166 protein-coding genes and 10 pseudogenes (2 of these 176 only partly in view) are annotated in these 230,686 nt (G+C 69.3%); 85 read left to right on the forward strand and 91 right to left on the reverse strand.

The annotated features are described in order from the left end of the window. Positions 1-812: the 3' portion of a pectate lyase family protein gene (locus tag OG912_RS36435; protein ID WP_327713071.1), read on the forward strand. The gene continues 745 nt to the left of window position 1, outside the view; 812 of the gene's 1,557 nt are visible here — the last part of the coding sequence; its start codon lies beyond the left edge, outside the window; its stop codon occupies positions 810-812. A 118-nt stretch (positions 813-930) separates the two neighbouring features. On the opposite strand, the gene helR is transcribed toward OG912_RS36435, so the two are convergent. Continuing rightward, positions 931-3,072, reverse strand: a complete 2,142-nt coding sequence (helR, locus tag OG912_RS36440) for an RNA polymerase recycling motor ATPase HelR (protein WP_327713072.1) — start codon at positions 3,070-3,072, stop codon at positions 931-933. Positions 3,073-3,463: 391 nt separating this feature from the next. On the opposite strand from helR, the gene OG912_RS36445 reads away from it, so the two are divergent. Beyond that, entirely contained in the window at positions 3,464-4,015 is a 552-nt protein-coding gene (locus tag OG912_RS36445; RefSeq protein WP_327713073.1) for a DinB family protein, read from the forward strand. Positions 4,016-4,387: 372 nt separating this feature from the next. On the opposite strand, the gene OG912_RS36450 is transcribed toward OG912_RS36445, so the two are convergent. The 4 genes from OG912_RS36450 to OG912_RS36465 form a co-directional block, all read right to left on the reverse strand. After that, positions 4,388-4,873, reverse strand: a complete 486-nt coding sequence (locus OG912_RS36450; RefSeq protein WP_327713074.1) for a helix-turn-helix transcriptional regulator — start codon at positions 4,871-4,873, stop codon at positions 4,388-4,390. A gap of 129 nt (positions 4,874-5,002) precedes the next feature. Next, complete coding sequence (locus OG912_RS36455; RefSeq protein WP_327713075.1) at positions 5,003-5,413, reverse strand: VOC family protein; 411 nt, start codon at positions 5,411-5,413, stop codon at positions 5,003-5,005. A 102-nt stretch (positions 5,414-5,515) separates the two neighbouring features. Next, positions 5,516-6,052 carry a GNAT family N-acetyltransferase gene (locus OG912_RS36460; protein ID WP_327713076.1) on the reverse strand — a complete coding sequence of 179 codons (537 nt, stop codon included), beginning with the start codon at positions 6,050-6,052 and terminating at the stop codon, positions 5,516-5,518. Between the two features lie 70 nt (positions 6,053-6,122). Continuing rightward, positions 6,123-6,926, reverse strand: a complete 804-nt coding sequence (locus tag OG912_RS36465; protein ID WP_327713077.1) for a class I SAM-dependent methyltransferase — start codon at positions 6,924-6,926, stop codon at positions 6,123-6,125. Between the two features lie 217 nt (positions 6,927-7,143). On the opposite strand from OG912_RS36465, the gene OG912_RS36470 reads away from it, so the two are divergent. After that, positions 7,144-8,223 carry a protein kinase family protein gene (locus OG912_RS36470; RefSeq protein WP_326734167.1) on the forward strand — a complete coding sequence of 360 codons (1,080 nt, stop codon included), beginning with the start codon at positions 7,144-7,146 and terminating at the stop codon, positions 8,221-8,223. Positions 8,224-8,402: 179 nt separating this feature from the next. Here the strand turns inward: OG912_RS36470 and ligD are convergent, their stop codons facing one another. Beyond that, entirely contained in the window at positions 8,403-9,371 is a 969-nt protein-coding gene (ligD, locus tag OG912_RS36475) for a non-homologous end-joining DNA ligase (RefSeq protein WP_327713078.1), read from the reverse strand. Positions 9,372-9,523: 152 nt separating this feature from the next. Between ligD and OG912_RS36480 the strand changes: the two genes are divergently transcribed. After that, on the forward strand, positions 9,524-11,548 hold the full coding sequence (locus OG912_RS36480) for a prolyl oligopeptidase family serine peptidase (protein ID WP_327713079.1): 2,025 nt from the start codon (positions 9,524-9,526) through the stop codon (positions 11,546-11,548). A 31-nt stretch (positions 11,549-11,579) separates the two neighbouring features. On the opposite strand, the gene OG912_RS36485 is transcribed toward OG912_RS36480, so the two are convergent. Further along, a complete protein-coding gene (locus OG912_RS36485; protein WP_327713080.1) occupies positions 11,580-12,038 on the reverse strand; it encodes a nuclear transport factor 2 family protein in 459 nt (152 codons plus the stop codon). 146 nt (positions 12,039-12,184) lie between these two features. Continuing rightward, complete coding sequence (locus OG912_RS36490) at positions 12,185-12,862, reverse strand: ArsR/SmtB family transcription factor (RefSeq protein WP_326734163.1); 678 nt, start codon at positions 12,860-12,862, stop codon at positions 12,185-12,187. Between the two features lie 65 nt (positions 12,863-12,927). Here OG912_RS36490 and OG912_RS36495 point away from each other — a divergent pair, with 65 nt between their 5' ends. The 4 genes from OG912_RS36495 to OG912_RS36510 all read left to right on the forward strand — a co-directional run bounded on the left by OG912_RS36495 (position 12,928) and on the right by OG912_RS36510 (position 17,836). Beyond that, positions 12,928-14,526 carry an isocitrate lyase/phosphoenolpyruvate mutase family protein gene (locus OG912_RS36495; protein WP_327713081.1) on the forward strand — a complete coding sequence of 533 codons (1,599 nt, stop codon included), beginning with the start codon at positions 12,928-12,930 and terminating at the stop codon, positions 14,524-14,526. A gap of 99 nt (positions 14,527-14,625) precedes the next feature. After that, a complete protein-coding gene (locus tag OG912_RS36500) occupies positions 14,626-15,879 on the forward strand; it encodes an amidohydrolase (RefSeq protein WP_327713082.1) in 1,254 nt (417 codons plus the stop codon). Between the two features lie 127 nt (positions 15,880-16,006). Continuing rightward, entirely contained in the window at positions 16,007-17,260 is a 1,254-nt protein-coding gene (locus OG912_RS36505) for a serine hydrolase domain-containing protein (RefSeq protein ID WP_443061119.1), read from the forward strand. A 126-nt stretch (positions 17,261-17,386) separates the two neighbouring features. Continuing rightward, the gene (locus tag OG912_RS36510) at positions 17,387-17,836 is read left to right on the forward strand and encodes a spore-associated protein (protein WP_327713084.1); all 450 of its coding nucleotides are present in this window, start codon (positions 17,387-17,389) and stop codon (positions 17,834-17,836) included. Here OG912_RS36510 and OG912_RS36515 read toward each other — a convergent pair. The 3 genes from OG912_RS36515 to OG912_RS36525 all read right to left on the reverse strand — a co-directional run bounded on the left by OG912_RS36515 (position 17,820) and on the right by OG912_RS36525 (position 19,666). Continuing rightward, positions 17,820-17,987 (reverse strand): hypothetical protein, encoded by a 168-nt coding sequence (locus OG912_RS36515; protein WP_327713085.1) that lies wholly within the window; start codon positions 17,985-17,987, stop codon positions 17,820-17,822. The genes OG912_RS36510 and OG912_RS36515 overlap by 17 nt on opposite strands. Before the next feature lie 31 nt (positions 17,988-18,018). Next, on the reverse strand, positions 18,019-18,909 hold the full coding sequence (locus OG912_RS36520) for an LLM class F420-dependent oxidoreductase (RefSeq protein ID WP_327713086.1): 891 nt from the start codon (positions 18,907-18,909) through the stop codon (positions 18,019-18,021). Positions 18,910-19,006: 97 nt separating this feature from the next. Continuing rightward, positions 19,007-19,666: a class I SAM-dependent DNA methyltransferase gene (locus OG912_RS36525; RefSeq protein ID WP_327713087.1), complete on the reverse strand. Its 660-nt coding sequence runs from the start codon at positions 19,664-19,666 to the stop codon at positions 19,007-19,009. A gap of 271 nt (positions 19,667-19,937) precedes the next feature. Between OG912_RS36525 and OG912_RS36530 the strand changes: the two genes are divergently transcribed. From OG912_RS36530 to OG912_RS36540, 3 genes are all read left to right on the forward strand, one after another. Continuing rightward, positions 19,938-20,108 carry a hydrophobic protein gene (locus OG912_RS36530; RefSeq protein ID WP_326734156.1) on the forward strand — a complete coding sequence of 57 codons (171 nt, stop codon included), beginning with the start codon at positions 19,938-19,940 and terminating at the stop codon, positions 20,106-20,108. 671 nt (positions 20,109-20,779) lie between these two features. Then, a complete protein-coding gene (locus OG912_RS36535; protein WP_327713088.1) occupies positions 20,780-22,303 on the forward strand; it encodes a catalase in 1,524 nt (507 codons plus the stop codon). Positions 22,304-22,444: 141 nt separating this feature from the next. Further along, a complete protein-coding gene (locus OG912_RS36540; RefSeq protein WP_327713089.1) occupies positions 22,445-22,879 on the forward strand; it encodes a glutaredoxin domain-containing protein in 435 nt (144 codons plus the stop codon). A 116-nt stretch (positions 22,880-22,995) separates the two neighbouring features. Here OG912_RS36540 and OG912_RS36545 read toward each other — a convergent pair whose 3' ends face one another. The 5 genes from OG912_RS36545 to OG912_RS36565 form a co-directional block, all read right to left on the reverse strand. Continuing rightward, positions 22,996-24,000 carry a MerR family transcriptional regulator gene (locus OG912_RS36545; RefSeq protein ID WP_327713090.1) on the reverse strand — a complete coding sequence of 335 codons (1,005 nt, stop codon included), beginning with the start codon at positions 23,998-24,000 and terminating at the stop codon, positions 22,996-22,998. Positions 24,001-24,003: 3 nt separating this feature from the next. After that, positions 24,004-24,675 (reverse strand): HEAT repeat domain-containing protein, encoded by a 672-nt coding sequence (locus tag OG912_RS36550; protein ID WP_327713091.1) that lies wholly within the window; start codon positions 24,673-24,675, stop codon positions 24,004-24,006. A 116-nt stretch (positions 24,676-24,791) separates the two neighbouring features. After that, on the reverse strand, positions 24,792-25,697 hold the full coding sequence (locus OG912_RS36555; RefSeq protein WP_327713092.1) for an NAD-dependent protein deacetylase: 906 nt from the start codon (positions 25,695-25,697) through the stop codon (positions 24,792-24,794). Positions 25,698-25,875: 178 nt separating this feature from the next. Next, positions 25,876-29,775 (reverse strand): glycoside hydrolase family 2 TIM barrel-domain containing protein, encoded by a 3,900-nt coding sequence (locus OG912_RS36560; RefSeq protein WP_327713093.1) that lies wholly within the window; start codon positions 29,773-29,775, stop codon positions 25,876-25,878. 297 nt (positions 29,776-30,072) lie between these two features. Then, a complete protein-coding gene (locus tag OG912_RS36565) occupies positions 30,073-30,675 on the reverse strand; it encodes a sugar O-acetyltransferase (RefSeq protein ID WP_327713094.1) in 603 nt (200 codons plus the stop codon). Between the two features lie 440 nt (positions 30,676-31,115). Between OG912_RS36565 and OG912_RS36575 the strand changes: the two genes are divergently transcribed. Next, the gene (locus OG912_RS36575) at positions 31,116-31,727 is read left to right on the forward strand and encodes a TetR/AcrR family transcriptional regulator (protein ID WP_327713095.1); all 612 of its coding nucleotides are present in this window, start codon (positions 31,116-31,118) and stop codon (positions 31,725-31,727) included. 45 nt (positions 31,728-31,772) lie between these two features. Continuing rightward, complete coding sequence (locus OG912_RS36580; protein ID WP_327713096.1) at positions 31,773-32,444, forward strand: enoyl-CoA hydratase-related protein; 672 nt, start codon at positions 31,773-31,775, stop codon at positions 32,442-32,444. A gap of 102 nt (positions 32,445-32,546) precedes the next feature. Here OG912_RS36580 and OG912_RS36585 read toward each other — a convergent pair whose 3' ends face one another. Together OG912_RS36585 and OG912_RS36590 are read right to left on the reverse strand one after the other, a co-directional pair. Beyond that, positions 32,547-33,074, reverse strand: a complete 528-nt coding sequence (locus OG912_RS36585; RefSeq protein WP_327713097.1) for a tetratricopeptide repeat protein — start codon at positions 33,072-33,074, stop codon at positions 32,547-32,549. Positions 33,075-33,290: 216 nt separating this feature from the next. Continuing rightward, positions 33,291-33,776, reverse strand: coding sequence for a potassium channel family protein (locus OG912_RS36590; RefSeq protein ID WP_327713098.1), 486 nt, complete (start codon positions 33,774-33,776; stop codon positions 33,291-33,293). Positions 33,777-34,097: 321 nt separating this feature from the next. On the opposite strand from OG912_RS36590, the gene OG912_RS36595 reads away from it, so the two are divergent. Then, positions 34,098-35,468 (forward strand): DEAD/DEAH box helicase, encoded by a 1,371-nt coding sequence (locus OG912_RS36595; protein ID WP_327713099.1) that lies wholly within the window; start codon positions 34,098-34,100, stop codon positions 35,466-35,468. 55 nt (positions 35,469-35,523) lie between these two features. On the opposite strand, the gene OG912_RS36600 is transcribed toward OG912_RS36595, so the two are convergent. Beyond that, positions 35,524-36,693: an ROK family transcriptional regulator gene (locus tag OG912_RS36600; RefSeq protein ID WP_327713100.1), complete on the reverse strand. Its 1,170-nt coding sequence runs from the start codon at positions 36,691-36,693 to the stop codon at positions 35,524-35,526. A gap of 107 nt (positions 36,694-36,800) precedes the next feature. On the opposite strand from OG912_RS36600, the gene OG912_RS36605 reads away from it, so the two are divergent. From OG912_RS36605 to OG912_RS36635, 7 genes are all read left to right on the forward strand, one after another. Beyond that, positions 36,801-37,853: a hydroxyacid dehydrogenase gene (locus tag OG912_RS36605; RefSeq protein ID WP_327713101.1), complete on the forward strand. Its 1,053-nt coding sequence runs from the start codon at positions 36,801-36,803 to the stop codon at positions 37,851-37,853. Beyond that, a complete protein-coding gene (locus OG912_RS36610; protein WP_327713102.1) occupies positions 37,850-39,310 on the forward strand; it encodes a sulfatase family protein in 1,461 nt (486 codons plus the stop codon). The genes OG912_RS36605 and OG912_RS36610 overlap by 4 nt, the downstream gene beginning before the upstream one ends. Continuing rightward, positions 39,307-40,557 (forward strand): extracellular solute-binding protein, encoded by a 1,251-nt coding sequence (locus tag OG912_RS36615; RefSeq protein ID WP_326734140.1) that lies wholly within the window; start codon positions 39,307-39,309, stop codon positions 40,555-40,557. The genes OG912_RS36610 and OG912_RS36615 overlap by 4 nt, the downstream gene beginning before the upstream one ends. A gap of 74 nt (positions 40,558-40,631) precedes the next feature. Next, complete coding sequence (locus OG912_RS36620; protein ID WP_327713103.1) at positions 40,632-41,600, forward strand: carbohydrate ABC transporter permease; 969 nt, start codon at positions 40,632-40,634, stop codon at positions 41,598-41,600. Further along, positions 41,597-42,448 (forward strand): carbohydrate ABC transporter permease, encoded by an 852-nt coding sequence (locus tag OG912_RS36625; RefSeq protein ID WP_327713104.1) that lies wholly within the window; start codon positions 41,597-41,599, stop codon positions 42,446-42,448. The genes OG912_RS36620 and OG912_RS36625 overlap by 4 nt, the downstream gene beginning before the upstream one ends. Then, a complete protein-coding gene (locus OG912_RS36630; protein WP_327713105.1) occupies positions 42,445-43,344 on the forward strand; it encodes a hypothetical protein in 900 nt (299 codons plus the stop codon). Before OG912_RS36625 ends, OG912_RS36630 begins: the two co-directional genes overlap by 4 nt. Before the next feature lie 48 nt (positions 43,345-43,392). Then, positions 43,393-44,379 carry a formylglycine-generating enzyme family protein gene (locus OG912_RS36635; RefSeq protein ID WP_443061062.1) on the forward strand — a complete coding sequence of 329 codons (987 nt, stop codon included), beginning with the start codon at positions 43,393-43,395 and terminating at the stop codon, positions 44,377-44,379. Between the two features lie 120 nt (positions 44,380-44,499). On the opposite strand, the gene OG912_RS36640 is transcribed toward OG912_RS36635, so the two are convergent. The 7 genes from OG912_RS36640 to OG912_RS36670 all read right to left on the reverse strand — a co-directional run bounded on the left by OG912_RS36640 (position 44,500) and on the right by OG912_RS36670 (position 53,309). Continuing rightward, on the reverse strand, positions 44,500-45,537 hold the full coding sequence (locus OG912_RS36640; protein WP_327713106.1) for an ABC transporter permease: 1,038 nt from the start codon (positions 45,535-45,537) through the stop codon (positions 44,500-44,502). After that, positions 45,534-47,120 carry a sugar ABC transporter ATP-binding protein gene (locus OG912_RS36645; RefSeq protein ID WP_327713107.1) on the reverse strand — a complete coding sequence of 529 codons (1,587 nt, stop codon included), beginning with the start codon at positions 47,118-47,120 and terminating at the stop codon, positions 45,534-45,536. The genes OG912_RS36640 and OG912_RS36645 overlap by 4 nt, the downstream gene beginning before the upstream one ends. A 97-nt stretch (positions 47,121-47,217) precedes the next feature. Next, positions 47,218-48,258 (reverse strand): substrate-binding domain-containing protein, encoded by a 1,041-nt coding sequence (locus OG912_RS36650; RefSeq protein ID WP_327713108.1) that lies wholly within the window; start codon positions 48,256-48,258, stop codon positions 47,218-47,220. Between the two features lie 331 nt (positions 48,259-48,589). After that, complete coding sequence (locus tag OG912_RS36655) at positions 48,590-49,921, reverse strand: ABC transporter substrate-binding protein (protein ID WP_327713109.1); 1,332 nt, start codon at positions 49,919-49,921, stop codon at positions 48,590-48,592. 77 nt (positions 49,922-49,998) lie between these two features. Further along, positions 49,999-50,994, reverse strand: a complete 996-nt coding sequence (locus OG912_RS36660) for a carbohydrate ABC transporter permease (RefSeq protein WP_326734131.1) — start codon at positions 50,992-50,994, stop codon at positions 49,999-50,001. A 3-nt stretch (positions 50,995-50,997) separates the two neighbouring features. Then, complete coding sequence (locus tag OG912_RS36665; RefSeq protein WP_326734130.1) at positions 50,998-51,924, reverse strand: carbohydrate ABC transporter permease; 927 nt, start codon at positions 51,922-51,924, stop codon at positions 50,998-51,000. Positions 51,925-52,325: 401 nt separating this feature from the next. Next, on the reverse strand, positions 52,326-53,309 hold the full coding sequence (locus OG912_RS36670) for a LacI family DNA-binding transcriptional regulator (RefSeq protein WP_326734129.1): 984 nt from the start codon (positions 53,307-53,309) through the stop codon (positions 52,326-52,328). A gap of 388 nt (positions 53,310-53,697) precedes the next feature. On the opposite strand from OG912_RS36670, the gene OG912_RS36675 reads away from it, so the two are divergent. Together OG912_RS36675 and OG912_RS36680 are read left to right on the forward strand one after the other, a co-directional pair. Continuing rightward, positions 53,698-55,143: an RICIN domain-containing protein gene (locus OG912_RS36675; protein WP_327713110.1), complete on the forward strand. Its 1,446-nt coding sequence runs from the start codon at positions 53,698-53,700 to the stop codon at positions 55,141-55,143. A 345-nt stretch (positions 55,144-55,488) separates the two neighbouring features. Next, positions 55,489-57,831, forward strand: a complete 2,343-nt coding sequence (locus tag OG912_RS36680) for an RICIN domain-containing protein (protein WP_327713111.1) — start codon at positions 55,489-55,491, stop codon at positions 57,829-57,831. Positions 57,832-57,896: 65 nt separating this feature from the next. Here OG912_RS36680 and OG912_RS36685 read toward each other — a convergent pair whose 3' ends face one another. Then, on the reverse strand, positions 57,897-59,645 hold the full coding sequence (locus OG912_RS36685) for a glycoside hydrolase family 35 protein (RefSeq protein ID WP_327713112.1): 1,749 nt from the start codon (positions 59,643-59,645) through the stop codon (positions 57,897-57,899). Positions 59,646-60,073: 428 nt separating this feature from the next. On the opposite strand from OG912_RS36685, the gene OG912_RS36690 reads away from it, so the two are divergent. The 3 genes from OG912_RS36690 to OG912_RS36700 all read left to right on the forward strand — a co-directional run bounded on the left by OG912_RS36690 (position 60,074) and on the right by OG912_RS36700 (position 66,101). Further along, on the forward strand, positions 60,074-62,863 hold the full coding sequence (locus OG912_RS36690; RefSeq protein ID WP_327713113.1) for a glycosyl hydrolase family 28-related protein: 2,790 nt from the start codon (positions 60,074-60,076) through the stop codon (positions 62,861-62,863). A 259-nt stretch (positions 62,864-63,122) separates the two neighbouring features. Then, complete coding sequence (locus OG912_RS36695; protein ID WP_327713114.1) at positions 63,123-65,876, forward strand: beta-galactosidase; 2,754 nt, start codon at positions 63,123-63,125, stop codon at positions 65,874-65,876. A gap of 39 nt (positions 65,877-65,915) precedes the next feature. Continuing rightward, entirely contained in the window at positions 65,916-66,101 is a 186-nt protein-coding gene (locus tag OG912_RS36700) for a hypothetical protein (protein ID WP_327713115.1), read from the forward strand. Between the two features lie 411 nt (positions 66,102-66,512). Here the strand turns inward: OG912_RS36700 and OG912_RS36705 are convergent, their stop codons facing one another. From OG912_RS36705 to OG912_RS36725, 5 genes are all read right to left on the reverse strand, one after another. Further along, on the reverse strand, positions 66,513-67,250 hold the full coding sequence (locus OG912_RS36705; RefSeq protein WP_327713116.1) for a FadR/GntR family transcriptional regulator: 738 nt from the start codon (positions 67,248-67,250) through the stop codon (positions 66,513-66,515). Positions 67,251-67,312: 62 nt separating this feature from the next. Further along, a complete protein-coding gene (locus OG912_RS36710; RefSeq protein WP_327713117.1) occupies positions 67,313-67,933 on the reverse strand; it encodes a bifunctional 4-hydroxy-2-oxoglutarate aldolase/2-dehydro-3-deoxy-phosphogluconate aldolase in 621 nt (206 codons plus the stop codon). A 62-nt stretch (positions 67,934-67,995) separates the two neighbouring features. Next, entirely contained in the window at positions 67,996-68,949 is a 954-nt protein-coding gene (locus tag OG912_RS36715) for a sugar kinase (RefSeq protein WP_327713118.1), read from the reverse strand. Further along, complete coding sequence (locus OG912_RS36720) at positions 68,946-69,890, reverse strand: dihydrodipicolinate synthase family protein (RefSeq protein WP_327713119.1); 945 nt, start codon at positions 69,888-69,890, stop codon at positions 68,946-68,948. The genes OG912_RS36715 and OG912_RS36720 overlap by 4 nt, the downstream gene beginning before the upstream one ends. 9 nt (positions 69,891-69,899) lie before the next feature. Beyond that, positions 69,900-71,660 (reverse strand): IlvD/Edd family dehydratase, encoded by a 1,761-nt coding sequence (locus OG912_RS36725; protein WP_327713120.1) that lies wholly within the window; start codon positions 71,658-71,660, stop codon positions 69,900-69,902. 320 nt (positions 71,661-71,980) lie between these two features. Between OG912_RS36725 and OG912_RS36730 the strand changes: the two genes are divergently transcribed. The 4 genes from OG912_RS36730 to OG912_RS36745 all read left to right on the forward strand — a co-directional run bounded on the left by OG912_RS36730 (position 71,981) and on the right by OG912_RS36745 (position 79,613). After that, a complete protein-coding gene (locus OG912_RS36730; RefSeq protein ID WP_327713122.1) occupies positions 71,981-73,021 on the forward strand; it encodes a substrate-binding domain-containing protein in 1,041 nt (346 codons plus the stop codon). 116 nt (positions 73,022-73,137) lie between these two features. Further along, complete coding sequence (locus OG912_RS36735) at positions 73,138-74,733, forward strand: sugar ABC transporter ATP-binding protein (RefSeq protein WP_327713124.1); 1,596 nt, start codon at positions 73,138-73,140, stop codon at positions 74,731-74,733. Then, positions 74,730-75,764 (forward strand): ABC transporter permease, encoded by a 1,035-nt coding sequence (locus OG912_RS36740; protein ID WP_327713125.1) that lies wholly within the window; start codon positions 74,730-74,732, stop codon positions 75,762-75,764. Before OG912_RS36735 ends, OG912_RS36740 begins: the two co-directional genes overlap by 4 nt. Before the next feature lie 126 nt (positions 75,765-75,890). Continuing rightward, positions 75,891-79,613 carry a glycoside hydrolase family 2 TIM barrel-domain containing protein gene (locus OG912_RS36745; protein WP_327713126.1) on the forward strand — a complete coding sequence of 1,241 codons (3,723 nt, stop codon included), beginning with the start codon at positions 75,891-75,893 and terminating at the stop codon, positions 79,611-79,613. Positions 79,614-79,687: 74 nt separating this feature from the next. Here OG912_RS36745 and OG912_RS36750 read toward each other — a convergent pair whose 3' ends face one another. Beyond that, on the reverse strand, positions 79,688-80,383 hold the full coding sequence (locus OG912_RS36750) for a FadR/GntR family transcriptional regulator (RefSeq protein WP_327713127.1): 696 nt from the start codon (positions 80,381-80,383) through the stop codon (positions 79,688-79,690). Positions 80,384-80,601: 218 nt separating this feature from the next. Between OG912_RS36750 and OG912_RS36755 the strand changes: the two genes are divergently transcribed. After that, positions 80,602-81,357 carry an SDR family NAD(P)-dependent oxidoreductase gene (locus OG912_RS36755; RefSeq protein ID WP_327713128.1) on the forward strand — a complete coding sequence of 252 codons (756 nt, stop codon included), beginning with the start codon at positions 80,602-80,604 and terminating at the stop codon, positions 81,355-81,357. A 31-nt stretch (positions 81,358-81,388) separates the two neighbouring features. Here the strand turns inward: OG912_RS36755 and OG912_RS36760 are convergent, their stop codons facing one another. Then, the gene (locus tag OG912_RS36760; protein WP_327713129.1) at positions 81,389-82,117 is read right to left on the reverse strand and encodes a GntR family transcriptional regulator; all 729 of its coding nucleotides are present in this window, start codon (positions 82,115-82,117) and stop codon (positions 81,389-81,391) included. 165 nt (positions 82,118-82,282) lie between these two features. Here OG912_RS36760 and OG912_RS36765 point away from each other — a divergent pair, with 165 nt between their 5' ends. The 5 genes from OG912_RS36765 to phnE all read left to right on the forward strand — a co-directional run bounded on the left by OG912_RS36765 (position 82,283) and on the right by phnE (position 88,436). Next, positions 82,283-83,383, forward strand: coding sequence for a zinc-binding dehydrogenase (locus tag OG912_RS36765; protein WP_327713130.1), 1,101 nt, complete (start codon positions 82,283-82,285; stop codon positions 83,381-83,383). A 234-nt stretch (positions 83,384-83,617) separates the two neighbouring features. Beyond that, on the forward strand, positions 83,618-85,789 hold the full coding sequence (locus OG912_RS36770; RefSeq protein WP_327713131.1) for an alkaline phosphatase D family protein: 2,172 nt from the start codon (positions 83,618-83,620) through the stop codon (positions 85,787-85,789). A 210-nt stretch (positions 85,790-85,999) separates the two neighbouring features. Continuing rightward, a complete protein-coding gene (locus OG912_RS36775) occupies positions 86,000-86,908 on the forward strand; it encodes a phosphate/phosphite/phosphonate ABC transporter substrate-binding protein (RefSeq protein WP_327713132.1) in 909 nt (302 codons plus the stop codon). Further along, on the forward strand, positions 86,908-87,621 hold the full coding sequence (locus OG912_RS36780) for a phosphonate ABC transporter ATP-binding protein (protein ID WP_327713133.1): 714 nt from the start codon (positions 86,908-86,910) through the stop codon (positions 87,619-87,621). The genes OG912_RS36775 and OG912_RS36780 overlap by 1 nt, the downstream gene beginning before the upstream one ends. Further along, on the forward strand, positions 87,618-88,436 hold the full coding sequence (gene phnE, locus OG912_RS36785; RefSeq protein WP_326734114.1) for a phosphonate ABC transporter, permease protein PhnE: 819 nt from the start codon (positions 87,618-87,620) through the stop codon (positions 88,434-88,436). The genes OG912_RS36780 and phnE overlap by 4 nt, the downstream gene beginning before the upstream one ends. Positions 88,437-88,505: 69 nt before the next feature. Here the strand turns inward: phnE and OG912_RS36790 are convergent, their stop codons facing one another. The 7 genes from OG912_RS36790 to OG912_RS36820 form a co-directional block, all read right to left on the reverse strand. Beyond that, positions 88,506-89,225, reverse strand: a complete 720-nt coding sequence (locus OG912_RS36790; protein ID WP_327713134.1) for a GntR family transcriptional regulator — start codon at positions 89,223-89,225, stop codon at positions 88,506-88,508. Positions 89,226-89,388: 163 nt separating this feature from the next. After that, a complete protein-coding gene (locus OG912_RS36795; protein ID WP_327713135.1) occupies positions 89,389-89,712 on the reverse strand; it encodes an L-rhamnose mutarotase in 324 nt (107 codons plus the stop codon). Then, on the reverse strand, positions 89,709-91,241 hold the full coding sequence (locus OG912_RS36800) for a sugar ABC transporter ATP-binding protein (RefSeq protein WP_327713136.1): 1,533 nt from the start codon (positions 91,239-91,241) through the stop codon (positions 89,709-89,711). The genes OG912_RS36795 and OG912_RS36800 overlap by 4 nt, the downstream gene beginning before the upstream one ends. Next, positions 91,238-92,314: an ABC transporter permease gene (locus OG912_RS36805; protein WP_327713137.1), complete on the reverse strand. Its 1,077-nt coding sequence runs from the start codon at positions 92,312-92,314 to the stop codon at positions 91,238-91,240. The genes OG912_RS36800 and OG912_RS36805 overlap by 4 nt, the downstream gene beginning before the upstream one ends. Then, a complete protein-coding gene (locus OG912_RS36810; RefSeq protein WP_443061063.1) occupies positions 92,311-93,393 on the reverse strand; it encodes an ABC transporter permease in 1,083 nt (360 codons plus the stop codon). The genes OG912_RS36805 and OG912_RS36810 overlap by 4 nt, the downstream gene beginning before the upstream one ends. Further along, entirely contained in the window at positions 93,390-94,478 is a 1,089-nt protein-coding gene (locus OG912_RS36815) for a mandelate racemase/muconate lactonizing enzyme family protein (protein WP_327713138.1), read from the reverse strand. Before OG912_RS36815 ends, OG912_RS36810 begins: the two co-directional genes overlap by 4 nt. A 39-nt stretch (positions 94,479-94,517) precedes the next feature. Beyond that, positions 94,518-95,606 carry a substrate-binding domain-containing protein gene (locus tag OG912_RS36820; RefSeq protein ID WP_327713139.1) on the reverse strand — a complete coding sequence of 363 codons (1,089 nt, stop codon included), beginning with the start codon at positions 95,604-95,606 and terminating at the stop codon, positions 94,518-94,520. A 398-nt stretch (positions 95,607-96,004) separates the two neighbouring features. On the opposite strand from OG912_RS36820, the gene OG912_RS36825 reads away from it, so the two are divergent. After that, positions 96,005-98,860, forward strand: a complete 2,856-nt coding sequence (locus OG912_RS36825; protein ID WP_327713140.1) for a glycosyl hydrolase family 95 catalytic domain-containing protein — start codon at positions 96,005-96,007, stop codon at positions 98,858-98,860. Between the two features lie 67 nt (positions 98,861-98,927). On the opposite strand, the gene OG912_RS36830 is transcribed toward OG912_RS36825, so the two are convergent. Further along, positions 98,928-102,662, reverse strand: coding sequence for a S8 family serine peptidase (locus tag OG912_RS36830; RefSeq protein WP_327713141.1), 3,735 nt, complete (start codon positions 102,660-102,662; stop codon positions 98,928-98,930). Between the two features lie 339 nt (positions 102,663-103,001). Between OG912_RS36830 and OG912_RS36835 the strand changes: the two genes are divergently transcribed. The 5 genes from OG912_RS36835 to OG912_RS36855 all read left to right on the forward strand — a co-directional run bounded on the left by OG912_RS36835 (position 103,002) and on the right by OG912_RS36855 (position 129,275). After that, a complete protein-coding gene (locus OG912_RS36835; RefSeq protein ID WP_327713142.1) occupies positions 103,002-104,207 on the forward strand; it encodes an esterase-like activity of phytase family protein in 1,206 nt (401 codons plus the stop codon). Between the two features lie 822 nt (positions 104,208-105,029). Beyond that, entirely contained in the window at positions 105,030-105,335 is a 306-nt protein-coding gene (locus OG912_RS36840) for an MbtH family protein (protein WP_443061064.1), read from the forward strand. 431 nt (positions 105,336-105,766) lie between these two features. Continuing rightward, on the forward strand, positions 105,767-120,325 hold the full coding sequence (locus OG912_RS36845) for a non-ribosomal peptide synthetase (protein ID WP_327713143.1): 14,559 nt from the start codon (positions 105,767-105,769) through the stop codon (positions 120,323-120,325). After that, complete coding sequence (locus tag OG912_RS36850; RefSeq protein WP_327713144.1) at positions 120,322-127,935, forward strand: non-ribosomal peptide synthetase; 7,614 nt, start codon at positions 120,322-120,324, stop codon at positions 127,933-127,935. Before OG912_RS36845 ends, OG912_RS36850 begins: the two co-directional genes overlap by 4 nt. Positions 127,936-128,021: 86 nt before the next feature. Continuing rightward, the gene (locus OG912_RS36855; RefSeq protein ID WP_327713145.1) at positions 128,022-129,275 is read left to right on the forward strand and encodes a HEAT repeat domain-containing protein; all 1,254 of its coding nucleotides are present in this window, start codon (positions 128,022-128,024) and stop codon (positions 129,273-129,275) included. 185 nt (positions 129,276-129,460) lie between these two features. Here the strand turns inward: OG912_RS36855 and OG912_RS36860 are convergent, their stop codons facing one another. Both OG912_RS36860 and OG912_RS36865 read right to left on the reverse strand, forming a co-directional pair. Continuing rightward, complete coding sequence (locus tag OG912_RS36860) at positions 129,461-129,709, reverse strand: SCO4226 family nickel-binding protein (RefSeq protein ID WP_326734103.1); 249 nt, start codon at positions 129,707-129,709, stop codon at positions 129,461-129,463. A gap of 412 nt (positions 129,710-130,121) precedes the next feature. After that, the gene (locus OG912_RS36865) at positions 130,122-130,859 is read right to left on the reverse strand and encodes a dienelactone hydrolase family protein (protein WP_327713146.1); all 738 of its coding nucleotides are present in this window, start codon (positions 130,857-130,859) and stop codon (positions 130,122-130,124) included. A gap of 367 nt (positions 130,860-131,226) precedes the next feature. Here OG912_RS36865 and OG912_RS36870 point away from each other — a divergent pair, with 367 nt between their 5' ends. After that, positions 131,227-132,117, forward strand: coding sequence for an aminoglycoside phosphotransferase family protein (locus OG912_RS36870; RefSeq protein WP_327713147.1), 891 nt, complete (start codon positions 131,227-131,229; stop codon positions 132,115-132,117). Positions 132,118-132,316: 199 nt separating this feature from the next. After that, positions 132,317-132,904, forward strand: a complete 588-nt coding sequence (locus OG912_RS36875) for an SMI1/KNR4 family protein (protein WP_327713639.1) — start codon at positions 132,317-132,319, stop codon at positions 132,902-132,904. 195 nt (positions 132,905-133,099) lie between these two features. Here the strand turns inward: OG912_RS36875 and OG912_RS36880 are convergent, their stop codons facing one another. Both OG912_RS36880 and OG912_RS36885 read right to left on the reverse strand, forming a co-directional pair. Then, entirely contained in the window at positions 133,100-133,633 is a 534-nt protein-coding gene (locus OG912_RS36880) for a GNAT family N-acetyltransferase (RefSeq protein WP_327713148.1), read from the reverse strand. A 249-nt stretch (positions 133,634-133,882) separates the two neighbouring features. Continuing rightward, positions 133,883-134,029, reverse strand: coding sequence for a hypothetical protein (locus OG912_RS36885; protein ID WP_327713149.1), 147 nt, complete (start codon positions 134,027-134,029; stop codon positions 133,883-133,885). A 41-nt stretch (positions 134,030-134,070) separates the two neighbouring features. On the opposite strand from OG912_RS36885, the gene OG912_RS36890 reads away from it, so the two are divergent. The 7 genes from OG912_RS36890 (at position 134,071) to OG912_RS36920 (ending at position 143,234) form a co-directional block, all read left to right on the forward strand. Then, positions 134,071-134,211 carry a hypothetical protein gene (locus OG912_RS36890; RefSeq protein WP_327713150.1) on the forward strand — a complete coding sequence of 47 codons (141 nt, stop codon included), beginning with the start codon at positions 134,071-134,073 and terminating at the stop codon, positions 134,209-134,211. Positions 134,212-134,573: 362 nt separating this feature from the next. Then, positions 134,574-135,857, forward strand: coding sequence for an ABC transporter substrate-binding protein (locus OG912_RS36895; protein WP_326734096.1), 1,284 nt, complete (start codon positions 134,574-134,576; stop codon positions 135,855-135,857). Positions 135,858-135,889: 32 nt separating this feature from the next. Further along, complete coding sequence (locus tag OG912_RS36900; RefSeq protein ID WP_327713151.1) at positions 135,890-136,828, forward strand: carbohydrate ABC transporter permease; 939 nt, start codon at positions 135,890-135,892, stop codon at positions 136,826-136,828. Between the two features lie 13 nt (positions 136,829-136,841). Beyond that, a complete protein-coding gene (locus OG912_RS36905; protein ID WP_326734094.1) occupies positions 136,842-137,669 on the forward strand; it encodes a carbohydrate ABC transporter permease in 828 nt (275 codons plus the stop codon). Between the two features lie 89 nt (positions 137,670-137,758). Continuing rightward, positions 137,759-138,760, forward strand: coding sequence for a LacI family DNA-binding transcriptional regulator (locus OG912_RS36910; protein WP_327713640.1), 1,002 nt, complete (start codon positions 137,759-137,761; stop codon positions 138,758-138,760). A 139-nt stretch (positions 138,761-138,899) separates the two neighbouring features. Further along, complete coding sequence (locus OG912_RS36915; protein WP_327713152.1) at positions 138,900-140,834, forward strand: glycoside hydrolase 5 family protein; 1,935 nt, start codon at positions 138,900-138,902, stop codon at positions 140,832-140,834. A 63-nt stretch (positions 140,835-140,897) separates the two neighbouring features. Further along, positions 140,898-143,234 (forward strand): glycoside hydrolase family 3 N-terminal domain-containing protein, encoded by a 2,337-nt coding sequence (locus OG912_RS36920; RefSeq protein ID WP_327713153.1) that lies wholly within the window; start codon positions 140,898-140,900, stop codon positions 143,232-143,234. A gap of 148 nt (positions 143,235-143,382) precedes the next feature. Here OG912_RS36920 and OG912_RS36925 read toward each other — a convergent pair whose 3' ends face one another. The 6 genes and pseudogenes from OG912_RS36925 to OG912_RS36955 all read right to left on the reverse strand — a co-directional run bounded on the left by OG912_RS36925 (position 143,383) and on the right by OG912_RS36955 (position 151,350). Continuing rightward, on the reverse strand, positions 143,383-144,258 hold the full coding sequence (locus OG912_RS36925) for a geranyl diphosphate 2-C-methyltransferase (RefSeq protein ID WP_443061120.1): 876 nt from the start codon (positions 144,256-144,258) through the stop codon (positions 143,383-143,385). A gap of 16 nt (positions 144,259-144,274) precedes the next feature. Further along, entirely contained in the window at positions 144,275-145,585 is a 1,311-nt protein-coding gene (locus OG912_RS36930; protein ID WP_327713155.1) for a family 2 encapsulin nanocompartment cargo protein terpene cyclase, read from the reverse strand. Between the two features lie 107 nt (positions 145,586-145,692). Continuing rightward, positions 145,693-147,105, reverse strand: coding sequence for a family 2B encapsulin nanocompartment shell protein (locus tag OG912_RS36935; RefSeq protein WP_327713156.1), 1,413 nt, complete (start codon positions 147,103-147,105; stop codon positions 145,693-145,695). A gap of 654 nt (positions 147,106-147,759) precedes the next feature. Beyond that, the gene (locus OG912_RS36940) at positions 147,760-149,223 is read right to left on the reverse strand and encodes a flavin-containing monooxygenase (RefSeq protein WP_327713157.1); all 1,464 of its coding nucleotides are present in this window, start codon (positions 149,221-149,223) and stop codon (positions 147,760-147,762) included. 577 nt (positions 149,224-149,800) lie between these two features. Next, positions 149,801-149,857: pseudogene (locus tag OG912_RS36950) on the reverse strand (LGFP repeat-containing protein); the annotation flags it as partial. A gap of 155 nt (positions 149,858-150,012) precedes the next feature. After that, complete coding sequence (locus tag OG912_RS36955; RefSeq protein ID WP_327713158.1) at positions 150,013-151,350, reverse strand: aminotransferase-like domain-containing protein; 1,338 nt, start codon at positions 151,348-151,350, stop codon at positions 150,013-150,015. An 89-nt stretch (positions 151,351-151,439) separates the two neighbouring features. On the opposite strand from OG912_RS36955, the gene OG912_RS36960 reads away from it, so the two are divergent. Then, positions 151,440-152,063 (forward strand): DJ-1/PfpI family protein, encoded by a 624-nt coding sequence (locus OG912_RS36960; protein ID WP_326734085.1) that lies wholly within the window; start codon positions 151,440-151,442, stop codon positions 152,061-152,063. 367 nt (positions 152,064-152,430) lie between these two features. Next, positions 152,431-152,793 carry a hypothetical protein gene (locus tag OG912_RS36965; protein ID WP_327713159.1) on the forward strand — a complete coding sequence of 121 codons (363 nt, stop codon included), beginning with the start codon at positions 152,431-152,433 and terminating at the stop codon, positions 152,791-152,793. Between the two features lie 12 nt (positions 152,794-152,805). On the opposite strand, the gene OG912_RS36970 is transcribed toward OG912_RS36965, so the two are convergent. The 3 genes from OG912_RS36970 to OG912_RS36980 form a co-directional block, all read right to left on the reverse strand. Next, positions 152,806-154,515 carry a protein kinase domain-containing protein gene (locus OG912_RS36970; RefSeq protein WP_327713161.1) on the reverse strand — a complete coding sequence of 570 codons (1,710 nt, stop codon included), beginning with the start codon at positions 154,513-154,515 and terminating at the stop codon, positions 152,806-152,808. Positions 154,516-154,567: 52 nt separating this feature from the next. Further along, positions 154,568-154,708: a hypothetical protein gene (locus OG912_RS36975; RefSeq protein WP_327713162.1), complete on the reverse strand. Its 141-nt coding sequence runs from the start codon at positions 154,706-154,708 to the stop codon at positions 154,568-154,570. 158 nt (positions 154,709-154,866) lie between these two features. Next, entirely contained in the window at positions 154,867-156,339 is a 1,473-nt protein-coding gene (locus OG912_RS36980) for an MFS transporter (RefSeq protein ID WP_327713163.1), read from the reverse strand. Between the two features lie 146 nt (positions 156,340-156,485). Here OG912_RS36980 and OG912_RS36985 point away from each other — a divergent pair, with 146 nt between their 5' ends. From OG912_RS36985 to OG912_RS36995, 3 genes are all read left to right on the forward strand, one after another. After that, entirely contained in the window at positions 156,486-157,052 is a 567-nt protein-coding gene (locus OG912_RS36985; RefSeq protein WP_327713164.1) for a TetR/AcrR family transcriptional regulator, read from the forward strand. A gap of 284 nt (positions 157,053-157,336) precedes the next feature. Further along, positions 157,337-158,026, forward strand: coding sequence for a DUF6000 family protein (locus OG912_RS36990; RefSeq protein WP_327713165.1), 690 nt, complete (start codon positions 157,337-157,339; stop codon positions 158,024-158,026). Continuing rightward, a complete protein-coding gene (locus OG912_RS36995; protein ID WP_327713166.1) occupies positions 158,013-158,312 on the forward strand; it encodes a winged helix-turn-helix transcriptional regulator in 300 nt (99 codons plus the stop codon). Before OG912_RS36990 ends, OG912_RS36995 begins: the two co-directional genes overlap by 14 nt. A gap of 396 nt (positions 158,313-158,708) precedes the next feature. Here the strand turns inward: OG912_RS36995 and OG912_RS37000 are convergent, their stop codons facing one another. Further along, on the reverse strand, positions 158,709-161,921 hold the full coding sequence (locus OG912_RS37000) for an alpha-L-rhamnosidase (RefSeq protein ID WP_327713168.1): 3,213 nt from the start codon (positions 161,919-161,921) through the stop codon (positions 158,709-158,711). Positions 161,922-162,508: 587 nt separating this feature from the next. Further along, positions 162,509-162,865: a MerR family transcriptional regulator gene (locus OG912_RS37005; RefSeq protein ID WP_097289521.1), complete on the reverse strand. Its 357-nt coding sequence runs from the start codon at positions 162,863-162,865 to the stop codon at positions 162,509-162,511. A 305-nt stretch (positions 162,866-163,170) separates the two neighbouring features. On the opposite strand from OG912_RS37005, the gene OG912_RS37010 reads away from it, so the two are divergent. The 4 genes and pseudogenes from OG912_RS37010 to OG912_RS37025 form a co-directional block, all read left to right on the forward strand. Then, positions 163,171-164,076: an NADP-dependent oxidoreductase gene (locus tag OG912_RS37010; RefSeq protein WP_327713170.1), complete on the forward strand. Its 906-nt coding sequence runs from the start codon at positions 163,171-163,173 to the stop codon at positions 164,074-164,076. A gap of 1,681 nt (positions 164,077-165,757) precedes the next feature. Next, a complete protein-coding gene (locus OG912_RS37015) occupies positions 165,758-167,329 on the forward strand; it encodes an ABC transporter substrate-binding protein (RefSeq protein ID WP_327713171.1) in 1,572 nt (523 codons plus the stop codon). A gap of 1,033 nt (positions 167,330-168,362) precedes the next feature. Further along, entirely contained in the window at positions 168,363-169,133 is a 771-nt protein-coding gene (locus tag OG912_RS37020) for a hypothetical protein (RefSeq protein ID WP_327713172.1), read from the forward strand. A 262-nt stretch (positions 169,134-169,395) separates the two neighbouring features. Next, positions 169,396-170,007, forward strand: a pseudogene (locus OG912_RS37025) (transposase family protein); the annotation flags it as partial. 198 nt (positions 170,008-170,205) lie between these two features. Here OG912_RS37025 and OG912_RS37030 read toward each other — a convergent pair. Then, the gene (locus OG912_RS37030; RefSeq protein ID WP_327713173.1) at positions 170,206-170,769 is read right to left on the reverse strand and encodes a DinB family protein; all 564 of its coding nucleotides are present in this window, start codon (positions 170,767-170,769) and stop codon (positions 170,206-170,208) included. Positions 170,770-171,171: 402 nt separating this feature from the next. Here OG912_RS37030 and OG912_RS37035 point away from each other — a divergent pair, with 402 nt between their 5' ends. From OG912_RS37035 to OG912_RS37050, 4 genes are all read left to right on the forward strand, one after another. Further along, entirely contained in the window at positions 171,172-171,489 is a 318-nt protein-coding gene (locus OG912_RS37035; RefSeq protein WP_327713174.1) for a transposase, read from the forward strand. 30 nt (positions 171,490-171,519) lie between these two features. After that, positions 171,520-171,981: a hypothetical protein gene (locus OG912_RS37040; protein ID WP_327713175.1), complete on the forward strand. Its 462-nt coding sequence runs from the start codon at positions 171,520-171,522 to the stop codon at positions 171,979-171,981. A gap of 415 nt (positions 171,982-172,396) precedes the next feature. Then, complete coding sequence (locus tag OG912_RS37045) at positions 172,397-172,555, forward strand: hypothetical protein (RefSeq protein ID WP_327713177.1); 159 nt, start codon at positions 172,397-172,399, stop codon at positions 172,553-172,555. A 486-nt stretch (positions 172,556-173,041) separates the two neighbouring features. After that, on the forward strand, positions 173,042-173,635 hold the full coding sequence (locus OG912_RS37050; RefSeq protein WP_327713178.1) for a hypothetical protein: 594 nt from the start codon (positions 173,042-173,044) through the stop codon (positions 173,633-173,635). Positions 173,636-173,705: 70 nt separating this feature from the next. Here the strand turns inward: OG912_RS37050 and OG912_RS37055 are convergent. The 3 genes and pseudogenes from OG912_RS37055 to OG912_RS37065 all read right to left on the reverse strand — a co-directional run bounded on the left by OG912_RS37055 (position 173,706) and on the right by OG912_RS37065 (position 175,712). Next, positions 173,706-174,573 (reverse strand): annotated as a pseudogene (locus OG912_RS37055) (IS5 family transposase). Positions 174,574-175,026: 453 nt separating this feature from the next. Next, a complete protein-coding gene (locus OG912_RS37060; protein WP_327713180.1) occupies positions 175,027-175,197 on the reverse strand; it encodes a hypothetical protein in 171 nt (56 codons plus the stop codon). Positions 175,198-175,436: 239 nt separating this feature from the next. After that, complete coding sequence (locus OG912_RS37065) at positions 175,437-175,712, reverse strand: hypothetical protein (RefSeq protein ID WP_327713181.1); 276 nt, start codon at positions 175,710-175,712, stop codon at positions 175,437-175,439. A gap of 99 nt (positions 175,713-175,811) precedes the next feature. Here OG912_RS37065 and OG912_RS37070 point away from each other — a divergent pair, with 99 nt between their 5' ends. Further along, positions 175,812-181,151 carry a sacsin N-terminal ATP-binding-like domain-containing protein gene (locus OG912_RS37070; RefSeq protein ID WP_327713182.1) on the forward strand — a complete coding sequence of 1,780 codons (5,340 nt, stop codon included), beginning with the start codon at positions 175,812-175,814 and terminating at the stop codon, positions 181,149-181,151. Here the strand turns inward: OG912_RS37070 and OG912_RS37075 are convergent. The 4 genes from OG912_RS37075 to OG912_RS37090 form a co-directional block, all read right to left on the reverse strand. Beyond that, a complete protein-coding gene (locus OG912_RS37075) occupies positions 181,138-181,293 on the reverse strand; it encodes a transposase (RefSeq protein ID WP_327713183.1) in 156 nt (51 codons plus the stop codon). The two genes, OG912_RS37070 and OG912_RS37075, sit on opposite strands and share 14 nt — an antisense overlap. 53 nt (positions 181,294-181,346) lie before the next feature. After that, positions 181,347-181,469, reverse strand: coding sequence for a hypothetical protein (locus OG912_RS37080; RefSeq protein ID WP_327713663.1), 123 nt, complete (start codon positions 181,467-181,469; stop codon positions 181,347-181,349). A gap of 157 nt (positions 181,470-181,626) precedes the next feature. Beyond that, positions 181,627-182,169 carry a hypothetical protein gene (locus tag OG912_RS37085; RefSeq protein ID WP_327713184.1) on the reverse strand — a complete coding sequence of 181 codons (543 nt, stop codon included), beginning with the start codon at positions 182,167-182,169 and terminating at the stop codon, positions 181,627-181,629. Between the two features lie 837 nt (positions 182,170-183,006). Continuing rightward, entirely contained in the window at positions 183,007-184,155 is a 1,149-nt protein-coding gene (locus OG912_RS37090; RefSeq protein WP_327713185.1) for a glycosyltransferase 87 family protein, read from the reverse strand. A 459-nt stretch (positions 184,156-184,614) separates the two neighbouring features. Here OG912_RS37090 and OG912_RS37095 point away from each other — a divergent pair, with 459 nt between their 5' ends. Continuing rightward, the gene (locus tag OG912_RS37095) at positions 184,615-186,960 is read left to right on the forward strand and encodes an ATP-binding protein (protein ID WP_327713186.1); all 2,346 of its coding nucleotides are present in this window, start codon (positions 184,615-184,617) and stop codon (positions 186,958-186,960) included. A gap of 258 nt (positions 186,961-187,218) precedes the next feature. Here the strand turns inward: OG912_RS37095 and OG912_RS37100 are convergent, their stop codons facing one another. Further along, positions 187,219-187,608: a MerR family transcriptional regulator gene (locus OG912_RS37100; RefSeq protein WP_327713187.1), complete on the reverse strand. Its 390-nt coding sequence runs from the start codon at positions 187,606-187,608 to the stop codon at positions 187,219-187,221. A gap of 79 nt (positions 187,609-187,687) precedes the next feature. On the opposite strand from OG912_RS37100, the gene OG912_RS37105 reads away from it, so the two are divergent. Beyond that, on the forward strand, positions 187,688-188,878 hold the full coding sequence (locus OG912_RS37105; RefSeq protein ID WP_327713188.1) for an MFS transporter: 1,191 nt from the start codon (positions 187,688-187,690) through the stop codon (positions 188,876-188,878). 324 nt (positions 188,879-189,202) lie between these two features. Here the strand turns inward: OG912_RS37105 and OG912_RS37110 are convergent, their stop codons facing one another. Both OG912_RS37110 and OG912_RS37115 read right to left on the reverse strand, forming a co-directional pair. After that, positions 189,203-189,601 carry a redoxin domain-containing protein gene (locus OG912_RS37110; RefSeq protein WP_327713189.1) on the reverse strand — a complete coding sequence of 133 codons (399 nt, stop codon included), beginning with the start codon at positions 189,599-189,601 and terminating at the stop codon, positions 189,203-189,205. 399 nt (positions 189,602-190,000) lie between these two features. Then, positions 190,001-191,161 carry a tyrosinase family protein gene (locus OG912_RS37115; RefSeq protein ID WP_327713190.1) on the reverse strand — a complete coding sequence of 387 codons (1,161 nt, stop codon included), beginning with the start codon at positions 191,159-191,161 and terminating at the stop codon, positions 190,001-190,003. Positions 191,162-192,109: 948 nt separating this feature from the next. Here OG912_RS37115 and OG912_RS37120 point away from each other — a divergent pair. Beyond that, entirely contained in the window at positions 192,110-192,535 is a 426-nt protein-coding gene (locus tag OG912_RS37120) for a hypothetical protein (protein ID WP_327713191.1), read from the forward strand. Between the two features lies 1 nt (position 192,536). On the opposite strand, the gene OG912_RS37125 is transcribed toward OG912_RS37120, so the two are convergent. Next, entirely contained in the window at positions 192,537-193,340 is an 804-nt protein-coding gene (locus OG912_RS37125) for a hypothetical protein (protein WP_327713192.1), read from the reverse strand. On the opposite strand from OG912_RS37125, the pseudogene OG912_RS37130 reads away from it, so the two are divergent. Next, positions 193,337-193,513, forward strand: a pseudogene (locus tag OG912_RS37130) (IS110 family transposase); the annotation flags it as partial. The gene OG912_RS37125 and the pseudogene OG912_RS37130 overlap by 4 nt on opposite strands. Positions 193,514-193,579: 66 nt before the next feature. After that, positions 193,580-193,879, forward strand: coding sequence for a hypothetical protein (locus tag OG912_RS37135; RefSeq protein WP_327713193.1), 300 nt, complete (start codon positions 193,580-193,582; stop codon positions 193,877-193,879). 498 nt (positions 193,880-194,377) lie between these two features. Here the strand turns inward: OG912_RS37135 and OG912_RS37140 are convergent, their stop codons facing one another. Next, complete coding sequence (locus OG912_RS37140; RefSeq protein ID WP_327713194.1) at positions 194,378-194,716, reverse strand: thioredoxin family protein; 339 nt, start codon at positions 194,714-194,716, stop codon at positions 194,378-194,380. 57 nt (positions 194,717-194,773) lie between these two features. Between OG912_RS37140 and OG912_RS37145 the strand changes: the two are divergent. Then, positions 194,774-194,875 (forward strand): annotated as a pseudogene (locus OG912_RS37145) (IS5/IS1182 family transposase); the annotation flags it as partial. A gap of 105 nt (positions 194,876-194,980) precedes the next feature. Here OG912_RS37145 and OG912_RS37150 read toward each other — a convergent pair. Further along, positions 194,981-196,219, reverse strand: coding sequence for a lanthionine synthetase LanC family protein (locus OG912_RS37150; protein WP_327713195.1), 1,239 nt, complete (start codon positions 196,217-196,219; stop codon positions 194,981-194,983). Between the two features lie 291 nt (positions 196,220-196,510). On the opposite strand from OG912_RS37150, the gene OG912_RS37155 reads away from it, so the two are divergent. Continuing rightward, on the forward strand, positions 196,511-197,353 hold the full coding sequence (locus OG912_RS37155) for an IS5 family transposase (RefSeq protein ID WP_327713196.1): 843 nt from the start codon (positions 196,511-196,513) through the stop codon (positions 197,351-197,353). Here OG912_RS37155 and OG912_RS37160 read toward each other — a convergent pair. The 9 genes and pseudogenes from OG912_RS37160 to OG912_RS37195 form a co-directional block, all read right to left on the reverse strand. After that, positions 197,348-197,746, reverse strand: coding sequence for a hypothetical protein (locus tag OG912_RS37160; protein WP_327713197.1), 399 nt, complete (start codon positions 197,744-197,746; stop codon positions 197,348-197,350). The two genes, OG912_RS37155 and OG912_RS37160, sit on opposite strands and share 6 nt — an antisense overlap. 105 nt (positions 197,747-197,851) lie before the next feature. Beyond that, positions 197,852-199,293 (reverse strand): annotated as a pseudogene (locus OG912_RS37165) (NF041680 family putative transposase). Between the two features lie 137 nt (positions 199,294-199,430). Continuing rightward, entirely contained in the window at positions 199,431-199,922 is a 492-nt protein-coding gene (locus OG912_RS37170) for a hypothetical protein (protein ID WP_123466667.1), read from the reverse strand. Positions 199,923-200,346: 424 nt separating this feature from the next. Continuing rightward, a complete protein-coding gene (locus OG912_RS40175; protein WP_443061121.1) occupies positions 200,347-200,613 on the reverse strand; it encodes an integrase core domain-containing protein in 267 nt (88 codons plus the stop codon). Positions 200,614-200,667: 54 nt separating this feature from the next. Beyond that, a complete protein-coding gene (locus tag OG912_RS40180; RefSeq protein WP_443061065.1) occupies positions 200,668-201,009 on the reverse strand; it encodes a transposase in 342 nt (113 codons plus the stop codon). A gap of 142 nt (positions 201,010-201,151) precedes the next feature. Next, on the reverse strand, positions 201,152-204,238 hold the full coding sequence (locus OG912_RS37180; RefSeq protein ID WP_327713198.1) for an alpha-mannosidase: 3,087 nt from the start codon (positions 204,236-204,238) through the stop codon (positions 201,152-201,154). A gap of 72 nt (positions 204,239-204,310) precedes the next feature. After that, the gene (locus tag OG912_RS37185) at positions 204,311-205,327 is read right to left on the reverse strand and encodes a LacI family DNA-binding transcriptional regulator (RefSeq protein ID WP_326733307.1); all 1,017 of its coding nucleotides are present in this window, start codon (positions 205,325-205,327) and stop codon (positions 204,311-204,313) included. Between the two features lie 55 nt (positions 205,328-205,382). After that, complete coding sequence (locus OG912_RS37190; RefSeq protein ID WP_327713199.1) at positions 205,383-206,309, reverse strand: ROK family protein; 927 nt, start codon at positions 206,307-206,309, stop codon at positions 205,383-205,385. Then, positions 206,306-208,015, reverse strand: coding sequence for a class I mannose-6-phosphate isomerase (locus OG912_RS37195; protein ID WP_327713200.1), 1,710 nt, complete (start codon positions 208,013-208,015; stop codon positions 206,306-206,308). The genes OG912_RS37190 and OG912_RS37195 overlap by 4 nt, the downstream gene beginning before the upstream one ends. A 270-nt stretch (positions 208,016-208,285) precedes the next feature. Between OG912_RS37195 and OG912_RS37200 the strand changes: the two genes are divergently transcribed. The 6 genes from OG912_RS37200 (at position 208,286) to OG912_RS37225 (ending at position 217,005) form a co-directional block, all read left to right on the forward strand. Further along, positions 208,286-209,602 (forward strand): ABC transporter substrate-binding protein, encoded by a 1,317-nt coding sequence (locus OG912_RS37200; protein WP_327713201.1) that lies wholly within the window; start codon positions 208,286-208,288, stop codon positions 209,600-209,602. Further along, positions 209,599-210,540 (forward strand): carbohydrate ABC transporter permease, encoded by a 942-nt coding sequence (locus OG912_RS37205; RefSeq protein ID WP_327713202.1) that lies wholly within the window; start codon positions 209,599-209,601, stop codon positions 210,538-210,540. Before OG912_RS37200 ends, OG912_RS37205 begins: the two co-directional genes overlap by 4 nt. Before the next feature lie 2 nt (positions 210,541-210,542). Beyond that, entirely contained in the window at positions 210,543-211,373 is an 831-nt protein-coding gene (locus OG912_RS37210; protein ID WP_219567660.1) for a carbohydrate ABC transporter permease, read from the forward strand. 77 nt (positions 211,374-211,450) lie between these two features. Further along, positions 211,451-212,626: a glycoside hydrolase family 76 protein gene (locus OG912_RS37215; protein WP_327713203.1), complete on the forward strand. Its 1,176-nt coding sequence runs from the start codon at positions 211,451-211,453 to the stop codon at positions 212,624-212,626. An 89-nt stretch (positions 212,627-212,715) separates the two neighbouring features. After that, positions 212,716-215,805 (forward strand): alpha-mannosidase, encoded by a 3,090-nt coding sequence (locus OG912_RS37220; protein ID WP_327713204.1) that lies wholly within the window; start codon positions 212,716-212,718, stop codon positions 215,803-215,805. A gap of 864 nt (positions 215,806-216,669) precedes the next feature. Next, positions 216,670-217,005 carry a MerR family transcriptional regulator gene (locus OG912_RS37225; RefSeq protein ID WP_327713205.1) on the forward strand — a complete coding sequence of 112 codons (336 nt, stop codon included), beginning with the start codon at positions 216,670-216,672 and terminating at the stop codon, positions 217,003-217,005. 274 nt (positions 217,006-217,279) lie between these two features. Here the strand turns inward: OG912_RS37225 and OG912_RS37230 are convergent, their stop codons facing one another. The 3 genes and pseudogenes from OG912_RS37230 to OG912_RS37240 all read right to left on the reverse strand — a co-directional run. After that, entirely contained in the window at positions 217,280-218,590 is a 1,311-nt protein-coding gene (locus OG912_RS37230; RefSeq protein ID WP_327713206.1) for a PP2C family protein-serine/threonine phosphatase, read from the reverse strand. A 455-nt stretch (positions 218,591-219,045) separates the two neighbouring features. Next, positions 219,046-219,918, reverse strand: a complete 873-nt coding sequence (locus OG912_RS37235; RefSeq protein ID WP_327713207.1) for an oxygenase MpaB family protein — start codon at positions 219,916-219,918, stop codon at positions 219,046-219,048. 243 nt (positions 219,919-220,161) lie between these two features. Continuing rightward, positions 220,162-221,418 (reverse strand): annotated as a pseudogene (locus OG912_RS37240) (PHP domain-containing protein); the annotation flags it as partial. Between the two features lie 330 nt (positions 221,419-221,748). Here OG912_RS37240 and OG912_RS37245 point away from each other — a divergent pair. Both OG912_RS37245 and OG912_RS37250 read left to right on the forward strand, forming a co-directional pair. Beyond that, positions 221,749-222,375, forward strand: coding sequence for a DUF6000 family protein (locus OG912_RS37245; protein ID WP_327713208.1), 627 nt, complete (start codon positions 221,749-221,751; stop codon positions 222,373-222,375). Between the two features lie 2 nt (positions 222,376-222,377). Further along, the gene (locus OG912_RS37250) at positions 222,378-222,779 is read left to right on the forward strand and encodes a DUF5958 family protein (RefSeq protein ID WP_327713209.1); all 402 of its coding nucleotides are present in this window, start codon (positions 222,378-222,380) and stop codon (positions 222,777-222,779) included. Between the two features lie 68 nt (positions 222,780-222,847). Here the strand turns inward: OG912_RS37250 and OG912_RS37255 are convergent, their stop codons facing one another. The 3 genes from OG912_RS37255 to OG912_RS37265 all read right to left on the reverse strand — a co-directional run bounded on the left by OG912_RS37255 (position 222,848) and on the right by OG912_RS37265 (position 224,672). After that, a complete protein-coding gene (locus OG912_RS37255) occupies positions 222,848-223,309 on the reverse strand; it encodes a hypothetical protein (RefSeq protein ID WP_327713210.1) in 462 nt (153 codons plus the stop codon). Continuing rightward, on the reverse strand, positions 223,296-223,532 hold the full coding sequence (locus tag OG912_RS37260) for a hypothetical protein (protein ID WP_327713211.1): 237 nt from the start codon (positions 223,530-223,532) through the stop codon (positions 223,296-223,298). Before OG912_RS37260 ends, OG912_RS37255 begins: the two co-directional genes overlap by 14 nt. A 165-nt stretch (positions 223,533-223,697) precedes the next feature. After that, a complete protein-coding gene (locus OG912_RS37265) occupies positions 223,698-224,672 on the reverse strand; it encodes a quinone oxidoreductase family protein (protein WP_327713212.1) in 975 nt (324 codons plus the stop codon). Between the two features lie 125 nt (positions 224,673-224,797). Here OG912_RS37265 and OG912_RS37270 point away from each other — a divergent pair, with 125 nt between their 5' ends. Beyond that, complete coding sequence (locus OG912_RS37270; protein WP_327713213.1) at positions 224,798-225,445, forward strand: TetR/AcrR family transcriptional regulator; 648 nt, start codon at positions 224,798-224,800, stop codon at positions 225,443-225,445. 206 nt (positions 225,446-225,651) lie between these two features. Here OG912_RS37270 and OG912_RS37275 read toward each other — a convergent pair whose 3' ends face one another. From OG912_RS37275 to OG912_RS37290, 4 genes and pseudogenes are all read right to left on the reverse strand, one after another. Then, positions 225,652-225,912 carry a hypothetical protein gene (locus OG912_RS37275; RefSeq protein WP_327713641.1) on the reverse strand — a complete coding sequence of 87 codons (261 nt, stop codon included), beginning with the start codon at positions 225,910-225,912 and terminating at the stop codon, positions 225,652-225,654. 381 nt (positions 225,913-226,293) lie between these two features. Beyond that, positions 226,294-226,629: pseudogene (locus OG912_RS40185) on the reverse strand (helix-turn-helix domain-containing protein); the annotation flags it as partial. A gap of 19 nt (positions 226,630-226,648) precedes the next feature. Continuing rightward, positions 226,649-227,011: pseudogene (locus OG912_RS40190) on the reverse strand (transposase); the annotation flags it as partial. Between the two features lie 233 nt (positions 227,012-227,244). After that, complete coding sequence (locus tag OG912_RS37290) at positions 227,245-227,553, reverse strand: transposase (RefSeq protein ID WP_327713215.1); 309 nt, start codon at positions 227,551-227,553, stop codon at positions 227,245-227,247. A gap of 164 nt (positions 227,554-227,717) precedes the next feature. On the opposite strand from OG912_RS37290, the gene OG912_RS37295 reads away from it, so the two are divergent. Then, the gene (locus OG912_RS37295) at positions 227,718-228,338 is read left to right on the forward strand and encodes a hypothetical protein (protein WP_327713642.1); all 621 of its coding nucleotides are present in this window, start codon (positions 227,718-227,720) and stop codon (positions 228,336-228,338) included. Continuing rightward, a complete protein-coding gene (locus OG912_RS37300) occupies positions 228,335-228,808 on the forward strand; it encodes a hypothetical protein (protein ID WP_327713216.1) in 474 nt (157 codons plus the stop codon). Before OG912_RS37295 ends, OG912_RS37300 begins: the two co-directional genes overlap by 4 nt. A 328-nt stretch (positions 228,809-229,136) precedes the next feature. Here OG912_RS37300 and OG912_RS37305 read toward each other — a convergent pair whose 3' ends face one another. Continuing rightward, the gene (locus OG912_RS37305) at positions 229,137-229,655 is read right to left on the reverse strand and encodes a hypothetical protein (protein ID WP_123471870.1); all 519 of its coding nucleotides are present in this window, start codon (positions 229,653-229,655) and stop codon (positions 229,137-229,139) included. Positions 229,656-229,986: 331 nt separating this feature from the next. Here OG912_RS37305 and OG912_RS37310 point away from each other — a divergent pair. Both OG912_RS37310 and OG912_RS37315 read left to right on the forward strand, forming a co-directional pair. Then, positions 229,987-230,436, forward strand: a pseudogene (locus OG912_RS37310) (GGDEF domain-containing protein); the annotation flags it as partial. After that, positions 230,433-230,686, forward strand: the 5' portion of a protein-coding gene (locus tag OG912_RS37315; RefSeq protein WP_327713217.1) for a hypothetical protein. It continues 190 nt past the right edge of the window; the window shows 254 of its 444 coding nt (coding positions 1-254); the start codon lies at positions 230,433-230,435; its stop codon lies off the right edge, out of view. The pseudogene OG912_RS37310 and the gene OG912_RS37315, both read left to right, overlap by 4 nt.

Genomic DNA, 230,686 nt, shown 5'->3' on the forward strand with positions numbered 1-230,686 from the left:
GTGGCATCGCCCACATCTACAACAACTACTACGTGAAGCTCAACGAGTCCGGGATCAACTCCCGGGCCGGGGCCCGCGCCAAGGTGGACAACAACTACTTCAAGGACTCCAAGGACGTCCTGGGCACCTTCTACACCGACGCGGCCGGGTACTGGCAGGTCAGCGGCAACACCTTCGACAACGTGACGTGGTCCGCCCCCGGAGCCGAGAACAACCCGGCCGGGCCCGACCCGAAGTCCAACACCACCGTCAGCATCCCCTATGCCTACAGCCTCGACGCGGCATCCTGCGTGCCCGGCATCGTGGCCCAGACGGCCGGCGCCAACAAGGGGCTGAAGGTGTCGGACGGCAACTGCTCGACGCAGACGCCGACCCCGGACCCGACCGACCCGACCCCGGACCCGACCGACCCCACTCCGGACCCGACCGACCCGACCGACCCGGCCGGGACGAACCTCAGCATCGGCGCAGGCTCGGACGGGACCAGCAAGGCCGACGGCACGAGCTACGGCAATGTGCGGGACGGTGACCTGAGCACCTACTGGTCGCCCGCCGGAGCCACCGGCTCGATCTCGGTCAAGTGGGCCTCGGCCACTGCCGTTTCCTCGGTCAACATCCGGGAGGCCTCGGGCTCTGCCGGCAGCATCGGATCCTGGAAGGTGGTCAACGGCGACACCGGGGCCGTACTGACCTCCGGCACTGGCGCGGGCGCCATCACGATCCCGAAGACCTCGTTGCGCAAGCTCACCTTCGAGATCACCGGCTCGACCGGCACCCCGAAGATCGCCGAGTTCGAGACCTACGCCGGATAGCGGCAGTTCTCGCACCGCCTGTCCGGATCCGGCAGCGACGGATCCGGACGGATGGCGGGAAGCGGCGCACGTGGATGCGACGCCGGTATGACCGCTGTGGCGGTCATACCGGCCGGCGTCAGGACGTGAGGATGACGAGTTGCCGGGTCGCCCGGGTCATCGCGACGTAGCGGTCGACCGCTCCTTGGATGCCCTCGCCGAATGCTTCCGGGTCGATGAGGACGACCAGGTCGAATTCGAGCCCCTTGGACAGCTCCGGGGTCAGCGAGCGGACCCGGGGCGTCGCCCGGAACGCGGGATCGCCGATGACGCAGGCGATCCCCTCGGCATGTGCGGCAAGCCACGTGCCGAGGACCGTGTCGAGCTCGGCAGCCGATCCGTGGACGACGGGAATACCGCTGCTGCGGATGGACGCAGGCACGTTGGCGTCGGGGAGCGCTGCCCTGATGACCGGCTCGGCCTGCGTCATCACTTCTTCCGGCGTCCGGTAGTTGATGCTCAGGGATGCCTGGTGGATCCGGTCGAGACCGACCCGCTCCAGCCGCTCCTGCCATGACTCCGTGAAGCCGTGCCGGGCCTGGGCGCGGTCCCCGACAATGGTGAAGCTCCGCGACGGGCAGCGGAGCAGCAGCATCTGCCATTCCGCATCGGTCAGTTCCTGGGCCTCGTCCACGACGATGTGCGCGAACGGCCCGGTGAGCAGGTCCGGCTCCCCGCCGGGCAGCGAGGATCCGTCGACCAGGGTGTCCTTCAGGTCCTGCCCGTGCAGCATCGTCACCGCGCCTTCGCCATCGGCATCGGCCTCCAGCAGGGCGTCGATGACGTGGGACATGTGCTCGCGCTCGGCGGCGACGGAGGCGTTGTGCCGGCGCCTGCGCAGCGACGTCTCCGGGTCACCGAGCCGCTGACGTGCCGCGTCCAGGAGCGGCAGGTCGGACACGGTCCAGGCCTGGGCGTCCGCGCGCTGCAGTCGTGACACGTCGTCGCGGCTTAGCCAGGGGGCACAGGTGCGCAGGTAGGCGGGTACCGACCACAGGTCTGCGACGAGGTCGGCCGCTTCGACCAGCGGCCACGCGCGGTCGAAGACCGCGAGCAACTCCCGGTTCTGCAGGAGGGACTTGTGGAGCAGCTCATCCGGAACATCGCCGTCGTGCCTGTCCACCAGGATCGTGACCAGCTCCTCCAGGACCTGGTCACGCGCCTCGTTGTGCGGGGTGCCGGGCGCGGCTTCGAACGCCACAGCCCAGTCGTCGGCGCTCAGCCGTATGTCGGACCACTGGGTCGTGACCGTCATCCCCTTGGCGGGGGGCTCTTCGTAGAACCTGACGGCGGGCTCGATCGCCTTCACCAGATCCGCGGAGGACTTCAGACGGGCCACGTCCGGGTCCGCCTCGGCCACAGCTGTGGCTCCCTCGGCGACGAGGTTGCGCAGGGTGCAGGTCTGCACGCCCTCCTCCCCGAGGCTCGGCAGCACGTCGGCCACATAGCCCAGGTAGGGCTCGTGCGGACCGACGAACAACACGCCGCCACGGTGGTGGCCGAGGCGGGGATCGGAGTAGAGCAGGTACGCGGAACGATGCAGAGCGACGACGGTTTTTCCGGTCCCCGGACCGCCGTCGACGACGAGTGCGCCACGGGATCCCGCCCGGATGATGGCGTCCTGGTCTGCCTGGATGGTGCCGAGTACATCGCGCATTCGTGCCGACCGGTTGCCGCCCAGGGTGGCGATGAAGGCGGACTGGTCGTCGAGCGCCGCGTGCCCGACCACTCCGCCCGGGGTGAACACCTCGTCCCAGTAGTCACTGATGCGGCCACGGGTCCAGCGATACCTGCGGCGGCTGTCCAGCCCCATCGGGTTGGCATGGGTGGCTCCGAAGAACGGCTCGGCCGCGGGGGAGCGCCAGTCGAGCAGCAGCCAGCGGCCCGTGCTGTCCGTGAGCCCGAGCCGTCCGACGTAGACGGGCTCGGGGTCGTCCGTGCCGACCATGTGCCCGAGACACAGGTCGAGGCCGAACCTGCGCAGCGTACGCAGCCGGCCGGTCAGCCGGTGGATCTCGATGTCCCGGTCCATCGCCTGACGGCCCATGCCGCCGGGCGACCTGCGCGCGGCGTCGAGGCGCGCGGACAGTTCGGCGATCGACTGCTCAAGGCACTCGGCGATGGCCGCGAAGTGCTTCTCGTCGCCGGCGGTCAGCTTCGGGTCGGCCTTGGGGGAGAGGCGGTCGGGAAGGTCGAACGCGCTGGTGGTCAGTGGGTTCATGTCAGCAGTTCCGATCCGAGGTCGAGCCCGGGAATTCCGTCGGTGCGCACTTCCGCGCGTCGGTGTGCGGTGCCCTCCACCGCAAGGCGGGCCCCACCGGGCCGCCGTCGCCGGGCAGCCCGCGAACCGGCAAAAACATATGCACTCCGTGGATCTCCCATTCCGCGACTTCTGGCATCGACGAGTGATTGTGCGGTATGGCGGGGGCCTTGCGGCAAGCCCCCCACTGCGCTATAAATTGAGAGTGGCGAGAGGTGGGTACTCCCTGTCGCTCTCTTTCGGCGGTAGTGACTGCGCCCCGGCCGAACAGGCGGGTGGGTGAGAAGAACCGCCTCACTCAAGGCTTCGACGTCCGGCTGTCGGGCCCCCGGCCCGGGTGGACGATGAGGGCATGACCACATCAAGTAGACGAGCCGAGGTATTCGTCGGCACCGAGCCCGACCGTCGGTTCAACGGGTCCACGACCGGCGACGAACGGTCCATGCTGGTCGATTTCCTCGGGGATCAGCGCGCGACGCTGGAGATGAAGTGTGCCGGTCTGGAGGGGGAGTTGTCCCTGCGGTCCGTGGAGCCGTCCACGCTGTCGCTGCTCGGCCTGGTCCGGCACCTGGCGGAGGTGGAGCGACGCTGGTTCCGCCGGGTACTGGCCGGGCAGGATGTCCCGCCCCTCTTCTGTTCAGAGGACAACGCCGACGGTGACTTCGATGCGGTGACTTCCGGTCCTGAGCCGGTCGCGGCATCCTGGGCGGCCTGGCGGGCCGAGGTGGCGTTCGCTGATCGCTTGGTCGGCCAGGCACCGCACCTCGACATCAACGGCCATGACTCCTGGCGCGGAACGGTGTCGCTGCGCAGCGTGCTGGTCCACATGATCGAGGAGTACGCCCGCCACAACGGACACGCCGACCTGCTGCGCGAACGGATCGACGGACCCAGGGGGTTGTGAGGCCCCGGGCCGAGCAGTTCGGCTCCCTTGAGCGGCAGCCCACGCAGAGCCTGGACCTCGGGAAGAGGTTCAGGCCGCCACTGCAGGTCGAAGCCGGGCCAACACACAGCATGGGTGGGGTCGATCATGTTCCACGTGAGGGAGAGATCGCCGAGCCTGTGGTGGTTGATCTCGACCTGCTCGCCGTCGAAGTCGAACAGAACCGGGCAGTCGCTGAACCACTCGTCATCCCTGAGGTCCCAGACCATCCAGACTCTCGTGAGCGTCCGGCCGGCCAGGCCACGCAGCCGATTTCCATGTCTTTGCACGATGTCACTACGGCCGTCCAGCCATGCCGGCCGGTAGCCCGCGATACCGAAATCGAACATGACGTCATCCTGGCAGAGGCGCCGCAGCGGCCGGGTCCGGCCCGACCGCAGGAATCCCCTGCCCCGCGACCGGTCGCGTCGCCTGATGCGGCACCTGCGGTGTCATTCCCGCGGTGGTGCCCGTCACACGGCGCCGGTAGACATGGGGCGGTACGCCGACGAGTTCGGTGAAGTGCGTACGGAAGACGCCCGGTGAGGGGCAGCCGACCGTGCGGCCGGTCTCGGCGACGCCGAGATCACCGTGAAGCAGCAGCGCAGCCGCGCGCTCGATGCGACGGGCCATCAGATAGGCGTACGGCGACTTGCCGTAGGCCAGCCGGAACTGGCGGCTGAGATGCCCGGCCGGCACGTTCGCGCTGCGGGCCAGTATTTCGACGTTCAGCGGCTGTGCGTACTCCCGGTCGATCCGGTCGCGGACGCGCCGCAGCCGTGCGAGGTCGCTCAGGCGCTGCGCCGCGATGCGTGCGCGCGCCCACGCGGGTTGACACATGCGAGCTCCGTTTCGTCGACGTCCGTGCCTGCCCGGAATGCGGGCACCGGGCGGGCGGGGGCCGGCCACCGGTCTCCTTGCCGGCGGTCGCGGCACCGGCCAAGGAGGCCGGACCGGTGACCGGACGGTTCAGCGAAGCTCCTGGATGCGGACCAGGTTGCCTGCGGGATCGCGGAAGGCGCAGTCGCGGATGCCGTAGGGCTGCTCGGTCGGCTCCTGGACGACCTCGGTGGTGCCCGCCTGCACCTTCTCGAACGTGGAGTCGAGGTCCGGGGTGGCCAGCAGGATCCATCCGTAGGTGCCCTTGGCCATCATTTCGGTGATGGTGCGGCGCTCGTCCTCGGTGATGCCGGGGTCGACGGCAGGCGGCGCCAGCAGGATGGACGTGCTGGGCTGGCCGACGGGCCCGACCGTGATCCAGCGCATCTTGCCCTGTCCGACGTCGCTGCGGACCTCGAAGCCGAGAACGTCGCGGTAGAAGGCCACGGACGCGTCCGGGTCGTCGTGCGGCAGGAAGGTCGTGTGAATGCTGATGTCCATGACGATCATGCTAGAGCCGCCCCTGGGACCCGCGCTTCTTGATTCCTGACCGATCCCGCCCCGTTCCTCGGTCTTCTTCCCGGACGCGGCGGCCTCCCGCTCTCAAACCCGCCCCTGCTGTCCACCGTCCCGTACAGCCTTTTCGAGGAGCGTGAACGACTTGGGCGGACCACCCGGCTGGGGTTTGCCCTCCTTGTGCCCGACAACCCGATACCCGGCGTCGAGGTAGTACGCCTTCAGACGGGCGTTACCGGCCAGGCAGTCCAGACGTACCAACGGGCGGCCCACCTCGGCCACGCGGCGTTCCGCCATGCGCAGCAGCTGCAGGCCCGTCCCGGTCGGGACACTGCTGTGATCCACCATGAGCCGGTGCACGTAGCCGGCCGTCGGCGACTGCGGCCCCCAGGCATCCTCGTCCTCCCACCACACCTCCCAGGCGCCGACCACGCGACCGGCAGCCTCCGCGAGCCACACCTCTCCGGTCTCCGAGATCCGGCGGAAGTGGTCCTCGCTCAGCTCGCCGGGCTGCCACTGGCCCGTGATGCCCCGGGCAAGCATCCAGCGCGCGGCGTCGTCGCGCAGCCGTACGACAGCGGCAAGGTCGACATCAACGGCAGGACGGAAGAGCAGCGTGTTCATCTCGCGATCTTCGCACGGGCGTTCCCCGCACCCGTCGACCCTTCGGGCGCACCGGCGAGCGAACGGTGCGTCAGGGGCGACGCCCCCACGCGGAGATCATGGGAGCGGTGGCCAGGTCGAGACGTCCGGTGGCGACGTTGGCCAGATGGAGGTCGATCTCCTCGTCGGTGGCGAGCCCCTCCGACACCAGAAGGGGCCGGATCTGCCGAACGGTCGCTGCCTCGAGGACGGAACACGCCGGCGAGGTGATCGGGAAGTACGCGTCGGCCTGTACCTCCTCCAGACCGGCCTCACGCAGCAGCCTGGGCAGGGTCCGTCCATACGTGAGGTCCGCGCCGCGAGCAGCCATCAACGCGCGGAAGCCGGAGCGCAGCCGGTTGGCGAGCCGCTGTTCGGGGCCGGACTCGTCCGGGCACAGCAGCGGCTGCAGCCCCGGGTCGGCATCCTCCAGGAGCAGCCGGCCGCCCGGCCGCAGCGCCCGGACCATCCGGCGCAGCGCCTCGGCCCGATCGGTGACGTGCACCAGGACCAGACGGGCGTGGACGAGGTCGAAACCGCCGGGAGGCGGCGGGTCGGCGGCCACATCGTGGCGTACCACCTCGATCACGCCGTCGGTGACGCCCTGGGTCCACGACACATCGATGTCCGTGGCGACCACCGCCCCGGCCGGCCCGACCCGCTCCGCCAGCCCCAGGGGTACGGAGAGGGAGCCGGCACCGACCTCCCAGCACCGCATGCCGGTGGTGATCCCGAGCCGGTCGACATGCCGGAACGTCACCGGATCGAACAGCTCGCTGAGAGCGCCGAAGCGGATTCCTGCCTCGGACTGCTGGTTGTCCAGAAGGTATCCGTGTTCCGTGTCGTGTTCGGCCATGGTGCGATCCTGCCAGAAGCCGCAGATGGGAGCGGGGTACGGGCCCAAGCCGGGAGGCCGTCCGGAAGGCGCCCTCGGGTCCTGCGGTGTGCGGGCGTCAGACTGCGGCGGCGCTCACCACCTCTCCGTATCCGTGGGCTACGACGACTTCGTGAGCCGCGCGACGACCTCTGGCACGATCGGTGGCGATCGGACCTCATGCCGGGCAGGAGTCGCCATGGAGAATTACGAGGCACCGGGTTTCGCGCGTGCAGCGGCCCACACGGCGGTGGGGGAGGAACTGTCCCTGCTGAGCGATCGCGCACTGGGGGAGATGGTCGCCGCCGCGCCGGAACTCGGTTCGGGAATCGGCGGCAGGCGGGCCGAGACCGAGGTGGCAGGTGTGCGCGTCTTCGTGAAGCGGGTCCCCCTGACCGATGTGGAGTTGTCGTCGGAGCACGTCCGCTCGACAGCCAACCTGTTCGAGCTCCCCCTCTACTACCAGTACGGCGTGGGTTCGGCGGGATTCGGCGCCTGGCGTGAGCTGGCGGCTCACCTGACCACTACTGACTGGGTCCTGAGCGGCGAGCACACGGGATTCCCGCTGATGTACCACTGGCGGGTCCTGCCGGATCGTGCACCGGACGGCTTCGTCGACGAGTTCGGAGGCATTGAGGGGGCCGTGGCCCATTGGGAGGGGTCCTCTGCCGTACGCCGTCGGCTGGAAGCCATCGGGAGGTCCTCGTCCAGCCTGGTGCTGTTCCTGGAACACATTCCCCGGACGCTCGGAGCCTGGCTCCGGGCGGCCCGCGACGGGACCGTGACGGAGCCGGACCTCGACGCTTCCTATGTGTGGGTGGAGGACGCGCTCCTGCGCGGGACGGAGTTCATGAGCTCACGCGGGCTGGTGCACTTCGATACGCACTTCGCCAATGTGCTCACCGATGGCCGGCAGGTCTACTTCGCGGATTTCGGCCTCGCTCTCAGCCGCGGCTTCGACCTCTCGCGGCAGGAGACCGCCTTTCTCACCGACCACCTCCTGTACGACCGCGCCTACGCCCCCTGCCACCTGCTGCGCCACCACCTGCCCGAAGCAGTGGGTGGTGGGGCGGAGCTCGGGCCCTTCCTCCGGGACTGGATCGCCGGACGCCGCCCGACCGGTGTACCCCCGGGGATCGGCACGATCATCGAACGCCATGCCCCGCAGGCCGTGGTGCTCGACGAGTTTCACCGTCAACTGGTGAAGGAGAGCAAGCGCACCTTGTTCCCTGCAGCCGAGATCCGGCGCACCCTGGCCAGGACCTCGGCGCCGGAGTGAGGGCCTGGTCGGAGAGCAGGACCCGGCCTGGCTGGTGGGGCGCCGGAAGCAGGCCTGACCGGCGTCGAACGAATCGTCCGGGGTGCCCGTCGTGAGTGATCAGCAGACCTTCCGCAGGTTCCGGGCGGGTGTCAGGGCGGCCCCGGTTCATGTGCCGAGCGGGACCGCCGGCCGATCCGTCAGTCCAGCCGGGTCAGATCCGGCCGCAGCCGTTGCCAGACCGGATGGCGCAGACGGCCGGCCCTGGTCCATTCCGTCGCGGTGACCTCGGCGACCAGCCGCGGCTCCACCCAGTGCGCACCGGTCACGTCGACCGGGTCCGCGAACGGGGATGCCGATCGTGCGATGACCGCGAAGTACGCCTTGAGTTCGCTCTGTTCACGCTCGGACATTCCCGATCCCACTGATCCCGCGTACCGCAGCCCGGCAGGACCGGCCACGCCGACGAGCACCGCCCCCGGCACACCCGCATCGGCGCCCCGTCGCTGGGTCCAGCCCCCGATGACCACGTCCAGGGTCTCCACCCGCTTGGTCTTGCGCCAGTGAGCCGATCGGGTGCCCGGCGTGTAGGGCGAGGAGAGCCTCTTGGCCACCAGACCCTCCAGGCCCTCACGGACCACCGCCTCCCACACCTGTGCCCCGCGGCCGTGCACATACGAGGGTGCCGACCAGTGTGCTCCGGCAAGGCCCAGCACGGCCAAGACCTCGCGGCGCTCGCCGTACGGGGTGTCGAGCAGCTCATGACCGTCGATGTACATGACGTCGAAGATCATCAAATGGGCCGGACAGTCCAGCGCGAGGCGGCCCGCGCGGCGTGCGTTGACCACGCCCATGCGGCTCTGGAGCAGGCCGAAGTCGGACCGCCCCGAAGCGTCGAGGGCCACGAGTTCACCGTCCAGGACCACACCGCGACCGCGTAGCTCGTCGCCCAGGGCCTGCAGTTCCGGATAGGTCACGGTGATGTCGTTGCCCGCCCGCGAGGTCAGCCGCACCGAGCCGTCGCCCGTGGTGCTCAGGATGCAGCGGACACCGTCCCACTTGGTCTCGAACGCCCAGTCCGTGTCGGGCACGGGCAGCGGACCCGGCACGGCCAGCATCGGTGCGATCGGCGGCGGCGACCAGAGAGGGCCGGAAGGATTCGGGACCATGGCCCGATGATCGGACGCCCGGCAGATCTGCGCAGAACTGGGCTGTCGGCTTCGGTACCGACGACAGCACCAGGATCCCGAACCGGGCGGTCTCCGGGCTCCATGAGGCGGATCCGGTCCCGCCGAGTCCTGAGAGCCTGCACAATTCTGTGGTGATCACTGATGACCCGTACCTGTGGCTGGAAGACATCGAAGGCGAGGCCGCGCTCGCCTGGGTGGCCGAGCGGAACGCCGAGACGGAGGCCGCGCTGGCGGGCGGCGCCGGGTTCGCCACGCTGAAGGACCGCCTGCTGGAGGTACTGGACGCGCCGGACCGGATCCCCTACACCTCGCGCCACGGAGAGTTCCTCTACAACTTCTGGCGGGACGCGGAACACGCACGGGGTGTGTGGCGGCGTACGACACTGGACCAGTACCGCACGGACGCTCCCCGGTGGGAGGTCCTCCTCGACGTCGATGAGCTCGCCGCCGCGGAGGACACGAAGTGGACATGGGCCGGTGCGCGGGTCCGCCATCCCGACTGCGGCCGGGCCCTGGTCTTCCTCTCGCGCGACGGCGGGGACGCCGTGGTGGTCCGCGAGTTCGACCTCGGCACCCGGACCTTCCCCGAGGACGGTTTCCAGGTGCCCGAGGCGAAGACCCGGATCGGCTGGATCGACGCCGACACCCTCTTCGTCGGCACGGACTTCGGGCCCGGCTCGCTCACCGAATCCGGCTACCCGCGGACGGTCCGCCGATGGAGCCGCGGCACACCGCTCGAAGCGGCCGAGCCGGTCTTCGAGGGCGAGGCGCGGGACGTGGCGGCCGGGGGCTGGCACGACCCCACACCCGGTTTCGAACGGGACTTCGTCTTCCGGTCGATGGACTTCCACCACAGCGAGAGGTATCTCCTCGCCCCTGACGCCTCGCTCGTCAGGATCGACGTCCCGGACGACGCCAGTGCGTACGCCCATCGCGAGCATCTGATCGTCACTCTGAAGTCCGACTGGCTCGGACAGCGTGCGGGCTCACTGCTGGCCTTCGGCTTCGACGCCTTCCTGGCGGGCGACCGGGCCCCGGAGGTGCTGTTCACCCCGGACCCGCGGACGGCTCTGGCCGGGCACTCGTGGACCCGCCACCACCTGATCCTGGCGACGATGCACGATGTCAGCACCCGCATCGAGGTGCTCACCCCCACCCCCGGCGCCGGGTGGGCGCGCGAGCCGCTCGCGGACGTCCCCGCGTTGTCCGCCGTCACCGTGGTGGACACGGACCCGGACGTCTCCGACGAGTTCTTCCTGGACGTGTCGGGCTTCCTGCAGCCGTCCACGCTCTACCGCGGGACGATCGGGAGCCGCGCGGAGATCCTCAAGCAGGCTCCGGCCCGCTTCGACGCGGCCGGCCTGACCGTGGAGCAGTTCTTCGCGATCTCCGAGGACGGCACGCGAGTGCCGTACTTCGTGATCGGCCCGGACCGCACCCGCACGGGCCCCGGCCCCGCCCTGATCCACGGATACGGCGGCTTCGAGATCTCGCTCACCCCCTACTACGGCGCGGTGACGGGCCGGGCGTGGCTGGAGCGCGGCGGAGCCTACGTGATCGCGAACATCCGGGGCGGCGGTGAGTACGGGCCGGGCTGGCACCGGGCGGCGCTCGGTGCGGACCGGGTACGGGCTTTCGAGGACTTCGCGGCTGTCGCCGCCGACCTCGTCACGCGGGGTATCACCACCCCGGCGATGCTGGGCGCCACGGGGGGCAGCAACGGCGGACTGCTCATGGGTGCGATGGTCACCGGCTACCCGGAACTGTTCGGCGCGATCGTCGCGCAGGTCCCGCTGCTGGACATGCTCCGCTTCCATGAGCTCCTCGCGGGTGCCTCCTGGATCGCCGAGTACGGCGACCCCGACAACCAGGACGACCGCGAGCACCTGCGCGGGCTGTCTCCCTACCACCGGCTGGCCGCGGGCCGGGCCTACCCGCCGCTGCTCCTGACGACCTCCACCCGTGACGACCGCGTCCACCCGGGCCACGCCCGTAAAGCGGCCGCACGGCTGCGCGAACTCGGCCACCGGGTCCTGCTCCACGAGAACACCGGCGGTGGTCACGCGGGCGCCGGCGACAACGAACAGTCCGCCCACAACAACGCTCTGCTGCACACGTTCCTGTGGCAGCACCTCTCCCCGCCGGCCCTCGGCTGACCCGGGCGGACCACCCGGGCGCGCCCCGCCCTCACGGGGTGCAGGCTTCGGCGATCGCCAGGCTGTTCTCGTAGAGGTGGTGCCGGGTGACGCGGCCGCCCTCGACGGTGAGGTGGAGTGCGAACGGACCTTCGAAGGACTTGCCCGTCGACCGTACGGTTCCCGACAGGTGCCCCATCAGGACGGCGTCGGTGCCGTCGACGAGAAAGGTATCGACGGAGGCGCGCGCATCCTCGGTCACCGTGTGCGCCGCCAGCTCGCCCGCCTGGGCTGCGCATTCGGCGGCGGTGGACCGCGGCCGGATCCACGGGACCACGGGGTTCTCGGCCAGCAGCCAGTCGACGTCATCGGCGAAGAGCGCGACCATCCGCTCGGTGTCGCCTGCCAGCCGGGCGGCAAGGAACTCCTGTACGACAGCCCGGGTGGCGTCAGCCGTGGGAATCTCGATCGGTGCCGAACTCGGTGTGCGGGTAGGGGGAGTGACGTTCATGGTGGGCTCCTGGCGGCTGGGGCCGGCTGCCGGCGGGGGTTCCCGTCGCTGTGCTCGATCCTGCCGGGAGAGGCGAGCGCCGTCGATTACCTGGGAGGTAATCCACGGCCGGACCCCCGCCTCGCCGCTTCTTCCCCCGTGCCGCCTCACGTGACCTCCGCTCCCAGCAGTTCCCGGAACGCCTCGGCCCCCACCTCAGTCACCTTCACCGCCCGCCCTGAGCCGATCCGTCGCACCCACTGCCTCTCCAACGCCGTGGCGCACAGGGCCGCTCCCGCCGCTCCGGCCAGATGTGACCGGCGCTCGGTCCAGTCCAGGCAACTCCGCACCAGGGGCCGGCGAGCGCCCTCGGGATGCCGGTAGCCCAGGGCGTCGGCCAGCCAGTCCAGGCCTGCCGGGGTGACGGCCGGCCCGGCATCGTCGGAGACAAGCCCCCGGGAGACCATGGCGTCGGCGAGGGTCACACCCAGTTCACCGGCCAGGTGGTCGTAGCAGGTCCGGGCTCGCGCCTCGGCGCCCGCCTGCACCGATTGGCGCAGGTTCCGCGGTCGGGGGCTGCTCGGGGCGTACGAGGCGACCGCCTCGATCAGGGCAGCCGCCTCCGGGCCGGCCAGTCGCACATAGCGGTGCCGACCCTGCCGCTCCTCGGCCAGGATCCCGCCCTCGACGAGACGGGAGAGCTGCTCGCTCGCGGTGGAAGCGCTGACCCCGGCGCCCCGGGCGAGTTCGCCCGCGGTCCAGGCGCGGCCGTCGAGCAGGGCCTGACAGAAGGTGGCCCGGGTGTGGTCGGCGAGCAGGGCGGCCGTTTCGGAGAGCGAGGACATGCAGCCATGATGCCCCCACAACGGTTCGGACCTCGCCGAACGGTTCCAGCCCTAGCGTCGGAACCATGACGCACACGACGCATGAGTTCGATCGTTTCGAGGACGTACGGTCTGCGCTGGCCGACCCGGCTCTCGTCCCCGACAGGCCCGCCGCGGACGACGGTCCGGCCGGGGCGAGTGTCGCCTGGCTGCGCGCCACAGTGGCCCGGTTCAGCCACGGAGAGCCACACCGCCGGCGGCGGGCTCTGGCCGAGGCCGAGCTGGCCCGTCTGACGCCTGAAGCACTGCGACGGGCGGCCGCCGTGGCGCCCGCGGGAGAGACCCGGGTCAGGGTCGTGCGTACCCTGGCCGAAGCCCTGGGAATGCCGCGGCCCACGGCCGTGGCCGAGGCGGTGATCGTGGTGGCCGGCGTCTACTTCGGTGGTGACGACGCAGCCGCTGACGAAGCAGTGGCCAGGCTGGTGCAGTGGCTGGCGCCACCCCCGTCGAACGAGGCCGCGCTGGAGTCCGCAGCCAACCTCATCGGTCTCCTGCTCCAGGCGTGCGAGGCCACGGCAGCGCTCGTCGATGCCGCTTCCGACAGCGGTGACCTTCCGCTCTCCAGGGTCCTGCGGGACCTGCCGCCGGTACGTGGCATGCGTCGCGTCGCCGTTGGAGCGACCACGGTCAAAGGCCGGGAGATCGCCGGAGGTGACGTGGTGCTCCTCGATCTGGCGACCGCCAACCGCGCACACCCGGTGCCCCTTGCTTTCGGCGCCCCGCCCCGCATCTGCCCCGGCCGGGCCCACGCCCTCGCGCTGACGGACGGGCTGCTTCAGCGCCCCCTCACCCCGTTCGCCCGCCTGCACCACCGGACCGCCCCACTGCTGCTGCCCAACGCCTGGGACTACGCCTCAGCCGCAGCACTGGCAGCCGAGGGCTTTGCCGCCGTGGGCACCACGAGCCTGGGCGTAGCCGCTGCCGCCGGCCTGCCGGACGGGGCGGCCGCGACGTTCGAGGCGACCTTGGCGCTGACTTGCCGCCTGGGAGAGGGCCGTTTCCTGTTCACCGTCGACGCCGAAGGCGGGTTCAGCGACGACGCGCAGGAAGTGGCCGAGATGGCCAGGATCCTGTACGACGCGGGCGCGGCCGGCATCAACCTCGAGGACGGCCGCGCCGATGGCACACTCGCGCCGATGGAAGTGCACGCGGCAAAGATCGCCGCGGTCAAGAGCGCGGTGCCTGCGCTGTTCGTCAACGCACGCACCGACACCCACTGGGCGGCCCGCCAGGAGGACGAGACCGCGACGCGCCTCGCCCTGTACGAACAGTCCGGCGCCGATGGGGTGTTCGTGCCGGGGCTGTCGGATCCGGACGGCATTGCCGAGCTGACCTCGGCACTCGTCGTACCGCTGAACATCCTGTACACACCGACCGGCCCCACGCTCCCCGAACTGGCCGCGCTCGGCGTGCGCAGGGTCAGCCTCGGTTCGCTGCTCTACCGCAGGGCGCTCGCGACGGCTGTGGCCACGGCGACCGCCATCCGGGACGGACGGCCGACGGATGCGAATGCCCCGTCCTATGCCGAGGTTCAGGCACTGGCAGGCGGGCGGCGGGGCCCGTCCGACGTCGCCGGCCCGGGCAACCGGCAGCCAGGGCCGGTCGCTCCGGCATCTGCTCCGTAGTCTGCGCAGGTGGGGGCCGCCCAGGAGGGGCAGGTGTCACCATGCGGTCTGCCGGTCCGGAGGATACGGTGCCCGGACCGGCACGGAGGAGGACGGGACATGGCCAGCAGGGTGACCGAGGGTCTGCCGCTCATACGCGAGGACCTTGCCGACTTCTACCGGGACCTGCACCGCCACCCGGAGTTGTCGCTTCAGGAGACCCGAACTGCGGCTCTGCTGGCGCAGCGTCTGCGGGCCGGAGGATTCGACGAGGTCACCGAGCAGGTGGGCATCACCGGCGTGGTGGGCGTCCTGCGTAACGGGGACGGTCCGGTGGTGATGCTGCGCGCGGACTTCGACGCGCTGCCGGTCGAGGAGAAGACCGGGCTACCCTACGCCAGCACGGTCCGAGCCGTGGACGGGGACGGCCATGAAGTGCCCGTGATGCACGCCTGCGGGCACGACATGCACGCCGTCTGCCTGACGGGCGCCGCCGCTCTGCTCGCCCGAGCGCGCGAACAGTGGAGCGGCACCCTGCTGGTGGTCTTCCAGCCGGCCGAGGAACTGGCCGTCGGCGCCCGCGGAATGGTTGACGACGGGCTGTTCGAACGCTTTCCCACGCCGGACATCGTCCTGGGTCAGCACGTCGGACCCCTGCCGGCCGGATTCATCGGTTACGGCGAGGGGCCGGTGATGGCCGCCGCCGACTCGCTGAACATCACGCTTCACGGCCGGGGCGGCCACGGATCCCGGCCGGAGGCGGCGATCGATCCGGTGCTGATGGCGGCCAACGTCGTCACCCGGCTTCAGGGCATCGTCGCCCGCGAGGTCCCACCGGCAGAGACCGCCGTGGTGACGGTGGGGCGCCTGAAGGCCGGCACCAAGGACAACATCATCCCGGAGACCGCCGAACTGGGCGTCAACATCCGCGCTTTCACCCCGGCCGTACGCGACCTGATCCGTAGCGCGGTGGAGCGCATCGTGGCGGGGGAGTCGCGGACGAGCGGTGCGCAGAAACCGCCGGACTTCACCTGGTTCGCGTCCGCACCCGCTCTCGTCAGCGATCCGGAGGCCACGAAAGCGACCGTGGCGGCGTTCTCCGAACACTTCGGCGCACAGCGGATTCTGCCGATGCCACAGGTGAACGCGAGCGAGGACGTGGGTGTGTTCGGCGAGGCGCTCGGCGTGCCGACGGTGTTCTGGTTCTGGGGCGGGCTGGAGACGGAGCCGACGGTCGCCGCGTTCGCCGAGGGACGTATGGACGAATTGCCGGGCAACCATTCCGCGCTCTTCGCACCGGTCATCGAGCCGACTCTGAGTACCGGCGTGGAAGCGCTGGTCGTGGCCGCGATGACCTGGCTCGGCAAGGCATGACAACGACCACCCGGGAGATCGGCACCCACTCACCCGGACCCGGACCCGCAGCGGGCAGTGAGCCGGCAAGGTCGTCAAGCATGACGTGAACTCCATCAGCATCGGAGGACTCGTCGCTCTCGGCCGGATGGAGCAGAGCCGCGCGCGGGCTGCGCATCGGCGGGCGAAGCTGGACGTTCCACCGCGCTCACGCCTCAGGAGTCCTTCCGTGCTGCTTCCCGGCTTCCCGCAGGTCCGCCTGCCGCTCGTCGCCCTGCTGGCCGCTGCCTGCGTGGCCGGGCCGGTGCATGCCCCGGCCCACGCCGAGGACGCCCCCGCCGACCACAACCGCGCACTGCGAAGGCAGTTGCAGGAACTGACCACCGCGCCCGGCGGGCCGCCCGGTGCGATTGCCGTCCTCAAGCGCGGGTCCCGCACCGAGGTCGTCCGGGCCGGCGTGGCCGAGACACGCACCGGCCGCGCGATCGAGGCCACCGACCACATGCGTATCGCCAGTACGGCCAAGGCGTACAGCGGCGCGGTCTCCCTCCAGCTCGTCGACCGCGGGAAGCTGCGCCTGAACGACACCATCGGCCAGGTGCTTCCCCGGCTGCCGCGCGCCTGGCACCGGGTCACGCTGCGCCAGCTCCTGAACCACACCAGCGGACTGCCGGACTACACCGCAGACCCCGAATTCCTGGACCTGGTGACCGCGAACCCGCGCCGCCACTTCGACTCCCGCCGGCTGGTGGACTTCGTCGCCGCCGAGCCGCTGGTGTTCCGCCCCGGGGCCCGGTATGCCTACTCCAACTCCGACAACATCGCCGTGGCCCTGATGGCGGAGGCAGTGACAGGCCGCCGCTACGAGGATCTGCTCGCCCGGCTCGTGTACCGCCCGCTGGACCTGCGCAGCACCAGTCTGCCGCAGGGCTACCGGATGCCCGAGCCGTACATGCACGGCTACGACGTCACCCCGCCGGACTCGCCCGAGGACCTCAGCGAGGTACTGAGCGCGTCCGGCGTCTGGGCGTCGGGCGGGATCGTCTCGACGCCGAAGGACATGACGGCCTTCATCCGCGGCTACGCCGGCGGGAGGCTGATCTCCGACCGGACACGCCGACAGCAGCTGAACTGGGTGGACGGCGCATCCGAACCCGCAGGCCCGGGGGAGAACAAGGCCGGTCTGGCGATCTTCCGGTACACCACCCGCTGCGGTGTGGTGTACGGCCACACGGGGAACTTCCCGGGCTACACGCAGCTCATCGCAGCCACCCCGGACGGCAAGCGGTCACTGACCTTCTCCCTGACCACCCAGGTCAACAAGACGAACAAACCCGAACTGCTGGAGCGCGTCCGGGCCGTGGAGGAGAACTTCGTCTGCGCGCTGTTGCGCAAGGCGTAACCCGGATGCGGGCGGGACCCGCTTCCCTCGCCGTCGACCTCCGGGCGTATCGGGTACAACCATCCTCCCCGTCCGTGAGTCACATCAAGTGGGAGTATTCCGCTCTCAAAGACATAAGGGGGATAAATGGGAGGCATGCGTAATATCGCGGTCGCCGGGGCGTTGAGCACACTGGTGGTGGGCGCCACGGTCGTGTGCGGAACGGCCGCTTCCGCGGCACCCAACGTCACTCCGCAGGGCGTCTGCGGCAAGGCGTACAAGACCGTCAACTCGGTGCCCGTCGGCTCGCTGGGCACCGTGTATCTGACGTACAACGCCACCAACGGGAAGAACTGCGTTGCGACCATCCGTGCCAACCCGGGCACGGCCAAGGAGATGGCCACGTACATCTACGTGCCCGACACCGACGAGTGGGCCGGGGACTCCGGGAACTACACGTCGTACGCGGGTCCGGCCTACGTCTACGGCAAGGGCCACTGCGTGAGTTGGGGTGGCAGCATCGCCAACGTGTACGTGTCGGTGGACAACTCCAACTGCGCGGCGCGCGTCGAGCGCCGGGTCACCGAGATCCGCTGATCCGGGCCTCCCGAGGCGGTCCGCCGGCCTTGTGGGAGGTGGGATGACGCCGGTCTTCCAGGAGGCCGGCGGGCCGCAGCAGCCGGTCACGGCCGCCACCACGCACCTTCAGGTCGAAGAGGAGCGGGGTGGCGGCCGCGACGATGTCCATGGCCCGGCGGCCCCCTTTCGGCGACCGTCCGCTACAACTCGTCGCCGAAGGCTTCGGCCAGAAGGCGCCATTCGGCTCGTGGCAGGCCCGCGCTGCCCTCGTCGGAGGTGAGCACCTGAAGTGCGACGTGGTCGGCGCCGGCATCGAGGTACTGCCGGGTCCGGGCCTTCACCTGCTCGGCGTCGCCCAGGGCGAAGAGGGATTCGAGGAGACGAATGCTTCCGCCGCCCTCGAAGTCGCTCTCGGTGAATCCCAGGCGCAGCAGGTTGTCGGTGTAGTTGGGCAGGCCGAGGTACCTCGCCAGCATGTTCCGCGCGGTGGTGCGGGCCCGGTCGAGGTCGGTGTCGAGTACCACGGACAGTTCCGGGGCGAGCAGTGCATCGGGCCCGAGTGCCTCGCGGGCCTCCGCCGTGTGTTCGGTGGTGACCAGATAGGGGTGGGCTCCCAGGGCCCGACCGGCCGCGAGCTTCAGCATCTTCGGACCGAGCGCCGCCAGTACCCGATGTCCCGAGTCCACGGGTGGGGCAGCGGAATCCAGTGCGTCGAGGTAGGCGACCATCGCGCTGTACGGTTTCGCGTACTGCGGCACCATCGGGCCGTGGCTGACCCCCAGGCCGAGGACGAACCGGCCGCGGGCGCTCGCGTCGAGCGTCGCGATCCGGGCTGCCACCTCCGCCGCGGTGTGGTTCCAGATGCTCAGGATGCCCGTGGCTACCGTGACCGAACGGGTGGCGGCGACGACAGCGGCCGCGTCGTCGGCAGAGGGGCTGCCCCCGAGCCAGAGCGTGCCGTATCCCAGGTCTTCGAGCTCGGCGACCGCCTCCACGATCGCCGCCTTCCCCGCGTCGTCCGCCCGTGACTGGTGCAGCGCACCGCTCCAGATGCCGACCTGTCCGTACGTCTCACGTGTCTCAGAAGTCATACGGTGATCAACAGCGACGTGCGCCCGCTATTCCCCACATGGCGCGCTGCACGCGGTGCGGGCCCGCGAACCTTCGAGAATGCGGTCATGTGGTCGATCAAACGGCTTCTGGCTGCGCTTTGCGGGCGAGGATCTGAACCTCCTGGAACTGCCGCCGGTCGGTGGGCCGAGGCTCGCGAACCAGTCGGCCCACCTCGGTCAAACCGCATGTGCGCAGCATCGTGGCGAGGTGATCCGGCCACCATCGATAGGCGGGCGCGACGGTGTGATCGAAGACCTGCGTCGGGTGAGACGGATCGTCGCTCGCCGAGAAGCCGATCAGAAGATGGCCGCCGGGTGCCAGCACGCGATGGAACTCATCCAGGATGGGAGGGAGTTCCCGCGGCGGTGTGTGGATGACGGACCAGCGCGCGAGTACGCCGGCCAACGCGCCGTCGGCAATGTTCAGTGCGGACATGGAGCCCACGTCGAACCGCAGGTCGGGATGGGCCTGTCGAGCCAGCTCGATCATCGCGGGAGAGGTGTCAAGGCCAAAAGCTGTCAGGTTCAACTCGTCCAGATGGGCAGTGATATGACCCGGTCCGCACCCGAGGTCCGCGACGTGACCCCCACCCGCACGTACGAGCTCGGCGAAGGCGTCCAGGATCGCGCGGTCCAGGGGGCTGTCGCGCAGCGAGTCGCGGAACAGCTGCGCATAGGTGAGGGCAACAGCGTCGTAAGCCTCGCGAGTGGCGCTGAGGGCATCGTGTTCGACCATGCTCGCGACAGTAGTTCCTGACCCGGAGGCGAAGCGAAGCGATGCGCGGAGTCTCGCCGATCTGCCGGTCCGGTCTGTGGTGGGAGCTCGGCGAGGTCGCCGGCTTCCAGGCCGGAGTGCGGCATATTGGCTTCCGGATTTCCGGAGTCGGAACCGGTGGCGCAGTCGGCCGAACGAGATCTGTTTCCCTTATTTCGAGGAGAGAAACGCTTGATTTCGAGTGCATGGTGGGCGGCGGTCGGGGCACACGATGTTCTGGAGGTTGATAACTATGGTTCCCCTGCTTCTCGTTCTACTGCTCGCTCTCGTTCTTTTCGGTGCCGGATTCGCTCTGAAGGCTTTGTGGATCGTGGCAGTGATCGTGCTGGCTGTCTGGCTGCTCGGCTTCGTCATGCGTTCCGCCGGAGTGGGTGGCCGCCGTGGCCGCTGGTACCGATGGTAGGCATCGGCGACCGGTCAGCGATGCGGGGTGTCTCCGGCGTTCAGCCGGAGACACCCCGCGTTTCGCTGTCCGGGGGAGACCGCACCGGATCCGGCCTGCGCATGGATTCGGCAGCGGATACCCCGGATGGGCATCAGGGAATCCGTACAGGGTTTTCCGTACAGATGTAAAGCGCTGTCGCCCGGTTTGCATCCCGCCGCAGGCGGGCGGAATTCAAAGGGTGTATCCCCACGATTCGATTTCCGCTGGAGGGCGACGCCCTCCAGCGGACCGGACTGGGCGGTCCAGGCCGAAGGCGCAGCTCGCCCGAACGGCGGACGAGCATGGCGAGGAGCGCATAGAGCGTGGAGGCCGGCTCAGGCAGCCGTCGCCCTCCTCCGGTCGCAGCGTGGCGGTGGCGCCGCCCTTGGGATCCGGCCTCTCCGCGCTTCGCCGCCCAGCCCCGTGGTCGGACGGAGACGGGGTTACGAAGAGTGAGTCGGCCGATTCGGGACGAGGGGGACTCCGCGGGCGGCGCGCCTTGCAGGGAGGAGTCGGGCAGAATGGCGAAATATTCCTTTCGTCCATGTTTGGCATCGTTCAATCCGGGCGAAACGAGCCAGCGCGACGCCGTTCCGCTCTTCTGGCGTGACCGGATACGCACTCACAGCAGCACGATGGAGGGCAGCCTGATGACCGACGCTTCACGTGAGCCGACCACCTCCGATTCCGGGGCCCCGGTGGAGAGCGACGAACACTCGCTCACCGTCGGACCGGGCGGCCCGATCCTTCTGCAGGACGCCTACCTGATCGAGCAGATGGCGCAGTTCAACCGCGAGCGGATCCCTGAACGCCAGCCCCATGCCAAGGGCAGCGGAGCCTTCGGGCACTTCGAGGTCACCGGTGACGTCAGCGCCTTCACCAAGGCGGCCGTGTTCCAGCCCGGAACGAGGACCGAGCTGGTGACCCGGTTCTCCACGGTCGCGGGCGAGCGAGGCAGCCCGGACACCTGGCGGGACCCCCGGGGCTTCGCGGTGAAGTTCTACACCAGCGAGGGCAACTACGACATGGTGGGTAACAACACCCCCGTGTTCTTCGTCAAGGATCCGATGAAGTTCCAGCACTTCATCCGGTCCCAGAAGCGCCGCGCGGACAACAACCTGCGCGACCACGACATGCAGTGGGACTTCTGGAGCCTCTCGCCCGAGTCCGCCCACCAGGTCACGTGGCTGATGGGCGATCGCGGGATCCCCCGCAGCTGGCGCCACATGAACGGCTACACCTCCCACACCTACATGTGGATCAATGCGCAGGGTGAGCGTCACTGGGTCAAGTACCACTTCAAGACCGACCAGGGCATCGAGTTCTTCACCCAGCACGAGGCCGACCAGATGGCCGCGGCGGACACCGATTACCACACCCGGGACCTCTTCGAGCACATCCGCGACGGCGAGTTCCCGAGCTGGACCCTGCACGTACAGGTCATGCCGTACGAGGACGCCGCGGAGTACCGGTTCAACCCGTTCGACCTGACCAAGGTGTGGCCGCACAGCGACTATCCGCTGATCGAGGTCGGCCGGATGACCCTGGACCGCAACCCCACCGACAACCACGCAGAGATCGAGCAGGCGGCCTTCCAGCCGAACAACCTGGTCCCCGGCATCGGCCCCAGCCCGGACCGCATGCTGCTGGCCCGGCTGTTCGCGTACGCGGACGCCCACCGCCACCGGATCGGCGCCAACTACCAGCAGCTGACCGTCAACGCACCCGTCGTCCCTGTGAACACGTACTCGAAGGACGGGGCGATGGCGTACCGCAAGACGGCCGATCCCGTCTACGCGCCGAACTCCAAGGGCGGGCCCGCGGCCGATACCGCCCGTTACGGCAGCCCGCCCAGTTGGTACGCCGACGGAGACATCACCCGGGCCGCCTATGTCTCCCACTCCGAGGACGACGACTGGGGCCAGGCCGGCACCATGGTGCGTGAGGTCCTCGACGACGCGGCTCGAGAGCGTCTGGTGGACAACGTCGTGGGCCACCTCCTCAACGGGGTGACAGAGCCCGTTCTGCGACGCGCCTTCGAGTACTGGTCCAACATCGACAAGTCGATCGGCGAGCGGATCGAGCAAGGGGTACGCGCCAAGGCGGACGCGAAGGACCCCAAAGCAACGGAGCAGGGCAACCCCGCACGACGGAACATGCAGGCCAAAGCCTGATGGCGGCCGCGCAGAGCCTCTGCGCGGCCCTCACCGCCTGCGGAATGCGCAGCTGTACGCGGGACGCCGCAAGCGTCCCGCGAAGCCCGCACGAGCGGTCCGGTTCGAAAGCACTTCGGCTCATCGATAGCCTGCGTCATCATGATGCGCTCGTGGATTCTGCCGATGCTTTTCGTGCTCTGCGGCTTGATGGTTGCGACCGGTGTGTTCCTCGGGGGAAGCTCCGGGGAAGGCGCAGCGATTCTGTTGATGTTCGTGCTGCTCGCAGCCGTGAACTCGTCCCTGATCTTCCCGAGATCAATCGGCGCGCAGGAGGCGCAACGCCGCAGCGCGGCCGACGGCAGGCCGGTCATCTTCTGGCGGCCGGGGTGCACGTACTGCCTGCGACTGCGCACCCGGCTGGGTCGCAGCGCCCGCCGAGCGCACTGGGTCGACATCTGGCGTGACCCGGCTGGAGCGGCGGTGGTGAGAGAAGCGTGCGACGGCAATGAGACCGTGCCAACGGTCTTCGTGGGGGGCCGGCCGCACATCAATCCCGATGTTGAATGGGTACGCGGACAGATCTCCTCGCAGTGATCGGGCGTGATGCCGGGTCGGGTGTCCCGGACCCGGCCTTGACCCGTCAGGCCGGAACCGGCGAGTAGTCTGCGCCGGTCCGGGGCGGCTTCGCCTCCTCCCACCGGAGGGGCATGTCAGCCCGCGTCGCGTCGCTGAAGAAGGTACGTCGCGGTCAGCGCAACGGCACGGTCCTCGTCATGCGACAACTCCACCAGTGCACGTGACGCCGTTGCCCCCGGGACGGCGGCCAGCGCCTGGGTCAGCCGTCCACGCGCAGGGGCCTGTGCGGTGTCCCGGGCGAGGCGGTCGACGAGCCCGGTCGCGATCTCATCCGCCGTTGTGGTGTCGCTCGCCAGAAGGCTCAGCGCATCAGCCGCATCGGTGTCGTTCTCTCCTTCCACGATCATGTCGATGAGCGTCGGGACCAGATCGGCTGCTCCACGTGCCCCGAGTGCCAGAGCCGCATACCTGCGGACCACGATGTCGGGGTTTGCGAGGGCCTGTCGCAGCTGGGCAGTTGCCTCCTCCCCAGGCATCTCGGCGAGGGACCGAACCGCACGTTCCCGCACCGCGGCCACCGGTGCGGCGAGGCCCTCCGCCAGCAGCGCCGAGCCGTCGTCGCCCGATCGCGCCAGTGCCCATCGGAGAGCTCCGGCAACGTTCGGATCCGTCTCGCTCAGCGCCGCCTCCACCAGGGCCTCCACGGGCACCGGAATCTCGTGGACCGAGGAAAGGGCAGCGCGTTGGCGTACGCCGGCGCTCTTGGAACCCAGTGCCTGGAGGAGCGCGACCGCCTGGAGGACGTCCTCCCAGCGGGCGGGGTTCGCGGTATCGATCCGGCGCAGCCGCGTGAGCAGCTCGGTCTCGGCATCGATGCGTTCGCGCGTCTGACGGATGAGGTCGCCGACGAGCTCCGAGGGCATGAAACCGGGATCGTCGAGCGCGCGCCCGATCTCACGGAGTGACAACCCCAGCGACCGCAGGCTCTCGACATGGAAGATTCGCCGGATGTCCTCCCCGGAGTACTCCCGGTATCCGGAGCCCGTACGACCGGAAGGCCGTAGCAGGCCGAGCGACTCGTAATGCCGGAGCATGCGGGCACTGACCCCGGACCGTCGCGCCACCTCACCGATCAACACGTCCTATCGTCCCTCCTGGCCCGGCCCGCCGAGAGCCACGACGCGCTTGGCCTCCTCGACCGCGAACTCGAATCCGGCATCCGGGTCCCGCAGCATGCGCTGTGTGGCGAGCGCGTGTACCCGCACCTGCGCATCAGGGACAGCCGTCGCCGTACGGAGCGTAGGCACAACAGCTTCGCCCAGGGCGATCAGCGCGCGGCTGAGACTCAGCTGCGTCTCCCGCCCGCCGCGTCCCAGTTGCGTCGCCAGAGCCGCGGCCAGAGCGGACTCCTCGCCTTCCGGTACGAGCACGACCGCGGCGCGCCAGGCGCTGCGTGCCACCTCCGGGTCGGCGTCGGACAGCAGCGACCGTGTGACCGCCGGCCACGCCTGCCGGTCCCCGACCTTGGACAGCGTATGCAGCGCCTGGCTCCGCGCCTGCGCACGCTCCGAACGGACTTCGCGAAGCAGCCGGGGGAGTGTGACGGCCACCGGGTGGCGCGTGAGGGCCCAGGTCAGCATGTCGCGGACGAAGAATTCGGGCTCGATCGCGCATCGCTCGATGAGCGTGTCGACAAAGCGTGGATCAGGTGTCGTGCCGAGCTCCAGAGCAGCCCGCAGTCGCACGGACGAACGGCCGTCCTCCAGCCCCTGGAGCGCTCGGATCGCAGCCGTGTCCCGTTTCGTGATCGTCATCCGGACCACCTCCTCGGCAAGCAGTGAAGGCCCTGTCACTGTGTCAAGGTCAAGCCTGCCCGCCACCGCATCCCCCGCCGGACGGCGTCACCGGGAGCCCGGATTCCGCCACCCGTCTATGCGGGGTCTGCCGCCTCGTCGTCGGCAGGGATGCCCAGTTGGCCGGCCACGGTGGTGAGAGCCGTTCCCAGCGGGAGCGCGATGCGAGTGACGGCGTGCCGGTCGCCCCGGGTCAGGTCCCGATTGACGATCAGCACCGCCTTTCCGGCCTGGGCCGCCTGGCGGACGAACCGGAGCCCGGACATGACCGTCAGTGAGGATCCCAGGACAAGCAGTGAGGCCGCTTCATGAACCAGTTCGCGGCAGTGCTCGACCCTGGACGGGGGCACGGCTTCGCCGAAGAACACCACGTCCGGCTTGAGGACACCGCCGCAGACGCTGCAGGACACCACCCGGAAGTCCCCGACCTGCTCGTCGGTGAGGTCGGCGTCGCCGTCCGGATTGATCGCAGCGGCCACCGGATCGAAACCCGCATTCGCCTCCTCCAGCCGGCGCGCGAGTTCGCGGCGCGAGCTGAACGCCTTGCAGGAAAGGCAGACGACCCGGTCCAGGCTTCCGTGGAGTTCCACGACGTCCTTGCTGCCTGCGGCCTGGTGCAGACCGTCGACGTTCTGGGTGATCACACCCGCGAGCAGACCGTGCCGCTCGAACGCGGCCACGGCCCGGTGCCCGGCGTTGGGGCGGGCACGGCCGAAGGTACGCCAGCCGAGGTGGCTGCGCGCCCAGTACCTGCGACGGGCCTGGGCGCTGCCGGTGAAGTCCTGGTAGGTCATAGGAGTGTGCCGGCTCAGGCTCCCGCCCTCGCCCCGGTAGTCGGGGATGCCCGACTCCGTGGAGATACCGGCCCCGCTGAGCACCAGCACACGGCCGGTGCCCAGTGCATCGGCGACCGGCGCCAGGTCCGTGGTGGCGGGGGGCATGTCTTCGGTGGGGGACCAGCTCAGAGTGGGGCGCATGCGCATGCCTCCAGGGTACGGAACCAGGCGGCGATCACTTTCGCGCGCCGTCGGTGACCCCACTCCTGCTGCGCGAGGAAGCCGGGCAAGGCAGGGGCCGTGGCCTCTCTTGCGCGGAACCGCCCGGGTGAGGTGCCGGGACCCGCCCGCCGGCGGACGGGTCCCGGCACCTCACCCGGGGCGGCTACCCCACCGCAGTCGGCCGGCGTGACAGGCCCGTGGCTTCCCGTACATCCGTGAGGGGACGCAGCCGGTAGGTGTACGTGTAGTCCCGGTCGGCCGGCAGCTTGTACGCGTCGTGCGTATGCGCGCCCCAGCTGTTGTCGCCGCCGACGCCCATCTGCCGGTGGTTGACCCGCAGGATCACCTCATCACGGGGCGTGAGCTGGTAGTCGTGGCGAGCGCCCACGGACAGGTCCTCCGGAGTGAAGTGCGAGGCGTTGACCTCCAGGAGCCCGTCGCCGCTGACGAGCAGGCCGCGACCGTGCCGGTCGGTGAGCGCCGCCCAGCGGACATCGGTCTTGTTCCCGTTCTCCTGCGGCCGCAAGTACGGGCTCCACTGACCGGTGACGGTCCCGGACCAGCGCCCCACGTCCGTACCGTCCTTGCGGTCCCAGTGACTCTCCTCGGGGCCGCGGCCGTAGTAGTCGAGCCGCTCCAGCGCCGCGGGCAGGTGCAGGATCGTGCCGATCTCGGGGATGTACGGAAGGGACGGCGCGCCCGGGGTGAGAGTGTTGTCGACCTTGATCTCGCCGTTGCCGAAGACGGTGAAGATCGTGGCGTACGCCGAGGTGGTGCTCGTCGGGAGGGTGCCCCTGACCGTGATCTCGACCGCGTGCCCGTCGATCCCTCGCTCCGTCACCTCGGTCACCGTGCGCCGCGCGCCCGCGTCCCGCCAGGTCTGGTTGCGGGTGTGCTGGCCGTTTCCGTGGTCGTTGTCGGTCGGGGCACGCCAGAAGTTGGGAACCGGGCCGGAATCGACGAGCTTCGTGCCGTTCGCCTCGTACGAGGTGATGACTCCGGTCGACTTGTCGATGACGACCTCGAACCCGCGGCCGGTGACGGTGACTTCGGTGTCACCGCTCCGGTACGACAGCTTCGGCACCTGGGTGAACGGAACTGGCTCGACCGCGGGGATGTCCACGTCGAGGGGCAACTGCACCCGCGCCACCTCGAAGCCGGCGTCGGCCCACGGCGTGCTCTCCTTCGTCGTGAAGGACAGCTGGAGGAAGTACTCGGCCCCGGGCGCGGGATTGTCGGGCAGTTCCACGGGCAGCGTGACGGGTTTGCTGCTCATCGGCGCCACATCGAGTTGGTCGCGGCCGAACGTGCCGCGCCGCACCGTCTTGCCGTCGGCCGAAAGTTCCCAACTGCCATTGTATGAACGTAGGTTGGTGAAGAGGTTGTCGTTCGTCAGGGTGATCTCGCCGGGCGCCGCCCCATCCGTACGGACCGCACGGATCGTCTGGTGGATCCGTTTGACCTGGGCCGCCTTGCCGGTGTGGCGGCGGTCGGGCAGGACGATGCCGTCACCGGCGAAGGCGCCGTCGTTGGGATTGTCGCCCCAGTCGCCGCCGTAGGCGTGGAAGGTCTTCGCCCGGGCCTTCTTCTGCTCGTACCGGGCCGTCCGGGCGTCGAACCAGAAGCGCACGCCGTCGTCGCCGGGACCGCGGCGGTCGTCGGCGAGTTCGGCAGCCTTCAGGGCGCGCGCGTACACCCGGGCCCGACGGATCGTCCCGCTGAACTCCCGTGTCGGGTTCTCCACCTCACCGGCGAGCGAGAGCGACGCGGTGTTGCTGCTGGGCCTCCGGTCGGTGTTCTTCGTGGCCTTGGCCTCGCCGTCCACGTACAGGGTCAGCGTTCCCGCGTCCGCGTCGAAGACGCCGGCGATGTGATGCTCCGTGTCGGTCCAGCCGTCGTCAGGAGTCGTCCAGGAGGTGGCGATCCACTGCCCGTTCGCGTAGATGTAGAACTCCAGGCCCTTGTCGGCCTGCTTGAGCGCGTACTGGGTGTCGCCCTTGGCCAGGATCGGCTGGTGGAAGCCGCGGACGTGCGGGGTCATCCACGCTTCGAGTGTGAGCGAGCCGGTCAGGTCGAGCCGGTCGTCCCGCTCGAAGACGGTCGCGCCGCTCACGCCGTGCTCCGGGGCGAACGACCCTGACGGGTTGATGACTTCACCCTTCAGTCCGGCGGGGCCGGTCTCCGTGAGCAGCTTGCGCGTCGGTGTCGGCCAGCTGAGTGCCTGGTCGACGAAGTCCCAGATCCAGCCGCCCTGCAGGACGTCGTAGCGGCGGATGACGTCCCAGTACTCGTTGAAGTTGCCGGTGGAATTGCCCATCGAGTGGGCGTACTCGATCATCACGTAGGGCCGGGTGTCGGAGGTGTCCTTCGCCCGGGCCTCGATGCGGCTCGGAGACTCGTACATCTTGGAACGGATGTCGCTGGTGGCGGGCCCGTCGTCGCCCTCGTACTGGATGACGCGGGTCGGATCGTAGGAACGGATCCAGTCGCGCATGGCCCGGAAGGAAGAACCGGAACCGGCCTCATTGCCGAGCGACCAGATGACGACACAGGCGTGGTTCTTGTCGCGGTGGACCATGTTCTGCGCACGGTCCACGCACGCTTCTGTCCAGTCGGCGCGGCTGGCCGGGTACTGGTCGCGGACGCCGTGCGTCTCCAGATTGGTCTCGCCGACGAGATAGAGACCGCACTCGTCTGCGAGCTCCAGCCAGAGCGGGTTGTTGGGGTAGTGCGAGGTGCGGACCGAGTTGATGTTCAGTCGCTTGATGAGCGTGATGTCGTCGACCAGATCGGTGCGGCTGAGAGCCGAACCACGTTCCGGATGCATCTCGTGGCGGTTGGTGCCGCGGAAGGTGACCGGCTGCCCGTTGATGCGCATCAGGCCGTCCGTGAGCGCGAACTCGCGCAGACCGACTCGGTGCGAGAGCGTCTCCACGACCTTGCCGGAGGGGTCGCGGAGCTGGAGGACGGCGGTGTACAGGTACGGGTCCTCGGCGGACCACAGCCGTGGTGAGGGAACGGCCCGTGCACCCTTGACGGTGGCCTCACCGTCGGTCGGAGTCGCGCGCAGGGCCAGCGGCCGCGCCCACACCGCGTGACCGCCGGAGTCGTAGAGCTGCGTCTCCACCGTGTAGGCAGCTCCGCCGGCGTCGCCCGCATAGTCCCGGACCTGCGCGGTGACCGACAGCTCGGCCGTGGTGAACCCGTCCCCGAGCGGGGTGTCGAGCTTGAAGTCCCGCACATGGACGCCGGGCGTCGAGTACAGATACACCGACCGGAAAATGCCGCTCAGCCGGATCATGTCCTGGTCCTGCAACCAGTCGCCGTCGGAGTAGCGGTAGACCTCGACGGCGATGTGGTTGGTGCCGTTTTTCAGGTACGGGGTGATGTCGTACTCGGCGGGGGTGTACGAGTCCTCGTGGTAGCCCGTCAAATGACCGTTGATCCATACGTAGTGGGCGGACTTGACGCCCTCGAAGTGCAGGAACGTACGCCGGTCCGCCCAGTCCTTCGGCACGGTGAAGGTGCGCCGGTACTGGCCGACGGGGTTGTACCGGGTCGGTGCGGCCGGCGGCTGGGCATCCTCGCCGAGTCCGTTGGGACCCCACCACGGGTAGGTGATGTTGATGTAGATCGGGTAGTCATGGCCGTGCAGCTGCCAGGCCGAGGGGACCGGGGTGGTCTCCCAGCCGGAGTCGTCGAGGTCGGTGCGGTAGAAGTCCTGCTGCTTGTCGGCGGGCCGGTCCACGTACGCGAACTTCCATGGGCCGTCGAGGCTTTGACGCCACGGGGACGTGGTGCGGTCGGCGGCGAGAGCCTGCCGCAGGTTCGCGTACGGCATGAGAGTGGTGTGCGGCGGCTCGGTGCCGAGCCGGAAGACGTCGATGTGCCCGTTCCACTCGTCGCGGTCGGCCGGGATGTCGCCGGCGGCGGCGAAGGCGGGGGTCCCCGGCAGATAGCCGGACAGCGCAAGTCCGCCGAGCACGGCAGCGCCCGCTTCGAGGAGACGGCGGCGGCTCACGTAATTGGGGTGGGGGTGGGGGGTCGGGTTCGAGTGTGGCATGGCGGGGCCTTCCTCGGGTGCCGATACGTGCAACTGGTGTGGCGGATAACACCTGTTGAGACGCACCCACCCTAGAAAGGGAACACAACCAACACAATGACAACGTCAGATTTTGTTGTTTTCTGACGGTGGCGCCCTGGGGTGGACCGAACCGGCCGACGCTGCCTCGACCGCTCCGGCCACGGTCGCAGCAACGGCTCGATCGTCGCCCGCAACGCGTCGTCCATGATCCATGGTCGAGTTCCACGCCATACGAATGGCCGAATCGGCCCATGGTGTTGCGCGGCCGAGGAGGCCCTAGTGTCCGGCAGTGCGTGTGGTGAGGTCCTCGTCAGTGATGTGGCGGACCACCCGGCAAGGTGTGCCGAGTGCGACGGTCATGGGGGGAATGCTGCGGCTGACGACGCTTCCTGCGCCGATGACCGATCCATATCCGATTCGGACGCCGGGCAGGACGACCACGTTGCTGCCGATCCATACCTTGTCCTCGATCACGATCGGCTCGGAGTAGCGTCCGAAGTCGGCCCGGCGCGCAGGGTGCACCGGATGTCCCGTCGTGGTCAGTGTCACGCTGGGGGCGATCATGACGTCGTTGCCTATGCGGATGTCCACGTCATCGACAAACGTCAGGTTCACGTTGCCGAAGAAGTCGTCGCCGATATGGACGTTGCTGCCGAACCCGGCGTGGAACGGCGGCAACAGCACCGTGCGTTCACCGAGCGAGCCGAAGATCGCAACAAGAAGTGAATGACGCCTCTCCGCTTCGCGCGGAGGCGTTTGGTTGTACTCGAAGATCTCTTCCGTGCGCCGCCGGGAGTTCTGAAACGCAGCTTCCGACTCGGTGTAGACGAGCCCCTTGGCGATCCGGGCGAGCACTTCCTCGTTGCGTGTATCCCCCACGGCGGGACACTCCCTTGTCCGGTTCCTCGGGCACAGGATTGACGTGCCCCTGATCGACTGCGCTCAGAGCCTATGCGGAGAACTCGGCCACCGGCGTAGGCGGCCGGCTGTCGCTCCACCTCCCGGACGGTACCGAGGTGAGCCCCGAGATCGTCGCGGTCCACGGCCGGGGTCTCGGCCTGGCCGCAGCGGCCATGGACCGGACGTCCCTGGCCCGGCATGTCACCTCGGGCTTCGACAACACGCTGCTGGTACGCGGCGGCCCGCGGTGCTCGTCGGCGCCACCCGGCGCCAGGTGCTCCGTTGGGGGCCGGCCTGCTGGTCCCAGCGGTAAATGATCACCACGACCCCTCTTGAATGTTCTATGCCATAACCCATAAGTTACTAACAGGTAGCTCGCGCGGGGCGGGCCGCATCGGCATCGGGAAGCGGGGGAGCGGGTGAGCCCGCGCAGGAGTGACAGCCGTGACCAGATGATCCTCAGCGCCGCTGTGCTGTTGCGTGAACACGGGGCGAGCGCCACGAGTATCGACCGGGTGCTCGCCCACAGCGGAGCTCCCCGAGGCTCGGTCTATCACCACTTTCCCGGCGGGCGGGTGCAGCTCATCGGCGAGGCGGTGGCACTGGCGGGGGACTTCATCACGGGCCTGATCGATGCCGCCGTGCAGGCGGACGATCCGGTGGACGCCGTCGATGCGTTCTTCGTGCTGTGGCGCGACCGGCTCGTCGGCAGTGGTTTCCGGGCCGGCTGTCCGATCGTGGCGGTGGCCGTCGAGACCAACGACGACGCACCCCAGCTCGCCCGCTTGGCCGCCGCGGTCTTCGCCCGCTGGCAGGAGGCGCTCGCAGCCCTCTTCGTCCAGCACGGCCTGACCGAGGAACGCAGCCGCCGGCTCGGTGCGTTCGTCGTCGCCGCGGTCGAAGGCGCGGTGATCATGTGCCGGGCCGAACAGAGCACCGCTCCGATCGAGGCAGCAGCCGCCGAGATCCACGACCTGCTCCTCCACGCCCTGCGTGACCGCTCAGGGGCCGAACCACGACCCCGGTCGTAGTCCGCAGCCACCTCATCCAGCCAGCTCAGCTTTGAAGGAGTCGCCATGGCCTCGCTCGACCGTCAGGACAACGTCTTCGTTCTCGACCTCGGAGACGGAGAGAACCGCTTCCACCCCGACTGGCTCACCGCCGTCGGCGCCGCGCTCGATGAGGTGGAGAAGGCGGAAGGCCCCCGCGCCCTGGTCACCGCCGCCACCGGCAAGTTCTACTCCAACGGGCTCGACCTGGACTGGCTGTTCGCCCACGCCGATCAGCATCAGGACTACGTCGTCTCCGTCCACGAGCTGTTCGCCCGGATGCTGTCGCTGCCGGTCGTCACGGTGGCCGCTCTGCAGGGGCACACCTTCGCCGCCGGCGCGATGTTCTCCCTCGCCCACGACTTCCGCGTCATGCGTGCCGACCGTGGCTACTGGTGCCTGCCCGAGGCGGACATCAACATCCCCTTCACTCCCGGCATGGCCGCACTCGTCCAGTCCCGGCTGGCCCCGCAGACCGCGCACAAGGCCATGCTCACAGCCCACCGCTACGGCGGATCCGACGCCGCAGCCGTCGGCATCGTCGACCAGGCGGTCAGCGAGGACGCCGTGCGCTCCACCGCGATCGAGATCGCCCAGGCGCAGGTGAACAAGGCCGGCGACACCCTCGGGACGATCAAGGCCCGGATGTACGCCCCGGCCCTGGCCACCCTGCGCGACACCACCGACCCGCTCGGCTGATCTGCACCTTCCGAACCCCACCACCCCGCGCCCCGGGGCGTATTGACTCCGGGGGCGGGGGCCGGCCGGGCCGTCCACGAACCGGGCCGAGGGGGGTGCTTCCTATTCGGGACGGCCGTCGGCGAGCCACTGGGCCAGACCGCGCAACCCGACCGCCCACCGCCCGAGGTCGGTGACCCCCGCGTGTCCGGTGACGACGGTGAGCAACTCAGCCACCGCCTCGTCCGTCCGCTGGGCGTCGTTGAGGGTCAGGGCGCGGAAGACGCGTACGGATTCGGAGTCGGGGAATTCCCGGCGGGCGCGTTCCAGCACCGCCAGGGACTCGTCCAGTTCGCCCAGCCACCGCAGGGTGCTGGCGTACTGGCACAGGCACCGGCGCAGGACGTCACCGCCGAGGCCGAGGGCGAGCGCCCGCTCGTAGTAGCCGCGGGCGGTCTCCTCCTGGCCCGCGGTGTCGTAGGCGCCACCGACCTCGTACACGAGGACCGGGTGGTCGGGGAGTTCGGCGAGCAGCGACTGGAAGTAGGCGATCGTCGGCGCCATGTTCGCCCGGTCGCGCCGGTCGTAGCCGCGCTGGATCGCCTCGGCCAGTTCAGGCGTCACGTCGGTGGTCATTGCTGCAGCCCCCATGCGTACGAGCCTGAAGATCAATTCACCCTAGCGCAGCCTCGTCGGTGTCGGACCGTCCCGGACAGGGTCGGCAACGAGGCAGGCCGCCCGAACAGCTTCGGCAGGCAGAGTGGTCCTTTCCGGTGCACGGGCACACTCAGTGCTTGGGCCTCGTGCAGGGACCGGTCCACAGGCCCGTCGTCGCCCACCTCCACGGCGGGCGCGGAAGCGGTCTGGTCATTCGTCGCTGCGACGATCCAGCAACTGCTCGACGCGGTCGAACCTCTGGTGCAGGACCCGCAACTCCGAGCTGACCGCATCCTCGCCCTCGCGGGTGTAGCGGCGTACGGCCGTGCCGAGCTCATGGGCCTCCTTCTGCGCACGGCCGACGAACCAGGTGGCGATGGCCGCTGTGATGATGCCGAAGGCGGTGATCCCGGCCAGCATCGTCACGGAGGCGATGACCCGGCCCCAAGCGGTCACCGGATACAGATCGCCGTACCCGACCGTCGTCGCCGTCTCGACGGACCACCAGATCGCCTTGGGATACGAGGTGATGTTGGCGCCTGCCGCGCCTCTCTCGGCCGGCACGACCAGCGCCGAGCCGGCCAGCAGAACAGCGGCGGTCGCCGACGTGACGCCCAGCGCGGCGCGGAAGTGCAAGGCGCGCCACCGCGGGTCGCTCAGGAGACGGCCGACCAGTTGGAAGAACGATTGCTGCACGGGCAGATCCCCTGGGCCGACATGAGGGAAGCGTTTCGGCGACGCTACCCGCGCGATCGGGCGGCGGCGGCTCGACACACCCCGGGAAGCGGTCAGGACCGCCGGCTTCCGGAGACGGTCGGCGCGTCACCCTGTCCGGCGGGAGCGTCGGCCCGGATCCATGTGTGTCGCGCCTCGGCTCGGTCGGGCGTGCCGACGGGGCCGGAAAGGGCCGGGGCGCCCGCTGGTAAACTGGGGGCACGATTCGAAACCGTTGGGGCCCGTACCGAGGGGTACGGGCCCCGGCGCGTTCCGGGCGCCAGACGGAGAAAGGTTCCCCCCATGAACACGAAGCCGCCGGCTCCGAAGGGCGAACTCACCACGCCGCAGACGGCTGCCCCTGGTCTGCCGCCGGCCGAGTCCTTCGACGCACTCGGGCTGCCGTCGGAACTGACGGCGACGATGACCGGCCTCGGCGTGACGGAGCCCTTCCCGATCCAGGCGGCGACCCTGCCCAACGCGCTGGCAGGCCGTGATGTCCTCGGCCGCGCGCGGACCGGCTCCGGCAAGACACTCGCCTTCGGGCTTGCGCTGCTGGCGCGGACGGCAGGCATGCGAGCGGAGTCGAAGCGGCCGCTCGCACTGGTCCTGGTCCCGACCCGGGAACTCGCGCAGCAGGTGAGCGACGCGCTGGCGCCGTACGCGCAGGCGCTGAATCTGCGGCTGGCGACGGTGGTCGGCGGGCTGGCGATCAACCGGCAGGCGGCGCTGCTGCGGACCGGCGCCGAAGTGGTCGTCGCGACGCCGGGGCGGCTCGCCGATCTGGTATCGCGACGGTTCTGTGATCTGCAGCAGGTGCAGATCACGGTGCTCGACGAGGCGGACCAGATGTGCGATCTGGGGTTCCTGCCGCAGGTCTCGGAAATCCTGGACCAGGTCCGCCCCGACGGACAGCGGCTGCTGTTCTCGGCCACGCTCGACCGCAATGTCGACCAGCTGGTGCAGAACTATCTGCATGAGCCGGCAGTCGCCTCGCTCGACCGTGTGGCGGGCTCGGTCACCACGATGGAACACCATGTACTGAACGTCCACCCCGCCGACAAGTACGCGACCGCGACCGAGATTGCCGCGCGGGACGGCCGGGTCCTCATGTTCCTGGACACCAAGGCCGGTGTGGACCAGTTCACCCGGCACCTGAGGGCCAGTGGTGTACGGGCCGGCGCCCTGCACAGCGGGAAGTCGCAGCCGCAGCGCACGCATACGCTCGCACAGTTCAAGGACGGCGAGATCACCGTGCTGGTGGCCACCAACGTCGCCGCGCGAGGCATCCACATCGAGGCTCTCGACCTCGTCGTCAACGTCGACCCGCCGGCCGACGCGAAGGACTACCTGCACCGTGGCGGGCGTACGGCGCGCGCGGGGGAAGCCGGGAACGTGGTCACGCTGGTCACCCCGAACCAGCGGCGGGACGTCAACCGGATCATGACCGACGCCCGGATCCGGCCGACTGTCACCCAGGTGCGCTCCGGCGAGGAGAAGCTGACCGCCATCACCGGGGCGAAGCGCCCGCCCATCGAGGGGAAGGGCGGCGGCAACGCCCCCTTCCGAGGCATGGGTACTCGTCCGGGCCGCCCGAAGGAGTCGCGCAAGACGGCCGACGCGCGCAAGGCGGCGGAAGCACGCGCTGCGGCCAGGGTGCGCAAGAGCCGCTGACCCGGAGCCCGCGCGTGGGCGGAATGTCGCACCGTACGCGCTACTGACGGAGTGTTCACACCGCGGCCGACGGACCCGCGTCGGACTCCGAGACCTCAGCGGTGAACATCCGGGCGAGGACGTTGTACGCGGCGCCCCTGGCGAGTGCCGGTTCGTCGGCGGTGGCCAGTTCCAGCTCGGGGGCGGGCGTGTTCTCGTGTGCGTACTGCAGGCGGAACATCCGCTCCGTCCGGGCCGCGAACGCGGACAGGTCCATCTCGCGGGTGAACGCCATCACCACACGTTCGGGGCCGAACATCTTGGCGGCGTTCGCCATGGCGGTGCCGAGCTTGTCCGCGGCGTCGGTCATGACCTCTTCGCCGTCGCCGGACAGGGTCTCGGCGTCCTTGCCGCGCCGTTCCAGCTCACGCAGGATGCCCCAGTGGCTGCTCCACGTCTCCAGGCAGTTCACCGACCCGCAGTGGCACGGCCGCACGGCGGCGGTGCCGGCGCAGACACGGGAATGGGCGAAGCCTCCCGCCGAACCGTTGAAGCCGCGGTGGATGCGTCCCTTGACCACCACCGACGCGCCGAGGCTCGGGCCCACGCTGAAGAGCAGCAGGTCGCGGCCGGCCAGCCGGCCGTCGAACAGAAGGAGTCCGGACGCGAAGGAGTTGACGTAGCTGTCGAGGATGACCGGAGCCCCCGTGAGCTCGGCCAGCCGGTCCCGGAGGGGCACGTTCTCCCAGCCCAGGGAGCCGCTGTGCCGGACCACCCCGGTCGCCTGGTCGACGACTCCGGAGACGGCGACACCCACCCCTGTCAGCGTGGCCGCAGGGCGCCGGGCCGCAGCCGCCGCCACGGCACGGGCGATGGCGGCCTCGGCGGCTTCGGGGCTGGTGGACGGCAGGGCCTCCCGGTGTGAAGCGACCATTTCCCCGCGCAGGTTGACCAGGGTCACGAACGCCTCGGTGCCGGACAGCCGCACGCCTGCCGCGAGCACGGTGCCGCTGCCCAGCTCCAGGAGCCGGGCCGGGCGCCCACCGGTGCTGGGCACCGCGTCGGTCTCGGAGAGCAGCCCGGTCTGCAGGAGCTTGCCCGCGATCCCCGTGACGGTTGCCGCGCTGAGCCCCGTACGGGCGGCGATCACCGCCCGTGCCACCGGGCCCTGGGCCCGTACGACGTCGAGAACCAGGGCTTCGTTGATCTCGCGGATCAGGGCTTTGCTCCCGGCGCGTGGCTTCATCTCAGGCGGATCCTTCGGGCTGCTCGGCATGGGGCGTCTGCATTCTGGCAGGCCGCACTTAATTCGGTCATTGACAAAAGTAGCGCAGGCTGGCAAGTTTCCGCCACATGAGTCATACGGTCGGTGCTGACCCCGAGCCGCCCAGCGGCCCCCACCCCCCTGAAAAGCCCCGGATCCTGCTGAGCGTTTCCGCAGCCGAGGCCGAGGCGTTCTTCCCCCCGGACACCCGGAACGCCCTTGCCGCCCTGGGTGAGGTGACCGAGGCCGAGCCGAAATCGCTGCACGAGCCGGAGGCGCTCCGGAGCGCGCTGGCGGGTGTGCACGTGCTCGTCACCGCCTGGGGCTTCCCGCGGCTGGACGCCGAACGGCTCGCTCTCGCACCCGATCTGCGGTTCGTCATGCACGCTGCTTCCTCGCTGCACTGGCTGATCAGCGACGACTTCTGGCAGACCGGAGTCCCGGTGTCGCAGGCCGGTGCGGCGATGGCGCCCGCAGTCGCGGAACTCTCGCTCTCCTTCACCCTGTCCCTGCTGCGGCGCACCCACCGCTACGACCACGCGCTGCGCGGGGGAGCGGACTGGCAGGCGGCCCGTGGGGTGCGCAAGGCGCGCGAGATCCGGGGGGCGCACATTGGCGTCGTCGGCGCGTCACGCACCGGCCGCCGCTACATCGAGGCGTGCAGGGCGCTCGGCGCCGAAGTGCGCGTACACGACCCGTATCTGGCCGAAAATGATCCCCTCGCGCCGCTCGGGGCCACCCTCCCGGCGCTGCTCTCCTGGTGCGACGTACTCGCCGTCCACGCCCCGGCGACCGACGAGACCAGCGGCCTGATCGGCGCCGACGAGATCGCGTCCCTCAAGGACGGCGGCCTGGTGGTGAACACGGCCCGTTCCTCGATCCTCGACATGGACGCGCTGTTCGAGGCGGTGGCCTCGGACCGGATCGACGCGGCACTGGACGTGTTCGACGAAGAACCCCTGCCCGCCGACGACCGCTGGCGGAGCCTTCCCAACGTGCTGCTCACGCCGCACATCGCAGGCGCCACAGCCGACTCCCGGCAGCGGGCCGGACGGATCGTGGTGGACGAGATCCGACGGCACCTCGACGGAGAGCCGCTGGAGCACGCGGTCACGCGACAGGCGATGGAGTCCATGGCATGAACAGCGACACGGCACGCAACATTCTCGTACTCCACTGCCACGACCTCGGCCGGTTCCTCGGCGCCTACGCCGTGCCCACCGTCGTCACTCCGCACCTGGACGCGCTCGCCGATCAATCGGCGCTCTTCGAGGCGGCCTTCGCCACGGCACCCCACTGCAGCCCCGCCAGGGCCTCCCTGTTCACCGGCACCTATCCCCAGACGAATGGCGTGCTCGGCCTCACCCACGACCCGTTCGGCTGGGACCTGGCCGAGCCGGCTGGCCACCTCGCCCACCGGCTGCGCACCGCCGGATACCGGACCGAACTCATCGGCGTGCACCACGAGTCGAGGGTCCTGCCCGACGACGTCGTGGCGGCCCGGCTCGGGTTCGACCGGGTGCGCACCGGCGGGGACCGGGACATCGTCGTCGAACGCACCACCGGCGCGCTCGACCGGGCAGCGGAGGGGGCACAACCCTTCTACCTCCAGGTCGGCTTCCACGAACCGCACCGCACGCCGTCCGAGAACGACCGGCCCGGTGTGATGGGGTTCCTCGGTGATGCCGTCAGCCCCGACAGCTCGCTCGGCCACACGGTCCCCGCGTATCTGCGCGACGACGAGGGTGCGCGCGAGGAGATCGCCGAACTCCAGGGCGCCGTACGCCACATGGACGAGGGCGTCGGCCGCATCCTGGAACACCTCGACGCGCTGGGACTGCGGGACGAGACGGTCGTGGTCTTCACCACCGACCACGGACTTCCCCTGCCCCGGGCCAAATGCACCCTCTACGACCCCGGCCTCGAAGTCGCACTCATGATGCGCGTACCCGGCCGCGGCGCCTGGAAGGGGCGCCGGATCGCCCCCATGGTGAGCCACGTCGACGTGCTGCCGACGCTCCTCGAACTCGTGGGCCTGCCCGAACCCGAGGGTGTCGCCGGCACCAGTCTCGTCCCGCTTCTGGAGACGGGAGCCGCAGCGCCCGCGCATACCTTCGGGCAGCTCACCCACCACACGTACTACGACCCGAAGCGCTCGGCACGCTCGGAGACTCACAAGCTCATCGTCAACTTCGCCAACGCACCGCGAGCGATGGATCCCACCCAGTCATGGGTGCATCGCAGCCTGCCGGCGGACCTGAACGGCCCCACCATCGGGTCGAGTCCGCTGCTGGAGCTGTACGACCTCGCCCACGATCCGCACGAGACCCGCAACGTGGCCGATGAGCCCGCATACGCAGACGTGTTCACCGAACTGGCCGCCGCGCTCCTCGGCTGGATGCGGGAGGCCGGCGACCCCCTGCTCACGGACCGGCCCCTGCTGGCACGCCACCGCGACGCCCTCACCGCACTGACCACGGCCGCACGAGGGCAGCTGCCCCCCGCACCGTCCACGTACGTCCGCGACCCCGCACCCGACGCGCACCGCTCCGACAGCGGTGCGGACCCCGCCCGAGCACGAGAGCGAGAATCAGCATGAACATCCGACCACTGCGTACCGCAGTACTGGCCGCCTCCCTTGCCGTGGTGTCCACGGCCTGCTCCGCTCCGGGCAACGGCGGCAAGCCCGAAGTCACGGTGTGGATGTACCCGGTCATCAAGGACGAGGCGGCCGGCAAGAAGTACTGGCAGCAGACCGAGGCGGACTTCGAGCGGACCCACCCGGACACCGACCTCACCATCCAGATGCAGACGTTCGACAAGCGTGACGCGCAGATATCCGCGGCCCTTGCCGCAGGTTCCGGTCCGGACATCGTGCTCATCACCCCCGACCAGGCCGCGACATACGAGACGGTGGGAGGTCTGCTGCCCGTCGACGACGCCGTGAAGGACGAGCGGAAGGCCTTCTACCCCGAGACGCTCAAGGCCGCCACCATCGACGGCAAGCTCTTCGGCGTACCGCTCTTCCAGAACATCAACACGACCGCCTACAACACGAAGATCTTCGCCGACGCGGGTCTGGGCCTCCCGAAGACCTGGGACGACGTCCTCGCGGCCGCCCCCGTGCTCGCCAAGAAGGGCATCGCGGTCATGGACTACGCGGGAAGTCCGGAGCAGACCCTGAACCTCTCGTTCTACCCCCTGCTCTGGCAGGCCGGCGGGAGCGTCTTCACCGACGACGGCAAGGACGTCGCCTTCGACTCCGACGCGGGCGTGTCCGCCCTGCAGTTCCTGGTCGACCTCAAGAAGAAGGGCGGCCTGCCCGCAGACGCGGCCACCGACGGCCCCGCGGTCGAGGGCGCGCCCATCGCCGACGGCAAGGTCGCGATGCGCGCCGTCACCTCGCTCCCCGAACTCACCCAGATGCGGGCCGCGCTGGGCAAGGACAACGTGGCTCTCGGCCTTCCCCTCCGGGGCAGGGAGCGGGCCACCTACGGCAACCCGGGTCTTCTCGCCCTGACGTCCATCAACAAGGACGAGAACCGCGACGCGGCGAACGACGTACTCGCCTACCTGAGTTCACCCGAGCGCCAGGCATCCCTCAATGCCGCGGCAGGGAACTTCCCCACGCGCACTGACGTGAAGACACCCGGCACGGGGCCCGACTTCAAGGCACTGAACGACTCGTTGCAGTACGCCAGCCCCGGTGAGCCCTCCCCGGCCGCCCGCCAGGTGATGGCCGCCCTCGCCCCCTATATCCAGGGCGCTCTCGGCGGGGACCTGTCGGCGCGCGAGGCCCTGGAGAAGGCTGCGAAGGAGGCCCGCGAACTGCTGGCCCGCTCCTGATCCGCGGCGTCGTGCGGCCCCCGCCGAGGGCCGCCACCGGTCCCTTCCCCACCCCTCAGCGCTGATTGGCCGCCATGTCCGTACACACACCTCCGAGAACGGTCTCGGACGGCAGGAAACCCCGACGTCCCGAGGCGACACGCACGACCGCGAACGGCCGCGCCGCGATCGGCCGGATCCGCCGGCGCGAGGCAGTCGCCGGCATCCTGTTCGTGCTCCCCACCCTCGTCATCTTCGGACTCTTCAAGTTCTTCCCGATCGCGGGCGCCGGAGCCATGAGCCTGACGCGCTACCGCCTCAACGGCGACGTGACCTGGATCGGGACCGACAACTACACCCGGCTGTTCGACGACCCCCACTTCTGGGGGAGCCTCGGTGCGACGGCGACGTACGTCCTCGTCTTCGTCCCGCTGATCATGGCCGTCGCACTGGCCGGTGCCGTGCTGCTCAACAAGATCGTGCGGTTCTCCGGCACCTTCCGCGCCCTGCTGTTCGTGCCCTATCTCAGCTCCTTCGTGATGGCGGGCATCGTCTGGTCGTGGATCTTCGCCAGTGACGGACCGCTGAACACGGCGCTGGACAAGATCGGCGCCGGCCCGGTGCCGTTCCTCTCCGGTGACCAACTGCTGGTCCTGGCGTCGCTGGCCCTCGTCGCCGTGTGGAAGGGCTTCGGCTACTCCATGCTCGTCCTGCTCGCCGGACTCAAGGCACAGCCCGCGGAGGTGCACGAAGCGGCACGCATCGACGGGGCGAACAGCAGGCAGGCGTTCTGGTACATCACCCTGCCGCTGCTGAGGCCCGTCCTCTTCTTCGTGCTCGTCATCGAGACCATCGTCGGATTCCAGGTATTCGACACGATCTACGTCATGACCGGCGGCGGGCCCAACCGGGCCAGCCACAGCCTCATCTACTTCCTCTACGACGAGGGCTTCAAGTTCCTCGACTTCGGCTACGCGTCCGCGGTCGGCATGGTGCTCTTCGCCATCGTGCTCATCCTCTCCCTGATCCAGCGGCGGTTCGTCGAAGGAAAGGACGCCAAGTGACCACTTCCCACCCGCCCGTCGCCCACCGCAGCCGAGCCCGCGAACGGCTGCGCCGAAGCGGCCCAGGACTGGCACTCGCCGTCATCTCGCTGTTCACCGTCGCACCGCTGATCGCCGTGGTCGTCCTCGCGCTCTCGCCGAAGGACGCCCCCACGCTGCCGCACGCGATCCCGCACTCCCTCACGCTCGACAACATCACGCGCATCTTCGACATCGGCGAGTTCCCCGTCTGGCTGCTGAACTCGCTCGTGTACTCGGCCGTCTCGGTGGTGGTCATCCTCCTCACCGCGTCCATGGCCGCCTACGCCCTCGTACGCAAACGCTTCCCCGGCCGCAACGTCCTGCTCTGGGCCATCGTCGCCACGCTCATGGTGCCGATGCAGGCGACCCTCATCCCCACCTTCATCCTGGTCGCCCGCATGGACGGGGTGAACACCCTCTGGGGCCTGATCATGCCCACGCTCGCCAACGCCCAGGCGGTCTTCCTCATCCGCCAGTTCGTCCGCGACCTCCCGGACGAGATCTTCGACGCCGCCCGCATCGACGGCGCGGGGGAGTGGCGCACTTTCGTCGCGATCGTGCTGCCCCTCATCCGCCCGGTGCTGGCAACGCTCGCGATCTTCGTCTTCCTGTGGCACTGGAACGATCTGCTCTGGCCCCTCGTCGTGGGCCAGACCGACGCGGCCCGCACCCTGACCGTGGGGCTCGCCACGCTTCACACCGAGACGGTCTCCACGGCGGACATCATGTCCGCCTCCCTGGTCAGCTTCATTCCGTGCCTCATCGTCTTCCTGGTGCTGCAACGTCATATCGTCGCCAGCATCACATCGAGCGGAGTCAAGGGATGACGGGCGGCAAGGGACCGGCAGTGCCGGTGCGGTTCGGCCTCATCGGACTGGACTCACCGCACGCCCCGTCCTTCACCCGTCTCTTCGGAGACGGCATCAACGGCGCGGTGGCGGGCGGTACGGTCGTCAGCGCATGGAAGGGCCGGGCGGCCGCCGACTTCCCGCTCAGCCGTGACCGGATCGACGGCTTCGCCGACGAGGTGGCGGGCCTCGGCGTCGAGCTCCGCGAGACCCCGGAGGAGGTCGCCGAAGCCTGCGACGCCCTGCTCGTCGTCGCCGCCGACGCGCGTACCCACCCCGACTACTTCAGCCGGCTCGCCCCCTTCGGCAAGCCCGTCTACGTCGACACCCGGTTCGCCCTGTCCACGGCCGACGCACGGTCCATGCTGGCCACGGCGAACGAGTACGGATGTCTTGCGCTGGCCGGATCACCGAAGCGGTTCATCCCTGAATTCCGCAGCGCTTCGGCCGCTTTCGAGCCGCGGCGCATCGACCTCACGGGACCCCTGCCGACCCAGCCCGGCCATCCCGGTCTGGCCTGGTACGGGGTGCACCTGGTGGACCTCGCGGTCGCCGCGCTCGGCCCCGGCTGTGCGAGCGTGGACGCCCGCCGCGGTCGCCGGACCACGCTGACGTGGCCGGACGGCCGCGTCGCCACACTCGGCGGCGACGCGGAATGGTCACCCTTCACCCAGGTACGCGTCAGTGACGGGCGGGAGGTGCGGGAGCTCACCATCGAGGCCGGACCTCCCATGCTCACCGGTCTGCTCACCTCGCTGGTCAGCGCGTGCCGGACCGGCAGGCCCAACGTTCCCGAAGCCGAAGTCCTCGATATCGTCGCGATCGTCGAGGCCGCCCGCCGAAGCCGCGCGGCCGACGCGCCCGTGTCCATCTGACGCCCCCGGGCCCACCCGCCCGCCGCACGGAACAAGGTGCCACCGCACATGAACGACCCGACCCCGATGTCGTGCTGCGCCGCGGCCCGCCGGCCCGGACAGATCCCGGAGCCCGGCACACCGCCGCGAACCGGTGGACCCGAGGGAACGACTCCGCCGCAGGGCACGAGCCTCCCGGACCGGACCGCGATGGTGCGCCTGGACGGCGGCACATTCCTGATGGGCACCGACGCGGGCGACGGATACCCCGCCGACGGCGAAGGGCCCGTCCGGGAGATCCGGCTCGATCCCTTCTGGATCGACGTCACCACGGTGACGAACGCGGCCTTCGCCGCATTCACCGGAGCCACGGGATGGGTGACGGTGGCCGAGCGGCTGGGCACGTCGTTCGTCTTCGACGGCCTGCTCGACGCGAGTCTCCGATCCGCTCCCGCCGTGGCCGCGACGCCCTGGTGGCGAGATGTCCGGGGCGCCCACTGGCGCAACCCGGAAGGGCCCGGATCGGACATCGCCGACCGGATGAACCACCCGGTGGTCCACGTCACCTGGCGCGATGCCCGCGCCTATGCGAAGTGGGCGGGCAAGAGACTGCCGACCGAGGCCGAATGGGAGTACGCCGCCCGTGGCGGCCTCGTCCAGGCCCGGTATCCCTGGGGCAACGAACGAGAGCCGGCGGGCGCGCACCGTATGAACGTGTGGCAGGGCGAGTTCCCCACCCGGAACACAGGCGCCGACGGATACGTCGGGACGGCCCCCGCCGACGCGTTCGCACCCAACGGATTCGGTATCCACAACGCCTGCGGAAACGTGTGGGAGTGGTGCGCCGACTGGTTCCACCCCGCCTGGCATGTGACCGGTTCCCGGTCGAACCCCACCGGCCCTCCGAGTACCACCGGCAGGAAGGCGATGCGCGGCGGCTCCTACCTCTGCCACGAGAGCTACTGCTTCCGCTACCGGGTCGACGCCCGAAGCTCCAACACACCGGACAGCAGCGCCGGCAACATCGGATTCCGCTGCGTGGCCGCAGACGGCTGACCGGCTCACAGGGCCCGCCGCTTGTGCGGCACGCCTCAAGAGATCACCGGCCCGATCGCCGGTTCCGTGGGGCGGACCGTCGTCCCCGCCCGCCCGGCCGGCACGGGGACGACGGAGCGGTCAGTGAGGCAGCCCGACAGCCCTTTCGCCGCTGCGCCGCTGCTGGATGACGACGGCGATGACGAGCAGGGCGCCCTGGGCGACGTTCTGCCAGAAGGTGTTGATGCCCTGGACGGTGAGACCGTTCTCCAGACAGCCGAGCAGCGCCACGGCGAGCAGGGTGCCGCCGATCCCTCCCTTGCCTCCCTTGAGAGCGGCGCCGCCCAGGGCGGCCGCAGTGATCGCCTTGAGTTCGAGGCCCTCGCTGCCGGACACGGGCTGGCCCGAGCCGGTGCGCGCGGTCAGCAGAATGCCCGCGATGGCGGCGACCACGCCGATGAGCGCGTAGACGCAGATCAGGTACTTGTTGATGTTGATGCCGGCGAGGCGGGCGGCGGTGTCGTTGCCGCCGATGGCGTAGAGATTGCGCCCGATGTCGGTGTACTTCAGCAGCAGGTGGACGGTGACGGCCACCACGATCAGGATCCAGACCATGACCGGCAGGCCGGCTATCTTGCCGCGCCCGAGGAAGATGAAGACGTCGTTGTTGAGGACATAGCCCTGGGCCCGCCCGTCGGAAAGCAGTTGGGCGAGTCCCTTGTACGCGGCGAGGCCGGCCAGAGTGGCGATCGTGGGGTTGACCCGGCCGTAGACGATCACGAGGCCGTTCAACGCGCCGATCAGGATCCCGACGCCGACGGCCGCGGCCATACCGAGGAAGGCGTTCGAGCCGGCTGAGGTGAACGCCATGGCGCTGACGACCGACGCCACGCCCACCTGCGAGCCGACGGAGATGTCCAGACCGCCACAGATGATGACCACGGTCTGCACGATCGCGAGCAGCCCGGTGATGGTCGCCGCTTCGGCGATGACCTGCATGTTCGACAGGCTCAGATAGTTGTCGTTCAGGACACCGAACAGGATGAGAACGACGGCGAGCGCGCCGATCAGGCTGACGTTCTGGCCGCCCATGCCCGCAAGGAGCCTCGACCGACGCGGCGCGGGGCTGCTGTCGGGGGATCCCTTCACGGACGGGGAGGGGGAACTGGTAAGGGTCATGAGGTGGCTCCGGGGGCGGTGCCGACGATGTCATCGGCCATGGCGAGCTGGAGGATGGATTCTTCGGTGGCTTCACCGCGGTCGAGTTCGCCCGTGATGCGGCCGTTCTGCATGACGACCACACGGTCTGCGAGGCCGAGGAGTTCGGGCAGCTCGGAGGAGATCACCAGCAACGCGACTCCCTCCGCTGCCAGATCGGCGATGATCTGGTAGATCTCGGCCTTGGCGCCGACGTCGATGCCGCGGGTCGGCTCGTCGAGGACCAGCACCTTGGGCTTGCGGGCCAGCCAACGGGCCAGGACCACCTTCTGCTGGTTGCCGCCCGACAGCTTGCGCACCTCGTGGTCGATCGACGGGGCACGGACCCGGAGCCGGTCGGTGTACTCCTGCGCGAGCCGGCGTTCGGCCGCGCGCCGGACGAAGCGGAAGCGCCGCAGCCGGTCCAGCACCACGAGCGAGGTGTTGTCCTTGATGGACTGCTGCAGGAACAAGGCCTGGGCCTTGCGTTCCTCGGGCGCCAGCCCGAGTCCCGCACTGATCACCTCGCCCGGCCGGCCGCTGCGCAGCGGGGCACCGTCGAGGGTGACGGTGCCACTGCGGACGGGCAGATCGCCCGCGAGCGCGAGGGCGAGCTCCGAGCGTCCCGCACCGATCAGGCCGGCGAGGCCGACGACCTCTCCGGCATGCACCTGCAGCGAGATATCGGTGACGTCGTCGGTCGTGAGGCGCTGGACGTCGAGGACCAGACGGTCGCTTGCCACGCGACGGCGTACGAATGCGGCGGAGAGGTCGCGGCCGACCATCTGGCGTACGAGCTCGCCCTCGTTCGTGGCATGGGCCTCCTGGACGCCCACCAGGCTGCCGTCGCGCAGGACGGCGATGCGGTCGGCGAGCTGGAAGATCTCCTGCATGCGGTGCGAGACGTAGACGATGGCGATGCCCTCGTCGCGCAGCCGCCGGATGAGCGTGAACAGGGCGTCCACCTCGTGCTCCGACAGCGACGACGTCGGTTCGTCGAAGGCGATCAGCCGGGCGGCCGTGCTCCCGGTCAGCGCGCGCATGATCTCGACCAACTGGCGCTGGGCGGGCGTGAGCTGAGAGCCGAGCAGAGTGGGGTCGAGGACGTGGGAGAAGCCCAGCCGGTCCAGGTCGGACCTGATGCGCCGGTTGAGTTCGGTCCGGTCCAGCATCCGCCCGCGCTTGCGGGGGAGGGCTCCGGCGTAGACGTTCTCCGCCACGGAGATGTGGGGGATGATCTCCGGCTCCTGAGGAATGATCCGGATACCGGTAGCCCGTGCGCGGGCGGGGGAGTCGAGTGCGATGTGCTCCCCGTTCACGACCACGCTCCCCTCGGTGGGCTGGTGGTCACCGGTGAGGATCTTCAGGAGCGTGGACTTGCCGGCGCCGTTCTCACCCATCAGCGCGGTGATCTGACCGGCGGGGAAGTCCAGCGTGACGCCACCGAGCGCCTGCACGGTACCGAAGCGCTTGATGATGCCCGACACGGCGACGGGAACGGAGTGGGACGCCGCCGGACCGCCGGGGGGTTCCGGGGCGGCGGCCGGGTGTTGCGCTGGGATCATGGGTCGGTTCACCTCAATGGCATGGTGCAGGCAAGATCGGGGGATCGGTGCGGTCACCGGCGGGCGGCCGTCTGTCGCGGCCGCCCGCCGGGAGTACTCAGCTGCAGGTGACTCCGGCGCTCTTCCACGAGGTGTGGTCGACCATGGTGGTGGGGGCGAAGGCCTCGGCAGGGAACTTCTTGCCGTTCTTGAGCTTGTCGTACATGGTCTGGACGGCCAGGGCGCCGACGTCCTTGCCGTTGATGAAGAGGGCCGCCTTCATGCCGGTCGGCTTGTCGGACTGCCACTCCTTGCAGGCGAGGTAGGCGCCGAGCCCGACACCGATGACGTTGTCCGGGCTGATGCCCGCATTGGCGAGCGCGGTCACGCCGCCCATGACGTTCTCGTCGTTGCAGCCCCAGACGACCCAGTTCTTGACCTTGGAGTTCGCGGTGATCGTCGCGGCGATCTTGTCCTGGGCGCCGGTGGGTGTGTTGTCGGTGGGGACGTCGATGGTCTTCACACCGGGAACGGCGTCCTGGAACGCCTTCTTGGCCCCGTCCACCCGGTCCCCGCAGACGGTGACGTCCTGCTTCCAGGCCGAGATGACGCGTGTGTCGGCGGCCTTCCAGCCGGCCTTCTTGTACTCCGCCGCGGCGCGCTTTCCGACCTCCCCGCCCATCTGGGAGCCGCTGAACCCGATCCGGGCGACGAGATCGTCCTTGCCGCATTTGGCCGGGTCGGGTCCCGTGGCGCAGATCTGGTCGTCGGACGTCAGCAGTGCGACCTTGCCGTCCTTCGTGGTCTGCACGACCTGCGGGCCGACGGCCGGGTCCGGAACGACGATGATGATCCCGCTCGTCTTCTGCGCGATCGCCGACTGCACTTCGCTGACGGTCTTGTTGGCGTCGTTGCCCAGGTTCACCACCTTGAGGCCGATGCCGAGTTCCTTCGCCTTCGCCTTCGCGCCCGCGGCCTCGCCGATGAAGTACTCCTGGTCGCCCTGCTTCTGCAGATACGTGAGCGAGATCGCGCCCTCGACCTTTCCGGCCTGGTCGTCGGTCGTGGCCTCCTTGCCCGAGGAGCACGCGGTGGTCAGGCCGAGGGCCAGGAGGAGACCGGTGGCGGCGGCCGCACGGCTGGGAGTGGAACGGAACATCGGGGGCTCCTTTGTGCTGACAGCGGCCGCCGCTGCACATTCGCGCGGCGGCCGGTTCGTGAAAGAGAGAAAGAGGCTGCGGGCTGAGAGCGCCTCGACGGGGAACCGGAATCGTCGAAATCAAACACATTCAAACGATTAACTACATAACACAACGCACCGTCTTCGACGTCAAGAGGCGTGACGCGTCGAAATGCGTCTGTGATGTTCGATCGGTTATATCTGTGAACAGCCAACGAAAATCCCCCAGTTCGCCTGATGTGCCATCGTTGCCGATGGGGCGTCAGGCGTACTGGGGGTGCAGAGCAAACAGCTGGAAATCGCGGTCGGACTAGTTGACGGTGAAGCCCTGGTCCTTGCCGTACTTGATGCTCGCGTCCTGCCAGGCCTTCAGGCCGTCGGTGAGCTTGGTGGAGGAGACGTACGCCTTGCCCGCGGTGTCGTTGAAGATCGAGTTCGCGTAGACCTGGTAGGGCAGGTACGACCAGTCGGCGCCGACGTTACGGGCCGACTCGGCGAACACCTGGTTGGCCTTCTGGCCGCCGAAGTAGGGGAACGGGGCGTCGAGGAACGCCTTCGACTCCAGGTCGGCGCGGGTGGCCGGGAAGGCGCCTTCGGCGACACGGGCACTCGCACCGGCTCCGGTGGTGGCGAACTCCGTGAAGGCGTAGGCGAGTTCCTTGTTCTTGGCGGCCTTCGGCACGGCCAGTGAGCTGCCGCCGTTCTCCGCGCTCGCCTTGTCGCCCTTCGTCCACTGCGGCAGAGGGGCGACGCGCCAGTCGCCCGAGGCGGCCGCGACTCCGGAGGTGAGGTTGGCCGGCATCCAGGCGCCGATGGAGAGGGTGGCCAGGGATCCGTCGGCCAGGCCCTTGTACCAGGCGTCGCTCCACGAGCTGATGGGCGCGACCAGCTTCTCGTCGAGGAGCTTCTGCCAGGTAGCGGTGTACTTCTTGGTGCCGGCGTCGTCGAAGGCGACGCTCACCTTCGTACCGTCGGTCTTGTAGGGGCGGCCGCCGGCCTGCCAGATGAGGCTGGTCGTGGCTCCGGCGTCACCGGTGTCGTTGGTGATGAATATCTTGGGGTCGGCCTTGTGGAGGGTCCGGGCTGCTTCCACGTATTCGTCCCACGTGGTCGGCACCTCGATGTGGTGCTTGTCGAAGACCTTCTTGTTGTAGAAGAAGGCCATCGGGCCGGAGTCCATGGGCAGGGCGTAAACCGCCTTGTCCGCGGTGACCGCGTTCCACGGTCCGGGCGTGAACGTCTTGCCGTACTTCTGGGCGCCATAGGGGGACAGGTCCTCGACGGACTTGCCGATGGCGAACTGTCCGAGGGCGTAGTACTCGACCTGTGCGACGTCGGGGGCGCCGGAGCCGGCCGCTATCGCGTTCTGCAGGGCGGTGTACTGCTTGTCGCCGGTGCCCGCGTTGACCAGCTCGACGTCGACGTTGGGGTACTTCTTCTCGAAGTCCGCCGCCACCTTCTTGAGCGTGGGCTCCCAGGCCCACACGGTCACCTTCCCGCCCTTCTCAAGTGCTGACTTGACGTCCTTGGGGGAGCTGTCGCCGGCATCGGAGTCCGAGCCGCCGCATGCCGTGGCCGTCAGCGCGAGGGCGGAGGCGACGGCGAGGGCGCCGAGGAGTCTGCGGGTGGAGTGAGTTCTCATGGGATGTGCTCCTGGTCGATGGTGCGGCAGAGAAGAGGGGCAGGGGGAAGCGGAAGGGACGAGAAGGGGAGGCGGCGTCATTCCTTGACGCTGCCCGCGGCCAGGCCGGACTGCCAGTACCGCTGGAGCAGCAGGAAGGCCGCCACGATCGGCACGATCGTCAGCAGGGAGCCGGTGATGATGAGGTCGAAGACGGCTTGGCCGCCGGCTGTCTGCGCCTGGGCGTTCCAGGCGTTGAGGCCGAGGGTCAGCGGGTACCAGTCGGGGTCCTTGATCATGATCAGCGGCAGGAAGTAGTTGTTCCACGTCGCGACCATCGAGAACAGGAGAACGGTGACGGTTCCCGGCATCAGCAGGGGCAGCGCGATCGTGAAGAAGGTGCGCAACTCGCTGGATCCATCGATCCGCGCGGCCTCCAGGAGCCCGGCAGGGACGGCCTCGGAGGCGAAGACCCACATGAGGTAGAGCCCGAAGGGTGAGATCAGGGACGGGATGATCACCGCCCAGGGCGTGTTCGTCAGCCCCATGTTGCTGAACATCAGGAAGGTGGGGACGGCGAGAGCGGTACCGGGGACGGCCACTGCTCCGATGACCACGGCGAACACGGCGCGCCGGCCGGGGAATTCGTACTTCGCGAGGGCGTAGCCGCCGAGAACGGCCAGAACGGTGGCGCCCCCGGCCCCGAGTGTGACGTACAGCAGTGTGTTGAGGAACCAGCGGACGAACACGCCGTCGTCGTAGGTGAGGGTGCGGGTGACGTTGTCCCAGAGGTTGAAGTCGTCGGCGAACCACAGGCCGAAGGAGTCGAAGAGCCCTCTCTGGCTCTTCGTGGCGTTGACGACGAGCCACAGCAGCGGGGCCAGTGTGTAGAGGACGACGACGCCGGTGACAAGGGTCAGCGGGATGCTGGGCCGCGGGTTGAGCGGTGTGTGCGGAGGCCGCCGGGACTTCCGTGCGGAGCGGCCGCGACGGGGGCGGGCGGTGGCTGACGGCGATGTGCGGGAGGAGCGAGGGCGAGGCCCGGGTGAGGAAGGGGAGGACCCGGCTGCGCCGGTGGTGAAGGAGGTGGTCATGGGTCAGCCCTTCCGCATGCCGCGCAGCTGGACCGCGTAGGCGATGATCGCGGTGATCACGCCCATCACGATGGCCACGGTCGCGGCGTAGTTGTGCTGCTGTCCGGCGAAGGACAGCGAGTACGTGTAGAGGTTCGGGGTGAAGTCGTTGGTGATCGCGTTGGGCGCGAGCTTCTGCAGGATGCTGGGCTCGTTGAACAGCTGGAAGCTGCCGATGACGGAGAAGATCGTGGCGATGACCAGCGCACTGCGGATCGCGGGGAGCTTGATCGAGGAGATGATCCGCCATTCGCCGGCTCCGTCGATGGCCGCGGCCTCGTAGAGCGAGCGGGGCACGACCTTGAGGGCCGAGTAGAAGATCAGCATGTTGTAGCCGACGAACTCCCAGGTCACGATGTTGCCGATCGAGGCCAGTACGAGTGAGGGGGAGAGCGGGTCGGGCAGTGACAGGCCGAAGGTGTCGTTGAGGTTGCCCACCAGCCCGAACTGCGTGCCGTAGATGAAGCCCCACATGAGGCTGGCGACGACGGCCGGAACGGCGTAGGGAAGGAAGACGGCGACGCGGAAGAACGACCTCCCGTACAGCCTGCCGCTGTCGATCGCCAGGGCGACCAGCAGGGCGATGCCCAGCATGATCGGGACCTGGACGGCCAGGAAGAGACCGACGCGCCCCAGCCCTTCCCAGAACTGCGGGTCGGTCACCGCCTGTTGGTAGTTGTCCATGCCCACGAACGACCTGCCGCCGATCATCCGGTCCCGGAAGAGGCTCAGATAGGCGGCGTATCCGATCGGTGCGAGGAAGACGAGTGCGAAGACCGCGACGAACGGGCCGACGAATCCCCATCCGGTCAGGCCGTACCGCCCAAGAGGGCGGCGCCGCCTCGACCGGGGTGGTCGGACTGCCTGGGCGGACGTCGACAGGAGCGTCATGGTGGTTCCTTGCGTCGTTGAGCGACCGGTCGGGAACGGAGCGGGGGAGGGGGACCTCAGGGCCGACGGGCCGGGAGAAGACTGGGCCGATGAGCCATGTTTACGTAATCATCGATAGCTGATGGTGGCACCACCCCGAGACGGGCGTCAAGCACGATGCGGTAGCGAACGCAGGGGAATTGGGTGACGGCCGAGGGTGTGGTCGTGCCGTGCGGTGATTGAGTGCCCGGGGCACCGGCCCCTGATGAGGGGGCAACGCCGCAGGTGAGGGGGTGTATCGCGCTGCGGGTCAGGTGCCCGCTCGCGGCGGCGCCGTGAGCCGGGTCAGGGCTCGCGGGCGGGACGGAGTGCGGCCCGCCCCCGTGGATACGCGGGCGGGCCGAGGTGTGAACGTACGCCGGTCAGGCGGGCGGAGGTGCGGTGCTGGCCCGGACCACGAGAGTGGGTTCGACGGCGAGGCGGTGCGGGCCGTTGGCGCGGTGCTCGATCTGCTCCAGGAGCAGGGTCACGCAATGCCGCCCCACCACATCGAAGTCCTGGTGGACCGTGGTCAGCGGCGGCTGGAAGAACCGGGCCTCGGGGACGTCGTCGAAGCCGGCCACGCTGACCTCGTCGGGTACCTTGCGCCCGGCCTCGTGCATGGCGCGCAGCACCCCCAGCGCCATCTGGTCATTGGCCGCGAAAACGGCCGTGACGTCGGGAATCTTCGCCAGCGTCCGGCCTGCCAGATAACCGGACTCGGCGCTCCAGTCCCCGTACAGGGCCGGGTGCAGCGGAGCTCCGGCCGCGACGACGGTGCGCTCCCAGGTCTCGGCGCGCCGCCGGGCGGCGAAGGAGTCCCGCGGGCCACTGACGTGGTGCACCGTGCGATGCCCCATCTCCAGCAGGTGGGCGACCACGCTCTGCGTGCCGCGGGCCTGGTCGAAGTCGACGTTGGGATAGCGGTGCCCGGTGTCGCCGTCCGCGACGACGATCGGCATGGTCGGCGGAAGGAGCAGCGACGGTGTGTCGAGCATCTGCGACTCGATCAGCACGATGCCGTCGACGGACTGGAGCATGAGGTGCCGGAAGGCCTGCTGCACGGCGGCTTCGGTCTGCGCGCGGATACCCATGAAGTTGACGGAGAAGCCGGCCTCGCGTGCCGCGTCCGCGATGGCGGCGAGCGTCCGTGCGTTGCCGTGCGCGCCGACATCGAAGCTGACCACGCCCAGCGCCCCGAACTTGCCCGTGACCAGCGCACGAGCCGCCGCGTTGGGGCGGTATCCGAGCGCCTGCATCGCATCCAGCACCTTGGCGCGCGTCGTGGCATCCACGTTGTCGTGGTTGTTGGCCACACGCGAGACGGTCTGGGAGGACACTCCCGCCCTCGCCGCGACCTCGGCCATCGAGGGCCACTTCCGGGGCGTGCGTGAGCGGGGTGCTCTCGTCGCCTTCTCCGCCACAGTCGACCGCCTTCTCTTGAGGCCCGGCGCGGGTGCCCACATGGTGTGCTCCCGCGCTGCAATGTTGACGCAAACACGCCGCCCGGTCAAAAACCTGGTCCGTCTCTGCCTGACTCCTTGACAGTATCCCGCAGCCCTCACACACTTCCGGAAACATCGTGTTTACGAAAACATTGCGTAGACCCGGTGATCGTTACGGTCCGGATCGGCCGGCCACATCTCCCCATCGGCCGGTCCTTCAGATGCCCCCACGCTCCGGGCCCCACGCGGTCCGTGGTCCTGCTGTCCGCGCGGAGCGCCCGGTCCGACGAACACCACGAGGTATCGCGACATGCGACTCAAGATCTCCGGAAGGGCGGCTCTGTTCTCCGCCCTTGCCGCACTTCTCCTCTCCTTGCTCACCTCCGTGGGCACCGCCCACGCCGCCGCGGTGACCATCGCCAACGGGACGCAGTTCACGGGATCCGACAACAGTCCCGTGCACGCCCACGGCGGTGGCGTACTCAAGGTCGGCGCGTACTACTACTGGTTCGGCGAGAACCGCAACGCCGACAACACCTTCCGGTACGTCTCCGCCTACCGCTCCACCGACCTGAAGACCTGGGAGTTCCGCAACAACGTCCTGACCGAGGCTTCGGACCCGGAACTGGACTATGCCAACATCGAGCGCCCAAAAGTCGTCTACAACAGCTCCACCCGGCAGTTCGTGATGTGGATGCACAAGGAGAACGGCTCCGACTACGGCGAGGCGCGAGCCGCGGTCGCCGTGTCCTCCACGGTGGACGGTGACTACACCTGGCGGGGCAGTTTCCGGCCGCTGGGCCACATGTCCCGGGACATCACGACCTTCGTCGACACCGACGGCACCGGCTACATGATCTCGGCAGCCAACGAGAACGCGGACCTGCACGTGTACCGGCTGACCGCGGACTACACGGCGGTCGAGTCCCAGGTCCAGAAGCTCTGGGCGGGGCAGTCGCGTGAGGCCCCCGCCATGTTCGAGCGCGACGGCGTCTACTTCCTCCTCACCTCCGGTGCCACCGGCTGGTCCCCGAACCAGCAGAAGTACGCCACCGCCACCAGCATCACCGGCTCGTGGAGCGACCTGAAGGACGTGGGCGACCCCACGGCCTACCGGAGCCAGACCGCGTATGTCCTGCCGGTCCAGGGCACCCAGGGCACCGGGTACCTCTACATGGGGGACCGCTGGGGCAACGCCATGGGCGGCACGGTCTCCGACTCCCAGTACGTCTGGCTGCCGCTGACGTTCCCCAGCAGCACCAGCATGACGATGGACTACTCGCCGCAGGTCACCGTCGACACCGCCGCCGGGACCGTGGCCGGTATGAACGTCGCCTGGGAGACGCTGACCGCGCACCAGAGCGGCAAGTGCGCCGATGTGTCGAACTACGACTCGGCGGACGGCGCCCAGCTGATTCAGTGGGGGTGCGGCGCAGGCGTCAACCAGGACTTCTGGATCAAGAACCTGGGAACCGGCTACGTCCAGATCATGGCCCGGCACAGCGGGAAGTGTCTCGACATCGCCGGTGCGTCGACCGCGGACGGGGCGTGGGCGGTGCAGAACACCTGCAACGGTTCCGCCTCCCAGCAGTGGAAGGCGCGGACGACGGACGTGGCCGGCTCCGTCGAACTCGTCGCCCGGCACAGCGGAAAGTGCCTCGACGTCGTGAACCAGTCCAGGGCCGACGGCACCGCTCTTGACCAGTGGACCTGCAACTCGGGCGACAACCAGAAGTGGGAGCGCGCGGCGGCCTGATCGCCCGTGCCCGCAGCGCCGCCGGTCCCGCTGTACCGTCCGCTGCCGGACCGGCGGCGAACGGGCCACCGCACCGGGCCGCCCGTGCCACACCAGAGCCACCCGTGCCACACCCGGGCCGCCTGGCCTCCGGCCGGGAGGCCCGGGATCCGCGGAAGGCCCGGGTGGCACGCGCAGGGTCCCGGTGGCCCTGCCCCTTCCCCCCACCGCTCAGCCTCCGAGCCTCTCAAGGAGCACTTCGTGTTTCCCACCCGCACCCGATCGGATCCCTCAAGGCTCCGGTTCGGTTCCCCCCGCACGCCCCGAAGGGCCACCGCCGCTCTGGGCGCTGCCACGGCCCTCGCCGTGACCGCGCTCACGGCCGCCGGGCCCGTGCCCGTCCCGGCGATCGCAGCGGAGCCGCCGACCGCGGCGCTCACGATCCGCCTCGACCCCAGCTACCAGCACCCGTCCTTCGAGGGCTGGGGCACCGCGCTGGCCTGGTTCGCCCGTGTCACCGGCGGATGGCCCGACGCCCAGCGCAAACGCCTCGCGGACGATCTCTATGGCGCGGACGGTCTCGGCTTCACCGTCGCCCGCTACAACATCGGTGGTGGCGACAGCCCCGAGACCACCCCCTACATGCGGCCCGGCGCGGACGTGCCCGGCTACTGGAGCCGGCCCGGACCGGAGTCCCCCGACTGGTGGGACCCGGACCGGGCGGACCACTGGAACGCCTCCGCCGACGCGAACCAGCAGTGGTGGCTCTCGGCGGCGAAGGCCCGCGGCGCCACCACCTTCGAGGCGTTCTCCAACTCCGCCCCGTACTTCATGACCAACAGCCAACTGGCCTCCGGCGCGGCCAACGGCTGGGAGGACAACCTCCGCTCCGACCAGTACGACCGCTTCGCCGGCTACCTGACCGGCTCGCTCCAGCGGGCCCAGTCCGCCACCGGCGTCACCTTCGACTCCATCTCACCGGTCAACGAGCCCGACACCGACTACTGGCATGCCGGCGGCCGCCAGGAGGGTTCGCACTGGGACCCGGCCTCCCAGGCGCGCATGATCACCACCCTGCGCGCCGCGATGGACGCCAAGGGCGTCACGACTCCGATCGCTTCCATGGACGAGACGAACCCGGAGAAGTTCCGGTCGGACTGGGAGGCATACGCTCCCGCCGTCCGATCCACGGTGGACCGGCTCAACACGCACACGTACGGGACGAACGGCCGCACCGGGGTGCGGGACATCGCCAAGGGGGAGGCCACACCGCTGTGGATGTCCGAGGTGGACGTCGGCGGCAGTGTCCCGCAGAGCTTCACATCCATGAGTCCCGCGCTCGACCTCGCCCAGCGCATCAACGACGACGTGCGCGAGCTGGAGCCGCGCGCCTGGGTCCTGTGGCAGGCGGTCGAGGACTACGAGAACATGACGCCGGCCCACGAGAACTCCAACTGGGGACTGATCCAGACGGACTTCACCCCCGACGACGCGGCGACCGAGCCGCTGCGCAAGAACAAGAAGTACTGGGCCATGGCGAACTACAGCCGCTTCGTCCGCCCCGGCGCCCGGATCATGAACACCGACGACCCGCAGACCCTGGCCGCGGTCCGGCCGGACGGCGGCGTGGTCGTCGTCCACACCAACAGCACCGGCGAGGAGCGCGAAGTCACCCTGAACCTGGACGGCTTCACGACCGCCGCCGACGGACCCGTCGAGCGCTGGACGACCGACGCCACGAAGAACCTGCAGCGTGATGCCGATGCGGCCGTGGCGGGCCGCACCCTCAAGGCCGTCGTCGGCCCAGGCTCCGTCACCACGTTCGTACTCCCCACGGTCGGCGGAGTGAACACGACGGCGACGACCGCCCCCACCGGCGCGCCGCGCCAACTGCTCAACGACAACAGCGGCAAGGCCCTCGCCACCGTGAGCGGCGCGAGCAACGTCGTGCAGCGCACCTCCGCCCCGGCCGACAGCGCACAGCAATGGACCTTCACCAAGGTGTCCGCCACCGACTGGGGCAGTTCCGCCGCCTACCGCCTCACCAACGTCGGGACGGGCAAGGCGCTCTCCGTGTCGGACGGGGTCCTGACCGTCGCGTCGCCCGGATCGTCCACGGCGCAGCAATGGATCCGCTCCACCACGGGCGACGGCCACAGCACTCTGATCAACAGCGCCACCGGACAACTGCTGGACGTCACGAACGCCTCGACAGGTGACGGGGCACCCGTCGGCGTCTATCGGCCCACGACCGGCAGCAACCAGTCCTGGTCCCTGCCCGGCGCGGCGCCGGACGACTGGGGCCCGCTCTCCTTCCGGCACAGTTCCCAGTGTCTCGATGTGAGCGGCGCGGCGGCCGGCGACGGTGCGGCCGTCGTCCAGTACGGCTGCACCACCGGCACGAACCAGCAATGGTCGCTGCGCTCCACCGGGGGCGGTTATGCCAACGTCGTCGCCCGCCACAGCGGCAAGTGTCTCGACGTGAGTGACGCGTCCGCATCCGACGGCGCCGAGGTCGTCCAGTACGCCTGCAACGGCGGCCGGAACCAGGAGTGGGCGGTACGCACGACGAGTGACGGGAACCTCACGCTCACGGCCCGGCACAGTGCCAAGTGCCTGGACGTGAACGGCGGTTCCGTGACAGCCGGAGCGTCGGTCGTTCAGCGGACCTGCGACGGTGCGGTGAGCCAGCAGCTGCGGCAGGGCTGACACGAGAGGAGCCGGGCTCCGGCCGAAGGGTCGGAGCCCGGCTCATTCCGGTCAGCTGCCGGAGGCTACTCATCGGTGGGGCCGAGGTCGGCGTTCTCCCGGAGTCCGACGGTCCGGGCGCGGTGGCAGGCGTGCAGTTCCAGCACGACGATCTCGTTGGTGCCGGGACGCAGGACCGGTGCCGGTACGTACAGGGAGTTCTGCGGGCCGCGCGACCAGAAGCGCCCCAGCGCGAATCCGTTGATCCACACACTGCCCTTCGTCCAGCCGTCGAGGTGGAGGAAGGTGTCCGCGGGTGCGTCGGCCTCGAAGGTGCCCCGGTGGAACGTGGGGCCGGCCGGTACCGTCCCTGCCGTGAAGGGCAGCGCGGTGAGATCGGTCAGGGGCAGTGGCCGACTGGTCCATCCGGTGATGTCGTCACCGTCCAGGAGGACCTTGCCCAGCAGGCCTTTGCGGTCGTGGATGCCCGTCCCGTAGTTGACCCGCCCCTGGTTCTCCACCAGCACGCCGAGGGTGCTGCCGGCGCGGGGAGCGGTGACGGTCAGGGCGTGCTCGTGGCTCTCGCGTTCCAGCACTCCGGCCGGTACCCCGTCCACGAAGAACTGGGCGCGGTCCCTGACCTGCTCCACCTCCAGCAGGGCAGGCCCCGCGGACGGCAGCGTCGTCTCGTACAGAACGAACCCGAAGTCCTGCCCCAACTGCTCCATGGTCAGCGGCCGCGGTGCGTCCACGGCTGTGCCGAGCGTTTCCGCGCACTCCAGCAGGCCGGCACTTTCGGTGAGTACGACGGTCGTCGGCGCCAGCCTGGGGCCGCGCGGAGGGACGGGCTCGGCCGGGACCGGCGCGTACTTGGCGATCACGTCGCGGAAGGCGGTGAACTTCTCGGTCGGGTCGCCGGCCTCGTCGAGCGGAGCGTCGTAGTCGTACGACGTGACGGTGGGGCGGTAGGTGTGCTTGTCGTTGGCGCCGTTGGTGAAACCGAAGTTCGTGCCGCCGTGGAACATGTAGAAGTTGACGGAAGCGCCGGTGGCCAGCAGCTCGTCCAGTTCCCGGGCCGCATTGCCGGCGTCCCGGATCACGTGGCGGGTTCCCCAGCGGTCGAACCAGCCGATCCAGAACTCGGTGCACATCAGCGGGCCCGTCGGCTGCTGGGTGCGCAACTCGGCCATGCTCTGTGCGGAGCGGCTGCCGAAGTTCGCCGTGGCCAGGACACCGGGCAGGCTGCCACGCGCCAGGTCGTCGGGCTGGTCGCAGGTGAACAGCGGCACGTCCACCCCGCAGCGGCGGAGAGAGTCCGCGAGATGCTCCAGATACGCGGTGTCGTCGCCGAACGCCCCGTACTCGTTCTCCACCTGGACGGCCAGCACCGGGCCTCCCCGGGTGGCCAGGTAGGGCCTCAACGGGGTCAGGAGCCGGTCGAAGTAGTCGTCGACAGCGGCGAGGAAACGCGGGTCGCGGGTCCGCAGCCGGATGCCGGGCTCCGCCAGGAGCCAGGACGGCAGGCCGCCCCCTTCCCATTCGGCGCAGATGTACGGGCCGGGCCGGAGCAGTACGCGCAGCCCCTCGGCGGCGGCGAGGTCCATGAACCGGGCTATGTCCAGTCCGTCGTCCGTCCTGAATTCGCCGGGCCGCGGCTGGTGGAGATTCCAGGGCACGTAGGTCTCGACGGTGTTGAGACCCATGAGCCGGGCCTTGCGCAGCCGGTCGGCCCACAGGCCGGGGTGCACGCGGAAGTAGTGCAGCCCGCCGGACAGGAGCCGGAACGGTTCGCCGTCGAGGGTGAAGCCGCCGTCGTCGATCTGAAGAAGGGGCATGTACGAGTGCTCCTGTGCTGAGGTGAGGTGCGCTGTCGCGTGGCCGGGACGAGCCCGTCGACAGACATGTTTACGTGAACACTCGCAGATGGCAAGCTTCCGGGGCTCGATGGGCCGGGAGGTCGGCGAACAAGGGGGAGCGCGGGTGCTCCCGGCCCTGTGGTGAGGGTGGACTCCGGCCGGGCAGGTCTCATGCGCCGAGAGGGCGATTCCACAAGGTGCAACATAACTGCACAGATGTTGACGCCAGTTGAGGGGCGTGCTGCACTGAATCCAACACGCAAGTCGTGTCACGCTCAGGAATGTTTACGCTCCCAGGTGGTGTGCGCACCAGTGGCCGGGACGCCGCTCGGGTCGCGCGTGCCGCAAGGTCCAGTGCTCTCCGACTGGCTGTCAGCTTCCCCCACCAGAGCCGCAGGAGTTCCCCCATGCAGTTCTTTCTCCGTTGGCCCGTGCTCGCGCTGGGCGCGGCTCTGGCGGTCACGGCCACCACACTGCTCGGGCCCCTGCCCGCGGGTGCCGCCCGAGCAGCCGCCGAGACGGTGGTCGAGGTGACTGCGTTCGGCGCCGACCCGACGGGCCGGAGCGACAGTGCCGCCGCAGTCGCCAAGGCCGTGCGGCACGCCGGGACGATCGAGGGTCCGGTACGGATCGTCTTCCCCCACGGCACCTATCAGATCTACCCGGAGCAGGCCGAGGTCCGCGAGCTGTACGTCTCCAACACCGTCGGTGCCGACCAGTCCTACAAGGACAAGCGGATCGGCATCCTTCTTGAGGACATGGACGACGTCACCGTTGACGGCGACGGATCGCATCTCCAGTTCCACGGGCTGATGACCACCTTTGCGGCGATCCGCTCCCAGCGCGTCTCCGTCAGGAACTTCAGCTTCGACTACACCGCCCCGAAGGTGGTCGACGCAACCGTCAGCGAGTCCGGGGTGGCCGACGGCCACGCCTACCGCGTACTGAAGATCCCTGCGGGCAGCGGATTCTCGGTCGGAGACCGGCAGGTGACCTGGCTGGGGGAGACCAGCCCGGCCACCGGCCGGCCGTACTGGTCAGGAGTCAATGGCATGCAGTACACCCAGATCCACGACCCCACGGCGAAGCGGACCTGGCGCGGCTCCAATCCGCTGTTCGACGACGTGGCCTCCATGACCGATCTCGGTGCCCAGAAGCTGCGCATCGACTACAGCACCGGGACAGCGCCGAGTGACCGCGGACTGGTCTACCAGATGCGCCAGACCACGCGGGACACCCCCTCGGCCCTCCTCTGGGAGTCGAAGGACATCACCGTCCAGGACCTGAAGGCCCGCTATCTGCATGGCTTCGGCTTCGTGGGACAGCTCAGCGAGAACGTCACGATCAAGGGCAACGAATTCCGTACGGACCCTGCCTCCGGACGCACCACGGCCGGATTCGCCGACTTCGTGCAGATGTCGGGGGTCAAGGGGCAGGTGACCATCACCGACAACGTGTTCGACGGCGCGCACGACGACGCGATCAACATCCACGGCACCTATCTGGAGGTGACCGGACGGCCCGCGCCCAACGCGCTCACGCTGGAGTACCGGCACAACGAGACGGCCGGATTCCCGCAGTTCCACCCCGGTGACACGGTGGAGATCGTGGACAAGCGCACGATGCTGCCGGTGCCCGGCACAACGGCCGGGGTCGTGTCCGTCGACGGCCCCTCCGGCCAGGACCACGACAAGTCCCTGACCAGCATGACGGTCACCTTCGACCGGACCGTCCCCGACTCGGTCAGCCCCCGGAACTTCGTGGTGGAGAACACCACGTACACCCCGTCGGTCGAGATCAGCGGCAACACCTTCCGCTCCATCCCCACCCGCGGCGTCCTGGTCACCACACGCAGGCCCGTCATCATCGAGGACAACGTCTTCGACGGCATGTCGATGGCCAGCATCTTCATCTCCTCCGACGCCTACCAGTGGTACGAGTCCGGGCCGGTCACCGATGTACTGATCCGCCGCAACACCTTCCAGCGGCCGGCCGGTCCCGTGATCTTCGTCGAGCCGACCAACCAGGCCGTGGATCCCGCACACCCCGTGCACCGCAACATCCGCATCGAGGACAACACCTTCAGGACCGGCGATGTGCGACTGCTCGACGCCAAGAGCGTGGGCGGCATCACGTTCAAGTCGAACGAGGTCTCCCGGCTCGACCGCAACACCTCTTTCGCCGCCGAGGCGAAGAACCTGTGCCCGGCTCCGGGCACCACGACTACAGTGCGTACGGTCACCACGGCCGCGCCGTACTCCACCTCGCTGTTCTCCTACCGCGGCTCCTCCGGGGCCGTCATCAGCGGCAACGACTTCGACAACGGCCTCAACCTGCGAGCCGACCTCGATGCCACCGACCCTGCGCAGGTCACCGGCGACGAGGTCGTGAACGGCGCCGACCACGTGCTGCCGCTGCTGCCGACGACGAGCTACACCAGCAGCAACGCGACCATCGCCGCTGTCGACGCGACCGGAAAGGTCACGGCAGGGTCCACCGGCACGGCCGTCATCACACCCGTCACGCACAGCCAACTCGGGGACACCACAGGTGTGCCGATCAAGCTCACCGTCGGCGCGGACCCCGCCTCGCCCGCCTGCACCAAGCCGCTCGGCCTGAACACCGACGCGTGGTCCGTGGTCCGCGACCTGCCCGATCACCGTGCCGTCCTGCCGGGTGACAACCTCCAGCTCACCCCCGGCGGACGGGGATTCCTGTGGGCGGGCGCCAACAGCGCCCACAACCTCGTCCTCACCGGCACCGGCTCCGGAAACGGCACCGCCACGGTCAGGATGAGCGGCCGCACGCAGCGCGGCTACATGGAAGCCGGCCTCCTCCTCTACCGCGGCGACGACGACTACCTCGCCCTCCAGCGCAAGCACAACGCCGGCAGCCCCACCCTCACTCTCTCCTCGGAACAGGGAGGCCGGGCACAGGAACCGGACCGTGCACCCGACCCCGGCCAGGACGACCTCTGGCTGCGCCTGCAGCGCACCGGCGACAGCGTCACCGCCTCGTACTCCCTCGACGGCACCGGTTTCACCCGCCTCGGCGAACCGGTCGATGCCTCGTGGCTGCAGGATGCGCGCTTCGGTGTGCTCGCCGAGGTGGAGAGCATCTCCGGCTCCGACACCCCGTTCCGCTTCAACGACTTCACCGTCGACGGCACTCCGGTGTCCTTCACCTCCGCGTGGTGAAGCCGCGCCGCACTCGCGCGGCGGCTCTCACCGGCACTCTCACCGGAGCCGGCGGGAAATGCCTCGACGTCACCGACGACGCCACCACGGCAGGCAACACGCTGCGTTTGAGGTCCTGCTACGGCAGCTCCGCCCAGCAGTGGGTCCTGTGCCCCCTCAGCACTCTTCCCGGCACTCCGGCCACGACCGGTCCGCGTACCGGTGGACGAACGGCGCGTGGGACACCCGCATCGACGATGCAACCAGTGAAGGAGCCGACATGGACGCCCCGAAGAGCAATGCGCACAGCGGACCGGCCCGCCGTAGCGTGATCCGGATACTGGGGGCGGGGGCTGTGGCCCTTGCCGTCGGTCCGGTCCTCGGCGGCCTGATCCGCCCCTCACGGGCGTACGCGGCGGACCGTGTGACCGGAGCCCCGATGATCCTCACGAACGTGCACAGCGGCTGTGTGCTCGACGTCTACGGCCGCGCGTCGGACGACGGCGCTGCGATCATCCAGTGGACGGCTACCGGCGTCTCCAACCAGGAATGGACCGCGGTCGACCAGGGCGATGGCTGGGTGACCATCGCCTCGATGAACTCGGGCAAGGTGCTCGATGTGTCGGGCGGCCGGACCGACGACGGCGCGCGGGTTATCCAGTGGAACGACAGCGGCGCCGCCAACCAGCAGTGGAGGCTGGACGACGCCGGGCAGGGCCGGGTGAAGATCGTCGGCAGAGCGAGCGGGAAGCTCCTCTCGGTCGTGGAGTCCGCGACCACCGCCGGCGCCGCGATCGAGATCCGCTCCGACACCGACGACCCGGCGCAGCTCTGGACGGCGACGCCCGCGCCGTACCGCCTGGACGCCACCGTCACCGAGTCGCGGCCCGACACGCCCCTTGCCAACGCCGGTGGCGTCGCGGGCGGGGTCACCTACGGCGTGACGCGCAACGGCTGGTCCCGCGACGGTGTGCCCTGGTACCCGGTGAGCGGTGAGTTCCACTACGTCCGCCATCCCGCCGAACTCTGGGAGCGGGAGCTGGGCAAGATGCGCGCCGCCGGCGTGGGCATCGTGGCCACCTACGTGTTCTGGAACCACCACGAGCAGACCGAAGGCACCTTCGACTGGACGGGACGCAAGGACCTGAGAGCCTTCACGGCTGCCGCTCAGCGGCAGGGCATGATGGTCTGGCTCCGCGTGGGCCCGTTCATCAACGCCGAGGCCACGGACGGTGGAATTCCCTCCTTCGCCCTGCCGGGTTCACGTACCGATGACGCGGGGTACCTGGCCAAGGTCGACGCCTACTTCGCCCGGATCGCCGCTCAGCTCGGTGGGATGTGGGCCAAGGACGGCGGCCCCGTCGTCGGCATCCAGCTCGAGAACGAGTTCGCCAACGGCGACCCGGCACACATCACCACCCTGCGGCAGATGTGCACCGCCCACGGCATGGTGGTGCCCTATTACACGGTCACGGCCAACTCCAGATTCGACAAGGACACCGCGATCCCCCTCCAGGGCGCCTACACCTACCGGGGATGGGAGCGGGGCGCGGGCACCTCGGCCACGTCCGGGTTCATCTACGGCACCGACGAGTGGACCGCCAACACCGACATCGGCGGGGCGACCTACGACACGCTCGACTACCCCCGCGGGTTCTGCGAGCTCGGCACGGGCAGCCCGATGCGCGGGAACGACCGCTTCCTCGTCGAGCGCACCTATGTGGCGGCGCACGCGTACGACAGTGTGGGGCGAGGCGCCAACTACCTGGGCTACTACATGTTCCACGGGGGAACCCAGATGCCGGGCCTGAGCGGAGACTGGCCGCTCACCTACGACTTCCAGGCCCCGCTGGGCGAGTTCGGACAGACCCGGGACTCCTACCGGCACTACCGGCGCCTCCACACGTTCGTCACCACCTGCGCCGAGGAACTCATCAGGACGCGGATCGCCCGTGACCCCGGACAGATCATGGACCCGGCGCAGACCCGCCGGCTGCGCTACATCGGCCGCTTCGACACCAACGGTCGAGGCTTCGCCTTCGTCAACAACACCCAGCGCAACGTCACCCTGCCGGCCCGGTCCGACGTCCAGATCCGCGTGAACACAGCCGGCGGCACGGTCACGTTGCCCGCCAAGCCGCTGACGATGCCGGAGGGCCGCTACAACTTCTTCCCCGTCATGACCGACCTGAACGGCGTCGACCTCCGCTGGGCCACGCTCGAACCGCTGGCGAGGCTCACCGGCGACGACGTCCCCACCTGGGTCTACTGGGCCCCGGACTGGACGGACCGCACACTCGCCCTGGACAGCACCACCGAGATCACCGGCGAACTGGGGACGGTCACCCAGACCTTGACCGGGAACGAGCGCATCGTCACGCTTCCCTCCGGGCAGCGCACCTCGCTGCTGGTGCGCAGGGCCGGTGCCACAGCCCCCTCCGCCAGGATCATCGTGCTCACCGAGACCGAGTCGCTGAGCGCGGTGGTCACTGCGCTCAACGGCCGCGACCGCCTCGTGCTCACCGGCTCGGCGAACGTGACCGGCGTCCAGCCGGCCGTGCGGTTCGGCGGCCCCGCCGGCAGCACCGTCACCGCCGACATCTTCCCCGCCGAAGGCCTGGCCCCGGCCGCGGGGTGGAAGGCGGCTCGGACGGAGAAGCCCTTCACGCGCTACAGCTACCAGCTCCCCAAGGCCCCGGCCGCTCCGCAGCTGACCTCCCTGGGCGCCGGCCGGTGGCGTATCAACAGCGATGCGACGGCTCTCGCCGGCCTGGCCGAGGCCCATCTCGTGCTCGACTACCGGGGCGGCGAAGCGACGCTGACCGGCGCGGGAACCAAGATCACGAACGACCTCTACCACGGTGACACCTGGACGATTGATCTGAAGCGCATCGACGAAGCCGCCCGCGCCGACCTGATCCTGGAGGTCTCCACCTGGGACGACGCGATCCAAGGCGTCCCACGCCCCTCCGGCACCCTTCCCGGTCTGCCCTCATGGACCTGGAAGCCACAGCATGAAGCCACTTGGCGCTGATCCACCTGAGGAGGTGCCTGGGGAGGTGCCTGGGGAGTGATGCTCGCCGTGGGTGCCTCGCTGGGTGCGCTCCCTGCCTCCGCCGTCGGCGCCTACTGGTGTTTCGCCCTCGACGCGGTCTCCTTCTGTGTGTCCGCGGCTCTGGTCCAGCGGGTACGCAAGCCCCGCGGTGAAGCCGGGGCGGGAAGGCGGCGCGGGGCAGCGTGCGGGAAAATCTGCGCGTGACTGCCTCGTTCGCCCGCGAGGACCGCCGCATCGCGGCCCCGCTGCCGGCCAAGCCGGGAACCGCCCCGGGAAACGTGGTACCGGCTCTGTACCCTGCTCTGGGCGCTGCGGTGTTCCACGTGGGCGCTGCCGGAGTGGGTCTCCTGTACGCCGCGCGGGAAGTGGGAGCGCTGATCGGCCCCGTGCTGGGGCGCCGGCTCCTGTCGGGGCGAGAGGGCTGGATCCGCCTGCTCACCCTGGCCGCGACTCTCACGTTCGGCCTCGCCCACGCGGGCTTCTCTCTGGGCACCTGGTTTCCGCCGGCCGTCATGCTGGTCGTTCCGGCCCATGTCGGGGGCAGCACGAACTCCACCCTGTCGTCCTTCCCCCTGCGATTCGGAGAGCGGCCACAGCCGGTGACGTGTTGCCGCGTCAGACCGAACCGGGGCTGCTGCCGAGCGCGCAGTGCGCGCCCCCTTCCAGGAGTTGTTCCACCTCGCGGTGAGCGGAATCGACGATCGCGCGGACGCACCGCGACGCATCGTCCGGGCGTCCGTCGGCGACGGCCTCGGCCACCTCCATATGGCGGCGCACCGCGTCCGCGTCCACGTGGTCCGGCATCAGAGGCAGATCGCGGCGGGCGACGAGAAGCTCCTCGGTGACCTCGGAGAGCTGGGCGAACATCCCGTTTCCCGACGCGTTCAGCAGCGCCCGGTGAAAGGCCAGGTCCGCCGCTATGAAGCCCTGGATGTCATCGGCACCGGCGACAGCCTCCATCGCCTGCGCGAGCTCGACGAGTGATCTCCGGGTGTCGGGCGATGCGCCCACCGCCGCCAGGGCCGCGGCGGACGGTTCCACTGCGGCCCGCAACTCGGTGAGTTCGCGCAACTGGGCGCTGCGGAAGGGCGAGGCCAGTCGCCATCGGATGACCTGGGGATCGTAGAGGTTCCACTCGGCCATCGGCCGCACGGTGATTCCCACGCGGGGCCGGCTCGTGACGACCCGCTTCGACTCCAGGACCCGGACCGCCTCGCGTGCCACGGTCCGTGAGACTCCGTACCGGTCCTGTACGTCCTCGAGACGCAGTACATCGCCCGCACGGATCTCCTCCGCGGCGAGGGACTCCCCGATCCGCTCGACCACCTGACCGTGCAGTCCGTGCAGTTCCACGCCACTCCCTGTAGCTCGTTCCCAAAGCGCCGGCACCCGCCGATTCTGCCGTTCCGCGCACGTCAACGCGGTTCGGCGAGCGTGCGCAGGAGAGCGACCACCCGGTCACCCGCGCCCCGGGCGCCGCCCGATGTCAAGGCCGAACCGATCCCGCAGGCCACCGCACCCGCGGCTATCCATTCCGGCGCATTGTCGATTGTCACACCTCCCGTGGGCAGCACGGGCGCCTGGGGGAGTGCGGCCCGCACCTCGCGCAGCCAGGCGGGTGAGACGGCCGACGCCGGAAAGAGCTTCAACGCGTCAGCACCCTCCTCCAGGGCGCGCACCATTTCGGTGGGTGTGGCAACGCCGGGGAAGACCGGAACCCCGTAGCGGTGGCCCGTGCGGATGACCTCAGGACGGAGGCACGGCGACACGAGGAAGCGGGCGCCCGCTTCGACGGCGGCGCGTGCCGCAGCCGCGTCGATGACGGTGCCCGCGCCGAGCAGCGCGTCAGGGCGGGTCTCGGCGAGGCGGGTCAGGGCGGTGAGGGCACGTGGTGTGGTCAGAGCGATCTCCACAGCGTGCAGCCCGGCGTCCAGCACGGCTTCCGCCGCCGCGACGGCCTCGTCCGGCCCTGCCGTGCGGATGATGCCGAACACGCGCTGTGCGGTGATGGCCCGGGTGGTTTCCCATCGGTACATGACGTTCCTGCGCTTCCGTTCGAGAAGTGGTGTGCCGGACCGGTGCGGTCCGGTCGCCGCCGTCACCGGAGGACGGATTCCGCGCCCGTGCCCGTGAAGCCGTCCAGAGCACGGGCGAGTCCGGCCCGGTCGGGCAATCCGTCCGTGTCCGTGGGGCACTGGACGACCAGCGCCGCGACAGCGGCGCCCTGGCGCAGGCACTGATCCGGACCGTGACCGAGCAGCAGACCGGAGAGGAAGCCTGCGGCGAAGGCGTCCCCCGCTCCCACGGGGTCGGCGACCGGTACGTCGAAGGCGGGCCGGCGGCAGGCATCGCCCCCACGGGTCAGGCAGGTGGCCGACTTGTCGCGGTGCTTGACGACGACCGTTGCGGGCCCGGCCTCCAGCAGGGAGGCCGGATGTGTGATGCCGAGCAGTTCCCACTCGTCCTCGCCCGCCAGCACCACGTCGGCGTGGGCCATCAGCGGGCCGACGACCTCACGCCAGCGGGCAGGGGAGCCGAGCTTGTGGCGGATGTTCGGATCGAACGAGAGCTTCGCCCCGGCGGCTCGCGCCAGTTCGGCCAGACGCCAGGTTGCCCGGTTCGCCGAGGCCGACAGCATCGGGGTGATCCCGGTGATGTGTACGAGCCGTGCCCCCTCGAACATGTCGGGCTCCAGTTCGTCCGGCGACAGCCGGGAAGCGGCCGAACCCGCACGCAGGTACTGCACGTCGATCGCACGAGCCGGGTGACTGTCACGGATGAGGACCCCGGTCGGGGCCTTCGGGTCCGTCACCGCGTACGAACTGTCCACGCCCTGTGCGCGGAGCTGGGCCAGCACGGCCCGTCCCGCCGGATCGTCACCGACGCGGCCGAGCCAGCGGACGGAATGTCCGAGCCGGGCCAGACCCGCCGCCACATTGCTCTCGGCGCCCGCGATGGAGCGGCGGAACGAGAGGGCATGTTCCAGCGGTACCCCGGGTTCGGCCAGCATGAGAAGCATGGCCTCGCCGCACACGACGACCTCGGCGCTCATCGGGCAAGCTCCGGAATCAACGGGGCGAACTGTGCACAGAAGCGGTCGATCATTCTCAGTTCCTCCTCGTCCAGCCGGTATCCCGGTGCCCGGCAGTGCGCGGACGCGAACCAGCCACGGCGCACGGAGATCTCCTTCTCCACGGCGATGATGAGCTCCACGTTCTGCATCCAGTACGAGAGGTAGGGCAGCATCCGGGTGTGCAGGGCGACGGCGCCGGTCTCGTCGCCCGCCTCCCAGCGCTTCCACAGTTCGACGTACAGCTCGGTGAAGGAGCAGCCCGGCTGCACGCCGGCCGCCCCGCGCCGCAGGGCGTCCGGCAGTTGAAGACCGGCGTAGCCGACCAGCGAGGGCAGCGGACGGGGGCCGGCGGCCAGAGCCGCTATCAGTCTGCCCGGCGGAGCCGACTCGACCTTGACCCAGCGCAGATTGGGATGCTCGGCGGCCAGCCGGAGCAGGGTGGGTGCGTCCAGTGCCGTTCCGGTCTGGGCCGGGGCGTACTGCACCACGACAGGCAGGGGATCGACAGCGGTGAGTACCTCGCGCAGATGGGCCGTGACCGCGTCCCTGGAGGGCGAGAGGAAGTGCGGTGGAAGGAGGTTGACGGCATCGGCCCCGAGCTCAGCGGCCCGGAGCGCCTGACGGACTGCCGACCGGGTGGCGTGGTCAGGCACGGAGACGATGGCGGCGACGTCGTGGCGATCCCTGGTCCGCCCCAGGAGGAGGCCGGTGAGCAGTTCCCTCTCCTCGGGGTCGAGCTTGTGGAACTCGCTCGCGAAGCCGGGGAACATCAGCGATCCGACGCCGGCTGCCAGTACCCGGTCCACCACCGTGGTGAACCCGTCGGGGTCGAGCTCTCCGTCATCGTGGAACGGGACTTCGAGGACGGGGGAGACGCCGCGTACCAGCGTGTCGAGATCCTTGTGTACGAGTGCGGACATGTCAGTTCCTCAGAAGGCTTGGCGGGGCGGGGGCGAGTCGGTCGATCCGACGAGGAAGTCGAGGTCGGCGCCGGTGTCGGCCTGCGTGACGTGTTCGGTGTAGAGATAGGTCCAGCCACGGGTGACGGGCGGCTTCGGTGGCTGCCACGCGGAGCGCCGCCGGTCCATCTCGGTCTCGTCGATCAGCACGTCGAGCCGTCGGCCGGGCACATCGAGCCTGACCTGATCGCCGGTTCGGACGAACGCCAGCGGACCGCCGACAGCCGCCTCCGGAGCCACGTGCAGCACACACGTTCCGAAGGCCGTTCCGGACATGCGGGCATCGGATACGCGCACCATGTCCCTGATCCCGGCGTCGAGCAGCTTCTTCGGCAACGGCAGGTTGCCCAACTCGGGCATGCCCGGGTAGCCGCGCGGGCCTGTGTTGCGCACGATGAGCACCGTCTCGGCGCAGGCGTCCAGTGCGGGGTCGTCGACGACGGCGAGGTAGTCCTCGATCGAGTCGAAGACGAGGGCGGGGCCGGTGTGGTCGAGCAGGTGGGGTGCGGCGGCCGACAGTTTGATGACGGCGCCGTCCGGGGCGAGACTGCCACGCACCACGGCTGTCCCCTGTCCCGCAGGCAGTACCGGGTTGTCGAATGTCCGGATGACCTCGCGGTCGTACACCTGCGCACCCACGCAGTTGGCTGTCAGGGAACGGCCCGTGACCGTCATCGTGTCGCTGTGCAACTCGTCCCGCAGGTCGTTGACGAGTGCCGGCAGTCCTCCGGCGTACGCGAACTCCTCCATCAGGAATCGCCCCGACGGCATCAGGTCGATGAGCAGGGGGAGTTCGGCTCCGAGACGGTCGAAGTCGGCTAGTTCCAGGGGCACTCCCAGCCGGCCGGCGAGAGCCAGCAGGTGTACCACCGCGTTGGTGGACCCGCCGATTGCCGCATTGATCCGGATGGCGTTCTCGAAGGCGTGCCGCGTCATGATCCGGCGCGGGGTGAGATCACCCCCCGCGATCTCAACGGCCCGTGCGCCGGACTCCTCGGCCAGCGTGCCACGCCGGGCGTCCACGGCCGGCAGCCCGGAACCGCCGGGCAGCATCATGCCCAGGGCCTCCGTCAGACAGGCCATGGTGGAGGCCGTGCCCATGGTCATGCAGTGACCCGCGGAGCGGTTCAGGGACGACTCGAACTCGGTGAACTCGTCCTGCGATATCGTCCCGGCGCGCAGTTCCTCCGTCATCCGCCAGATGTCGGTGCCGGAGCCCACGTTCCGGCCCTTGAAACGGCCGTTGAGCATGGGGCCGCCGGTGAGGACGACGGCGGGTACGCCCGCGCTGGCGGCCCCCATCAGAGCGGCCGGTGTTGTTTTGTCGCACCCGGTGAGCAGCACGACGGCGTCGATCGGGTTGGCCCGGATCTGTTCCTCGATCTCCATGGCGGCCAGGTTCCGGTAGAGCATCGAGGTCGGCCGCAGGAACGGTTCTCCGAGAGACATGGCGGGAAATTCCAGGGGGAAGCCGCCCGCCTGCAGCACACCACGCTTCACGGCCTCGGCGAGGATCTGCAAGTGGCCGTTGCACGGGGTCAGTTCGGAGAACGTATTACAGATGCCGATGACCGGGCGGCCGTCGAAGTTATGACCTCCGCGCCCCATGGCCCGCAGGTGATGGCGGGCGATGAAACCGTTCTTGCCGCCGTCGCCGAACCACGCACGGCTCCTGAGCCCCTCTCCGCCCGTGGCGGGAGCTGCGGCTGACGGTGTCTCTGGCTCTGCCATGCGTGGCCCTCCGGTGGGGTGCGGCCGCGAGGTGCTGACGCTCGAGTCCGCGCTGTGACCGTGCAGGGGCTTGCCCTGCCGACGGTTTTAATGATGCTATCAAATGACGATAGCGTGATGGATGGGCCGCACGTGGTCAGTTGCCGGAGCCGGAGGGCGCCCGTGGAACGCAGAGTGACGGGCACAGGACCTCCCGCCTGCGGCCGGCACGCCGACGACGGAACCCGTCGACGCGACCCGAAACCGCCACACCAGTCCGCACCACACGACCCCAACAGCGCTATGCGCGGCGGTCGCTGTCAGCTCAGAAGGAGATCCGCATGAACTCTTCGTCCCGTCGGCGCATCGCTGTCTCCACCGGCCTGCTCCTCATCCTCGGTCCGACCGCGGCGTGCTCCTCGGGCAAGGAGTCCGCAGGTGGCGATCCTGTAGGCAAGGCCGACGGCAAGATCTCCCTCACCTACCTGCAGAAGCAGGGCGATCAGGAGTACTTCGTGGGCGAGGCCGCGGGCGCCAAGGCGAAGGCCGAGGAACTCGGCATCGATCTCAAGGTGGTGAACCTGGGCAACGACGCCAACAAGACGGTCAGTGAAGTGCAGTCCGCCGTCGCGCAGAAGGCCAAGGGCATCATCATCGTCGTCCCCGATCCGGCCGTGGGACCGCAGGTCGTCCAGACGGCGAGGGACGGCAAGGTCGCCCTGCTCACCTCCGACGACCAGATCTGCACCACCGGACCCGACCCGGCTGCCTGCGGCAAGGACGGCCTGGTTCCGCGGATCGGGTTCAGCGGCTCCCAGATGGGCGGGGAGGTCGGAAAGCGCGCCGCGGCGGAGTACGAGAAGGCCGGCTGGAAGGCCGCCGACACGCGCGTCATCTCGGCCTGGAAGCAGGACGTCACCGTCTGCGGCGACCGGGTCGGTGCCGCCAGGAAGACCTTCGACGCCGCGGTGCCCGGCGTGAAGACCATCGACGTGCCCACCGACAACACCCCCACCGGGGCCCAGGACAAGATCGCCGCGACGATCACCGCGAACTCCAAGGTCAAGAACTGGGTCGTCTGGGGCTGCAACGACGAGAACGTCATGGGCGGGGTCACCGCGCTGCAGAATGCCGGCGTCGGCCCCGACCACGTCATCGGCGTAGGTCTCGGCGCCTACCTGGCCTGCAAGGAATGGCAGACCGACAAGCAGAGTGGCATGAAGGCCGCCCTCTTCATCAACGGCAAGGACGTCGGCGCCCTGGCCGTCCAGACCATGTACGACAGGCTCAAGAACGGCAAGGACTTCCCGCAGGAGGCCTTCGCCCCCACCACGATGGTCGACCACTCCTCCTGGAGGGCCTCCGGCCTCACCTGCGGCTGAACCGTCCCCGCCCGCACCGGCACCGGACGATGTCGCCCCGGACCGCCGGCATCCCCGGATACCGGCCCTGCACCCCTGACCACACTGCGCGCCATGCCTTCGAGGTGAACCGACACATGACCAGAGCCTCCCATCCGCCACCCGGCCAGGTCCCTTCCGAAGGGCAGCGGGCAACAGCGCTGCCGTGCCCGTCCATAGGTATTTCGGACGTCACCAAACGGTTCGGGACGGTGCGGGCGCTCGGCGGCATCACGCTCGACTTCCCGTGCGGGCAGGTCACCGCCCTGATGGGCGAGAACGGCGCGGGCAAGTCGACACTGCTCAAGATCCTCACCGGCGACCACCAGCCGACCGAGGGACATGTCCTCATCGGCGACGACAGCGTGGTGCTCGACTCCCCGGCCAGGGCACGGGCGTTGGGGATCCGGATCATTCCGCAGGAACCGGAGATCATCCCGCACATCTCGGTCGCCGAGAACGTCTACGCCGGTGCGCTGCCGCGCAAGGCCGGCAGACGTTTCGACCGGGCCGAGCTGCGCCGCCGGATCGATGCGGACCTGGCCCGGCTGGGCTTCGCCGATGTACTGGACCCGGACCTCCTCGGCTCACAGCTGACCCCGGCCCAACGCCAGCTGGTCGAGATCATGCGCGCCCTCACCGGCAGCACGACCGCGAGGCTGATCGCCTTCGACGAACCCACCTCCTCCCTGGCCGAGCACGAGGTGGACGCACTGTTCGCCCTCATCCGGCGGCTGCGCGACGACGGCATCGCGATCGTCTACGTCTCGCACCGCATGCAGGAGATCTTCCAGCTCGCCGACCGCATCGCCGTGCTGCGCGACGGCAGCCTGGTCGGCGTGCAGGAAGCGAGCCGGACGAACGAAGCGGAACTCGTACGCCTGATGGTGGGGCGCGATCTGTCCGCCATGTTCGTACGACAGCGCGTGGCAACCGACCGCCTCGTGCTCGACGTCAGCAACCTCACCACCGACGACGTGCACGACATCTCGCTCCAGGTCCATGCCGGCGAGGTCGTCGGCCTGGCCGGCCTGATCGGTGCGGGGCGTTCCGAACTGGCCCTGGCCCTCGCCGGTGATCAGCCCGTCCGCAGCGGCAGCGCCACCCTCGACGGTGTCCCGCTGCCGAGTGGACGGCCCGGCGCGGTGATCCGGGCCGGTCTGGGCCTCGCGCCGGAGGAACGCAAGGCGCAGGCGCTCTTCATGCAGCAGTCCGTCCGGGCCAACATCTCGCTGGTGGTCCTCGAGCGCCTGCGACGTTCCCGCTTCGTACGCCGCGCCGCCGAGCGGGAGCTCGCCCAGCACTACACGGACCGGCTCAGGGTGCGTACCCCATCGGTCAACCATGAAGTAGGCAAGCTGTCCGGCGGCAATCAGCAGAAGGTCGTCCTCGCCCGGTGGCTGGCGCGCAAACCGAAGGTCCTGATCCTCGACGAGCCGACCCGCGGCATCGACGTCGGCGCCAAGGCCGAGATCTACCAGATCATCGCCGACCTCGCAGCCGAGGGAGTCGCCGTCCTCGTCATCTCGTCGGAGCTGCCCGAGCTCCTCGGTCTCGCGGACCGCGTGGTGGTCATGCAGCAAGGACGCATCACCGGCGAGCTCAGCCACGGCGAAGCCACCGAAGAATCCATCCTCGCCCTCGCGATGGCCGACGACATCATCGGCGTCAGTACCCCCGGAGCCACCTCATGACCCTTACCAGCCCCCCTTCCCCGGCCGTCAAGGGGCCGTCGGACGGTGCGGCCGCCTTCCGGCCGAAGCTGCTCGCCGGGATCAGCGGTCAAAACATCAGTCTCGTCGGCGCACTCGTCCTCGTCCTCGCGCTGTTCGGTGCCCTCAACGACAACTACCTGAGCATGTCCAACATGCAGGTGATCGCCGAGGCGGCCACCATCACCGGTCTGCTCGCCATCGTGCAGACCGTCGTGATCATCTGCGGCGGTCTCGACATCTCCGTCGGCTCGCAGGCCGGTGTGGCGTCCGTCGTGAGCGCGATGGTCTTCACCAGCACCGGAACCAACGCCTTCCTCGGCATGGCGGCCGCCGTCGCGGTCGGCCTGCTCGTCGGCGCACTGAACGGCCTGGTCATCGTCTACGGCCGCGTCAATCCCACCATCGCCACCCTGGCCGGCCTCGCCGCGTACAAGGGACTCGCCCAACTGCTGTCCGACGGACGGGCCCAGGGCTATGTCCTCAACGACGACGTCTTCATCTTCCTCGGCCGCGGGAAGATCGCCGGCCTGCCCGTCATGGTCTGGATCCTTGTCGTCGTCGCCCTGAGCGTCCATCTCCTGCTCCGCTACACCGACATCGGCCGCAACATCTACGCCATCGGCGGCAACGACACCGCCGCCCGCCTCGCCGGCATCAACATCAACAAGTACTTGATAAGCGTCTACGCGCTCATCGGTGTCGTCGCCGCGATCGCCGGAATCCTGCTCACCGCCCGTACCGGGTCCGGCCAGCCCACCTCCGGCAGTGAAGGGCTCGAACTCAAGGCGATCACCGCCGCCGCACTGGGCGGCGCGGCTCTCAAGGGAGGCAAGGGCGGCATCGGCGGCACGCTCCTGGCCGTAGCCCTCCTCGGAGCCCTCGAGAACGGGCTCACCGTCCAGGGCATCAACTCCTTCTGGCAGAACGTCGCCCAGGGCGCACTCCTGGTCGTGGCCGTCGTCATCCAGCAGCGCCGCAGCGGCGAACGCGCGGTGGGACTTCCCGGCTGACGCACGCGGCGCAGCCGCACGACCCGCCCCAAGGGTCTCCCAAGAGAGGAGGAACCCTCCCTCGGATCACCTACGCCCCACACTCATCGATTTACCTAGCAGCCTAGTTGTCAAGAAGGGTTTGACGTGACGTTCTCTCACCGCCGCACACCTTCGGACCGCACGGACTCCGCAGCGCAGACCGACGGGTTCACCCGTCGCAGCGCGCTGAGGGGCCTGGCAGCGGCGGGATTCCTCGCCATCGCAGGTGATGTCTTTCTTGCCGCACCCGCGCATGCCGCCACGGCACCGCCCGTGATCCCGCCCCTGCCCGAGACGGTCTCCGGAGTACGGACCCCGCTCGTGCCCGTCACTTCCGGATGGCGCTGGACGTCCAGTCCTCCGGCATCGTTCTGGGCGTCGGGGACCGACACCTCGTCGTGGCACCCGCTCGACGTGCCGGGCGAACCGGCACTTCAGGGCGAGACCGTACCCTCGGACACCGAATGCGCGTACTCGGTCGAGGTCGCCGTTCCGGCGGACTTCGCCGGCAAGCGCGTCATGCTCCGTTTCGACGGCGTATACAACTATGCCCGGCTGTGGGTCAACGGAACTGCCGTACGCACCCACGACGGCGGCTTCACCACGTGGTACGCCGACATCACCTCCCTGGTGACACCGGGCCGCAAGGCGGTCGTCACCCTCGGCGTCACCGACCGGCCGACCAGCATCGCCGGTCAGTCCGACTACGCGCACCACATCATTGGCGGCATCCTGCGCGATGTGACGCTCGTGGCCCTCCCCGCCTCCCACCTCACGAGGCTGCACGCGGACACGACGTTCGACAGTGGTTACAAGGACGCGACGCTCACGGTGACCGCGGCCGCGGCGATCAAGGCCGGGCAGAGCGGAACTGCCGTGCTCACCCTCACCGATCCGGCGGGGCGGCCGGTCACGATCACGCCGTCGAAGATCACTCTGACCGGGGCGGAGACCCAGCAGCAGGCGGTGATCGCTGTCAGGTCCCCGCTCAAATGGGACGCGGAACACCCCCACCTGTACACCCTGAAGGCGACGTTCACCGCTGGAGGCGTCTCGCAGACGGTGACCCGGGCGATCGGATTCCGCCAGGTCAAGGTCGAGGGCAACCAACTGATCGTCAACGGCAAGCCCGTGCACCTGCTGGGCGTCTGCCATCACAGCATCACGGAGAAGCAGGGCCGTTCGACGAACCCGGACATGGAGGAGCAGGCCGCCCGGCTCTACAAGGAGGCGAACTGCAACTTCATCCGCACCTCGCACTACCCGCCGACACCGGGCCTGCTGGACTGGGCCGACCGCCTCGGACTCTACGTCGAGGTCGAGGCACCCGTCTGTTTCCAGCAGAGCACGGTCGACGACCCCGCCTATACCGAGCAGTACATGACGCAGTTCGCCGAGATGATCGAGCGCGACCGCAGCCACCCCAGCGTGATCGAGTGGTCGGTGGGCAACGAGAGCGGCATGGGGCGCAACTTCGCCTCGGAGAACACCTACGCCCATGAGACGGACCCCTCACGCCCGACGCTCTTCGAGGACATGGGGCAGCGCAACGGGGGAGACCAGACCGACATCTACAGCGGTCACTACCCCAACCTCCAGAACGCCAACGGCAACGCCGGCCAGCCCATCCAGTACGGCGAGTTCGCCCATGTGCCGTGCTACAACGTGGCCACGCTGAAGGAGGACCCCGGGGTGCGCGACTACTGGGGCCACAGCATCGCGAAGCTGGCGGCCAAGTTCCGTGCCACGGACGGAGTCGTGGGCGGCGCGATCTGGGCGGCCATCGACGAGGTGTTCCACCTGGCCAACGGGCCGGTGGGATACGGCGAGTGGGGCATCATCGACCTGTGGCGGCGCCGCAAGCCCGAGTTCTGGCTCACCCAGAAGGCCTACTCGCCGGTGCAGATCGCGGACGGGGTACTCACCGGCCTGACCCCGGGCGGGGCGATACCGGTGTCCGTCATGAACTGGCACGACCACAGCAACCTCGGCGAACTTACGGTGAGCTGGCAGACAGGCAGCAGATCGGGCACCCTCCAGGGAGTCGACATCGCGCCCCGGCAGAAGGGCACTGTGACCGTCCCGGCAGGCGCCTGGTCGGCGGGCGACACTCTCCGGCTCACCTTCCGGCGTGGCACGGCACTCGTGGACGACTACCGTCTCTCGCTCAACACCCGTGCGAAGCCCTCCTTCCCGTCCGACAGCGGCACCGTTCCCACCGTCGGCGAGACCGAGGGCACCATCACCGTCACAGGTGTCGACGCGCCGTTCACGGTGGTGTTCGACAAGCGCACCGCACGGCTCACCGACGCATCCGCCGACGGCACCGTAATCCTCACCAGCGGCCCGGATCTGGTGATCTCCCGTGCGGTTCCCGGTCAGTGGGCGGGAGCGTCGGCGAGTGCGCGTACGGCCGACGGGCAGGTGGTCGTCACCCTGAAGGGGCGCTGCGGCGCCATCGACACCACCTTCGAAGTGGCGGTCAGCCCCCGCGGGCTCCTGACCACGACCTACACGCTCGCCAACCCTCCCTCCGGCCAGGTCAGCGACGTCGGCGTACGGTACGTCCTCGCCGACGGCACGGACACCCTCAGCTGGCAGCGGGACGCCCAGTGGACGGCGTACCCCGACGACCACATCGGCCGGGCCGCCGGCACCGCGACCCGCGGTCGGGCTGCCGGCGCCGACGGTTACCGCACGAAGCCGGACTGGTCGTGGGCGCAGGACACCCACAGCTACTTCCTGTTCGGCAAGGACGGCGCCGCACACTGGACCAATGACTTCCGCAGCACCAAGGCGCAGGTCAGGGTTGCCAGGGCCACCACGGGGAAGACGGGCCCGGGTGTGCAGGTCGAGTCGGATGGCACCGACTCGGTCCGGATGGCACCGATCGAGCCGGTGCTGATCGACGACTCCTCCCCGGACATCGTCTACACAGGTGCCTGGACCCACGCGGACGCGAGTGCGGACTACACCGCCGGTGATCTGTTCGGAACGGAGTCCTTCACCGATGCCACAGGGGCGGCGGCGGAACTGACCTTCACGGGCACCGGAGTCGGACTGTACTCAGCCCGGGCGGACAACCTCGGCATGGTGAGGATCTCGGTGGACGGCAAGCCCGCGGAGACGATCGACCTCTACGGCCCCGGCAAGGTTCCGGCTCAACTCGTCTTCCGGAGCGCATTGCTGGCGTATGGCCGGCACACCGTAAGGGTGGAGTGCACCGGCGACAGGAACGCCGCGTCCAAGGGGGCCTTCGCGCTCGTCGACGCGTTCCAGGTGGTGGATCCGGTCATCGACGACGCCTCGGAGAAGGTCGTCTACACGGGGTCATGGACGCATGCGGACTCGGAGACGTGGACGGACGGGGATCTCGGGAGCACCGAATCCTTCAGCAGAAGCACAGGTGACACGGCGACCGTCAGGTTCTGGGGCACCGGAGTCCGTGTTGTCTGTCCCAAGGGCCCGAACCAGGGAATCGCCGAGATCTCCGTCGACGGCGGGACCGCCACCGAGGCGGACCTCTACGCACCGGGCAAGCAGTTCCAGCAACGGGTGTTCGAACGTACCGGTCTGGCCGAGGGCGAACACACCGTCCGCGTACGGGTGACCGGCCGCAAGAACGCTGCTGCCACGGACGTCCATGTGGTGCTCGACGCGTTCGAGACGCTGACGAGCGACTCGTTCCCGAGCCGGGCTCCCGGAGTCGCCCTGATCGTCAGCGCCCGCATCAACTACCCGGACCTGGCCTGGGGCAACTACATCGATCCTGCGATCACGCTGCCGGCCGGCTGGAGCGGCACGGCTCGGGTGCGACTGCTGCCCTGACCGCTCCCCGGGCGGCATCACTGTCCGGGACTTCCGGCCGGAGTGCAACAGCCCGGACAGTCGTCCGGGTCGCATCACAGCCCGAGGTCGTGACCGGTCTCCGCGAGGTGGTCGGTCATGGCCTCGGCCGCACGGTCCCCGTCGCCGGCGGCAATTGCGTCGGCGATGCGCCTGTGCGCCTCGACGGTGGCCTGCTGGCTCACGCCCCGGCGCGCCCGCCCGTGGTAGCTCGCCCTGCGCGAGTCGAGCAGGATCCCGTTCATCGCCGTGAGGACGAAGGAGAACAGGCCGGATGCCGCCAGTTCCGCCACTGCCTGATGGAAGGCCAGATCCGCCGCGATGAACGCCTCCCGGTCACCGGCAGCGCCGCCCATCCCGTCCAGTGCGCGAACCACTTCCGTCATGGAGCCCTCACCCGCGGCGACCCGGGCCGCGGCCCGCCGTGCGAGCTCGGCCTCGATCACGCGCCGGGTGTCGAGCAGGTCCACCAGATCCATCGAGTTCTGGCTGAGCCGGAAGTCGATGATCTGCTCCAGGACAGCGGGCGCGGGGATCGCCACACGCGCACGCTTTCCCTGGCTGGAAACGAGGACACCGCGCGCGACCAGCGTGCGGATCGCTTCGCGCACCGCAAGACGGTTGACGCCGTGCCGCTCGGCGAGTTCGCCCTCGGCCGGGATCTCGTCACCCGCGCGCAGCCCGCGCAGTTTGATCTCGCCGATGATCTCCTGCGCCACGTGGTGGCTCAGCGTCGTCCGCACGATCGTCATGCGCCCACTCTCTCACCTCTCCGGAAGCACGGTCCGGGCCGTCTTCCGGTTTCGAACCACAGATTCCTTGGCAGCCTAGCTGCTAAGTTCGGTCGTGCTCGCATCGGAGCGGCACGCCGAACGAGGCCCAGGCGGCGCGGAATTGCCCGGCCGCCACTCTGTGGGCTTCGTGACCACCTCGACGGCACCCCGCGCCACGCGCGGAACGGAGGACCGACATGAATGACCTGACCGGCGAAGTAGTACTCGTCACCGGTGCTGCTCGTGGCATCGGCGCCGCCGTCGCCACCACGGCGGCGGCCGCCGGCGCACAGGTGGGCCTGCTGGACATCGACGGCGACGGCGCACGGGAGACCGCGCGGCTCATCGGCCCGGCGGCGGGCTGGGCGGCATGCGACATCACCAGTGAGGACCAGGTCCATGACGCGGTGTCAGCACTGCGTGAGCAACTCGGCCCGGCTACGGGCCTGGTCAACAACGCGGGACGGAACTCCTACGCCGACGTGGTCTCCATGACCACCCAGCAGTGGGACGAGGTGTTCGGGGTCGACCTCAAGGGGGCGTGGCTCATGGCCAGGGCCGTGCTGCCGGCCATGATGGGCCGGGGGCGGGGCGCGATCGTGAACATCGCCTCCATGCACGCCACGATGACCTGCCCCGGCATGTTCCCCTACGCCTCGGCCAAGGCGGGTCTGGTCGGTCTGACCCGCAGCATGGCCCTGGAGGTGGGTCCGAAGGGCATCCGGGTCAATGCGGTCAGCCCCGGATACATCGAGACCGATCTGCTGGCAGAGTACTTCGATCAGGAAAAGCCAGAGGTCCGGGAGGAGGCCGTCTCCAAGCACATCCTCGGCCGGCTCGGTACCCCCGACCAGGTCGCCTCCGTGGTTGCCTTCCTTCTGTCCGACGCCGCAGGCTTCGTCACCGGGGCCGACTGGGCCGTCGACGGAGGCGTGTCCGCCCGGTTCGCCTGAGGTGCGAACGCAGCAGGGGCGGCGGCCGCGCTCAGAGCATGGCGGTGCGGGAGCTGCGGGTGTTGGTGACCGTCACGGTCGCGGTGTCCGAGCGGTAGCGGTCCTCGGACCATTCGACGGGAGTGCCTTGGGAGTCCGTCGTCAGGCGCCGCTCCCTGAGCAGCGGGAAGCCCTCGGGGACTTCCAGCAGCTTCGCGTCCAGTGTGTCGGCGGGTACCGCGTCGAACGTGTGCCGGGCGGAGTGCAGATCCACGCCCTGCTCGGTGAGCAGGGCGTAGATGGAGCCGGCGTCCAGGTCCGCGGAGATCAACGGGCGGCCCACCGACTCGACATACGTCATGCGTTCCAGCATCGCGGGGCGTCCGTCGAGCAGACGCAGTCTGACGAGCTGGACCGCGAGGTCGTTCGGGTTGATCTGCAGGGCCGCGGCGATCTCCGGTTCGGGGCGGCGCAACGCGATCTCCTGCAGCTGCTGGCCGGGGGAGTGGCCGGTGAGTTCCGCACGGCGGGTGTAGGACAGGAACGACTCGAACGGCTGGGTGGGGACGGTGTCCAGCACCACGGCCCGCTTGCCCTGGCCGCCACCGATGAGTCCTTCGTCCCGCAAGGTGGCGAGGGCCTGCCGGACCGGTCCCCGTGACGCCGAGAACTCCTCGCAAAGCTGCGACTCGGACGGCAACGACCCGCCGACCTCAAGGTTCCCGGAACGAACCCGATGACGGAGTTCGGCTGCGATGGTCCGGTGCAGAGGGGTGGCCATGGACTTGACCCTACAGGTTTTGCTCCCGCCGCTCCGGTCTCCGGTCAGCCGGTCGTCCGCGCCCTGCCAGGCATTGAACAGCCTCTGCATCCCCTGTTCACCCAGAGTTTCGCTCCAGCCTCGAAAAGATGTCTATACAGGTGACTTACTCGCTTGCAAGTAATCATGACGGATTGGGTTGACGCGATGCCTGGGACGATCTCCGACGGACCTCTCGACGTCCACTACGCCCGCTGGGACGGCGTCGACCGGCCGTTCGCACTGGTGGCGACCACCACCCCCAGGTCGCCGGGTGAAGGCGAGGTGCTGGTGCGGATCGACCTGGCCACGGTGTGCGGCAGCGACCTGCACACCGTGAACGGCAAGCGGCCCTCCCCGGTTCCGGTGCTGCTGGGGCACGAACAGGTGGGCACCGTGCTGGCGGTGGGCCCGGGATCGCCGTCGTGTGTGGACGGCACCCCGGTGGTGCCGGGGCTGCGGGTGGTGTGGTCGGTCACCGCCTCCTGCGGGTCCTGTCCGCGCTGCCTGCGCGGCCATCCGCAGAAGTGCCGGGAGCTGCGCAAGTACGGGCACGAGCCGCTGGACGAACGGGCCCCCCTGACGGGTGGGTTCGCCACCCACTGTGTGCTGCTGCCCGGGACCGCCATCGTCGCCGTACCCGATGAACTGCCGGACGCGATCGCTGCTCCGGCATCCTGCGCAACCGCCACCGTGGCCGCGGTCATCGCCGCCGCCGGCCCCCTGGAGGGGCGCGAGGTGCTGGTCACCGGCGCGGGCATGCTCGGCCTGACGGCGGTGGCGATGGCCGCACTCGGGGGCGCCCGCGTGACCGCCGTCGATCCGTCCCCGGCCCGGCGGGTGCGCGCCGGACAGTTCGGGGCCGCCCGGGTGCTGGACGTGAACGAACCGCCGGGCCCGGCCGACATCGCCCTGGAGCTGTCGGGCCGCACGGACGCGGTCCGGACGTGCCTGTCCGCCCTCGACGTCGGCGGCACCGCCGTGCTGGCCGGCTCGGTCTCCCCGGCGGACGCCGTACCCATCGACCCCGAGTGGCTCGTGCGCGGCCTGCGCACGGTCACCGGTGTCCATAACTACCGCCCTGCCGACCTCCATTCGGCCGTGGCGTTCCTCGCCGCCCGCCATGCCGCCCACCCCTTCGCCGACCTGGTGGAAGGGGCTCATTCCCTGAAGGATCTCGGTGCGGCCGTGCGGGCCGCGCAGGGAGCGGATGCTCCGCGTCAGGCCGTTCTGCCGCGACTCGGCTGAACCGGCCGCCCCCGCGACCGCCGGCCACGGAACGCGTGACCCCCGGTGCGGATGAATATCACGCAGCGCGTCGATGGTCCGCGTGAACTCCGCATGACTTGTCGACACAAGCTATTGCCGCCCGCCGCACTGTCTGCCGGCGTCTGCGGCACAGGCCCCGAAACGGGCACCCACCACTCGGTCTCCGTATCCGCACAAGGCGGACCCGGAGGCTGCGCTCCCAAGGAGAAACACATGCCGGACAACAGTCTGGACCGACGGAAGATACTGACGGGCGGTGTCGCCGCAGCTCTCGCGGTCGGTGTCGCCGGCCCGGCGTCAGCCGCGAGCGGCGCGCCGCTCGCCGCGGACGACACCGCCCCGCTGTGCGCCGCCGTCCTGGAGTACGAAGACCCCTGGACCAAGGCCCTGGGCCTGGCCGAACTGCTGCGGACCGCGGGCTTCGAGGTGGTGCCGCTCGACCTCACGCTGGCAGCCGACGAGCAGCCTCAGCGGGTCGACCTGATCGCGTTCGGCACCTTCACGAACAACAGCGACGACTACCTCGACTACGTCGCCGACCAGGCCGATTCCCTTCGCCGGTTCGTGGCCGACCGAGGTGTCGTGCTGGACCTGGCGCAGTCCGACCAGTACGGCGCCGCAGTCGCCTATCTGCCGAGCGGTGTGTCGGCCGTGCGGACCGACGCCGACTACGACACGATCCACCCGGTCGACGCCGGCCACCCGCTCGTCAAGGGGCTGCGCGTCAGCAACGGCCGGCTGTTCACCGGCCGGAACGCCAGTCCGCGGGTGAGCTACGAGACGGTGCAGCGGTGGAGTTCCATGCGGGTCCTGATGGCCTGCTCCGCCTCCGGGTTCCCGCCCGCGCTGCTGGAGGGCCGGTTCGGGGCCGGCCGGTTCCTCGTCACCAGTCTGACCGTTGACAAGATCCGCAACAGTGCGGGCGTTGTGGTGCAGCCGGCCGATGCGGTGGCGGACAGCGAGGCGTTCTTCACCGCGCTGGCCGGCTATGTCGCGTCGGTGCGCAGCGGGACGGCGCCCGCCGTGGTGCCGACGCCGATGCCGCCCGAGCAGCCGGTCGGGCCGATGGTCGGCCACACCGAACCCGGCAACGCCCGGATCTGGGCCCGCCCCGGTCTGGACCCCTCGCTCTACTCCCGCTGGACCTGCGCCTACCGGGAACTGGACGGGAAGGGGAACAAGGCCTGGCGCACCGTCACCACGGCCGTCGAACCCGGCAACGACAACACGCTCATCGCCCAACTGCGGGGACTTGCCCCCGATACGGCGTACGAGTTCACCCTCACCCCGGTCAGGGAAGCGGCGGGCTTCACGCCGATGACCGGCTCCTTCACCACCTCGCCCGACCCGGACAGGCCCTCCGTGGTCACCATGGGGATGGGCTCGTGCGGCCCGTCGGTCCCCGACCATGTATGGACGGCGATCATGGACGAGGGCTGCGACAGCTTCGTCATGCTGGGCGACACGCCGTATGTCGACAGCTCCGACCTGGAGGTGGCCCGCCGGAAGCACCGCACGTTCCTGGTGCAGCCGGAGATCTCCCGGCTGGTCTCCTCGATGCCGGTCTGGGCCACCTGGGACGACCACGACTTCGGCGGCAACGACTTCCACGGCGACTACAAGAGCAAACGCCAGAACCGCACCGCCTTCGTCAACTACCGCGCCAACCCCAGCTTCGGGCAGAGCGCGGACGGGAAGATCCTCAAGCAGCGCACGGACGGCGAGGGTGTCTATACATCCTTCCGGCGGGGACCGATCGAGGTCTTCCTGCTGGACCCGCGCTGGTTCAGCCGTACCGCACCGAGCTGGGCCGACAGCACCCAGGTGACCTGCCTGGGCACGGTGCAGTGGGACTGGCTCCGCAAGGAGCTGAGCCGGAGCACGGCCCCGTTCAAGGCCATCGCCACCGGCATGATCTGGGACGACAAGCAGAACGCGGAGAAGGACGACTGGGCCACCTACTCCTACGAGCGGGACGCGATCTACGACTTCATCGCCGCGGAGAAGATCCCGGGCTGCTTCCTGATCGGCGGAGACATCCACGTCTCCCGTGCCCTGAGCTACGGCCCCCGTGTCGGCTACGACCTGTGGCAGTTCATTGTCAGTCCCATGCACGACAGCACCATCCCGAGCCTCAACGTGCCCAGCCCCTACCTGGTGCACAGTGCCGTCGAACCGCACGTCTTCCTCAAGCTGGTCGCCGACACCACGCTCGACATGCCGACCCTCACGGCGACCTGGATCAACCGCGACGCCGAGCGCCTCTTCGAGGTGACCCGCACCGCGGCCGAACTCGGTCACACCTCCTACCCGAGGCGTCCTGTGCACACCCACCACGGCCGGGACGAGAACCCCGGCGGCGGACGCGGACACAGCCACCGCTGAGTCGCACCCCCGGCCCTCCCGGCCCTGGCCGCGGGGGCCGGGCAGCTCACTGCCGACTCACAGATGAACAGTTGGCAACCTGTCGATACAAGTGTTGACCGGGGTGGCTGTGGCTGAAACGTTGGCCACAGCCGCCCCGGCGAGCGACTCCCCCCACCCCGTACATCTGCCGCAACCTTCCCCGTGCTGTCCTCGAACCCGGAGTTCACCGTGCCCGTCCGCCCTTTCACTCTTGCCACTTCGCTCGCCGTTGTCGCCATGCTGTCCCTGAGCGCCTGCGGCGGCAGTTCGGACGCGGCCGAGTCCGCGACCTGCCCCGGCGGCAAGATCCGCTTCGGTGTGGAGCCCTTCGAGGACCCCGCCAAGCTCACCCCTGCCGCCAAGGTCCTGGCCGACGCCCTCGGTGAAAGCCTGTACTGCGAGGTGGAGTTGACCATCACCGAGGACTACTCCGCCGAGGTCCTCGCCATGGAGAACGGCAAGCTCGACATCGCCATGTTCGGCCCCCTCGGCTACGTCTTCGCCAGCGGGCGGGCCGAGGCGGAGGCCATCGCCTCGTTCGGTGACGGCAAGGGGAAGGTGTCCAGCTACACCGCCGGCATCTGGGTGCCGAAGGAGTCCGCCGTCAAGACGGTCGCGGATCTCAAGGGCCACTCCCTCGCGCTGGCGTCCGTCGGATCGACGTCGGGCGACGCCCTGCCGCGCCAGGCGATGCTCGACGCAGGCCTGAAGAAGGACGACGTCAAGGTCAACTACGCCGGAGGCCACCCGGAGGCCCTGCTGGCCCTCGCCAAGGGCACGGTCGACGCCGCCGAGATCAACTCCCAGCAACTGGCGAGCGCCACTGCCGCCGGAACCTTCGACCCGTCCGGGTTCCGGCAGGTGTGGGGCTCCGACCCGATCCCGAACGACCCGATCACCGTCCGGGGCAGCCTGGACGCCGAGTTCAAGAAGGCCGTCACCGACGCCCTGCTGAAGCTGCCGCCGGACAAGGTGGGCAAGATCGGCGCCCTCCTCGACGTCGACCCGCCGGCGCCGCTGGTCGCCGTGGACAAGTCCACGTACCAGCCGCTGTTCGACCTGGCCGCGGCCCTGAACCTGACCGAGAAGGACGTCTGATGCTCGCCCTGTCCGGGATCACCGTGCGGTACGGGGAGCGGCAGGTGCTGCACGGGGTGGACGTCGACGTCGCCCGAGGCGAACTGCTCGCCGTACTCGGGGCCAACGGCTCCGGCAAGTCGACCCTGCTGCGAGCAGCCGCCGGCCTGGAACCGTTGGCGGCAGGCACCGTGAGCATCGACGGGAGGCCGTGCGCGCCGCTGGACACCGCCGTGGTCTTCCAGCACATCCACCTCGTGCGCCGGCGTACCGTCCTGGAGAACGTGTGCGCCGGTGCCCTCGGCCGGCTCCGGCTGCGGCACTCGCTCATCCCCGCCCTGTTCCCGCGCGCACTGCGGGAGGAGGCGATGGCCTGCCTGGACCGGGTGGGTCTCGCCGACCGGGCGCACGACCGCGCGGGCAGCCTCTCCGGCGGCCAGCAGCAGCGCGTCGCCGTGGCCCGTGCCCTGTGCCAGCGCCCCCGTGTGCTGCTGGCCGACGAACCGGTGTCCGCACTGGACCCGGCCGCGTCGGAGCAGGTACTCGCGCTGCTGGCCGAGCTCGCCCACGAAGCGGGCCTGGCCGTCCTCGCCGTCCTGCACCAGCCCTCGCTCGCCGCCCGCCACGCCGACCGCATGGTCGGCCTGCGAAACGGCCGGGTGGTCCTGGACGGGCCACCCGGCCAGAACGTCGACGCCCTGTACCGGGCCGCGGTTGTGGAGGCCGTTTCATGATCGATCTCAACGAGGTGCGGACGCTTCCCGTCCCCGCGAAGCCCGCCCGGACACGGGCCACGGCCGTGGGAGCCGTGGTCACCGCCGCGGTGGTCACCGCTCATGTCATCGCGTGGAACACCACGGACATGTCGTTCGGCGCACTGGCCGAGGGCTGGGGCGGCATCGCGGACTTCCTGGGCGACGCGATCCCGCCCGATCTGAGCTGGGAGGTCCTGGAACCCAGCCTCAACGGTGCTCTGGTCACCCTGTGGATCGGGTTGCTCGGCACGACGTTGTCCGTGCCGTTCTCGCTGCTTCTGGCACTGCTCGCGGCACGCGGGACCGCCCCCTCGACGACGGTCTACCAGGCGGCGCGCTCCCTGCTGTCCTTCCTGCGCGCCGTACCCGACGTGGTCTTCGCCCTGATCTTCGTCACCGCTGTCGGGCTCGGGCCCTTCCCCGGCGTACTGGCGCTGCTTCTCCATAACGTCGGTGTGATGGGCAAGCTGTGGGCGGAGGCGCTGGAGGACGCCGACCCCGGTCCGGTGCAGGCCCTGCGTTCGGCGGGGGCCGGCCGGATCCAGATCGCGGCGCACGCCCTGCTGCCGACCGTGACACCCCAGCTGATCGGACTGCTGCTGTACCGGCTCGACGTCAATGTGCGTGCGTCGCTGGTGCTGGGACTCGTCGGCGCGGGTGGGATCGGCTTCCTGATCAACCAGTCGATCAAGCTCTTCCAGTTCGACGAGATGCTGACCCACATCCTGGTCGTGCTGGTCCTGATCGTGGCCGTCGACCGGCTGTCGGCATGGGTACGGCAGCGCCTGGCCTGACCGCCGGCCGTGACATCCGCGGGCCACGGACCGCGGTTCGCGGAAGGCCGTCAGGCGTGGGGAAGCGGCTCAGGCATCGGTTCCACGCGCGAGCTGGCGCCGGAGGCTGAGAGCGAGATGCTCCGTCATGGCCTCGGCGGCGCGGTCGGCCTTCCGGCGCAGCACGGCGCGCACGACCCGCTCGTGCTCGGCCAGCGTCGGATCCTCGGTTGCCTTCATGTTGCTGAGCCGGAAGATGTGCAGGTGCGAGTGGAGCCGTTCGACCGCATCGGCGAGCAGGGGCCGATGCGACGCGGCCGCGAGCGCGTCGTGGAAGCGCTGGTCCAGGACGGCGAAGTCGCGGTAGTCCGCGTAGCGGCCCGTCGGTCCCGGAAGCGTCCGCATCTCCTCGACGATCCGCTCGATCGTGTCCAGCTGTTCCTCGGTGGCGTGCGTCGCGGCCAGGGCCGCGGCCCTGGGCTCCAGGAGCAGCCGCATCTCGAAGAGCTCCTCAAGTCCCTGCTGGGTCAGCAGTTCGGTCGCGCGGTAGCCGGAAAGAGACCGCTTGACCACCAGGCCGTCCGCTTCGAGGCGGGCCAGGGCCTCACGAACAGGTGTCGGTGACACCCCCAGGGTCCGCGAGAGGGCATCGATGCCGACGCGGGCACCCGGCGCGATCTCATGGTCCATGACCATGGCCTTGATGCTCTCGTAGACGCTGTCCGAGAGCACCTGTCTGGCAGGTTGCGCGGCGGGTGACTTGCCGCCCGGTTCCTTGAGCCCGTCGGCGGAACGGTCCTGCGTGGGCATCCGTTCTCCTGTTGCTCGGGACCTCTGGGGACAGTCGTAGTTTAGCCAGCCGGGAGTGGGGGCCGTGGCGAACTCCGAGGTGGGGCGCTCGTGAGCACGGAAGGCCGGGAGCCGGCCACCTCGGCCGGCCCCGGCTCCGCCACGGAGGGCGGGGCCCGGCCGGTCACTCCATGAGGAACACCTGCTCCATCGACGCCCATCGCTCCCCGGCCGCCGCCTCCGCCACTGGCTTCTGGCACGGATCGGTGAGCCGCCACCACGCCTGCGTGGGCTCGTCCGCGGCCATCAGGGCGAGGTCGGCCGCCAGATCGTCGCCGTGGTACTCGAAGTAGGCGAAGAGCCGGTCGCCGAGGAGATGGATCGAGTAGTTCGTGATGTGACAATCGCGCAGACGGTCCAGCACCGGCTGCGGTACGCGGCGGTGCAGTGCGCGGTACTCGTCGAGCCGCTCGGGGAGGACCCGGATCACCTGGGCCACGCGCCTCATCCCGCATCGGCCTTCGTGGCCGCGCGGTCATGGATGATCCGGATGATCTGTTCGCTCATGCGTGCGTAGTCGTGGTCGTTGGCGACCTCTCCGCGAATCCGGTGATCCGCCATCACGACGACCCGGTCGGCCAGCGTGACCATCTCCGGGAGGTCGCTGCTGATCAGCAGAATGGGCAGACCGTTGCGGGCCAGCTCCCACAGGAGTTCGTGGAAGGCGTGCTTGGTGCGGACGTCGACGCCGACGGTCGGCTCGTCGACGATGAGCAGACGGGTGTCGGCAGCGAGCCACTTCGCCAGGCTCACCTTCTGCTGGTTGCCTCCGGAGAGTTCGCCGGCGGTCTGGTCGAGTCCGGAGACGCGGATACCCAGACGGTCGACGAGGTCCTGCGCGATGCGGCGCTCCTCGCGTGCCGGGACGAAACCCAGCACCCGGGCCAGCCTGCTCCATACGGTCACCGTGATGTTCCGGTGGATGGGCTGTTCGAGGAAGACACCTTCCTCCTTGCGGTTCTCGGTCAGGTAGCCGATGCCGTACCGGTGGAGCGCCTGCCGGGGCGAGCTGATCCGGGCGGTCCTGCCGTGCACCCGGATCTCCCCGCCGGTGCACCGGTCCAGGCCCAGGACCGCTTTCACGAGTTCGCTGCGGCCGGCACCCACCAGGCCGTACAGACCGACGATTTCGCCCGGGTGCACGTCCAGGCTGATGTCCTCGTGCCCGTCCGCGGTCGAGAGCCGGTCGAGCGAGAGGACCGGCGCCGCGCCGGCCTCGACGACGCGGGGTGACATATGCGCCGCCGAGTGGGCGCGGCCCACCATCAGGCCGACCACGTCGTCGTGCGTGTGATCCGCGAGCGGCGAGGACTCCAGCACGGACCGGCCGTCGCGGAGCACCGTGACCGTGTCGCAGACGGCGAAGACCTCTTCGAGCTTGTGGCTGACGAACACGACACAGGTGCCCCTGGCGGTCAGGCGCCGGACCACATCGAACAGCCGCTCCGCCTCCTGCGGCGACAGCGAGGCGGTCGGCTCGTCGAGGAGCAGCACCTTGCTGTCGGTGTAGAGCGCCTTGGCGATCTCCACCAGTTGCTGCTGCGCCACCGACAGCTCGCGGACGGGCCGGTGCGGATCGATGTCCAGGCCGAGTTCGGCCAGACAGCTGAGCGCCGGTTCCGTCATCGCGGCACGGTCGACGAGGCCGCGGCGTGAAGGAGGGCTCTGCAGGGTGATGTTCTCCGCGACCGAGAACCCGGGGATGAGGTTGCGTTCCTGGTGGACGACGCCGATGCCGGTACGGGTCGCCTCCAGCGGAGAGCGCAGCCGGACCTCGTCGCCCCGCCAGAGGAGTTGACCGCCGTCGGGGGAGTGCACCCCCGTCAGGACCTTGATCAAGGTGGACTTGCCCGCCCCGTTCTCGCCCAGCAGGGCATGCACCGAGCCCGCCGTGAGCCGCAGTGCGACGCCGTCCAGCGCCCGTACTCCGGGAAAGACCTTGAGGATGTCCCGGCAGTCGAGAAGGACGTCGTTCATCGCGCACCTCGCGTGTTTGTCAGGGCGGTGTTCGTAGCGCGGCCGGAATCCACCGGAGTTGACGGCACACGCCCCTGCGCCTTGCCCTTCTTCTCCAGACGCGTCTGGTGCATGCGCCCACCGACCACGGTGCTCAGCACGACGAGGCCGATGAGGAAGTTCACCCAGCTCGGATCCAGCGAGAACTGCGCCCGCGCGGCGTCGATCAGACGCATCACGAAGGCCGCCAGCACCGTTCCCAGTACGGCGACGGTGCCGCCGTTGAGCGCGACACCGCCGATGATGGGCGCGGCGAAGCTCGGCAGGAGCCAGTCCCCGCCGACGCTGCGGTTGACGCCGGGCAGCGAGGCCGTCGCGGTCAGCGCGGCTATGCCGACCAGCAGCCCGGACACCGTGTGGGCGAGCACGATCTGCCGGTCGGTGGAGATACCCGAAAGCCTGGCCGCGAGCGGGTTCCCGCCGGCGGCCAGCAGCCGGCGACCCGCTGTGGTCCGGTACATGAAGGCCGCGAGCAGGACGGCCGAAGCGAGCGCGACGAGGAAGACCAGCGGAATGTTCAACGGGGCCGCCCTGCCGAGATCCTTGAGAGTCCCGGAGTAGCCGTCGACGGTGCGCGTGCCGGCGAGCCGGTACTGCGCCCCCAGCAGGATCGTCATCGTGCCGAGCGTGACGATGAAGCCGTTGATCCGTGTCGCCACGATGAACAGTCCCGTCACCAGGCCGGTCAGGGTGGCCGCAAGGACGCCCGCCAGTACGGCGACGGGCGCCGGGACACCGTGGTCGGCCATCAGCACGCCCATCAGGCAGGCACTGAACCCGCCCAGGGCACCGACCGCCAGATTGAGCTGTCCGACGCACAACGCGACCATCTGGGCGAGGCCGATGAGAATCGGCGTGGCCAGGTACTGCAGAAAGGTGCGCACGGAAGGGCCGTCGAAGAACGAGCCCGACGAGGCCACCCCGAGGGCGGCGTACCCGATCACCGCGACACCCAGCAGCGTCGTCGTGGTCGAGTGGGCGAAGCGACGCAGGGCGGCGCCGGTCCGGGCTCCCCGATCGTTGGTCGTGGTCATGTGGAGCGCACCACCTTGCGATAGGACACGACGGTGCGCACGCGATCGGCCGACAGGGCCAGCAGGAGAACGCAGCCGAGGTAGATGTTCAGGCTTTCGAGACCGACGCCCAGCAGGTCGAGGCCCTTGCGGATGACACCGACCAGGGAGGTTCCGAGCAGCGCTCCGACCACGGAGACCACACCACCGGTGAGCAGCGTCCCACCGAGCACCGCGCCCAGGAACGACGGCAGCATGAAGTCGTCACCGATGGACGCGCGGAAGGTTCCGGTTCCGACGGCTGCCATGAATCCGGCGAGGGCGGCCAGCAGCCCCGACAGGGCGTGAGCGAGGATGATCCGGCGGCCCGTGGGAATCCCGGAGAGCTCCGCCGCCGCCGGATTGGCACCCGTGAGCAGCAGTTCCCGGCCGAGACGGGTGCACCCGTACAGGAAACCGAGACCGGCCAGCGCGAGCACGGTGAACTGGATCATCTGCGGGACGGCGGGGGAGCCGCACACCGGACCGACGCAGATGTCGGCCAGCGAGTAGGAACGGAGTTCGGCCAGTCCCGACGGCCTGGTGGTGAAGGCCGCGTTCTCCGTGAGCGCCGAGTACAGCAGGGAGACCAGGCCCATCAGTGCGAAGTCCATGGCCAGCGTCACGACGAAGGAACTCACACCGGTGCGCGCGATGATCCAGCCCGCCAGTGAGCCGATGGCCGCGCCGGCCAGCAGACACAGCAGCAGCCCGAGCGGCAGGGGCAGGCCGAGCCGGTCGTACCCGAACCCCGCGAACAGCGCCCCGAAGGCGGCCATGCGGCCGACCGCCAGATTCATGTGCCCGACGGACAGGGCCACCATCTGCGCGAGAGCCACCACGGTCAGGGTCGCGATGTCCCGCAGGAGCGGGAAGAGCACCAGACGTTCGTCGAGGAAGGCAGGCCGCAGAATTCCGAACAGGGTGCACAGGGCGAGGACGAGCACCAGCAGACCCAGCCGTTGGTTCACCCAGAACGGCAGCTTGTGGGGTGTGTGCGGCCCGGCCGGTGGTGCCGCGGTCTCCGGTTCGAGACCGGGAGGGGCGACAGGCGATGTCACTGCACCCTCCGGTTGTCGATGGCGTCCATGTCCCAGTCGATGCCGATGCCCGGCTCGTCGGGCGCGACGGCCATGCCGTCGCGGACGGTCATCTCGGTGCGGGTCACGGCACGCAGCTGGGGGATGTACTCCACGAACCTCCCGTTGGGCACCGCGGCGACCAGACTGACGTGCAGCTCCATCAGGAAGTGCGGGCAGACCATGATGTTGTGGCTCTCCGCCAGGTGCGCGACCTTCAGCCACGGTGTGATGCCGCCGATGCGGGCGGCGTCGACCTGCACGATGGAAGCGGCCCGCGTCTCCAGGTAGTTGCGGAACTGCGTGAGCGAGTACATGGACTCGCCGACGGCTATCGGAACCCTTGTCGCGCGTGCCAGCTGCGCATGACCGCCGATGTCGTCGGCCGGCATGGGTTCCTCCAGCCAGTACGGGGTGAAGGGCTCGATGGCGGAGGCAAGTTGGAGGGCGGATGAGATGGTCTGCGACTGATTGGCGTCCGTCATGATGTGCAACGACGGACCCACGGCCTCGCGTACGGCACGCATCCGCTCCGCGTCCTCGGCGACGTGCGGCTTGCCCACCTTGATCTTGACCCCCGCCCATCCGGCCTGCTGGGCACGGAGCGCAGACTCGACCAGATCGTCGGGGCTCAGGTGGAGCCAGCCGCCTTCCGTGTCGTACACGGGCACTTCGCGGCGATGACCGCCGGCCAGGCGCCACAGGGGCTCCCCGGCCCGTTTGCAGCGCAGGTCCCACAGAGCGGTGTCCACCGCGGCGAGCGCCAGGGAGGTGATGGCCCCGGTGGTGGTGGAGCGCGTCGAGGCGAACAGCCGTTGCCACAGCCCCTCGACGTTGCGGGCGTCCTCGCCGACGAGGAGGGGCAGCAGATGGTCCTGGAGCAGCGCCAGGACCGAGGACCCACCGGTCCCGATCGTGTAGGAGTAGCCGGCTCCCCGGAGACCGTCGGTGGAGGTGATCTCGACGAGGATCGTCTCCTGCTTGACGAAGGCCTGCACCGCGTCGGTGCGGTCCGTCTCCACTGCGATGTCGGCCAGCAGGGCCGTGGCGGTCGTGATGATGCTCATCGTGCGACGTCCGATTTCTTTAGTGCGGTGGCGGCAGGGTCAGTTGCAGCTGAGGACGTCGTCCGCGAACTGCTTCCTGAGCTGCTCGGTCTTGGCCTTCCGGTCGTTGTCGTAGGTGTCGACATTGGCCTCGGTGACGACGAAGGAGCCGGAGTCCACGGTCTGCCCGGGCTTGCGTACGGTGCACTGCCCGGTCTGCAGCAGCGCCAGCGCCCATGCGCCGATGTCGGCCTGTGCCACCGGGTTCTGTACGACGGTCGCGGTGACCGAGCCCTTACGGATCGAGCTGAGGATCTTGGCGTCGTCGTCGATGGCGACGACCTCGGCCTTCGAGCCGGTGCTGCTGACCGCGTCGGCGGCGGCCACCGCAGGGTTGTAGGCGGTGGCGACGATGCCCTGGATCCTGTTCCCCTTGGCGGCGAGCAGGTCCGAGACGGCCTTCTGCGCGGTCTGGAGGTCCTTGTCGATGTCGGTGATGGTCTGGAGCAGTTCGACCTTGCCGCCGGACTCGGAAACCGCCTTGGATACGCCCTTCATCCGGAGCTGTGTGTTGGCGTCGACGTTGTTGCCGGTGAGGTGCACCAGAGTGCCCTTGCCGCCCATCGCGTCGATGGCGGCGAGGGTCGCCTTGTACGCGGCGAGCTCGACATCCGTCGACAGGCAGAAGGCGGCCTCGTTCCTGCCACCGGCCGGACACGAGCCCAGCGAGGCCACCGCCAGCCCCTGCGACTTGAGGTCGGCGAACGTCGTGTTGATGTCGGTCGGCGAGACGCCGAACACACCGAAGGCGTTGTAGCCACGTGCCGCCAGCGTGGACAGCAGGTTGTTCTGCTTCTGCTGGTCCCATTCCGCCGTCTCGTCGAAGGCCACGTCGCCGAGTCCGTACGCCTTCTCGGCTGCCGCCCCGGCAGTCTTCCACGGCTGGAAGTACGGGTGGGCCCCACCGGGGACGAGCGCCACCTTCGTACCGGACCCGTCTGCGAGCTCGGCCCCGCCGCCTGCCCTGCCCGACGCCCGGGGCCGGTCGTTCGAGGGCTCACCGGAGGTCTTCACGGTGCAGGCGGTGGACGCCAGTAGAACCGCAACGGCGAGAACTCCGGGCACCACAGATCTGGTTGGGAGACGCATCTCCACCACCCTCTTCAAAATCAAATAGGAAATTGATGAGGCGATGGTTGACCAGTCGAATCACCTCGTCAAGACCCACGGCGCGATCCGTTTCGGGGGCGACGTTCGCCTCCTACCCCTTCAGGCGCCCAAGTTCCGTACCTGCGTGGTGAGTACGAAGAGGTTCATGGCGTCGAGTCCCTGCGTGACCCTCGCGTCGCTCCTGGGTGGTAGTGGTCCTGGGGTGCGGGGGTGAACCGGTGAGGCATGTGGAGCGTGACCGTGAATCGTATAGGAAACATTGGTCGAAGTCATTGACAGGGCACGCCCGTACCCGCTGCACTTCTGCCCAGGCGCCGCCTCGCAACCGCCGCACCCCCACGATTCGAGCACCGCTGCCCCAGAAGGAGCCGCAGTCCATGTCCCGTCGAACACCTGCACAGCACCCCGCCCAGGACGACGCCGGGATGTCGCGTCGCGGCGTACTGCGCGCGGCCGCTTCGATGACCGCCCTGCTCGCGCTGTCGTCACTGCCCGAATTCACGGCCGGCGCCGCTGCGGTATCGCGCTCTGACGCGCTGTCGCTCGTGCCGGAGGGCGAGGCCGTGACGCTCCGGTACTCCCGCCCCGGCGCCGAGGACCGGATGACCGAGGAGGGCCTGCCCATCGGGAACGGGCGGCTGGGTGCTCTCGTCACCGGCGACCCCTCGCGCGACACGATGGTCCTGGCGGACGCGACACTGTGGACCGGTCATGCCAATGCCGCACTCCAGTCGGACGGGCAGTTTCCCTACGGCACGGGCGACTTCGGTACGTTCGGGACGCTGGCCGAGACGTCGCTGGAGATCCCGGCCCACAGCCTCGGGACAGTCAGCGACTACCGCCGCACGCTGGACATGAGCAACGGGCTGGTCACCGCCTCGTACCGGACCGGTGGTGTCACCTACCGGCGCGAGATCTTCTCGAGCCACCCCGATGATGCAGTGGTGATCCGGCTGACGCAGAGCGGCGGCGGATCGTACACCGGGTCCCTGACCCTGTCCGGGACCCGGGGCGAAACCGTGGCGGCGAACGCGGGCGCCGCGGAGGTGTCGTTCTCGGCGGCACTGCCGAACGCCCTGAAGTACACCACCGTGGCAAAGGCTGCGGGGACCGGCGGCACCGTGTCGGCGGCGGGTGCGAAGGTGACGTTCAGCGGCTGCTCCGAGGTGGTCCTGATCGTCTCGGGCGGCACCAACTACAAGGCCGACCCGACCGTGGCGTACAAGGACACGTCGCTCGTGCCCCTGGACGTCGCCCGCACCAAGGCGACGCGGGCGGCGGCGGCCACCGGCACGGCGCTGCTCGCCACACACGTAGCCGACTTCCAGCGCCTGCAGCAGCGGATGGCCGTGAATCTGGGCACGTCGTCGGCCGCGCAGCGGGCGATGGACACGCCCGACCGGCTTGCTGCCCGTGCCGCCGCCGGCTCCGCGCCCGATCCCGAACTGGAGGTTTCATACCTGCAGTTCGGCCGCTACCTCACGATATGCGGCTCCCGCGGAAGTCTTCCCACCAACCTCCAGGGCCTCTGGATCGACACCAACACCCCGTCCTGGATGAGTGACTACCACAGCGACATCAATGTCCAGATGAACTACTGGCTGCCCGACCGTGCGGGATTGCCCGAGTGCTTCGACGCGTTCACCGAGTACTGCCTCGCCCAGCTGCCCGGATGGCAGGCGGCCACCAAGAACCTCTTCCAGGACTCCCGCAACCGATTCCGCAACACCTCGGGCAAGGTGGCGGGCTGGACCCTGGGCATCTCCACCAACATCTGGGGCGGCAACGGCTGGTGGTGGCACCCGGCCGGCAACGCGTGGATGAGCAACTCCCTGTATGAGCACTACGAGTACACCCAGGACGCCACGCACCTCGCCAGGATCTACCCGCTGCTCAAGGGAGCGTGCGAGTTCTGGGAGTCGCGGCTGATCACCACGACCGTGCCCGACCCCGCGACCGGCGGAACGAGGCAGGTCCTCGTCGATGACCACGACTGGTCACCGGAGCACGGACCGCAGGACGCACGTGGAATCACGTACGCGCAGGAACTGGTCTGGCAGCTCTTCCGGAACTACCGCGCCGCAGCAGCCGCACTGGGCAAGGACGCCGCCTACGCCGCCACCGTCGCCGGACTCCAGAGCAGGCTGTACCTCCCGGAGGTGAGCGCCACCAGCGGCTGGCTCGAGGAGTGGATGAGCGACGACAACCTCGGCGAGACGACGCACCGTCACCTCTCCCCGCTCATCGGCCTCTTCCCCGGCGACCGCATCGCCATCGAGGACTCACCGGCCGCACTCGTCACGGGCGCGACCAAGCTGCTGGAGGCGCGCGGCATGGCGAGCTTCGGCTGGGCCAGCGCCTGGCGGGCCATCTGCTGGGCAAAGCTGAAGCACGCGGACAAGGCGTACGAGCTCGTCCTCGACGTGCTGAGGCCGTCGGTGAACTTCAGCAACGGCAGCGCGATCAACCTGTTCGACCGGTACAGCTTCGGCAGCAGCTCGGTGTTCCAGATCGACGCCAACTACGGCACGCCCGTGGCGATGATCCAGATGCTGGTGCAGTCCCGTCCCGGACGGGTGGAGTTGCTTCCGGCCCTCCCGGGTGCCTGGGAGGCCGCCGGGTCCGTCACCGGAGTAGGGGTGCGCGGAGGCTTCACCCTGGACATGCGGTGGAAGGACGGCCAGGTCACCGAGGCGACGCTGCGGGGTGCGGCGGGCCGGTCCACCGATGTCGTCTTCGGGGAGTGGAGCAGCCACGTCACGATCCCCGCCGCCGGGTTCGTCACGGTCGCACCACCCGCTCAGCACTCCGTGTTCCAGCTGGTCAACCGCAGGTCGGGCAAGGCGGTCGACGTTCCCGGTGCTTCGACCGCCAACGGCACCGGACTGATCCAGTACACCCCGAGCGCAGCCGTGAACCAGCAGTTCCGGTTCATCCCGGTGGGCTCGGGGCAGTACGAGATCTACACCACGCACGGCGGCACACCCCTCATCTGGGCCGTCTGGGGCGGCGTCTCGGAGGCAGGCGCGAAGATCACCACGTGGACGCCCGAGCACAGCACCAGTCAGCAGTGGACGATCGCCGACGCAGGCGACGGCTACGTCACCCTCACCTGCGTGCGCAGCGGCAAGGTCCTCGGCATAGCCGGCGACTCGGCCGCCGATGGTGCGACGGTCGAGCAGCAGGAGGCCGACGGCGGCACGGGCCAGCAGTGGCGGCGCGTCGGCCGGTGAACTGACAAGCGACCACGCCGGCGGCAGGTGGGAGCCGGGCCCGACGGCCCGGCTCCCACCCGGAGTGCTACTTCCGCACGCCCACCGCGCGGATGATCTCCTGCTTGACCGAGCCGCCCCTGTCGTCGGCGGCCGAGGCCCGGACGGAGATGTACCGCGCGTCGCTCGGGACCCGCACGGAGCCGGTCCACGTGGCGGACTTGCCGCGTACGCCGTCGAGCTCAACGGACTTCCACGTCGCGCCGTCGTCGAAGGAGACCTCCAGCGCGGAGCCGGTGATCCTCCCGGTGTCCGGGGCTCCCTTGACGTACTCGGAGAAGATCCCGAGATCCAGCCGCCTCCCGGCCGGTACATCACCCCGGATGTCGGTGTCGACGTCGAAGCCGAGGTTGAGGAGCGGCAGATACGTCCACCGGTCGGCAGGCGTGGCCGACGACTTGAAGGTCCACTCGGAGTGGCCCTTCAAGGAGAGCCCCCAGACGTCCGGATCCATCGTGGTGTCGGTGACCACCCGGAAGTCCTGCTCGGTCGACTTGACGTTCCGGGCGTACGCCCCCGAGCTCTTTCTGCGGTCGACCTGCACTCCGTCCACGTAGACCTCGGTGAACTGGGTCAGTGACTTCTGGTTGTACACCTCGCCGAATCCGGTGTGGTCCGGTCCCGAGTCGCCCCAGCCCGGCGTGTTGAACTGCAGGTCGTTGCCCGCGCGCTGTTGGCCCCAGCCGAGGCCGGTACCCAGCCACGGGTGCCAGACAGGCTTGAACCAGTCGACCCCGGTGCGGATGCCGCCGCGGTAGTGCACGATGCCGCTGCGCTCCTCGAAGACGCCCGGGCCGCTTGACATGGACTCGTGCCAGTTCTTGCCGGGGCCGGAGCTGACGTAGTCGGTGCGCTCCGCCGGGAACTTGATCTTCTCCTGGAACCCCAGCCCGACGGGGAACGCGTCGGTGATCGAGTAGCGGAACTCGCCGCCGTCGGCAGCCTTGGTCGCGTGGAACTTGTTCTTGACGACGGCCAGTTCGCTCTTGGCCGGCCGGTACGTCAGGTCGGTGGGGATCGCCCCCGGGTATCCCTCCGTGAGGTCGTAGACGAACGGCGTGAACTGGGTGCCGGTCAGTTCCACTTTCTGGCCGAGCCGAGCAGCCTCGATCAGGCGCGCCCCGTCCTGCGCGTTCACTGTCGCGCTGTACAGGGGCCGGGTCTCCCCGTCGTCCCCGCTGAAGTCGGCCATCAGCCGTCCGGGCGCCTCGTCGGTGACGAACAGGGCCTCGGCGCCGGCGTCACGGGCGTTCTGGGCCAGCTCGACGGTCGTGACCGCGCCGGTATGGCGCACGACAACCGCCTTGCCCGCCACATCCTTGCCGGCGTAGTCGCCGGTGGATCCGGCACCCGCGTCGACCAGGGCCATGCGCTTGTTCCCGGTGAACATGTCCGATCCGTACTGCACGGCGGTTTCGCCGAGCCGTGACCCGCCCGTCTCGACATCGAGCTGAGGGCGGCCGAGCCGCCAGACGGTCCGGTACTCGAACGTGCCCGTGGCGGGCTTGCGGGTCGGCGCGGCGAAGATGCTGTCGTACTTCGGCGGGACCTGCGCGCCCCCGGAGAAGGTCGAGCCGTTCGCGGCCCGGCTGAATCTCATCAGCAGCTGACGGGTCTGGGTCCGCTGGTCCACCTCGGCCCGGATCTCCCGCAACTTCGTCCCGTCGAGGGTGACTTCGCGGTCACGGTCCATGGTGACCTCGGGCTCGGTGAGCAGACCGAGGCCCAGCGAGTCCTTGCCCCTGCTGCCGCGCACGTCGAGGAAGGTCGACAAGGTGTACATGCCGGGCTGCAGCCGCAGCTCGAGCGTGCCGGAATCGCCGACCTGGGCGGGGAAGGGGTCCGAGCCCTTGGCCAGCTGCTTCACGGCGAGGTTGGCGGCGGATGCCGCGCCGTCCCGGTCCTTGACGTGGACGGTGAGGGTGTAGCGCTCGTTCTCCTTGGTCAGTCCGAAGGCCGTGTGCGCGACGACCGTGTCGCCGTCCTTGGCGAGGATCCGGCCGGAGGTGGCGCCGACGGCTGCGGCGGTGCCGTCACCCGTGACGGTGGTCTGCGCGGTGCCGTGTGCCGGCACGGTGAGAGTGGAGTCGGCGAGGGTGACCACTCCGGCGGGAGCGCTCTCGGCCGTCAGTGCCAGGGTGACCGGCCGGTCGGAGGAGTTGGTGTAGGTCAGCGTCTTCGTGACCGGCTTGTTCTCCTCGTACGGCCAGCTGATGAAGCCGAGATCGGCGCTGCCGGTCGCGGTGATCTGCGCGGCGATGGCGGACGGGACGTCCACCCGGCCCGCACCCACCTCGTACGACGTGCCGCCGATCTCCTTGGACGTGCTCATCAGCCCGTCCTTGAGCTGCTGTCCGCTCCAGTCGGGGTGCTTCTCGGCGAGCAGCGCCGCCACGCCCGCGACGTGCGGGGTGGCCATGGAGGTGCCGCTCATCGATGTATACGGGCCGCTGCCGCTGACGAGCTGCGAACGGGCCGCGAGGATGTTCACGCCCGGCGCGGACAGGTCGGGCTTCAGCGCGTTGTCGCCGAGACGCGGCCCCTGACTGGAGAAGGCGGCAAGCCGGTCGGCGGAGTCGACCGCGCCGATCGTCAGCGCGGAGTCGGCCGCGCCGGGGGAGCCGATGGTGCCGGGGTATCCGGAATTGCCGGCCGCGATCACGAACAGGGCACCCGTGTCCGTGGAGAGAGAGTTCACCGCCTGGGCCATTGGGTCGGTGCCGTCACTGCCCTGCGACGATCCGAGGCTCATGGAGACGATCTTGGCGTGTACGTCCTTGGCCGCCCACTCCATGCCGGCGATGATCTGGGACTCCGTGCCGGACCCCTGGTCATTGAGAACTTTGCCGACGGCGAGCTCGGCGCCGGGCGCGACGCCCTTCTCCTTGCCGTCGGATGCGGCGCCACTGCCACCGACGGTGGACGAGACATGCGTGCCGTGGCCGTGCCGGTCGGCGACCTCCTGGCCGTCGATGAAGCTCCTGGTCTCGCTCACCCGGTCCGTGAGATCGGGGTGGGTCAGGTCCACGCCCGTGTCGAGGACGGCGACCTTGACGCCCTTGCCGGTCAGCCCGGCCTCCCAGGCTGCGGGGGTGCCGATCTGGGCGTTGCTGGTCTCCATCGCGGCGTCGACGCGTGCGTCCAGCCAGATCTTCTCGACGCCTCCCGACAGACGCGCAGCTCCTGAAGTCGCGCCGCGTGCCCCGGGGGTGGCGTCCGATGCGACCGCGCGCCAGAACTCCCCGGACCCCGACGCCTTCACGGCCGCGCCCCCGATGCTCGGCAGTCCTCGGACCTGACGGGCTCCGCGGGGCGTCGCGCTCCGGGCGTTCTTCGTGTACGTCACGATGAGCGGGAGTCCGTCGGACGACGGGTCTCCGAGCCCCTGTTCGAGCAGAGCGGTGACGTCGAACAGTTCGGCGTCGAGGACGCCTGACCGGAGGTAGGGCCGGGCCTCGTCAGGTATGACAGTGATCCGCCCGTCGGATATCTCGCTGCGAACCGCTCCGGTCGCGCCCTCGGGACGCTCCACGGCGACCGACTTCCGGCCCGCTCCGAGGTCGGTCACGGTCACCTGGTCGCCGGTGACGAGAGTGACGGTTCGCGCGGTGCTGGGTGCGTGCAGGGGCGGCGCGGCGCGTTCTGCGCCCGCATCCCTCGTCCCCAACGCCCCGGTTGCGAAAGCCTGTCCTGCCGGCAGCAGGATGAGCGACAGCCCTGCTGCGAGCAGCCGGCGTCTCCGCCTCGCGGATAATCTGGTCATGGTTGACTCTCCTCCGCGCACCCGGTGATGGGTGGTGCCGGGTGCTGCGAAGAGTTTTCGCGGTGGTGGATGGTGTGTCGACCTGTCGGCCCTGACGGATGTCCGCCCTGACGGGGACCCGTCAGTTACGGCTGCGCTGTGCGGCATCGCCCTACGGGCGGTTTCGGCGGTTGGTGAGCGTGCCGGCCGAGTCCCGGGCCACGCCCGGTTGAGACACGGTCAACTCGGCTGCGTCACATGGCCCGTTCCTCCGCCGTGTCGCGGCTTCACTCCGCTGCGTGCTCTCATCACGCGTTTGGGGGACTGTGCTTGGTGTACGCGTGGTCCAAGATCGATTGCATGAGAACCTCCTTGATCCGCCGTGCGTCTGTTGCGGCCCTGGTGCTTGCGGCGACGATGGCTCCCGTGGTGGCGGCCCGGCCGAGCGGCGCCGATCCGCGGTCGGACACGGCCGCCGCGCGGTCCGGTCCCGCCGCGAAATCCCTTCTCGGGGCGAAGGCCCGGTTGCTGGGCGAAAAGATCGTTCCGTACAAACTCGCCTTCCGGGGCACGACGGTTGGCGGGCTCTCCGGCATCGACCGCAATCCGTGCACGGGCGAGTACGTCATGATCAGTGACGATCGTTCGAATCTTCAGCCCGCCCGCTTCTACACCGCCAGGATCGGGCTGGACGGCGCCGGTGTGCACTCCGTCGACTTCACCGGCACCCACCCGTTCCTTCAGCCGGACGGCTCGCCCTACCCGCCGGCGAGCGTCGGCGACGGGAAGGCCGTGGACCCGGAGGAGGTGCGGGTGGACCCGCGCAGCTGCCGGTACTGGTGGGCGCAGGAAGGCGACCGGCCGGCGTCGTCGAGCCAGCCGGTGATCCAGCCGTCGATCCAGTTCGCCAACCGCCTCGGCGCCTACCGTGGCCAACTGCCACTGCCGGCCAACTACGAGGTCACCCTGGACGATCGGGGCCCCCGGCGGAACAAGGCCGTCGAAGCGTTCACGTTCGGGGACAGGGACCGCGTGGTGACCAGCGCCGTCGAGGGGCCGCTGCTTCAGGACGGCCCGGATCCCACTCTGGAACACGGAGCCCTTGTCCGTGTCACCCAGCAGAGCCGGGACGGCCGGGTGCTCGGACAGTTCGCCTACCCCGTCGAAAGGATCTTCGCCGAGTCGGACCCGTCCAGCCCGTGGCCGCCGGACACCGGGGTGCCCTCGATCCTCGCGTTCCCCGATGACCCCAGCCGCTACCTCGTACTCGAACGGAGCTGGGTGGCGGGCTCGGGCTACAAGATCCGCCTCTACGACGCCACCACCCGTGGGGCGACCGAGGTACAGGACATCGACTCCCTGGCCGGCCGTCAGGTTCTGCCGATGCGCAAGAAGCTGGTCGCCGACTTCCATGACCTGGGCCTGTCCACGGTCGACAACACCGAGGGTATGACCTGGGGCCCGGCTCTGCCGGGCGGCGAACGGAGCCTGCTCCTCGTCAGCGACGACAACTTCGCCGACGACGCGGTCACCCAGCTTGTCGCACTCGGCATCCGCACCCGCTGAAGCGAGCGGTTCCACCCCGGCTCAACCGCCGAGCGGCTCCCGCCTTCTGCCTCGTGCGCCCGGAAGTCTGTCACCGGAGATACCTCAACGGGATGTACTGAGGCAACGCAGGGCAGTTGATGGTCCGAGGGCAGGTCGTGGCGCCAAGTCGGCGCCGCGACCTGCTCTGTAGCCCAGAACTGTTTCTCGGCAACCCACCCCTGGCGGCGGAGAGCAGGTCCGCGGCTGAGCTCTTGCCCGTTGCCTTCCGTCTCACGGCGCCCGCAGCAAGTCGGGCGCCGTCGGCATGTTCGCACACGCGTCGTCGGCGGCGGCGCGAGGCATGCACATTGAGGCAGTCGACCTGGTCGTCAACGTCAACCCGCCGGCCGACGCCCGCAGGACGGCCCGCGTGCGCCGCTGGCTCGCCCTGCACTGCCCGGCGCGGCGGCCAGAAGGCGGGGCGCGTGACCGGCGCACGGGAGCGCGGCGTGATCTGTCCATGCCGGAGAGTCTGCGGGCGCACGCCGGCGGTTATCCGGATTTGCTCGGGTCGTATTCAGTGATACTCGCACAATAGGGGCACGGGGTGGCTGAATATTTCCGTTGAGGGCGGGTTGGCGTGTGTCTTGGGAGACCCGCTGCCTGGTTGGTTCCTTGGGTGTTGGTAAGTAATGGGCTGGATTTGCATCTTCGGCCGTTGAGGGTCATCTATTGTGATTGGGGTGGACGGGGTAAGCCAGGAAACTCTGGCGCGCCCGTCGGCATGGCATCGGTATCTCAAGGTGAAACGTATTCCCGCCATGCGTGGCCGATAGTGCACCGCGAGGGGTGGGCGGGTCGGTGGCCTGGGTGCAGAGAATTGATCTCCGCATGCATGCTTCTGATGAACATGTCGTGGAAAGCGTGAGAACAAGTCAGGGGGCGGTCATGAGCAATCCTTTTGATGACGAGTCGGAGCGGTTCGTGACGCTGGTGAATGGTGAGGGTCAGTACTCGCTGTGGCCGGCGCGCATCGATATCCCGGGCGGCTGGAATGTGGGCGGGCCGGAGGGATCGCGGCAGGAGTGCCTCGATGCGATCGAGGCCGCATGGACGGACATGCGGCCCACCAGCCTGGTGCGGGCGATGGAGGCCGGCACAGGATAGAGGCGTCCCGATCATGGAGGCCGGCACAGGACAGAGGCTTCCTGATCGAAGAAGGTGTCGCCGGCCCCTAGTGGGCCGGGCGGGTTCCGGCACTCCTTCTGATCGAGTTTGCTCGAATTAGAGCAAACTCGATCAGGGGAGCGTGGTAATCGGTCGTGCCTCGCCCGTAAGTTCTCATACCTCATTCCTGCGGCTGTCGTGAATCATCGGTGGACCGTCGCATGGATCGTCCCTGATTCGTGAAGACAGCGAAGTGCCTTGCCGGGTGCCTGAGTCGGCAAGGATCCCGGCGCTGCCTGATGCTCCGGGTGCCGTGATGTACCTCTGCGATTTCACCGGCCCGTTGTCGGTGATGGATGCAGCACCGGCATGCCCGGCTTCGGCCTGCCTTCTTTCGTCCCCAAAAACTCTCCCCAAAGGTGTGACTCGGCATGCGCGAAAACGGCTCCCTCCCCCCGCACACGGTTCCCGAAGAACCCTTTGGGATGACAACGGCTCAACAGGGCGTCTGGTACGGACAACTGGTCGACCCGGACAGCCCGAAATACAACATCGGGGAGTGCTTCGAGATTCGGGGAGACCTCGACGAGTCGTTGTTCGCCGCAGCGCTGGACCGGGCTGTAGCGCTGTGCGACAGCCTCAACGTGGAGTTCGTCGTCAGCGACGAGACCGTCCGTCAGCGTGTCGTCCGTCGCTCCCCGGCCGGAATCAGCCGGCTCCGCGTGCTCGACCTGTCCGAGGCCGAGGATCCCGCCGGGGAGGCCGAGCGCTACCTGGCCGACGACATGGCCGCCGCCCACGGGCTCGACGCCCCGCACCACCACTTCGCCTTGCTGCGTCTCGGCCACCGACTGCACTACTGGTACGTGCGCTTCCATCACATAGTCGTCGATGGCCTCGGCGGTGCCGTCTTCGCCCGCACCGTGGCCGACCTCTACGGGCGTGCGCTGCGAGGCGAGGACCTCGCCGAAGCCGAGCTGCCTGCAGCACCCCTGCGCGATCTCATCGCCGACGAGACGGCCTACCGGGGCTCGGACCGGTACGAGGCCGACCGTGCCTACTGGACGGGCCGGTTCGCGGACCTGGTCACCGACCGCAGTACGGACCCGGCCGGTGCCGGGGGCGAACCGGACGCTCAAGGGGGCCGGGCGCTCATCCGCCGACGCAACGACGCCCCGCCACCTGCGGTCCTCGACGGGCCGGACACCCGGCTGCACACCGGCGAATCACTGCCTGTCGCCGTCCTCGACAGCCTGCGCCGACTGGCCTCCGCCCACCGCACCACCTGGAGCGCCGTCCTCGTCAGCGCGGTCGCCGCGTACGTCGGCCGGGTCACCGGAATGCAGGAGGTCACCGTGGGCCTCGCCTCCAACGGCCGGCACGGCGGGCTCCGGCACATCGTCGGCATGACCGCCAACATCCTGCCGCTACGCCTGACCGTCGCCTCCGACATGACAGTCGGCACCCTCGTCCGGGCCGTCGCCGCCGAGATGCGCGGCGCCCTGCGCCACCGCCGCTTCTCCCGTGAACAACTCGCCCGCGAACTGAACATGGCCGACGGCGCGGCCCGCCTCACCGGTGTCGTCGTCAACATCATGGGCTACGACTACGACCTCGACTTCGCCGGCAGCCCAGGTGCCTCCCGCGTGCTGTCCATCGGGCCGGTCGACGACCTGTCGCTGTTCGTCTCCGAACGGGCAGAGGGCAAAGGGCCGTTGATCGGGTTCGACGCCAACCCGGAGCTGTACCGCCCCGAGGACGTGCGGCTGCACCAGCAGGCTGTCGTCTCCTTCCTGACGGCTCTGGCCGACGCGGACGCCGACACCTTCCTGCGCGACCTGCCGTTCCTCGACGAGACCACCGCCGAGGTCCTGCACGCGCAGGGGCGCGGGACCGCCCTGCCCGTGGAAGCCGTGGCCGCGAGCCTGCCGGAGGCGTTCGGTGCACAGGCACACCGGACGCCGGACGCTCCGGCGGTGGTGGACGGCACCGTCACACTCTCGTACCGGGAGCTGGCGCAGACGGCGAGGAGTCTGGCGAGTGCTCTGACAGGCTGGGGCGTGGGTGCCGAAGACGGCGTCGGCGTCCTCGTGGGCCGTTCGGCGGCCGTGGTGTCCGCCACGCTCGGCGCAGTCGGCGCGGGAGCGGCGTACGTACCGATGGACCCTGCCTGGCCGGCCGAACGGCTCGCCCGCGTGGCCGAGGCCGCCGACGTCCGTGCCCTGGTGGTCGACGAGGCCACTGCCGGGACACCCTGGGTGCAGGAGATGGCCACCGACCTGCCGATGATCGTCGTCGACGCCCTCGGCGGTGTCTTACGCGGCGCTCCGCCACGACCGGGCGCGGTGCCGTGCCTGACCCGCGGTGAACGGCTGGCCTACGTGATGTTCACCTCCGGCTCCACCGGCCTGCCCAAGGGCGTCGGCGTCACCCATGCCGATGTCCTCGCGCTGGCGGCCGACAACACCTGGAAGGACGGCGTGTGCGACGCGGTGCTGCTGCACTCCGCGTACGTCTTCGATGCCTCCACGTTCGAGATCTGGGTGCCCCTGCTGAACGGCGGCCGCGTGGTCGTCGCGCCCAGTGGTGTCGTGGAGGCACGGGTGCTCCATGACATGGTGCACCGGCAGGGAGTCACCGCGCTCTTTCTGACGACGGCGCTGTTCAACGTGGTGGCCGAGGCGGATCCGACGGCGTTCGCCGGGCTGCGCATGGTTGCCGCGGGCGGTGAGGCCGCGACCCCGGACCTGATGCAGCGGGTGGCCGCCGCCGCGCCCTCGACGCTCGTCCTGCATGTGTACGGCCCCACGGAGACCACGACCTTCACCGCCCGCCACGCGGTCGCTGCCGGCACCACGGGTGCGCCGCCCATCGGCCGGGCCCTCGACGGGATGAGTCTGTACGTGCTGGACGACTCGCTCGGCATGGTGCCGCCCGGCGTCGTGGGGGAGCTGTACGTGAGCGGGCACGGCGTCGCCCGCGGCTACCAGGGGAGTCCCGCGCCGACCGCCACCCGGTTCGTCGCCGACCCGTACGGCACACACGGTGGCCGCATGTACCGGACCGGCGACCTCGTGCGCTGGACCGCCGGCGGCGACATCGAGTACGTCGGGCGCGCGGACGGGCAGATCAAACTCCGCGGGTTCCGCATCGAACCGGCCGAAACCGAGAGCGTCCTGCTCACCGACCCGGATGTGCACGGCGCCTGCGTCGTCGTCCGCGAGGACACACCCGGCGACCGCCGACTCGTGGCCTATGTCGTGCCCGCCCCCGGCGCCCGGCCGGACGGTTCAGCCCTGGCCCGCCGTGTCGGGCGCGCCCTGCCCGCGTACATGGTGCCCTCCGCGTTCGTATCCCTTGACGCGCTGCCCCTCAACGCCAACGGCAAGGTCGATCGCCCGGCCCTGCCCGCCCCTCGCGCCGTCGCCACCACGGGCCGCGCACCGCGTACCGCGTACGAGGAGGTCCTGGCCGGCCTGTTCGCCGACGTCCTGGGCGTGACCGCGGTCGGAATCGACGACAACTTCTTCTCCCTGGGCGGCCACTCGCTTCTCGCCACCCGCCTCACGGGACGGGTGCGGACCGCCCTGGGCACCGAACTCGGCCTGGGCACGCTCTTCGAACACCCCACGGTCGCCTCCCTGGCCGCGGTCCTGGACTCCACCGCAGCGGCCCGGCCCGCTCTCGCTCCGCAGCCACGGCCCGACACGGTCCCTCTGTCCTACGCGCAGCAGCGCCTCTGGTTCCTCAACCGGGCGGAGGGCCCCGGCGACACCTACAACATTCCGCTCGTCCTCGAACTAGACGGCCCTCTGGACACGGACGCCCTGCGCCGTGCCCTTGCCGACGTGGTCGTGCGTCACGAAAGCCTGCGTACCGTCTTCGCCGAACATGACGGCGTCGCCCGTCAGGAAGTCCTTGACGCGGACGCTGCCGCAACGCTCGTCCCTCTCGTCGTCGAGCGCTCCCCGGCCGAGGAGACGGCCGACGCCTGGGCCGACGAAACGCTGCGCCGCCTGACCATCAGGCCCTTCGACCTCGCGGCCGACACCGCAGTCCGCGCCCATCTGCTCCGCCTCGGCCCGGCCCGCCACGTCCTGGTGCTCGTTCTCCACCATGTAGTCGCCGACGGCTGGTCCCTCGCCCCGCTCAGCCGTGACCTGGGCACCGCCTATCGCGCCAGGAGCGAGGGCACGGGCACGCCCGACTGGGCCCCGCTGCGCGTGCAGTACGCCGACTACGCCCTCTGGCAGCGCAGGCTGCTCGGCGGCGACGACGACCCGGGCAGCCTGGCCTCCTCCCAGCTCTCCTTCTGGAAGGGTGCGCTGCAGGGCGCCCCCGACCTGCTGGACCTGCCTCTCGACCGGCCCCGTCCGGTCGTACCCAGCCATCGGGGGGCCGCCGTGCCCTTCGAGTTGCCCGCCCCCACGCACGCCACGCTCATCCGGCTCGCCCGTACTGCCGGCTGCACACCCTTCATGGTGCTCCAAGCGGCTCTCGCCGTGACGCTCCAGGCGCACGGCGCGGGCTCCGACATCCCGCTGGGCACCGCGGTGGCCGGACGCACCGAGGAGGCCCTCGACGACCTGGTCGGGTTCTTCGTCAACACCGTCGTCCTGCGTGCCGACCTGTCCGGGGACCCGACGTTCCGCGAACTGCTCGACCGGGTCAAGGAATTCGACATCGCCGCCCTCAGCCACGGTGACCTGCCCTTCGAGCGGATAGTGGAGGCCCTCAATCCTGAGCGGTCCGGCGACCACCACCCCCTCTTCCAGACCATGCTGGTCCTGCAGAACCAGGAGCGGGTGGCCCTCGATCTGCCGGGCGTCACCGTCCGCGACAGGTCCCGGCACCGCGGGGGCAGCAAGTTCGACCTGACGTTCTCGCTCACCGAAGTCACCGAAACCGCCCAAGCCACCGAAGGCACCCGAGCCACCGTGGTCAGCGAAGTCACCGAATCCGCAGACAGGCCGGTCGGGAGACCCGCCGAGGCTTCCGGAACAGGCAGACCCAGCGACCCCGAAGGGTGCGCCGCCGAGGACCCCCGGCACGGCGCCGGAGGCATCGGCGGCTACCTGGAGTACGCCACCGACCTCTTCGAGGCAGCCACCGCCCGCGCGCTGTGCGCCCGGTTCGCCCGCGTCCTCACCCTCGCCGTGACCGACCCCGACCTGGCCATCAGCGACCTGGACCCGCTGGCCCCGGGGGAGCGGGACCGTCTCCTGGCCCAGGGGCGCGGCGCGAAGCAGGCGCCGCCCACCCGAACCGCCCCCGAGGCCGTCCGGGAGCAGGCCGTGCGTACGCCACATGCCGTCGCCGTGCGCGACGCGCACACGCGCCTGACCTACGCCGAACTCGACGCCCGCGCCGACGCCCTCGCCACCGTCCTGCGTGAGCGCGGCGCGGGCCGCGAGAACAGGGTGGCCATCGCCGCACCGCCGTCCGTGGACACCGTCGTCGCCATGCTGGCCGTGCTGCGGGCCGGCGCCGCCTATCTGCCCGTCGACCCGCAGTATCCGCCCGCCCGCATCAGTCACATGCTCGACGATGCCCGCCCCGTCCTGCTGCTCACCACCAGCGACGTCCACGCGGGTCTGCCCGCCTGCGACATTCCGTGGCTCGCCCTCGACGGCCAGGCGGCCGGGCCCACGCACCCCACCGGGCCACTCCCGGACCCACCCGGTCCGGCGGATCCCGCGTACGTCATCTACACCTCGGGCTCCACCGGCCGCCCCAAGGGGGTGGTCGTGTCGCACGCCGCCCTGGCGGGTCACATGGCCTGGCTGGCACGGCACCTGTCGATCACTTCGGACGACCGGGTCCTCGCACGCACGTCCTCCAGCTTTGACGCCTCCGTGTGGGAGTTGTGGCTCCCACTGATGAACGGCGCCGAAGTCTGTGTGCTGCCGGACGGCGCCAACACGGAACCCCGCACCCTGGTCTCCTGGATGAGCCGGTTCGGTGTCACCGTCGCCCAGTTCGTGCCGTCCCATCTGACGCTCGTTCTCTCGGAGGCGGCACACGCCGCACCACTGCCCGGCCTGCGCGCCGTGCTGTGCGGCGGCGAGCCGCTGCCGCGCACCCTCGCCGGCGACGTCGACGAGCTGTGGCGGGCCGAGGTGCACAACCTCTACGGGCCGACCGAGGCGACCATCGACGCGACCGCCCACCGTGTGGCCGGCCACACGAACAGCGGGCAGGCGGAAGGCGCGCCGTACGAGACCGTGCCCATCGGCCGCCCCGTCGACACCATGCGCGCCTACGTCCTCGACAGCCGGCTGCGTCCGGTACCACCCGGTGTCACCGGTGAGTTGTACCTGTCGGGTCCCAACCTGGCCCGCGGATATCTGGACCGCCCGGGCCTGACCGCCGCACGGTTCGTCGCCGACCCGTTCGACGGCACGGGCGCACGGATGTACCGCACGGGCGACCTCGTGCGCTGGAACCGCCACGGTCTGCTCGACTACGTCGCACGCGCCGACGACCAGGTCAAACTCCGGGGATTCCGGATCGAGTTGGGCGAGGTCGAGGCCGCGCTCCTGGCATGCCCCGGCGTCACGGCCGCCTGCGCCGTGATCCGTGAGGACAGGGCCGGCGAGCGCCGCCTCGTCGCCTATGCCGTCACCGGTGACCCGCCCCTGCGCCCCGTCACCCTGCGCGATGCCCTCGCCGAGACCCTGCCCCACTACACGGTGCCCGGAGCCGTCGTCATCCTGGACGACCTTCCGCTCCTGCCGAACGGCAAGGTGGACCGGCGGGCCCTGCCGGAGCCGTCAGCGGGATCCGACCCCACCGGCGGAGCGGGACTGCACACCCTCCAGGAGGGCCTGCTCGCCGGAATCTTCGCCGACGTCCTGCAACGGCCCCTCGTGAACCCGCACGACAGCTTCTTCGACCTCGGCGGGCACTCGCTCCTCGCCATGCGGGTCGTGAGCCGCGTCCGGACCGTCCTGGGCGCCGAGATCGCCGTCCGCACCCTCTTCGAGCACCCGACCGTCGCGGGCCTGGCCCGCGTCCTCGACCTGCAGGGCCGCGCCCACCCGCCGGTGGTGCCCGTCGCGCAGCGGCCCGATCCGCTGCCGCTCTCCTACGCCCAGCAACGCCTGTGGTTCCTGAACCGGCTCGAAGGCCCCAGCTCCGCCTACAACATCCCGCTCGTCCTCGAACTCGACGGCGCCCTGGACACGGACGCCCTGCGCACCGCCCTGCGCGACGTCATGGAGCGTCACGAGGCGCTGCGCACCGTGTTTCCCGAACGGGACGGCATACCGCATCAGTTGGTTCTTCCGGCCGACGCGGTGACACCCCGACTCCCCGTCGTGAGCACGGCGCCCGCAGACCTGGAGGCGGCTGTTCTGGCCGCCGTGCGCGAGCCGTTCGACGTCGTCACGGACCCGCCACTGCGGGCCCTGCTGCTGCGCTCCGCGCCCGGCCGTCACGTCCTGGTGCTCGTCCTGCACCACATCGCGGGCGACGGCTGGTCCCTCGCCCCGCTCACCCGTCACCTCGGACACGCCTACGCGGCGCGTCTCACGGGCCGCGAGCCCGAACCCGCGGCCGGCACCCCGCTCCAGTACGCCGACTACACCCTCTGGCAGCATGCCGCCCTGGGTGACGGCATCGCACCGCAGAGCGTCCTGCACCGGCAGCTCGACCACTGGCACACCGCCCTCGCGGGCCTTCCCGGACTGATCGACCTGCCACTGGACCGGCCGCGTCCGGCCACCACCGACCCGAGGGGGGCCGTCCACACCTTCGACGTACCGCCTCCTCTGTACGCCCAACTCCTGCGCCTGGCCCATGAGTCCGGCAGCAGCCTGTTCATGGTGCTCCAGGCGGCGGTGGCCGCGCTGCTGCACCGCCACGGTGCGGGCGACGACATCCCGCTCGGCTCACCCGTCGCCGGCCGCACGGACGAGGCCCTGGAGGATCTGGTCGGCTTCTTCGTCAACACGCTCGTCCTGCGCACGGACCTGTCAGGCAACCCGAGCTTCCTCGAACTGCTCCAGAGGGTCCGGGAGTTCGACCTCGCCGCCTACGCGAACCAGGACGTGCCCTTCGAGCGTCTCGTCGAGAGCATCAACCCCGTCCGGGCGCACAACCACCATCCGCTGTTCCAGACCATGCTGGTCCTCCAGAACCAGGAGACCGCCCGTCCCGACCTGCCCGGCCTCACGGTCGTGGACCGGCTCGTCCACAACGGCCTGAGCAAGTTCGACCTCACCTTCGCCTTCGACGAGGAGCACGGCGAGGCAGGCCTCACCGCCGGAATCGAGTACGCCACCGCCCTCTTCGACCGCTCCACCGTCGCCGCACTCGCGGACCGTCTGGTCCGGCTCCTGGAGCGGGTGGCCGCCGAGCCGGCGCTGCCCGTCGCGAGCCACGGCCTCATGACGCGGAGCGAGCACGCCCGTGTCACCCACTGGGGAACCGGCCGCGCGCTGCCCGCCTCCGGCACCACCCTGCCCGCTCTCTTCGCGGCTCAGGCGCACCGCACACCGGACGCGGTGGCCGTGGCCGGCGACGGCACTGCCCTCACGTACGCCGAACTCGACCGGATCTCCGCCGACCTCGCCCGCGCTCTGGCGGGCCTCGGCATCACCCCGGAGGCGGGGATCGGCGTGCTGCTCACCCGGTCGCCTGCCGTGGTGTCGGTGTCGCTCGGCGCGGTCCGTGCGGCCGGCGCCTACGTCCCGTTGGACGCGCGCTGGCCCGGGGAGCGGCTCGACCAGGCCGCCGGCGTGGCGGCCGTGCGCGTCCTCGTCGTCGACGAGGACGCCGTCACCTCCCCGTGGGTGGCCGCAATGGCCCAACAGATACCGGTCGTCGTCGTGGACCGGCTCGGCCGGATCCTGCGGGGCGCACCGGAGCAGCCGGGCAGCCCCGCTGCCGTGCCGGGTCCTGAGGCCCTCGCCTACGTGATGTTCACCTCCGGCTCGACCGGTCTGCCCAAGGGCGTCGGGGTCACGCACGCCGACGTGGTGGCGCTGACGGCCGACTCGGCCTGGCAGGGCGGCGCCGCCGACGCGGTACTCATGCACTCGGCGTACGTCTTCGACGCCTCCACCTTCGAGATCTGGGCCCCGCTGCTGCGCGGCGGCAGGGTCGTGATCGCACCGGAGGGCGTCCTGGAAGCCGCTGTCCTGTGCGATGCCATCCACGAGCACGGCGTGACCGCCGTCTTCCTGACGACGGCCCTGTTCAACGTGATCGCGGAGACCGATCCGGGCGCCTTCGCCGGCCTCCGGCTGGTCTGCGCGGGGGGTGAACTGGCCTCCCCGGACGCGATGCAACGAGTGGCCGGCACAGTGCCGGGTGTGCGCGTCCTCCATGTGTACGGACCCACCGAGACGACGACCTTCGCCACTCGCTACGACGTGGCGGCCTACCTGCCGTCGGGCCCGCCGCCCATCGGACGGACCCTGGACGGCATGCGCGGTTACGTCCTCGACGCCTCGCTGGGCGCGGTCCCGCCGGGCGTGGTGGGCGAGCTGTACCTTGCCGGCCGCGGCGTGGCGCGCGGATACACCGGCCTTCCCGGCCTGACGGCCGCACGCTTCGTGGCCGACCCGTTCGACGCGGAGGGCGGGCGCATGTACCGCACCGGAGACCTCGTCCGGTGGACCGGTGACGGGCAGATCGCCTACGTCGGCCGCGCGGACAGTCAGGTGAAGCTGCGCGGATACCGGATCGAACTCGGCGAGATCGAGGGTGTGCTGGCCTGCTGCGACGGCGTCGCCGACTCCTTCACCGTAGTCCGCGAGGATGCGCCCGGTGACCGGCGGCTCGTGGCGTACGTGGTGCCCGCCACCGGGGCACGTCCCGAATCCGCCGATCTCGCCCGGGCCGTCGGCCGCTCCCTGCCCGCCTACATGGTGCCCTCCGCGTTCGTCCTGATCGAGGCGCTTCCCCTCACCCTCAACGGCAAGGTGGACCAGCGGGCCCTGCCGGTGCCGGTGCACGATGCTCCGGTCCGCGGGCGCGCCGCCCGCACCGTGCGCGAGGAGATCCTCTGCGCGCTGTTCGCCGACGTGCTCGGCCTCGACGCGGCGGGCGCGGACGACGACTTCTTCGCCCTGGGCGGCCACTCCCTGCTCGCCACCCGGCTTGCCGCACGCATCCGCACCGCGCTCGCCGTGGAGGTCCAGGTCAGGGCTGTCTTCGAGCACCCCACTCCCGGTGCCCTCGCCGCCGCTCTGCACGGCGCCGAAGAAGCCAGGGCCACGCTGGAGCGCGCCGTGCGGCGGCCCGATCCGCTGCCGCTGTCCTTCGCCCAGCAGCGCCTGTGGTTCCTCAACCGGCTCGAAGGGCCCTCCGCCACGTACAACGTGCCGATGGTGCTCCGCCTGGACGGCCCGCTCGACGCGGACGCCCTCCAGAGCGCCCTCGCGGATGTCGTCGAACGCCACGAGAGCCTGCGCACCGTCTTCCCCGAGACCGACGGCGTGGCGCGCCAACTGGTCCTCGACGCCAGTGGCGCCGACCTCGACCTGACACCCCGGGACACCGCCGCCGAACACCTCGACGACGCCCTGACCGCCGAGGTGGCACACACCTTCGACGTGAGCGCCGAACTGCCCGTACGGGCCCGGCTGCTGAGGCTCGGCGCCGAGACCCACGTTCTCGTGCTGCTCGTCCACCACATCGCGGGCGACGGCTGGTCCCTCGCCCCGCTCGCCCGCGACCTCGGCGACGCCTACCGGGCCCGCGCCGAGGGCGAGGAGCCTTCCTGGACGGAACTCGGCGTCCAGTACGCCGACTACACCCTGTGGCAGCGCGCCCTGCTCGGGGCCGAGGACGACCCCGCCAGCCAGGCCGCCCGCCAACTGGACTTCTGGCGCACCGCACTCGCCGACGCCCCCGACGTGCTGGCCCTGCCGTACGACCGGCCGCGCCCCGCCGTCACCACCTACCGCGGCGACGCGTTCGCCTTTCCCGTCGACGCGGACACCCACCGGGCCCTCGCGGATCTCGCCCGAGCCCGCGGATGCAGCCTCTTCATGGTGCTCCAGGCCGCACTGTCGGTGCTCCTGTCCCGGCACGGTGCCGGTCAGGACATCCCGCTCGGCACGGCCGTCGCCGGACGCACCGACGAAGCTCTCGACGACCTGGTCGGCTTCTTCGTCAACACCCTTGTCCTGCGCACCGACCTGACCGGAGACCCCACCTTCGCCGAAGTGATCGACCGGGTGCGAGAGTTCGACCTGGCTGCCTACGCACACCAGGACGTGCCGTTCGAGCGGCTGGTGGATGCCCTCAGCCCGGAAAGGGCGCAGAACCACCACCCGCTGTTCCAGACCATGCTCGTCCTCCAGAACCAGGCGGACACCGCCGTCGGCCTCCGCGGTCTCACGGTGACGCAACAGCCCGTGCACACCGGGATCAGCAAGTTCGACCTGACCTTCACCTTCACCGAGACACACGACGGCGCAGGCCGGCCCGCCGGCCTCGACGGAATCCTGGAGTTCTCCACCGAACTATTCGCCCACGCCACCGCGCACACCCTGGCCGAGCGCCTCACCCGCCTGCTCGCCTCGCTCGCCGCCGACCCCGGCCGGCGTGTCCACTCGGCCGTCGTTCTGGACGCGGCGGAGCAGGCAGGCCTGGAGCGGGCCTCACACGGTCCGGTCCGGCCCTCGACGGTGCGCACGGCGCCCGCGGCATTCCGTGCACAGTCCGCCAGAACTCCCGGGGCGATCGCTGTACGGGATGGCTCGCAACGGCTCACCTTCGATGAACTGGACGAACTCTCCGACGACTTGTCGCACCACCTGCACGACCGGGGCATCGGACGCGGTGATCTCGTCGCCCTCGCCCTGGAAGGCACCGCCGACCAGGTCGTGGCGATGCTGGCGGTGGTCAAGGCGGGGGCCGCCTACCTGCCGGTCGACCTCGAATACCCCGAGGCCCGGATCACCTACATGCTCGACGACGCCCGCCCGGCGCTGCTCCTCACCCACGGCACCACCCGAGCCGCCCGGTACGTCCCGTCCGTGCCCTGCCTCGCCCTCGACGACCGGGCTTCCTGGTCCACCGGGCGCGCGGCACCGTCCGCCACCGCGCCGGACCCGCTCGACGCCGCGTACGTCATCTACACCTCGGGCTCCACCGGCCGGCCCAAGGGCGTCGTCGTCACCCACGCGTCCCTCGTCAACCACATGGCGTGGATGGCCGGCCACCTCGGCCTCACCGACGAGGACCGGGTCCTGGCGCGTACCTCGCCGAGCTTCGACGCCTCGGTCTGGGAGACCTGGCTGCCGCTGCTGCACGGAGGCTCCACCTGCCCCGTACCGCCCGCGCTCAACCACGAACCGGCCGGACTGCTGGCCCGCATACGCGAAACGGGCGCGACCCTGGTGCAGTTCGTGCCCTCGCACCTCTCGCTCGTCCTCACCGAGACCGGTCCCGACCAGGCGCCGACGACCCTGAGGACCGTCCTGTGCGGCGGTGAGTCCCTGACCCGGTCCCTGGCAGCGCGTGCGAGGCACGCCTGGCAGGTCGAGGTGCACAACCTGTACGGACCCACCGAGACGACGATCGACGCCACCGCCCACCACTGGGGCGCGGGGTCGGACACCGCCGCGGTGGAGGGGAGCGTGCCGCTCGGCCGCCCCGTCGACAACACCCGCGCCTACGTCCTGGACGCCGGTCTGCGCCCGGTGCCGCCTGGTGTCACCGGCGAGCTCCATATCGCGGGCGACGGCCTCGCGCGCGGCTACCTCGGGCGCCCCGGTCTGACCGCCGCGCGATTCGTCGCCGATCCGTACGGGCCCGCCGGGAGCCGCATGTACCGCACGGGCGACCTCGTCCGACGGGGCGCAGACGGCCTCCTCACCTACGTCTCCCGCGCCGACGACCAGGTCAAGCTGCACGGCTTCCGTATCGAACTCGGCGAGATCGAAGCCGCGCTCACCGCGCTCGACGGCATCACCGCCGCCTGCGCCCTGGTCCGCGAGGACCGGCCGGGCGAGCGGCGCCTGGTTGCCTACACCGTTGCCGACAGGCGCGGCGGCTCCGCGAGCCCGACCGACACCGAACTGCGCACCCGGCTGGCATCGGCCCTGCCGCCGTACATGGTGCCTGCCGTCCTCGTCGCCCTCGACGCGCTGCCCCTCCTGCCCAACGGCAAGACCGATCGCCGAGCCCTGCCCGCCCCGGAACGCCCTGCCGCCACCAGGCCGGGCGGGCAGCCGCGCACCGCCCAGGAACGCGTCCTGTGCGACGTGTTCACCTCCGTCCTGCACAGTCCCTCCGTCCGCACGGACGACGACTTCTTCGCGCTCGGCGGCGACAGCATCCTCTCCATCCAGCTCGTCAGCCGCGTCCGCGAGGCCGGGCTCGGCATCACCCCTCGCGACGTGTTCGTCCACCGCACCCCCGAGGCCCTCGCGGCCGTCGCCACCGCACTCGGCCAGGACACCGCCGAACCGGCCGAACAGGGCACCGGTGAGATGCCGCCGACGCCCATCGCCGCCTGGCTCCTGGAGAGGCCCGGCAGCACGGACGGCTACAACCAGTCCGGGGTGCTGCGCACGCCCGCGGGCGCCGAGGAGGACACGCTCGTCGCCGTACTCCAACTGCTCATCGACCACCACGACATGCTCCGTCTGCGCGTCAGCCGCCCGGCCGGAGGCGAACCGGTCCTCGAAGCCCTGCCACCCGGCGCCGTGCAGGCCCGCCACCGCTTCACCCGGGTCGACATCACCGGCCTCGACGCGGCAGCCGCCCGCGCCGCCGTCACCGAGGCCGGCGAGCAAGTGCGCAACCGCCTGCGGCCCGCGAACGGGGAAGTGATCGAGGCCGTCTGGGGCGATGCCGGACCGCACGACCGAGGGCGCCTGCTGCTCGTCGTGCACCACCTCGCCGTCGACGCGGTCTCCTGGCGCATCCTCGCAGCCGACCTGGCCCGCACGTGGCAGACGGTCACGGAAGCCGGGGACAGGGGCGAGCCCTCCACCGCGGCCACGGCGCTGCCCGCCGTCACCACGCCCTACAGGGCCTGGGCGCACCTTCTCGCGTCCCAGGCGCGCAGCGCCGCCCGGGAAGCCGAACTCCCGCTGTGGCAGAACGCGCTGAGCACACCGGACCCACAGCTGGGATATCGGCCGCTCGACCCCCACCTGGACACCGCCGACGGGACCCGCACTCTGGTCACGCACCTGCCCGCCACCTGGGCGAAGTCCCTTCTCACCACAGCCCCCGGCGCCTTCCACGCCGGAGTCGACGACATCCTGCTCACCGGGCTCGCCCTCGCCGTCTGCTCCTGGCGGGCGGAACGGGCCGCCCGCCTCGGCGGGCCCCGGCCGGACGGCACCACCGTCCTTCTCGACCTGGAGGGTCACGGCCGCGAGCAGATCGCCGATCACCTCGACCTGTCCCGTACGGTCGGCTGGTTCACCAGCCTCTACCCGGTCCGGCTCGATCCCGGGCCCGTCGACGCCCGCGACCCCGGACGCTTCGACGCCGCTCTTGTCGAACGCGCCGTCAAGCGCGTCAAGGAACAGCTGCGGACCGTGCCCGACCACGGTGTCGGCTACGGGATGCTGCGCCACCTCAACCCGGCGACGCGCTCCCGGCTGACCACTGCGGCCGACCCCCAGATCGGCTTCAACTACCTCGGACGGTACGCCGCTTCGCAGGAACCGGCGGACAACGCCGAAGGCGCCGACTGGGACGTCCTGCTCGACGGCGGCGGGCCACGAAGCCAGGACCCGGACATGCCCGTGCACCACGTCATCGACATCAACGCGCACACCGAGGACCTGCCCGACGGCCCGCGACTGGTGACCCGCTGGACCTGGCCCAGCGACCTCCTCAAGGAGGAGGACGTGGGCGCCCTGGCCGAGATGTTCGTCCGCGCGCTGCGCGCCATCGCGGAACACGCACAACGACCCGATGCGGGCGGCTACACGCCGTCCGACCTTCCCCTGGTCTCGCTCGACCAGGCACAGATCGACCGACTGCAGAACAAGTGGGGTGGCCGCAAGTGACCGGGTTCCGACTCGAAGACGTACTTCCCCTGACGCCGCTCCAGGCCGGCATGCACTTCCACAGCCTGTACGACTCCCACGCCGTGGACGTCTACACCTCCCAGTTCGTCTTCGAACTCGAAGGCCCCGTCGGTGTTCCCGCACTGCGTGCCGCCATCGGCACCCTGCTGCGCCGGCACGCCAACCTGAGGGTCGGATTCCTCCACGAGGACCTGGACGAGCCCGTACAGGCTGTCGCTGCCGAGGTTCCCGTCCCGCTGACGGAACTGGACCTGACCGCGGCGGACGGCACCGGCACGACGGAGGAACGTCTCACCGCCTTCCTCGCCGCCGACCGCACCCGCCGCTTCGACCTGACCACTCCACCGCTCATGCGTTTCACGCTGCTGCGCACCGCGCCCCAGTACCACCGCCTCGTCATGACAAGCCATCACATCCTCTTCGACGGCTGGTCGATGCCCCTCCTCGTACGGGAACTGTTCGAGCTGTACGCCTCGGAGGGCGACGACCGCGCCCTGTCGCGCGTCACCCCCTATCGCACCTACCTCCACTGGCTGGCGCAGCAGGACCGCACAGCCGCTCTGGAGGCCTGGTCCACCGCCCTGGCCGGAATCGAGGCCCCGACCCTGCTCGCAGGTCCCCGCAGCGCGGGTGCGCCCGACTCCGCCGAACTGCCCGAAACGCTCGTCCTCGACCTGGACGCGGCCACGACGCACCGGCTCCGCGAGACGGCCCGCGCTCACCGGCTCACCCTCAACACCCTGGTCCAGGGCGCCTGGGGCCTTGTGCTCGGCCACCTCACCGGACGCCACGACATCGTGTTCGGTGCCACCGTGTCCGGTCGCCCGCCGGAGATTCCCGGCATCGAGTCGATGGTCGGCCTGTTCATCAACACCGTGCCGGTACGGCTGCGCACCGCACCCGGCGAGACCCTGGCCGCACTCCTGACCCGGCTTCAGGAGGAACAGGGCCGCCTCCTCGGCAGCCAGCACCTGGGACTGACCGAGATACGGGACGTCACCGGCCTGGACGAACTCTTCGACACCCTGACCGTGTTCGAGAACTACCCCATGGACGACGAAGCCCTGCGCACCGCGCAACAGGGACTGCCCGGCCTGGCCGTCACCGGATTCAGCGGCACGGACGCGGCCCACTACCCCCTCGCCCTCACCATCGCACCGGGTGACGCTCTGAGGATCACCTTCGGATTCCGGGCAGCCGTCCTGGACCGCGAAGAGGTGGCCCGCACAGTCGCCCGTACGCGACGTCTGCTGACGGTGATGGCGCAGGGGCTCGACCGCCGCGCCGACGCCGTTCCCCTCCTGCTGGACGGAGAGCGCGAGATGCTGCTGTCCCACGGGACCGGCGCTCGGCTGCGCTGCGAAGCAGGGGAGCCGAGCATCCCGTACGCCGTGGCCGAGCGTGCGGCCCGGCACCCGGACGCGGTGGCCGTGTCCGGTGTGGGCGAGCAACTGACCTACCGGCAGCTCCATGTCATCTCGGACGATCTGGCCGGTGCCCTGACCGGGCTCGGGACCGGATTCGAGGACGGCGTCGGCATCCTCGTGGCCCGCTCGGCCGCCACGATCACCTCCTCCCTGGGCGTCCTGAGCGCCGGTGCCACCTACGTGCCGCTCGACCCGCGCTGGCCCACCGAGCGGCTCAACCGTGTGGCCGAGGTGGCTGCCCTGCGCGTCCTCATCGTCGACGAGCGCGCCCGCACACACCCCTGGGTACGTCAACTCGGCACGGACATAACCGTGCTGACCGTCGACGCCGCGGGCCGCGTCCGCCACGGAGGCCCTGACACCCCCGGAGCCCTCCCGACCGTCATGGGCGGCACCCGGCTCGCGTACACGATGTTCACCTCCGGCTCCACCGGACTGCCCAAGGGCGTCGGCGTCACCCACGCGGACGTGACAGCCCTCGCGGCCGACCGGAACTGGGACGACGGCGCGGCCGACGCCGTCCTGATGCACTCGGCGTACGTCTTCGACGCCTCCACCTTCGAGATCTGGGCCCCCCTCCTCAACGGCGGCCGCGTCGTCGTGGCGCCCGAGGGAACGCTCCAGCCCGCCGTGCTCCGGGACCTCGTCGCCCGGCACGGCGTGACGGCGGCCTTCCTGACGACCGCCCTGTTCAACGTGCTGGCCGAAACCGACCCGGACGCCCTAGGCCTGCTCCGTCTGGTCGCCACCGGAGGCGAAGCCGCCGCGCCCGGCGTCCTGCAACGCCTTGCCACCGCACACCCGGACGCTGTCGTCCTCCACGTCTACGGGCCCACCGAGACCACCACCTTCGCCACCGCCCACCGTGTGCACCCCGACGACGCTCCCGGCGGCGCGGCCCCGATCGGCCGGCCGCTCGACGGCATGCGCGCCTACGTCCTGGACGCGGCGATGCGGCCCGTGCCGCTGGGCGCCGAAGGGGAGTTGTACGTCGCGGGCGCCGGCGTCGCCCGCGGATACCTGGGGCGGCCCGGTCTCACCGCCACCCGGTTCGTCGCCGACCCGTTCGCCGGCACCGGGGCACGCATGTACCGCACCGGCGACCTGGTGCGCCGGGGCATGGACGGCGCCCTGCACTACCTGTCACGGGCGGACCAGCAGATCAAACTGCGCGGCCACCGCATCGAACCCGCCGAGATCGAGACGGTGCTCCGCGCCGACCCGTCCGTGGGCACCGCCTGCGTGCTGGTCCGCGAGGACCTGCCCGGCGACCGGACCCTCACCGCCTATGTCGTACCCGCACCCGGACACACCCCGGAACCCGGGCCGCTCGCCGCGCACGTCGCACTCCACCTGCCCGCGTACATGGTGCCGGCCGTCATCCAGCCGGTCGACGCGCTGCCACTGACCCCGAACGGCAAGCTCGACCGGGCCGCCCTGCCCGCACCCGCCACCCCGTCCGGCGTGCAGGGCCGGATGCCGCGCAGCGCCCTTGAGGAGATCCTGGCCGGGCTGTTCGCCGACGTGCTCGGCGTGCCACGCGTCGGCGTCGACGACAGCTTCTTCGCCCTGGGTGGCCATTCCCTGCTGGCCACCCGGCTCGTGGGCCGCGTGCGCACCGCCCTGGACACCGAGACCGAGATCCGCACCCTCTTCGAGAACCCCACCGTCGCCGCACTCGCCACCGCCCTGGAGGACGAGAACCGCCCTGCCCGCCCCGCCCTCGTCCCGCAGGAGCGCCCTGCCACGATCCCACTGTCGTACGCCCAGCAGCGCCTGTGGTTCCTCCACCGGCTCGAAGGCCCCTCCGCCACGTACAACATCCCCCTCGCCGTCCGCATCGACGGACCACTCGACACAGACGCCCTGCACCGGGCCCTGGGCGACGTCGTCCGCCGGCACGCAGCCCTGCGCACCGTCTTCCCCGAGCACGACCGCGGACCGCACCAGCACATCACCGCCCCGGACGACGTCCGCCTCCCGTTCGCGCGGGAAGCCGTCGACGAGGACAAGGCCGCCGACCGGATCAGAGCCGCCATGGCCGAACCGATCGACATCGAGCACCGCCTCCCGCTCAGAGCGACCCTGCTGAGCCTGGCCGACGACGCCCACGTCCTGGTGCTCGTGATCCATCACATCGCCGCCGACGGTTCGTCCCTGGCGCCCCTCGCCCATGACCTGCGCGCCGCCTACCGAGCCAGGGCCGGCGCGGAGGACCCCGCGCTGACGGCACTGCCCGTCGACTACGCCGACCACACGCTCTGGCAGCGTGGCCTGCTCGGTGACGAGCACGACCCCGACAGCGTCGTCTCACATCAACTCGCCTACTGGAAAGACGCGTTGCGCGGACTCCCGGAAATCGTCGAGCTGCCGTGGGACCGGTCCCGCCCAGCCGTGCCCCGGCACACGGGGGCCACCTACGACTTCGCTGTCGGCCAATCCACCTCGCGGCAGCTCGCGAACCTCGCCCGCACCAGCGGATGCAGCCTCTTCATGGTGCTCCAGGCCGCACTGTCGACCGTACTGTCCCGGCACGGCGCCGGCGACGACATCCCGCTCGGTACGGCCGTCGCAGGGCGCACCGACGAGGCGGCATCCGACCTCGTGGGCTTCTTCGTGAACACGCTCGTGTTGCGCACGGACCTGACGGGCGACCCGACGTTCCGCGAACTGCTGAAGCGAGTCCGCGAGTTCGACCTGTCCGCTTACGCGCATCAGGATGTTCCCTTCGAGCGTCTCGTGGAACTGCTCAATCCCGCCCGCTCGCAGAGCCACCATCCGCTCTTCCAGACCATGCTCATCCTCCAGAACCACTCCACTGCCGCGGCCATCGACCTGCCCGGCCTCAAGGTCAGCGGCGTGCCGGTCGACGCCGGGGTCAGCAAGTTCGACCTGTCGTTCACCTTCACCGAGACGTACGACGACAACGGCGCACCCAGCGGTCTGCGGGGCGCCGTCGACTACGCCACGGAACTCTTCGACGCGACAACGGTCCACGCCCTCGCCGACCGGCTTGTCCTGCTGCTCGGCGCCGTCGGCGCAGACCCGGACCGCGCGTTGCACACGTACGACGTGCTCACACCCGCCGAGCACACCCGCCTCGCCACCTGGGGAACCGGGCCCGTAGAGGAACTGCCCGGGGCGACGCTTCCCGAGCTGTTCCAACAGTGGGTACGGCGCACGCCCGGGGCCCCGGCGGTCCGAGACGCGGACACCACCCTCACCTACGACGAACTCGACACCCGCGCCGGCGCCCTCGCCGACCACCTCACCGCACAGGGCATCGGCCCCGAAGACCGGGTGGCCGTCGCCCTGCCCCGCACGCACCGACTCGTCGTGGCCCTGCTCGCCGTCCTCAGGACCGGGGCGGCCTATGTGCCCCTCGATCCCGACTACCCGGCCCAGCGCCTGTCCTACATGCTCGAGGACGCCCGGCCACGTCTGCTGCTCACCACCCCCGCCATCCACCGCCGCCTCCCCGCGTCCTCCGTGCCGCACCTCTACGCCGACGACCTCGGGAACAGCTCCACGGCGGGCACGGACCCCACTGCCCGCACCGCTCCCGCTCCGTCCCCGGCACACCCGGCGTACGTCATCTACACATCCGGTTCGACCGGCCGCCCGAAGGGCGTCGTGGTCACCCATCGGGGCGTCGGCGCCATGGCCAGGACCCAGAGCGAGCGGCTACGCGTCACCCCGGGCAGCCGCGTGCTGCACATGGCGTCCGTCAGCTTCGACGCCGCGTTCTGGGAACTGTGCATGGGCCTGCTCTCCGGGGCCTGCCTGGAGATCGACGAACGCGACGCCTTGCTGCCCGGCCCCACCCTCGCCGCCCTCGTCCGCGAGCGGGGCGTCACCCACCTCACCCTGCCGCCTGCCGCACTCGCGGTGATGCCGCCCGGCTCGCTGCCCGCCGGCACCACCATGGTTCTCGCCGGCGAAGCGTGCCCGCCGGCCCTGGTGCACGCCTGGGCCCGGGACCGGTTCCTCTCCAACGCCTACGGCCCGACGGAGACCACCGTCTGCGCCACCATGAGCGCCTTCCAGCACGCGGACGGTCCGCTGGCCCCCGACCGCGCGGTGTCCATCGGTACGCCCGTCAACGGCACCCGCATCCATGTCCTGGACGACCGGCTGGAACCCGTGCCGCCCGGCGTGGCCGGTGAACTGTACGTGTCCGGTGACGGAGTGGCCCGCGGGTACCACGACCGGCCCGCTCTGACCGCCACCCGATTCGTGGCCGACCCGTTCGACCGCGCGGGCGGCCGCATGTACCGCACCGGCGACCTGGTGCGCTGGACGACGGACGGGGAACTCCTCTACGTCTCCCGAGTCGACGACCAGGTCAAACTCCGCGGGTTCCGCATCGAACTCGGTGAGATCGAGGCGGCGCTCACCGCCCTGCCCGGCGTGGCCGCGGCCTGTGCCGCCGTCCGCGAGGACCGCCCCGGTGACCGGCGCCTGGTCGTGTACACCGTGCCCGCGGACGGTGCGCCGGGACCGGACGAGGCCGAGGTGCGCGCGCACCTGGCCGCGACCCTGCCCGACCACATGATCCCCGCCGCCCACGTCAGTCTCGCGGCTCTGCCCGTCACCCCCAACGGCAAGACGGACCGCCGCGCTCTGCCCGCGCCCCACCACGCAGCACCGGCGGGAGGCCGCAAGCCCGGCACCGCACGCGAACGCGCCCTGTGCGAGGTGTTCGCGGAGACGCTCGGTGTGCCCGAAGTGGGCGTCACGGATGACTTCTTCACCCTGGGTGGCCACTCACTGCTGGCAGTGACCCTGGCCCGGCGCATCGGGGAACGGTGCGGCCGGCGTCCCTCCCTGCGGGCCTTGTTCGCGGCGCCCACCGTCGAAGGCGTCGCCCGGTTGCTGGGGAGCGAGGCGGGGGAGGAGCACCAGGAGGAGGCGGCCACTTCGGAGCTCGCCGCCGAGGTCCGGCTGGCATCGGACATCTTCAGTACGGGGCATGAAGCCACGGCCCCCGCTCGCAGAACTCTGCGCCCCTCCGCCCGCCCTCTTCTGACCGGCGCCTCCGGCTTCCTCGGCGCCTTTCTCCTGCGCGACCTCATCGAGACGACCGGCGGCCCCGTCGACTGCCTCGTGCGAGCCGAGGACGACCACCGCGCGGCGCACCGGCTGCGGGCCAACCTGGAGCGCTACGGCCTGTGGCGCCGCCGGTACGCCGACCTGATCCGCCCCGTCCCCGGCGACCTCGCCGCCCCGGGCCTCGGGCTCTCACCCGCCGACCGTACCGCGCTGGTCCGCCGCCTCGGCCCGGTCCTGCACAACGGCGCACGCGTGAACTTCGCCGCCGCCTACGGTGATCTGCGCGCCCCCAACGTGGCCGGCACCGAGGAGCTGCTGCGTCTGCTCGCCGACTCGGACTCACCTGGCATGCACTACATCTCGACCACCGGCGTGTACGCACCGGCCCCCGGTCCCCGCCCCGTAACGATCACGGAGTCGACCCCGACGGGCCCGTCGCCCGCCTTGCCGGACGGGTACGCGCAGAGCAAGTGGGTCGCCGAGCAACTCATCGGCCTGGCCCGTGAACGCGGCCTGCCGGTGACCGTCCACCGGCCCGGCCGTATCAGCGGCGACACCGCCACCGGCGCCTGCCAGGACCGCGACCTGTTGTGGCAGCTCATCAAGGGCTGCCTCCAGGCGGGCGCGGTCCCGGACCTGCCGTACGGGTCGACCGACTGGGTTCCCGTGGACTACGTCAGTGCCGCGGTCGTGGCCCTCTCCGTATCCGGCCGGACCGGTGCGGAGACGTACCACCTCACCAACCCCGATGCGCCGGGCCTGGACCGGGTCTTCGCAGCGGCCGCCCGCCTCGGGCACGACCTGCGAACCGTTCCCGCGACGCAGTGGCAGGCCCGTGTGGCGGCGCAACCCGACAACGCGGCCCAGCTGTTCCTCGGTGATGAGGGACAGACCCGGCACGAGACGACGGACCGGCGCCGCTTCGACTCCCGGCGGACAGCCGACGCTGCAGCGGCCGTGGGCGTCCGTCAGCCACCGTTGACCGACGAGGTCCTGAACCGCTATCTGACGTACTTCCACGGATCGGGCTTCCTGCCAGCTCCGGGCGTGCCGGCCACGTCGTGGCCTGCGGAACCCCACCTTCTCGGTTACCGGAAGGATCTGACATGACCTCGGACCACGACATGCTGTGGCGTCGCCGCGTGTACGCGGGCCGCGTACTGAGGCTGTCAGTCGCCTCGCCTATCGTTTGCTGAATGGATCAAGACGAACTGATCGCAGAGTTGGAACGGGCGGGGCAGAACAAGGAGTTGACGGCGCGCGTCGTCCGTCTGCTGGCCGAGCCCGGTGCTGCTGCCGCGCCCGGTCTGGTCGCAGCGCTGGGCACGGTGAGCCGCCAGGCGATGTGGGGCCTGCGGGACGCCCTGCGTCTCATCGGTCCCGCTGCCTTCGATGCCGCGGTGGCGGCACGCGCCAGGGCCGAGACGGTTCCCGATTGGTGGGAACTCGGACATGTGCTGCGCGGCTTCGACGAGCGGTGCTTTCCGCAGTATGTGGCCGCACTGTCGCACCCCATGAAGGAGATAAGGCAGCAGGCGTTGTGGGGTCTGCAGAATCTCGGCGAGTCCGCTACTGATGCCGTTGTCGATGTCATTCCGTTCCTCGACGACGCCGACCGCTACACGCGCTACCAGGCCGAAAAGGCAATCCGGGCCATCGGCAGACAGTCGGGCCCCGTGCTGCGGGGCATCCGCCGCGAAGGTCCCGCCCACCTGCGGGGAAACGCACTGAACGCGCTGGCCCTCATAGGCGGCGAGGCCGAGATCGATGAGCGGGACCGACGCGCCCTGGAGCGGCTCGTCCGGATCAAGACAACTCAGGATGTCCCGGAAAGCCTCCCCGAGCACCGCTGGCTGGCCGTCCCCGGCGCGACATACGAGGGCCTCTTCACCGCCATGGGGCTGCACGACAGAAGGCCCTGCACGATCTCGATGGGTCTGGCCGCGATGGAGGACGACGTAGCCCTTGTGGCGGGGTCCGACGGCAAGAAGCGGCCGGTGTACCGGGTGTTCGTCACACCGGAACTGGACGGTTGGCGGCTGGTCTACGCCGACACACCGCTGGGGGAGATGCACTGGGACTTCGACGACCTGCTCCACCGGATCAGTGCCGCATGCGGGCAGGCGCAGTACTTCTTCCAGGACGATCACAGCGACTCGATGGTCTGGGCCCTCGCCGTCGACGGCGAGGTGCGCCGCCGGTACTGGCGCTACGAGGAGCCGGAATGGCAGGGCGAGCCGCTGGCCTGGGAAGAGCCCCTCGGCGCGGACCCCGACTTCGACCCCGAACCGAATGCCACCCAGGCGTCCAGCGTCGACTGTGCCGCTCGCCGGCTTTCCCTCGACCCGACCGGGGTCGGCGAGCACACGGCCATGCGTGGCCACGGCTGGCTGGCGGTCACGGAGGAGGGAGTGGGCCACGGGCCGTTCACCGGAGCACTGCGCATCTAGGGCCTGTGTGGAGTTGTCCCGCGGCGTCGCGGGGCTGGGCACGCGCGCTCGCGGCGTTGCCGAAACGTCCTGGTAGCTCCGCTACAAGGACGCTCCGGCGCCTTGCGATCACACGCACCCAGCCAGGCTCCTTCCTCCACGGGACAACTCCACACAGGCCCTAGTGCTCCGGACGAACTGGGTCGTCAAGTGGCCAGCGGGACAGGGTGGACCTCGTCGGCCCGGTGGCCTGCACGTCCATGTATGCGCTGGACCGCTTCGGCCGAGGGCGCCTCGGAGAGACAGTACACAGTGCCGGATGCCGGATCCGCCCATGCCTTCTCGAAGTGGACGCCTTCCTCCTTCTCGATCGCAAGGTCGGCCTGATGGGCCTGCATCAGTTGGTCGGCCGTGATGTTCTTCATCCCGTGGTGGACGTCCATGAACTGAGGCATGGTGTCGCACCCCCTCTCGGTATACGGAGTGGGAGGCTCGGAGCCGCCAAGGCGTGGGCGGCCGGCTCTCCTTCCGCTGTCTCCAGCCTGCGCCTTCGCAGCCGGGAGGGCGACTGCGGCAGCAGAACGGTCATGTCCAGGACACCGGCGTCCGCGTCCGGCCCAGATGCGGACGCCGGGCCGTGGCGTGAGGATCGGAGTACGGGCGGCGGCCCGGCCGCGCCTGGCCCCGGTCAGGTGCCCACCAGCCTTGTCGCTGCCACCAGCCGATCGCCTTGCGCGCGAGGGGCGGCTCCCGGTTGACGGTGTCGGCGTCCATCTCGTCCGCTCGCGCCGCCGCCGGCTCGGCCGGCACCTCCGGCAGCGCCGGTCCCGACGCCGACCAGGCCTGGCGCCATCCTGTTTGCCTGGGTCATGCCCCCTGATCCTCCTTCACGGGCACGCACTCGGTGAGCAGGTCGACGACGTCGCGCCAGGCTCGCTGCGCGTGCTGTGGGTGGTAGCCGACGCCGGGACGCACGGTGTGGTCGACCGGCGGGTGGTGGAAGGCGTGCAAGGCGCCGCCGTAGACCGTGAGGCGCCAGTCGACGCCCGCGGCCTGCATCTCTGCGGTGAACGCGTTCCGTTGCGCAGGAGGCATGATCGGGTCTTCCGACCCGACCCCGGCCCACACCGGGCAGCGAATGCGCGCCGCCTCGCCCGGTCGGCCCGTGGTAGTTGCGTTGACTGTCCCGATCGCGCGCAGGTTGACGCCATCGCGCCCGAGTTCCAGCCCGACGGCGCCCCCGGTGCCGTAGCCGACGGCGGCGATCCGGTCGGGGTCGGTCCGCGGTTCGGTGCGCAACACGTCGAGCGCCGCATGGCCGATGCCCCGCATCCGGTCGGGATCAGCCAGCAGCGGCATGCACCGGGCCAGCATCTCCTCGGGGTCATCCAAATAGCGCCCGCCGTGAAGGTCGAAGGCCAGCGCTACGTATCCCAGCTCGGCGAGAGCATCGGCCCGGCGGCGCTCGACGTCGCTGAGCCCCGTGCCCTCCGGTCCGAGCAGTACCGCGGGCCGGCGGTCGACACCGGCCGGGAGCGCGAGGTGCCCGATCATCGTCAATCCGTCTGCCGGATACTCGACCGTACGCGTCGTAATCGTCGTCATGAGTCCGGACTGTAGTGATCGTCGAGCCCGGTCCGGCCGGTGTTCTGCCGCTGGCAGAACAGCGCGGGGGCTCCTCCGAAATACGGCGAGGGCTCACAAGAACGTCACAAACCCCGTCCGGCGGTGGCGGTATCGGACCACCTGCCCGGGCCACGGTGTTGGAGGCGCTGCCTTGTCCTGCCTGCTCGGGTACTCAGACACTCACGGACCGCAGTCGGACCGACCCGACAGACCTCAAGCAGCCCGGGTCCGGCGCCACCGGCCCTGACCTGGTCATTCCTCTGGACTTTGGGGTCAGAGGAATGACCGCGAGATGTTCCGGAGAGCGAGAACCGCTCAGCCCGTCGCCTCGGTAGTGTGACTTCGCATGACCGACACCGAGATCACCGCAGACCTCGTCCGCGACCTGCTGCAGGAGCAACATCCAGACCTTGCCGGGCTGGCCATCCGCGAGGTGGCGGGCGGCTGGGGCAACCAAATGTGGCGCCTCGGGGACGAGTTGGCCGTACGCATGCAGCGCATGGACACCACCCCGGACCACCAGCTCAAGGAGCGGCGGTGGCTCCCCGTGCTGGCCCCGCGCCTGCCGCTCCCGGTGCCGACCCCGGTGCGGTTCGGTGAACCGTCGGAGCGCTTTCCCAAGCACTGGACCGTGATGACGTGGGTTCCCGGCGAGCCCCTGGACCACGGCTCGATCAGCCGCGGCAACCACGCGGCCGACACACTCGCGGGCTTCCTCCGGGCGCTCCACGTGGAGGCGCCCGCCGAGGCCCCGATCGACACGGTCCGCGGTGCCCATCCCCGGAACTGCACAGACAGCTTCGAGATCTTCTTCCAGGCCGTTGCCCCCGCCGACATCGCTGCCGACATCCGGGCCGTCTGGGACGACGCCGTTGCGGCCCACGCGTGGGAGGGCCCGCCGGTGTGGGTGCACGGCGACCTCCATCCCGCGAACGTCGTCGTCTCGGACGGAACGCTCTCGGGCATCGTCGACTTCGGCGACATGTTCGCCGGCGATCCGGCGTGGGACCTCGCCGCCGCATGGGTGCTGCTTCCCGCGGGCACGGCCTCACGGTTCTTCGACGCATACGCGCATGCAGACGAGGCGACGATCCGGCGCGCCCGCGGGCTGGCTGCCATGAAGAGCCTTTTCCTGATGCTCATGGGACAGAACGGAGACCGGGGTCTTCCCGGCGGAAAGCCGCACTGGGGACCCCCGGGGCGGGCGGCACTTGATCGTGTTCTCAAGGGCGTTTGACCCACACTCCTTCGAAATGTTCCCGATCTTGAGTGAGGCCATGCGGCAGCCCATCTCCGTGGTTGTGCCGATCACGATGAGTGGCGGCGATTCCAAGGGCCACGGCCGTACGCTGCCCGTGGCTCCGATCGAGTGGGTGGAGCTTCTCCTCGGCTCCAGTCACGCTGCCCTCCCTTTCCCCAGGCGGCCTGACCTCGACATGTCAGTGGGCTCTGACAGCATCACGGGCATGACCGACCTTGACGACCTCTTGCAACGCATTGCCACCCGGGCCGCATCGGACAACAAGGACCTGCCCGATCCTGTCGACGATGCCCGGATCGCGGAGGCCGAGAGGCAACTGGGCATTACGCTGCATCCCCTGCTCGCGCGCCTGTATCGCGAGGTCGCTGACGGTGGCTTCGGCCCTGACTATCGACTGTTGCCACTGCTTGGTCCGGGCTCCAGCGTCGTCGGCGAATACCTGACGCGACGTGAGGCGTCCGTCGGAGCGGAGCACCCGGAATGGCCCGAGGGCGTCGTACCGATCCTGACCTGGGGCTGTGCCATGGACGCAGGCGTTGATTGTCTCAGTGAAGACGGTCAGGTCCTGCTCTTCGAGCCGAACCCGTACAGGGGCGGATCGTGGGAGCGGTGTTGGTTCCTCGACTCTCCCGGCCTCGAAGCGTGGCTGGAGACATGGCTCGCGGGGACGGGCTGGTTCGAGGAAGGCGCCTACGACAGGGGCGACCTGGTCGAGCCTCAGCCATGGGACCAGGCCGCGAGCCGACTGTACTCCGGTGCATAACTGAACACCGACGCCCCGTCCCGTTGGCGCGGACGCCGTCATCCCGGGCATTCTCACGGCACCCTTCGGAGCGTCGGCATCGAGAGGGCGGCCGGCGCGCGGACGGCGCATCCGGTGATCTGCGGAAGTTCGCCTTCCGCTCCGGCCGGGCCCGCACGGGCACTGGGGCGGCACCCGTGCGTGTGCGCTGCTGGATCAGCTCGGAGACAGGAACACGACGATGTCTGTCTCATTGCCCGGAATGGGTTCGGGCTCCTGCCATTCGATGCGGCGGTAGAACTCAAGCGTGTCGTGCGCCTGGTTCCAGGCCAGCAGCCACGCCCGGCCGCTCGGTGCGGCGTCGGTCAGGGCGGACAGCAGCCGACGTCCAAGTTCGGTGCCGCGGGCCTGCGACCGTACTCCCAGCTCGTCGATCTCGAAGGCGCCTACCAGAAGCTCGTTCACCCGGTCGGTGCCGAGCCGCCTGGTCACCTTTCCGTAGGCGCGGTCGGTACGGAATGGAGCCGGAGTGGCCCACCCCGTGACGAAGCCCTCCACCTCACCGTTTTCCGACAGGGCCAGGAGCGCGCGGAAGCCCGGTCGTTGCGCGTCCGTCTCCAGCCGTTCCCTGAACGCTGCCCGGGTCGTCTCGGCGTCCCGGTGCTCCCAGGGCGGGGCGGTGAAGATCTCGACGTATGCCTCGGTGAGCTCGTCGGCGAAAGCAAGGATGTCCAGCCCGAAGTACCGCATGGCGAGACAACCTACCCGCCAGTCCTGTTGGCTCCCCACCCGGTGGGCGTCGTGGCCGGCGATGAGAGGATCGCTACTGGCCTGCACGCTGTCGGCGATACCGAAGCGTATGCGTGGCGCATCACTGACACTGACGTCCCCGCCTCGGGCATTCCTGGCGCTCTTTGCAGGGCGGTGCCCATGCCGGCAACGGGACGGGAATCATCCGACGGGCGCGAGGTTGTGATGGGGATCTGTCGGGGCAGGGCTTCAGGAAGGATCTCGGTCAGAGGACTGCTGGCGGCCGCACTCCACCTCGATCCCGTTGCTCTCGATGATCGCGTAGTCGACGACAACCTTGTCGGGGTCGCCGCCCTCGAAGATCGACACGACCAGGTAGTTCGTGGTGGCAATCACCGTGAACTGGGGGATCCGAGGTACCTCCGCCGGGCACGACGGTGAAGACGGCACCAGGCTTCAACCAGAAGTCCTCGCCGTACGGTTCGATGAAGACCGGCGGTACGGACGGACGGCGAGCCGATCGGCCCCGCACTCGGGTCGACGCCGCGGCCGTCGGCTCCGTGGACCTGGCCGCGTAGGGCGTGGTGAAGGCACTCGGCCGAGCCGTCGTCATGCCATCGCGTGAGGTACCAGTACACCGTCTGTCAAAACAGGAAGTCCGGCGGCAACTGCCGCCGGACACACCCAGTCCGCACCACATCGAAGATGGCATCCACGATCCGCCGCCCGGAAGGCTTCTGGCCGGACGGCCCGGAGGCGGCTGCGCGTGCCGGGTCCCCCGGGGGAGTGCGGGAGGCGGTCCCAACTCGATCGAGATGTCCGTATTTTCATCATGTGCAACCGGGGGTTGACCGTTCCGGCAAGTGGCTCTAAGTTTCTCGCAGCCCACTGGTACATCGATTAACCACATGGTTAACGTCCTGGTTGGAGACATCCCGCTGTGCGCTCATCCCTGAGCCGGCGCGGTTTCCTCGCAGCAGGCTCCGGCCTTGCCGCCGCTACCGCTCTGTCCGGCTGCTCCACACTCGCCTCGGCCGATTCCGACCCCGGCACCCTGCTCGTGCACACCCAGCTCGGCACCACCGCGCCCGGTTCTCCCACCTACAAGGCCGTCGTCAAGACGTTCCACGAGGAGAATCCGGATATCCGGATCAAGAACCTCGTCAACGGGGACGACCTTCCCCAGGTGTACGAGACCTCCCGACTGGCTCGCAAGGAGCCGGACGTGGTCATGGTCAACCTCTACGACAAGACTCTGGCCTGGACCGATGTCGGGGCCACCGTCGACGTGAAGGGCTATCTCGACGACTGGGGGCTCCGCGAGCGCGTGCTGCCCGCCGCCATCGAGGAATGGACCGACGCCAAGGGCAGACTCCGTGCTTTCCCGTACTTCGCCACCAACTGGCCCGTCGCCTTCAACACCGCCCTGCTCGGGCGGGCCGGTGTCGACTCCGTACCCACCACCGGCGACCAGCTGATCGGGGCCGCACGCAAACTGCGCGCCAAGGGCATCGCCCCGGTCACCGTCGGAGGGAACGACTGGACCGGCCAGAAGCTGCTTGCCCAGATCATCCAGACCTTCCTCACGCCCGACGAGGCGAGGAAGGTCTACACGAGCGGCGACTTCAGCGGCAGCAGGGGAGCCCGCGAAGGCATCGACTACTTCGTCCAGCTGCGCGACGCCGGCGTCTTCGCCGACAAGGCGCAGGGGCTGACCTCCGACATCATGACCACGCAGTACAACACCGAGGCGGCGGCCATCCAGTCCGCGATGTCCTCCGCGCTGGCGAAGGTCGCACCGAAGGCGGCCGGACACACGGAGATCGGTGGCTGGCCCCTGGCCCCCGGCGCCTCGCACAGTAAGCCGACCATCCTCCGCTCACACACCCTGATCGGATTCTGGATCAGCCCCAACGGCGTCAAGAAGCTGTCCTCGGTCGAGAAGTTCCTGCGCTTCATGTACCGCCCCGAGACGGTCTCGCGCTTCATCACCGAGAGCGGCCGGGACATGGCGCTCGTCACCGACACCGTCAGCAAGGACTTCCCGCTGGTGGCCAAGGCCCAGCAGCTCGGCGACGGGGTCGGCCAGGTCCTCCTGCCCGACCTGTACGTCCCCCCGACGGCCACCCAGCCGCTGATCACGGCGACCAGCACCGCCTTCACCCGGGGAACGAGCGCGGCCGCCGTGCGCTCCGCCCTCGAATCCGCCTACCGCACGGCCTGATCCGCGCGCCCGAGCCCTCTGCGAGTCCCTTCATGACGTTGCTCTCGTCCGCCCCGGACAGCACGGCCCGCCGGTCGGCCCCGCCCCCGCCGCCTCCCGCCCGGCCCGCCCGCCGAAAGCAGGCCGGGGTCGTCCTCGCCGTGCCGGCGCTGGTCTGGTATCTCGTCTTCATGGTCGGCCCCCTGGTCGCCATCTTCGTCATCGCCGCCCTGCACTGGCCGGGCATGCTCCAGCCGGTCTCCTTCGCCGGCCTCGACAACGTCCGAACGGTCCTGGACGACCCGGTCTTCTGGGACTCGGTGGGCAACACCGCAACCCAGCTGGTCGTCGCCCTGCCCGTGATGATCGTGTGCGCGTACATGCTCGGGTACTACGTCGCACAGAAGCCGCCGGGTCATCGCACCCTGCGCTACCTGCTCTTCATCCCCGGCCTGATCTCCACCCCGGCCAAGGCGATGGTCTTCTACGCGGTCCTCTCGCCGGACGGAATGCTCAACGGCGCACTGGACAAGGTCGGTCTGGGCTCGCTCACCGACGCCTGGCTCGCCTCTCCGTCCACCGCCCTGTACTGCCTCATCGTCCTCGACGTGTGGAGCGGCATCGGCTTCACCGCCGTGCTCTTTGCCGCCCGGCTCGGCAGTGTGCCGGACGAGATAGGGGAGGCCGCCCAGCTCGACGGCGCCGGCCACTGGCGCGCCATGTGGCGCATCCACTTCCCCGTCATCCGCGACTTCGTCGGCGTCGTGACCATGCTCCAGTTCCTGTGGACGCTGTTCGGCTCCGCACAGAACGTACTGCTGCTCACGCAGGGCGGCCCCGGAAGCTCCTCGACAACGTTGTCCTTCCTCGTCTACCAGAAGGCGTTCATCGCGGCCGACCTCGGCTACAGCCAGACCGTCGGCGTGGTCCTGTTCCTGGCCGGTCTGGCCGGGCTGCTGACGATCCGTCGCGTCTTCCGCCAGAACTACTGATCGGAGCGGTTCCATGAAGTTCGGAAGGTCCTGGCTGCCGGCCCACATCCTGGCGTGGCTGTACGCGGCACTGCTGGTGGTGCCCCTCTACTACCTGCTGGTCTCGGCGTTCAAGACGAACGACCAGATCTTCGGGAGTCCGTTCTCCCTGCCCACCTCTTTCTCCCCGCACAACTTCGGGGAGGCGTTCTCCTCCGCGGATCTCGGGCCGGCCATCGTCAACTCGGTGCTCGTCACCGCGCTCGCGCTGGTTCTCACCCTGGCCCTGGCCATTCCGGCGGCCTTCGCCATCGCCCGAACCGAGGGACGTCTCGGCGCCTTCGTGGAGCGGGTGTTCTCACTGGGGTTCCTGGTCCCCACGTTCGCCGCGCTCTTCCCCACGTTCCTGCTCGCCGCGGCGACCGGACTCTTCCATACCCGCGCCTTCATGGTCCTGTTCCTGCCGGCCACGGCGATGCCGCTGTCCGTCGTGATCCTCGTCCAGTTCATGCGGACGATCCCGCGCGAGATGGAGGAGGCGGCCCGGATGGACGGCGCGTCCACCTTCGCCGTCCTGCGGCACATCTACACCCCGATGTGCATGCCCGGGATCGCGACGATCCTCCTGCTGAACTTCCTGACGTTCTGGAACGAGTACCTGTACTCCCTCGTCATCATCGGACCCGACCCCGAACAGCGCACCGTGCAGGTGGCGCTGCCCACCCTCAAGTCCCTGACCGGGACCGACTACGGCATCCTGACCGCGGGCACGGTCCTGACACTGGTCCCCGTCTGGGTGGTGTACACCGTGCTCCAGAAGCGCATGCAACAGGCACTCGTGAGCGGGGCGGTGAAGATGTGAAGGAACGTCTCAAGGGGCGTACCCAGGAATCGGACGGCACGGCGGGAACCCCACCGGCCCAGGCCACCGGCCGGCCCACGATCAAGGCCGTGGCCGCGGCGGCGGGGGTCTCCACCGCCGCGGTCTCCCAGGCCGTCAACGGCACCGGACGGATCTCCGAGGCCACCCGCCGCCGGGTCCTGGACGCGGCCGCCGAACTCGGCTGGTCGCCCAGCGCGTCCGCGTCGGCCCTGCGCAGGGCCCGTACCCGCACGATCGCGCTCGTCGTCAGGCGCCCGACGGACGTGCTCGGCGCCGACCCGCACTTCAGCGAGCTGATTACCGGCCTGGAGGGCGAACTCGCTCCCCGGGGCTACGGTCTCCTGCTCCACCTGGTCGCCGACATCGCCCAGGAGAACGCGCTGTACGAACGGCTGGTCGCGGAGGGCCGCATCGACGGAGCCGTACTGACCGACGCGCGCGCGGACGACCCGCGCCCGCATCTCCTGCGGGAACTGGGCCTGCCCGCCGTCCTGCTGGGCGCGGCCGACTCCGAATCACCGGTGCCCGGCGTCGGCCTCGGGCAGCAGGACGCCGGTGTCCGCGAAGCCGTCGCCCACCTGCTGGAACTCGGCCACCAGCGCCTCGCGTACGTCGCGGGCCCGGCCGAACTGGTGCACACCCGGCTGCGTCGCGCCGCCTTCGAGGACGCGCTCGCCGCGACCGGGCTGAGCCCCGTGGCCGTCCGGCACACCGATTTCACCGAACAGGCGGCCGTCGCCGTGACCGAGGAACTGCTCGCCCTGCCCGACCGGCCGACCGCGCTGGTCTTCCCCAACGACTCCATGGCGGTCTGCGGCATCGGCACGGCCCAGCGCCGCGGGCTCCGGGTGCCGGAGGACGTGTCGGTGGTGGGGTACGACAACCTGCCGCTCGGCCGCTGGCTCCACCCCCGTCTGACCACCGTGGACCAGCAGGTGCAACGGGTCGGTGCGGCCGCCGCCCGCGCGCTGCTCCTCCAGTGCGGCGAGGACGTGCCACCGCCGGTCCTCGACGGACGCCCGAGCCTCGTCGTCCGGGAGTCGACCGGCCCGCTCCCCGCCAGGCCCTGAACCATGAGTTCCCCACCGCACACCACCCGAGGCCCGCCGCTCACGGCCCGCTCCGTCCCGCGGCTCCGGCCCGGCCCCACCGGCCGTACACCCGCCGCAACGATCCACCCCCGCACATCGAAGAGGTCAGGACCCGACCATGCGACGCCACAGCGCCCAGCTCACCCACGACTCCGCCGTTCTTCCCTGGCTCGGCGCCAACTTCTGGTCCCGCACCGGCGGCCCGCTGATGTGGCGGAACTACGACCCGAAGACCGTCCGCGAGGAACTGGCCGTCCTGCGCGACCACGGACTGAACATGACCCGGTCCTTCTTCTACTGGCCCGACTTCCACCCGGAGCCCGGCCGGATCGACGAGGAACTGTGCGAGCGCTTCCGCGACTTCCTGGACGCCCACACGGAGGCGGGGATGGGGACGATCCCCACCTTCATCGTCGGCCACATGTCGGGCGAGAACTGGGACCCGGCCTGGCGAGGCGACCGCGACCTGTACGAGGACGTGTGGCTCGTCGGGCGGCAGGCATGGTTCGTCTCCCAGATGACCCGCCGTTTCAAGGACCACCCCGCGGTCACCGGCTGGCTGATCACCAACGAGATGCCGGGCTACGGCCGGATCTACCAGGTCGACCCGCCCTCCAGCGACGTCGTCACCGCCTGGGCGCAGTTCATGTGCGACGCGGTGCGCGCCGCGGGCGGCACCCAGCCCGTCTCGCTGGGCGACGGCGCCTGGGGCATCGAGGTCACGGGCCGGGACAACGGATTCTCGCTGCGGGACACCGCCGAGTACGTGGACTTCGTAGGGCCGCACGTCTACCGCTCCGACACGGACCGGCCGCGCCAGCACTACCGTGCCGCGTTCGAGTGCGAACTCGCCGCCGTGACCGGCCAGCCGGTCGTGCTGGAGGAGTTCGGGCTGTCGACCGACGTGGTCTCCGCAGCCAACGCGGGCGTGTTCTACCGGCAGACCCTGCACAATTCGCTGCTCGGCGGGGCCACCGGCTGGATCGCATGGAACAACACCGACTACGACGACCTGTGGGAACAGTCCCCGTACGACCACCACCCCTTCGAGATGCACTTCGGCATCACCGACCACACCGGCCGGCCGAAGGAACCACTGCGGGAACTGGCCGCCTTCGCCGAGGTCCTGAAGCAGGTCGACTTCGCCCGCTGCCGCCGTACGGACGCCGACGCCGCACTGGTCGTACCCGCGTTCCTGGAGCGCGGCTACCCCTACAGCAGGCCCGCGGACCGCCCGCTGATCTTCACCTCCCTGCACCAGGCATACGTGGCCGCACGCGGCGCGGACCTGCCGGTGGCGTTCGCCCGGGAGGCCGACGGGCTGCCCGACGATGCCGCGCTGTACCTGCTGCCCTCGACCCGGCAGCTGACCACCCGCACCCGACGGGCGCTGGAGCAGCGGGCGCGTGAGGGCGCCACCGTCTACCTCTCCTTCTGCTCGGGGGAACACCCGGCGACCCGTGGCCCCTGGTTCCACGATCTGGACGGCCTGTTCGGTGTGGAACTGCAGCTCTCCTACGGTGTCGCGGAGCCGATCGAGGACGACGTACTGGAAATGACGTTCACGGAGGACTTCGGCTCCATAGCCGCAGGTGAGACCCTGAAGTTCCCCGTCGCCGGGAACGAGGACAGCCGCGCCTACCTGCCGGTCGTCCCGGCAGGTGCCCGCGTCGTCGCCACCGACGCGCACGGCCGCCCGGCCCTGCTGTGCCACGAGACGGGAGAGGGCCGCACGGTCCTGGCGACGTACCCGTTGGAGCACATGGCGGCCCGGACGGCGCGGGCCAACCCGGAGCAGACACACCGGCTGTACGCGGCGCTCGCCGAACTCGCCGGGGCCGCACGGCCGGTGACGGCCGGCTCCCCGTACGTTGCCGCCGACACGCTGGTCCGGGAGGACGGCACCCGCTTCGTCTGGCTCGTGAGCCAGTCGGCCGAGGAACTGACCGTCCGCCCGTCGGCGGACGGCGAACTGCGCGAACTGACGGGCGGAGAACCGGTGGTGGAGGTGGCGATCGCCCCGTACGGGGTGCGCGTCCTCGAACTGCGCTGACCGACCGGCTTCCTCCACCGAAACGCCCCGCCTGCCCCACCGCCCGTGAAAGTGAGCCACCCGATGTCCCAGCCGCTCTTCCGCGATCCCGCGGCGCCCATAAACGACCGGGTGAGCGACCTCCTTTCACGGATGACGCTCACCGAGAAGGTGGGGCAGGTCAACCAGCGGATGTACGGCTGGGACGCGTACGAACGCGACGCCTCGGGCCACCACCTGACCGACGCGTTCCGCACCGAAGTGGCCGCCTTCGACGGGATGGGCGCGCTCTACGGGCTGCAGCGGGCCGACCCATGGTCGGGCGTGACCGCGGCCACGGGCATCGGCGGAACGGACGGTGCGCGTGTCTCCGACGCCGTGCAGCGCCACGTCGTGGAGACCACCCGGCTCGGGATCCCGGTTCTGCTGGTCGAGGAGATGCCGCACGGTCTCCAGGCTCTGGACGGCACGCTGCTGCCCGTCAACCTGGCGGTCGGCGCCACCTGGAATCCGGACCTGTACGAGGAGGCCGCAGCGCTCGCCGCCGCGCAGCTGCGGTCACGCGGCGGCCACGTCGCGCTGGTGTCCGCACTCGACCTGGTGCGCGATCCGCGCTGGGGCCGGGCGGAGGAGTGCTTCGGCGAGGACCCCTACCTCGCGGCGCGGTTCACGGAGGCCCTGGTACGCGGTGTCCAGGGGGCACCCGGAGAGCTCATCGGGCCGGACCGGGCAGCCGTCGTCCTCAAGCACTTCGCCGGGCAGGGCGCCACGGTCGGCGGCCGCAACAGCGCTGCCACCGAACTGGGCGCCCGCGAACTGCACGAGATCCACCTGGAGGCCGCACTGGCGGGAGTCCGGGCCGGGGCGGCAGGTGTCATGGCCGCGTACAACGAGTTCGACGGCATTCCGTGTGCCGCCAACCGGGAACTGCTCACCGGCATCCTGCGCGAACAGTGGGGGTTCACCGGTCTGGTGATGGCGGACGGGCTGGCGCTCGACCGCCTGGTGCGGCTGGCCGGTGACCCCGTCGCGGCAGGCGCCATGGCGTTGGAGGCGGGGACGGACCTGAGTCTGTGGGACGACAGCTTCCCCCGCCTGGAGGAGGCCGTGCGACGGGGCCTCGTGGACGAGGGCGCTCTGGATGCCGCGGTCGGCCGGGTGCTCTCCCTGAAGTTCCGGCTCGGCCTGTTCGAGAATCCCTACACCGGGGAGTGCGCCCCCACGCCGGGGCCCGAGGAACTGAGCGAGAGCATCGCCCGGGAATCGGTCACGCTGCTCACACACGACGGTGTGACACTCCCGCTCGGCGAACGCGCACGCCGGATCGCGGTCATCGGTCCGAACGCCGACTCCGTGCCGCAGCAGATCGGCGACTACACCGCGCCCCAGCGGCCTGGCACAGGCATCAGCGTCCTCGACGGCCTCAAGGAGGCGGCGCCCCGAGGTACGGAGATCGTGCACGCCCGGGGGACCGGCCTTGTGGGCGGCGATCTGTCGGACCTTCCCGGCGCCGTAGCGCTCACATCCGGGGCCGATGTCGCGGTCGTGGTGCTGGGCGGATCGAGCGCCCGCGAGTCGGGAACCCGCTTCGACGCCAACGGGGCAGCGGTCGTCACCTCGGGCAACCCGGTCGAGATGACCTGCGGAGAGGGTGTGGACCTGGCGGAGCTCGCCCTTCCGGAAGGCCAGTCGGCCCTGCTCGACGCCATGACCGCGACAGGGACCCCCGTCGTCGTGGTGCTGGTCCAGGGTCGTCCGCACGCGCTGCCCGACCTCGCCGGCCGGGCCGCCGCGGTGCTGAGCGCCTGGTATCCCGGCCCCTGGGGCGGTCGGGCGTTGGCGGACGTCCTGTTCGGCACGGCGGAGCCCGTGGGGCGGCTTCCCGTATCGGTGCCCCGCTCGGCGGCTCAGCTGCCGGTCCACTACAACGGGAAGGACCACGGCTACCGCGGCTATGTCGACCAGCCCGCGACCGCCCGCCACGCGTTCGGCCACGGGCTGAGCTACACCACGGTCGAGTACGGCACCCCCCGCCTGTCCCGGACGTCCGTCTCGGCGGCGGAACTCAACGCCGGCGCCCCGAACACGACGCATGCCGCACCGCAGCCGCTTGTGTGCACGGTCGACATCCGCAACACCGGCGGCCGGCCGGTGCGGGAGACGGTGCAGCTCTACGTGCGCCGGGTGACCGGGGGCACTTCGTGGCCGAGGGTCCGGGAGCTGCGCGGCTTCGCCCGGGTGGCCCTCGAACCCGGGGAACGAACCGAGGTCTCCTTCCGCGTGGAGGCACAGACCCTGGCCTCGGTCACGCGCGACCTGGAGCGGACCGTGGAGCCGGGGGAGTTCGAGATGGAGACGGGCCCGTCCTCCGACCGGACCCGCGGCGCCCGGCTGACCGTCCTGGCCGACCCGCTCGGCTGACGGCCTGTGCCCTCGGCAGCCCACCTTCCACCTCGGCGCCCGTCCTCCCGGAACGCACCGTCCGTATCGCGCTCAGAGATGACTGGGCACGGCCACCGCAGTGGGGGCAGTGACCGTTCCCACGAAGAGGATCCGGGTCTGCAGCAGGTCAGACCCGATCGGCGGCGATGAGAAGGTACTGGAAGGAACCGTCCTTGTAGGAATTGATGAACGCGTCCTCGATACCCGTCACCAGCGAGGACGTGGCCCGCAGCTCCCAGTACGGCAGTGTGTCGGGAGTAAGGTCGATCACGGCCTGCGGTACGAGGCGGTTGTCGGCCATGGCCCGCAGGTATTCCCGGCGCGAGTGGATGTTGCACTCGAAATGCGCGTTGATCTGCGAGACCCACTTCGAGGGCTGGCCATACCGCGGATTCCAGCAGCCGGTGATGGTCACATAGCGACCGCCGACCGAGAGGACACGAGAGTGTTCGGCGAAGAGGTCGTCCAGGTCGACGTACATGCTCGACTCGTTGTTCCACGAGGCGGCGGCCGACCCGGTCTCGAAGGGTGTGGCGAGCATGTTGCAGACACGGGCGCGGACGTGATCCTGGATGCGTAGCTCCCGGGCGCGTCCGTTGGCGAACTCGGCCTGTTTGGCCGAGAGCGTGACGCCTTCGACCTTGCACCCGAAGCGCTGGTGCGCCATCACCATCGAACCGCCGCGGCCGCAGCCCGCGTCCACCAGGGTGTCGTCCCGCCCGATGTCACCGAGGTGCCCCAGCAGGACGTCTGCCTGGGCCGACTCCAGCCGGTGGAGCTCGGCGATCAGCCTCTTCTCGCTCGCGCTGTCCGCGGTGTTGCCGAGTGCCTCGTGGTCGACTTCACCGATGCCGTAGTGGTGGTGGTAGAGGCCGTCGACGTCGCCGAGACGCAGGTTCACGGGCCTGGCCTCCCCGTCCCAGTAGCGGGCGATGTCCCCCTGGTAGGGCGTCGTCGGACCGGGAATGCGCAGGGTGGCGGCGGTGAGTTCGGTGTGGGTCACAGATGAGTCCATTCTCTTACCAGAAGTCGGGCAGGCTGTAGCGATAGGTGTTGGACCGGTGCCAGTGGTGGTTGCCGTCGACCCAGGCAGCCACGCCCCGGAGGAAGCGCTGCACGCTGGGCACGGGGCAGGCGACGGCAAGCGCCGCAGCTTCGGTCTCGAAGTCGTGCATGAGGTCGTTGTGGACCTCGACCGACTTCAGATAGGCGTCCCGGTGGGACATACCCTCACGTTCGGCGATGACGACCGGAAGGTTCAGGTGCTGGCCGGGAGTGTCGAGTTCCTTGGTGTACGAGTAGAGGTCGTTCACGATCGTCGTCGCGTTTCCCGCGAGAGCGATGACCTTCTGCATCCCCGTCTGGGCATGCAGGTCCGCGGGCAGTTCGTACCCGCCGACTGTGTCAGTGATGGTGGGGCAGGGACGGAAGTTGTTGAACTGGCGCATCGCCAGGTACTCCCACACCTCCGGGACGTGGTCCAGCTGGGCCCAGGCCGCTTCGGCGAGGTACCCCATGTGCAGCCGTGCCAAGTCGTGTCGGAGCCGGTCGGCCTGGGAAGGGCCGGCCGCCCGGACGAAGTACTCCATGGCCGAGCGGTATGCGCGCCGAGGGGCGTCCGCGTGGAGCGACTTCGACCACTGCGGCTGGTACTCCTCCGTGGTGTACAGGGGGTCGAGGGCGGTGTGCGCCAGCAGCAACCGTTCACCGAGGCCGACGGGCGAGCCGCCATGGTCCTCGCAGTAGCAGTCGTCCACCGCGTTCTCCGCCACCATCAGCCGTGTGGCGAGCATCAGATGGTCGACAGTGGGCGCGTCCGGATGGCAGCCCACCATGTACCGCCCCACGGAGAAGCCGTCGAACTGGTCCTCCCAGTCCTCGGGATACAGGGCGACCTCGTCCAACGCCCAGGCCTTGATTCTTCGACTGACCTCCTCGACCCGCAGCGGGTCGGGCTCGGGAATCGGGTGGTAGTACAGGCCTGGGACCGGCCGGCCCTCCGCCGTGTCCACGGACGGCTCCGAAGGCGTCGGCGACTCCTCCCGCCGGAAGAGACGGAGGCCGGCCGTCCCCAGACCGCTGGGGCCGCGCAGGATCCGCTCCAAGCCCGGTCCCGTCGCAGTCACTCTGCTCGGCAGGGCGTCGGGAGGGACCGGCGCGGGTGTGGAGACCGCGGACGGTGCGGACGGAAGAGGCGCACCGGGCGGGCCGCTGACGGCGGCCTGGACGTCGCGGGCCCGGCTCACGGCGCCGGACAGTGTGTGCGCCCCGAAGTGGGAAGCGGCCTCCGGCAGGTTCGATTGCGGAGGTGTCAGCTCAGGTGCGGGCATCCATGGCTCCTCGGTGGGTGGGCGGCTGTTCTTGAAGCCCTCCGGGCACATGTGACCGCCCCGGTCGGCTTCGAGGGCGTCACACCTGCCGTGGCGGGCCGCAACCGCTACTTGGGCCAGCGCGCGATCTGAACGTTCTCCAGCACACCGACCGCGTCCGGCACGAGGATGGCGGCGGAGTAGTAGGTGCTGACGAGGTAGGACATGATCGCCTTCTCGTCGATGCCCATGAAGCGGACGGACAGACCCGGTTCGTACTCGTCCGGGAGCCCGGTCTGATGCAGACCGATGACGCCCTGGTTCTCCTCACCAGTACGCATGACGAGGATCGAGCTGGTCTTCTCCTTGGTGACGGGGATCTTGTTGCAGGGGAGGATCGGGACCCCGCGCCACGCAGGAACCTGCTGGCCGCCGAGATCGACGTGGTCCGGGTACAGTCCGCGCGAGTTGAACTCACGCCCGATCGCCGCGATGGTCCGGGGGTGCGCGAGGAAGAACTTGGAACCCCGGCGGCGACAGAGCAGTTCGTCCATGTCGTCCGGGGTCGGCGGGCCGGAGTGCGGCTGGATGCGCTGCTTGAAGTCGGCGTTGTGGAGCAGGCCGAATTCCCTGTTGTTGATCAGCTCGTGCTCCTGGCGCTCACGCAGCGCCTCGATGGTGAGCCTGAGCTGTTCCTCGGTCTGGTTCATCGGCCCGTTGTAGAGGTCGGCGACCCTGGTGTGGATACGCAGAATGGTCTGGGCGACCGAGAGTTCGTACTCGCGCGGATTGAGCTCGTAGTCGGCGAACGCACCGGGAAGTTCGTGCTCGCCGACGTGGCCGGCCGACATCGCGATCTCCGCCTCGCCGCGATGGTTCTGCCGGTGGCGGGAGTGTGAAGCGAACTCTTCGACGTGCTCCCGCAGACCTGGAGCGGTGGACAGCACGGCTGCGAAGTCGGCGCGAGACAGGGTGAGCAGAGTGCCCGAGGTCTCGGCGGTGGCTGTCTGCTCCCAACGGGCGTCCTCGTCCAGCAGCGCGTCCTCCCCGAACCGGTCACCGTCGGCGAGTACGTCCAGAACGACCTCGTCGCCATAACTGCCGACGGTGGTCTGGCCGATGCGCCCGTGAGCGATCAGGTGGAGCTCATCCGCCGGAGTCCCGCGCTCGACCAGCGTCTCTCCCGTACGGAAGTCTCGTTGGACGCACCGATCGGCAAGGGCTGTCAGCACCTCCACGTCGTCGAAGCCGCGCAGCAGAGCCAGTTCGCCGAGTTCACGGGGGATGACCCGGACTCCCGCACCGTCCTGGACGAACTCAACGACCCCGTCGCCGACGGTGTACGTGAGGCGGCGGTTCACCCGGTAGGCGCCGCCCTTGGTCTCCACCCAGGGGAGCATCCGCAGCAGCCAGCGAGAGGTGATCTCCTGCATCTGCGGGGCGGACTTGGTCGTGCTGGCGAGGTTGCGGGCCGCCGCCGTGCCCAGACTGGACTGCCGGGGCAGATCCAGTCGTACGTCCGAACTCGGTTCAACAGTCATCGGGCAAGCTCTCCTTGGTCAGGGCGGCAACGTGCGTATACGGACGCCGTTGGGCAAGAGGAGGAAAAGGGTCGCAGGGACGGGAATCCGTCCAGATCCACGAGAACCCTAGAGGTCGTCCACGGTGCGGGACCAAGGGAAACCGGTGACATTAACTCGATACGATGATCGCGTCCGCGCGATGTTTGGCCCGGTACCCACGGGATTGAGCCGCGCTCGACGGGGGCGTCCTGGTGACCGGGCGGAGCGGCTCCCGCGCGGCGCCGGTGAGCCGAGGGATGGCGCAAGCGCCCTACAGCCCGGACTGCCGCGGGGCAGTGGGCTCGGCACGGGGGACTGTCCGTGGCCGTCGTCCTCCGCAGCTAGCACGAACAGTCTCGCGGTACTACGTCGCAAACGCGACAGAGGTGAGTCCGACGACCTGGCCAGGTGTGAGATCAGCGATGGTGCCGCAGACGCGTGACGCGGACACCCCAGGCTGTCCGCAGTTCGTGCATCCAGAAGCGGGCGGTGTCCGTGACACTCACTCCGCTGACCGGCAGCGGGCAGACGTCTGGCCGGAGCGGCGGAGGGTCACCCGGCGAAGGAAGAGGAACGGGGGAGATCCTGGCGTCACTGATCGGCACCGATTGTGGGTCGGCACATGCCCTGCGTTCAGCTACCCGAACGCGATCGAGTCAGGCCCGCGTAGCGGTGCGCCACTCCACCGGGAAGCAGGTATTCGGCCAGCAGGTTGCCGGAGCGGCGAGATGGCAGCCCCATGTCGCGCAGAAGTTCGTCCGCGCAGTGGATGTCGTAGGGGCCGAAGTCGTAGCCGCCGGAGCCCGGCAGGACCTGCTCCTGCCAGGCCAGGCGAGCGTCGGTGTCCGCCCGCATCTCGTGCTCGCCCGGGGTGGTACGCAGTGTCGCCCGGAAATGGCTGGTCAGCCACTGCGCGGTGAGTTCCACGCCCATGATGTTGTTGAAGACCTGCCGGAACCCGACGAACCCCAGCCGGTCGACGCCGGGCGGCACGATGCCTCGGTAGAGCCGCAGACGCCCGTCGTCATCATGTACGCGCACGCTCGTGTCCAGGAACGGGAAGAGTCTTCGGTGCCCCGTGGCGAACACGATGACGTCCGCCGCCACTTCCTCGCCGGACGGCAGGAGCAGTCCCTTGTCGGTATACGCCTCGACCGCACTGACCTTGGCGGTGATCAGTCCACGGCGGACGGCCCGCGCGTAGCCGCGTGGCATCACTCCCGCGTGCGCCAGGTGGAAAGGGAGAGCGTGAGCGGGCCGTAGCTCCCGCGTCAGCCGGTACAGCCCGGTGGAGAACAACATGTCGCGGGTGATGAGCCACCAGAGAACCCGCTTGACCCGCTCGTCAAGCCGGTCGGGCAGAGATACGCAGGCCGGATCGTGATACCGGGGCAGGAGCGCCTCACCGAGCCGGGTGAACAGGATCCACTTGTATCCCACCAGACCGAGCAGAAGGCGCTCGGGGATCATCCAGTTCACCTTGCGCTGCACGATGGTGGCCGATGCCGCCTCGCCGGCGGCGCGGGTCACCAGGTCCAATGCGGACTTGCCGCCGCCCACGACGACCACGCGCCGTCCGGTGAACGTCCCGGCCCGAACCTTGTCGGAATGCAACACGGTCCCACGGAACAACTCACGCCCGGGCAGCCCGGGCAGTTGGGCATGATGATGGGCCCCACTGGCGACAACGACATAGTCGAATGTCTCGCGACGAACTTCCGCCTCCTTGTCACCGACAGGCCGGGAGCCGACCGACCAGCCGGAGGAGCCCATCCGTCCGGGCCCCTTCACCGGGCGGACCGAGATCACCTCGGTGCCGGGCCGGACGCGATTCAGTACGCCGAAGGCCTCGGCGTAGTGCTCCAGGTAGCGTTGCGTGGCTGCCGCGTCGGCGAAGTGCAAACGGTTGGGGAGGTCCGCGAACTCGAAGAGACGGAGCGCGGATTGACTGGCCAGCCCGTCGTAACAGCCCCTTGACGACCAGATCCCCCCGACCTGCTGGTACTTGTCGAAGACTGTGACGTCGAAACCGTTCTCCAGCAGCACCTTGGCGGCGACGATTCCCCCGGGGCCGGCCCCGACCACACACGCTCTCATCAGCTTTCACTCCCCGTGGGCGATTGCCGTGTCCAGCCCGCTCATCATCCCGGTCGCGGACCTCCATGCCCAGGGCGCCCTCCGGGCCGAACGGTGTATCCGGCCTCACTCATCGACGGTCACCGTTGCCCGCCGCGCGCCTGGGGGCATCCCTGACGCCTTCCGGAAGAACACCGAGAAGTTGGAGGTGCCGGGGAATCCGGGCGTGCCGGCGTAGTCGGCCGTGGTGTGGCGGTCGAGCATGAGGAGCCGTTCGGCTTCCAGGACGATCCGATCGGGATGTACGCCTTCGCGGTGCGGCCGGTGACCTGCTGCTGCACTGCTCCTGAGACAGTGCGGGGCGCATGTCCCGGAGCCTGGGCGGTCCTGCCCGGGCCCTGTCGCGGATCAGTCGAAGGCGACGCTGCGGTGGGCGACCGCACCCCCTGCCGGGGTCCATGTCACATGGCCGTGGTCGAAACGGTTCGCCCGGTTGTCCGGCGGGCCCGTCTCGCTCACTGACCGAGTACCCCAGGAATCCGTTCTCCCAGCCGGTGCTCGCCCACAGGTCGCGGATCGCGCCATGCACCTCGTGCGGGCCGGTGCGCGGAGTCCAGTAGATGGAGCCACCCTCGAAGTGGTTGTAGCGGCCCACTCCATCGGGAGTACTTCACCCAGGACACGGCCGAGCTCGGCGAACACGCTCCGGGTACGTATTCGTTCGCGGTCTGGGACCGTGTCTCAGGAGAGAAGCCCGTCCTGCCTCCTGCCTGACGCCGGGGAGCGGGCGGGAGGCGTACCCGTGTGAGTTCAGGCGTAGGCGTCCTCGACGGCGACTTGGTGCACCGTGCGCAGCGTCGACCGGAGACTGTCCAGATCGGTCGAGCCAAGTGCGAGGCGGATTGCCTGTGGTGTGTGCGTCGAGGTGGTGAACGGCTCCGCCGTGGTGACCGAGATGTGTCGGCGCGCGAGGGCGGCGGTCAGCCGGTCGGCGCGTGCGTCGTCGGGCAGCGGCAGCCAGGTGAAGTAGGACGAGGGGTGGCCGATGAGCGGGAGGCCCGCCAGCTCCTGCCTGACGAGTGCCTGGCGCGTCTTGGCGTCGTCTCGTTTCAGCGCTTCCAGGTGGTTCACCGTGCCGTCGTCGAGCCAGCGGCAGGCGATGGCGGTGGTGAGGGCGGGGGTGTTCCAGGTGGTCGCCCGGATGGCGCGTTCGAGCGAGGGCACCGCAGACGGCGGGGCGAGGACGAAGCCGACCCGCAGGCCGGTGGCGATGCTCTTGGACAGGCCCGAGACGTAGACGGTGATGTCCGGCGCGGTTGCGGCCAGGGGCGGTGGAGGGTCCTCGACCAGGTACGCGTATGAGGCGTCCTCGATGATGAGCGGACCGTACTGCCGAGCGATCCCGATCAGGCGGTTGCGCTCGGTTGTCGGCATGACCCAGCCCAGGGGGTTGTGCAGGGTGGGCATGGAGTAGACCGCGCGCACCGGGCGGGTCGCGCACAGCTTCTCCAGCGCATCGAGATCCGGCCCGTCGGTGGTGGTGGGGATGGGCTCCAGGTCGAGATGGAAGGCGTGCGCGAGCACCTTGAAACCCGGGTAGGTGAGTGCGTCGACCGCGACGACGTCGCCGGCGTTCAGCGTGGCCATGATGGTGATGGCCAGGCCGTGCTGGGCGCCGTTGGTGATGAGGATCTGATCCGCGGCGGCGCCGATTCCCCGGCATCCGAGGTGTCGTGCGACGGAGGCTCTGTCCTGTGGGCGCCCCCGGTGTGGTTGATAGCGCAGCAGCGAGTCGAGATCACCGGAGGTGGCCACCTCTCGCAGGGCCTGCCGCAGGAGATCGGCCTGGCCGGGCAGCGACGGGTAGTTGAAGTTGAGGTCGACCGCGTCTGTGGCGACGTCCTGCTGATCGATGCCGTGACCGGCGGGGACCGCGATGTCACGCACGAACGTGCCGCGGCCCTGTTCCCGGCTCACCAGACCCATCGCCTCCAACTCGGCGTACACCCGGGTCGCGGTCACCACGGCGATGCCCTCGCGGGCGGCGAGGGCGCGGTGGGTCGGCAGCCGCGCCCCCGGGGCGAGGCGCCCGGTCCGGATGTCGGATGCGAGCGCGTCGACCAGCTTTTTGTATCGCGAGGCTGCCATGCGCCGGATTGTATCCATGACAATTCTTTGACTGTCCTGCTTGCGGGTCCCTACCGTCGAGTCCCACTCATCCGGAAGGGACAGCCGCCGTGCACATTGCCATCCTCACCTTCGAGGGCTACAACGAGCTCGACTCCCTGATCGCGCTCGGTGTGCTCAACCGCATCAAGACCGATGACTGGCGCGTCACCATCGCGACCCCCGGCCCCAGGGTGACGTCGATGAACGGGGTGGTCATCGAGCAGATGTCCACTCTTGAGGAGGCATGCGCCGCGGACGCCGTCATCGTCGGCAGCGGCATCGCCACCCGCGAGGTCACCGAAGACCCGGCGATCATGAACGTCCTGCGGGGCCTGGACCCCTCGCGCCAGCTCATCGCGGCGCAGTGCTCCGGCGCGCTTGTGCTGGCCAGGCTCGGCCTGCTGGGCGGCATCGCCGCCTGCACCGACCTGACCACGAAGCCGTGGGTCGTCGCCGCCGGCGTCGAGGTCCTCCACCAGCCCTTCTACGCCAAGGACAACATCGCCACCGCCGGCGGCTGCCTGGCCTCGCACTACCTCGCGGCCTGGATCATCGCCCGCCTCGAGGGCAACGACGCAGCCGAAAGCGCGCTGCACTATGTCGCCCCGGTCGGCGAGAAGGAGGAGTACACCGAGCGCGCCTGGCGCAACATCGCTCCCTACCTGCCTGCTCCCGCACCGGCGCTCGGCTGACCAACCGGTCGCAAGCAGCGGCCCACCACGGTCCGCACCCGCCGACGACGACCTCGTCCAGGCCGGGGTAGCCGATCATCACCCCGGCCGGGTGTTGGGCCCTGCAGTCAACAATCACCCCGACGACACCTCCAGCACATGTTCAGCCACTCCTGCACCGGCTACCGGGCCCCAACAGCCCGGGGCGGTCCGTGCTCCGTGTCGTTCCCCGCCCGGATACGCCTTTCGCAGGTGATCGAGCTCCATCCGTTCAACGGGCACGACGGGAGGGCGGCCGAGGACATGAAGAAGGGCGTCGCCGCCTCCGAGCTGCGCTCCGGCGGCCCACGCGCCTTCGCGCCCGCCGTGGTCAACGGGGGTGAATGCCGTGAACAAGGTGAACGGCCGGGCCGCCATCGACGGTCAGGCAGTGGACTCCGTGTTCGCCTTCGACCTGACCGTGGTGACCGACGACCTGCCCCCGTACCGGATCGAGGTCCGTCACGCCCTCGACTGCCAGGGGCTGCTGCACAGTTCCAGGGCGGTGGTCGCGTACGACCCCGAGCAGCCCTGGCGGGTTGTCATCCCGAGCAGCCCGCCGCGCCAGTGGCTGGCCCGCGCGAACAGCCTCAACCCGCCGACGGCCGAGGTGAAGCCCCGCGTCGGCGCGGCGCCGGCCGGCCTTCGCGCACTGGTGTCGGGCGTGGTGATCGCGGCCGTGCTGCTGGTGCTGATGCGGGTGCTGGGCTGAGCCGCCGCGGGCTCAGCCGTTGCGAGGGTTCTTCTTGAGCACCTTGCCGTTGATGTCGGCCCGCAGATAGGCGCCGCCGTACTCGTCCGAGACGTAGACGCTGAGCGTCGGCTGGTAGTTGTCGAACGGGGAGGCCGGGTCGATGTCCACGTAGTGGGTGGTGGGCTCGGCGACGCCGAGCTCCTTGTCCGCCCGGCGGATCAGCCCCGGCAGGGCGTCCCAGTTGATCTTCTCAAGGTCCACGGACCTGGAGCCCGATATGAGGGTGCCGCCCGCCCGTTCCCGTGCGGCTTTGCCGTCCTGGTACGTGAAGACGTCGTACAGGGCTTTGTTCTTTGCGACCGGGGCCTCGACGCTCGCGTGCCCGTCGAACAACGTGAACGACGTGACCCTTGTGCTGCCCATCACCGGCTTGAGCGCCGCGATGACGGACCGTGCCCCGGCGGGCGTCAGTAGGTTCTCGGTGGGCGCCGCGGCCTTCTGCGGGCTCTCTGCCACCTCGGTGGGTGAGGGCCTGCCCGAGGCCGGAGCCGGGGAAGGGGTGCTGCCGGCCGTCTCCGCGTTCGAGTCGGGCATCAGCGACCACACCAGCACCCCGGTCAGGGCGGTTCCGGCGAGCGCGGTGAAGACGGCGACGGCACGACCCCGCTGGATCCGCCGACGTATCTCCTGGGTTCCCAGCGTGGCGGGTTGCGGACGCGGGGGAGCGGTGCCCGTTCCACGGCCGGGCGCGTCCGGGCGCCGCACGGGCGCGGCAGGCGGGACGGTAGTCGGGTCCGTCCGGCCGAAGCCGGGCGGCACCGCGTCCTGCCGGGCGGGCGCTTCTTGACGGGGAAGTACGCCGACCTGCGGTGTCGCGGGGCGCTGCCCGGCAGATCCGACCGGTTCGCTCACCGCCGCGAGCATCCGGTCCAGTTCCCCGGGATCGGGTCTGGCGGCCGTGTCCCGGGTCAGCAGCGCGTTCAGTACCGGAGCCAGCGGACCGGCCTTCGCGGGCGGCGGGATCTCCTCGTCCAGCACGGCCGCCAGCGTCGCCAGGGTGGTGGCCTTGCGCAGCGGGTGCCGGCCCTCCACAGCGACGTACATCATCATGCCGAGCGACCAGAAGTCCGACGAAGGATTGCCCTCCTGGCCGCGAATGCGCTCGGGCGCCATGAAGTCGGGGGAGCCGATGATGGAACCGGTCGCCGTCAGACTGGTGGACTCGCGGATCGCCGCAATGCCGAAGTCGGTGAGCACCGGGCTCCCGTCGGCCCGGAGCAGGACGTTGGCGGGCTTGACGTCGCGGTGCAGGATCCCGGCGGCATGGGCGGCCCGCAGCGCGGACAGCAACCCGCGGCCGAGCTCAGCGGCTTCGACCGGGGCGAGCGTTCCCTCGGCCAGCCGTTCCGCGAGCGAGGCGCCGGGCACCAGCTCCATCACGATCCACGGGTAGGTCCCGTCACCGCCGTCCACGATGTGGTGGACCGTGACGACTCCCGGGTGGTCGAGCCGGGCCAGCGCACGTGCCTCACGCAGCACCCGCTCGCGCAGCACGCGGGCCGACTCCGGATCGCTCTCGGCGAGCGCTGGGTCCGGGGGCCGCACCTCCTTCAGCGCCACATCACGGTGCAGCGCCAAGTCGTGGGCCCGCCAGACCATGCCCATCCCGCCGCTGCCGAGCCGGTCGACCAGCTCGAAGCGGTCGTCGATCACACGGCGCACAGACCCCCCAGCGTTCATGGAAAAAGAGTACGGGGCAGGTGGGCGGCAGCGCTCACCCACCCCGCACGCCTCACACGGTGCCGCTCGGTGTGAGCCTGACCGTCACGATCTGAAAGGGCCGCAGCCCCAGCCGGACCGCATCGCCCTCGACCCCCGCGATCTCGCCGGCAAGCTTCAGGGCGGTCACGACCACCGCGTCGTGGACCGACACCAGCGGGGCCGCCCCGGCGCTCCCCGGCGCTCGGGCAGCCTGAGAAGGGCCAACACTCCGGCGACGGAAGCGGAGGAACACAACTCCTCCGGCACGCCACGCCACTTCGGTCATGGTCGCCGGCCTCGCGCGTACCGCCATCCTGTCCGGACAGCTGATCAACGGCTGTTCGCGGGTGCCTCGTTCGAGGTGGTGACCGCAGCCGGCTCGGGGGAACGCTGCGGCGCTGCGGAGCCTTCCGCTGCCGGCTCGGACCTGCTCAGCCATAGGCCGGTGAACACGGCGGTGGCCAAGATGATGGTGCCGGCGGCGAGGAAGGCGCTGTTGAGGCCGGTCTCGAAGGAGGTGCCGCCGGATTGGCGGGCGCGGACGATGGCTCCGAGTACCGCGACGCCGAGCACCGCGCCGATCTGCCGGGTGGTGCTGCTGATGCCTGACGCGAGGCCGCCTTCCTGCGGGCTGACCGCTTGCATGGCGGCGCCTGTCAGTGGGGACAGGGTCAGGGCGAAGCCGATGCCGGCGAGTGCCAGCCGCCACCACACGTTCCCGTACCCGGTGTCGGCGTGCACCGTGCCGAGCGCCAGCAGTCCCAGTCCGGCCAGGGCCAGGCCGGTGGTCACCACGATGCGGAAGCCGTACCGGGCGGCGAGGCGGCCCGCGTACGGGCTGACGATCACCATGGCGAGGGACACCGGCAGGGCCTGCAGGCCGGCGCGCAGGATCGAGCTGCCCTGGACGTACACGAAGAACTGGGAGAAGAAGAACGACGAGCCCATGAGCGCGAACCCCACCACGACCATGGCGGTGTTGGACACGGTGAACAGGCGCTGGCGGAACAGCCGCAGCGGCAGCATCGGTGCGGAGCGACGCGCTTCGACGGCGAGGAAGGCGGCGAGGAGGATCACCCCCGCGGTGAAGCTGCCCAGGATGACCGGCGCCGTCCAGCCGCGGGCACCACCCTCGATCAGCCCGTAGGTCAGCGCCCCCACCGCCAGAACGGACAGCACCGTCCCCGGGACGTCGATCGCCGGGGCACCCGGATTGCAGGTCTCCTCAAGGCTGCGCGCACCGACCACCAGCAGGACCACGCCGATGGGCAGATTGACCAGGAAGATGGCGGGCCAGCCGAAGACATCCGTCAGCACGCCGCCGGCCACGGGGCCCACGGCCAGACCCAGTCCGCTGAACCCGGCCCACAGCCCGATCGCCTTGATCCGTTCCTGCGGCACGGGACAGGCGGCGACGAGCAGGGCCAGCGAGGCGGGACTCAGCGCCGCGGCCCCGACGCCCTGCAGCACCCTGCCGGCGACCAGCCAGCCGACCGAGGGGGCGAGGCTGCACATCACCGACGCGACGGTGAACACCGCCACGCCGGTCAGGTACACCCGCTTGCGGCCGAACCGGTCGGCGAAGACACCGCCGGACAGCAACAGCATGGCGACCAGCAGCACATACGCGTCAACGATCCACTGCAGACCGGTCAGCTGCGTGTGCAGCCGGTCCTGCATATCGGGCAGCGCCGCCCCGACGATCGAGTTGTCGAGCAGGACCATGAACTGGCCCAGGCAGGTCACCGTGAGCAACACGGCCCGGCTCGGTCCACTGCCTACGGGAGCAAGTGATGCGGCCAAGGGGATTCCTCTCCATCGTCGATGGCGCCTCTCCACGGCCGACAACGTCAGCTACTTGGCGCACTAACGCAGTCAGCGACTGCATTAAGCGACCATACAGAGGATCGCCCCACAAACGCAAGTAGTGACTGCGTTAAGCTGGGGCCATGAACGAAGGACAGCGAGCCCGACGGCCCGGCGGACGCAGCGCCCGTATCGGCGCGGACGTGCACCAGGCCGTCACCGACCTGATCAATGAGCGCGGCTACGGCAACTTCACCGTCGGAGAGGTCGCAGCCCGCGCAGGCGTGGCCGACAGCAGCATCTACCGCCGGTGGGGCAACCTGGAAAACCTGCTCACCGACGTGGCGCTCACCCGCCTCAACACACAGTCGCCGATGCCCGACACCGGGAGTCTCGCCGGCGACCTGCGCACCTACGCGCACCAAGTGGCCCGCGAGATCACCGGACCCGACGGCCTGTTGCTGGTGCGGCTGGCCGTCGCGCTGTCGAGTACGGGTCAGCAGGGGCTGCAGGCGCGTGACGCCTTCCGCGCCGAACGCACCCGGCAACTTCAGTCCATGCTCGATCGTGCCCGCGAACGCGGCGAGCACGCACCCGACGCGCTCGATGTGCTGGACCACATCATGGCCCCGATGTATATCCGCGTCCTCTTCGGTATGGTCCCGCTCACCCCGGGCTACATCGACGGGTTGGTCGACCGAATGCTGTGACCTCGCCCCGGTCCCCGGGATCAGCGCTCGGACGCGGTACCACGGCACCGTGAGGTGTTCGCCGGCGCGCGCCGGCCCGCTCGGCCCCGGCCCTTGGCCGGCTTACGCGGCCTGGCTGAATCCGTCGGAGGGCAGGCCGTTGCTGCGGATCGGGTGAAGCAGACGCCTGGTACGCGTTTTAGGCGTCGAGTTCTTCGGCGAGCTCGGGTGGAGTATTCGTCGAAGCGGCGGATGTGTTCGGTCAGTGGCCCGCATCTGCGGGCTTGTTGCGAGAGGATGGGGTGGTGATCCGCCACGACCCCGAGATGCAGGACTTGTTCCGCCGCTATTGCGCCCCCGCGCGGCGCTACCTGAAGCTTGGCGGAGCGGTACTGCATATGCCGCGTGAGAAGTACGAGCCGTTTGTTCATGCCCTCGCCGCTGACGCGAAGGCTGTTTCCGACGTCGAGCTCACCATCCTTCTCGAAGGCAGCTGGCGAGAGCGGCGCACCGCGGCGTGGCTCGCCGCCGTCTCGCGCCGTGACCACTTCCGTGAGCGTCTGGGAGCCCTGCTGCTGGAGAGTGAGGTTTGCTGCGCGGGCGGGGACTACTGCGTGGCGCTGGCGAGTTTCGGCACCGCACGGGACGCCGACCTGCTCGCCGCCTACCTGGATCGCTACCTTCGTCGGCCCGACCTGGCCTATGACCAGCCGACGGCCATGGGCGCCCTGGCGCACACCGACTCCGTGCTGCACGGCGACCGGGCCGGCCGCTTCCTCAAGGAGGGCGGCCTGTGGCGGCAGTGGTTCCAGGACGCGCGCCACATGCACGGCGATTCCGGCATCTCCGCCTACCTGGGCGGCATCCGCCTCGCCTGCGCCGTCGTCGACGAATGCGCCTGCATGCGTGAGGCCAGTTCCGGGTTGCGGTGCAGTGCTCGGAATAGGGCGAGTGGCTCATGCGGCACATCTGGAGGCATCCATGGCGGTACTTGATCTGCCCGGGCGGCGGTGGGCGATGCGCATCCTGTGGGAACTGAGCCAAGCGCCCGCCGGCTTCCGCGAGTTGCAGCGCCGATGCGAGCGTATGTCCTCCAGCGTGCTGACCACACGGCTCGACGAGCTGACCGGCGCCCGGCTGCTCACCTTGCACGAAGACGGCTACCACCTCACTCAGCTCGGGCAGGATCTCGTCGAGGTGCTGAGTCCGCTGGACGCCTGGAGCCGACGATGGGCAAGAGAGTCGGACACCGGCACGGCGGGCTTTTCCGGGCTGAAATGATCACTGCGCGGCTGGTGTGATCACGGCATCGACGACGTCCTGGATGGGCCCCGGATCCCGAACTGGAGCAGAGACACCACCCGCCACGAAGGGCGACGCATCTCATGGATCCGCCGGCCCGGACTCTACGTCGTCGTGGTCGAAGGCCTCGGTACGAGGCCGAACTCGCCATAGCCGACAGCCCGGTCATGCTCTGCCCCGTGCCTGGTGCGCCGGCTGTGAGGGCCGAATACGTGTACCACTCCCGGCGCGTCACGGTGCAGAACCGTGCTGTAGGACACGCGGGGTTTGGTACGAGCCGCACCTCACGATCTGCACCGCCGAGCCCGGGGACCGAACCGGCGACCGCGAGCGAGGCGGACGGCCGTTCATGTGCCCCAGGGCGACCTCACGTGCCTATTGCACGGTGAAGCGGTGGCTCCCCGAACCGACCCGGTACACCGCGCAGCCGTCCTCCTTGCGTACGAGCGTCGCACGCGTGTGGCTGACGGATTCCGGCGCGTCCGTGGGAACCCACACCTCGGCGGTCGTGTTGGGAGGCGTGGTGCACCTCAGGTCGATGCCGCCGGGCCGCTGCTCCCAGTCGGTGGAGACGGGGCCGTAGACCGAAGCGAACGTGGCGCGGGCGGACGTGACGTCGCCGCCCGGGCGAGGACGGATGACGATCTCACGGAAGCCCGGGCGCCCCGCCGAGATTCCGGCGATGTTCGTGTACATCCACTCGCCGACCGAGCCGTAGGCGTAGTGGTTGAAGGAGTTCATGTCCGGGGTCTGGAAACTGCCGTCCGGCTGGATGGAGTCCCAGCGTTCCCACATGGTGGTGGAGCCCTTGTCGATCTGGTAGCCCCAGCTGGGGAAGGAGCGTTGCTGGAGCAGGCGGTAGGCGACGTCGGTGTGCCCGGTCGCGGTGAGCACGGGCAGTAGACGGGGCGTTCCGAGGAAGCCCGTAGACAGATGCCAGTCCTTGGCCTCGATCAGCTCGATCAGCCGGTCGGCAGCTGCATCCCGCAGTGCATCGGGCAGCAGGCCCATCGACAGGGAGAGGACATACGCCGTCTGTGTATCGCCCTTGATCCTTCCTTCGGCGGCGACGTAGGCGGTCTGGAATGCCTTGCGTATGCGCCCGAAGAGGCCGAGGAAGGGCGCGGGGTCCTCATCCAGTTCTGCGGCTGTCCGGGCCGCGAGGTCGGCACTGTGGGCGAAGTAGGCGGTGGCGATGACATCTTTCGGCGTCTCGTCGGAGACATTCAGCCAGTCGCCATATCCGCCGGCCGGCCGCAGGAGGCCGTCGCTGTTCTTCTCCAGGTACTTCAGCCACGCCTGGATGGATGGCCAGGCATCCTTCAAGACCTGCCGGTCCCCGTATGCCTGGTACAGAGCCCAGGGGACCGTGACGCCCGCGTCGCCCCAGCCGGCGGCGCCGTTCCCGACGTTCCCGACGAGGGGCGCCACATCCGTGAAAGCACCCTCGGAGGTCTGCGCGTCCCGCAGGTCCACCAGCCACTTGGAGAGGAATCGGGCCGACTCCATCGTGTACGCGGCCGTCGGTGCGAAGACGTTGATGTCACCCGTCCACCCCAGACGCTCGTCGCGCGCCGGCGTGTCGGTCGGGATGGAGAGGAAGTTGCCTCGCTGTCCCCAAGTGATGTTGCTGTGGAGCTTGTTGAGCATCGGGACGTTGGTCTCGAACTCGAAGGTGAACGGGGCGGACGTATGCATGACGCGACCGGTCACGGCGTTGGCCGGGGGAGTGCCGGGCAGACCGGTCACCTCGACGTAGCGGAACCCGTGGAAGGTGAACCGCGGCTCGTACGTCTCCGCGCCGCCGCCCTTGAGGATGTAGGAGTCGGTTGCTGCGGCGCTGCGCAGATTCGCCGTGTAGAGGGTGCCGTCCGGATTGAGGACCTCGGCGTGCCGCAGACGCACGGTCGTTCCCGCCTCGCCCGCGACGCGCAGCCGCACCGAGCCGACCATGTTCTGGCCGAGGTCGAAGACGAAGACGCCCGGCGAGGGCTCGGTCACCTTCGTCGCGGGGAGTTCCTCGGCCACGCGGACCGGACCGTCCACCTGCGCGACGATCGGACCGGGAGCGGCGTCGCCCGCGCCGCGGACCTCGGACCAGGCCCGGTCGTCGAAGCCGGGTGAGGTCCAGCCGGCGGTCTCCTTGCGCGCGTCGTACGTTTCGCCGCTGAGCAGGTCAGCGGAGACGATCGGCCCGGACGCGGCCCGCCAGTCCGTGCCCGAGGCGATGCGCTGACTCGTTCCGTCGGTGAAGTCGACCTCCAACTGAGCCAACAGCGCCGGGCGTTCGCCGTACTGGTGCGGCCCGAACATGCCGACGTTGCCGGCGTACCAGCCCGGCGCCACGTATGCGCCGATGGCATTCGAGCCGGGCTGCAGGAGCGTGGTGACGTCGTACGTCTGGTACTGGACGCGCTCGCGATAGTCGGTCCAGCCGGGAGCCAGCTGATCTCGCCCCACGCGGCGACCGTTGAGATGGGCCTCGTACAGGCCGAGAGCCGTGGCGTACAGACGCGCTCGTGACACCTTCTTGCGCGGCAGCGTGAACTCGTGCCGCAACTGGTTGGCTGCGAAAGCCCCCGGAACGATCTTGCCCCATGGCCCGGCTCCCCAGGCGGCGGCCTCCTTGGCTGCCGGCCAGCCGCTGTCGTCGAAGTCGGGTCCGCGCCAGTTCTCGGCCGGCTCCTTGTCCGTCGACTTCCAGGACGCGTCGGTGACGATGCTCTGTTCTCCGGATGCCGTGTGGAGGCTGAGAGCGGCGATCAGGCCGGCCGCCCCCTCGCTCGCATTGGCCGCTGACACCGCGACGACGTTCTTCCCAGGAGTCAGCTGTGCGAGGACGTCCACGACTGCCGGATGGCGCCAGCCCTCGTGGTCGGTCGCCAGATCGGTGTGCGCGACCTCGGTGCCGTTCACGGAGATGGCGTACACGTTGTCCGCACTGATGGCGAGGGCTGCCGCGGTGAGCCCGTCCGGGACGTCGATGGTGCGGCGGAACCGCCGGGTGCCCGCCGGGGCGCTGTTGGCCGGATCACCCTCGGGGAACCAGATCCAGGCACTGCTCTCGAGCGATGGCGCGTCCGTGAGGGCCGGGGGAGCGGAGACCCATTCCGCGGACCACTGCGCGGGGTCCATGAGGCCGGTTTCCCACCACGAGGGCGTGCTCCAGCCGGACTCGCCGCCGGCCGTGTCCCACACCCGAACGGACCAGAAGTACCGTGTTCGCGGCTTGAGTTGAGGGCCCGCGTAGGCGACGAGGACCGATTCCCCAGATGTGACCCTGCCGCTGTCCCAGATGTCCGGGTGTGCCAGGTCCGACGCGGTGGAGGCGACGCGGACCTGATAGGCGCTCTGCTGCACGTTCGGCTCGTCCGAGGCGATCGGCCAGCTCAGCCGAGGGTGTTGCGCGTCGAGGCCCAGAGGGTGCTGGACGTACTCCACGGTCGGCGTGGTGACACGCGGTGCGCGGCGCTGCGTACGCGGCGCAGTACGTGTCGGCGCCGGTGCGGCCATGGCTGGTGCGACTCCGGCTGCTACGGCGCCCACCGTGGCAGCCGCGCTCGCCAGGATGTTCCTCCTGCTGATCACTTCGGCCCCTCACATAGAGTGGTGAATCGATTCACGGAGCGACGTAGCCGAACGTAGGGGCGGCCAAGGGAAGGGTCAATGGGTGTGTGGGGATTTTCTTGACGGAAGGTCGCAGAGCTTTTGCGACCCGACGTTCAGTCACCCTTGAGTAGCGCGGTCGATTGAACGGTTTCAATCAAGTCCGCGTGGGATCGACCGGTGCAACGCACTCGCAGCTCACCGGGGCGCCGGGTTTGGCGACAGCAGAGCGAGCTCGGCCGATGCCGGCTTCCCGCGCCACACGCTCCAGGCGGCTCCGGTAGTCCTCCGGCCATGCTTGATCACCTGGTGGCATGTTGTCCTTGCCTTGCATGTACCCGACGGATCCGACGATCCGATCTCGCGTGATGTCGGCGTGCCGCTGGGTTTCGGGTATCCCGCGTCCCAGGATGTGGTGCGGTGTCACCTCCTGGCGTCCCGCCGGCCACCACGGGACGTGACCGATCCCGTTGTTTCGACCGCCTCCGGATACGCCTGGGGTTTCTCGTGGCCGGCCAGCGTCCGGTGGATGCCGGACAGGTCGGGCCCCACCCCGTGCGACGGGTTGATCAGTCCTGCGCCACGTTCGCCGCGGTCACGTTCTCGATCACGCGGCCGAGTTTGGTCTTGGCCCGGGTCAGGTCCTGGATGCGTGCGGCGATGCGGTCGCGTTCGATGATGAGCTGGTCAAGCATGGCGGGGGTCGCAACGCCGGTGCTCACGCACGGCAGGAGTTCGACGACGGTACGGCTGGAGAGGCCGGCCGCGAAGAGGTCCTGGATGAGCTGGACCCGCTCCAGGGCTTCGTCGGGATAGTCACGCTGACCACCGGGCGTCCGCGCCGATTCCAGGAGCCGCTGTTCCTCGTAGTAGCGCAGGGCCCGCACGCTGACCCCTGACCGCCTGGCGAGCTGTCCGATGCGCATGGCGCAGATCACTCCCTTCCCGCTCATACCTCACGTTGACGTCAGGTTCAGGTTAGCAATACCGCTTCGGGGGCAGCCCTGGGGGCCGATCGAACCGTTGCCGGCACCGAGATCGATCACGTGACCCCTCGCAGTGGCGCAGGCTCCCGCGCTCACCCCCGCTGGCTCGGCGACCTCACCCATCGGCGCCTGTTCTCCTCCGGCCGCGGCAGTCGCGGCTTGCACCTCACGTCAACGTCAGGTTCTAGAGTGAAGAGCGTCGGATGAACACGTCATTCCGTCCCGTCAAAGTAAGGCAGGCCACTATGCGCGCAGCCCGGTTCCACGAATACGGCGGAGCGGAGAGCCTGGTGGTCGAGCAGGCCCCCGACCCCCACCCCGGAGTTGGTGAAATCCGTGTCCGCGTCGCAGCGGCCAGCGTCAATCCCATCGACTGGAAGCTACGCGCCGGCGCTCTGCACCAGCTGATTCCCCTGGAGCTGCCCGCCATTCCCGGGCGCGACGCCGCCGGTGTGGTCGACGAGATCGGTGACGGGGTGCAGGGGGTGAGCATCGGCGACCGTGTCTTCGGACTGGGCGGTGTCACCGGGGCGACCGCAGAGCTGCTCATTCTCTCGGCCTGGGCGCACACCCCCGCCAAGTGGAGCGACGAGCAGGCCGCTGGTGCCGGTCTCGCGTCAGTGACCGCGATGGGCGGACTGAACGCGCTGGGCTCCCTCGCGGGGCGCACCCTTCTCGTCGAGGGCGCCGCCGGAGGCGTGGGCAGCGCGGCGGTCGAGATCGCGGTAGCACAAGGCGCCACCGTGATCGGGACAGCCAGTGAACGCAACCACGAGTTCCTCACCGCACTCGGCGCCCTTCCCACCACCTACGGCCCCGGCCTCGGACAACGCCTCACCACCCTCGCTCCGCACGGCGTCGACATCGTGCTCGACACCGCGGCCTCCGGCTCCCTGGACGACCTCGTCGCGATCACAGGTGACCCGAAGCGCGTCGCGACGGTCGCCGACCACGCGGGTGGGCAGCGCCTGGGCACGCATGTGGTCAACGCGGAGAACGATTCCACTCTTCTGTCCGCGGCGGCGGAACTGGGCCGGCAAGGCCGCTACACATCCCGTATCGAACAGACCTACCCCCTGGAGCGGATTGCCGACGCCCACGCGCACTCCGAGCGCGGACGCACCCGAGGAAAGATCGTGATCTGCATCTGAACAGGCCGATCTGTATCTGAACGGGCCCACGAGGTAGGTGACTCGCAACGTGCGGGCCTGCGTGGCGAGCGTGACCTCGATCGGTGCCGGCGAGCGGGCGGTCCGGAGCGGGCCGACCTCCGTGGCGCGTCGTCAAGCAGGGCGCCCCCACTTGGGCACTGCTCGTGGCATACGAGCCGTCGTCCACGGGGCACTGGCCTTCTCCAGCTTCAGCAGCCCCGCGAGAGGGGTCACATACGGGTTCTGACTGCAGACCGCACCGCGGGCCCGAGCCGCCGAAGTCGTGGCGCCGACTGGCCTCCGACAGGCCGCCCGGCACTTGATCCCGGCTGGCTGCCGAACGGAAGCGGGATTCGCCCGAGAAGGCGTGGCGTAGATCGGATGGCCGTCCGCTCCTGGCCGGGTAGGCGGTTCTCCTCCCCGCCCTCTGGTGCCGTTCGCCATGCTTGGCGAACGGCACCACTTCGGGTTTCGCGTCGGAAGAATCCCCCCTGCCGCCAGCAACTCGAAGTTCAAAGACGGGTTCCCGTCGAGCTTCCACAACAGGGCGTCACGCGCCTCTTGCAGGTACGGGCAGCCTTGCACCCGGCCCTGACAACGGGCTCCACAGTTGCACAGGGGTGTTCATCGTCTCGCCGCTCGTTGCGGAAGCGCCAGCATCAGGCTGCCTGGCCGAGGCTACGGCGGTGAGGTCCTGCTCGCGCAGCGGGGTGAAGCGCGACGTCGAACTTCGTGTCGTACGCCTCGGGGGTGATGCCGGGTCCGTGTGTGGAGTACTCGCCGAACCGGTTGATGTGCTCGGTCAGGTACGACGAGATGTGCGCCAGCTTCTCCGCCGGAGGACGAACTCACGGATCGAACCCCCGGCCGGTAACCACGTTCCCGCGCCAGTACCTCAAGACGGCCCCCTGCGCGCTATCGAGCCGCTCCGCGGCGACCGGGCAGGGGGCGGGGTCCACTCGCCGGCATCCGCTTCGAAGGCGACCGCTTCGGGTGGGCATCCACCGAACCGGCGGAGGAGAGCCGGTAGTTCCTCGGATGTGACTGTGTGGAAGACGGGATCTTCGCAGTCCGCAGGGCGGCAGACGAAGGCCGGGTTGGTGAAGGTCAGTTCAGGTCGTGGTGACAGGTGATGTCGGTCCCTCGGCACACCGGAATCGACCACCGTCCCAGGCGAGGACATTCCAGTCCCACCCGGAACCTTCGGGCAACTCGATTGCGATATCCGATCGTCCGGCGTTCGCCTGAGGACCCTCAATCTGTTCGTATACACCGACAGGTTATACAGAGGTATGAAGCGTCCGGCTTGAAGGGGTAAATCGCTGAGGTATCCGGACAGCCCAGGTCGCAGGGCTGAGTCCAGTGGGTTCGCGGGCTGTTGGATGAAGATTTTTTTCGTACGATGTGACAGCGTGCATCGCGGTGTACAAGTAGATTGTCAACATCACCACGAGATTTGATATCGACCTGCCAACTGCAGTCCACCGACTGGTATTTGGTGGTCGGTCATCACGTTAGGAGTTCCAGGCGAACACCGAGTCCGGGCAGTCCGTCGGTCCACAATCGGGCCCGGTCGGGCCGACAGAGCTGGACGGTCGCGGTGTTCGTTGTCGTTTCCGACCTGATCCGGTTGTCCGGGGACACCCCCCACGCGGCCGGCCGAGAGCATGAGGAACGTTCCGTGAAGGTTCGTAAGAGGCAGTCGAGCACCCTGATCGCCGGGGGGCTGGCAGTGATGTTATTAGCGGCTTGCAGCTCCCAGGGCTCCGAGAGCAGGATGATCGTCGGGATGTCCGACGACATCCTCGCCACGGATCCGGCCTCGGGATACGACCCTGGGTCCTGGCTGCTGTTCAACAACGTCTTCCAGTCCTTGCTGAGTTTCCCGCCCGGAGCGTCCACGCCCGTGCCGGAGGCTGCCGAGGAGTGCAAGTTCTCCGACGGCAGCAAGACGTACACCTGCACCTTGCGTGACGGGCTGAAGTTCAGCAACGGCAACAGCCTCACGTCGGCGGACGTCAAGTACTCGTTCGACCGGACGATCAGGATCAACGACCCGGCTGGCCCCGCGCCGCTGCTCTCCACGATCTCGTCGATCAGCACCCCGGACGACAAGACCGTCGTCTTCCGCCTCAAGGTGCCCGACGCAACGTTCCCCAGCAAGATCGCCTCGGGGGGCGGCTCCATAGTGGACCGTCAGGTCTACCCCGAGGACAGCCTGCTCGAGGATGGCAAGGCGGTCGGTTCGGGTCCCTACAAGCTGAACTCCATCGACAAGGGGGAAGCCGTCTTCTCGGTCTACTCGGGCTATCACGGAACCGCCGAGGTGAAGAACTCGGGCGTGACCCTGGAGCTCTTCCGAGGTGACCAGCAGGCCCTCCAGTCGGCTCTGGAGAAGGGCGACGTCGACATTGCCTACCGCGGCCTCAGCGCCAAGGCGATAGCCGCTCTGGACACCTCGTCCACTGCGGAGAAGGGTGGCATCGAGGTAGTCCAGGGCAACAGCGCCGAAGTCCAGCACATGGTCTTCAACGTTGGCGACCCGGTCGTCGGCAAGCTCGCCGTCCGGAAGGCCATTGCCTACCTCGTCGACCGCTACTCCCTGGTCAGCGAGGTCTACCAGTCCACGGCGGAACCGCTCTACTCGGTCATCCCGGTCGGCATCACCGGCCACGGCACCTCCTTCTTCGACACCTACGGGGACAGCCCGAAGCCGAAACAGGCGAAGGCGGTGCTGCGGGACGCCGGTATAGCGGACAAGGTGAAACTCACCCTCTGGTCCACCCCAAGCCGGTACGGGCCCGCTACCGACGATGAATTGCGTACCATTGCCGATCAGCTGAACCAGAGCGGGCTCTTCAACGCCCGCATGAGGTCCGTCGCCTTCGACGAGTACGAGAAGGGCATCGCCGAAGGCAAGTTCGGCATCTACGTCAAGGGCTGGGTGCCGGACTACCCCGATCCGGACAACTTCACCCAGCCGTTCTTCGGCGAGGGCAACGTCCTGTCGAACAACTACGACAACAAGGAGATAGTCGACCGGATCATCCCTCGGACCTCGTCCATGACGGATCGCGCGAGCACTCGCCAGGAGTACATGAAACTGCAGGACATCGTGGCGCAACAGCTGCCGATTCTGCCGCTTTGGCAGGGCAAGCAGTACGCGGTCGCCCACGAGAACGTCCGAGGCCTGCAGAACTGCCTGGACACCTCGACCGTCTTCCGGTTCTGGGAACTCAGCACGGCTTACTGAGGCGTGTCGCAGAAGCGGACCGAGCTCTGCGGTGGTCAACGTATGGCACACGAAGATGCAGCGAACGTCGAATGGGCCGGACCGGAGGCGTGGCTCCGGTCCGGAAGAGCGTCGGGACGGCCTCCGGTCAGGCCTCCGGTCCGGCCCAGGCGTCATCTGATGGGTGGCACAGGGAAGCGAGCGGGGACGCCTCGTCGCGGAAACGAAATCAGCGCCCCAGGCGGTCGCTCCACGGATGCCGACCGTATTCCTCGTCGATGGATTCAGCGAGCATGGAACGAGTCTTCTTGCCGTCCCGCACCGGAAGGCGATCGGTCTGGGCGACCACAGGGTCAGATGGCGGGGCGGCCCCCGTACCGGCCGACGACGACCCCGCGGCTGAGGAAGGCGGCCGGCCCCCCGACCGATCAACACGATAGGCCCGTCCGGTGGACGGGTGCCGCACGTGCTGACAGTCACACCGGTGTCCTGATTGGTTCTCATTCGGGTGTCTCCGTTCAGGATCTGCAACCACTTGGTGCCTGAGAACTCCTAACGAAATGCGTCTTGGGTAACGCCAGGCTCGGTGGCCATGAGTCTGAGCGGTTCGCAAGCGGCGGCATTTTTCCGAGACGTCCGTGAAAACAGAGTGGTCTGGCTTGTCCGGGATGATGGCGGAAGCCCGACTCACCCCTCCGCGGACGGCACGCGAAGTTCCCCTTCTGGTCGACCTCGCCCCGGGCTCAGAGGGCGGCGAAGATCTGGGGGCGCGTACGCCGCAGCGGCCGAGCCCTCCACCCGTGTGCCCGCCCCGGCCCCGCGACCGGGGCGGCGATACTGCCCCGTCGACGTTGACATCGACGTCGTGCGGCTCCGGCCCCCAGGGGCCTCGCCGCCCTGTCGACCAGATCGAGCAGCACCTCAACCACCCAGTCGACGAGATACTGCAGGGTGCCCGGGCGCTTCTGGTCTGGCCGGATCAGCCTCGTCCATCCGCTCTGGCGCGGTATGACATGAGTTCCACGCGTGATGGCCGACAGAGGGGTAACTGGGGATGCGTACGCTGCTGTTCGTCGTGCTGGCGGTGCTCGCCGGGGTGGCCTGGTACTGGAGCAGGTACCCCGGCAAATGGATCTTCGCCTTCAGCACCGCATACACAAAGGAGCGTTCAGCGCTCAGGAGCCGCCGACGGGATCTGCGCGCGGTGGACAAAGAGGCCGCCCAGGCGGAGAGGACCGCGAAGCAGAAGGCTGACCGGGCAGAGGTCGAATACCGGCAGGACGTCCGGGCGCTGGAAAGGGAAATCGACGGTCTGCTGCGCCCGGGGAGAGGGCGGCTCGTGAAGGGTCCGGTCGGCGACATCACCGTGTACGAGCACGTGGTGGAGATGACCGGCCAGTCCCCGGCGGTGATTCCGCTCGCGGGGCTGAAGGCCGTGTTCAGGTCCGATCCCACCCACATGATCGACCTGACCGAGCCTGGCGGCCGGACACACCGGGCGAAGTACCCCCGCCGCCGCGACCCGGACGATGAGAAGGCCCCGTTCTTCACCTCGGAGCAGCTGAGCGACTTCACCCTGGACATCCTGAACGCGGCGGCGGACGAGTACGAGTTCCTGGCGCGCCAGAACGCCCGCCTGCCGCAGGCCCGGAAGGAGCTCGAAGCAGCGCAGGCCAACACCGCGTCCCGTGACGAGGCACTGGAGAACCTCCGCACGGTCTGCGCCTGGCAGAAGGACAACCCCCGCCGCGAGACACTTCTGGCCGACCTGGACGCAGAACGCTGCCGGTGGCAGCAGCTCACCGGGAAGATGCCCCCGCGGTAGTCCAACGAAGCCCCGCCATCTTGAAGTCGCAGGTCATCGGGGTGGCGTGATCGTCTGTGAGCATGCTCGAGCTGGTTGTGGGCGGCAGTCTGTGCTGTTGATCGTCAGGCGGCGGTCAAGGCCGGTCTGTTCGCTTCCAGGTCGCGGGGTCGTACGGGTTCGTAGGCTCGCGGGATGACGGAGATCAACGAGGTCGCCGAACGCGTTGCGGCCCGCCGGGCGGAGCTCGATGAGGAGGAGTAGCTCCCGGCCGAGCGGCTCGATGCGGTCCGTGCCGAGCGCGAGGAACTCGGGGTGGCGATGCGCGTGCGGGAACGGACGCACGCCCAGCTGGACGCCGGGAGACTGTCGGCCCAGGCAGCGACGGTGCAGCTGGGCGGGGGTGGCGTGCTGCTGGTCCCGCACCGGGAGGCGGGCGCGGGCGAGGAGGTCCTGCCGCCGGACTACCAACGCCGTCGGCGACACCACCGTGCGCCGCCGGCGCGACGAGCTGGTATCCCCGCTCGCCGCCCGCGCACCCCGCTTGGACAGCGCATGCAAGAAGATCGCGGAACGGGGTGGCGAGGTCGTCCTCATCGACGGCGCCCTGATCCCCACCGTCCGTCGCACCGGCGCCGCGGACCGGCCCAACTGCTCCGGCAAGCACCGCCGTCATGGCCTGCACTTCCCCGCCCTCACCGACGGGAACGGCCGCCTGATCTGGATCTCCGCGGCGCGTCCCGGCCGCACTCACGACATCACCGCCGCCCGCTGCGACCACATCCTCACCCACCTGCGCGCGGCAGGCCTCGGCGCCCTGGCCGACCTTGACCTACTCGGCCTCACCGGCGACAGTGACGACCCGGTGATCGTCACCGACTACAAGGCCACTCGCGCCCGCAAGCTCACCCCCGGCGAGAAGCTGGCCAACCGGGTCCTGGCCGCCGCACGCTCCCGTCGAACACGGCTTCGCGCACCTGAAGACCTGGCGCATCCTCACCAAACTCCGCACCGCCCCCGCTCGCGCCACCGACCTTTTGCGCGCTCTCCTGGTCCACTCGAAACTCGAGCCCTCACGCTGACAGATGATCAGTCATATTCGGCGCGGTCCCGCTCCGTCCTGCCAGCGGTAGAGGTCGCGCAGCAGGGAAATCTCGGCGCCGTGATGGATCAGCTCCCTGTTCACGTGCAGGACCCTGTTCTCCATGGGAAACCGCTCGGGACCCACCGTGGGCGGATTGTCCAGGTCGGAATCCGAGAGCTCGCGGACCCCCGCGTTCCATCTCCCATACATCTCATCGAGTTGATTCAGCGCCTCGTCAGCGGTCCCCGCGTAGGCGATTGCCTGGGACTCGAGGTCCTGGCCGCCGAAGTACCATCCGACCCGATAACCCAGGCAGGAGACGATGATGTGCGCCAGCCGCCAGGCAATCGTGGTCACCGGCGCAGGCACCGGGGCAGGGGACGCGAAGTCCATCGTCCATCCCCCCGAACCTTCCGACATCGGTGCGGCCGACGTGCCACGTGGGCGGATGCTCCAGCAACCGCCCACCGGCTCCCAGAAGTACTCCTCGTCGGTAAGACCCTCCAGCCGTGGCCGCAGGTTCCTGCTCCAGTACCAGTCCAACTGGTCCGCGAGTCGCTCGCTTCTTGTCATTTCCGCACACTACATACAACGGAGACCTGGCTGCGCCCCTCGCGGACGCCGCCGGCCGTGGGCCGCGAGACGTACCGCACCAGGAGATGACACTGGGACCTGATGTGCCCTTCGGGCCGCGCTGCTGCGAGCGGCTCAGCCTCGACCGATGACATGACGGATGATCAAGACCGCAGACTCCCGCCCGAGATCAGCACGAGTATCCCGATCGAGCGCCACGCCAGAGCTTCCGACCTACATGTTCGAAGAAGGCGAAGACTCAATGAACCGGATGGCACGCAGTCAGGTCTTAGCCGGCCCCGCGAGGCGCGGGTGGTCGCGAGTCTGCTTTCGCTGGCCAGGGGGGTGTGGGCTTGATTCGTTTTGACGGACATTCGAGATCTGGGGTTCAGCCCCGGGAGGATGTCCATCATGGAGAGCGTGAGGAAGCGGAAGCCTCGCCGCCCTCGTCGTTCGTTCACGCCGGAGTTCAAGGTTGAGATCGTCCGTCTGTGTCGACGAGGTGACCGCTCGGTCGGGCAGGTCGCCAGAGACTTCGAACTGACTGAGACCGCGGTGCGGGACTGGGTGAAGCAGGCCGAGGTCGACGCGGGCGAGCGCAACGGGCTGACCAGCAGTGAGCGAGAAACTGGCCGCGTTGCGGCGGGAGAACCGCGGCTGCGTGAGGATGTCGACGTCCTCAAGCGGGCCACGGCTTTCTTCGCGAAGGAGACCCGGTGACGGCGTACCCGTTCATCGAGGCGGAGAAGCGTGCAGGTCACAGCGCCAAACAACGACACCGACAGCCCCGACTGGACCGCCGATAACACTGGCGGCATCCGCAGCCGCAATGTGCAGGGCAGTGGCGGTGACCTGGACGCGGTCACCAGCGCCACGGGCGACAATGTCCTGCAGCTGTCGGATATCCACGGGGACACGGTTGTCCAGCTGCCGCTGGATACGACGAAGTTCCCGACCGCCACCTCGTACGACGAGTACGGCAATCCCGAATCCGCGTCCGCCACCCGCTACGGCTGGCTCGGCAGCAAACAACGCTTCAGCGAAACGGTCACCGGGGCCACCCTCATGGGAGTGCGGCTCTACGACCCCGACCGCGGGTCGGCTCCTCTTCACCGACCCGGTCCTCGGCGGCAACGGCAACGCGTACGAATACTGCAACGGCGACCCGGTCGATCGATTCGACCTCGATGGAAGATGGTGGCATTTCCGTAGACTGGTCCGCAGGGCGGGCCGGTTCGTCGCCCACCATCAGACACTGGTCTCCTACGCCCTCGCGGGAGCGTGCTCCTTCGCAACCGAAGACTGGGGAGTTCCTGCCTGCGCGGCGGGTGCGGGAGCCGTGACGGGTTGGATCTCCTATCGCTACGGCCACTAGCGCCGGAGCCGTCATATCGGTGGATACTGGGCCAGCAGCTGGCGCGGAGCCCGCGACGGGCTGTACGGCTACGGCGCCGGCCGCACAGCTCACTACACCCGCCGCGCGAGAACCGTATGGCGATCCGCGAGGCATTGGTGGCGAGGCCGCTACACGCATGTCTGGCCGCACTACTAACCGAAGGGAAGGCTTCGCGTGTTCCGTGATCCCCGTGTCCACACCCGCAAGTGGGCTGCACGCCACCCTCTGGGTATGGGACTGGTCATCGGGGCGATCTTCTACCTGGTGGAAGTCATCTCGACCGGAGACCTCCTGGGAACGCTCCCCTTCGCAGCGGTGATCGGGGCCATTTTCTGGGTCACCTCTCTCGGTGAGCGGCGCCGCAGGAAGAAGCACCACCTGCCGCGCTGACCGGGCACCATGCAATACGGGTGTGAAGTCCGCACCCGTATCGCGCGTGCCACCCCCTCGTCGGGGCACCGCTCGCGATGCCCCGCGCCCCATTCGCCCTTGTACCGGGGGAGGGAACCCGAGCGTCACGCGGCCACGGGATCCCCTGCCCGGTCACCGCAATACCCAAGGACATCTCGTGCGTAGATTCGGCGCACCTATTCTTCTCCTGCTCGCCTTCCTGTTCTCCGCCTGCACCAGCGGAAAGACCGCCGATGCCGGACCGAGCGGCTACCATCGGGCGCTGCCGGCAGCCTCAGAGGGCGTTTTCTCCCGCTGTTTCGTCCTGCTTCGCTCGTGTCTTTGGTCGGTGAAGCCAGCCGCTGTGCCAGCCGAGCGAAGTATGTGAGAGTCGAACCCAGTCCAGGCAGGTCAGCTCTCTGAATTCGGGTCGACTTGGCACGCTGTATCAGAGATCCTCAGGGTGTACCGAACCGAGGAGACAGGTTGTTCACGGAGTACCAGCAGCGCCTGCGCGATCGCTACCTTGCTGCCCCCGTCATGCCGGCGCCGGCGCCCTGGCAACCGGTCCTGGACCGCAGGACCCCCATCGGTGGCCTGCTCGGCATCGGCTTCGCGGCCCACCCGGACACCGGAGAGGACGTGGTCATGGCCGTGTCCGGCGACGGTCACGGCCTATTCGATGCTGTGACGGGCGAGAAGATCGCACGCGATCGCGATCCCGACCTTGCCACCAGCACTCCTGACGCACATCCGGATCTCGTCTGCCCGGGACTCGGCCCCCTCGCGGGCACCGAGATCCGTATCGCCGGTCTCTTCGGCGGTGGCCTGCACAGCACCACCCCGGACGGCTGGACCGTGGATGCTGTCAGCCCCGACTGGCCCCACCACCGCATCATCCTCTCCGCCGACGGCGGTACGAACAACGGAGAGGCCGGAAACAGCTGGTGGCACATCTTCCACTCCGACTACTCGACCCTGCGCACCGCGGGGTTCTCTCCCACCGGACGCACCCTGGCCATCGCGACCAGCAGTGATCTCACCCTCTGGACCCGCCCCCACTTCCGCAGCGAAGACTGAACGGCCGCCAAAACCCGTCAAGGCACTTGGCGGCCACCCAGTCTGCCCAGGTCAGACGGCAGGTCCAGGACTAACATGGGACGGATGCAGTTCGCGTCCCTCGCCAGGGTGGTGTGGATTCATGGGTGAGACGGCGGGTCATGAGAGCGATCATCGCGATGTAGATCATGGCGGTGGAGCGGGCGGGGAGGGCTTCGTAGTCTCGGGCCAGGCGGCGGTGGTGCATGAGCCAGCCCAGCCCCAGCGTGCGCTTGACCGCCCACCTGTGGGGCAGGACGACGAAGCCCTTGGTGCCCGGGGTGCGTCGGAACGACTTCGAGGTCGATACCGAGGCGGGCGGCATGGTCGACGAGGTACTCGCGGTAGCCGCGGTCGGCCCAGCCCTTGCGGATGCCGGGGTGGTCTGCGGCGAGGCGGTTGAGGAGGTGTTCGCCAGCGACGGAGTCCTGGATGGTGACGGCGGTCACCAGCACCGTCAGCATCAGGCCGGTCGTGTCGATGATGATGCTCCGCCTGCGGCCGACGATCCTCTTGCCCACGTCAGCACCCCTCTCGCGAGCGGGAACGTTGGTGGAGGTCTTCACGCTCTGTGCGTCGATGACGAAACCGGTCGGTTCCGGGCTGCGGCCTTCTTCCTCCCGGACCCGGCGCCGCAGCAGGGCGTTGAGGTGCTCGAAGATGCCGTCCTTTTCCCACCGACCGAAGTAGTGGTAGACGCTGTTCCAGTGCGGGTAGTCGTGCGGGAGGTAGCGCCAGGGGATCCCGGTGCGGGCCACGTTGAGAATCGCGTCGAGCAGGTCGCGCAGATTGTGCTGAGGCGGGGTGCCGGTGTTTGGTCCGTGGCGGGCCTTGTCGTCCCGCCGGCTCGTCAGCAGTGGTTCCACCAGGCTCCACCGGGCATCGGGCAAGTCACTGGGATACCGCCGACGTTCGCTCATGCTCCCCAGGCGGCGACAGGCCCGCTCAGCACGGCAGGGCGCGCGCGGCAGAAGCGGAAGCATTCGTAGTGAACCGTTGCCCCTTTGCGATGAAATAGGAGCAGATGGGGTGCAACGGTGCCTTCACGGCCGTCTCCGCACCACCGGGACCGATGGCCTCTTCAGCCCCACCAGTCACTCGCCATGAACCTGAACTTAGAGATACATATAGTGCCTAAACACCCACAGTGCCTGTTTCTGATCCCGGGTTTTGAGTAGCTTTGGGGTCTGAGTTGGCGGGGTGTCCGAGGACACCGGGCAAGCCGGAGAGCGGGTGTGTGCGGGCTGCAGTGATCGGCTGAGGCCGGAAGCGCGGCCGACGGCCGTGTACTGCTCGGCAGCATGTCGTTCCAGGCGGTGGCGTCGGAACTGTCGGCTGCGCAAGCGGGTGGCCGCGGAGGTGAGCGGTTCCGGTCAGGCCAGGTGCCCCGAGTGCGGGGTCAGTTGGGTGGCCGGGGTGGACCGGCGTTCGAACGCCGTGTACTGCTCGCCCGCGTGCGTCACGAGGGCCTGGCGGGCCCGGAAGGAAACGCTCGACGAACGCTCACGGTGCGGCCACATGTGCGGCATCGCCTGCCTGCGCATGGCGCTCCTGATTCGTACCGGTGCGGCGCACACCATGTCCGAACTCCTCAACGGCGCCCGGAAGCGCGGGGCGTACACCGAGGACCTGGACACCGCAACGATCCGCTGCCTGATCTACGCCCCGTTCGTCCAGTACGTGCTGAACGTCCAAGCGCTGGACGCCGAGGTTTACCCGGCCCTGACCGTGCCCGGCCTCCACAACCTTCTTGACGACGGGCGCCTCGTGATGGCGTCCGTCGTCAAGGAGATCCGCCTGGCCCGAGAACCCCGCCCCAGGGCACGGGCGGCCACCTCGTCCTCGTCACCGGCCGCAGGTTCGCAGCGAAGGTCTCCGCGGCGGCCTCCGGCAGGAGACCGAGCTGTTCGTCCAGCCAGATCCGCCAGGGCTCGTACTCGTCCAGCACCGCCAGGTCGTAGGAGAGCATCCGGTTCTCCGGCGGGCGTTTGCCGTAGCGGTGGCGCTGTTCGGCGACGAACTGGGGGCCGAAGCGCCGAAGGGCCTGTTCTGTGGTCATGGGCCCGGATTCTCCGCTTTCCCGCCCCCGCGCGCACCCAGTTTGAGAGGCTGCTCGAGCAGCTGTGACATATGGGCATCGGAGTGGGGGAGTAGCGGTATGGCAGAGGGGGGCCGGCGACCGTCGGCGGAGCGTGTGCGGCAGCGCCGGTCGGCGGCCGTGCGCAGGCGCGTGCACGAGAAGGCGCTGGTCGAGGTGCGTGGCTGTCTGCGGGACTGGGACGACGACCGTGACGCGGCTCGCGAGGCCAAGGCCGTGATCGATACGCTCATCGCGCCCGAGTACCAGGGCCGGGCGCTCATCGAGTTGTTGCAGAACGCACATGACGCGCACCCGGCCGGTGCCGCCGACGGACGTGTCGAGATCCGGCTGGACGAGGAGGAGGGTGAGTACGGCACCCTCTATGTGGCCAATCAGGGCAAGCCGTTCAGTAGCAAGAACTTCAAGGACCTGTGCAGCATCGCCCTGTCCCGCAAACGTGCCGACGCGGGGATCGGCCACAAGGGCGTCGGGTTCAAGAGCGTGCTGAACCTGTGCGGTGCCCCTGAGGTCTACAGCGTCGACAGGGAGGGGTCCCGGATCCCCGACGGGCTCACCTTCCGCTTCGCCCGGCTCGACGACTACGATGCGCTCGCCCGCGAGGTGGCACCCGAGCGCGCGGATTTCCCCGACTACTTGAAGGCGAACCTGCACACGCTGAAGGTGCCGGTCTTCCTGAAAGAGGCGCCGAAGACCATCCACAACTTCACACGCCGGGGCTTCGTCACCGTCGTCCGTCTGCCGCTGAAGTCCGCCGACGCCTGCTCGGCCGCAGCCGCACAGGTGCGGGAGCTCATGGACGACAGTGCCCCGTTCGAGCTGTTCCTCGACCGCCTGGAACGCGTCCAGCTGGAGTGGCGGGCCGCAGGGGAGAACCGGCGCAGAACGTACGACCGTCAGGTTCAGATGCTGCACCAGGCCCGGGGCCTGAAGGTGCAACAGGTCACCTTGCGCCGACGGATGCGACTGATCGTCATCTGCGGGAAGGCCGACCCGGACCGCGCCCGGGAGGCGCTCACCGCGTCGATCGAGAAGAACGGGATGCGACACGACTGGATGGCTTGGGAGAAGAAAGCAGAGGTCCGCGTCGCCGTACCGGTCGGCGATCCCCTCGACAAGGGGCGGCTGTACACCTTCCTGCCGATGGGCGAGCAGATCGCGGCTCCTCTGCGCGGCTTCGTCCACGCCCCGTTCTTCGCCGAGATGAACCGGCGCTCGTTCAACGCGGGGGTGCCGTGGAACGACCTGCTGCTCGACACCGTGGCCAAGACGTGTGCCCGCGCGGTGCTCGCCACGACGGACGGACGCGCACCCATTCCCTCCGGGGCGCTCGTCGACCTGATGTGCTGGCAATCGCCCAAGGCACTGCCCCGGCTCACCACCGCCTTCCAACAGCTCGGTCACGGCATCACCCAAGTGCCGTTCATCCCGACGATCGCCGCGGCGTCCGGCACGCGCACATCCCTGCACCAGGCAGTGCTGTGGGAAGGCAAGGAGCCCGCCACGGCCTTCACCCCGCACGCGGTCGCCGCCACGGGGATCACCGACCTCCTCGACCCGCAGCTGCATCCCGTTCGGCTACGGGAGCTGGTGTCTTTGGCCGGGAGTATGGGCACGCGCCTCGAACCGCCCACGGAGCGCCTCGCCTCCTGGGCCGAGCGGCTCGCCGAGGCGACCGCCCGCGCACCCTTCGACCCCGGATGGTGGGCGGACTTCTACTACGACCTCTCACAGGAGTTCCCTGACGGCTGGGACGTCGCCGGCAAGCGGATCATCCTCACGGCCGGGCCGGCGCTGGCACCGGCCGCCGCGGAAGGCGTCTTCTTCGACCGGGAGTCCCCACGGAGGCCCTCTCTTCCGGCCCTGCCCACCGGACTGTCGGGCAGGCTGCACTTCCTGCACGAGGCCATCACCTGGACCGGCAAAGGCCGCAAGCGCAGAGCGCAGGGCCGCACCTGGCTCAAGACAGTCGGCCTCGTCCACGACTACAGCGCCGACCAAGTGCTCGAGGTCGTGGCCGCGGCCCTGCGCGCGGACGGAGAGGGAAAAGACGACGACAACGTGCGCATGGCCTGCCTCCGCTACGCCTGCGTGCTGTCCCACACCCTGGAGAGGGAGGGACGCAAGCCTCCGCGACTGCATGGTCTCCGGGTCCCGACACGGGGCGGCTGGCAGAAGGCGAGCGTTGCCATGTTCGGGTCGGGGTGGTCGGGAGAGCACTCCGCAGTCGATGACACCCTGACCCGGTTCCTGGAGCATGTCCGCGAACTGTCCTCCGTACTCACCCACACCGAGCGGCAGCTCCTCCGCGGCCCCGAGGAACTCTGCGGGGACGCGACCCCTGTCCAGGCCATGCGGCGCTTCCTCGAACGGCACTACGTCGCTCACGGCCTCCGCCCCCGCGACGAGCACTTCCGTACCGAAGTGCGAGGCGAGGTTCTCAACCGGCCCGCCCGTTTCTGGGCCCCGAACAGACAAGATCTGCTGCCACAGTGGCAAACGACCGCCGAGCACTGGCCGAACCGGCGGCACGTCGGCTACGTCAGCGTTTACTACCACTCACGCTCCCTTACTACGGCCGCGCTGCCCGGACAGGGCGTCTACGCCAGCTTCAGCGAGGAAGACCGCAGGCTGTACGCGGAACTCATCGTGCACGGCCTCGCCATCTCCTGGCCCGACTCCGCGCTGGAGATGCACTTCATACGCCGCACCGACACAGCCGGGACCTGGTGGCCCACCCCGCTGGCCGCCTTCCTCACCCACGCGCCGTGGATCCCGCAGACCTCCCTCTCAGGCGACCCATCGGAGGGAACGGTGTTCGCGACCGCGGGCCGCGCCTGGTGGTGGCAGGCCACGCAGTCCCCGCCCCCGTTTCTCAGCGTGGTGCCCGCGGCCTTGCGCAGCAGTCGGTCCACCAAGCTCATGGCACGCCTCGGCCTGCTCGGCATCCGCTCCTGGGACGATGCCGGCACCGCGCTCGACAGGCTCGGCCACCTGCCCGACCTGGTGCAAGCCAGGCCTCACCTGCGCGAAGGCAGGCTCGCACACGAGATCGGACGGGAGTACGAGAAGGCATGGGCCCAGCTGCTGCCCGCCCAGGGCGGCACACGTACCGCCGACGGCGGGCACGCCACGCCACCGCACCGGCTGCTGGTCCACCGGGCCGGCGTCCTCGAATCGCTGGACCCGGCGCAGACGGACGAGACGGTCTTCGCCCCCGACCCTGACGGGGCTCAGAACCGGATCCTCCTGGACCGTGTCCCGGTACCCGTGATCCCGATCGGGGACAAGGCGCTTGGCGCCCGGGTCCACGCCTTCCTAGACAAGAGGGCGGCGTTCGACATCCAACGGTGCGGCGACGCCACACACGACATCCAGGCCGACGGACTGCCCGTCCGTGAGGCGATACGACTGCCACTGGTCCAGTACGCAGGTCCCTGGCTGCTCACCCTGGTCGCCGCTCTGCTGGAGTTCGACGAGGAGCGTGCGTCCCGGACGGAACCCGTGGCCGTGGCCGAGGCGACCAGCCTCCTGCGCCACTGCGAGGTGGCCGTGGCCGGCGAAGCCGTCGTCTGGATCGCCGGACACCGTCTCACCGAGAAGGGTACGGAGCGCGCCCTGCTCCACCCCCACCCCGACCGTCCCTGTGTCGTCGTCGTACACAGCGGGCTACGCACCGGCTGGCGGATACTCCGCTCCGCCGCGCCCGCCCTCGCCGCTCTCATCCGTGCTCCCCACCTCGAGCACATCCTGTGGAAGGCACTGACCCGGCTGGAGGAGCGGGGCCTGAAGACGGACGACGTTTCCGAGGAGGATCTCGCCGACGTCCTGGACTTGCGGCAGCACCAGTTGCGCGCCGTCCTCGCCGAGCGGGCCTCGCAGCGCTCCGGCAGCACGCGGCTCGTGCCGCTGCTCGCCTGCCTCGACCTCGACCTCGCGGAGGAACTTCAGCAACGCATCGAGGACTTTCCCGACCGTGCTGCCCTCCTGGCCTGGCTCACCTCCCGGGCTGGAACACCGGACGCGGAACGCCTCATGCGGCTCCTGGACGACGACGATCCGGAACGGCAGCTGAGGGCCCTGTCCGTAACCCTGGCCGAGGCCAACCGCGCCTGGCAGGCACTGGGCCTGCCGCCGATCGACAACACCGACCGGCACGAACGGCAGTTCGCGGCCTGGCTCCAACGGAACCGTCCCGCACTCGCCGAGCGGGTCAGGGACGCCCATGCCGACGACTACCGCTCCGGCAGGTCCCTGACTTCCTACGTGCGGCTGCGTGGCCTGCCCGCGCTCGCCCCGGACCCGGCCTGGCACACGACACTCTGGGACCTCACCGACCAACTCCTCCAGGCTCACGCGGACACCTGGCTGAACCGATCGCTCCCCGCACAACCGTCGACGTCCCGCGCGCTGGCGCCGCTCACCGAGGTCCGCGAGTCATCCACCGCCGCAGTCCACCGGCATCTGCCGCGCCTACGGCAGCTGATCGAGGACTGGCAGCGTCTGCGTCCGACCACCGTGGTGCCTCCGCCCCCGCAAGAGGTACTGCGAGCGCTGGACGGCCAAGGGCTGCTGGACTTCGAGGCCCTGTCCAAGAAGGCGTTGATCACCTGGCTCAACGACCACAGCCACTGGCCAGCGGGTATGCCCCTGTCCGACCGGCCGGCCCAACTAGGGCTGTCCCCGACGAACTCGCCGACGCCTGCCGGGCACAGCGGTACGCCCGCGGGCACCAGCCGATCCGGAGCACCCCTGCCGGGCCCCCAAGTGGTCATGAACGGCAGGCTCGTCCCGGCAGGTCCGGACGACCTGGCGGCGCTGGCCCGTGAGGTGGCCGCGGACCTGACACCGGAACAACGCGCCACCCCGGCCACGACCGTCACCGCACTCGTCCCGCGCATTCCCAGGCCGCGCACCCCGCTGCAGCCCGCCACCGGATCACAGGGCGGCTCCTACCAGGCCGCGGGCAACGACCAGGACCGCACCCTACCGGTGGGCCTCGCGGGGGAGGCAGCGGTGGCCACGTGGCTGCACGAGCAGTTCGGCGTCGCACCACAGGACTCGTGGAAGTCGAGCCTGCGCGTGCACGGACTGGCAGGTGCGCAGCCGGGGGACGACCGGCTCGGCTACGACTTCCTCATCCATGACGGCGACGCGACCTACCTCTACGAGGTCAAGTCGTCCACGGGCGACAGCGGAGAGATCATCCTGGGCGAGTCGGAGGTGCGACGCGCTTCCCGGCCGGCCCAGGGAGAGACGTACTTCATCGTGTACGTCTCTGACGTCCTGGACCGCGACCGCCGCAACATCACCGTCCTGCCCAACCCATTCAGTGCCCCCGACCTCGCCGGCTACGAACTGGTCAGCACCCAGATGAGGCTCCGATTCAATCTTGGTTGAACCAAATCAAGGGGACGGTCAGTTCGAAGTCTCTGGCGACCTGCCCGACCGAGCGGTCACCTTGTCGACACAGACCGACGATCTCATCCTTCAACTCCGGCGTGAACGAACGACGAGGGCGCCGAGGCTTCTTCTTCCCCATGCTCTCCAAGATGGACATCCTCCCGGGGCTGAACCCCAGATCTCGAATGCCCGTCAAAGAGGATCAAGCCCAATCGCGAGCTCGGCCTGGATGCGGTCGGCCTCCTCCCGCAGCTCGTCCACACGGCGGCGAGCATCCAGCTCACGCTGCTCAAGCAACGCCACAACCGACGGCATCCTCGGCCTCCCCAGGAGCGACGACACGACAGGCCACCACTCTCACGAAATCGCCACCCCTCTGCCTGACCAGCGAAAACGTCGCCCTCAGGTTCGGTACGACAACACCTACTGAGTTCGAACGTGAAATGTCGTTGGGCGCCCTTGACGGCCCGAATCAGACCGACGTGAGCTCCAGCGTGCCGAGGGGGAGGTAGAGGCTGGAGACCGTTCCGAGGCCGAGGGTGCACAGGGTGATGTCGGTGGACACTCCGGTGTAGTTGACCAGGACGGTATCCCCGGCGAACACTCCAGCAGTGACGACTCCGGTGGCGGTGACGGTGTAGACCCCACCGGCCGCGACCCTGGTGTAGTTGGTGCTCAGAGTGCTGGTCTGTCCGGTGTTCCAGGTGATCGTGTACGTGAACGTTCCGGGGCCGAGCAGGTCGGCGCAGCTGGTCGTAGTCGTCGCGGACGCGCTGCGCGTCCCTGAGGTGATCGCCGGCTGCGACAGTGAGACACATGGGCCGTAGAGAGCGGTCGTTGAGACGGTCACGGTCTGTGGCGTGAGGGTGAGCGGCGGGCTGTAGCTGTTGAGGACGCTCGTCGGCGGAGTGCAGGTCATGTCCAGCACACCCGCATTGGCCGGTGTGGCCAGGAACGCGACCGAGCCGACCCACATGACTAATGTCGCGATGACGAGACTCAGTGCACGTTTCATGTTCGGCTCCTCCACTCGGTGGCATACGCCATCCGAGCCTGGTACCGCGCCGGCAGACGGCGGGTGTCTGTGATCTCCCGCCCGGCTGGGCGAGAGTCTGTTCGCGAAGTGGGTTGGCGCACGGTTGACCCCGGAACGGGCGAGGAACCCGCGGCGATCGGAGTCGGAACGAGCGGTGGTCTTGGTCACCGGCCAGGTCTCCTGCAAGCCGGATACGGCAGACACGAAGGGAATCCGAGATCCCGCGGAACGCCGCGTCTACGCTCCGGCGGCCTCACCCATCCGAGCGGCCTCCGATGACCTCATAGCCGCTCTGTCCATCTCTCTTGGAGAGTCTCAGAATCCCAGCGCTTGTCAACAACCCGGTTCGTTCGCGTACCCACCCCGGCCGACCGCGGCCCCGGCCAGCCGTGGTGCCTCGGTATCCCGCGAGAGCCTGATCATCTGCGAGCGCATGGAAACCGTCCCGTTCCTCATGCGCGGTCGGTAGAAGATCGCGGAAGAGAACGACTTCCTGCTCGACGACCTCGAGTTCGCGTGGGGGCCACCCATCCGAACTCAATCGGTCAGCAGCAGTGGACGAGCCGGGGCGGGACAGGGCGACCCTGTCCGGCCCCGGCTGTCGTGCGGTAGGCCGAGGTCGAGCGCCTCCTGGGCAAAGTCGGCCCGGACCGGGCTGGGCTGGTCAGCGGGCGGCGGAGAGCCGTCCGGGTGCGCGGCTGCCAGCGCTCGGCCAGCTCGTCCTTCCAGCCGTTGGGCGGGGGCGCGGGATGCCCTGGGCGGCGAGCTGGTCGCGCTCCCAGCCGTCGGCGGGCGTGCGGGCGGCTTCGACCGGTTTCAGAGCCGCTCTACGGCCGGGTGCGGTACTGGACTGCTGGTGCCCTGGTCCTGCGTCAGAGCCGGGGCGGGTCGCGGGCTGGCCAGGACGGTGCAGCGGGCCCAGATCAGGAGGGTGAGGGGGTAGACGGCGTAGCCGATGCGGGTTGCCGGAGACAGCAGGATGGCGATGGTGAGGCCGAGCGCGAGCCGGCGGGCGGCAGCCGCTGTGGTCGTCGGCGGCTGAACGATGAGCGACAGGGCTATGGCAATGGCTCCGACTCCTATGAGAGCGACGGCGATGGTCCTGCCGTGGGGCAGCACGGCAGACAGGAGGGCGCCCAGGAGCGGGCTGGCGGCGGTCGAGGCGGTATCGCTCAGTCCGAAGGGGTAGAGCACCGCGTTGTCGAGGAAGGCATGCGGATCGGCCAGGAGCGGCGGCACGACCACCAACGCCGCCACTGCGACCGCCGCTGCAGCCGCGGTCCTGGCCGCGCGTGATCCCTTGGTCGCAGCCAGGAGGACGACGATGACCGGTATGGCCGGCCACGCGGTCCACTTCAGGATGGCTGCCGCTCCCAGTGCCAGACCCGCACCCACAGAACGGCCCCGGTGCGCGTATGCCAGGGCCAGAAGAACGAAGGCCACGACCACGGGATCAACTCCGCCTATGGCCAGCGGCAGCGCCACCACGGGGCAGGCCGCGATCCATGCCGCCCCCGTCACCGCCGTGCGTCGGGCCTGCGGCCGGCCCTTGACCAGCACGGCCACGGCAGCGGTCAGCGCGGCAACGAACCCAACCAGATTCCACAGGCGGGCGCTGGAGAACACTCCCGCGCCGAACAGCGCGTGGGGGAGCCCGAAGAGGGCCATGCCGGGCAGGTAGGGGTTGAAGTCACGCACCGCGACCGGATGCGAGAGGTAAGGGGTGCCGGTCTCCAGGAAGTGCTGGGCGGACCGTTCGACGACGCCGACCTCCATCTGCTGCAGGCCCACGGCAGTCAGCCACACCAGCGGAACGGCCATCGCGCCGACGACGCCGATCAGGGCCACCACACGAGACCACTGGACACGGGAACCCAGCGACACCAGCGCGGCACAGGCGTAGGCGACAGCAGCGGCAAGTCCCCACCGGTGCTGCGACGTGTTCGATGCGGAAGCAAGCCCCACACCCAGGGCCGTCAAGGAGCTCGCCGCCAATGCCCACAGGTCCCACCGGCGGACAACCATGCTGGAGCGGCGACCCGGACGTTGACCGGAGGCATCTGAAAATCTGAATATATGCATGTAAAGGGGCCTTGTCTAGAAAGTCGTCCGCACAAGTGAACAGACGCGCAGCAACCGGTTGGATGCGCTGGCGAACCGGGTGCCCGCTGTCGGGTGGCGGCCGGCATGGGGCCCTGCGTCACGTGAGGCGCGTTTCAGCGCATGCTGATCCGCGCCCTCGCGTTCTCTCCCTGAACAAGAGCGCACAGGACCGCGCCCGACACACCTCATCCAATCCAGTGCAGGTCGGGGGGACCAGGAAGTTCGACCGGTAGATAGAGCGGCCCGCATACTTCTGCCGGTGAGTACTACCAGTAGGTACGCCGTTCCGGCCGGGCAACGCAGACCAGGGGGACCACAGCGGTGAGCGACAACAGGTTCGGCGAGCGGCTGCACGCACTGCGCACGGGAGCGGGCATCAGCCAGGAGCGGCTGGCGCAGCGGGCGGGGATCAGTGTGCGGGCACTGTCGAACATGGAGCGCGGGCGGACGCGAGGGCCGCGGCAGCGCACGGTGGAGGCATTGGTGGCGGCCCTGGGAGCGGATGGCGTTGTGGGCCATGAGCTGGAGGACGCCGCCCGATCGGGTCGTCCACGGGCCGTCGGCGGGACGGGGCCCGGGTCGTCGGCCGGGACAAGACCAGGCGCGGGGTCGGCGGCTGAGCACGGGCTGGCGTTGCCGCGTGATCTTTGTGACTTCACCGCCCGCGGCCCCGCCCTGGCCGGGCTGCGGGTCCTGGCCGATCACCTCGATCCCGCCCGACCGCCGGTCGCCGTGATCTGCGGGCAGCCCGGGCTGGGCAAGACCGCCTTCGCCGTGCACGCCGCCCATACTCTGGCGCCAAGTTTCCCGGACGGGCAGTACGCCGTCGACCTGCGCGGCATGGACCCGAAGCCCACACCGCCGCGCGAGGTGCTCGCCCGGCTCCTTTACGCGCTCGGTGTGGCCGATACCGCTGTCCCGGCCGCCACCGACGAGCGCAGCGGTCTGCTGCGCTCGGTGCTGCGCGAGCGCCGGGTGCTGCTCCTTTTGGACAACGCCGCCGACGAGGACCAAGTCCGCCCTCTACTGCCCGGCCACGGCGCCTGTCTGACCCTGGTCACCAGTCGCCGCTCGCTGGCCGGCCTGGAAGCCGTCCACCGCACGGAGCTGGCGCTGCTGCGCCGGGAGGAGGCGGTCGAACTCCTCACCCGCGTCATCGGGTTGGAGCGGGTCGAGCGGGAGACACAGGCCGCCCGCGACCTTGCGGAACTCTGTGGGTACTTGCCCTTGGCCATGCGCATCGCCGCCCAGCGCCTGGCCTCCAGGCCCAGCGAGACCCTGGCCAAACTCGTTACCCAGCTCACTGCTCACGGGGACCGCCTGGACACGCTGCAGGCAGGCTCCCTGCAGATACGGTCCGCGTTCACCTTGTCCTACCGTCAGCTCAGCCCGGCCGCCCGCACCGTCTTCCGCCGCGCCTCACTCGCCTGCGGCCCCGACTTCAGCCCCACCACCGCAGCCCTCCTGGCAGACGTACCCCCACGCCAGGCCGCGCGCTGCCTCGAACGGCTGACCGACGCCGGACTGCTCCAACCCCACTCCACCGCCGACCGCTACCGCTTCCACGACCTCCTGCGCCTGTTCGCCGCCGAACAACTGGCCGAGGATGACGATCCCATCCAGATCGCCGACGCCCAGGACCGGGCCGCCCACTGGATCCTGCGCCGGGCCACCGCCGCCGCACTGCGCTTCGATGCCGACCACCACCAGGACGCGCCCGACGGCGATCCCGACCTGGCCACCGCGCCCACCGACCGTGAGCAGGCCCGGATCTGGCTGGAGGCCGAGCGGCCCCAGTGGCTCGCCGCCCTGGGCCAGGCCCAGACGGCAGGCCGGCACCAGCAGGTCATCGACGCCGCCGAAGCGATGCACTGGTTTTCCGACGTGACCGCGCACTGGGACCTGTGGGCGGAGGTGTTCCAGCGGGCCGCTGACTCCGCCCGCGCGCTCGGCAGCAGGCGCGACGAGGCCGTTCACCTCAACTACCTCGCCTGGGCCTACAACTTCTGCCTCCACGACTACCCCGCCGCCCTGGCCGCCGCACAAGCAGCCCTGGCCGCGGCATACGAGGCCGCGGACCAGCTCCAAGTGGGATGGGCCCTGGGCTACGCGGCGGGAGCACTCCGCCGGCTCGGACGGACCGACGAGTCCATTGTCCGGCTGCGCGAAGCAGCCGCCCACCTCAGGAACCACACAGACGCGCAAGTCCGCCTCGCCGAACTCGCCATTCTCAATACCCTGGGCCAGCACCTGCGCTACGCCAACCGTCCGGACGAGGCCCTGGTCATCCACCGGCGCAGCGAAGCTCTCTGCCTCGCCGGAGTGCCGGGGGTGCCGCACGACCTCGTCGCCTCCTTTCTGGCGCAGACCCGCCATAACCTCGGCAGCGACCTCATGGCCCTGGGGCAATGGGGCCAGGCCGAATCCCCTTTGCGTGCCGCCCTGGCCCACTGGGAGGCAGGCCGGATGCCTGCCTGGAGCGAACCCGTCCGCCTCGACCTCGGCATTACCCTGCGCCACCTCAACCGCCACCACGAGGCCCGCGCGACGTTGACCACGGCCCACCGCACCCTGATCGGGCTGAACAACCCCCGCCGGCGCGAAGCCGCCGACGAACTGTGCCAAGTCACCGCAGGGTCCGGCATCGCCGACCAGCCGATCGGCTGAGACGCCTCGTTCCTCCAGATGCGACCGCCGCCCGCAACGTGGAGCCGGTGCCCGTCCCAGCGGCGGGGAAGCGGCTTCCGCCCGGCCTCGCACTGCCGTGCCTGTCGACACGTATCCACAGGCGAACCTGGTTCTCCTGCCGTATGGCCGATCTCAAGCAGCAGCAGTAGCGAGGGGGCCACCGGCCTGGGCAACCTTGCCCACACCTCAGCCAGAAGAGGACATCACCTTACGAACGCCCACTGAGAGCTGATTCGTTTACACGTCGAGTGAGGCCAGTGCCCGGCGAGTAACGTCGGCCGGGGCCGCAGCGATGACGTCATTGAGTGCGTCCATGGAGGTCTGAAGGTCGCGGATGACCCGAGCGATGCGGTCGCGTTCCTGGTGTAGGTCGGCGAGCAAGTCCGAGCAGGTGGGGACGAGGCGGTCGCCGGTGTCCTGCAGGCACGGCAGGACTGTGGTGATCGTTGAGGTGCCCAGGCCCGCGGCCAGCAGGCTGCGGATGCGGCGGACGATGGCAACGTCCTCTTCGACGTATTCCCGGTATCCGCTGGGGAGCCGCTGCGGGTGGAGCAGATCCTGTTCCTCGTAGTAGCGCAGCAGGTGCACGGCCACGCCGGTCCGTCGGGACAGCTCACCGATGCGCACATGGACCTCCTGATGGTCGCGCGGGCTTTGCCCGTTCGACTTGACTCTCATACCGATGTGAGACTTTAGCGTCTGCGGCATGAAGGTGAACAAGGGTTTCGCGACGCTCGCCGCGTTGTGCGCGAGCGTCTTTGTCGTGGGTACTTCGGAGTACCTGATCGCCGGGCTGTTGCCCCAGGTCGGCGCTGATCTGGATGTCTCCGTGGGCACCGCCGGACAAGCGGTGACCGCATACGCGCTCGGAGTCGTGATCGGAGGGCCACTCATGGCCCTGCTGACCTCGCGTCTGCCGCGCAAGGGGCTCGCCATCGGCCTGATGCTGCTGTTCGCGGCGGGCAGCGCGATCAGCGCCGTGGCCCCGTCGTTCGGCCTGCTCCTCGTGGGCCGCATGGTCTCCTCGCTCAGTCACGCGGCGTTCCTGGCCCTGGCGCTGGTGACGGCGGCCCGGGTGGTCCCGGCCGAGAAGACGGGCTCGGCCATCGCCACCGTCGCCTCCGGATTCACCGTGGCCACGCTCCTCGGAGTACCCCTGGGAGCACTGCTCGGGCAGGGCGCCGGATGGCGGGCTCCGTTCGCCGTGCTGACCGTTCTGTCCCTGGTGGGCACCATGCTGCTTGCCGCCGTACTGCCCCGGCAGGAGGCGCCGTCCACGCGACTGCGCGACGAGATACGCGTAGTGGCACGTCGGCCGGTCATGCTCGCCATCGCCACCACCGCAGTGGGCTTCTCCGGCGTCGCCACGGTGTTCACCTACATCGTCCCGCTGCTGACCCGCGTCTCCGGCTTCTCCGCCACGGCGGTCTCCGGTCTGCTGCTCGCCTACGGCGCGGGCAGCTTCCTCGGCAACCTCACCGCCGGAAAGCTGACCGACAAGTCGATGAGCGCCACCGTACGCGGGGTCTTCGGCGGGCTGGCCGGGACGCTCTTGCTCGTCCCGTTCGCCATGGTGTGGCAGCCCACCGCGGTGGCCGCGGTCCTGGTACTCGGCCTGCTCGCCACTGCGACCATCGCCCCGCTGCAGGGACTGATCCTGCACCACGCGGGCGCCGCCCCCAATTTGGCGGTCTCCGTCAACGTGGGCGCCTTCAACCTCGGGGCCGCAGCGGGCTCGGTCATCGGCGGCGCGATCGTCGCCGCCGGCGCTCTGCGGTGGACCGGCCTGGCGGGCGCGGTGCTGAGCCTGATCGGATTGGCCCTCACCTATCTCGTCCTGCCTCGGACACGGACGGCGGCGAAGGATGCCGAACACGAAGCTCCGATCGCCGCCTGATTCCCGTTTGCTCGCCTCGTAAAGGAGGTCGCCATGCGCGCGATCCCGTTTGCTCGCCGCGGAGGGCCCGAAGTCCTGTCCGTCCGGGAGGTCCCCCAGCCCACTCCAGGAGTCGGCGAAGTACTGATCCGTACCGTCACCAGCAGCAGTGACGGATGTGCTGGCCCTGCCCGGGGCCGGCGCCCCGCCGGCGCCCTTCCGCCCCCCCCGCCACCACCTGCCCTACCACCGCCGGCGCCTCGCGCAGCGCTTTCGGGATGTCGGTCACCGGGAAGCGGGCATGGCGCACCACGCCGTCGCGGTCCACCACCAGGACCGCCCGCTTCAGCCGCAGTGCCTGCCCGGCGCGGAACACCGGGAGCGGCAGAGCGGCAGAGCGGCGGCCAGGCGCAGGTCGACATCCGAGAGGAGGGTGAAGGGGATGCCCTTCCCGACCGCGAACACCCGCTGCTGGCTCGGGCGTTGGGTGCTGACGCCGCGCACCTCGGCGCCCGCCGCGCGGAAGTCGTCGTACGCGTCCCGGAACAGTTGGTTCTCCAGCGTGCAGCCGATGTGCCCCGGGGATGCAGGCCCAGCCGTCCGGCAACGGGCCCGGGCGGCCGGTCGCCCGGGTAGCAGAACAGGACGGTGGCCCTGGCATCGGCCACCGGGTCCAGCGGCTCGCCGTCGCGGTGCCCCGGCAGGGTCCAGGCGTGGCAGCCGCTCGCCGACCAGGCCCGCCACCCGCAGCGCCTTGGCGCTCTCCTCGCCGGCGAGCCGCTGAGCTGCTCACGACCCCGGTGGGCCGTCGCCGGAACCTCACCTGACACCAGCCACCCCACACCGGGACGGCCGCCCGCCCAACACGGACGCCCGCGATCCGGCGCGGCCATCCACCGGCCGACCTTGAGCAGGCCCGAGCGGACGCTCCTGCACACCCACGGGGTCAGCGTGACAACATTCCGGCGGACGTGACCGCGCGGAGCGAGGACGCGAGGGTGAGGCCGGCGCCGGAGCACTGCCGGTTCTACCGGCTGGTTCGACGAACCGCGTCGGCAAGGTCCCGCCGCACGGGCCACGCCACAGCTCACAGGCGGCCTGGCCCCTCGGAGCGGAGCCAGGCCGGGTGTTCCCGGTGCAGGGTCAGCCCACGGGCGGCTGGGCCCAGACCTCCGTCTGGTTCAGGCGGTAGATGCCGATCCCGCCCCTGGCCAGGAGGTACAGGCGGCTGCCGCGGTTGCCGGAGGTCCCCGATTGCCAGATCACACGGTCCGCGGGGTCGTAGACGACGAGGTTGCCGTCCTCCTGCATGATGCACACGCCGGTTGGCTTGACACTGGTGCCGGACCTCCACAGCACCGTCTGGGGACGGGCAGTCTCGAACAGCACCAGGTTTCCGTCCTCGCCGTACATGAAGGTGTATCTGCCGTTGTGGGACACCAGGAACTGCCCGGCCGTGAGGGTGTCGCCGGGGAGCATTCGGTCGCCTTGGGCCGGGGGCTTCTCCGTGTCGTAGAGGTAGTCGAGGGCCTGATGGTCGAGCACGCTCGCGATGGTGGTCGGCGGGCCCCAGGGGTTCATGGAGTCGGCCGCGTTCTGCCCTGAAGGACCCCCGCTCTGCGGCTCGAACGTCAGGTCTGGGTGACGATACTGCCACTCCGCCCACAGCCGGTCGGTATTGGCGTGGTGCAGGAAGAACACCGGGTCGTTGGGGGAGCTCAGCGGGCGCATGTGTCCGCCAACCCACTCGTGCACCCGGTTGTGGATGTACGGGGTGATCCAGCCCTCCAGCCCGTTCCGGAAGCTCCGCTGGCTCGTCCTGTTCCATGGATCGGTGTCGTAGGGGGTGGCGGCGAGACAGGCTGTCACGTCGGTGGGGGTCGGGAGGTTTTGGGCGTGGACGCCGAATTCCCGGGTCAGGTAATTCTGGGCGATGTCGATGGTGAGGCAGGGCCAGTCGCCGTTGTCAAAGGCAAAGGGCCCGCTGGTGACCTTGTGGTCGCCGGACCGCCCGTTACCGCCCATGAGTGCGTCGCTCCAGATCGACGTGTTGTCGGTCGACCAGTCCCAGTACAACAGGGTGACCGTGGGATCGACGAACAGCAGATCCTGCTCGAACCGCCGGAGAAATTCACGGTGCCAGGGCAGGAAGCTGGGACCGCCATGGCCGTTGTAGGCGATCTCGGAATGCTGTACCACATATTTGTCGTACAGTCCCAGCCGCTTCATGCCCAGTATGGCCTGGCTGTACTGCTTCTTCTCCGCCGCGGTCAGGAATTCCTGGTTTCTCCGTACAAGAGCCATGACCCATCTTTCTGACCCGCCGTAATGGCGCCCGATTCCTTCATCACAGAGTCGACTGGGATGACATTTCCGGCAACACGGGGACCTCCCGTCCGCGAGCGCCGCTACGGCCTCGCGCCGAACAAGGCCGGCTGACACCGCACCGAGCTGGGGAGCCCCCCACAACACCGATCGGGGGATCGCCGGCGGATGCGGATCGGGCGCCGGATTTCCGATGGGTGCAGCTCCTTTCAAGGGATGGCCCTACCTGCATGAACTGCGGCTTGGCGTGCGACCGGGTGATCGAACCGGGTCCCCAGGAGGGCATCGCCGCGATCCGCGACTTCCAGGCAGTCGATCTTGATCCGGCCCTGAGCGTGACCTGGCGGTTTCGAAACGATCTATGCGGTGCTCAGCCCGGCCGGTCAGGCAAATGCTCAGCTCATCCTGTCCTTGAAAGGAGCTACACCCATCGACCTTTGGCGTCCGAGGTCGCTGGTCCCGGGGACCCGACAGTGATCACTGTCGGCCAGGGCGACCTGCGGTCCCAGGACAACGGTGCAACCTGGCACAACGCCTCCGGCGACCTGCCTCTCCACGACGTACGCGGTCGACCCCGGCGCCCGAGACGTGTACGCCGGACTGCACGGAGGCGGCGTCCACCGGCTCGCCCTCTGAACCCAAAGAGCCCGGGTGAGACCACCCGGTAGAGGCAGGACAGGGCCCCTTGAAGGATCGCCGAGGCCGGTCGGGAGGGCTGGCTGGGCGAGGTCGACGGTCTGCACGTCAGCCTCGCCGGCGCCCAGGACAAGCTGGCCCAGCTTGATGGTGAAGCGGCCCGTCCTCCACGGTCAATCTCGGCATGCCGATCTTCGCCGACATCCCCAACCACACCACCACATCGACGAGCCAACACCATCGCTGAAAATCCATGGCCTCCGCAAGGCTGCACTGCCTACGCTCCAACCCATGCGCACAGTGTTCGTGTTCCCCGCAGGTGAGAGAGCCGAGACTATTGCCGCACTCAATCAGCACCTGCCCCAGCAGCGCGATCCCTGGACTCTGAACGGCAACCTCTACATTGACATCGACGATGAGCAGACCGGCTACCTCTTCTCCGACTGGGATCCCGAGGACGTGACGATCATCGAAGCGGCCGTCGGACATCACCCCACTTGGGCCGTGCAGGTCGACATCTCCGGGCGGATCGACGGCACCGCAGAGGTTCACCAGATGATCGCTCTGCTGCTTGAACACGGAGGCGTGGCTACGGACGACTACACCACCCACCCATGGACCCTGCCGGAAATCGTGTCTGGAGCAGTGATCGAGGGTCTGCACTTCTTCGACTTCCGCGGCTACCACGAACTCCCCCGCGAGCAGGGGCGCTCCTGACTCATCCTTCCCTCAGTCGCAAGTTCAGAGAAGGTGCCCCAGCGCCGCTCGATCTCGCCCTTGACCGCCACCAGGCTCTCGGGCTCCTCCTGCTCGTCCGTGGGGAGACCCTGATGCACGGCTCGCCGCGCTTCTTGACGATCGTCACCCCGCCCGTCGTGCCCTCCGCAAGGGCCTGCTCGAAGCGGTCCAAAGAGGTCCGGAGCTTGCCTTGCAGGGTGGCGATGAACTCCCCGGCGTCCTGCGGCTGGCCAAGCGCGGCGTAGTGCACGTCCCGGTTGCCCTCGAAGTCCGCAGGCAGGTCGTCCTCCGGGTTACGCCACCGGTTCGCACCCACCACCCAGATCTCCCGGCGCCGCACCGCGTCCCGAAGCGCCACCAGCACGCACAGCTCGTACGGGACGCACTCGATGCGGCCACGCTCGTCCACCACCGCCGCCGCCCGCCAGTGCTCGGGCACCACCCCTGCGAGCGGCACACTCTCCGCCAGGTCGAAGAACGCGCCCTCCTTCAGCGGCTGGTCCAGGTAGTGCTGGAGCAGGTCGATCGCGTCCATCACCGGCCGGTAGGCGGTGTTGTTGCACTTCAGCTCCAGCGCGCCCAGCAGCGGCGAGAGCATCCGGCGCCAGTGCGCCGAATACGACGACCGCAGCACCGTGCGGACCCGGGCCTGGTAGCGGGCCTCGTTGGCGGCGGCCTCCGCCGCCGGCGCCTTGAGCGTCTTCTCCTCGCCGACCACCGGGGAGATCACCCGCCGCACCGTGCCGGACGGCTCGGACAAAGCGGCCTCCGCGACCCGCAGCATCGTTCGCCTCCCTGGACGACCCGGCATCGCGGACCTATTGCGACAAGAAGATCGTCCAGGGGAAGCACCACACGCAAGCCCTGCTCTGCCTCGCCAGGCGGCGGGCGGACGTCCTCTTCGCGATGCTCCGCGATGGAACCTTCTACGAGTTCCGTCCCGCCGCAGCGACTTGAGACCTTCTTGTCCTGCGGACAGGTGCGTGATCAGCTTCGGAGATGGGGGCCGAGGATTCCGGGCACATGAAACTCATCCACCGCTGGCTCGCCGGCGAGGTGGTCAACAACACCGTTGGCATCAAGGTGACCGGCGGCCCATTCAACGGACAAACCAAGATCGTCCAGCTCGGCCAGGACGGGCTTCCACCCGCACGCCTTCGTGCTCGCGGCGGCCGGCGACAGATACCTGGAAACCCTGCTGCCTGGCACATCTACGAAGCCGTCCCGGCCCCCGATACTGCCGCCGGCTGGACCTACAGATACGCCGGAGCCGACACGACTGACGCTTCCACCGAGGGCCCCTCAGGCACCCACACGGCTTGACCGAAGAGATAGGGGCCCGCCACCACGACTTATCCAGGGCCCACCTGGACTCCCCAAGCATCAGGCTGCTTCCCACCCGATGGCATGGTCACGTTTTCTTCACTTAGCCATCACTGCACGATCGCCTCAGTAGGCTCCGGGCGCTCCGTTCGCACATCGTCTACCGCCAGAACCGCAACTTCATCTGGAACAACGACAAGGACACCCCGCCTGGGAGATCACGGTCAGTCTGCGGAAAGCGGTGCTCACTGCCCGCATCTGGCTTCTCTCTCGGCCACCCGAATTGGAAGCCGTACTGCGACGCGGAGTTCAGCATCAGCCGCGCGCAGGCGTACCGGATCCTGGACTCTGCCCGCTCCCTTTCGGCGGTCCACGAAGCGGTCACCGCCAGCACGATCTATGTGACTTGGGGGGGGGCTCAGCCCCAAGGTTTCTCCGGCGGAGCACTCCCATAGACGAGACGTGACGGGCGTCATGGCCACGTGCCGGAGTGGCCGCTCAGAGCTGGCCATCCAGGAACTTCCGTACCTCGGCGATGGTCATAGGCCCCGTGCCGTGCGCTACCGCCTCTCCCTCCTTCAGTAGGACGTAGGACGGGGCTCCGGTAATCCCGTATCGCTCGGTTGCGGCCGGACAACGCGTGATGTCGGTGCGGACGACCGTCAGGCGGCCCGTGTAGTCGTCAGCGATGCCACCCACGACGAGGTCCATCACCCGGCAGGGCTCGATTGCCGTGGGCCATGTCCCGGTGAAGTACGCGAGGACCGGAACCCCGCTCACCCCGAGGATGAAGTTGAACTCCGCGTCCTCACGGGGCCGGTGAACCCGCTTCGCCATGAAAACTCCTGACCTCATGTTCCGTCATTCATCCCCATCATCCCTCGCACCGGCGGGGGGGACGAACTGGAAGATCCGGCACGTGCGGCGGCTGACCAGGCGCTCGGCCGGTCCCGCGGCGGGCTGACAACCAAGGTTCACCTGGCGTGCGACGGCCGGGCACCCCTCACGCCTCAGGATCGGCGGCTGTCCGGTCGTCCCACGTCACTCCACGGGGCCCTGCAGTCGGCACATTATGTGTGCATATGGATCCGCAACTGGCACTCAGGCAGTGGGGGCGTGGTCCGGGAAGGGAACGGCGTACTGCGGGTCGCGCTTCGCGGTGATGCGGGCGTGGCGCAGGAGCTCACGGATGATGCCCGCGTTGCCCATGGCCCAGCCGGTGGCGGGGGCGAGGTCGCTGGGCGTCTCCCGGTGTTCGAAATTGGACCAACAGATGCCATTGGTGTCGGTCGTCGCGCGGGCCGAGAGGTCGGCGACGAGGATGTCCGCGAAGTCACGGCCGTCGCCGCGTTCAACCTGACGGTCGCAGGCGAAGGCGAGGGCGCCGGCGGTGCCACAGCAGCGGCCGTTGTTGTCCCAGAAGCCGGGGCGGATCCGTCGTGGGATGCCGGAGTTGACGACTGTGTGCCAGCAGCGGTCGGCGAGGGCGGGCCAGGAGGGATCGTCGGGCAGGACGTGGGTCAGAAGGCGGAACGCCTGGGCGTCGCCGGCTGAGCCATGGCACCAGCCGTAGCTATGGCGTTCGATCTTTTCGTGCTGCTGTTGCGGGTCGGAGTGCGCGACGAGGAAGCCGTCCGGGCCGGCTTCGTTGCGCGAGACTACGTCGGCGGCTCCGGCCACTGCGAGGTCGATGAGGTCGGGGCGGTCGGCGGCCCGGCCGACGGCAGCGAGCGCGTAGACGATGCCGAGGGTGCCGTGCGACATGTGGTGCAGGCGGGGGACCGCGCCGACCCGGGTCTCCCACTGAACGCCGGCCATGGTGGGCTCGGCAGCGCCCGCGTAGCGGTCGACGGCCAGCTGGGCGAGGTCGAGATCGCCGCACTCCAGCGCGGCAAGCGCTATGCCGGCGTTGCCGACGATCAGTTCGAAGCGACTGTTCCACCCTGCGCCGTCGTAGCGGGACCGTAGGACGTCCAGAGCACGGTCGGCAGACGCCCCTGCCGCGGCGTCACCGAGCACACGGTGCACGCCCCGCAGGGCGACAGCCATACCGGCCACTCCCGTGTAGAGGCCGTTGTCCTCCCAGTCCTCGACCGCGTCAGCGACGCTTCGGGCACCGCGCAAGGCCACGTCCGCGTACCGGTCGTCGGCGAAATATCGCCATGCATCGAGGAGGGCTGGCAGCACCCCCGAACTTCCGCTGTACAGCTCCGGCGTGACCTGGTCGTCGGCGAGAGTGTTTGGCCAGACCACACCGTCGTCTGTGTCCCGTGCAGCCTTCATCAGCCACTCAAGGGCCCCAACGGCGAGCGACTCCGCATCCGGTGCACTAGCAATCATCGGCCTAGCGTTCCACGAAGTGTGGCCACACCACCACCTACATCAAGCGGTCTCCGGTTCAGAAACAGGTACTGAAAGAGCGTTTTGTCCCTACAGGGGTGCTTCATTGCCGTTTAGTTAACGGACCGCTTCGGGTCGGCTGGGGCAGTAGACGTGTTTGTGACAGGTGAGGCGGATGACGGCTTTCGAGGGCCCGTTTCGGTCCCTTCGCTCCTGTCTGATCCCAACGCGCCCCCGTTCGCACCGGTTTGCGCCCTGTGGCAGGGCGGCGGCCATCGGTACTACAGAAACATGCCTCGTAAGCAGCGGCCCTATCCGAGTGACCTGTCCGATGCCCGTTGGCAACTGCTGGAACCAACTCTGACAGCCTGGCGGGCCGAGCGAAGAGGAAAGGGACTGGACATCGGCCGACCGCCCGAACACGATCTGCGCCGGATCATGGACGCCATCCTCTACGTCGACCGGACCGGGATCCCCTGGCGGTACCTGCCGCACGACTTCGCCCCATGGGAGACGGTTTACGGGTACTTCGCCGCCTGGCAGAAGGACGAGGTCTTCGACCAGCTCAACGGTCTCCTGCGGCGACTGGTCCGGGAGGCCGAAGGCCGTGACGCCGATCCGAGCGCCTGCGTCCTGGACGCCCAAAGCATCAAGACCTCGGCCAATGTGCCCGCGGCCGACCAGGGCATCGACGCGGGCAAGAAGATCGCGGGCCGCAAACGGCACATCGGCGTCGACACGCTCGGCCTCCTCCTGGCCGTGCTGGTCACAGCCGCCAACGTTTCCGACAACGTCGGCGGCATTCAGGTTCTCTCGAGCATCGCCGCAGACCATCCGCGTGTCACGAAGGCGTGGGCCGACACGGGCTACCGCACCAAGGTCATCGACCACGGCGCCCGCCTCGGCATCGACGTCGAAATCACCCGCCGCGACCCCGCTCACAAGGGCTTCAAGGTGATTCCGCGACGCTGGGTCGTCGAGCGGACCTTCGGATGGCTCATGCACCACCGCCGCCTCGCCCGCGACTACGAAACCCACCCCCATCGCTCCGAAGCGATGATCCACCTCGCGATGATCGACCTGATGAGCCGCAGGCTCACCCGAGAGTCGACTCCGAACTGGAAGGACTCATAGCCGCCGGGCCACGGTGACCCGCGCATCCTCACTCCTCATCGACCGCGGCCAGCGGCTATCGATGAGACTCGCCGCTTCCCGACAGGCGCCGCACGCATCTCCCCGTTCCGGCAGCCACGAGTAGTCGGACGGTGACATGCCGGCTTCCTGAATGCCGCACAGCGTCTTGTCGAAGATGCCGAACGCGTGGGAGACACCAGAGGCAAGGCCATCCGCGACAGCCTTCTCCCAGCGCATCCCCAGGGGCAGATACGGCGGGCGCGAAATCTCGAACCACTCGCCGCCCACATGGGTGGCCGCATGGCACCAGGAACAGGACCAGATCTCCTCTTCCCAGGCCGTCGGTGGTACCGGCCACCGCCACATCGACCGCCCGCACACATCACACTCCACAGGCGGATCCTCACACGCCGGCACGGGCCGACCAAAGCGGCCAACATCGCGCCAGTTATCAAACGCCCTGGCCAGGACAAAACGCTCTTTGAGCTTGTTCTTTATCTACCAGGACCTGCCAGGTCTGCCGATGGCCTTGAGGGTCTCGGGGCGTTTGACGGTCTTGCCGACGTCGTAGCGGGGTGCCCGGTGTTTGTTCTTGGCGCCGGGTGGCCGTCCGGGGCCGGTGCCTCGGGGTTTGGGAACACGTGTCGGGCAGGCGAGGTGAGCGCGGATGTTCCTGAACCCCCGGCGGACCCGGGCCGGGGTGAGCCGGTCGGGGGCGGTGGGTTTCTCCCACGGTCGGCGGAGGTCTTCGGCGAGCGGCCGGGCGATCCGGATCTGGGTGTGGGCGACGATCAGGATCCAGGTCCAGCGGTCCGCCGCCTCGGGAGTGCGGAATTTCGGGGTCGTCCAGCCAAGAGTCTGCTTCGCGAACCTGAACGTGTGCTCAAGGTCGAATCTGCGCAGGTAGACCTGCCAGCAACGGTCGACGTCGTCCGGGGCGGTGCCGGTCTTCGAGGACCACAACCACACCGGTGGCGCGTCCCGGTCCTTCGATAGGTGCTCGATCTTCAGCTTGATAAACGTGCCTTCAATCAGGGGGAGTTCGCCATCGTGGTCGAGCCAGGCCGCGCGGTGGGTGAGCCGGGGGTGGACTCGGTCCCATGCTTGAGTTTCGGCCTTGCCGTAGTTGGTGGTGTCGGTGGCGGTGGTGATCGCGGGTTCGGGCCAGGTCTCGGGGTTGGTGAAGCGGAATTCCGGGCCGTGCTTGGGCGGCCGGCCGTTGACTCCCTGCATGCGCGGTGGCTTCGGCATCCGCATCACGCGGTCGGAGCGGACCCTGCCGACGAGTTCGACGGGGAGGTCGCGCAGGACCCAGGCCAGGCGGGTGACGTCGTAGGCGGCATCACTGATGATCACGATATCCGGGTCCCCGGTCTGCCACTGGCCCGCGGTGATGAGCCGCTCGACGACACCCCGGAGCTGGGCGGCGGTGACCGCGGTCGCGTCGTCCGCCGGGCCGAGCCGGACCGCGTCCAGGATGGCGGTCCATGACGTGGCGCCCGGCTCCAGCACGGCGACGAAGGAGTAGGGCCAGCCCGGAATGAACTGCGACGCCGTCTTCGCCCGGCCGTAGACGTGGCAGAACAGCCGATCGGCCGAGCACGGCGCGTCCGAACGCAGCCACGGCGACACATCGACCGCCAGGACCAGGCGCCCGCCGCCGAATCGCGGCAGCGACAGCCCGGCCAGCACCGTTCGCAGCCGATCGACGTCGATCCGGCCGTGGTTCAGGCCGCCGTACATCGCGCCGTGCCCACGACATGCTCGGGCAACAGCGTCAAGTCCACCAGGGACTTCACCGCACCGTCCGCGCACAGCACTGCGTCCGCCAGCTCGAACAACTCGTCGCGCCGGGCAGTCAGACACTCGTAGAACTCTCCCCGGAAGCGTGACGCTTCCGCGAACGCTTCCCTCCGGACAGCATCAGGCAGCAGACTCACCCTCACGGCCTTCGTCTTGGTCAGTGCACTTTGGTCGGAGCACATGATCAAACGAAGGCCGCCCCCGCGTCCGGCGAATCCCCAGGTGAGCGACTCAGTTCGAGACACCGTTCGAGGCCGGAAGAAAATGAACAAGCTCAGACCAGAGTCGAGCGAGCCACGAAGTCCTCACCACCGTAGAGGGACTCGTACCGGATCTCAACGAGCAGTCTCGTGGAGATGAGCTCCCAGAACCATGCGGATTCCTGCCCGTTTCGCTCTTCGAGATGCAGCAGGTAGCTCCTCTCGCCCGGGATGAGAGCTGCCCCCGTGACCAACGTCTTCACTTTCGGCAGCAGGGGGAGGTCCTGGGCCATCTGGTAATACGTGGGCAGATCCCACTGGCCGATGAGGCGGCCGTCGAGAGTGACCGACGTCCGCGTCACGACCGCCGGCCCGATCCCCGCGTTGATCACCTCCAGGCGGGCCACGTCGTCCCGGTATCCCGCACGAACTGTGCGGATCAGCACCAACGGCCGCACCGACTGCCGGTTGTGTGCCCGGGATGCCCGCGCCTGCCCCCAGCTGATCCAGAAGGATCCCAGCGCTATGACGGTCGCGCACACGCCTACACCGGTTTCGATATTCATCCAAACCCTCCCGCGACTGGTCCCGCAGAACAGCGAAGACGCGTCGGACCGTCAGGCGGTTCTACCGTGCTGCAGCCTCCGCCGGACCGTCCTGGACTCCAACCACTTACCCCCCGCGTCCGGCGAATCCCCACGGGGCGACTCAGTTCGAAACATCGTTCGAGGCCGGAAGAAAAAGAACAAGCTCAGTACCTGTTTCCGAGCTTTCGCGTCGCACCTCGCTGCCCTGGTGCGAGACGGGCTCTGAGCTGTCAGGCGCATCGCGGGTTGAGGAACATTCGTGTCAGATCGTGCGCCAAGCCGGCCGGCCGTTTCCGGCCGGCCGAAGCGATATCGGGGGTGTGCTAATTGGCCGGGACGCAGTTGTCCCCCCTTACCCACAAGTGAGTTGCCCTGGGTTTCGTAGCGGCCGGTTTTTTTGGTTTCAGGCGGTGTTCGTGATCGCCTGGGATCGGTGGTGCTGGGCCTCGAATTCTTCGGGTGGGAGGTAGTCGAGGGCGGAGTGCAGGCGTTCGGTGTTGTACCAGCCGACCCATCGGACGACGGCACGTTCGACCTGGTCAGCGTCTCGCCAGGGCCCTCGGTGCTCGATCAGCTCGGCTTTGAAGGAGCCGTTGAGGGCCTCGGCCATCGCGTTGTCGTAGCTGACGGCGACGGAGCCGACCGACGCGGTCGCGCCGGCCTCGATCAGGGTCCGGTTCCCGGCAGACGGGCTCGACCCCGAAGTCGTCGCGGAGGTGGTTGATCACCGCGTCGGCCTCGTGCGGGGCTGGTCGAGCTCCTTTGCGAAAAACACGCTGGCGGCCTTCAGGATCTCGTTCGCCCGCCGCAACTCAGCTGCTTCTTTGCGGAGTTGCACGAGTTCGGCCCGCTCGGCGGAGGAGAGCAGGTCGGGTCGGCCGCCGCGGTCGGCCTCGGCCTGGCGGACCCACAGCCGCAAGGCTTCCTTATGGATCCCGAGATGGATCCCGAGATCCCGAGCCACGTGGGCGACCGGACGGCCCGAGTTCTGTACTTCACGGACGGCTCGCTCACGAAGCTCGTCGGGATACTTCCTGGGTGCAGGCGTCAGAGCTGCGCTTCCCATCCGCCGGATCAGTCATGCCCGGCCTCAGGGCCGCTACGAAACCCGGATCAGCTCACTGAGGGGCGCCTCCCGTCCGGTGGTTTCCTACCCCTTTCCCGGACGGGAGGCGCCCCTCACGCCGGGCGCCAGGCGCCTTCGGCCGTCAGCCCGCTTCGGCAGCCGAGGTCCCGCCCGCGCCGGGTACCAGCCGCAGGGTCAGGATCTGGAACGGGCGAAGCGAGAGCGTCACCTCGGATCCGCGCAGGGCCGGTGCCGCCTCACCCTCCATGTCACGTTCCAGCAGATCCGTGATCCGGGCGGAGACCACCGGGAAACCGGCCCTGAGAGTGGTCCGCACGCGACCGCCCCCGGACTCGTAGAGGCGGACCACGACATCGCCCGAACGGTCGTCCGCGAGCTTGACCGCCTCGACGACGACACCCTCCTCGTCGATCCGCACCAGCGGCTCGACAGCCGCACCGCCGGGGACGGCGCGCTCGGGCAGGTTGAAGTGGTATCCCTCGCGGATCGCGTCCTGGATGTCCGCGCCGAGGACCAGCGCGTACCGCAGACGGTGCTCACCCCGGTCACAGTCGGGGTCCGGGAAGAGCGGAGCGCGCAGGAGCGAGACCCTCGCCGTCGTGGTCGTTCCGCCGTCGGGTCGCACGTCCCGCGTCACGTCGTGGCCGTAGCTGGAGTCGTTGACCAGGGCCGCACCCCAGCCGGGCTCCGCGAGGTGCAGATAGCGGTGGGCACAGATCTCGAACCGGGCACTGTCCCACGAGGTGTTGCTGTGCGTAGGGCGCCGGACATGACCGAAGGGAATCTCGGCACTGGACTCCGCCGCCCGTACGTCGAGCGGGAAGGCGGCCTTGAGGATCTTCTCGCACTCCTGCCAGTCGACGTGCGTCTCGATGTCGAGACGGCGGCTTCCCTCGTCGAGGCGCAGCACCTGGGTGATGCGGGAGGCGTTGAAGCTCCGCACCACCCGTACGCCGTCGGGGACCGCACCGACCTCGTCGGCTTCGGTCAGGTCCCGCACGGTGTTGCGGTAGAAGGCGTCGACGTCCCAGGCGTCCCACTGGTTCGGGAAGTCCTGGTGCAGCTGGAGGAGGTTGCCGACCGTGCCCGGTGCGAGCGCCTCGCGTCCGGCCGTCAGGTCGAGGGCGGAGGTGACCAGGCCCCGGGCATCCACCGTGATGCGCACGAGGCCGTTGTCCAGGACGAACCCGCCGTCCTCGGTGGGCCGGGCGGCGACGGGGCCGACAGCCCGTGCCCGCGGCGAGGCGCCGAGCGCGGGGACGCCGTCCCGGGCATGCGGCGCCGCGTTGAACACGGTCTCACCGCCCGTCCCACTGCCGCTTGCGCCCGCCGAGAGGCTGCGCTGGGCGGTGCCGATGACCTCGCCGAGCTCGCGGGCCACCTCCGCGTACGTCTCCTCGGCCTCACGGTGCACCCAGGCGATAGACGTACCGGGCAGGATGTCGTGGAACTGGTGGAGCAGTACGGTCTTCCACACCCGGTCGAGCAGTTCGTACGGATACGGCCGGCCGGTGCGCAGGGTCGCGGTGGCGGCCCACAGCTCGGCTTCCCGCAGCAGGTGCTCGCTGCGCCGATTGCCCTGTTTGGTGGCGAGCTGGCTGGTCAGCGTGCCGCGGTGCAGCTCCAGGTAGAGCTCACCGACCCAGACGGGGGCGTCCGTGTACTCCTCCCGCGCCTTGGTGAAGAACTCCGCCGGGCCCTCCATCTCCAGCCGGGCCGAGCCTTCGAGGTCCTCCAGCCTTCGCGCACGAGCCAGCATCTCGCGGGTGGGACCACCGCCGCCGTCGCCGTAGCCGAAGGGGACGAGCGAACGGTTGGCCGCGCCCTTGTCCCGGAAGTTGCGCTCGGTGTGTCCGATGTCGGCGCCGGAGAGGTCGCCGTTGTAGGAGTCGACGGGCGGGAAGTGGCTGAAGATGCGGGTCCCGTCGATGCCCTCCCACCAGAAGGTGTGGTGGGGGAAGGCGTTGGTGGTGTTCCAGGAGATCTTCTGGGTCAGGAACCATTCGATGCCCGCCAGCTTCATGAGCTGGGGCAGAGCCGCGTTGTACCCGAACGTGTCGGGCAGCCACATGTCCTTCGTCTCGACCCCGAACTCCTCCAGGTAGAAGCGCTTCCCGTGCACGAACTGCCGGACCAGCGACTCCCCGCCGGACAGATTGGTGTCGGGCTCCACCCAGAGGCTGCCGGTCGGCAGGAACTGCCCGGTGTGCACCTTCTCGACCACGCGGGCGAACACCTCCGGCCGTTGCTCCTTGAGCCAGGCCAGCTGCTGCGCCTGCGACATGACGAAGCGGAAGTCCGGGTGGTCGTCCATCAGGGCGGTGACGTTCGAGACGGTCCGGGCCGCCTTGCGGACCGTCTCGCGTACGGGCCAGAGCCAGGCGGTGTCGATGTGCGCGTGGCCCACGGCGGAGACACGATGGGCTCCCGCGTGGGCGGGGGAGGCCAGCGACGGAGCGAGGACCTCGCGTGCGGGTGCGGCCGTACCGCCGATGTCCTGGAGATCGATGACGTCCAGCGCACGGTCCACGGCGTGCGCCAGCTGCCGGCGCCGGGTGGAGTCCTCGGGCAGCTGGTGCATCAGCCCGCCGAGCACGTCCAGATCCTGCACGAGTTCCCACACGACGGAGTCGAAGACGGCGAGGTCCATCCGGTTCAGCCGGTAGAGCGGCTCGTCCGGAGCCCCGCCGCCGCGCAACCAGGGGGCGACACCGCCCGCCCGGGTCGGGACGAACGGGTCGCCGTCCGTCCCCGAGTCGAAGATGACCGGATTGGCGGCCGCTTCGACGTAGTAGACGAACTCCTCGCCCCCGCAGGAAGGTTCGGCGATCGGGAGCCAGGCGTTGCGGGGATTGAGAGCCTTGACCGGTGTTCCGTCGGCGCGGTACACGAGGCCCTCCGCGGAGAAGCCCGGCTGGGTGGTGCCGAAGCCGAGGTCCAGAACCGCCTCGACCCGCTGTCCGGCCCAGGCGGCGGGAACCGTGCCGCTGATCCGGAACCAGCTGGTGGACCAGGCCGGTCCCCACGCCGCGCCGGTGCGGACCGGTTCGTACGGCGCCGCGAGTCCTTCGGACACGGGCACGGGCTCGCCGTCGACGTTCCAGATCGCGACGTCCAGCGGCAGGCTCTCGCGGTACACGGCGGGCCGCAGGCGCTGGTCCAGTACGCGGGCGAGCCGGCGTTCGGTGACCGTTCGGTCGTGGTGCATGGGAACTCCGTGAGGGATTGCGGGGAGGCGAAAGGGCAAGCCGGTGCCGTGGAAGGGACGGCAGGGGCTGGGTCAGCGCGTCCCGTAGCGGATGACGTGGGTGGGGACGACGGTTCTGCGGGCCGGGATCGGCTCGGCGGACGCGCCGTTGATCCGGTCGATGAGCATCTGGCCCGCCCGCCGGCCGATCTCGTCGGCGTCGTACGCGACGATGGTCAGCGGCAGACCGAGGACGTCGGCGAGGTCGAAGTCGTCGAAACCGGCGAGCGCGACCGGCCGGTCGAGCGCTCGCACGGCGCGGATGGCTCCCTGTGTCAGACGGTTGTTGGTGCAGAAGAGAGCCGTCGGCGCGTCGGGTGACTCGAGAAGCGCGCGTGCGGCGGCCTCGGCGGTCGGCACATCGGTGAGCCCGCGGCGTACCTGGCGCTCGTCGGGTTCGATCCCGGCGCTTTCGTGGGCGGCCCAGTATCCGCGGAACCGTTCCGCCCCGGTGTAGAGGGCGGGCGGGTTGCCCAGGAAGCCGATCCGGCGGTGGCCGTCCGCGATGAGCTGTCCGGCGGCCTGCTCGGCGCCGCCGAAGTCGTCGACCAGGACGCAGTCGGCGTCCATCCCGGCAGGCGGCCGGGAGGCCAGGACGATCGGGATGCCACGCAGCGCGGCGGGCGCCAGATGGCGGTGGCTGCTGCCGGCCGGGACGACGATCATGCCGTCGACCTGACGGGATGCCAGGTCCTCGACAAGCCCGCGCTCCTTGTCGACCTGCTCGGCGGTGTTGCTGAGCAGCACCCGCAAACCGTGCTCGGACGCCACCTCCTGCACACCGAGAGCCAGACGCGAATAGAACGGGTTGGCGAGGTTGGTGACGATCAGTCCGATCATCCCGCTGCCGCCCAGACGCAGGCTGCGCGCCGTCTCGTTGCGCCGGTAACCGAGCTCCTCGACGGCCGCCAGCACACGCTCCCGCGCCGTCTCGCTGACCCGGGTGTCGTTCTTGAGCACCCGGGAGACCGTCATGGCACTGACACCGGCGCGGGCGGCGACGTCGCGCATCGTCGGGGCTCCGCCGTCGCCCGGGAGGTGCTGTGCCATGGGCGGTTCTCCTGCGGGGTCGTCGGGTGGCCGGTGGGTCGTGAACGCCGTCATTCTAGATCCGTACCGGGGGAGTGCCGGCTGACCGGTGCAGAGCCCAGTGGGCGGCGCCGATCAGAGGTGCGTCGGCAGGGCGCAGAGCCGTGGCGGTCGGGGGCGCGGTCCCCGGAGCCCACGACTCGAAGCCTGCCCGGACGGCGGGCCCCACGAGGTCCCAGGACCCGGCCATCGACCCTCCGACGACCAGGAGTTCCGGCCGGAAGCGTTCGCACCACGGTGCGAGTGCCCGGCCCAGAGCGCCGAAGCAGTGCCGGACCGTCCGCAGGGCATGCGCGTCACCGGCGCGGGCAGAGCCGGCGATGTCATGCACGTCCGGGAGGCGGTGGTCGTCGGGCAATGCGGCGGCCCGGGCGTAGAACCTGCGGATCGCACGCCGCGAGACCACCTCCTCCAGGGGGAGCCCGTCGACGGCGATCCGGTGCGCCCTGCCGCCGGGCGGCACGTCGGGGCCGTCCACCACCGGGTTCCCACCGTCCAGGAAGGAGGAGCCGACGCCGGTGCCGAGCGTGATGCAGACGGCTCGGCGCCGGCCGGCGGCCGCGCCCGCCTGGTACTCGCCGATGGCGAAGGCGTCGGCGTCGTTGACGAAGCTGATGCCGCTCGGGGCCCCTGGGAGCCGGCCGAGCAGTTCCGCGCCCACGTCCACACCGTGCAGCGACTCGAACTTGCCGATTCCCCGGAAGCGGCCGACGCCGGCGGCGTAGTCGAAGGGGCCGGGTATCGCCACACCCCAGTGCGCGGCCGCCGGGACGTCCACACGGTCGGTGACGGCGGCGATCGCGTCGAGGAGCTCACGGGCCGGTGCGTCGGCGGGCACCGGCTGCCGTACGGCGGAGAAGGGGACGGGCAGTCCGGCCTCGGTGTCGATGACGGCGGCCGTCACGTGTGTGCCGCCGATCTCCAGCACGGGAACGCGGCTCATACCTGCGTCACCAGGGACTTCACCACGTGCACCGGCCGGCTGCCGACGGGGTGCAGCCGGTAGGGGCCGACGGACGCGGGCACGGTGAGGGTCTCGGCGAAGGCGAGGTCGTGACGGAGGCCGCCGGCGGTCTCCACGACGACGCCATCACCGGCCGAGACGTTGAGGATGTGGAAGCGGCCCGCGGTGTCGTCCTCGGCGGCCTCCGGACCCTCGATCACGAAGCGGTGCACCGCGTAGAACATGTCGGGCAGCTCACCGACGATCTCCTCACGCCAGCCCTGTCCCTCGCGCACGGTCCGCGGCTGCTGGACGAGGTCCTTCAGGACGTCTTCGCCGCGCCGGGAGGTGTCGAGGTTGGCGAAGCCGTGCGCGTACGAGAGCGGCCGGGGGGCGCCGGAAGTGCCCTTGCGCAGCCAGTCGTAGAAGCGCAGGGAGTAGAGGTAGGGCGTGGCGCTGATCTCCAGGACCAGGTTGCCCTCGCCGGACGAGTGCGGGGTGCCGGCCGGGATCATGAAGAGCTGCCCGGTGTCCGCCGGGTGCGTCATCACGTGGTCCTCGACGCGCAGCGGCAGCCCGTCCGCTGCGGCCGCCTCGACCTCCTTGCGCATGACGTCCACGTCCGTACTGTCCCGCAGGCCGAGATAGACCTGTGCACCGGGTTCGCTCGCGGTCACGTAGTACGTCTCGTGCTGGGTGTACGGCCAGCCGAATGTTTCCCGCATGTACTGCTCCTGCGGATGCAGGTGCAGGGAAAGGTTGCCGCCGCCGACCGTGTCGAGGTAGTCGAACCGGATGGGGAACGACGTGCCGTAGCGGCGGTGGACATCCGGGCCGAGGAACTCCTCGGGGTGCAGTTCGCACAGGAGCTGGAAGGGGATCTCCACCTGGGCCGCCGCGTCCTGGCCGACCAGGATCCCGGCTTCGGGGGCGATGAGCTCGTAGCCGAGGGCCGTGTTCCCGCCCCGGGGCTCGAAGCCGAGCTCCCGCGCGGCCCACTGTCCGCCCCACGGTGTGGAATTGAAGAAGGGGCGGGTGCGGACGGGGCCGGCCGCCAGCGCGGCGAGGGTGGCCCGCACGGCGGCGCCGTCCAGCGAGGCGGGGTCCTCGCCCTGGAGGTCGACCCAGCGGTCGACCCGGTGGGCGAAGGCGTCGCGGTGACGGTCACCGACGGGCCAGTCCGTGTAGAAGAGGCTGCGCAGCTCCCCGGGGGTGCCGGGGCGGCCGAGGTTGGCACCGAGCGGCAGCTCTCCGCGGGTGACGGCCTCCTCGGCGTACCGCTTCGGGAGGTCGGCCCACCAGAGCAGGTCGGGCTCGGCGAGGGCGGCCCCCGGACCGTAGGCGAGAAGGACGCCGGCGTGCGGGCGCTGCTGAACGGGGGGCGTCTCGAAGAGGTCGCCCATGGAGAACTCGGCGAGGGGCAGGAAGAAGGCGTCCGCGTCCGCGGCCGGGACACAGAGCCGTTCGACGGCCGCCGCGGACCACAGGCCCCGCACATCGCACACGGTGACTTCGGTGCCCCGGGCGCGCAGGGTGGCCGCGAGGGAGCCGGCGGCCTCCTCCCAGTCCAGTGCGGCGGGCCCGTCGAGGGCGAGGACGGTGGGGGCCGTCGGCAGGTCCGCCACGGCGGCCGTCCAGCCGGTGACGACGGTGCCGCCGGTGGCGGCGTACCGCGGGTTGCGTTCGTAGGGACGGGGCTGATGCACAGATGCTCCTGAGGACGGGGACCGGCAAGCACGTGCATGGTATCGATAACATTCGATGCGAACAAGATGCGCCTGACATTGATTCTTGTAAGGCCAGGTTGAGGTGCTGATCTGTCGAATCTGAAGGGAAACCCTTGTTTCGATCTCGTGGTGTCGTTAACATCCTGGCAACCCGGAGCGCGGAGACGGACGACGCACGCGCATTCGGTGGATCTCCACACCGCACCCCAGAGCCACGGATCCCGCCGGGATCCAGAGGGAAGTGAACGCATGAGATCAACCGGCGAGACGACAGAGCAGTCGTCTCACCCGATCCGCCGGCGCACCGTGCTGGCGGGCCTCGGCGCCGGCGCGGCGGCCGCGCTGGCCGGAGGCTGCGCACGCGGCGACAGCACGGCCTCGATTCCGGGTACGACGTCACTGGCCAACGACAACGCGACCTGGGACGCGGGATACGTCGCAGCCGGACGCGAGCTCAAGAAGCTCACCGGATACGCGCTGCGCCCGCTGTCCAACCCGAACCCCACCGCCTACACCCAGGTCACGCAGATCTCCCTGCAGACGACCAAGGCGACGGACCTGATCAAGTGGCAGTCGGGCTACAACCTCAAGCAACTCGCGCGCACCGGCAGCCTCAGCGACCTGACCGGGATGTGGGACGCGTACGAGCGCAAGGGCTGGGTGACCAGGTCCCTGCGCGACGCGATGTCCTACCGGGGCGCCGTGTACGGGGTGCCCCTCTACCAGTCGTACTACGTGCTGTTCTACAACACACAGCTCTTCGACAAGCACGGGCTGCGGGCACCGGAGACATGGGACGAGCTGCTCCACACCGCGGAGGTGCTCAAGAAGTCCGGCGTCACCCCGTTCGTCGCCACGCAGAACGGCAACTGGCCCGCGTACGAGTGGTTCGAGGAGCTGATCAGCAAGGTCGATCCGGGCTTCTACGCCGACCTGATCGCGGGCCGGGCCCGGTACACCGATCCGCAGGCGCACAAGGCCATGCAGATCTGGCAGGACTTCATGAAGAAGGGCTGGATGACCCCGGCCGACTTCGACCAGAACAACGGCCCTGCCGCACTGAAGACCGGCAAGGTCGGCATGTTCCTGCACGGTTCCTGGCAGTCGCAGGGGCTGGCGGCGGCCGGGATGAAGCCGGGCGAGGGTTTCGACGCCTTCGTCCTGCCTCCGGTCGACTCCTCCACGAAGCGGTCCGTGATCACCGAGGCGGGCGTCCTCGCCGTGCCCGAGAGGGCCGTGTCGCACGACGCCGCCATGGCCAACGCGGGCAACTGGCTGCACCCCTCGGTCCAGCGCGTGTGGACCGACTTCCTCCAGGACGGCTCGGCCAACCCGAAAGCAGTCACCTCCAATCCGGTGCTCGCCCGCATCAGGAAGAGGGCGCAGCGCGAACACTGGACCGAGCTGCCCCGCTACGGACAGTCCGGGCCGCCCAACCTCATGCAGGGAAACACCGACGACCTGGGCGCCTTCATGACACAGGCCATGTCGGCGGAGGCGACCCTGCGCAGCATGGCGAGCCGGGCCTCCAAGGAATGGGCCGCCTGGAACAAGGACGAATCATGACATCGGCAGTCGACAGGCGCCCCACGGCAGCCCCTTCACCCGTGCCGCCACCCGCATCCCCCGTCCGCACACCCCCGCGCAGGCTGAAGGACAGGCTGGCCGGAGCCGGCTTCCTGGCACCCGCCGTCCTGCTCGTCGCCGCCCTGCTCCTCACCCCGTTCGCCGTGACGCTGTACCGCAGCTTCTTCAGCGACGGCCGGGTCTCGTCCTTCAACCGGCTCACCAACTACGGTCTGTTCCTCAGCGATCCGGTTCTCGCGAAGTCCATCGAGAACACCCTGATGTGGGTGGTCGGCACGGTCGCCCTGCCGCTGGTCCTGGGCCTGGGTATCGCGGTCATGACCAACCAGTCCGGATGGTCCCGGGTGGCCCGGCTGCTCGTGGTCCTGCCGTACGCGATCTCCGGATCCGCCGTGGCCGTCGTGTGGAACTTCATCCTCACCACGGACGGTGCGGCGAACCAGGCCCTCCAGGCGCTCGGCCTGGGCTCGTTCGCCCAGGGCTGGCTGCTCGAATGGCCGGGCAACACCCTCGTCATGATCGTCGCCAACACCTGGCAGTCCACCGGTGTGGCCGTGATCCTCTTCCTGGTCGGCCTGCAGACCATCCCTCCGGAGACTCTGGAGGCGGCGTCGCTCGACGGCGCCGACGGCCTGCGGAAGTTCTGGTACGTCGTCATGCCCCAGCTGCGGACGGTGTCGGTGATCGTCGTCGGCAGCAGCCTGGTCAACGGGCTGAAGTCCTTCGACCTCATCTGGGTGCTGACTCAGGGCGGACCCGGCCGCAACTCCGAGACCCTCGCGGTCTCGATGTACCAGGAGACGTTCCTCGCGCTGCGTCCCGGCGCCGGGGCGGCGGTCGCCGTCGTCCTCACCGTCATCGTGCTGCTGGCCTCGTGGCTGTATCTGCGGCGCCAGCTGACCCCGAAAGGCGCATGAGCATGACCACCCGCCGCATCTCCGCCGGAACCGCCGTCCGCAACACGGTCCTGGTCCTCGTCTCCCTCCTCTGGGCCGTACCCACCTGGCTGCTGGTGGTCAACGCCCTGGTGCCGGCCGCCGACTACAGCGGCAGCCCGCACTGGCTGCCGCACGGTGGCTTCGGTCTGTTCGACAACATGTCGCAGGCGTGGACCAGGGCCAGGCTGGGCCCTGCGATGGGCAACAGCCTGCTCTACGCGGTGACCAGCTCGGCCGCCGCCATCGTGGTGGCCACGACCGCCGCGTTCGCCACCGTGATCATGCCCGTGAAGCGCAAGACCCTGTGGTTCTGGCTGATCTACTCGGGCACGCTGCTGCCTCTCCAGGTCTTCCTGCGCCCGCTGTTCCTCGCCTACGCGCGCACCGGCCTCTACGACGCGCAGATCGGCCTGTTCCTGGTCTACGTCGCGGTGGCGATCCCGTTCGCGTACTTCATCATGCGCAACTTCGCCCAGACGCTGCCCGGTGAGGTGATCGAGGCGGCGAGGCTGGACGGCGCGTCCTGGTGGCGCGTCTTCTGGCAGATCCACGTGCCGCTGTCCAGGTCCGCGATGGTCGCCGCGTTCGTCTTCCAGTTCGTCGCCGTATGGAACGACCTGCTCTTCGGGATCACCCTGTCCACCAGCCGCAACATCCGCCCGGTGATGGCCGCGCTCGCGGAGCTCCAGGGCAACTACTCCAATGTCGGGCCCCCGGTCGTGCTGGGCGGAGCGCTGCTCGTCTCGCTGCCGACCGTCGTCCTGTTCTTCTCCGCGCAACGGTTCTTCGTCAGCAGTCTCAAGCTCGGCTGACACCGGCCGAGGCCGTACGCACGGTCCGTACCCGTTCCCGCACCGACGCCCCGAGCCGAACCCCGAAAGGCACCCCGGTGAAGATTCCCGCCCGCACCGCCCTCGCGCTTGCCGCCGCCCCGCTGCTGTGCACCGCCCTCGCTCCCACGCCCGCTGCCGCCGCGCAGCCGGCCGCGGGACCGTGGAAGGACCGCGCGGTCCACACGTACGACGCACTCCAGAAGCACCTGTACCAGGGGGCGGACAACCACGGCCTGTACCAGGAGAAGACCCCGCGCCAGAGCGCCGACAACGCTCACTCCTACCTCTGGCCGATGCGCGAGGCGGCGGCCGCGACGGTCGACATGGCCGGCCTCCCCGGCACGGGTGAGCACTACACGGCGGACGCGGCCGAGCGCTTCGCCACCCTGGAGCTCTACTTCGAACCCCGCGACGGCCGCCCCGGCTACGACTCGTACCTCCCCGCACCGCTCGGCCAGGGCGGCGACGTCTTCTACGACGACAACTCCGTGGTGGGCCTGTCTCTGCTGGACCAGTACACCTCCACCGGGAACCCCACCTATCTCCGCCGCGCGGAACTGACCTTCGACATCGTCAGCCGCGGCTGGGACGACGCCCCGGCCAAGGAGTGCCCCGGCGGGATGGACTGGGTGGACTCCCCGGCCAACACCATGCGCGCCGCCAACGTGACCGGGCTCGCCGCGGAACTCGCCGCCCGGCTCCACCAGGAGACGCACCAGAGCCGCTACCTGACCAGCGCCCAGAAATGGTACGAGTGGAACTGGTCCTGCCTGCGCGAGTCCCCGGGCCTCTACCGCAACAGCCGCGGCGACGACGGAACCGTCGACCCCACCCTGTGGACCTACAACTCCGGGGCCATGATCGGGACCGCGACGACGCTCTACCAGGTGACCGGGGACCGCTCCTACCTCAAGCGCGCCGTGCAGGACGCGGACGGCTCGCTCGCCTACTGGAAGCAGGGCGAGCGCCTGCACGACCAGCCGGCGATCTTCAACGCGATCTACTTCGACAACCTCCGGATCCTGTCCGGGGTGCACCCCGGACAGGCCTACCTGCAGGTGGAGAAGGCGTACGCGGAGCGCACCTGGAAGGAGAACCGGGACCCGTCGAACGGTCTCTTCCGCTTCCAGCCGTCGGGCGGCGGTGACTACGACGCGGCCGCCCCCGCAGAGACCCTCGAACAGTCGGCGATGGTGCAGATCTTCGCAGGCCTCGCCACCGACGGCTCCTGACCCCGCACCCCTGCGGTCCGCCCCACGCCGCACCCCTGCCCCCGCACGCACCGAACCGGCACACCACGCCAGAGCGGAGAACCCTCTCCATGCCCCGCCCCGACCTGTCCCGCCCATCCTGGTGGGACTCCGACATCGCCCGCGACATCCTGCGCGACCGTGGAGTGAGCGCCACCGGCGTCCTCGGCGGACACGACGTCCGGCTCTCCTGCGAGCCGCTGCTGCGTCATGACGGCGACGGCGGACTCCTGCAGTCCGTACGGGTACAGGCCGGCCGTCCCCTCACGCGGGCCCATGTCACCACCCTGTCCGGCACCTCCCTGCGCTGCGAGCTGATACCCGGTCCCGAGGCCGAAACCCGGCTGCTGGTCCCCGAGGTCGACTCGCCCCTCCCGGTCCTGGTGGAGCTGCCCGAGCTGGCGCCGGGTGAGCACATCGAGGTGCTGCTGACCCCCCAGCGGCACTGGACGCTGCACCTGGTGCAGCACGCCCACCTCGATATCGGCTACACGGACCCGCAGGGAACGGTGCTCGCCGAAGGCCGCAAGTACCTCGACTCCCTTCTCGAACTGTGCCGTGCCACGGACGACCGGTCCGACGCGTCGAAGTTCCGCTGGGCGGTCGAGGGCTTCTTCAGCTTCGAGAACTGGTCGGAGAACCGCCCGCCGGAACAGGTCGCCCGGTTCCTGGAACGCGTGCGCGAGGGCCGCATCGAACTGACCGCGATGCCGTTCAACCTGCACACGGAGACCTGCTCCACCGACGAACTGCACGAACTGCTACGCCCTGTACGGGAGCTGCGCGAACGCCACGGGATCGACATCACCACGGCGATGCAGACGGACGTCCCCGGGCAGGTCGTCGGGCTGCCCGACGTCCTCGCGGACAGCGGCATCCGCTATCTCTCGGTCGCCCACAACTGGGCTGGCCGAGCGGTGCCGCACCACAACGGCGGCGGGGAACTGCCCCGGCTGTTCAAGTGGCAGGCGCCGAGCGGTCGCAGCGTGCTGGTGTGGCGTACGGACACCCCGCACGGGCTGGCGTACATGGAGGGCTCGATCCTGGGCTTCGACGAGTCCTTCGAACGGGTCGACGACCTCCTGCCCCACTACCTTTCGGCGCTGGCCACTCACCAGTACCCGCACGAGGGGCGTGGCATCCCGGGGTTCCCGGTCCTGGACGAGGAGTTCAAGGGCGATCCGTACCCCTGGGACATCCTGCACCTGCGGGTCCTGGGCAAGTTCGCGGACAACGGTCCGCCGCGCCGGGTCATCGCGGACACCGTGCGCCGCTGGAACGAGGAGTGGGCCTTCCCCGCCCTGCGCACCTCGCGCAACGAGGACTTCTTCACCGACGCGGAAGCCCGTTACGGGGACCGGCTGGCGACCTTCGAGGGCGACTGGAGCGACTGGTGGGTGGACGGCGTCGGCGCCGGTGCCGTCCCGCTCGCGGCCACCCGAGACGGTCAGGCGGCGCTGGCCGATGCCCAGTCGGTGGCCGGGCACGCGGAGATCCTCGGTGCGGCGGGCGCCGGAATCACGGCGTCGGCCCCCGAGGTCTACCGGGCCGCCTCCCTGTTCAACGAGCACACCTGGGGCGGCGGTGACCCCTGGACGCACGGTGACCACGGCCACGCCTCGGGCGAACGACAGTGGCACTGGAAGTACGCGCAGGCGCTGCGTGCCCACGACGACGCGAAGACGCTCCTCGACGGCGCCGGCGCGGCACTCGGCGGCCGCCTCTCGCCGCGCGCGGGCACCCTCGCCGGCTACTACGTGACCAACACGTGCAGCTGGCCCCGTTCGGAGACGGTCCGGCTGTTCCTTCCGGAGAGCACGGTCCCGCTGGAGGATCCGGTCCGTGTGCTCGATGCGCGCGACGGCGCACCGCTGGAGCACACGGAGGAGGCCCAGACGAACGAGCTGCACCGGGCTGCCGGACGCTTCCTTCTGTTCCGGCCGGCGGACGTGCCCGCGCACGGGGCGGTCCGCGTGGACATCGTCGCGGGGGAGGAGACGTCGACGGCGGCCACGACCGGCGACCCGGAGTCCACCGTCCTGGAGAACGAGTTCCTGCGCGTGCGCGTCGATCTGCGGTCTGCGTGGATCAGCTCCGTCACCGACAAGCGGACCGGCCGGGAACTGGTGCGGCAGGACGCGACGCTCGGCCTCAACGGTTACGTGTACGACGAGTACGCCACGGCCGGCGGCTTCAACCATCAGTCCAGCAAGACCACGGCGAACGAGTCGATGCACCTCCTCGCCTCCCGTACGGCAGCCCCACCGGCCGCGCTGGTGGACCGCTTCCGCGACGCCACCGGCGAGACACTGGTCTACGAGTGCGCGCCGGCCGGGACGGAGCTGCTGCGGGTACGCGTACACCTCCCGCACAGGCAGGCCCGCATCGATCTCGAGAACCGGATCGTGAAGCGCGCGACCCTGACCAAGGAGAGCGCCTTCTTCGCCTTCCCCTTCGCCATGTCCCAGCCGGTCGTCCGCATGGAGGCCACCGGCGGCATGACGGGCACCGGTCTTCCGACGGTGCCGGGATCGGCGCGGCACATGCGTGCGGTGCGGCGCTGGGTGAGCTTCGAGGAGGAGACCGTGGTCGCCGCCGTGGCCACCCAGGACGCCCCGCTGGTGCAGGTGGGCGGGATCGCGATTCCGTACGCGCCCTATCCGCAGTCGCTGGCCCAGGACGAGCCCGGCACTCTGTTCTCCTGGGTGCACAACAACATCTGGGACACGAACTTCCCCTCCGAGCAGGCCTTCGACCACGTGTTCCGCTACAGCGTGGCCGTAGGGGAGGCCGCGCACACCACCGGCCCCGAGCTGGGGATGCGCACGGCCGCCGCCGGCAGCCGGCCCCTGATCGCCGTCCGGGCGCTGGGCGAGGAGAGCGAGGAGCCGGATGCCTCCTACGGACTGCTGACGATCGGCGATCCCCGGGTGCGGGTCGTGGGTCTCACCGTTCCCGCCTCCGGACAGGTGCTGGTCAGGCTTCAGTCCTACGCGCAGGAGCCGGTCGCCTGCCGGATCACCCCCGGCTTCCCCGTCATGGAGACCGTGACGGCCGACTACCTCGGCGCAGCCGGTGAGCTCCTGGTACCGGATGCCAGGGGCGCGACGACCATCGACGTACCGACGCTGGGAACCCGGGCGGTGCTGCTGCGCCTCTGAGCGCCCGGCGAGAACGTCGTCCCGCATGATCCACGTGAACCGACGCGTAGGGGCGGCAGCCCGGACGGGCCGTCACGGACGTCCGCGGGCGCACCGCGGTGCCGGCTACGCGGGCTGAGCGTGCGAGGGGATTACCTCACGAGCGACCACATGGAAATCTATGTCGGCGAGAGTAGACATAGGGTGGTGGCGTGGTTATGGTTTCTCTCGTAGCCAGAAAGGCCGCAGGGCCTGGCAGAGATGAACTGCCGGGCAGCAGCACGTGCGGTACGGGTGGTTGCAGTTCGCAGGACGGTTCGGTGGCGGAGTTCCGAAGCCAGGGTTGTCGCAGGACGGCGACGGGGCTGGCGACCGGACCGGGTGGCCCGCAGTGATCAGGGGCGGCCCTGTAGTGGTACCCGTAAGTGCGTGCGCAGAACCCAGCAGTCAGGTCAGTGAGCAGCAACCTCGGTGAAGGCGTCGGCTGCGGACGCGCGCACCGGGAGGTTCGTCAGTGGGGTTCCAAGCCGGAGCAGATGCTGGATGGGCGACGGGGCCGGCTGGCGAAGAGTGGCGCTGTCACAGGCCACGGAGCAGTACAGCGTTCAGTAAGTGATCGATTTCAGAGGGAAGAACGGAGGGGCCAGGCGCCATCAGGATCGCCCGGGCCGAATGACTGGGCCCGGGTACCGCAGGACATCGATAGTGAGGTGGTCTCCGGTCAAGCAACCGCGATCCCCGCAACCCCGGCAGCATCACGTCGGGACATGCGGAAACAGAAGGCCGGCACAGCATTAAACGCCGGCAGATGGTGTAGCAGTTCCTTCGGGGCCCTGGTGCCATAAGGCACCAGGGCCCCTCCACGCGTTCCACAGAGAGGTGCAAATGACAGCAGATGACTCGTTCGGCCGTCTCGACGACGACGACTTCCCTGCTTACACCATGGGCCGAGCCGCCGAAATGCTCGGGACCACGCAGGGTTTCCTCCGTGCCATCGGCGAAGCCCGCCTGATCACCCCACTCCGTTCCGCGGGCGGCCACCGCCGCTACTCCCGCTACCAGCTGCGCATTGCCGCGCGCGCCCGGGAACTCGTCGACCAGGGCACCCCCATCGAGGCGGCCTGCCGCATCGTCATCCTTGAGGACCAGCTCGAAGAGGCTCAGCGCATCAACACCGAATACCACGAGGGTGTCAGGCCGTCCGGCGCGGTGGATGCCTGATCGGTGACCGGCCGGCAAGCCGACACATACGCGCCTTGCGTTTCCTGGTGCGTTTCCTGACGGCTGGGGAAGAGGTACGCCGATGGCCCGACCGGCTGACGCAGGCGCGCGGGAGGGGCTCCGGTGCTGCCGTCAGCGGAGCCCCTCATTCTGCTGGTGAAGTGTGAAGTCGTGGGCGGCCTCGGCGGCCTTGGCGGGGAGACAGGCGGCGAGCCAACTCGTTCGTCCTCGGCGACATGAACCCAACTGGAATCGGCCGCGAGGCGGGCTGTAATCAGGTGCTGTCGCCGTCAGTGGGCTGCTGGACCCATGCAGAGGCGATGGTGTCCGCGGCGATGGTCGGGGGCAGACCCGTCAGTGCCGTCAATTGAGTTGGCTGGTAGGGATTCGGGCCGTGCCACTCCAGGAGCATCACGGTGGCGTCGTCGTTCAGGCGGCCGTGGTGGTAGGCCAAATGGTGCTCGACCAGTCGCCGCAGAGTTTCCGGAACCGGGAGGCCGTCAGCGTGGTGGCGGATGAGGAATTCGGTCAGGCCGTCAACGCCGAACTCCTGCCCCTCCTTGTTGCGGGCTTCGGTGATGCCGTCGGTATAGAACAGCAGGCGGTCCCCGGGTTCGAGCTGGTCGCGGCGCAGGGCGCCGTGCACGCCCAGCCCGGTCCCCAGCGGGGGTGCGGGCGGGCAGGACAAATGCACGACGGTGCGGTTGCCGCGGATAACCACCGGGGGAGGATGGCCGTAGTTCGTCCAGGTCAGGACACCCGTGGACAGGTGAAGGTCGGCCATGATGCTCGTGGCATAGCGGCTGCCGGCGAATTGCTCGGTCAGTGCCGCCCCCACACCTTCGGCTGTCTGCAAGAGGTCGGAACCTTGGCAACGGTGGACGCGCGCAGCGGCCAACGCAAGATTGGCCGTCAGCCCGGCAGCAGTGTCGTGCCCCATGGCGTCGAAGACGGAAAGATGCAGGGTCTCCCCTGAGAGGGCGTAGTCGAAAGCGTCTCCGCTGACTTGGTAAGCCGGTTCCATGACCGCGCTGATCAGGATCCGATCAGTCGCAAAAGTCCGCGGCGGCATCAGCCGCCATTCCATCTCCGCCGCCACTTTCATTTTCCGGCGACGAACCAGCCTGGAGTACAGGTCGCTTGTTCCACGCTTGCTCTCCAGAAGAAGGGCGACGAGACCGGCGAGCCTCTCCAGATCGTCATCCGCTTCGACCTGCGCACCCGGCATACCGACCCGGAGCACACCCAGCCGCTCGGTTCCGTCCAGCAGGGGAACCCACCACTGCCCCGTCGTGGAAGCCGAGGCCGGTGAGATCTTTCCAAGTCGGAAGGCTCGCCCGGCCACCGTTCCTTCAACGGTCAACTCGGACGGCACGTCCACTCCGCCGGGGCTGAGGTCGACGTTGCCGGCGAGCAGGCACAACCGTTCCTGCCGCAGGTCTGCCAAATAGATGAGCACGTGTGGCCAGCCCGCCCGACAGGCATGCGACGCGACCGTACCGGGAAGCTGCTCCAGGGTCATCAGATGACTCGCAGCGATCAGCTCTCCCAGCACTCTGGCACGTGCCACTTCCGTGCCGTTCATCAATGACACCTTCCTTACGGCCCGGAGAATTACGTCACGATTAAACAATAGCCGGGGGGTGGGCATACTCAGCTGAGAAGCAGAAGCAGAAGCAGAAGCAGAAGCAGAAGCAGAAGCAGAAGCAGAAGCAGGCGCGAATGTGCGGTAAGGAAAGGGTTGCGAGTACGTAGGACGAATCGTGCCCGCGCAACTGACTCCGGCCATGAGTGGCCCCGTTACGGGTGACCAGAAATACGAGGGCTGAGCGACCTCTCGCGGCCGTCGAGGGCGAACAGCGCAGGTGCGGAGAATCTGTCGCTGTCGACAGCCGTGACGCGAGGCCGCGCCAAGGGTCGAAATCCATGCGGCCAGGTGTATCTCCCCCCCATCAATCTTCCCGGACAGGCGTGTTGAGGCAGCGGGGAACCCGGCTGCCTTCGTCGCCGAGACGCCGGAGCGGAGCGGGATATGAGTGATCAATTCGACGGGGGTGGTGGGACCATGGCCCAGCGAATCGCGGCAGTCAGTGCCCTCCCGGTCGGCGTCACGCACGCTTCGGCTGTGCCGGACAGCCGGGGCAGCCCGAGTGACGTACGGGCCCACTGGGGGAGGGCGGCGACGGAGTTCGCGGCGAGGACGGCATAGGGGGCACGGGCAACCCAGGGCAGGGGAGGGTGCAGCAGGATGAAGCGCGCGGCCTCGCACGCTTCCCTGGTCGGCCGCAGTTCACCCCGGTAGGCCCCGAGACGGGCAGCGAGTTCTTTGCGATTACGCGGAGGTTCGGTGACGCCGAGTGCTTCCGCTACCCGCGCTGTGTCGGCGATGTAGCCGTCGTACCCGGCCGCGTCGAGCGGCTCGACCCCGTATCGCTGGTGGGCGAGGAGGAAGCTCTCGACCTCGGCCACATGCACCCAGCCGAGAAGATGCGGATCGGCGGCGCAGTAGGGCTCTCCGAGCGAAGTCGTTCCACGCACCCGGTTGTGTACGGCACGTACGCGGTCGACGGCCAGCTGCGCGTCGTCCGCTGTTCCGTATGTGGTGACGGCGAGGAAGGTACTGGTGCGCTGGAGCCTTCCCCAGGGGTCGCCGCGGTAGCCGGAATGAGCTTCCACGGCAGCCATCGCCAACGGGTGCAAGGACTGGAGCAGGAGCGCCCGCAGTCCGCCGATGAACATTGACGCATCGCCGTGGACCGTGCGGATCGGCCGGTCCGGACCGAACCACCGAGGGCCGGGCGCTCCGTGGATACGAGCGCGGTTCGTCGGCCCTGCGGGACCGGCGACCTGGGCAAAGATCGCGCTGCCCAGCCGCTCCCGCAGGCCGAGTGCGGTACGCGTGGACGTGTCCATACGGCAAGTATGCGCTCACAGCCACGGCGGGCCGGAACCTGCCCGCCGCGCCCTTGATCAGGGAGTCCCTGAGCATTGCGCGCCGATGCGTCCCGCTCGCCTTCGCCCGCTCACGCTCCGCACCGCACACCTTCCCGACGAACCCGTACGTGCTGGAGAGAACTCGAGCGATCGGTAAAGGGACACGCGATGGGCTCAGATGCCACCTGAATGAACGAGGCGGTCCGCCTGAGGGTGGTCGGTAAACCGCTCGAACAGCAGCCGATGTTGGAGCGGGTTGGTGGTGGCGACAAACAGGGAGTGGTTGACCATGGATCCGGCACCGGACCCGCGGGCGGCGACCCGGATTCCCATATCTCGCACGTCCGCGACGACCTGCGCGACCGCCAGGAAGTACGGCTCGTAGCGGAGCCGGCCGATGATGGCGAGCTCGTAGTCGAGCTGCTCCATAGCCTGCTGGTCGTGGTCCAGGCCACGGGCGAGCATCCCGGCCTCGCACCGCTGCCGCAGCAACCGCAGGGCCCCGCCGTCGCCCGGCTCGGCACCGACCACAGACGGCTCCGGGAAATGCGGCCGGCCCAGCCCGAGATCAGCGACCGGGTCGATCACGCACTGCTCACCGGTCCGCGCGGTTTCGGCGAGCAGCTCAGCAGCCCGTCTGGGCCCGGTGCCGGCGGCCCGGCATAGTTCCTCGGCCGCGGCCGCCATCGCACCCGGGTCCTTCAGCCATCGCTCGCCACAGTCCAGCTGGTGCCGGTCGATCGGGCGCAGCAGCCGTGCGGAGTCCAGGACGTCCGCGATCCGGTGCTGGTCCGGATCGGCGTAGCGGACCGCGTTGCTCAAGACCGCCGGGATGCCGAGGCGGTCGGCCAGGCCCACGGTGTGGGCGGCCAGACGCAGCGACCCGGGGCCCAGCCCCGGCTGGCCCCACCACAGGACTTCCAGGCGCAGGTTCGCCCCGGCCACCTCTCGCCACGGAGCCAGCAGCTGCTCGGCAACATCCGGACGCCCGGCCGACAGTGCCCGCACCGGTTCCGAGGCCGGCCCCAGCAGGACGGTGAGGCCCTGGCTGGCGTACTCGCGCAGCACCGGCCATGGCACGGCCGGCGGCCTGCCGTCCGCTGTGGCGTGGGCGGCGGAGACCAGACGGCACAGCCGCGCCCATCCCGCGCCGTCCTGCGCGAGCAGGGTCACCCGCCAGGGGGCCTCGATGACGTGGGCGCCGCCGCGGACCGGGGTCCGGGCCCGGCGCACGCCGGATCCGGTGGGGGCTGGGGGAGCGCTCGGGGCGACAGCGACGTCGACTCCGAAGACCGGCCGTACCCCGGCCGCGGTCGCGGCCTTCGTGAAGCGGACCGTTCCGGTGACCGTGTCCCGGTCGGTCAGGGCGAGCGTCTGGATGCCGCGCTCGGCGGCCCGGGCGACCAGGTCATGCGGATGGGAGGCGCCGTAGCGGGCCGAGTAGCCGCTGGCGACATGCAGATGCACTCCACCACCCATCACACTCTCCGGTCATACAATCCTAAAACAACCCAAAAGGGCCTTCCGGATCTCTACAGTACTCGAACAGAAATCGAACACGCGACCTCGCGATGCGATCACGACCAGCCCGAACGAGATCGAAGTACCGGCCTTGATCGGGTGGCGCCTGCCCCTGGGTGCACCACCCCTTCCCGGCCCACACCCGCCAGGAGGACGCGATGCCGCACGCCCTGTGGAGCGGAGCCATCAGCTTCGGGCTAGTTACTTCTCTGAACCAGTAGCTTCGGGCCGTTGAGGAAGCCAGCAAACTTGTGGCACATGCGTACCGTCCCGGGTCAGGATGCGGCTATGCGTGATGTGCAGAGCGATTCCGAGTTGCAGGACCTGGTTCGGCGGTTCGTCACGCCTGATCGCCGATACCTTCGGTTGGGCGGGAGCGTTTTCCGGTTGGGTCCGGTCGAGCGCTCCGCGTTTGTGCGGGATCTGGCTCAGGCTGCGCACGAAATCACTCCGGAGCAGCTTGGAGTCCTCTTCGAGGGTGGATGGCGCGAGCGAAAGACTGCTGCATGGCTGGTTGCTGTGGCCCACAGGTCCGAGTTTCGCGAGCTCATGGGGCGGCTTCTGCTGGCCAGCGAGGGGCCTTATGCGGGCGCTGCATACTGCGTTGCCCTTGCGAAGTTCGGTACTACAGCCGATGCCGCGCTGCTCAGCGCATACCTTGATCACTACTTGTCGCGCCCCGACCTCGACTACGACCAGGCAGTCGTCCTTGGGACGCTTCTGTACCTCGATGGGATTCACGGCTCCGAGTGCGCAACACGGTTCCTTGCCCCGGCCGGTCCCTGGGACCGATGGCACGAGGTCCGGGCCGTGGCGGCCCTTGACCCGCGTGACTGTCAGCAGGCCGTGCAGCAGCTGTGTGCTTTCGTCGACGAGACCGCTGAGGTCTTCGCCTCGCTGGCCTGCGGGAGCTGAGCATGACCGAGCGAGACATCATCCTCAACGAACTCGCCCAAGGCCTGCGCCCGATGGCACAGGGCATCGAGTGGTTCGACACCCACGGTCCGGAGGCGCAGGCCGAGGTACTCCTGTTTCTACGCCATCATTGCGTGCAGGCGCGCGCCATCACCGAAGACGGGCCGGAGAGCATCCGACGTGCCGGGCTGCGCTCGACATACACGCCTGCGGTGCTGATCGCCTGCGGCCCGATCGATCAGCAACTGGGGAAGATCGCCGGCCTCGCCCCTGCCGACGAACGCCGCAAAGCGTTCCGGCTCCTGGTCGCGGTGCTCGGGGTTGCGGACGAACGGCGCCGCGAGCGCATCTGTTCCGGTGGATGCGGTCACTGGTGGCACAACCTGCCCGTAGCCAGCGGATGATGAACGACTTCCCGCCGCTGTTGCCTGCCCCTGGACTCGATCTGCGGCAAGACGGGCTGCGGCCAGTGTCATGCGCTCGTGTCGCCGGCGTCGGAGTCGATCACCGCGCTCAGGGCCCGCAAGGCGCCATCGTATTGGTGACGGTCGAACTGGAACGGACCGAATGCCATGTAGTCGCGCGTCTTGCGGTGCGGTTGCTCAAAAGCGTCCCAGGTTACGAGATCCACTGTTGCGGTGATGCGCGCCATGAGCGGCCAGCACCCCCACTCGCCGCATTCACAACCGAGGACGGGAGTCTTTGGCCCCATCGCACTGGTGGACAGTCCAAGGAAGTGGTCGTGCATCGGGCCGAACCGGAAGAACTCTGGGATCAGACCGCCGTAGGCATCACCAGCTGGCTGCATTCCGGCCGCGATCTCGAACTCATCGATCAGCTTGGTGAGGGGCGCTCCGTCAACGTGGGGGACGACCACGAGCGGACCGCCATCACCACGGTGCTGGCAGGCGAACCGGATCTCATTGCTGATCATCCAGTGATTGTCTCAACAACGCTGCTCCCTCATTCCGTGCGGGTTCACCCGGGGCCTTGCGCGGCATGCCGAGGTTGATCGCCATGCTTCTGGGTGCGGAGTCGATCTGGTCGATTTTGGATTCGGAGCCGGCGAGGCTGACGCGCAGGCCCTCGATCTCACCGAGCCAGCCTTCCCGCTCGGCCTCGGCGATCCGATCCAGGAGGTTGTCGCGGATCTCCACCAGCCTGCTGCGCTGAGCCGGGTCTGGGCGTAGGAGGGAGCAGCGGACGCAGGCTTAACCGAACTGATCTTGAAGCGGCTTCTTCGCATCGCGGCCGCTGCCCGTTGACTGAAGGTGACCATAGAGATTCTCGTGCTGATGTGAGGTGCGGCGTGTCGCGTGCTTTTAGGGCAGGAGGAGGACGCGGCCAAGCTGAGACCGGTCTTCGAGTAGCCGGTGTGCTGCGGCTGCCTCGGCGAGCGGGAGGCGGGCGTGCACGGCGGTGTGTAGTTGCCCGGCAGTCGAGTATTCGGCGACCTCGGTCATTTCTCGGCGGGCCTGCTCGGGGTCGGCCGCGCGCCATGCGATGAGGGAGAACCCGGCCACGGACTTCAGGGCGAAGAGGTTGGTGACAGGCAGGCCGGTCAGCTCGCCGCTCGCAGCTCCGTAGATGACGATCCGGCCGAACGGAGCCAGTACGTCGAAGCTCCGCTGCAGGGTCTCGCCGCCGACGGAGTCGAGAACGACGTCCACGCCTCGCGGTGCGGCCTTGCGGACCTGGTCGGGCCAGTCGCTGTCTGTGTAGTCGATGGCGATGTCGGCGCCGCACTTGCGGGCGAAGTCGAGTTTGGCCGGTGAGCCGGCGGTGGCGATGACCGTGCCGGCGCCGAGCAGTTTAGCGAGTTGTACGGACAGGTGGCCGATGCCGCCGGCCGCGGCGTGGATCAGTACCGTCTCACCCGGCGCAAGCCGGCCGGTGCGCAAGGTCCGGAGTGCAACCGGGGCGCCCATGGGCAGCATGCTGGCTGCACCGAGGTCGAGTCCGTCGGGTATCGGGGCGAGCCATTGCGCGTCGGCGACGATGTAGTCGGCGAACGCGTCCTCGGCCAGTCCTGCGACTCGTCGGCCGACCTGCTGTGTGTCGACGCCGAGTCCGGCGGCTTCGACGGTGCCCACCACGTCGCCGGTGAGTTTGCCGGGCAGAGGGCGCTGGAAGATCGCCCCGCTGGACGGCCCGCGCCGGAACTTGGTGTCGACGAAGTTTGCCCCGATCGCCTCGGCCCGGATGAGCACCTGGCCCGGCCCCGGCGTGGGGATTTCGGCCTCCTCGATCGTGAGGACGTCCGGATCGCCGTATTCGTAGTAGCGGACTCGTCGCATGATGGACTCTCCTGAGGGGCCAACGGGCAAGGGGTGCCACCGCCGACAGCTAAAGTGGACTTCCGGTCAGCTTCGGCGACCGTACTGGACCGTCAGTCCAGTTGTCCATGCGGGGTGAGGACTCGATGACAGAAGGCCGCCGCGAACGTGCCGACGCGGCACGAAATCGGCACGCGATCCTGCTGGCGACCGAGGAACTCCTGGCACGGCACCGGCCCGAGCAGATCTCGATGGAACAAGTCGCCGCCGCAGCCGGCGTCGGCAAGGGCACGGTCTTCCACCGCTTCGGCAACCGCATGGGCCTTATGCGGGCGCTGATGGCAGAACGGGCCCTTGCCCTGCACGAAGCCGTCACGACAGGCCCACCGCCTCTGGGCCCGGGTGCCCCGTCACGAGAGCGCCTCCTCGCCTTCCTCGACGCCGTCGTTGGCGTGGTCGCCCGCAACAAGGGACTCCTGGCCGCGCTCGGCCACGCCGTGACGACAGCACACAAGCCCGAAGAGGATCCGCGCAGCGCGCACCCCGTCTACCAGTTCTGGCACAGCCACATCACCTCGCTGATCAGCCAGGAGCGTTCGGACCTGGACGCCGAACTCCTAGCCCATATCCTGCTCGCCACCCTGCACAGCGACCCGATCCTGCGCCTGCTGGAGCAGGGCGACGGCCAGCGCCTCGCCGATTCGCTGCGCACCTTGGTGACCGCCTTGCTCAACACCTCGGCGGGCAGAACCGAGCCGAGGAACAGCCGCCACCCGAACGCCCCGCAGCGGTGAGTATCCAGCGGCGCGCCGACCGCGCTTCGCGAGCCGAAGGTCGGGCGAGCCTCAATCCATCGACGTGGATAGAAGTAGGTTGCGGCAGGTTGAAGCCGCTGGATTGTTCAGCTTTTCCTGCCAGGCCCGACTCCCCGAGGAGGTCAGCCAGGCGGCAGAAGGCGGCCCTGCGCTTCGCTGTCCGGTGATCAGAATCCCGTCAGCGCTCAGTCCTCGGAGTCCGTGCTGCTTCGTCCGGCATCGCGGCGGAAGTCGGGCATGCCGAGGTGAACGGTGGAGGGCTGTCCTGCACGGTCGCGCATGGCCTCCAGCTTCTGCGCGGCGGCGGCCTTGGTGGTCTCGATGGCGGCGACCTCGCCGAGCCAGCCCTGTTCCTTGGCCTCCTGGAGGCGGTCGATGAGATTGGCGTGGATCTGCTCGAGGCGAGGCATCTGGGCCGGGTCCACGAGAAGTTGCTTCTGGCTCAAGTACAGGACCTTGGATGCCGCAGCGACGGAGCTGCTGGTGGCTTCGCCGCAGATCCAGCACCGGCTGGACGTGACGGAGAACGCGACGGCGGACGTCGACGTGCTGGCCCGGCTCGCGCGGGATCCGGAACCACGGGTCCGGTTCGTGTACGCGGTGATGCTCTTCGAGTACAAGCGCCGTATCCCTGCCGGGGTGCTGGAGATCCTGGCGCAGGACCTGGAACCGAAGATCCGGCGGATCGTCGGCGAGAGTGAGAAACCGCCCGTCGCGGTGCAGGAGCCACCGCCCGTGCTGATGGCGGAGCAGCGGGTGACGCACCCGGATCCGGCGGTGCGGATGAAGGCCGCTGCTGATCCCGAGGTACCGACCGTCCTGGCCCCGGAAATCGTCCCCGGATCTCGCCCGACGTGCCGGGCGATTTCGCGTACGCCCTTTCCCTGGGCTTTCAGGAGGGCGATCTCCTCCCGCTCAGCGAACGACAGATATCTGCCCGAATGCGGCTTCGGATCGAATGGTCGCATGCCGCCACACTGTCGATACCAGCGGTTTGCCTCCGCCGGCGCCACGCCGATAGCCCCAGCCGCTTCCTCAGCGAGAAGACCATCGGCGATCGCGTCCCAGAACGCCGCCTCGATGTGACGCTGGTACTTCGGATGTCCCGGAGACCTCAACTTCGGGCGCACCGACCGATCGGCTGCCTGCTGACGACGAACCATCCCACACCTCGCTGGTCACGAGGTGTTGCGACGACCGCTTGAATCCGCCTTGGGATCCGCGGTCGCTGTGCAGGATGCAGCCGTCGACCGGGCCGCGCCGGGCCACGGCGTTGTTCAGAGCGGTCACGGCCAGGCGGGACTTCATTCTTGCGTCGATGGAGTAGCCCACGATCCTGTTGCTGAAGACGTCCTTGATCGCGCAGAGGTACAACTTCCCCTCTCCGGTGGCGTGTTCGGTGATGTCGGTGAGCCACAGCCGGTTCGGGCCGTCCGCGCTGAAGGTGCGGTTCACGAGGTCGTCGTGGACCGGCGGGCCGGCCTTCTTGCCCCGGCCGCGCTTCTTGCCGAACACGCTCCACCAGCGGTTGTCCCGGCAGATCCGCCACGCGGTCCGGTCGGCCATACCGGCACCCATGCCTCGGGCCTCGTCGGCCAGGAAGCGGTAGCCGAATTCCGGATCGTCCCGGTGGGCGTCGAACAACGCGTTCGCGCGATACGCCTCCTCGAGCACGGCGTCACCCACCGGCTTGTCGAGCCAGCGGTAGTAGGGCTGTCTGGCGAGCTTGAGCACCCGGCACGTCAACGTGACGGGCACCCCGTCCACGGCCAGCTCCTTCACGAGCGGGTAGATCCTTTTCCCGGCAGATTCGCCTGCGACAGATAGGCCGCGGCCCGGCGCAGCACCTCGTTCTCCTGTTCCAGCAACTTGATCCGCCGACGCGCTTCCCGCAGTTCCGCACTCTCGGAACTGCTCACCCCGGGCTTGGCGCCCTTGTCGATATCCGCGCGACGCATCCATTTCCACAGCGTCATCGGGTGGACCCCGAAATCGGAGCCCACCTGCTCGATGGTCACGCCGGAGTCGCGGTTCCTCGCGACCCGCACGACGTCCTGACGGAACTCCTCCGGATAAGGCTTGGGCACAACGACATCCTTCCCACCTACCCCACAGGGCAAGCCAGTTCAGATGTCACCCGATCGTGCGGCAGACCCAACTGCCCAGGTAGTGGGCCTGCTCCGAGCCCGATGCCAGCTGAAAGCCCGTGGCGGTGTAGCAGTGGGTCCGGCATCATCCCCATGTGATTGTGATGCAACCCGTTCTGGAGATCTCCGCAGCCGACGACTTCGCGCTCTGGCCTGTTCGCGAGCACGAGTCATATGGCTACCTCGTGCTGAACGGGGAGCTCACTCCGGCGGAGGTCGGCACGGCGGTTATGCAGATCGCCGACTGCAACGACTTCGAGCCGGAGGAGGAGCACGGGCCGTGCCCGACCGACCCGCTCGGCGCCTTCCTGCACGGCTTGCTCACCATGCCTGACTTGTTCGCCGCCGGCGGCTTCCGGGTGACCGACAACGCCACCGACATCGTCTTCGTCGAGCCGGGCTGCTGCAACGGCTTGGAGACCTGGCGCGACTGGCTGGAGGTGCTCAACGGCACCGGGTGCGCCTACTTCGGCCACGATCCGTTCTCGACGGCTGAACGTCTTGGCGACATCGTCCGGCTGACGCTCGACGCCCACGAGACGGACAGCAGCCCGGTGATCGAGCTGTCGGTAGACCAGATAGGCACGCTCGTCACCGGCGCCCAGCAGGATTTGCAGGACTTCCTCAGCCTTGCCGAAACCTGGGCTGAACAACACCTGCCGGCACACGCCGCCGCCGTCACTGCCGCCCTGGCACGGGCACTGGACCTGGCGCCCACACCATGACCAGCTTCCTGACCCACCGAGCGCGCGTGCACGACGCCCGGTTCCCCCTCCACCGGCGGCACAGCGCGTTGCGCACTTGCCTCACCGTTTTTGCTCCTTACGGCTTGCGGGCGACATACCACCACCTCACGCTCAGCGCCGCGATCCCCCGTCGGTTGGAGGCGGACCCGGACGCGCTGGCGCGGGCGGTGGAGGAACTGCACGAGGCGCGGGTGCTGTGGCTCGTGCGGGCAGACGAGTACACAGCGCAGCGCCGGGCGGAGAAGCAGGCTGGGCGGCGGGCTGTACCGAACCCTCGGCCGTGGTGGCTGCAGAGTTGGTGGGAAAGCCCCGACCGGGCCTGGTTCGAAGACCCGTTTCGCCACCCGTCGCTGCGTCTGTCCGAGTACGTCCGGCGGCAGAACGCGATTTTGGACGGTGCTGATCCGCCGGCTGCCCGGCTTGTGGGGATGAGGGACCACGAGTGCTGAGCTCGACCGGGCACGGTTGGGTCGAGCTGTGCCGTGGGTGCGCGCGGGCGCTGGCGCCATGTCCGTGCGGGCAGCGGCACCGGTTCGTGCCGGAGACCCCGTTCCACTGGAACGAAATCTGGCGACGGGCGCACATGAGCGATGACGGCACGCCGAACCCACATGTGCCTGCGGGCTAGCCGGTTGGATGCGGCACGGGGGGCTTGAGTGTGGCTGATCAGCTGGGTGGTGGGCTCTTCAGATCGTTGCCCGCCGCGCAGGTGATCGTTGCCCGGCGCTCCTCGTAGCGAAGAGATATCACGGACACTGCTGGGAGGTCGCCAGCTGGTCACCACACGTCGACGGACCAGACGTCGCCCCTCTGATGTCCGTCTGGATCTGGGTCGCCTGACCCGTACGGGTCAGGGTCAGCGACGACGTGGATGCGGGCGGCGGACGCGGATACGCGAAAGCAGTCCATGTCACTCGACGTGTTGTGCTTGTCGAGTTCGATCGTGTGGCCCAGGGCCAGGATGGCGGTCTGCAGTTCCTTGAAGGGGACTCTGGGTGCAAATTCCCCGTACGCCCGCGAGAGCGGGGACGGCACGGTGCTCGGGGACTGGTCGTACAGCAGTCGTTGGATCTTCACGCCGAAGCCGAAGCACGACATCTGCCCTTGTCGCCCTGGCTGGTCCGGCGAGAAGTTGATTTCCACGAGCCCGTAGTCCCGCCGCAGTAGGCCACCACCGGGAACATCGAGGCATGTCGCCCCCAGGGCGGCTTCCCAGGCTTCCGGGTCGGCACCGAGGCCAACTCCCAGGACCTCACCGCAAACGGCGAGGTGAGCGTAGAAGTCCAAAGCGGACACCCGCCAACTCCCTCAACTATCCGGACAGGGTACCCCTTGCTGATCTCCGCACAGGACAGGCGGACCAGCGCCCAGTATTCGGTGATCGTACAGAGCAGCCTGTCAGGGCAGTCGCCAGGTGAGTTCGTCGCCGTCGTCGAAGCCGAAGTCCCAGGCGAAATGCGTCTTTCAGATCAGCTGTGGTCTTCCCGATCCTCCTGGCAGAACCGGGCTTCGCTCACCATGTCCCGTCAGCTAGCCCGGAACCCGCGCGTGGGACCGCCGCAGCCATCAGCTGGCATGCAGGTTCCGGCTTACCAACGTTCAGGATTCCGGGAACCCGCGCGCTTCCGATGCCGACCACTTCAAGGCCATCAACGATGGCCTCGGGCACGCGGCGGGTGACACCGTCCTCACATCGATCGGCGCTCGGCTCACGGCCTGGGCGGGCCCGCACGCTGCCGTAGGCCGCCTCGGAGGCGACGAGTTCGCAGTCGTTCTCAAGCTGGCCCCCGGCCGCCGCGCGCACCGCCTGGAACAGCTGGTCCGGATGCTGCACACACCAGTCGTCCTGGACGACGGCCGCACCGTCGACGTTGCCGCGTCGGTCGGCGCCGCGTCCCCGGACGTGCTCGGCACCCGCGACTTGACCGCGTTACAGAGGGCCGCCGACGCAGCGCTCTACGACGGGAAACACACCGGCCGCGCCCACCTCGCCACCGCCGCCCATGCCACCACGCCGTCCATAAACGGACGCCGCGCCGGGCGTCCGGGCACGGCCGTGTGGGGGCGAGCCGCATGAGCATCGCCTCTCTGCCTCAAGGCGACTGGATCCGCGGCATCACGGTCCGCCAGCCCTGGGCGACCTGCATCCTCGCGGGCAAGAGCCCAGAGAACAGGCCGCGCCCGTGGAGCTGGCGAGGCTGGGTCCTTCTCCATGCAGGGAAGGCCAAGCCGGAGCACGCCGTGCTACGGGAACCGCTGGTCGCCCGCACGATCCTCAATCGGGAGCTGACCGCCGGGGCCGTGATCGGCGTCGCTCGCCTGGTCGA

The organism is Streptomyces sp. NBC_00464 (assembly GCF_036013915.1).
GTDB lineage: Bacteria > Actinomycetota > Actinomycetes > Streptomycetales > Streptomycetaceae > Streptomyces.

Coding starts and splice junctions, on each gene's coding strand:
- helR (WP_327713072.1), bottom strand. CDS start 3,072: ATGAACCCACTGACCACCAGCGCGTTCGACCTTCCCGACCGCCTCTCC.
- OG912_RS36445 (WP_327713073.1), top strand. CDS start 3,464: ATGACCACATCAAGTAGACGAGCCGAGGTATTCGTCGGCACCGAGCCC.
- OG912_RS36450 (WP_327713074.1), bottom strand. CDS start 4,873: ATGTGTCAACCCGCGTGGGCGCGCGCACGCATCGCGGCGCAGCGCCTG.
- OG912_RS36455 (WP_327713075.1), bottom strand. CDS start 5,413: ATGGACATCAGCATTCACACGACCTTCCTGCCGCACGACGACCCGGAC.
- OG912_RS36460 (WP_327713076.1), bottom strand. CDS start 6,052: ATGAACACGCTGCTCTTCCGTCCTGCCGTTGATGTCGACCTTGCCGCT.
- OG912_RS36465 (WP_327713077.1), bottom strand. CDS start 6,926: ATGGCCGAACACGACACGGAACACGGATACCTTCTGGACAACCAGCAG.
- OG912_RS36470 (WP_326734167.1), top strand. CDS start 7,144: ATGGAGAATTACGAGGCACCGGGTTTCGCGCGTGCAGCGGCCCACACG.
- ligD (WP_327713078.1), bottom strand. CDS start 9,371: ATGGTCCCGAATCCTTCCGGCCCTCTCTGGTCGCCGCCGCCGATCGCA.
- OG912_RS36485 (WP_327713080.1), bottom strand. CDS start 12,038: ATGAACGTCACTCCCCCTACCCGCACACCGAGTTCGGCACCGATCGAG.
- OG912_RS36490 (WP_326734163.1), bottom strand. CDS start 12,862: ATGTCCTCGCTCTCCGAAACGGCCGCCCTGCTCGCCGACCACACCCGG.
- OG912_RS36495 (WP_327713081.1), top strand. CDS start 12,928: ATGACGCACACGACGCATGAGTTCGATCGTTTCGAGGACGTACGGTCT.
- OG912_RS36500 (WP_327713082.1), top strand. CDS start 14,626: ATGGCCAGCAGGGTGACCGAGGGTCTGCCGCTCATACGCGAGGACCTT.
- OG912_RS36505 (WP_443061119.1), top strand. CDS start 16,007: ATGGAGCAGAGCCGCGCGCGGGCTGCGCATCGGCGGGCGAAGCTGGAC.
- OG912_RS36510 (WP_327713084.1), top strand. CDS start 17,387: ATGGGAGGCATGCGTAATATCGCGGTCGCCGGGGCGTTGAGCACACTG.
- OG912_RS36515 (WP_327713085.1), bottom strand. CDS start 17,987: ATGGACATCGTCGCGGCCGCCACCCCGCTCCTCTTCGACCTGAAGGTG.
- OG912_RS36520 (WP_327713086.1), bottom strand. CDS start 18,909: ATGACTTCTGAGACACGTGAGACGTACGGACAGGTCGGCATCTGGAGC.
- OG912_RS36525 (WP_327713087.1), bottom strand. CDS start 19,666: ATGGTCGAACACGATGCCCTCAGCGCCACTCGCGAGGCTTACGACGCT.
- OG912_RS36530 (WP_326734156.1), top strand. CDS start 19,938: ATGGTTCCCCTGCTTCTCGTTCTACTGCTCGCTCTCGTTCTTTTCGGT.
- OG912_RS36535 (WP_327713088.1), top strand. CDS start 20,780: ATGACCGACGCTTCACGTGAGCCGACCACCTCCGATTCCGGGGCCCCG.
- OG912_RS36540 (WP_327713089.1), top strand. CDS start 22,445: ATGATGCGCTCGTGGATTCTGCCGATGCTTTTCGTGCTCTGCGGCTTG.
- OG912_RS36550 (WP_327713091.1), bottom strand. CDS start 24,675: ATGACGATCACGAAACGGGACACGGCTGCGATCCGAGCGCTCCAGGGG.
- OG912_RS36555 (WP_327713092.1), bottom strand. CDS start 25,697: ATGCGCATGCGCCCCACTCTGAGCTGGTCCCCCACCGAAGACATGCCC.
- OG912_RS36560 (WP_327713093.1), bottom strand. CDS start 29,775: ATGCCACACTCGAACCCGACCCCCCACCCCCACCCCAATTACGTGAGC.
- OG912_RS36580 (WP_327713096.1), top strand. CDS start 31,773: ATGGCCTCGCTCGACCGTCAGGACAACGTCTTCGTTCTCGACCTCGGA.
- OG912_RS36585 (WP_327713097.1), bottom strand. CDS start 33,074: ATGGGGGCTGCAGCAATGACCACCGACGTGACGCCTGAACTGGCCGAG.
- OG912_RS36595 (WP_327713099.1), top strand. CDS start 34,098: ATGAACACGAAGCCGCCGGCTCCGAAGGGCGAACTCACCACGCCGCAG.
- OG912_RS36600 (WP_327713100.1), bottom strand. CDS start 36,693: ATGAAGCCACGCGCCGGGAGCAAAGCCCTGATCCGCGAGATCAACGAA.
- OG912_RS36605 (WP_327713101.1), top strand. CDS start 36,801: ATGAGTCATACGGTCGGTGCTGACCCCGAGCCGCCCAGCGGCCCCCAC.
- OG912_RS36610 (WP_327713102.1), top strand. CDS start 37,850: ATGAACAGCGACACGGCACGCAACATTCTCGTACTCCACTGCCACGAC.
- OG912_RS36615 (WP_326734140.1), top strand. CDS start 39,307: ATGAACATCCGACCACTGCGTACCGCAGTACTGGCCGCCTCCCTTGCC.
- OG912_RS36620 (WP_327713103.1), top strand. CDS start 40,632: ATGTCCGTACACACACCTCCGAGAACGGTCTCGGACGGCAGGAAACCC.
- OG912_RS36630 (WP_327713105.1), top strand. CDS start 42,445: ATGACGGGCGGCAAGGGACCGGCAGTGCCGGTGCGGTTCGGCCTCATC.
- OG912_RS36635 (WP_443061062.1), top strand. CDS start 43,393: ATGAACGACCCGACCCCGATGTCGTGCTGCGCCGCGGCCCGCCGGCCC.
- OG912_RS36640 (WP_327713106.1), bottom strand. CDS start 45,537: ATGACCCTTACCAGTTCCCCCTCCCCGTCCGTGAAGGGATCCCCCGAC.
- OG912_RS36645 (WP_327713107.1), bottom strand. CDS start 47,120: ATGATCCCAGCGCAACACCCGGCCGCCGCCCCGGAACCCCCCGGCGGT.
- OG912_RS36650 (WP_327713108.1), bottom strand. CDS start 48,258: ATGTTCCGTTCCACTCCCAGCCGTGCGGCCGCCGCCACCGGTCTCCTC.
- OG912_RS36655 (WP_327713109.1), bottom strand. CDS start 49,921: ATGAGAACTCACTCCACCCGCAGACTCCTCGGCGCCCTCGCCGTCGCC.
- OG912_RS36660 (WP_326734131.1), bottom strand. CDS start 50,994: ATGACCACCTCCTTCACCACCGGCGCAGCCGGGTCCTCCCCTTCCTCA.
- OG912_RS36665 (WP_326734130.1), bottom strand. CDS start 51,924: ATGACGCTCCTGTCGACGTCCGCCCAGGCAGTCCGACCACCCCGGTCG.
- OG912_RS36670 (WP_326734129.1), bottom strand. CDS start 53,309: ATGGCCGAGGTCGCGGCGAGGGCGGGAGTGTCCTCCCAGACCGTCTCG.
- OG912_RS36675 (WP_327713110.1), top strand. CDS start 53,698: ATGCGACTCAAGATCTCCGGAAGGGCGGCTCTGTTCTCCGCCCTTGCC.
- OG912_RS36685 (WP_327713112.1), bottom strand. CDS start 59,645: ATGCCCCTTCTTCAGATCGACGACGGCGGCTTCACCCTCGACGGCGAA.
- OG912_RS36690 (WP_327713113.1), top strand. CDS start 60,074: ATGCAGTTCTTTCTCCGTTGGCCCGTGCTCGCGCTGGGCGCGGCTCTG.
- OG912_RS36695 (WP_327713114.1), top strand. CDS start 63,123: ATGGACGCCCCGAAGAGCAATGCGCACAGCGGACCGGCCCGCCGTAGC.
- OG912_RS36700 (WP_327713115.1), top strand. CDS start 65,916: ATGCTCGCCGTGGGTGCCTCGCTGGGTGCGCTCCCTGCCTCCGCCGTC.
- OG912_RS36710 (WP_327713117.1), bottom strand. CDS start 67,933: ATGTACCGATGGGAAACCACCCGGGCCATCACCGCACAGCGCGTGTTC.
- OG912_RS36715 (WP_327713118.1), bottom strand. CDS start 68,949: ATGAGCGCCGAGGTCGTCGTGTGCGGCGAGGCCATGCTTCTCATGCTG.
- OG912_RS36720 (WP_327713119.1), bottom strand. CDS start 69,890: ATGTCCGCACTCGTACACAAGGATCTCGACACGCTGGTACGCGGCGTC.
- OG912_RS36725 (WP_327713120.1), bottom strand. CDS start 71,660: ATGGCAGAGCCAGAGACACCGTCAGCCGCAGCTCCCGCCACGGGCGGA.
- OG912_RS36730 (WP_327713122.1), top strand. CDS start 71,981: ATGAACTCTTCGTCCCGTCGGCGCATCGCTGTCTCCACCGGCCTGCTC.
- OG912_RS36735 (WP_327713124.1), top strand. CDS start 73,138: ATGACCAGAGCCTCCCATCCGCCACCCGGCCAGGTCCCTTCCGAAGGG.
- OG912_RS36740 (WP_327713125.1), top strand. CDS start 74,730: ATGACCCTTACCAGCCCCCCTTCCCCGGCCGTCAAGGGGCCGTCGGAC.
- OG912_RS36750 (WP_327713127.1), bottom strand. CDS start 80,383: ATGACGATCGTGCGGACGACGCTGAGCCACCACGTGGCGCAGGAGATC.
- OG912_RS36755 (WP_327713128.1), top strand. CDS start 80,602: ATGAATGACCTGACCGGCGAAGTAGTACTCGTCACCGGTGCTGCTCGT.
- OG912_RS36760 (WP_327713129.1), bottom strand. CDS start 82,117: ATGGCCACCCCTCTGCACCGGACCATCGCAGCCGAACTCCGTCATCGG.
- OG912_RS36765 (WP_327713130.1), top strand. CDS start 82,283: ATGACGGATTGGGTTGACGCGATGCCTGGGACGATCTCCGACGGACCT.
- OG912_RS36770 (WP_327713131.1), top strand. CDS start 83,618: ATGCCGGACAACAGTCTGGACCGACGGAAGATACTGACGGGCGGTGTC.
- OG912_RS36780 (WP_327713133.1), top strand. CDS start 86,908: ATGCTCGCCCTGTCCGGGATCACCGTGCGGTACGGGGAGCGGCAGGTG.
- phnE (WP_326734114.1), top strand. CDS start 87,618: ATGATCGATCTCAACGAGGTGCGGACGCTTCCCGTCCCCGCGAAGCCC.
- OG912_RS36790 (WP_327713134.1), bottom strand. CDS start 89,225: ATGCCCACGCAGGACCGTTCCGCCGACGGGCTCAAGGAACCGGGCGGC.
- OG912_RS36795 (WP_327713135.1), bottom strand. CDS start 89,712: ATGAGGCGCGTGGCCCAGGTGATCCGGGTCCTCCCCGAGCGGCTCGAC.
- OG912_RS36800 (WP_327713136.1), bottom strand. CDS start 91,241: ATGAACGACGTCCTTCTCGACTGCCGGGACATCCTCAAGGTCTTTCCC.
- OG912_RS36805 (WP_327713137.1), bottom strand. CDS start 92,314: ATGACCACGACCAACGATCGGGGAGCCCGGACCGGCGCCGCCCTGCGT.
- OG912_RS36815 (WP_327713138.1), bottom strand. CDS start 94,478: ATGAGCATCATCACGACCGCCACGGCCCTGCTGGCCGACATCGCAGTG.
- OG912_RS36820 (WP_327713139.1), bottom strand. CDS start 95,606: ATGCGTCTCCCAACCAGATCTGTGGTGCCCGGAGTTCTCGCCGTTGCG.
- OG912_RS36825 (WP_327713140.1), top strand. CDS start 96,005: ATGTCCCGTCGAACACCTGCACAGCACCCCGCCCAGGACGACGCCGGG.
- OG912_RS36830 (WP_327713141.1), bottom strand. CDS start 102,662: ATGACCAGATTATCCGCGAGGCGGAGACGCCGGCTGCTCGCAGCAGGG.
- OG912_RS36835 (WP_327713142.1), top strand. CDS start 103,002: ATGAGAACCTCCTTGATCCGCCGTGCGTCTGTTGCGGCCCTGGTGCTT.
- OG912_RS36845 (WP_327713143.1), top strand. CDS start 105,767: ATGCGCGAAAACGGCTCCCTCCCCCCGCACACGGTTCCCGAAGAACCC.
- OG912_RS36855 (WP_327713145.1), top strand. CDS start 128,022: ATGGATCAAGACGAACTGATCGCAGAGTTGGAACGGGCGGGGCAGAAC.
- OG912_RS36860 (WP_326734103.1), bottom strand. CDS start 129,709: ATGCCTCAGTTCATGGACGTCCACCACGGGATGAAGAACATCACGGCC.
- OG912_RS36865 (WP_327713146.1), bottom strand. CDS start 130,859: ATGACGACGATTACGACGCGTACGGTCGAGTATCCGGCAGACGGATTG.
- OG912_RS36870 (WP_327713147.1), top strand. CDS start 131,227: ATGACCGACACCGAGATCACCGCAGACCTCGTCCGCGACCTGCTGCAG.
- OG912_RS36875 (WP_327713639.1), top strand. CDS start 132,317: ATGTCAGTGGGCTCTGACAGCATCACGGGCATGACCGACCTTGACGAC.
- OG912_RS36880 (WP_327713148.1), bottom strand. CDS start 133,633: ATGCGGTACTTCGGGCTGGACATCCTTGCTTTCGCCGACGAGCTCACC.
- OG912_RS36900 (WP_327713151.1), top strand. CDS start 135,890: ATGACGTTGCTCTCGTCCGCCCCGGACAGCACGGCCCGCCGGTCGGCC.
- OG912_RS36905 (WP_326734094.1), top strand. CDS start 136,842: ATGAAGTTCGGAAGGTCCTGGCTGCCGGCCCACATCCTGGCGTGGCTG.
- OG912_RS36915 (WP_327713152.1), top strand. CDS start 138,900: ATGCGACGCCACAGCGCCCAGCTCACCCACGACTCCGCCGTTCTTCCC.
- OG912_RS36920 (WP_327713153.1), top strand. CDS start 140,898: ATGTCCCAGCCGCTCTTCCGCGATCCCGCGGCGCCCATAAACGACCGG.
- OG912_RS36930 (WP_327713155.1), bottom strand. CDS start 145,585: ATGCCCGCACCTGAGCTGACACCTCCGCAATCGAACCTGCCGGAGGCC.
- OG912_RS36935 (WP_327713156.1), bottom strand. CDS start 147,105: ATGACTGTTGAACCGAGTTCGGACGTACGACTGGATCTGCCCCGGCAG.
- OG912_RS36940 (WP_327713157.1), bottom strand. CDS start 149,223: ATGAGAGCGTGTGTGGTCGGGGCCGGCCCCGGGGGAATCGTCGCCGCC.
- OG912_RS36955 (WP_327713158.1), bottom strand. CDS start 151,350: ATGGCAGCCTCGCGATACAAAAAGCTGGTCGACGCGCTCGCATCCGAC.
- OG912_RS36970 (WP_327713161.1), bottom strand. CDS start 154,515: ATGAACGCTGGGGGGTCTGTGCGCCGTGTGATCGACGACCGCTTCGAG.
- OG912_RS36985 (WP_327713164.1), top strand. CDS start 156,486: ATGAACGAAGGACAGCGAGCCCGACGGCCCGGCGGACGCAGCGCCCGT.
- OG912_RS36995 (WP_327713166.1), top strand. CDS start 158,013: ATGGCGGTACTTGATCTGCCCGGGCGGCGGTGGGCGATGCGCATCCTG.
- OG912_RS37005 (WP_097289521.1), bottom strand. CDS start 162,865: ATGCGCATCGGACAGCTCGCCAGGCGGTCAGGGGTCAGCGTGCGGGCC.
- OG912_RS37010 (WP_327713170.1), top strand. CDS start 163,171: ATGCGCGCAGCCCGGTTCCACGAATACGGCGGAGCGGAGAGCCTGGTG.
- OG912_RS37020 (WP_327713172.1), top strand. CDS start 168,363: ATGCGTACGCTGCTGTTCGTCGTGCTGGCGGTGCTCGCCGGGGTGGCC.
- OG912_RS37030 (WP_327713173.1), bottom strand. CDS start 170,769: ATGACAAGAAGCGAGCGACTCGCGGACCAGTTGGACTGGTACTGGAGC.
- OG912_RS37035 (WP_327713174.1), top strand. CDS start 171,172: ATGTCCATCATGGAGAGCGTGAGGAAGCGGAAGCCTCGCCGCCCTCGT.
- OG912_RS37045 (WP_327713177.1), top strand. CDS start 172,397: ATGGGACTGGTCATCGGGGCGATCTTCTACCTGGTGGAAGTCATCTCG.
- OG912_RS37060 (WP_327713180.1), bottom strand. CDS start 175,197: ATGCGCAGGCAGGCGATGCCGCACATGTGGCCGCACCGTGAGCGTTCG.
- OG912_RS37065 (WP_327713181.1), bottom strand. CDS start 175,712: ATGACCACAGAACAGGCCCTTCGGCGCTTCGGCCCCCAGTTCGTCGCC.
- OG912_RS37070 (WP_327713182.1), top strand. CDS start 175,812: ATGGCAGAGGGGGGCCGGCGACCGTCGGCGGAGCGTGTGCGGCAGCGC.
- OG912_RS37075 (WP_327713183.1), bottom strand. CDS start 181,293: ATGGGGAAGAAGAAGCCTCGGCGCCCTCGTCGTTCGTTCACGCCGGAG.
- OG912_RS37080 (WP_327713663.1), bottom strand. CDS start 181,469: ATGCCGTCGGTTGTGGCGTTGCTTGAGCAGCGTGAGCTGGATGCTCGC.
- OG912_RS37085 (WP_327713184.1), bottom strand. CDS start 182,169: ATGAAACGTGCACTGAGTCTCGTCATCGCGACATTAGTCATGTGGGTC.
- OG912_RS37105 (WP_327713188.1), top strand. CDS start 187,688: ATGAAGGTGAACAAGGGTTTCGCGACGCTCGCCGCGTTGTGCGCGAGC.
- OG912_RS37115 (WP_327713190.1), bottom strand. CDS start 191,161: ATGGCTCTTGTACGGAGAAACCAGGAATTCCTGACCGCGGCGGAGAAG.
- OG912_RS37120 (WP_327713191.1), top strand. CDS start 192,110: ATGCGCACAGTGTTCGTGTTCCCCGCAGGTGAGAGAGCCGAGACTATT.
- OG912_RS37125 (WP_327713192.1), bottom strand. CDS start 193,340: ATGCTGCGGGTCGCGGAGGCCGCTTTGTCCGAGCCGTCCGGCACGGTG.
- OG912_RS37135 (WP_327713193.1), top strand. CDS start 193,580: ATGAAACTCATCCACCGCTGGCTCGCCGGCGAGGTGGTCAACAACACC.
- OG912_RS37140 (WP_327713194.1), bottom strand. CDS start 194,716: ATGGCGAAGCGGGTTCACCGGCCCCGTGAGGACGCGGAGTTCAACTTC.
- OG912_RS37150 (WP_327713195.1), bottom strand. CDS start 196,219: ATGATTGCTAGTGCACCGGATGCGGAGTCGCTCGCCGTTGGGGCCCTT.
- OG912_RS37155 (WP_327713196.1), top strand. CDS start 196,511: ATGCCTCGTAAGCAGCGGCCCTATCCGAGTGACCTGTCCGATGCCCGT.
- OG912_RS37170 (WP_123466667.1), bottom strand. CDS start 199,922: ATGAATATCGAAACCGGTGTAGGCGTGTGCGCGACCGTCATAGCGCTG.
- OG912_RS40180 (WP_443061065.1), bottom strand. CDS start 201,009: ATGGGAAGCGCAGCTCTGACGCCTGCACCCAGGAAGTATCCCGACGAG.
- OG912_RS37180 (WP_327713198.1), bottom strand. CDS start 204,238: ATGCACCACGACCGAACGGTCACCGAACGCCGGCTCGCCCGCGTACTG.
- OG912_RS37185 (WP_326733307.1), bottom strand. CDS start 205,327: ATGGCACAGCACCTCCCGGGCGACGGCGGAGCCCCGACGATGCGCGAC.
- OG912_RS37190 (WP_327713199.1), bottom strand. CDS start 206,309: ATGAGCCGCGTTCCCGTGCTGGAGATCGGCGGCACACACGTGACGGCC.
- OG912_RS37200 (WP_327713201.1), top strand. CDS start 208,286: ATGAGATCAACCGGCGAGACGACAGAGCAGTCGTCTCACCCGATCCGC.
- OG912_RS37205 (WP_327713202.1), top strand. CDS start 209,599: ATGACATCGGCAGTCGACAGGCGCCCCACGGCAGCCCCTTCACCCGTG.
- OG912_RS37210 (WP_219567660.1), top strand. CDS start 210,543: ATGACCACCCGCCGCATCTCCGCCGGAACCGCCGTCCGCAACACGGTC.
- OG912_RS37220 (WP_327713204.1), top strand. CDS start 212,716: ATGCCCCGCCCCGACCTGTCCCGCCCATCCTGGTGGGACTCCGACATC.
- OG912_RS37225 (WP_327713205.1), top strand. CDS start 216,670: ATGACAGCAGATGACTCGTTCGGCCGTCTCGACGACGACGACTTCCCT.
- OG912_RS37230 (WP_327713206.1), bottom strand. CDS start 218,590: ATGAACGGCACGGAAGTGGCACGTGCCAGAGTGCTGGGAGAGCTGATC.
- OG912_RS37235 (WP_327713207.1), bottom strand. CDS start 219,918: ATGGACACGTCCACGCGTACCGCACTCGGCCTGCGGGAGCGGCTGGGC.
- OG912_RS37245 (WP_327713208.1), top strand. CDS start 221,749: ATGCGTGATGTGCAGAGCGATTCCGAGTTGCAGGACCTGGTTCGGCGG.
- OG912_RS37250 (WP_327713209.1), top strand. CDS start 222,378: ATGACCGAGCGAGACATCATCCTCAACGAACTCGCCCAAGGCCTGCGC.
- OG912_RS37255 (WP_327713210.1), bottom strand. CDS start 223,309: ATGATCAGCAATGAGATCCGGTTCGCCTGCCAGCACCGTGGTGATGGC.
- OG912_RS37265 (WP_327713212.1), bottom strand. CDS start 224,672: ATGCGACGAGTCCGCTACTACGAATACGGCGATCCGGACGTCCTCACG.
- OG912_RS37270 (WP_327713213.1), top strand. CDS start 224,798: ATGACAGAAGGCCGCCGCGAACGTGCCGACGCGGCACGAAATCGGCAC.
- OG912_RS37295 (WP_327713642.1), top strand. CDS start 227,718: ATGCAACCCGTTCTGGAGATCTCCGCAGCCGACGACTTCGCGCTCTGG.
- OG912_RS37300 (WP_327713216.1), top strand. CDS start 228,335: ATGACCAGCTTCCTGACCCACCGAGCGCGCGTGCACGACGCCCGGTTC.